153 protein-coding genes and 1 pseudogene (1 of these 154 cut by a window edge) are annotated in these 198,004 nt (G+C 61.6%); 75 read left to right on the forward strand and 79 right to left on the reverse strand.

Features of this window, described 5'->3' with window-relative positions; all coding sequences use genetic code 11:
- A protein-coding gene (locus tag AC1Q9F_RS17350; RefSeq protein WP_492620447.1) for a GNAT family N-acetyltransferase crosses the window boundary here: on the reverse strand, window positions 1-188 show its start. 274 nt of this gene lie to the left of the window's left edge; 188 of the gene's 462 nt are visible here — the first part of the coding sequence; its start codon is at window positions 186-188; its stop codon lies off the left edge, out of view.
- A 229-nt stretch (window positions 189-417) separates the two neighbouring features.
- Here AC1Q9F_RS17350 and AC1Q9F_RS17355 point away from each other — a divergent pair, with 229 nt between their 5' ends.
- Both AC1Q9F_RS17355 and AC1Q9F_RS17360 read left to right on the forward strand, forming a co-directional pair.
- A complete protein-coding gene (locus tag AC1Q9F_RS17355) occupies window positions 418-690 on the forward strand; it encodes a DUF4242 domain-containing protein (RefSeq protein ID WP_262160149.1) in 273 nt (90 codons plus the stop codon).
- Window positions 691-715: 25 nt separating this feature from the next.
- Window positions 716-1,528, forward strand: coding sequence for a class I SAM-dependent methyltransferase (locus AC1Q9F_RS17360; protein ID WP_492620448.1), 813 nt, complete (start codon window positions 716-718; stop codon window positions 1,526-1,528).
- Window positions 1,529-1,639: 111 nt separating this feature from the next.
- Here the strand turns inward: AC1Q9F_RS17360 and pcsA are convergent, their stop codons facing one another.
- On the reverse strand, window positions 1,640-2,362 hold the full coding sequence (gene pcsA / locus AC1Q9F_RS17365) for a phosphatidylcholine synthase (RefSeq protein WP_115079921.1): 723 nt from the start codon (window positions 2,360-2,362) through the stop codon (window positions 1,640-1,642).
- 260 nt (window positions 2,363-2,622) lie between these two features.
- Here pcsA and AC1Q9F_RS17370 point away from each other — a divergent pair, with 260 nt between their 5' ends.
- From AC1Q9F_RS17370 to ligD, 4 genes are all read left to right on the forward strand, one after another.
- Window positions 2,623-3,354, forward strand: coding sequence for a tellurite resistance TerB family protein (locus AC1Q9F_RS17370; RefSeq protein WP_207985722.1), 732 nt, complete (start codon window positions 2,623-2,625; stop codon window positions 3,352-3,354).
- 168 nt (window positions 3,355-3,522) lie between these two features.
- On the forward strand, window positions 3,523-4,899 hold the full coding sequence (locus AC1Q9F_RS17375) for an iron-containing redox enzyme family protein (protein WP_492620449.1): 1,377 nt from the start codon (window positions 3,523-3,525) through the stop codon (window positions 4,897-4,899).
- Window positions 4,900-4,910: 11 nt separating this feature from the next.
- The gene (locus AC1Q9F_RS17380; RefSeq protein WP_207985724.1) at window positions 4,911-5,864 is read left to right on the forward strand and encodes a methyltransferase; all 954 of its coding nucleotides are present in this window, start codon (window positions 4,911-4,913) and stop codon (window positions 5,862-5,864) included.
- A 17-nt stretch (window positions 5,865-5,881) separates the two neighbouring features.
- Window positions 5,882-8,428: a DNA ligase D gene (gene ligD, locus AC1Q9F_RS17385; RefSeq protein ID WP_492620450.1), complete on the forward strand. Its 2,547-nt coding sequence runs from the start codon at window positions 5,882-5,884 to the stop codon at window positions 8,426-8,428.
- On the opposite strand, the gene AC1Q9F_RS17390 is transcribed toward ligD, so the two are convergent.
- Window positions 8,429-8,833, reverse strand: coding sequence for a hypothetical protein (locus tag AC1Q9F_RS17390; RefSeq protein ID WP_492620451.1), 405 nt, complete (start codon window positions 8,831-8,833; stop codon window positions 8,429-8,431).
- Between the two features lie 114 nt (window positions 8,834-8,947).
- Complete coding sequence (locus tag AC1Q9F_RS17395; protein ID WP_085698689.1) at window positions 8,948-9,262, reverse strand: DUF2388 domain-containing protein; 315 nt, start codon at window positions 9,260-9,262, stop codon at window positions 8,948-8,950.
- A gap of 248 nt (window positions 9,263-9,510) precedes the next feature.
- Between AC1Q9F_RS17395 and AC1Q9F_RS17400 the strand changes: the two are divergent.
- Both AC1Q9F_RS17400 and AC1Q9F_RS17405 read left to right on the forward strand, forming a co-directional pair.
- Window positions 9,511-10,269 (forward strand): annotated as a pseudogene (locus AC1Q9F_RS17400) (MCP four helix bundle domain-containing protein); the annotation flags it as partial.
- A gap of 129 nt (window positions 10,270-10,398) precedes the next feature.
- Window positions 10,399-11,124, forward strand: coding sequence for a methyl-accepting chemotaxis protein (locus tag AC1Q9F_RS17405; protein WP_371857362.1), 726 nt, complete (start codon window positions 10,399-10,401; stop codon window positions 11,122-11,124).
- 42 nt (window positions 11,125-11,166) lie between these two features.
- Here AC1Q9F_RS17405 and AC1Q9F_RS17410 read toward each other — a convergent pair whose 3' ends face one another.
- From AC1Q9F_RS17410 to AC1Q9F_RS17420, 3 genes are all read right to left on the reverse strand, one after another.
- Window positions 11,167-11,673 (reverse strand): hypothetical protein, encoded by a 507-nt coding sequence (locus AC1Q9F_RS17410; protein WP_207985728.1) that lies wholly within the window; start codon window positions 11,671-11,673, stop codon window positions 11,167-11,169.
- Window positions 11,670-12,908: an AAA family ATPase gene (locus AC1Q9F_RS17415; RefSeq protein ID WP_492620452.1), complete on the reverse strand. Its 1,239-nt coding sequence runs from the start codon at window positions 12,906-12,908 to the stop codon at window positions 11,670-11,672. The genes AC1Q9F_RS17410 and AC1Q9F_RS17415 overlap by 4 nt, the downstream gene beginning before the upstream one ends.
- A 159-nt stretch (window positions 12,909-13,067) precedes the next feature.
- Complete coding sequence (locus tag AC1Q9F_RS17420) at window positions 13,068-13,493, reverse strand: nuclear transport factor 2 family protein (RefSeq protein ID WP_207985730.1); 426 nt, start codon at window positions 13,491-13,493, stop codon at window positions 13,068-13,070.
- A 434-nt stretch (window positions 13,494-13,927) separates the two neighbouring features.
- Here AC1Q9F_RS17420 and mqo point away from each other — a divergent pair, with 434 nt between their 5' ends.
- Entirely contained in the window at window positions 13,928-15,577 is a 1,650-nt protein-coding gene (gene mqo, locus AC1Q9F_RS17425) for a malate dehydrogenase (quinone) (protein WP_007957153.1), read from the forward strand.
- Window positions 15,578-15,644: 67 nt separating this feature from the next.
- Here the strand turns inward: mqo and AC1Q9F_RS17430 are convergent, their stop codons facing one another.
- Window positions 15,645-16,073, reverse strand: coding sequence for a nuclear transport factor 2 family protein (locus AC1Q9F_RS17430; protein ID WP_492620453.1), 429 nt, complete (start codon window positions 16,071-16,073; stop codon window positions 15,645-15,647).
- Between the two features lie 419 nt (window positions 16,074-16,492).
- Here AC1Q9F_RS17430 and AC1Q9F_RS17435 point away from each other — a divergent pair, with 419 nt between their 5' ends.
- From AC1Q9F_RS17435 to AC1Q9F_RS17445, 3 genes are all read left to right on the forward strand, one after another.
- Window positions 16,493-16,939: an NUDIX hydrolase gene (locus AC1Q9F_RS17435; RefSeq protein ID WP_492620454.1), complete on the forward strand. Its 447-nt coding sequence runs from the start codon at window positions 16,493-16,495 to the stop codon at window positions 16,937-16,939.
- A gap of 97 nt (window positions 16,940-17,036) precedes the next feature.
- Window positions 17,037-18,248, forward strand: a complete 1,212-nt coding sequence (locus tag AC1Q9F_RS17440) for a helix-turn-helix domain-containing protein (protein ID WP_207985733.1) — start codon at window positions 17,037-17,039, stop codon at window positions 18,246-18,248.
- 32 nt (window positions 18,249-18,280) lie between these two features.
- Entirely contained in the window at window positions 18,281-18,913 is a 633-nt protein-coding gene (locus tag AC1Q9F_RS17445; RefSeq protein WP_492620455.1) for a Vgb family protein, read from the forward strand.
- Window positions 18,914-18,917: 4 nt separating this feature from the next.
- Here AC1Q9F_RS17445 and AC1Q9F_RS17450 read toward each other — a convergent pair whose 3' ends face one another.
- Together AC1Q9F_RS17450 and AC1Q9F_RS17455 are read right to left on the reverse strand one after the other, a co-directional pair.
- A complete protein-coding gene (locus tag AC1Q9F_RS17450; RefSeq protein ID WP_207985735.1) occupies window positions 18,918-19,784 on the reverse strand; it encodes a CAP domain-containing protein in 867 nt (288 codons plus the stop codon).
- 130 nt (window positions 19,785-19,914) lie between these two features.
- Complete coding sequence (locus tag AC1Q9F_RS17455) at window positions 19,915-20,685, reverse strand: alpha/beta hydrolase (RefSeq protein ID WP_492620456.1); 771 nt, start codon at window positions 20,683-20,685, stop codon at window positions 19,915-19,917.
- A gap of 111 nt (window positions 20,686-20,796) precedes the next feature.
- Between AC1Q9F_RS17455 and AC1Q9F_RS17460 the strand changes: the two genes are divergently transcribed.
- Complete coding sequence (locus tag AC1Q9F_RS17460) at window positions 20,797-21,741, forward strand: aldo/keto reductase (protein WP_492620457.1); 945 nt, start codon at window positions 20,797-20,799, stop codon at window positions 21,739-21,741.
- 18 nt (window positions 21,742-21,759) lie between these two features.
- On the opposite strand, the gene paoC is transcribed toward AC1Q9F_RS17460, so the two are convergent.
- From paoC to paoA, 3 genes are read right to left on the reverse strand one after another with little or no spacing between them, the layout of a single operon-like run.
- Window positions 21,760-23,958, reverse strand: a complete 2,199-nt coding sequence (gene paoC / locus AC1Q9F_RS17465) for an aldehyde oxidoreductase molybdenum-binding subunit PaoC (protein WP_492620458.1) — start codon at window positions 23,956-23,958, stop codon at window positions 21,760-21,762.
- Window positions 23,955-24,911: an FAD binding domain-containing protein gene (locus AC1Q9F_RS17470; protein ID WP_492620459.1), complete on the reverse strand. Its 957-nt coding sequence runs from the start codon at window positions 24,909-24,911 to the stop codon at window positions 23,955-23,957. The genes paoC and AC1Q9F_RS17470 overlap by 4 nt, the downstream gene beginning before the upstream one ends.
- Complete coding sequence (gene paoA / locus AC1Q9F_RS17475; protein ID WP_007957135.1) at window positions 24,908-25,549, reverse strand: aldehyde dehydrogenase iron-sulfur subunit PaoA; 642 nt, start codon at window positions 25,547-25,549, stop codon at window positions 24,908-24,910. Before paoA ends, AC1Q9F_RS17470 begins: the two co-directional genes overlap by 4 nt.
- 304 nt (window positions 25,550-25,853) lie before the next feature.
- On the opposite strand from paoA, the gene AC1Q9F_RS17480 reads away from it, so the two are divergent.
- The gene (locus AC1Q9F_RS17480) at window positions 25,854-26,060 is read left to right on the forward strand and encodes a hypothetical protein (RefSeq protein ID WP_064382340.1); all 207 of its coding nucleotides are present in this window, start codon (window positions 25,854-25,856) and stop codon (window positions 26,058-26,060) included.
- A 43-nt stretch (window positions 26,061-26,103) separates the two neighbouring features.
- Here AC1Q9F_RS17480 and AC1Q9F_RS17485 read toward each other — a convergent pair whose 3' ends face one another.
- Window positions 26,104-26,376 carry a hypothetical protein gene (locus AC1Q9F_RS17485; protein WP_085607515.1) on the reverse strand — a complete coding sequence of 91 codons (273 nt, stop codon included), beginning with the start codon at window positions 26,374-26,376 and terminating at the stop codon, window positions 26,104-26,106.
- A gap of 223 nt (window positions 26,377-26,599) precedes the next feature.
- On the opposite strand from AC1Q9F_RS17485, the gene AC1Q9F_RS17490 reads away from it, so the two are divergent.
- Both AC1Q9F_RS17490 and AC1Q9F_RS17495 read left to right on the forward strand, forming a co-directional pair.
- A complete protein-coding gene (locus tag AC1Q9F_RS17490; RefSeq protein ID WP_207985741.1) occupies window positions 26,600-27,679 on the forward strand; it encodes a PIN domain-containing protein in 1,080 nt (359 codons plus the stop codon).
- A gap of 2 nt (window positions 27,680-27,681) precedes the next feature.
- On the forward strand, window positions 27,682-28,035 hold the full coding sequence (locus AC1Q9F_RS17495) for a DUF1428 domain-containing protein (protein WP_085748278.1): 354 nt from the start codon (window positions 27,682-27,684) through the stop codon (window positions 28,033-28,035).
- Window positions 28,036-28,050: 15 nt separating this feature from the next.
- Here the strand turns inward: AC1Q9F_RS17495 and AC1Q9F_RS17500 are convergent, their stop codons facing one another.
- A complete protein-coding gene (locus tag AC1Q9F_RS17500) occupies window positions 28,051-28,245 on the reverse strand; it encodes a hypothetical protein (RefSeq protein ID WP_007957125.1) in 195 nt (64 codons plus the stop codon).
- A gap of 107 nt (window positions 28,246-28,352) precedes the next feature.
- On the opposite strand from AC1Q9F_RS17500, the gene thpR reads away from it, so the two are divergent.
- Complete coding sequence (gene thpR, locus AC1Q9F_RS17505; protein WP_492620460.1) at window positions 28,353-28,892, forward strand: RNA 2',3'-cyclic phosphodiesterase; 540 nt, start codon at window positions 28,353-28,355, stop codon at window positions 28,890-28,892.
- A gap of 239 nt (window positions 28,893-29,131) precedes the next feature.
- Here the strand turns inward: thpR and AC1Q9F_RS17510 are convergent, their stop codons facing one another.
- The 5 genes from AC1Q9F_RS17510 to AC1Q9F_RS17530 all read right to left on the reverse strand — a co-directional run bounded on the left by AC1Q9F_RS17510 (window position 29,132) and on the right by AC1Q9F_RS17530 (window position 34,214).
- A complete protein-coding gene (locus AC1Q9F_RS17510) occupies window positions 29,132-30,229 on the reverse strand; it encodes a polyamine ABC transporter substrate-binding protein (RefSeq protein WP_492620461.1) in 1,098 nt (365 codons plus the stop codon).
- 69 nt (window positions 30,230-30,298) lie between these two features.
- On the reverse strand, window positions 30,299-31,183 hold the full coding sequence (locus AC1Q9F_RS17515) for an ABC transporter permease subunit (RefSeq protein ID WP_007957119.1): 885 nt from the start codon (window positions 31,181-31,183) through the stop codon (window positions 30,299-30,301).
- Window positions 31,180-32,094: an ABC transporter permease subunit gene (locus tag AC1Q9F_RS17520; protein WP_007957117.1), complete on the reverse strand. Its 915-nt coding sequence runs from the start codon at window positions 32,092-32,094 to the stop codon at window positions 31,180-31,182. The genes AC1Q9F_RS17515 and AC1Q9F_RS17520 overlap by 4 nt, the downstream gene beginning before the upstream one ends.
- Window positions 32,091-33,233, reverse strand: coding sequence for a polyamine ABC transporter ATP-binding protein (gene potA, locus AC1Q9F_RS17525; RefSeq protein WP_007957110.1), 1,143 nt, complete (start codon window positions 33,231-33,233; stop codon window positions 32,091-32,093). The genes AC1Q9F_RS17520 and potA overlap by 4 nt, the downstream gene beginning before the upstream one ends.
- A gap of 219 nt (window positions 33,234-33,452) precedes the next feature.
- On the reverse strand, window positions 33,453-34,214 hold the full coding sequence (locus tag AC1Q9F_RS17530; protein WP_492620462.1) for a gamma-glutamyl-gamma-aminobutyrate hydrolase family protein: 762 nt from the start codon (window positions 34,212-34,214) through the stop codon (window positions 33,453-33,455).
- Between the two features lie 282 nt (window positions 34,215-34,496).
- Between AC1Q9F_RS17530 and AC1Q9F_RS17535 the strand changes: the two genes are divergently transcribed.
- The 4 genes from AC1Q9F_RS17535 (at window position 34,497) to AC1Q9F_RS17550 (ending at window position 39,789) form a co-directional block, all read left to right on the forward strand.
- Complete coding sequence (locus AC1Q9F_RS17535; RefSeq protein WP_007957099.1) at window positions 34,497-35,873, forward strand: glutamine synthetase family protein; 1,377 nt, start codon at window positions 34,497-34,499, stop codon at window positions 35,871-35,873.
- A gap of 180 nt (window positions 35,874-36,053) precedes the next feature.
- Window positions 36,054-37,544, forward strand: a complete 1,491-nt coding sequence (locus AC1Q9F_RS17540) for an aldehyde dehydrogenase (protein ID WP_492620463.1) — start codon at window positions 36,054-36,056, stop codon at window positions 37,542-37,544.
- Window positions 37,545-37,596: 52 nt separating this feature from the next.
- Window positions 37,597-38,880 carry an NAD(P)/FAD-dependent oxidoreductase gene (locus tag AC1Q9F_RS17545; protein WP_492620464.1) on the forward strand — a complete coding sequence of 428 codons (1,284 nt, stop codon included), beginning with the start codon at window positions 37,597-37,599 and terminating at the stop codon, window positions 38,878-38,880.
- A gap of 360 nt (window positions 38,881-39,240) precedes the next feature.
- Window positions 39,241-39,789, forward strand: a complete 549-nt coding sequence (locus AC1Q9F_RS17550; RefSeq protein ID WP_011333561.1) for a cupin domain-containing protein — start codon at window positions 39,241-39,243, stop codon at window positions 39,787-39,789.
- Window positions 39,790-39,909: 120 nt separating this feature from the next.
- Here AC1Q9F_RS17550 and AC1Q9F_RS17555 read toward each other — a convergent pair whose 3' ends face one another.
- Both AC1Q9F_RS17555 and AC1Q9F_RS17560 read right to left on the reverse strand, forming a co-directional pair.
- Window positions 39,910-42,792, reverse strand: a complete 2,883-nt coding sequence (locus tag AC1Q9F_RS17555) for an SIR2 family protein (RefSeq protein ID WP_492620465.1) — start codon at window positions 42,790-42,792, stop codon at window positions 39,910-39,912.
- Between the two features lie 529 nt (window positions 42,793-43,321).
- Window positions 43,322-43,597 (reverse strand): fructose-bisphosphate aldolase, encoded by a 276-nt coding sequence (locus tag AC1Q9F_RS17560; RefSeq protein ID WP_492620466.1) that lies wholly within the window; start codon window positions 43,595-43,597, stop codon window positions 43,322-43,324.
- A gap of 588 nt (window positions 43,598-44,185) precedes the next feature.
- Here AC1Q9F_RS17560 and AC1Q9F_RS17565 point away from each other — a divergent pair.
- From AC1Q9F_RS17565 to AC1Q9F_RS17590, 6 genes are all read left to right on the forward strand, one after another.
- The gene (locus tag AC1Q9F_RS17565; RefSeq protein ID WP_169429851.1) at window positions 44,186-44,605 is read left to right on the forward strand and encodes a hypothetical protein; all 420 of its coding nucleotides are present in this window, start codon (window positions 44,186-44,188) and stop codon (window positions 44,603-44,605) included.
- Window positions 44,606-44,667: 62 nt separating this feature from the next.
- Window positions 44,668-45,081: a hypothetical protein gene (locus tag AC1Q9F_RS17570; protein ID WP_207985748.1), complete on the forward strand. Its 414-nt coding sequence runs from the start codon at window positions 44,668-44,670 to the stop codon at window positions 45,079-45,081.
- A 175-nt stretch (window positions 45,082-45,256) separates the two neighbouring features.
- Window positions 45,257-45,646: a hypothetical protein gene (locus AC1Q9F_RS17575; RefSeq protein ID WP_492620467.1), complete on the forward strand. Its 390-nt coding sequence runs from the start codon at window positions 45,257-45,259 to the stop codon at window positions 45,644-45,646.
- Between the two features lie 15 nt (window positions 45,647-45,661).
- Window positions 45,662-46,084, forward strand: a complete 423-nt coding sequence (locus tag AC1Q9F_RS17580; protein ID WP_492620468.1) for an HD domain-containing protein — start codon at window positions 45,662-45,664, stop codon at window positions 46,082-46,084.
- Window positions 46,085-46,112: 28 nt separating this feature from the next.
- Entirely contained in the window at window positions 46,113-47,132 is a 1,020-nt protein-coding gene (locus AC1Q9F_RS17585; RefSeq protein ID WP_492620469.1) for an AbrB family transcriptional regulator, read from the forward strand.
- A gap of 78 nt (window positions 47,133-47,210) precedes the next feature.
- Window positions 47,211-47,651, forward strand: a complete 441-nt coding sequence (locus AC1Q9F_RS17590; protein WP_007957067.1) for a YMGG-like glycine zipper-containing protein — start codon at window positions 47,211-47,213, stop codon at window positions 47,649-47,651.
- Here AC1Q9F_RS17590 and AC1Q9F_RS17595 read toward each other — a convergent pair.
- From AC1Q9F_RS17595 to AC1Q9F_RS17605, 3 genes are read right to left on the reverse strand one after another with little or no spacing between them, the layout of a single operon-like run.
- A complete protein-coding gene (locus tag AC1Q9F_RS17595; RefSeq protein ID WP_492620470.1) occupies window positions 47,636-48,673 on the reverse strand; it encodes a DUF2955 domain-containing protein in 1,038 nt (345 codons plus the stop codon). The two genes, AC1Q9F_RS17590 and AC1Q9F_RS17595, sit on opposite strands and share 16 nt — an antisense overlap.
- Window positions 48,663-49,760, reverse strand: coding sequence for an HlyD family secretion protein (locus AC1Q9F_RS17600; RefSeq protein ID WP_492620471.1), 1,098 nt, complete (start codon window positions 49,758-49,760; stop codon window positions 48,663-48,665). The genes AC1Q9F_RS17595 and AC1Q9F_RS17600 overlap by 11 nt, the downstream gene beginning before the upstream one ends.
- Window positions 49,753-51,306 (reverse strand): TolC family protein, encoded by a 1,554-nt coding sequence (locus tag AC1Q9F_RS17605; protein WP_492620472.1) that lies wholly within the window; start codon window positions 51,304-51,306, stop codon window positions 49,753-49,755. The genes AC1Q9F_RS17600 and AC1Q9F_RS17605 overlap by 8 nt, the downstream gene beginning before the upstream one ends.
- 129 nt (window positions 51,307-51,435) lie before the next feature.
- Here AC1Q9F_RS17605 and AC1Q9F_RS17610 point away from each other — a divergent pair, with 129 nt between their 5' ends.
- Together AC1Q9F_RS17610 and AC1Q9F_RS17615 are read left to right on the forward strand one after the other, a co-directional pair.
- Window positions 51,436-51,951 (forward strand): transporter suffix domain-containing protein, encoded by a 516-nt coding sequence (locus AC1Q9F_RS17610; protein ID WP_007957055.1) that lies wholly within the window; start codon window positions 51,436-51,438, stop codon window positions 51,949-51,951.
- Between the two features lie 269 nt (window positions 51,952-52,220).
- A complete protein-coding gene (locus AC1Q9F_RS17615; RefSeq protein WP_492620473.1) occupies window positions 52,221-53,006 on the forward strand; it encodes a DeoR/GlpR family DNA-binding transcription regulator in 786 nt (261 codons plus the stop codon).
- Between the two features lie 163 nt (window positions 53,007-53,169).
- Here the strand turns inward: AC1Q9F_RS17615 and AC1Q9F_RS17620 are convergent, their stop codons facing one another.
- The 8 genes from AC1Q9F_RS17620 to AC1Q9F_RS17655 all read right to left on the reverse strand — a co-directional run bounded on the left by AC1Q9F_RS17620 (window position 53,170) and on the right by AC1Q9F_RS17655 (window position 60,965).
- The gene (locus tag AC1Q9F_RS17620) at window positions 53,170-54,453 is read right to left on the reverse strand and encodes an NAD(P)/FAD-dependent oxidoreductase (protein ID WP_492620474.1); all 1,284 of its coding nucleotides are present in this window, start codon (window positions 54,451-54,453) and stop codon (window positions 53,170-53,172) included.
- A 144-nt stretch (window positions 54,454-54,597) separates the two neighbouring features.
- Window positions 54,598-55,962 (reverse strand): glutamine synthetase family protein, encoded by a 1,365-nt coding sequence (locus tag AC1Q9F_RS17625; protein WP_492620475.1) that lies wholly within the window; start codon window positions 55,960-55,962, stop codon window positions 54,598-54,600.
- Between the two features lie 424 nt (window positions 55,963-56,386).
- Window positions 56,387-57,733, reverse strand: coding sequence for a chromate efflux transporter (gene chrA, locus AC1Q9F_RS17630; RefSeq protein ID WP_492620476.1), 1,347 nt, complete (start codon window positions 57,731-57,733; stop codon window positions 56,387-56,389).
- Window positions 57,734-57,804: 71 nt separating this feature from the next.
- On the reverse strand, window positions 57,805-58,266 hold the full coding sequence (gene moaE / locus AC1Q9F_RS17635) for a molybdopterin synthase catalytic subunit MoaE (protein ID WP_492620477.1): 462 nt from the start codon (window positions 58,264-58,266) through the stop codon (window positions 57,805-57,807).
- 3 nt (window positions 58,267-58,269) lie between these two features.
- Window positions 58,270-58,521: a MoaD/ThiS family protein gene (locus tag AC1Q9F_RS17640; protein ID WP_064595439.1), complete on the reverse strand. Its 252-nt coding sequence runs from the start codon at window positions 58,519-58,521 to the stop codon at window positions 58,270-58,272.
- Window positions 58,518-59,003 carry a cyclic pyranopterin monophosphate synthase MoaC gene (moaC, locus tag AC1Q9F_RS17645; protein ID WP_039770876.1) on the reverse strand — a complete coding sequence of 162 codons (486 nt, stop codon included), beginning with the start codon at window positions 59,001-59,003 and terminating at the stop codon, window positions 58,518-58,520. The genes AC1Q9F_RS17640 and moaC overlap by 4 nt, the downstream gene beginning before the upstream one ends.
- On the reverse strand, window positions 59,000-59,842 hold the full coding sequence (gene fdhD / locus AC1Q9F_RS17650; RefSeq protein ID WP_492620478.1) for a formate dehydrogenase accessory sulfurtransferase FdhD: 843 nt from the start codon (window positions 59,840-59,842) through the stop codon (window positions 59,000-59,002). The genes moaC and fdhD overlap by 4 nt, the downstream gene beginning before the upstream one ends.
- A 223-nt stretch (window positions 59,843-60,065) precedes the next feature.
- The gene (locus AC1Q9F_RS17655; protein WP_492620479.1) at window positions 60,066-60,965 is read right to left on the reverse strand and encodes a LysR family transcriptional regulator; all 900 of its coding nucleotides are present in this window, start codon (window positions 60,963-60,965) and stop codon (window positions 60,066-60,068) included.
- Window positions 60,966-61,263: 298 nt separating this feature from the next.
- Between AC1Q9F_RS17655 and moaB the strand changes: the two genes are divergently transcribed.
- Together moaB and AC1Q9F_RS17665 are read left to right on the forward strand one after the other, a co-directional pair.
- On the forward strand, window positions 61,264-61,803 hold the full coding sequence (gene moaB, locus AC1Q9F_RS17660; protein WP_085608999.1) for a molybdenum cofactor biosynthesis protein B: 540 nt from the start codon (window positions 61,264-61,266) through the stop codon (window positions 61,801-61,803).
- Complete coding sequence (locus AC1Q9F_RS17665; RefSeq protein WP_492620480.1) at window positions 61,800-63,005, forward strand: molybdopterin molybdotransferase MoeA; 1,206 nt, start codon at window positions 61,800-61,802, stop codon at window positions 63,003-63,005. The genes moaB and AC1Q9F_RS17665 overlap by 4 nt, the downstream gene beginning before the upstream one ends.
- Window positions 63,006-63,011: 6 nt before the next feature.
- On the opposite strand, the gene AC1Q9F_RS17670 is transcribed toward AC1Q9F_RS17665, so the two are convergent.
- The 3 genes from AC1Q9F_RS17670 to AC1Q9F_RS17680 form a co-directional block, all read right to left on the reverse strand.
- A complete protein-coding gene (locus tag AC1Q9F_RS17670) occupies window positions 63,012-63,809 on the reverse strand; it encodes a MipA/OmpV family protein (protein ID WP_492620481.1) in 798 nt (265 codons plus the stop codon).
- 114 nt (window positions 63,810-63,923) lie between these two features.
- Entirely contained in the window at window positions 63,924-66,134 is a 2,211-nt protein-coding gene (locus AC1Q9F_RS17675) for a TonB-dependent siderophore receptor (protein ID WP_492620482.1), read from the reverse strand.
- 109 nt (window positions 66,135-66,243) lie between these two features.
- A complete protein-coding gene (locus tag AC1Q9F_RS17680; RefSeq protein ID WP_492620483.1) occupies window positions 66,244-66,732 on the reverse strand; it encodes a GFA family protein in 489 nt (162 codons plus the stop codon).
- A gap of 234 nt (window positions 66,733-66,966) precedes the next feature.
- On the opposite strand from AC1Q9F_RS17680, the gene AC1Q9F_RS17685 reads away from it, so the two are divergent.
- From AC1Q9F_RS17685 to AC1Q9F_RS17700, 4 genes are all read left to right on the forward strand, one after another.
- Window positions 66,967-67,851, forward strand: coding sequence for a LysR substrate-binding domain-containing protein (locus tag AC1Q9F_RS17685; protein WP_102621920.1), 885 nt, complete (start codon window positions 66,967-66,969; stop codon window positions 67,849-67,851).
- Between the two features lie 99 nt (window positions 67,852-67,950).
- Window positions 67,951-69,066 (forward strand): agmatine deiminase, encoded by a 1,116-nt coding sequence (gene aguA, locus AC1Q9F_RS17690; protein ID WP_492620484.1) that lies wholly within the window; start codon window positions 67,951-67,953, stop codon window positions 69,064-69,066.
- 2 nt (window positions 69,067-69,068) lie between these two features.
- Window positions 69,069-70,166 carry an extracellular solute-binding protein gene (locus AC1Q9F_RS17695; RefSeq protein WP_492620485.1) on the forward strand — a complete coding sequence of 366 codons (1,098 nt, stop codon included), beginning with the start codon at window positions 69,069-69,071 and terminating at the stop codon, window positions 70,164-70,166.
- Window positions 70,167-70,325: 159 nt separating this feature from the next.
- On the forward strand, window positions 70,326-71,714 hold the full coding sequence (locus AC1Q9F_RS17700) for a hypothetical protein (RefSeq protein ID WP_492620486.1): 1,389 nt from the start codon (window positions 70,326-70,328) through the stop codon (window positions 71,712-71,714).
- A 37-nt stretch (window positions 71,715-71,751) separates the two neighbouring features.
- Here AC1Q9F_RS17700 and AC1Q9F_RS17705 read toward each other — a convergent pair whose 3' ends face one another.
- The 3 genes from AC1Q9F_RS17705 to AC1Q9F_RS17715 are packed head-to-tail and all read right to left on the reverse strand — an operon-like array spanning window position 71,752 to window position 74,279.
- The gene (locus AC1Q9F_RS17705; protein ID WP_492620487.1) at window positions 71,752-72,372 is read right to left on the reverse strand and encodes a DNA-3-methyladenine glycosylase family protein; all 621 of its coding nucleotides are present in this window, start codon (window positions 72,370-72,372) and stop codon (window positions 71,752-71,754) included.
- Window positions 72,373-72,375: 3 nt separating this feature from the next.
- Complete coding sequence (locus AC1Q9F_RS17710; RefSeq protein ID WP_492620488.1) at window positions 72,376-73,173, reverse strand: isocitrate lyase/PEP mutase family protein; 798 nt, start codon at window positions 73,171-73,173, stop codon at window positions 72,376-72,378.
- A 23-nt stretch (window positions 73,174-73,196) separates the two neighbouring features.
- The gene (locus AC1Q9F_RS17715; RefSeq protein WP_492620489.1) at window positions 73,197-74,279 is read right to left on the reverse strand and encodes a bifunctional transcriptional activator/DNA repair enzyme AdaA; all 1,083 of its coding nucleotides are present in this window, start codon (window positions 74,277-74,279) and stop codon (window positions 73,197-73,199) included.
- 109 nt (window positions 74,280-74,388) lie between these two features.
- On the opposite strand from AC1Q9F_RS17715, the gene AC1Q9F_RS17720 reads away from it, so the two are divergent.
- Window positions 74,389-74,802: a VOC family protein gene (locus AC1Q9F_RS17720; protein ID WP_339490063.1), complete on the forward strand. Its 414-nt coding sequence runs from the start codon at window positions 74,389-74,391 to the stop codon at window positions 74,800-74,802.
- Here the strand turns inward: AC1Q9F_RS17720 and AC1Q9F_RS17725 are convergent.
- Entirely contained in the window at window positions 74,799-75,419 is a 621-nt protein-coding gene (locus AC1Q9F_RS17725) for a LysE family translocator (RefSeq protein WP_492620490.1), read from the reverse strand. The two genes, AC1Q9F_RS17720 and AC1Q9F_RS17725, sit on opposite strands and share 4 nt — an antisense overlap.
- A 275-nt stretch (window positions 75,420-75,694) precedes the next feature.
- Here AC1Q9F_RS17725 and AC1Q9F_RS17730 point away from each other — a divergent pair, with 275 nt between their 5' ends.
- The gene (locus tag AC1Q9F_RS17730; protein ID WP_492620491.1) at window positions 75,695-76,300 is read left to right on the forward strand and encodes a biliverdin-producing heme oxygenase; all 606 of its coding nucleotides are present in this window, start codon (window positions 75,695-75,697) and stop codon (window positions 76,298-76,300) included.
- Entirely contained in the window at window positions 76,297-78,534 is a 2,238-nt protein-coding gene (locus tag AC1Q9F_RS17735; protein ID WP_492620492.1) for an ATP-binding protein, read from the forward strand. Before AC1Q9F_RS17730 ends, AC1Q9F_RS17735 begins: the two co-directional genes overlap by 4 nt.
- Window positions 78,535-78,543: 9 nt before the next feature.
- On the opposite strand, the gene AC1Q9F_RS17740 is transcribed toward AC1Q9F_RS17735, so the two are convergent.
- A complete protein-coding gene (locus AC1Q9F_RS17740; protein WP_492620493.1) occupies window positions 78,544-79,299 on the reverse strand; it encodes a type 1 glutamine amidotransferase domain-containing protein in 756 nt (251 codons plus the stop codon).
- A gap of 142 nt (window positions 79,300-79,441) precedes the next feature.
- On the opposite strand from AC1Q9F_RS17740, the gene AC1Q9F_RS17745 reads away from it, so the two are divergent.
- Window positions 79,442-80,029, forward strand: coding sequence for a LysE family translocator (locus tag AC1Q9F_RS17745; protein WP_492620494.1), 588 nt, complete (start codon window positions 79,442-79,444; stop codon window positions 80,027-80,029).
- A 56-nt stretch (window positions 80,030-80,085) separates the two neighbouring features.
- Here the strand turns inward: AC1Q9F_RS17745 and AC1Q9F_RS17750 are convergent, their stop codons facing one another.
- The 3 genes from AC1Q9F_RS17750 to AC1Q9F_RS17760 all read right to left on the reverse strand — a co-directional run bounded on the left by AC1Q9F_RS17750 (window position 80,086) and on the right by AC1Q9F_RS17760 (window position 85,373).
- Window positions 80,086-83,733 (reverse strand): hypothetical protein, encoded by a 3,648-nt coding sequence (locus tag AC1Q9F_RS17750; RefSeq protein WP_492620495.1) that lies wholly within the window; start codon window positions 83,731-83,733, stop codon window positions 80,086-80,088.
- 267 nt (window positions 83,734-84,000) lie between these two features.
- The gene (locus AC1Q9F_RS17755; RefSeq protein WP_492620496.1) at window positions 84,001-84,834 is read right to left on the reverse strand and encodes a helix-turn-helix transcriptional regulator; all 834 of its coding nucleotides are present in this window, start codon (window positions 84,832-84,834) and stop codon (window positions 84,001-84,003) included.
- A 35-nt stretch (window positions 84,835-84,869) separates the two neighbouring features.
- The gene (locus AC1Q9F_RS17760) at window positions 84,870-85,373 is read right to left on the reverse strand and encodes a VOC family protein (RefSeq protein ID WP_475275785.1); all 504 of its coding nucleotides are present in this window, start codon (window positions 85,371-85,373) and stop codon (window positions 84,870-84,872) included.
- Between the two features lie 148 nt (window positions 85,374-85,521).
- On the opposite strand from AC1Q9F_RS17760, the gene AC1Q9F_RS17765 reads away from it, so the two are divergent.
- Window positions 85,522-86,868, forward strand: a complete 1,347-nt coding sequence (locus AC1Q9F_RS17765) for an XAC2610-related protein (protein WP_492620497.1) — start codon at window positions 85,522-85,524, stop codon at window positions 86,866-86,868.
- 19 nt (window positions 86,869-86,887) lie between these two features.
- Here the strand turns inward: AC1Q9F_RS17765 and AC1Q9F_RS17770 are convergent, their stop codons facing one another.
- From AC1Q9F_RS17770 to AC1Q9F_RS17780, 3 genes are all read right to left on the reverse strand, one after another.
- Window positions 86,888-89,335 carry a TonB-dependent siderophore receptor gene (locus AC1Q9F_RS17770; RefSeq protein WP_492620498.1) on the reverse strand — a complete coding sequence of 816 codons (2,448 nt, stop codon included), beginning with the start codon at window positions 89,333-89,335 and terminating at the stop codon, window positions 86,888-86,890.
- Window positions 89,336-89,416: 81 nt separating this feature from the next.
- Window positions 89,417-90,388 carry a FecR domain-containing protein gene (locus tag AC1Q9F_RS17775; protein ID WP_492620499.1) on the reverse strand — a complete coding sequence of 324 codons (972 nt, stop codon included), beginning with the start codon at window positions 90,386-90,388 and terminating at the stop codon, window positions 89,417-89,419.
- A gap of 4 nt (window positions 90,389-90,392) precedes the next feature.
- Window positions 90,393-90,917 (reverse strand): sigma-70 family RNA polymerase sigma factor, encoded by a 525-nt coding sequence (locus AC1Q9F_RS17780; protein ID WP_127797686.1) that lies wholly within the window; start codon window positions 90,915-90,917, stop codon window positions 90,393-90,395.
- A gap of 293 nt (window positions 90,918-91,210) precedes the next feature.
- Between AC1Q9F_RS17780 and AC1Q9F_RS17785 the strand changes: the two genes are divergently transcribed.
- Both AC1Q9F_RS17785 and AC1Q9F_RS17790 read left to right on the forward strand, forming a co-directional pair.
- Window positions 91,211-91,459 carry a transmembrane sensor/regulator PpyR gene (locus tag AC1Q9F_RS17785; RefSeq protein ID WP_492620500.1) on the forward strand — a complete coding sequence of 83 codons (249 nt, stop codon included), beginning with the start codon at window positions 91,211-91,213 and terminating at the stop codon, window positions 91,457-91,459.
- A 2-nt stretch (window positions 91,460-91,461) separates the two neighbouring features.
- Window positions 91,462-92,616, forward strand: a complete 1,155-nt coding sequence (locus AC1Q9F_RS17790; protein ID WP_492620501.1) for an NnrS family protein — start codon at window positions 91,462-91,464, stop codon at window positions 92,614-92,616.
- A gap of 4 nt (window positions 92,617-92,620) precedes the next feature.
- Here the strand turns inward: AC1Q9F_RS17790 and AC1Q9F_RS17795 are convergent, their stop codons facing one another.
- Both AC1Q9F_RS17795 and AC1Q9F_RS17800 read right to left on the reverse strand, forming a co-directional pair.
- On the reverse strand, window positions 92,621-93,292 hold the full coding sequence (locus AC1Q9F_RS17795) for a class I SAM-dependent methyltransferase (protein ID WP_492620502.1): 672 nt from the start codon (window positions 93,290-93,292) through the stop codon (window positions 92,621-92,623).
- Window positions 93,293-93,330: 38 nt separating this feature from the next.
- Entirely contained in the window at window positions 93,331-94,479 is a 1,149-nt protein-coding gene (locus tag AC1Q9F_RS17800) for a GGDEF domain-containing protein (RefSeq protein ID WP_492620503.1), read from the reverse strand.
- A 109-nt stretch (window positions 94,480-94,588) separates the two neighbouring features.
- Here AC1Q9F_RS17800 and AC1Q9F_RS17805 point away from each other — a divergent pair, with 109 nt between their 5' ends.
- Window positions 94,589-94,981: a GFA family protein gene (locus AC1Q9F_RS17805; RefSeq protein WP_492620504.1), complete on the forward strand. Its 393-nt coding sequence runs from the start codon at window positions 94,589-94,591 to the stop codon at window positions 94,979-94,981.
- Between the two features lie 38 nt (window positions 94,982-95,019).
- On the opposite strand, the gene AC1Q9F_RS17810 is transcribed toward AC1Q9F_RS17805, so the two are convergent.
- Complete coding sequence (locus AC1Q9F_RS17810) at window positions 95,020-95,850, reverse strand: alpha/beta fold hydrolase (RefSeq protein ID WP_492620505.1); 831 nt, start codon at window positions 95,848-95,850, stop codon at window positions 95,020-95,022.
- 227 nt (window positions 95,851-96,077) lie between these two features.
- Between AC1Q9F_RS17810 and AC1Q9F_RS17815 the strand changes: the two genes are divergently transcribed.
- From AC1Q9F_RS17815 to AC1Q9F_RS17840, 6 genes are all read left to right on the forward strand, one after another.
- A complete protein-coding gene (locus tag AC1Q9F_RS17815; protein ID WP_492620506.1) occupies window positions 96,078-97,010 on the forward strand; it encodes an acetoacetate decarboxylase in 933 nt (310 codons plus the stop codon).
- Window positions 97,007-97,690, forward strand: coding sequence for a type 1 glutamine amidotransferase domain-containing protein (locus tag AC1Q9F_RS17820; protein WP_492620507.1), 684 nt, complete (start codon window positions 97,007-97,009; stop codon window positions 97,688-97,690). Before AC1Q9F_RS17815 ends, AC1Q9F_RS17820 begins: the two co-directional genes overlap by 4 nt.
- A 136-nt stretch (window positions 97,691-97,826) precedes the next feature.
- On the forward strand, window positions 97,827-98,282 hold the full coding sequence (locus tag AC1Q9F_RS17825) for a (2Fe-2S)-binding protein (protein WP_492620508.1): 456 nt from the start codon (window positions 97,827-97,829) through the stop codon (window positions 98,280-98,282).
- A gap of 17 nt (window positions 98,283-98,299) precedes the next feature.
- A complete protein-coding gene (locus AC1Q9F_RS17830; protein WP_492620509.1) occupies window positions 98,300-100,462 on the forward strand; it encodes a xanthine dehydrogenase family protein molybdopterin-binding subunit in 2,163 nt (720 codons plus the stop codon).
- 1 nt (window position 100,463) lies between these two features.
- Window positions 100,464-101,042, forward strand: a complete 579-nt coding sequence (locus AC1Q9F_RS17835; RefSeq protein ID WP_492620510.1) for a hypothetical protein — start codon at window positions 100,464-100,466, stop codon at window positions 101,040-101,042.
- Window positions 101,043-101,103: 61 nt separating this feature from the next.
- Window positions 101,104-102,069, forward strand: a complete 966-nt coding sequence (locus AC1Q9F_RS17840; protein ID WP_007956950.1) for a sensor domain-containing diguanylate cyclase — start codon at window positions 101,104-101,106, stop codon at window positions 102,067-102,069.
- A 94-nt stretch (window positions 102,070-102,163) separates the two neighbouring features.
- On the opposite strand, the gene AC1Q9F_RS17845 is transcribed toward AC1Q9F_RS17840, so the two are convergent.
- The gene (locus AC1Q9F_RS17845; RefSeq protein WP_492620511.1) at window positions 102,164-102,589 is read right to left on the reverse strand and encodes a VOC family protein; all 426 of its coding nucleotides are present in this window, start codon (window positions 102,587-102,589) and stop codon (window positions 102,164-102,166) included.
- 113 nt (window positions 102,590-102,702) lie between these two features.
- Here AC1Q9F_RS17845 and AC1Q9F_RS17850 point away from each other — a divergent pair, with 113 nt between their 5' ends.
- Window positions 102,703-103,566, forward strand: coding sequence for a LysR family transcriptional regulator (locus AC1Q9F_RS17850; RefSeq protein ID WP_492620512.1), 864 nt, complete (start codon window positions 102,703-102,705; stop codon window positions 103,564-103,566).
- Window positions 103,567-103,609: 43 nt separating this feature from the next.
- Here AC1Q9F_RS17850 and fabI read toward each other — a convergent pair whose 3' ends face one another.
- The 8 genes from fabI to gloB form a co-directional block, all read right to left on the reverse strand.
- The gene (gene fabI / locus AC1Q9F_RS17855) at window positions 103,610-104,404 is read right to left on the reverse strand and encodes an enoyl-ACP reductase FabI (RefSeq protein ID WP_007956947.1); all 795 of its coding nucleotides are present in this window, start codon (window positions 104,402-104,404) and stop codon (window positions 103,610-103,612) included.
- 19 nt (window positions 104,405-104,423) lie between these two features.
- On the reverse strand, window positions 104,424-106,034 hold the full coding sequence (locus tag AC1Q9F_RS17860) for an ABC transporter ATP-binding protein (protein WP_492620513.1): 1,611 nt from the start codon (window positions 106,032-106,034) through the stop codon (window positions 104,424-104,426).
- A gap of 1 nt (window position 106,035) precedes the next feature.
- The gene (locus tag AC1Q9F_RS17865) at window positions 106,036-107,055 is read right to left on the reverse strand and encodes an ABC transporter permease (protein WP_492620514.1); all 1,020 of its coding nucleotides are present in this window, start codon (window positions 107,053-107,055) and stop codon (window positions 106,036-106,038) included.
- A gap of 1 nt (window position 107,056) precedes the next feature.
- Window positions 107,057-108,130, reverse strand: coding sequence for a microcin C ABC transporter permease YejB (locus tag AC1Q9F_RS17870; RefSeq protein ID WP_207985803.1), 1,074 nt, complete (start codon window positions 108,128-108,130; stop codon window positions 107,057-107,059).
- A gap of 4 nt (window positions 108,131-108,134) precedes the next feature.
- Complete coding sequence (locus AC1Q9F_RS17875) at window positions 108,135-109,976, reverse strand: extracellular solute-binding protein (protein ID WP_492620515.1); 1,842 nt, start codon at window positions 109,974-109,976, stop codon at window positions 108,135-108,137.
- Entirely contained in the window at window positions 109,973-111,805 is a 1,833-nt protein-coding gene (locus tag AC1Q9F_RS17880) for an extracellular solute-binding protein (RefSeq protein WP_492620516.1), read from the reverse strand. The genes AC1Q9F_RS17875 and AC1Q9F_RS17880 overlap by 4 nt, the downstream gene beginning before the upstream one ends.
- A 165-nt stretch (window positions 111,806-111,970) precedes the next feature.
- Window positions 111,971-113,449, reverse strand: coding sequence for a transglycosylase SLT domain-containing protein (locus tag AC1Q9F_RS17885; RefSeq protein ID WP_492620517.1), 1,479 nt, complete (start codon window positions 113,447-113,449; stop codon window positions 111,971-111,973).
- A 99-nt stretch (window positions 113,450-113,548) separates the two neighbouring features.
- Window positions 113,549-114,316: a hydroxyacylglutathione hydrolase gene (gene gloB / locus AC1Q9F_RS17890; RefSeq protein ID WP_207985807.1), complete on the reverse strand. Its 768-nt coding sequence runs from the start codon at window positions 114,314-114,316 to the stop codon at window positions 113,549-113,551.
- Between the two features lie 65 nt (window positions 114,317-114,381).
- On the opposite strand from gloB, the gene AC1Q9F_RS17895 reads away from it, so the two are divergent.
- From AC1Q9F_RS17895 to AC1Q9F_RS17915, 5 genes are all read left to right on the forward strand, one after another.
- Complete coding sequence (locus AC1Q9F_RS17895; RefSeq protein WP_007956935.1) at window positions 114,382-115,140, forward strand: methyltransferase domain-containing protein; 759 nt, start codon at window positions 114,382-114,384, stop codon at window positions 115,138-115,140.
- Window positions 115,141-115,232: 92 nt separating this feature from the next.
- Window positions 115,233-115,694, forward strand: coding sequence for a ribonuclease HI (rnhA, locus tag AC1Q9F_RS17900; RefSeq protein WP_003224162.1), 462 nt, complete (start codon window positions 115,233-115,235; stop codon window positions 115,692-115,694).
- Window positions 115,695-115,777: 83 nt separating this feature from the next.
- Entirely contained in the window at window positions 115,778-116,536 is a 759-nt protein-coding gene (dnaQ, locus tag AC1Q9F_RS17905) for a DNA polymerase III subunit epsilon (protein WP_115077416.1), read from the forward strand.
- A 155-nt stretch (window positions 116,537-116,691) separates the two neighbouring features.
- Entirely contained in the window at window positions 116,692-118,947 is a 2,256-nt protein-coding gene (locus AC1Q9F_RS17910; protein ID WP_492620518.1) for an Orn/Lys/Arg family decarboxylase, read from the forward strand.
- 14 nt (window positions 118,948-118,961) lie between these two features.
- Window positions 118,962-119,576 carry a GNAT family N-acetyltransferase gene (locus AC1Q9F_RS17915; protein WP_074687860.1) on the forward strand — a complete coding sequence of 205 codons (615 nt, stop codon included), beginning with the start codon at window positions 118,962-118,964 and terminating at the stop codon, window positions 119,574-119,576.
- On the opposite strand, the gene AC1Q9F_RS17920 is transcribed toward AC1Q9F_RS17915, so the two are convergent.
- Entirely contained in the window at window positions 119,542-120,435 is an 894-nt protein-coding gene (locus tag AC1Q9F_RS17920) for a LysR family transcriptional regulator (RefSeq protein WP_492620519.1), read from the reverse strand. The two genes, AC1Q9F_RS17915 and AC1Q9F_RS17920, sit on opposite strands and share 35 nt — an antisense overlap.
- 85 nt (window positions 120,436-120,520) lie before the next feature.
- Window positions 120,521-120,757 carry a hypothetical protein gene (locus AC1Q9F_RS17925; protein WP_007956926.1) on the reverse strand — a complete coding sequence of 79 codons (237 nt, stop codon included), beginning with the start codon at window positions 120,755-120,757 and terminating at the stop codon, window positions 120,521-120,523.
- Between the two features lie 185 nt (window positions 120,758-120,942).
- Between AC1Q9F_RS17925 and AC1Q9F_RS17930 the strand changes: the two genes are divergently transcribed.
- Together AC1Q9F_RS17930 and AC1Q9F_RS17935 are read left to right on the forward strand one after the other, a co-directional pair.
- The gene (locus AC1Q9F_RS17930) at window positions 120,943-121,500 is read left to right on the forward strand and encodes an NADPH-dependent FMN reductase (RefSeq protein ID WP_007956924.1); all 558 of its coding nucleotides are present in this window, start codon (window positions 120,943-120,945) and stop codon (window positions 121,498-121,500) included.
- Between the two features lie 102 nt (window positions 121,501-121,602).
- Window positions 121,603-122,886 (forward strand): arsenic transporter, encoded by a 1,284-nt coding sequence (locus AC1Q9F_RS17935; RefSeq protein ID WP_492620520.1) that lies wholly within the window; start codon window positions 121,603-121,605, stop codon window positions 122,884-122,886.
- On the opposite strand, the gene AC1Q9F_RS17940 is transcribed toward AC1Q9F_RS17935, so the two are convergent.
- On the reverse strand, window positions 122,883-123,833 hold the full coding sequence (locus tag AC1Q9F_RS17940; protein ID WP_085608954.1) for a DUF1853 family protein: 951 nt from the start codon (window positions 123,831-123,833) through the stop codon (window positions 122,883-122,885). The genes AC1Q9F_RS17935 and AC1Q9F_RS17940 overlap by 4 nt on opposite strands.
- Window positions 123,834-123,948: 115 nt before the next feature.
- Here AC1Q9F_RS17940 and AC1Q9F_RS17945 point away from each other — a divergent pair, with 115 nt between their 5' ends.
- From AC1Q9F_RS17945 to pepN, 6 genes are read left to right on the forward strand one after another with little or no spacing between them, the layout of a single operon-like run.
- Entirely contained in the window at window positions 123,949-124,839 is an 891-nt protein-coding gene (locus AC1Q9F_RS17945) for an NAD(+) kinase (RefSeq protein WP_007956919.1), read from the forward strand.
- The gene (locus AC1Q9F_RS17950; protein ID WP_169432621.1) at window positions 124,836-125,810 is read left to right on the forward strand and encodes a metallophosphoesterase; all 975 of its coding nucleotides are present in this window, start codon (window positions 124,836-124,838) and stop codon (window positions 125,808-125,810) included. Before AC1Q9F_RS17945 ends, AC1Q9F_RS17950 begins: the two co-directional genes overlap by 4 nt.
- Entirely contained in the window at window positions 125,807-126,676 is an 870-nt protein-coding gene (locus tag AC1Q9F_RS17955; protein WP_207985812.1) for a rhomboid family intramembrane serine protease, read from the forward strand. The genes AC1Q9F_RS17950 and AC1Q9F_RS17955 overlap by 4 nt, the downstream gene beginning before the upstream one ends.
- A gap of 30 nt (window positions 126,677-126,706) precedes the next feature.
- Window positions 126,707-126,967, forward strand: coding sequence for a YeaC family protein (locus AC1Q9F_RS17960; RefSeq protein ID WP_007956913.1), 261 nt, complete (start codon window positions 126,707-126,709; stop codon window positions 126,965-126,967).
- Window positions 126,964-127,794: a DUF2797 domain-containing protein gene (locus tag AC1Q9F_RS17965; RefSeq protein WP_492620521.1), complete on the forward strand. Its 831-nt coding sequence runs from the start codon at window positions 126,964-126,966 to the stop codon at window positions 127,792-127,794. The genes AC1Q9F_RS17960 and AC1Q9F_RS17965 overlap by 4 nt, the downstream gene beginning before the upstream one ends.
- 10 nt (window positions 127,795-127,804) lie before the next feature.
- Window positions 127,805-130,462 carry an aminopeptidase N gene (gene pepN, locus AC1Q9F_RS17970; protein WP_492620522.1) on the forward strand — a complete coding sequence of 886 codons (2,658 nt, stop codon included), beginning with the start codon at window positions 127,805-127,807 and terminating at the stop codon, window positions 130,460-130,462.
- 68 nt (window positions 130,463-130,530) lie between these two features.
- Here the strand turns inward: pepN and katG are convergent, their stop codons facing one another.
- Window positions 130,531-132,798, reverse strand: coding sequence for a catalase/peroxidase HPI (gene katG, locus AC1Q9F_RS17975; RefSeq protein ID WP_492620523.1), 2,268 nt, complete (start codon window positions 132,796-132,798; stop codon window positions 130,531-130,533).
- A gap of 326 nt (window positions 132,799-133,124) precedes the next feature.
- On the opposite strand from katG, the gene AC1Q9F_RS17980 reads away from it, so the two are divergent.
- Window positions 133,125-135,161, forward strand: coding sequence for a TonB-dependent receptor (locus AC1Q9F_RS17980; RefSeq protein ID WP_492620524.1), 2,037 nt, complete (start codon window positions 133,125-133,127; stop codon window positions 135,159-135,161).
- A gap of 49 nt (window positions 135,162-135,210) precedes the next feature.
- Here the strand turns inward: AC1Q9F_RS17980 and AC1Q9F_RS17985 are convergent, their stop codons facing one another.
- Window positions 135,211-137,421, reverse strand: a complete 2,211-nt coding sequence (locus tag AC1Q9F_RS17985) for an LTA synthase family protein (RefSeq protein ID WP_492620525.1) — start codon at window positions 137,419-137,421, stop codon at window positions 135,211-135,213.
- 272 nt (window positions 137,422-137,693) lie between these two features.
- On the opposite strand from AC1Q9F_RS17985, the gene AC1Q9F_RS17990 reads away from it, so the two are divergent.
- Window positions 137,694-138,740: a sterol desaturase family protein gene (locus tag AC1Q9F_RS17990; RefSeq protein WP_492620526.1), complete on the forward strand. Its 1,047-nt coding sequence runs from the start codon at window positions 137,694-137,696 to the stop codon at window positions 138,738-138,740.
- Here AC1Q9F_RS17990 and AC1Q9F_RS17995 read toward each other — a convergent pair.
- Window positions 138,721-139,164, reverse strand: a complete 444-nt coding sequence (locus tag AC1Q9F_RS17995; protein ID WP_492620527.1) for a GFA family protein — start codon at window positions 139,162-139,164, stop codon at window positions 138,721-138,723. The genes AC1Q9F_RS17990 and AC1Q9F_RS17995 overlap by 20 nt on opposite strands.
- Window positions 139,165-139,291: 127 nt before the next feature.
- On the opposite strand from AC1Q9F_RS17995, the gene AC1Q9F_RS18000 reads away from it, so the two are divergent.
- Complete coding sequence (locus AC1Q9F_RS18000) at window positions 139,292-140,182, forward strand: LysR family transcriptional regulator (protein ID WP_492620528.1); 891 nt, start codon at window positions 139,292-139,294, stop codon at window positions 140,180-140,182.
- 104 nt (window positions 140,183-140,286) lie between these two features.
- Complete coding sequence (locus AC1Q9F_RS18005; RefSeq protein WP_492620529.1) at window positions 140,287-141,300, forward strand: ABC transporter substrate-binding protein; 1,014 nt, start codon at window positions 140,287-140,289, stop codon at window positions 141,298-141,300.
- Between the two features lie 60 nt (window positions 141,301-141,360).
- Here AC1Q9F_RS18005 and AC1Q9F_RS18010 read toward each other — a convergent pair whose 3' ends face one another.
- From AC1Q9F_RS18010 to AC1Q9F_RS18025, 4 genes are all read right to left on the reverse strand, one after another.
- Window positions 141,361-141,558: a helix-turn-helix transcriptional regulator gene (locus AC1Q9F_RS18010; RefSeq protein ID WP_273897246.1), complete on the reverse strand. Its 198-nt coding sequence runs from the start codon at window positions 141,556-141,558 to the stop codon at window positions 141,361-141,363.
- Entirely contained in the window at window positions 141,555-141,929 is a 375-nt protein-coding gene (locus tag AC1Q9F_RS18015; protein WP_492620530.1) for a hypothetical protein, read from the reverse strand. The genes AC1Q9F_RS18010 and AC1Q9F_RS18015 overlap by 4 nt, the downstream gene beginning before the upstream one ends.
- 90 nt (window positions 141,930-142,019) lie before the next feature.
- Window positions 142,020-142,481: a MarR family winged helix-turn-helix transcriptional regulator gene (locus AC1Q9F_RS18020; protein WP_492620531.1), complete on the reverse strand. Its 462-nt coding sequence runs from the start codon at window positions 142,479-142,481 to the stop codon at window positions 142,020-142,022.
- 179 nt (window positions 142,482-142,660) lie between these two features.
- Entirely contained in the window at window positions 142,661-143,113 is a 453-nt protein-coding gene (locus AC1Q9F_RS18025) for an Ohr family peroxiredoxin (RefSeq protein WP_085686511.1), read from the reverse strand.
- A 264-nt stretch (window positions 143,114-143,377) separates the two neighbouring features.
- Between AC1Q9F_RS18025 and AC1Q9F_RS18030 the strand changes: the two genes are divergently transcribed.
- Window positions 143,378-143,794: an organic hydroperoxide resistance protein gene (locus AC1Q9F_RS18030; protein ID WP_207985820.1), complete on the forward strand. Its 417-nt coding sequence runs from the start codon at window positions 143,378-143,380 to the stop codon at window positions 143,792-143,794.
- 83 nt (window positions 143,795-143,877) lie between these two features.
- Here AC1Q9F_RS18030 and AC1Q9F_RS18035 read toward each other — a convergent pair whose 3' ends face one another.
- From AC1Q9F_RS18035 to AC1Q9F_RS18050, 4 genes are all read right to left on the reverse strand, one after another.
- Window positions 143,878-144,357, reverse strand: a complete 480-nt coding sequence (locus AC1Q9F_RS18035) for a copper chaperone PCu(A)C (RefSeq protein WP_207985821.1) — start codon at window positions 144,355-144,357, stop codon at window positions 143,878-143,880.
- Window positions 144,357-144,962, reverse strand: a complete 606-nt coding sequence (locus AC1Q9F_RS18040; RefSeq protein ID WP_007956879.1) for an SCO family protein — start codon at window positions 144,960-144,962, stop codon at window positions 144,357-144,359. Before AC1Q9F_RS18040 ends, AC1Q9F_RS18035 begins: the two co-directional genes overlap by 1 nt.
- Window positions 144,963-145,113: 151 nt before the next feature.
- Entirely contained in the window at window positions 145,114-146,532 is a 1,419-nt protein-coding gene (locus tag AC1Q9F_RS18045; protein ID WP_492620532.1) for an efflux transporter outer membrane subunit, read from the reverse strand.
- Between the two features lie 62 nt (window positions 146,533-146,594).
- Window positions 146,595-147,389, reverse strand: coding sequence for a helix-turn-helix transcriptional regulator (locus AC1Q9F_RS18050; RefSeq protein WP_179695468.1), 795 nt, complete (start codon window positions 147,387-147,389; stop codon window positions 146,595-146,597).
- A 492-nt stretch (window positions 147,390-147,881) separates the two neighbouring features.
- Here AC1Q9F_RS18050 and AC1Q9F_RS18055 point away from each other — a divergent pair, with 492 nt between their 5' ends.
- The 5 genes from AC1Q9F_RS18055 (at window position 147,882) to AC1Q9F_RS18075 (ending at window position 188,564) form a co-directional block, all read left to right on the forward strand.
- The gene (locus tag AC1Q9F_RS18055; protein WP_492620533.1) at window positions 147,882-154,292 is read left to right on the forward strand and encodes an amino acid adenylation domain-containing protein; all 6,411 of its coding nucleotides are present in this window, start codon (window positions 147,882-147,884) and stop codon (window positions 154,290-154,292) included.
- A gap of 185 nt (window positions 154,293-154,477) precedes the next feature.
- Entirely contained in the window at window positions 154,478-170,746 is a 16,269-nt protein-coding gene (locus tag AC1Q9F_RS18060) for an amino acid adenylation domain-containing protein (RefSeq protein ID WP_492620534.1), read from the forward strand.
- Entirely contained in the window at window positions 170,743-185,391 is a 14,649-nt protein-coding gene (locus AC1Q9F_RS18065) for an amino acid adenylation domain-containing protein (protein WP_492620535.1), read from the forward strand. The genes AC1Q9F_RS18060 and AC1Q9F_RS18065 overlap by 4 nt, the downstream gene beginning before the upstream one ends.
- Window positions 185,392-185,457: 66 nt before the next feature.
- Complete coding sequence (macA, locus tag AC1Q9F_RS18070) at window positions 185,458-186,606, forward strand: macrolide transporter subunit MacA (protein ID WP_207985827.1); 1,149 nt, start codon at window positions 185,458-185,460, stop codon at window positions 186,604-186,606.
- A 2-nt stretch (window positions 186,607-186,608) separates the two neighbouring features.
- Window positions 186,609-188,564, forward strand: coding sequence for a MacB family efflux pump subunit (locus AC1Q9F_RS18075; RefSeq protein WP_492620536.1), 1,956 nt, complete (start codon window positions 186,609-186,611; stop codon window positions 188,562-188,564).
- A gap of 67 nt (window positions 188,565-188,631) precedes the next feature.
- Here AC1Q9F_RS18075 and AC1Q9F_RS18080 read toward each other — a convergent pair whose 3' ends face one another.
- The 4 genes from AC1Q9F_RS18080 to glcD all read right to left on the reverse strand — a co-directional run bounded on the left by AC1Q9F_RS18080 (window position 188,632) and on the right by glcD (window position 194,170).
- On the reverse strand, window positions 188,632-189,402 hold the full coding sequence (locus AC1Q9F_RS18080) for a helix-turn-helix transcriptional regulator (protein WP_492620537.1): 771 nt from the start codon (window positions 189,400-189,402) through the stop codon (window positions 188,632-188,634).
- Window positions 189,403-190,370: 968 nt separating this feature from the next.
- On the reverse strand, window positions 190,371-191,603 hold the full coding sequence (gene glcF, locus AC1Q9F_RS18085; RefSeq protein WP_492620538.1) for a glycolate oxidase subunit GlcF: 1,233 nt from the start codon (window positions 191,601-191,603) through the stop codon (window positions 190,371-190,373).
- Between the two features lie 3 nt (window positions 191,604-191,606).
- Window positions 191,607-192,671 (reverse strand): glycolate oxidase subunit GlcE, encoded by a 1,065-nt coding sequence (gene glcE, locus AC1Q9F_RS18090; protein ID WP_492620539.1) that lies wholly within the window; start codon window positions 192,669-192,671, stop codon window positions 191,607-191,609.
- Complete coding sequence (gene glcD / locus AC1Q9F_RS18095; RefSeq protein ID WP_492620540.1) at window positions 192,671-194,170, reverse strand: glycolate oxidase subunit GlcD; 1,500 nt, start codon at window positions 194,168-194,170, stop codon at window positions 192,671-192,673. The genes glcE and glcD overlap by 1 nt, the downstream gene beginning before the upstream one ends.
- Window positions 194,171-194,318: 148 nt before the next feature.
- Between glcD and AC1Q9F_RS18100 the strand changes: the two genes are divergently transcribed.
- The gene (locus AC1Q9F_RS18100; protein ID WP_492620541.1) at window positions 194,319-194,960 is read left to right on the forward strand and encodes a LysE family translocator; all 642 of its coding nucleotides are present in this window, start codon (window positions 194,319-194,321) and stop codon (window positions 194,958-194,960) included.
- Window positions 194,961-195,039: 79 nt separating this feature from the next.
- Here the strand turns inward: AC1Q9F_RS18100 and yghU are convergent, their stop codons facing one another.
- Window positions 195,040-195,879 carry a glutathione-dependent disulfide-bond oxidoreductase gene (gene yghU / locus AC1Q9F_RS18105; RefSeq protein WP_492620542.1) on the reverse strand — a complete coding sequence of 280 codons (840 nt, stop codon included), beginning with the start codon at window positions 195,877-195,879 and terminating at the stop codon, window positions 195,040-195,042.
- 55 nt (window positions 195,880-195,934) lie between these two features.
- A complete protein-coding gene (locus tag AC1Q9F_RS18110; protein ID WP_492620543.1) occupies window positions 195,935-196,780 on the reverse strand; it encodes a helix-turn-helix transcriptional regulator in 846 nt (281 codons plus the stop codon).
- Window positions 196,781-196,877: 97 nt separating this feature from the next.
- On the opposite strand from AC1Q9F_RS18110, the gene AC1Q9F_RS18115 reads away from it, so the two are divergent.
- Entirely contained in the window at window positions 196,878-197,834 is a 957-nt protein-coding gene (locus AC1Q9F_RS18115) for a threonine dehydratase (protein ID WP_492620544.1), read from the forward strand.
- Window positions 197,835-198,004: the final 170 nt, after the last annotated feature.

The following is a 198,004-nucleotide window of genomic DNA, read 5'->3' on the forward strand; positions in this document are numbered from 1 at the left end:
AGCAGCCGATCCCCGTCCAGCGCAATCAGGCAACGCCAGTCACCATTGGTCTGCCCCTCGGCAAATTCGCGCTGCCATTCGGCCAGGGGCTGCTCGGCATATTCGTAGTGAAACTGGCGGTGGATCCATGCCGCGTAAGTGTCGCTGTGCTGCATGTGATCGGCGAGCCATTCGAAGCGCAAGGACATGATCGAATTCCGTTCCGGGGGAGGGCCTGCATGAGAGCCGATCAGCCGGCGCGTTGGCAACCCCCGACAGTGTTTCGGGGCCTTTACAAAATCCCGCCATTCATCGGGCAGCGCCCGGTTTTAAGGGCTCTCCGGACGATTGGCAGGGACGCCGCACAGCGCCCGCGCGATAGTGGGCGAGCAGAGCCGCCAACGGCTCTGACACCCATAAAAAGAAAGCGAGGTTGCCATGCCGAAGTTCGTGATTGAACGCGAGATTCCAGGAGCCGGAAAGCTATCGGAGCAAGAACTCAAGGCCGTATCGCAAACGTCCTGCAACGTACTGCGTGAACTCGGGCCAGAGGTGCAGTGGCTGCAGAGTTATGTGACTGCCGACAAGATCTATTGCGTGTACATCGCACCCAGCGAAGAGCTGGTGCGCGAACACGCCAAGCGTGGGGGATTTCCGGCCAACAGCGTGTCCCGGGTGACGAGCATCATCGACCCGACCACCGCCGATTGACCCCTCTGCCGCGGAGCCCCCATTCATGAGTACCCCTATTGATCTCACTGCCCTGAAGGAACGCCAGAAAGTCGCCTGGGCCAGTGGCGACTACGCCGTGATCGGCACCACCTTGCAGATCGTCGGCGAAACCCTCGCCGAGTCCTGCGACCTGCGCTGCGATGAAGAAGTGCTGGACGTTGCGGCCGGCAATGGCAATGCCACGCTGGCGGCGGCACGTCGTGGTTGTCTGGTGACGTCCACCGACTATGTCGCGGCGTTGCTGGAACGCGGCCAGGACCGGGCGCGCGCCGAGCATCTGGACGTGACTTTTCAGGTTGCCGATGCCGAAGCGCTGCCGTTTGCCGATTCCAGTTTCGACGCAGTGCTGTCGACCTTCGGCGTGATGTTCGCCCCGGATCAGGCCAAGGCGGCCAAGGAGCTGGCGCGGGTCTGTCGCCGTGGCGGACGGATCGGCCTGGCCAACTGGACGCCGGAAGGCTTCGTCGGCCAGATGTTCAAGACCCTCGGCCGGCATCTGCCGCCGCCACCCGGTGCGCAACCGCCCTCGAACTGGGGCGCGGAAGCCTGGCTGCATTCGCACTTCGACGATCGCCAGTTCCAGGTGCAGGTGACTCGCCGCCACTTCAACTTTCGCTATCGCTCGGCGGCGCACTTCATTGATGTGTTTCGCCACTGGTACGGCCCGGTGCACAAGGCGTTCGCAGCGTTGCCGCCGGAGAGCGTGCAGGCGCTGGAAGGGGATCTGACGCAACTGATCGACGGGCTGAATCGGGCGGGGGCGGAATCGATGGTGCTGCCGAGTGAGTATCTGGAGGTGGTGATTACTAAGCGCTAGCCATTGTGGGAGCGAGCTTGCTCGCGAATGCAGACTGACATTCAACATCTCTGTTGGCTGACACGCCGCATTCGCGAGCAAGCTCGCTCCCACAGGGACCCTGACGGGCTTCTATTTCAGATGCGCACTGTCAAACCACTCCAACGCCGTGCGCCAGATGCAGATGCCGAGGAAGTACGCCGACGCCAGCAGCCACAGGCCCATCACCAGCGGGTTGATCACCGGGTGGTTCAGCACCAGCGACAGACTGCACAGCAGCCAGATCGCCGTCACCGCAATGTTGATCGGCATGAAACGGCGTACCCGGAACGGGTGCAAAAACTTCATTCGGGTCACGGTCAACAGCGCCAGGCCAATCACCGTCAGGAAGGTGATCCACGGCCCCGGATCGATGATGTAAAGACACAACGCAACCACGTTCCACGCAGCGGGAAAGCCGACGAAGTAGTTGTCCTTGCTCTTCATGTTGACGTTGCAGAAGCAGAACAGCGACGACACCAGAATCAGCGACACGGTCAGCAGCAGGGTGTAGTCGGGCAGGGGAATGTAGCGATAGATGAACAGCGCCGGGATGAACACGTAGGTCAGGTAATCGATCACCAGATCGAGGATCGATCCGTCGAAACTCGGCAGCACCGACTGCACGTTGACCTTGCGCGCCAGCGCCCCGTCGAGGCCGTCGACGATCAGCGCCACGCCCAGCCACATCAGGCAATGGGTCGGCTGGTTTTCCAGCAGGGCAAGGGTGGCCAGAAAAGCGGTGACCACGCCGGTCGCGGTGAAACCATGGGCGCCCCAGGCCTTGAGCCTGGCGATGTGGACGGTCGATATCACGAAGGCGTTCTCCAGAAAGTGCAGCAAGCCGCGTAAACCCTTGGGCAGCAAGGGCGGCGACTAACCGGGTCGGGGTTGCAGCTATCGACCGGTCGGGCCGGGTCAAGGTTCACCCATTCATGAAGATTAGCTGGCCGCGAAAAAATTTCTCTGGAGAATCACTCGCCCATGGCCACGTCAGCCCAACGGTGCTGGCACATCGCATCAAGAGGACTATCGTTGCCTGACGCAGTCATACCCCTTTGCCTGAGGACGACGTCATGAACACCAGCGATCTGCTCGAACAACTGCTGCGAGGCCAGGCCTCGGCGGGACAACAAGGTGGCGCTTCGGCCGGCGGTGGACTGGGCGGGCTGGGTGGATTGCTCGGCGGTCTGCTGGGCGGTGGCGGCACCAGCGGCGGCGGTTCTCCTGCCGGAGGGCTGGGTGGCCTGGGCGGGTTGCTCGGCGGATTGCTCGGCGGTGGCGGGGCACTGGGCGGCGGGACGCAGAGTCGTTCCGGCGGGACCAATTACGCAGCACTGGCCTCGCTGGGCATGATGGCGTTCCAGGCGTATCAGGCCTGGCAACGCAGTCAGGCTTCTGCTGCGCCGCAGCAAACCCCGCAAACCGCGGATCTGCTGTCCGGCCCGCAAGTCGAAGAACACAGCCACGCCGTCCTGCGTGCGTTGATCGCGGCGGCCAAGGCTGACGGTCGGATCGACGACTCGGAAAAACATCTCATCAGCAGTGAAATCGGCAAGCACACCGATGACCCCAACCTGCAGCAATGGCTCGACGACGAAGTCGCCAAAGCGCTGGATCCCACCGAAGTCGCCCAGGCGGCGCAGAACGATCCGGCCATGGCCGCCGAAATGTACCTGGCCAGCGTGATGCTGGTGGACGATCAGCAGGACGCCGAGCGCAATTATCTGGATGAACTGGCGGCGGCGTTGCAGATCGACCCCGCGTTGCAGGTCCACCTGGATCAGCAGGCCAAAGGCACGGCCTGACCGCAAAACCCCGCAGCCTTCGAGCGCTTCTGTTCAAGCCAGTGGCGTGCCGAAGGCTCCGTCCGTCCGGGCAAATTTAACGTCGATTGAATTTTCGGCAGGCGCCGCCTCTCTGCTGCATTAGAGGCGAGTGACTGAGCGTCCTGCCAATCGACCGAGAACATTGCCATGACTGTCCTGACACGCCTGCAAGGTGCACCTGCCCAATCGCAACCGCTCGATTCACTGGGAGAGTTGCGGCGCATCCATGAAGCACTTCTGTCCGACGAACACCCACAGCCGCTGGCGCGCGCCTTTCTGCAACACCATCTCCAGCACGCCGCGCAATTGAAGGAAGAGCTGCCGTCAGATCCAGCGCTCTGGCACGCCTGGGTGGCACAGCACTGTGCCGATGTCGCCCGGCAATATGCCGACTACCTGCAACAACGCAAGGCTGGAGGAGCGCGGCTGTTTTTCAGTTGCAAGGCTCATGCGCTGTATTTCCTGCAAGCGGTGGCGCCCACCAAACTGGTCGACGGCGCCTGGCTTTACGGCTTGCTGGCCCAATGGCGCGATCCGCGATTCAGCAGTCTGATCAGCACCTATCTGGAAGAACTGGGCGAGGGCAATCCGGCGCAGAATCACGTGGTGATCTACCGGCAACTGCTCGCCGAAAACGGTCTGGAGCCCGCCAGCCCGCTGCCCGACGAGCGCTACCTGCAAGGCGCGCTGCAATTGGCCCTCGGTGCCGGCGGCATGGATTTTTTGCCGGAGGTGATCGGTTACAACCTTGGCTACGAGCAACTGCCGTTGCACCTGTTGATCAGCAGTTACGAACTCAGTGAACTGGGGATTGATCCTTACTATTTCACCCTTCACGTGACCATCGATAACGCCAGTACCGGTCATGCGCAAAAAGCCGTTCAGGCCGTTCTTGATCTGCTGCCTCTTGAGGCTGATCGCAGTGATTTCCTGCGCCGGGTATCGCTGGGTTATCGGCTCAATGACCTGGGGCAGGGCAGCCGCGCAATCATCGAGGGGTTCGATCTGGAGCGCGAATTGTTGGCGATGCTAGAACGCAAGTGTCCGTTCGCTCAGCACATGCACTCCGACTATTGCCGCTTCGAAGGCAAAACCGTCAATCAATGGCTGGCCGATCCGCAGCAGTTGCCCGGGTTCCTGCAAGCCTTGCAAGACAAGGGCTGGATCAAGCGCAACGAAGACCCTCAGGGCAGCCGCTTTTGGCAATTGATCGATGGCGATGGTGCGGCGATGTTCGGCGTGTTCAGCGCCTATGAAAAACAACTGGTTCACGACTGGATTGCCGGTAACTGGATCTCTGCAGACAAATCCGTCGCGTTCCGCCGCCGCCCCTCAGTCCCTGCGCCGATCGAGGTGCCCGAACAGGACCCCGATGTGCAGCGCCTGAATACGGCACTGCAAGGGCAGGACGCTCACACCCAAATCGCAACGTTGATCCCCTGGCTCGCACCGTCACGCCATGCACATCCGGCCGGGCTGCTCGCCACTCGCCAATTCATCCAACTCAAATCCGGCCTGCGTTAAGGAAGTCATCCATGAATCAGGAAGAACAACTGTCCGCCAACGATCTCGTGCTGCTGCAACTGGGGCGGCGCTTGCAGGCCGACGGCTATCGTTTCATCACCCCGACGCCGCTGACCCATCAACGGGTCAACCAGCGCGACGAAGGGCAGGCCGCCGATTGCCTGCGGGATGTGTTCGGATGGTCGCGCCCGTTCGAATCGGGCCTGCTGTCTGCCGATGAACAACGGCAATTGCAGGAAGCCCAGGTGATCGATGAGTTCGATGGGCGCTTGAAGAGTCGGGTGCGCTGGTCGAGCCTGGATGACCTGTTGTTTGTGCATTCCGGGTTTCCCACCGATGCAGCCGACTCGGTGTTCTTCGGCCCGGACACCTATCGCTTTGCTCAACTGATCCACAGCCATTTGCAGCAGAACTTTGCGCCCATCCATCGGGCGGTGGACATCGGTTGTGGCGCCGGAGTGGGCGCGATCCTGATTGGCCGTGCCCGGCGAGAAGCGCAGGTGCTGGCGGTGGATATCAACCCGGCTGCGTTGCGCCTGACCACGATCAACGCGGCGTTGGCCGAAGTAGCCAATGTCGAAGTGAGTGCCAGTGATGTGTTGCAAGGCGTCGACGGCGAGTTCGACCTGATTGTCGCCAACCCGCCCTACATGGCCGATCCGGCGGGGCGAGCTTACCGCCACGGTGGCGGGACGCTGGGGGCGGGTCTGTCGCTGCGGATCGTCGAACAGGCGCTCAATCGCCTGACCCCCGGCGGCTCGTTGCTGCTGTACACCGGTGTGGCGATGGTCGATGGCCGCGATCCCTTCCTCGATACCGTATTGCCACGGCTGGATGAAAAACGCTTCGGCTGGACCTACCGCGAACTCGATCCCGATGTGTTTGGTGAAGAGTTGCTCAATCCAGGCTATCAGCGCGTCGACCGGATTGCCGTGGTCGCACTGACTGTGACTCGAACAGGCTGACACAAGGCAGGTGCAGGATGAGCAGGAATCTCGACGACTACAACCGGATGCGCGACTTTTCGGCGACCTCTGAACCGGCGGCTGAACGCCGTCGGGGCAAGAAGTCCGCCGGCGACCATGCCCTGCAATTCTGCATTCAAAAGCACGATGCCTCGCACCTGCATTACGACTTTCGCCTGGAACTCGACGGCGCGCTCAAGAGCTGGGCGGTGCCCAAGGGGCCGTCGCTGGATCCCAAGGTCAAGCGGCTGGCGGTGCACGTCGAAGACCATCCGCTGGACTACGCGACGTTCGAGGGCAGCATTCCCGAAGGGCATTACGGCGCCGGCGATGTGATCGTCTGGGATCGCGGCGTGTGGATTCCGCTGGAAGACCCGGAAAAAGCCTACGCCAAGGGCAAGCTCAAATTCGAACTGCAAGGCGAGAAGCTCGCCGGGGTGTGGAATCTGGTGCGCACCCACATGCCGGGCAAGAAAGAGCAGTGGTTTCTGATCAAGCATCAGGACAGCGCCGCGCGCCCGCAAAGCGATTACGACGTGCTGGTCGCCGAGCCCGACAGCGTGCTCAGTGAACGCACGATCGTCGACAAACCCAGCCTCAGTGCGAAGCAGGTAAAGCCGCTGAAAGCCTCGCCGAAAGTATCGCGCAAGCCGGCCTCGGGCAAACTTGCCGGGGCGCACAAGGCCAGGATTCCCGCGCAACTCAAACCGCAACTGGCCACCCTGGTGGAGAGTGCGCCGGAAGGGGATTGGCAATACGAAATCAAGTTCGACGGCTATCGGATCATGGCGCGCATCGATCAAGACGAGGTGCAGTTGTTCACCCGCAATGGCCATGACTGGACGCACAAATTACCGAAACAGGCGAAAGCTCTGGCGGCGCTGGGTCTGGAATCGGCGTGGCTGGACGGTGAGATGGTCGTTGCCGACGCGGACGGCGTGCCGGATTTTCAGGCCCTGCAAAACGCGTTCGATGCGGGCCGCAGCGAAAACATCCTCTATTACCTGTTCGATCTGCCGTATCTCAACGGTGTCGATCTGCGTGAAGTGCCGGTGCAGGAACGCCGCGCGGCGTTGGCCACGGTGCTGAAAGCCCATGAAGATCCGCTGCTGCGCTTCTCCGAAGCGTTCGACGAGACCCCGCAGGCGTTGCTCAACAGTGCCTGCCAGATGCGCATGGAAGGCCTGATCGGTAAACGCCTCGGCTCGCCTTACGTGTCGCGCCGCAGCAGCGACTGGATCAAGCTCAAGTGCAAGCATCGCCAGGAATTCGTGATCGTCGGCTACACCGATCCGAAAGGCGCGCGCAGTTCGTTCGGCGCGCTGTTGCTGGGCCTGCATGATCGTGACAGCGGCGAGTTGCGGTACGCCGGCAAGGTCGGCACCGGGTTCAACGAAACCACCCTCAAGAGCATCCTCGCGCAACTCAAACCGTTGCGGGTGAAGAAATCTGCGGTGGCCAACCCGCCCACAGGATTCGAGGCCAAGGGTGTGCATTGGCTCAAGCCGAGTCTGCTGGCGGAAGTGGCGTTTGCCGAAATGACCCAGGACGGCTCGGTGCGCCACGCCGTGTTCCATGGTCTGCGCGAGGACAAACCGGCCAAGGACATCACCGAGGAGCGCGCCAAACCCATGAAGACGTCAAAGGCTCAATCTACCGCGCCGTCCCAATCCGGCCTCGCCGACGGCAAGGTGCGGATCACTCACCCCGAACGGGTGATCGACGCCAGCAGTGGCACCACCAAAATGCAGCTGGCCGAGTATTACGCCAGCGTCGCCGAATGGATTCTGCCGCAACTCAAGGATCGCCCGGTGGCGCTGGTGCGCGCGCCCGACGGTATCGCCGGTGATCTGTTCTTCCAGAAGAACGCCGAGAACCTGGCGATCCCCGGCATCCGCACGTTGGACAAAGACCTGACCGGCCAGCCGGTGATGCTGATCAACAACGCCGAAGCCTTGATTGGCGCGGTGCAGATGAGCACGGTCGAACTGCATACCTGGAACGCTACGACCACAGATCTGGACAAGCCCGATCGGTTTGTTCTCGACCTCGACCCGGATCCGGCGCTGCCCTGGAAAAGCATGGTCGAAGCCACGGCGCTGACCCTGACCGTGCTCGATGAGCTGGGTCTGAAGGCGTTCCTCAAGACCAGCGGCGGCAAGGGCATTCATCTGGTGGTGCCGCTGACCCGCAAGCATGGCTGGGACGAGGTCAAGGATTTCAGCCACGCCATCGTCACTCACATGGCGAAGCTATTGCCGGAGCGTTTTTCCGCGGTGTCCGGGCCGAAAAATCGTGTTGGGCGGATCTTCATCGATTACCTGCGCAACGGCCTGGGCGCCACCACCATTTGTGCCTACGCAGCGCGTACCCGCGAAGGGTTACCGGTGTCGGTGCCGCTGTTTCGGGAAGAAGTCAGTGAGATCAAAGGCGCCGATCAATGGAACGTGCGCAACGTTCACGAACGGCTGGCGGAGGTGGGCGATGAGCCTTGGGCAGACATGAAGAAAACCCGGCAAAGCATCACGGCCGAGATGCGCAAGCGGGTGGGCATGAAGAAATGATCAGGTGCCGCGCAGCAAGTCGTGGGCGTTGAGCAGGTCAAAGGCGACTTGTGGGTTGTTTTCCAGACCACGGCGGATGGCGGCCGGGATGGTTTTGCGGGTTTTGCGGCAAAGTCCCGGCAGCTCCTGGACCTCGATTTCGATGCCTCCGCGCACGGTCCGTACCTCACCGAACTTCGGTGCGATCAGCACGCGAATGCCTAGCTGATCGAACATCTTGCCTTGCAGGCGCTCGAGGTCGGCGAGGTCTTTCAGGTTTTCCAGCCGCTCAAGCAGACGCTTCTCTTCCTCGCGGGTCAGCAGCAGGATGCGCACGTCCGCGCCGGGTGTATCCAGCAGCGGATCACGACCGCAAATGCAAAGACCCGGCGGGCAAGGGGAGCGAAGGGAGGCAGAAATCGTCATGGCCTCCATCATAGAGGCCGTTCGACGGTTTTGCCCATGGTCGTTCGCCAGCCGTCCATCGGCAGGGCACAACGGTGGCGAGTCCGTCAGCCACCATCATCGAACGTGCCGTGGTTACTGCGACAGACCTTCGTAGTGAACCAGGATGGCATTGGCCAGCTCTTCATCGCTGGCGTTCAGGCCGGGATTGTCCTGGCGCACCTGTTGCAGCACCGATTCGAGGTACACGCCACGGATCGTTCCGCCGCTGGCGACGAATGCGGACAAGTCGTCACGGGCCGGAATCACCATTTTGTGATCCTTGAAGGTCGAGTACAGCGAGGCCGAAACCCCCGCCGAAGTGGCGACATCCCCTGCGTCCACGCGGGCAAGGGCCGAGCCGAACGGCAGGCACAGCATGAGAGACGAAACGAGTAATAAACGGCGCATGACGGTGTTCCTCCAGCAGCGTAAAGCGAAAAGGAAGTACCACATAATGTGAGAGGTGCCGGACGGCGCGGGAGTTCCATGCACCGGGCCGGGCGGTAGCAGGCATGGAACGAGAAGCACCGCACAGTCCTCATTTTTACCGGATGTAACGACACACCCTGCGACGCTCTAAAGCGGCGGATTCACCCAAATAGGCTTAACTGAAGCGTTGAAAGGCGCCGTGTGGCGCGACCAGGGAGGAAATCACGGTGTCGATCAAACTGCGTTTGGTGTTGCTGATTGCGACCAGCCTGCTGACGGCGCTGATCGTGAGCCTGGTCAGTTACGTCGGCAATCAGCGGATGGCCTCGGCGGTCGGTGACAACGCGGTCAGCATGAGCGCGTTGCGCAACCACATGGAAGCCGACATGATGCACGACGCCCTGCGTGCCGACGTGTATTCGGCAATGCTGGTGGGGCTGGGCAAAAGCACGAGCACGGCGGACGAGGTGCGCAGTTCGGTTGAAGAGCATGCGGCGCATTTTCGCGAGGTGCTGGGTGAAAACCTCAAGCTGCCGGTGAACCCGACGATCAGGTCCGCGCTGGAGCAGATCAAGCCCAGCCTCGACACTTACATCAGCGCCGGCGAACAGATCGTCGGGCTTGCACTGGAAAACCCGGACAGCGCCCAGCAGCATCTCGGAAACTTCAGCACCGCGTTCAGCCAGCTCGAAGAACGGATGGCCGCCCTCAGCGAGCTGATCGAAACCAATACCCGGCAGACCAGCGAAGGCACCGAAGCGGCGATCCACAATGCCAATGTGGCGCTCGGCATCGTTCTGATCGCCAGTCTGTTGCTGCTGTTGGCCCAGGGCCGCTGGGTGATCCTGAGCATCATGGGGCCGCTGAAATCCGCCAGTCGCATTGCCGAAAGCATCGCCCACGGCAACCTCAGCGAACCGATCGCCGAACCGTCCGGCAAGGACGAAGCCAGTGCGCTGATCCGCACGTTGGCCACCATGCAGCGCGACCTGCGGGACATGATCGACGTGGTGCGACGCAACGCCCATGGCGTCAGCGGCATGAGCGAACAACTGAGCCACGGCTGCCATCAGGTGGCCGACAGCAGTCAGCAGCAAAGCACCGCCGCCGGGACCATGGCGGCCGCCGCGAGCCAGATGACCGCGAGCATCGAGGAAATCACCCGTCACGCCGAACGCGCGCTGAACATGGCCAGCCAGGCCGAGTCACTGGCGAAAAATGGCGGTCAGGTGATCCATCAGGTGGTCAGCGACATGGACGACATCGCCCGTTCCGCCCAGCAATCGGCACAGGTGATCCGCACCCTCGATCAGGAATCCGAAGGCATCTTCAACATCATCCAGGTGATCAAGAGCATCGCCGACCAGACCAACCTGCTGGCGCTCAACGCAGCCATCGAGGCAGCCCGGGCGGGCGAACAGGGCAGGGGCTTTGCGGTGGTGGCCGATGAGGTGCGCAGTCTGGCGGCGCGCACCAGCGCCTCGACCCAGGAAATCGCCGCGATGGTCGCGCGCATCCAGAACAGCACCCGCGAGGCCGTCAGCAGCATGGAGGCGGGTGTGGCCCAGGTCGACAAGGGCATGGCGGTCACCGCCGACGTCGAACGCGCCATCCGCGAAATCCTCGACGCCACCCTCAGCACCACGCAACTGGTCAACGACATCACCCGCACCATCGGCGAACAGAGCCAGGCGAGCAACGAAATTGCCCATCAGGTGGAGATGATTGCGGGGATGTCGGAAGGCAACAGCAAGGTGATCGGTCAGACGGCCAATACCACGGACGAGCTATCGAGTCTGGCGGGGCGGCTGGCGCAGTCGGTGGATCGGTTTCGGTTGTGAGGGGAATGTAGATATCCGCTCAAGGTGGGATGAGCCAGCGGATCACTGATCCGCTTTTCGCCGTACATTGATGGTCGCCTCAACCTTCAATCTGAAGTTGTATTTCTTGAAGCGATTCTTCGCATTGAGTTCTGGTTTAACAAAGGGTGACTTTTTGTTGCAGACGTACGCGATTTTGGGGTGGTAATTAGCCAGGAATTGCTCGCCGTGTGCATCAATCAAAAATTGAATTGTCGACTCCAATTGTTTGATCCCTTGCCCTTGCCAGCCACCTCCATCTCGGTCTTTCAACTCAACAAGGTACAGCGCGTCATCAGTCCTCAGCATGCAGTCACATCGATCCCGACCTTTTTCCTCACCGTCTTTGATCACGCATTTGTCAATTGCGGTAAAGACAATCGGTTTTTGGAGCGGGTTCGATACCGTGGCTACCCATTCTTTCGAGTTGTCTAAGTCGACATAAGCGAGAGGACGCTCTTGATCGTCGCGTAGTCCAAATTCGGCATCAGCAAACGGGCCTGTCTGGCAGCGGATATCAAGAAAATTCACCCTTTCAGCTCCTCCTCGATATCGAGGAGTGCATCAAATAGATCATTGCCTTCTTGCAAGGATCTGTTCAGAAAATTGTCATCGGAAGGAATGCCATCAACCATTGGCAGTTTCGTGATCGATCCAGTTCTTTCATCGGCTTGGTATATCGCCAACTCTTCGGCGTCTAGCAAGGCATGCAAAGGAATAACGGCGGCGAGTTTAGGGAGTAATTCCTTGTCGCGCTTTTTCTGGATAATGCTGTCTTGCAGGTGCTTGCCCTGTACCGAGATGGTCAGGTAATTCACTACGTATGGGCTGTGAGTTGTCAGCACCAGACGGTTGCCCTGACCTTGATTATTGAACTGCAGCAGACTCTGCAAAACGCTCCATTGTGACTGGGGATAAAGATTCTGCTCAGGTTCTTCGACGATATTGATAAACGCTGATTTGTTGAATCTGGAGGACAGCGTGGAGAGAGCAATGCGCCTTTGCTCTTCTGTCAGCGAATCAATGGAAAAGATCTCTTTAACCTCTTTTCTGAAGCGATCCAGCTCATCGGCGCTCATTGTCTCTTGTCGCTCTTCGCTTCGCTCTTGAACCGCGTTGGACAGATAGTGGCTCACCAGATGCAATGGAACGGCAGACTGAAAGCCACTGGAGGCGTCTGCCAGTCTGAGTTTGTAGTCGGACTCGCGAATATTGAGGATATCGTTGAGCTTGTCATATTCGAGTTCGGCCTGATTGATAGGCAACAGCAAAGTGCCTTTCATATTGGCTTTGGCTGCATCGAATTCGGTCAGGAATTCCTTGAGAGAATCCGAGGACAGTTTCAGCTCGCGAGGGTGTCTGACATAGGAGATGAAGTTGCGCTCGGCAGGCACGTACATGATCTGAGGCAGATGGTAGCTACCACCTTTTGATTCAGTGATATTTAACAGTCCCCACATGAAAAGAATCGAATACGCCTCGCCCTCGTATTCGATCTCTGTATCATCGGAGATGTAGTGCTCTAGCCTGTGATATGTCAAAAAAGGCTTGATGAATTTGTTCTTCCGTTCAAACCATTTCTTATCGTAATCACCCCGCACCAACGCCTTCTCTATCCAGGAGAATGTCGAGTAAAGCTTGGCCAGCGTGCTCTTCCCGGAGCCCTGATTCCCCACGAAAACCGTCACGCGTTTAAACTCTATCCAGCCATTGTTCTTCACACCATCGCGGATAGGGCCGAAATGCTTGACGCGTAGTCGGGTCATTGATCACTCCATAGGACGAGCTTGTACGGTTTAGCGATGCAGCATATCAGGGCAGGGGACAAACGGGAGGAGCAAATTGGAGCGAAATGGACAGGTAGGTAAGGTGCTTACCAAGAGAGAGAACTCTGACGAGGTACTCGCCAGAGCCTTCTACTTTAATCAGAACTTGTACGCCTGACGCCCCACCAGCAGCCACTTGCCAGCCTGCTTCTGCCAGATCTGGAAGTTCTCGATTTCAGTCGGCACGACCTCGGTGCCTTTGATGGCCTGTCCCGAAAAGTGGTGGCGTACCAGGGCGGTGTCCCCGGACAGGGTGATTGTCTGGTTTTGCATCTCCAGGGTCTTGAACGCGCTCTTGCCGGTTTCGATATCGGCAATGAAGGCTTTCTTGTCCTGGATCTTGCCGCTGGAGTGGCCGTAGGTGAGTTTGTCGGCGGTCAGGGCGTTCAGTTCGGCGACGTCCTTGTGCAGCATCGCCTGGGTCAGGTGATCGACGGCCTGGGCGACGTCCTGTTCCGCCGGGGCGGCGGCGACGTAGCCGCTGAAGAGGCAGACGAGACCGAGTAGAAGTCTGTTTTTGTTCATGGGTATTCCTTGTTGTTGTAGGTAATGAGCACGACTGGATAATTTGTCAGTCGTCGTACAACTTAACAGGAATGCGTCGGCGTTAGAAAGCGCCTGAGGAACCTATTGAAAACTATCCGGTCGCGAACAGACGCGCGGGTTTGCCATGACGTGATATTCTTCGCCCCACTTGGTTTGACCTAATTCAGTCTGGCGCGCTTTTCGGCGGGCCAGACAGAACCCCTGTCGCTCAAGTAGCTGAAGCCAATAATGATAAGAAGTCAGTTCAGAAGGGACATATAACTGAGGTCGACGCAGCCTGTCGGCCTTGTGTGCCCACCCGTCAAAATTGAAGTGTGCCGGAACCCGCGACGCTGGCCTGAGTGTCGCGAAAAAAGGGAACCTCATACGTACAACAGCGGCGGGCGGAAGGCGTTTTATCATAGGTGCAACAGATGTTTAAAAAAGTGAACACAGCCTTGCTGGGGCTGGCTTTGGCGATGGGGATGTCTTCCGCCAATGCCGAAGAAGCAAAGAAAGTCGACGTCCTGCTGATCGGCGGCGGCATCATGAGCACCACCCTGGGTGTGTGGATCAATGAGCTGGAACCGACCTGGTCGATGGAAATGGTCGAGCGCCTCGACGGCGTCGCCCTGGAAAGCTCCAACGGCTGGAACAACGCCGGTACTGGTCACTCCGCCCTGGCCGAGCTGAACTACACCCCGGAAGACGACAAGGGCAACGTCACGATCCCGAAAGCGGTCGAGATCAACGAAGCGTTCCAGGTCTCCCGTCAGTTCTGGGCCTGGCAGGTTCGTCAAGGCGTCCTGAAGGACCCTCGTTCGTTCATCAACACCACTCCGCACATGAGCTTCGTGTGGGGCGATGACAACATCAAGTTCCTGAAAAAGCGCTACGAAGCCCTGCAAGCGAGCCCGCTGTTCGCCGGCATGCAGTACTCCGAAGACCCGGCTGTGATCAAGAAGTGGGTTCCGCTGATGATGGAAGGGCGTGACCCGAACCAGAAAATCGCGGCCACCTGGAGCCCGCTGGGTACCGACATGAACTTCGGCGAAATCACCCGCCAGTTCGCCGGTTACCTGCAGACCAAGCCTAACTTCAGCATGAAGCTGTCCAGCGAAGTACAGGACATCACCAAGAATGCCGATGGCACCTGGCGCGTCAGCTACAAGAACCTGAAAGACGGCACCAAGACTGAAACCGACGCCAAGTTCGTGTTCATCGGCGCCGGCGGCGGTGCACTGCACCTGCTGCAGAAATCCGGTATCGAAGAAGCCAAGGAATACGCTGGCTTCCCGGTAGGCGGCTCGTTCCTGGTGACCGATAACCCGGCCATCGCTGAACAGCACCTGGCCAAGGCCTACGGTAAAGCTTCGGTTGGCGCGCCTCCGATGTCCGTTCCGCACCTGGACACCCGTGTTCTGGACGGCAAGCGCGTCATCCTGTTTGGCCCGTTCGCAACCTTCAGCACCAAGTTCCTGAAGGAAGGTTCGTACCTGGACCTGCTGACCAGCACCACCACCCACAACATCTGGCCTATGACCAAGGTCGGCATCAAGGAATACCCGCTGGTCGAGTACCTGGCCGGTCAACTGATGCTGTCGGATGAAGATCGTCTGAACGCGCTGAAGGAATACTTCCCGAACGCCAAAGCCGAAGACTGGCGCCTGTGGCAAGCCGGCCAGCGCGTGCAAATCATCAAGCGTGATGAAGCCGCTGGCGGCGTGCTGAAACTGGGCACCGAAATCGTTGCTTCCAAGGACGGCTCCATCGCCGGTCTGCTGGGCGCATCCCCAGGCGCGTCGACCGCTGCACCGATCATGCTGAGCGTGCTGCAGAAAGTCTTCAAAGACAAAGTCGCCAGCCCTGAGTGGCAAGCCAAGCTGCACCAGATCGTTCCAAGCTACGGCACCCAGCTGAACAACGATCCAGCCAAAGTGGCTGAAGAGTGGGCTTACACCGCCAAGATCCTGCAACTGCCAACCCCTCCGGTGATTGGCCAGGCTGCAGCTCCAGCGGCGGACGCCTCGGCTGAAAAAGCCCCGGCTCCAAAAGAAAGCGCTGCACGTGACATGGCTCTGTAATCCAGACGTCTGACACACAAAGCCCACTGAACCGGTGACGGTCAGTGGGCTTTTTTGTGTCCGGATTTCAGGCCTTTGCGGCAGCCAGATAAGCCCCCAGCCGCCGTCCCATTTCCTCGCCCAACGCCTGCAAGCCACTCAACGGCCGCACCATCACTTCGAACTCGACGATCTTGCCCTGTTCATCGAAACGGATCATGTCGATGCCCTTGAGCTCCTTTGCTCCGACTTTGGCGCTGAATTCCAGCACCACATTCAAACCGTCGGACGTCGCCAGTTCACGGTGGTATTTGAAGTCTTCAAACACTTCGAACACGGTGTTGAGGATCATCGAGACCACCGGTGCGCCTGGATAAGGCGTGTGGGCCATCGGCGAGCGGAACACCGCCTTGGAATCGAGCAGCTCGGGCAGGGCCTTGAGGTTGCCGGTGCGGATCATCTCGTGCCAGCGGTTCAGGGATTCGGCGGCGTTGGGGTTCAGGTTCAGGTCGGACATGGTTTCACTCCTGTATTTTTGTTGTTCTTTGCGCGGCGCCCATGACTCTAGATCAAAGCGGCGCAATGGAAACCATCTGTACCGATCTGAATATCGATACATGCGCCAGCCCGATCCATCTGATCCGCTTTTTCCTGTCGAATCTGCATCTGTAACCATCTCAGCCACGGGCCCAAAATACCCCTGCCGTTCGGCCATACGCGACGCGCTTCATTCCGGAGCGCCCGGTGCGCCGGACATTCAGTATTCAGGAGGCCTTCATGGCTAAGATGGCGATTTTCCTCGGCGGCTTTCTTGTGTTGACCATCATGATTGGCGTCCTTGCCACGATTTCCCCGGTCTGAGGTCAACTGAAGCGCGATCCCTGTGGGGTGTGATCTAATCGCCGGCCTTTTTTCCAGCAAACGGACTTCACCCCCATGGCCGAGCAGCGTATCCGCGCACTTGCACTGTGTGTCTTTCATCACCAGGGCAAGATTCTGGTTAACCGGTTCCACGACCCGGTCGCAGACAAAACCTTCTACCGGCCTATCGGTGGCGGAATCGAATTTGGCGAAACCAGCCGCGAGGCGATCGTGCGCGAAGTGCAGGAGGAGCTGGGTCTTTCAATGAAGGATCTGCGCCTGCTCGGCACGCTTGAAAGTCTGTTCGTCTACAACGGCAAACCAGGGCATGAAATTGTTCAGGTGTACGACGCCCGCTTCGAAGACACGCAGGTGTACGAGCAATTGCAGATCGTCGGCCACGAAAGCGACGGCGCTCCGTTCACCGCAAGCTGGCAGGACGGCTCTAGCTTCACTGACCACTCACCACTGGTGCCAGTCGGTTTGCAGGCGCTGCTCAAGAGCGCTGCGATCCTCGACTGAGCAGGCGATATAACACGACACGCCAGACAAAACCGCATTCGGTATTAGACTCCACCCACGATCTGATACCGGAAGCCCTCGCCATGTCGGATGCTCCATGGACTCGCTGATCAACGCCGCCGGCCACGCGCTGGCAGCGGGTGATCCGTTGGCAGCACTGAATTTTGTCGCCCTGCGCGAAGACCCTCCAGCGCTGGCCTTGCGCGGGATCGCCATGGCGCAACTTGGCGACATGACGCGAGCCAAGGCATTGCTGCAACGAGCGGTGAAAGCGTTTGGCGCCAACGAGCCGTTATCCCGGGCGCGCTGTGTGGTGGCCGAGGCCGAGGTGGCGCTGGCGGCGCGGGATCTGGGCTGGCCGGTCGAGGCGCTGGAAGTTGCACGACAAGTCTTGCAGGATCATGGCGACGGCGTGAATGCAGCACACGCACGCTGTTTGCAGATCCGTCGGTTGCTGCTGATCGGTCAGCTGGAAGGGGCTGAAACGTTGCTCGATGAACTCGATCCTGCACCATTACCCCCGGCCCTACGCACCGTCCATGAACTGATGTCCGCCGCAATCGCCTTGCGCCGGGTGCAGGCACACAAGGCGCAGGCGGCGCTGGAGCGCGCGCAACGGGCGGCGCAGCAGGCTGCCATTCCGGCGTTGTCGGCGGAGGTCGCGCACGCGCTGCAATTCCTTGAGGCGCCGGCCGCCCGATTGATTGCTGCGGGTCAGGAGAAAGCAGTCACGCTCGCGCAGGTAGAAGTGTTGTTCAACTCGCCGACGCTGGTGGTGGATGCCTGTCGCTACAGCGTGCGCGGTGCCGGAATGACCGTGGCGCTGGCCACGCGGCCGGTGTTGTTCAAGCTCGCTCGGCGGCTTGCCGAAGCCTGGCCCGAAGGGGTGTCCCGAGAGACGCTGATCGCCGAAGCCTTTCGCTTGAAACTCGATGATGAATCCCACCGTGTCCGATTGCGGGTAGAGATCGGCCGGTTGCGTGCGGCGTTGCGTCCGCTGGCCGGAATCATCGCAACCCCTCGCGGCTATGCGCTGGTTGCCCAGGACGTCGCGCTGCTCACGCTACCAAACGAAGACAGACACGCCGCGCTGCTGGCCCTGCTGGCCGACGGCGAGGCATGGTCGAGTTCGGCACTGGCGCTCGCGTCGGGCAGCAGCCAGCGGCAAGTGCAGCGAGCGCTGGAAACGTTGGCGGCACAAGACAAGGTGCAGGCGTTCGGCGTTGGCCGTGCTCGTCGCTGGCTGACACCGCCGTTGCCGGGTTTCGCGACGATCTTGTTACTCCCGGTGTCACTGGGCAATGGCTAGGCTGGACTCACCCACCCAACGAGGAAACCAGCATGAAACAGGCAAGCGCAGAAATCCTTCGTGAATACGGCCCGTTTGAAGGTGTCGACGGTGTCCATGGCGTGACCTTCGATGGCCGACAAGTCTGGTTCGCCAGCGATGGTCAGCTCAATGCACTCGACCCGGCCAGCGGTGAAACCGTGCGCACGATCAAGGTCGGTGTCGATGGCGGGACCGCGTTCGACGGCAAGCACCTGTACCAGATCGCCGACCGCCGAATTCACAAGATCGACCCCGCTACCGGGCGTGTGCTTCATACCATTCCGGCTCCGGGCGACGGCGGCGACTCGGGCATGGCCTGGGCCGAGGGTTCGTTGTGGGTCGGGCAATACCGCGAACGCAAGATCCACCAGATCGACCCGGCCACCGGGAAAATCCTCCGCACCCTCGAATCCAATCGTTTTGTCACCGGCGTCACCTGGGTTGACGGCGCGCTGTGGCATGGCACCTGGGAAGGCGATGAAAGCGAGATCCGGCGAGTCGACCCGAGCAACGGCGAGGTGCTGGAAAGCCTGACGTTACCCAGCGGAATCGGTGTCTCCGGGCTGGAGGCCGATGGCGCCGAGCGCTTCTACTGTGGCGGCGGGAACAGCGGCAGGGTGCGGGCGGTGCGCCGGCCGAAATGAGCGTTCAAGGCGCCCCGAACAGCATCGTCCAGTAAACCCCTTCATCACTGCGTGCCTCGCTGGCAAACCCGGCGCCGACCTGGGTGAACATCGGGTTCATCAGGTTGGCGCAGTGTCCGGGGCTGGCCAGCCAGCCGGCCATGGCCTTGCCCGGTGAGCTTTGTCCGGCGGCGATGTTTTCGCCGATCTGCCGGCCACGGTAACCGGCCGCCCGGGCGCGATCTGCCGGGCCGTCGCCATCCGGGTCGCGGTGGGCGAAGTAGTTGCCGTAGGCCATCGCCTTGCTGTGCCCCTGGGCGGCGGCGCCGAGCGCCGGGTTCCAGCTCAAGGGGCGGGCGGCGGCGAAGCGCTGGCGACCGCACATACGCGGTCGGGCGCGGGCGGCGTTGACCTCGGCCAGCAAGGCCTTGCCGACGTTGCGGTTGTCGCCAACACGACTGTCGAGCACCGGCCGGGCCAGCACCACTTGCCATTCGCTGCGGGCGCGGCTGACGCCGATGTCGGCGTATTGACCGTCCAGCAGCGCGCCGCAGTAATCGTCTTGCAGCATTTCGAAGGCCTCTTCGGCGTCCTGCGCGCCAACGATCCGGATGCTGCGCACCGCCACGGCCGCGTAGCCGGAATCCTTCAATCGTTCGCGCAATCCACCGCCGTAGCCATAGCCGACCGGCAACGCCAGGTTCGACTTCAGCGTCAGCGGCGCCAGCCGTTGGGCCGGGCGTCGGTCGCAACGTTGAGGATGGGCGCGGTAGTCGTTGATGGCGGCCACCAGTTGTCGCTCGGCACCGGCGTGGGCAGAGGGAGAAAGCAGGGGAGAGAGGATCAACAGGCACAGCGAAACGAAGCGAGACGAACGAACGGCGTGGCGCATGGGACGCAAAGCTCTGAAAAAGGACAACACAGAAGGGGAGTAAACCGCAGAACGCGGCGCGGGTAGGACTGGCCTTTTTGCACTTGGTTCACGAAGCAGCGCCGGGTTTTAACGGCCGCCGACGAAGTGCTCAGCGATTCAACACATCCTCCATCCATTGCAGGTATTGCGGCCGTTCGGAAATCGAATTGTGTGCCGAGTCATTCACCACTTTGAGCGTGGCCACACCGTCGGGAAAGCTGTGCAGCAAGCGTTCGGTGCTGGCCCGTGGAATCACCTCGTCATCGCTCGCCGCCAGCAGCAGCGTCGGCACGCGGATATGCGCCGCGTACTGACCTGACCGGAAACGATCCTTGAGCAACCACTGCACCGGCACCCACGGGTATTGGCGGGCGGCGATTTCTTCGAGACTGTTGTAGGGCGTGACCAGAATCAGCCGCTCCACCGGCCGCTGGCTGGCCAACCGCACCGCGACCCCGGAACCGAGGCTGCGCCCCAGCAGCGCCACCTGCGGATGACTGGCATACACCTGATCGAACAGCGCCAGCGCATCTTCGGCGATCGTTTCTTCGGAGGGCGAACCACCGCTGCCACCAAACCCACGGTAATGCAGCAAATACAACGAATACTCGGGAAACGCCTCGGAAAACTCCGGCAGATTGTGCGAAACGTCTTCGGCATTGCCGCCGAAATAGATCAGCGCCCTGGGCCCGGCGCGCTCGCGCACCGTCACGCGGATCTCGGCGTCGGGCATGGCCAGCGTCATCCGTGTGTCCGGTGATTCCAGGCTGGCAGGCTGGGGAAAATAGATTAGCGCCCGCTGAAAAACGAACAGCGCCGCGCACAGGATCAGGTACACGGCGACGATCAATGCGACGAGTGACAACAGGGTTCTGGACATTCGACTAACTTTAACCGGGCGCGCAGGTTGGCTGTCGCAGTGTAGTCCAACGGTTTTATGGGCTGCGTCAAAACACAAGGTGCAACAGATCCACAGGGCAAGGGCGCCAGCATGAACCACACTGAGGGATATTCCCGCCGCCGGTTGCTGACACTGGCAGCCGGGGTGTCAGCGGTTTTCACCTTTGACCGGGCGCTGGCCGCCATTACGTCGCCGAACGCCACAGGAGCCCAGACCATGCAGACCCGCGCCATCCCTTCGAGCTCCGAGCCACTGCCGCTGGTGGGGTTGGGCACTTATCGCGGTTTCGACGTCGCTCCCGGCGATCCGGTCTACAAACAATTGCCGGCGGTGCTCGGCGAGCTGTTCAAAAAGGGCGGCACGGTAATCGACAGCTCGCCCATGTACGGCCGCGCGGAAGAAACCACCGGTGAGTTGCTGTCGATCCACGAACCGCGCTCGCCGGCATTCCTGGCGACCAAGGTCTGGACCCGGGGTCGCGAGGAGGGCATCGCGCAGATGGAGCAGTCGTTCAGCCTGCTGCGCACCGAGCGCATCGACCTGATGCAGATTCACAACCTGCTCGACTGGCAAACTCACCTGCCGACCCTGCGCGACTGGAAAGAGCAGGGCCGCATCCGCTACATCGGCATCACCCACTACACGCCGTCGGCCTATGAGGAGGTGGAAGCGGTGCTCAAAGCCGAGCAGTTGGACTTCCTGCAAATCAACTACGCCCTGGATGATCGCGGGGTCGAGAAACGCATCCTGCCGCTGTGCCGCGAACGCGGGGTGGCGGTGATCTGTAACCGGCCGTTCGGCGGCGGCGACCTGCTTGCGCGGCTCAAGGGCAAACCGCTGCCGGGTTGGGCGGCGCAAGTCGGGGCCAAGAGCTGGCCGCAACTGGCGCTGAAATTCCTGCTGGCGCACCCGGCGGTGACCTGCGTGATTCCCGGCACCAGCAATCCGCTGTACATGGCCGACAACGCCGGCGCCGGGTTCGGGCTGATGCTGACGGATGCGCAGCGTCAGCAGTTGATTGCGTTGGTGAGTTAGTCATCTCCCGGAGGTGAGTCAAATCATCGGCGGCAATGCATCAAGAATCTTGTCCAGGGTAATCGGATACTCCCGAACCCGCGCACCCGTGGCGTTGTAGATCGCATTCGCCACCGCCGCACTCACGCCGCAGATCCCCAGTTCACCGACCCCCTTGGCTTTCATCGGCGATGAAATCGGGTCGGTTTCATCGAAGAAAATCACCTCCTGATGCGGGATGTCGGCGTGCACCGGCACTTCGTAGCCTGCCAGGTCATGGTTGACGAAAAAGCCCTGGCGCTTGTCCACCGCGAGTTCTTCCATCAATGCCGCGCCGACGCCCATGGTCATCGCGCCGATCACCTGGCTGCGGGCCGATTTCGGATTGAGAATCCGCCCGGCAGCGCAGACTGCGAGCATGCGCCGCACGCGGACTTCGCCGGTGGCGGCATCGACGGCAACTTCGACGAAGTGCGCGCCGAAGGTCGACTGCTGGTACTGCTTGGCGAGGTCGGCGAATTCGATGCTGTCCTCGACTTCGATTGCGGCATGTTGCGCGGCCTCGCGTAACGGCACGTTCTTGCTGCCCAGTCGCACGTGGCCATCGGCGAACTGCACTTCACCCGCGCTCATGCCGAGTTTGGCCGTGACCGCTTCGCGCAGTTTCATGCACGCTGCGTAGACCCCGGCGGTCGAGCAGTTGGCGCCAAACTGGCCACCGGAGCCGGACGACACCGGAAAATTCGAATCGCCCAAATGCACAGCCACATCGTCGAGACGCACGCCCATCACTTCGGCGGCGGTCTGGGCAATGATCGTGTAGCTGCCGGTGCCGATGTCCGTCATGTCGGTTTCAACAGTGATCTTGCCGTCGCGCTCCAGCCGTACGCGTGCGCCGGACTTCACCAGCAGGTTGTTGCGAATCGCCGCCGCGACACCCATGCCGATCAGCCAGCGACCTTCGCGACGGCTGCCGGGCGTTGCATTGCGTTTATCCCAGCCAAAGCGTTCGGCGCCGGTTTGCAGGCATTCGATCAGTCGCCGCTGGGAGAACGGCCGCTCGGTTTTCACCGGATCGACCTGCGTGTCGTTGAGGATGCGGAACTGGATCGGATCGAGTTTGAGCTGTTCCGCCATCTCGTCCATGGCGATCTCCAGCGCCATCAGCCCCGGCGTTTCACCGGGCGCGCGCATGGCGTTGCCTTCCGGCAAATCCAGTGGCGTCAGGCGCATGCTCACCAGGCGATTTTCGGCGGCGTAGAGCAACTGGCTCGGCTGCGCCGCGACTTCGACCTTGCCGTCGGCGAGGTTGCCCGACCAGCCTTCATGGGCGATGGCGGTGAGTTTGCCGTCCGCCGTGGCGCCCATGCGGATGCGCTGGACGGTGGCGGGGCGGTGGGTGGTGTTGTTGGCGATCTGCGGGCGGGCGAGGGCGACCTTCACGGGTCGGTTCGCCAGACGTGCGCCAAGGGCGGCGAGGATCGCGTCGGCACGAATGAACAGCTTGCCGCCGAAACCACCGCCAATGTACGGCGAGATCAACCGCACGTTTTCCTTGGGCAGGCCGAGGGTGGTGGCAATGTCGCCGACGCTCCAGGCGATCATCTGGTTGGAGGTCCAGAGCGTCACGTGATCGCCTTTCCAGGCGGCGAGTGTCGCGTGGGGCTCCATCATTGCGTGGGACTGATCCGGCGTGGTGTAGGTCTGGTCGAACTGCACGGGCGCGGCGGCAAAAGCGCTGGCGAAATCGCCGTGTGTGACGTCCGGCAGTTCGTCTTTCGGTTCCACGCCCTGATCGCGCACGCTGGCCAGATCAAACTGACCTTTGTCGGCCTCGTACTCGACGTTGACCAACTGCGCGGCGGCCCGCGCCTGTTCGAAGGTTTCAGCGACCACCAGCGCCACGGCCTGGTGATAGTGCTGCACTTGTGGCCCGGCCAGCAGGTGCGCGGCGTTGTATTTGCCTTTGCCGAGCTTGCCGGCATTGGCAGCGGTGACAATGGTCAGCACCCCCGGCGCGGCGCGGGCGGCCTCCAGATCGATGCGGGTGATGCGGCCCTTGGCGATGGCCGAACCGACCATCACGCCATAGGCCTGATTCTTCACGGCTTCATGTTGCTCGTAGGCGTAAGGTGCCTGGCCGCTGGTCTTCAGCGGGCCTTCGATGCGGTCGGTGGGTTTGCCGATGACGTTCAGCTGATCAATCGGGTTGGTCGTGGCGGGCGTGTCGAATTTCATGCTTCGTCCCTCGCTTGGGCCAGCACCGAGGCAATGGTGCGCTCGACCAGCGTCACTTTGAACTGGTTGTCCGGGGTCGGCGTGGCGCCGTCGAGCAGGCGCGCGCTGACGGCTTTCGCGCCTTGCGGCAACAGCACTTCCGCCGCTTCGACCCGCCAGGGTTTCGGCGCGATGCCACCGACCGCGAGGCGACCGCTGCCATCTTTCTGCAGGATCAGGCCGACGGACACCAGGGCGAAGGCGTACGACGAGCGGTCGCGCACCTTGTGATAGACATGGGTGCCGCCCACCGGCGCGGGCAAGGTGACGGCGGTAATCAGTTCGCCGGGTGTCAGGCTGGTTTCGACATTCGGGGTGGTGCCGGGCAATTGATGGAAATCCGCCATGGCGATGCGCCGGGTGCTGCCATCGGCCTTGAGCGTTTCGATCTGGGCATCGAGCGCACGCATCGCAATCGCCATGTCACTCGGATGGGTCGCAATGCAGGCGTCGCTGACACCGATGATGCCGAGTTGTCGACTGACACCGCCAATCGCCGCGCAGCCACTGCCGGGATTGCGTTTGTTGCAGGCCTGATTCGTGTCGTAGAAATACGGGCAGCGCGTGCGCTGGAGCAGATTGCCGGCGGTGGTCGCCATATTGCGCAACTGCCCCGATGCGCCGGCAAGCAAGGCGCGAGCGAGCAGCGCGTAGTCTTTCCGGACGCGGCTGTCGGCGGCCAGATCGGTGTTGCGCACAAGTGCGCCGATACGCAAGCCGCCGTCGTCGGTGGCTTCGATCTGGTCGAGGCCCAGGTGATTGACGTCAATCAGCTGCTGCGGCGTTTCGATGTCGAGTTTCATCAAGTCCAGCAGGTTGGTGCCGCCGGCGATGAAACGTGCGCCTTCGATTTGCGCGGCTTGGGCGGCGGCTGCGGCAGGAGAGTCGGCGCGGCTGTAATTGAACGCTCTCATGCTGGCACCTCCGCGACTTCGCTGATGGCTTCGATGATGTTCGAGTAGGCGCCGCAACGACAGATGTTGCCGCTCATGCGTTCCTGCAATTCGCTGGCGATCAGTTGCGGCGGTTCGGTGAGGCTGGCGCTGGCGTGACTGGGGATGCCGTCGCGGATTTCCTGCAGTACCGCCACCGCCGAACAGATCTGCCCCGGCGTGCAATAGCCGCACTGGTAACCGTCATGCTTGATGAACGCGGCCTGCATCGGATGCAGGTGGTCCGGCATGCCGAGGCCTTCGATGGTGGTAACTTTGGCGCCGTCCTGCATCACCGCCAGTGTCAGGCAGGAATTGATTCGCCGGCCGTCGACGATCACCGTGCAGGCGCCGCATTGGCCGTGGTCGCAGCCCTTTTTGCTGCCGGTCAGATGCAGGTGTTCGCGCAGCGCATCGAGCAGGGTGGTGCGGGTGTCAATCTCCAGCGTCTGCGGCTTGCCGTTGACTTCAAGGGTCACTTTGGCCATGGCCGGTTGCTCCAGAGTGGCCGCGTAGGCCTTGAGGCTGATGAAGGGCGGCATCGCGAACGCAGTCGCGGTCACGGCCCCGAGAATCAGGAAACGGCGTCGGGAAATCGCCAACGGCGGATGGTCGTTCATGGCTGGGCTTCCTCTGATCAGGTCGGCAGGTTGCAAATGACCCGCCAGGGCACGCCGGCGTGGTAGCCAGTCTTGGTCTGTTCTAGGAGTGACCGCAGGGGGGAGGAAAAGGTTTTGTCGGATTTCGCCCCATTCGAAGCCATCAAACGGCCACTGGATGGACGGGCCGGACGCGGCAAGCAGGGCGATGAACGGTCGTTGATGGCCAGTGAATCAAAGCCCTTTTCCCCGGTCGTATCTGCGCCAGCGCGCACCCGCGCTGACTGTTTCCGTCGTCAAGACCTTGGTTTTAGGGAAATTCTGAATGATGCGTGCAACAAGCCTGCTGCTGACTGTTTCCGCCGCCGTATTGCTGGGCGGCTGTGTGGCGGATTTCGATGATGACCATCGCCATGGCCGGCATTACGACCGCGATCATGGCCGTTACTACGATCATGACCGACGCTGGGACGACCGCGACGACGATCGCCGCGACGGGCGTCGTTATCACCGCGACCGGGATGATGACTGATTGAAACGAAGAGGGCGTTCCCCGACGGGAACGCCCTCTGGCATTAAAAATGAGCGCTCGCCCGGACGCTGGATCGCGCAGGCACGGAGGCCTCGATGTCCAGCAAATGGGTGGCGAGAATGTCGCTCAGAAAACGGAACTGATCGTTGAGGCCGACCACCTCATTGCTGAAATGATTGCTGGCGGCGGGCATCAACAGATCTTCGAAGGCTTCGTCGAACACCAGCGCTTGTGTCTTGCGCGACACGGCGTGCTGATCGTAGTAGTTGCTGCCGAAGACCGGGAAACTCACGGCGAGGGTGACGGTACTGATCATGATGTGAACTCCTCGTGCTGTGTGTTTCGGATGGGTTAATCGTGCCTTTGGCGAGCGGTCGGCGGAAGGCAATCGTCGCAATGGTGAATATCGACGCCATTGATGGTTGGACTGACGCAGCCCTGACCAGCGGATAAACGGCGCACCGCACGCACCTATACTCATGTCATCTCCCCCGGATTCTTCAGGTCTCCTGCCCGAAGAACAGATAAGGACCGCCACCGTGAACCTGCGTGCGCTGCTCGTCGCCGCACTGGTGTTGCTGGCCGGCTGCGCCACCACGGCGCGGGCCCCGGTGAGCGCGCCGGCGGTGGTGGTCTCGCCGGCCACCTGGCAGCAGATCGACCGGGAAATCGTCAGCGCCTCAAAGCAGGCTACCGAGCAGGTCAAGCTGTTCGCCCGTGGCTCGATGGAACATTGGCGCATTCGGGTCTATGAGCAAACTGAAGAAAATTTCATCCCGTGGTTCAGCAGTTACTGGACCCAGGAATGGCTGTCGATGAAGGTCAGCTGGTACACGATCAGTGCCAGCGGCGAGCAGGATGCCTCGGCCAAACGCCTGGCGGCCTATCTGCTTGAGCAATATCAGGAACGGGTGCTGGCGCCGGTTGCGGTGGAGATCGATCCGGACGCGATCCTCGGCCAGGCCGCCGCGTTCTACGCGCAGCTGATGGCGCAGCAGATGCCGGTCATCGCCCAGCGCCACGGCGTGCCCATTGCCCAGCTCAACGGGCGGTTGCAGAAAATTCCCGCCATCGCCCTTGGCCCGCCACCGGCCCGGGACGCTTCGCTGTACCAGGTTGTCAGCACTGAACCGTTGAACACGCTGCCGGCCTACGCCGCGCTGATCGACAAGATTCACACCGACGGCGGCTCGAAAGGCGTGGCCTCGACCGATACGGCCATGGCGCCGGTGGCCAAACGCGCCAGCCAGCGCATGGAGGCAGAAATGGCCCCGCGCGGCGCCGCCAGCGCGGTGGCGGCAGCGGCCGGCAAACTGGCCGGGGCGCTGATTTCGGTCGGTGTGGCGGGTATCCGCGCGATCATTCAGGCGAATGACCGCCCCGACAGCGAAGCCTTGATCCGCAGCAGTCTGGGCAACACCTTCGATAAGGCCTGGGTGAAACTGGTGCAGAACCCGACCACCGGCGTGATGGCCGGCACGCTGCACATGGCGGCGCAGGTCGAAGGCAATCTGGGCGGGCGGGACGAGCCGTCGGTCGGGTTGGGCGTCAACCGTGTCGAATGGCGGCCGCCTGAGTCGACTACTCAGCAGATCGAACCCACCCTGCAAGGAGAATGACCATGGCTTACATCGATGTGTTCGTGGCGCCCGTGCCGAATGCCAACCGCGAACAGTACAAAAAACACTGCGAAATCGCCGCGAAACTGTTCAAGGAATACGGCGCGCTGGAGGTGATTCAAGGCTGGGGCGATGACGTGCCGGATGGCAAGGTCACCTCATTCCCGATGGCGGTGAAACTCAAGGAAGGCGAGACCGTTTCGGCGGGCTGGCTGGTTTGGCCGGACAAGGCCACCCGCGACGCCGGCATGGCGAAAATGATGGAAGACCCGCGCATGCAACCGGACGTCAATCCGATGCCGTTCGATGGGCAGCGGATGATCTTCGGTGGCTTCAAGGACATTCTCGAGCCTTGATGCCTCGTTGCCGGGTCACTCCGCCGACGGGGTGATCCGGCAGCCTTTGCGGTTGCGGATCTGCTCGTCCGTCGGCCGCTCGCGGACGAATTCGAAACGCGGCTCACCTTCGCTGTAATGCACCAGCCAGCCCCATTCCAGTTCGCTCTCATCCTGCCCGGGATTCGGCGGTCGGGCCCACCAGGGTTCTTTGCTGAGGATCTCGCGCATGACGTCCTCCGGTTGATGGCAATCGTTGAACTATAAACCCCATGTCGAGAGTCGCCAGAAACGGGCGTGTAGAATCCAGGGATCTCGACGAACGAAGGAGCGTGGCCATGACGGACGAAACGCGCGGGGATCAACCGTTCAAGCGGCTGTTCTTCGCCCTGGACTGCCCGCCCGCGCAGCGCAAGGCGATTGCCCAGTGGCGCAGCGAACTGGGTTTGCGTACCGGCAAACCGGTGCCGGCGGACAACTTTCACCTGACGCTGCTGTTTCTCGGAGCGGTGCCGTTGGCGCAGATTGGCGAAGTCTGTGAGGCGGCGGCGAAGGTGCGCACGCCGGGTGAGGCGCTGAGGATTTCGCTGGATCGGTTGCAGGTCTGGCGCCGTACCGGGGTGTTGTCGCTGGCGCCGGAGCAGGCACCGCAGGGATTGTTGCGGCTGGTGTATGCGCTGGAGCAGGCGATGTTGCCGTTCGGGTTTGAAGAGGCGACGCGTGAGTATCGCCCGCATCTGACACTGGCCAGGGACTATCGGGCACCAGAACCGGAATCCGCCACGCCGCCGGAGTTCTTCCTGCGCGCTGAACGCTTTGCGCTGTTCGAATCCCACAAGGGCCGCTATCGCTCGCTGGCCGATTGGCCACTGATCTGAGCCCACAAAAAAAGGCGCCCGAGGGCGCCTGAATTCACCTGAACCGAGGAAGCCAGGTGAGGCCGTTCAGAGCAGGGGGCAGCGGTGGTAAGGCGCTGCATGAACGGAAAACATAAATTTCGGTGGGGCATGCTGACCTTGTGGGAGCGAGCTTGCTCGCGAAATCGGTCTTTCAGTAAAGGATATGTTGACTGACATACCCCCTTCGCGAGCAAGCTCGCTCCCACAGGTTTATCCAGTTATTTGCCGAGTTTCACGCGGGTCCAGCCCCGGGTCATGATCCGTTGCGTGGCAATCGGTTGATCCGGCACCGCATACAGCGTGGCCATCACTTCCTGCGACGGGTACGAGCCAGGGTCGTTGCGGATCGCTTCGTCCACCAGGGGCGTCGCCGCCGCGTTGGCGTTACTGTAGCCGTTGCTGTTGGTGATCTCGGCGATGATGTCCGGACGCATCAGGAAGTCCATGAACAGGTAAGCGTTCTCGACGTTCGCTGCATCGCGCGGGATGGCGACCATGTCGTAGAAGCTGCCGGCACCTTCCTTGGGAATGCTGTAGTCGATCACTACGTTGTTGCCCGATTCCACCGCGCGGGCCTTGGCCTGCAGCACGTCACCGGAGTAACCGACCGCCACGCAGATGTTGCCATTGGCCAGGTCCGAGATGTATTTCGAAGAGTGGAAGTACGCCACGTTCGGGCGAATCTTCATGAACAGCGCCTCGGCTTCCTTGATGTGCGCGGTTTCCTTGTCGTTCACCGGATAGCCCAGGTAGTGCAGGGCCGCCGGGATCATTTCGGTCGGCGAGTCGAGGAAGCTGATACCGCAGGCCTTCAGCTTCTCGGCGTTCTCCGGTTTGAACAGCAGATCCCAGGAGTTGGTCGGCGCGTTCTTGCCGAGCACTTCCTTGACCTTGGCCGGGTTGAAACCGATGCCGATCGAGCCCCACATGTACGGGAACGCGTGGGCGTTGTCCGGATCACTGGCGGAGGCGTTTTTCAGCAGCACCGGGTTGAGGTTTTTCCAGTTTGGCAGCTTCGATTTGTCCAGGGTCTGATAAACCCCGGCCTTGATCTGCTTGGCCAGGAAACTGTTGGACGGCACCACGATGTCGTAGCCGGATTTACCCGCGAGCAAACGCGCTTCGAGGGTTTCATTGCTGTCGAACACATCGTAGGTCACGCGGATGCCAGTCTCGTCCTCGAACTTCTTGACGGTGTCCGGAGCGATGTAGTCCGACCAGTTGTAAACGCGCAGCACCTTGTCGTTGGCCTGGACGCCCGTGGCGATTGCGCCCAATAAGGACAGTGTCAGCAGAGTCCTGCCAAACATTTTCATCGGTGAAACTCCATTCTTTTTATTCAAAAGCTTTTAAGCAAAAGCGCAAAGCCGTAAAACGCGACGGCCCTAGGCCGTCGCTGCCACTCGTTGAGGTTGCGGTTGCTGCCACGATTCGTTGGCGGTCTGATCCATCGCTTCCTGAATCGCACGCTTGCGGTTGGCTTCTGCCTTGCGGCCGAAGTACCAGACCAGGAAAGTCACCAGCGACACCGCCAGCAGAATCAGGCTGGCCACGGCGTTGATCTCGGGCTTAACGCCCAGACGCACCGCCGAGAACACTTCCATCGGCAGGGTGGTGGAGCCCGGCCCGGACACGAAGCTCGCCAGCACCAGATCGTCCAGCGACAGGGCGAACGACATCATGCCGCCCGCCGCCAGCGACGGCGCGATCATTGGAATGGTGATCAGGAAAAACACCTTGAACGGTTTCGCGCCCAGATCCATCGCCGCTTCTTCGATCGACAGGTCCAGCTCGCGCAAGCGGGCGGAGACTACCACCGCCACATAAGCGGCACAAAACGTGGTGTGGGCGATCCAGATCGTGACGATGCCACGCTCCTGCGGCCAGCCGATCAGTTGCGCCATCGCCACGAACAGCAGCAACAGCGACAGACCGGTGATCACCTCAGGCATCACCAGCGGCGCGGTCACCAGACCACCGAACAGCGTACGACCCTTGAAGCGTGTCACGCGGGTCAGCACGAACGCGGCGAGGGTGCCCAGCGCCACGGCGGCGATCGCGGTGTAGCAGGCAATTTCCAGCGAGCGCACCACCGAGCCCATCAGTTGGGTGTTGTCGAGCAGGCCGACATACCACTTCACCGACCAGCCGCCCCAGACCGTCACCAGTTTCGAGGCGTTGAACGAGTAGATCACCAGAATCAGCATCGGCAGATAAATGAACGTCAGGCCGAAGATCAACATGAACTTTGCAAAACCGAAGCGTTTCATCCCCGTGCCTCCATCTCTTTGGCCTGGCTGCGGTTGAACAGCAGAATCGGCACAATCAGGATCAACAGCATCACCACCGCCAGAGCAGACGCCACCGGCCAGTCGCGGTTATTGAAGAACTCTTGCCACAGCACGCGACCGATCATCAGGGTCTCCGGGCCGCCCAGCAGTTCCGGAATCACGAACTCGCCCACCACCGGAATGAACACCAGCATGCAGCCGGCGATGATGCCGTTCTTGGCCAGCGGCACGGTGATTTTCCAGAAGTTGTTGAAGTTGCTCGAACCCAGATCCTGCGCGGCTTCCAGCAGGCTGCCGTCGTGCTTCACCAGGTTGGCGTAGAGCGGCAGCACCATGAACGGCAGATAGGCATACACGACCCCAATGTAGACCGCCGTGTTGGTGTTGAGGATCTCGATCGGGTGATCGGTGAGCCCGGTCCACATCAAAAATGCGTTGAGCAGACCGTTGTTGCTGAGGATGCCCATCCACGCGTAAACGCGGATCAGGATCGCGGTCCAGGTCGGCATCATGATCAACAGCAGCAGGACGTTTTGCGTTTCCTTGCCGGTCTTGGTGATCGCGTAGGCCATCGGGAAACCGATCACCAGGCACATCAGCGTACTGAGCAGCGCCACTTTCAGCGAACCGAGGTAGGCCGACAGGTACAGCTCGTCTTCGCCGAGCATGGTGTAGTTGCCGATGTTCAGGAACAGCTGGAATTTCTGTTCGGCGTAGGTGTAGATCTCCGAGTACGGCGGGATCGACAGCGCGGCTTCCGAGAAGCTGATCTTCATCACCAGGAAGAACGGCAGCATGAAGAACAGGAACAGCCAGATAAACGGGATGCCGATGACGAACTTTCGCCCGCTGGGCACCAGGCGCAGGAATTGCTGATTGAAGGTTCTCATGAGCGCAGTACCACGCCGCTGTCGTCTTCCCACCAGACGTAGACCTTGTCGTCCCAGGTCGGTCGCGCGCCACGGCGTTCGGCGTTGGCCATGAACGACTGGACGATCTTGCCGCTCGGCAATTCGACGTAAAACACCGAGTGACCGCCGAGGTAGGCGATGTCATGCACCTTGCCTTCGGACCAGTTGTAGCGGGTCTCGGGCTTGATTGTGCTGACGAGCATTTTTTCCGGGCGGATCGCGTAGGTGATCGACTTGTCCTGCACCGAAGTGCTGACGCCATGACCGACGTAGATTTTTTGCTGCAAGTCCGGGCTGTGAATGATCGCGTGACCTTCGAGGTCCTCGACCACGGTGCCGTCGAAGGCGTTCACGTTGCCGATGAATTCGCAGACCATGCGGCTGACCGGCGCTTCATAGATGTCGACCGGGCTGCCGATCTGGGCGATCCAGCCCAGGTGCATGATCGCGATACGCTCGGCCATGGTCATGGCCTCTTCCTGGTCGTGGGTCACCATCACGCAGGTCACGCCGACGCGTTCGATGATTTCCACCAGTTCCAGCTGCATCTGCGAGCGCAGCTTTTTATCCAGTGCGCCCATCGGTTCGTCGAGCAGCAACAGTTTCGGACGCTTGGCCAGGGAGCGGGCGAGGGCCACGCGCTGACGCTGGCCGCCGGACAGTTGATGCGGGCGACGCTTGGCGTATTGGGTCATGTGGACGAGGCGCAGCATCTCTTCGACGCGGGCGTCGATTTCGCTGGCCGGCAAACGGTCCTGCTTGAGGCCGAAGGCGATGTTCTGCGCCACGGTCATGTGCGGGAACAGGGCGTAGGACTGGAACATCATGTTGATCGGCCGCTCGTACGGCGGCATGTCGGTGATGTCGACACCGTCGAGCAGAATGCGTCCTTCAGTCGGCCGTTCGAAACCGGCGAGCATGCGCAGCAGGGTCGATTTGCCCGAGCCGGAGCCGCCGAGCAGGGCAAAGATTTCGCCCTGATGGATCTCCAGGGACACATCGTCCACCGCAGTGGTTTCGTCGAACTTCTTGGTGACTCGATCGACCTTCACCAGAACCTTTTTCGGTTGCTGATGACCTTCAAGAGCCTTCCTGTAAGTGCTGGAGGCGTTTGCCATGTGAAACTCCCAACAGGTTTCAGTCGCCGGGCCAACGCGGCCTGGCTTAAGAGTGGATTGCAGACCCGCACCGTGCGGGTTGTTCGGCGCCGCCGTCCTGGCTGCCGGGTGGTGCTTTTTGTTTTCGCGGTGTGTTGCTGATCGCGGATGACGGATGCGCAAACGCGCAGCCGCCGACCCCGCGGGGGCAGTAAATGGTTTTGCAATCGTTGGGTGGCGTCAGCGCTGGTTGCGTCGCGCCGCACGCTGGCGGCAGGCCTCGCCGAATGCCTGGAAAATCCGCAGGTAGTTCGGGTTGTCCAGCACTTGCCATTCCGGATGCCATTGCACGCCGAGGGCGAAGGTCGGGCTGTGCTCCACCGAGACCGCCTCGATCAGGCCGTCCGGCGCCACGGCTTCGGCGCGCAGGCCGGGAGCGAGGCGGTCGATGCCCTGACTGTGAATCGAGTTGACCTGGAATTCGTTCGGCAGCTCCAGCGCTTCGAACACGCCACCGGCCAGCACCGTCACGGTATGGGCCGGGGCGTACTGCACGGCGACATCCGGGCTGTCGGCTTCGCGGTGATCGAGCATGCCCGGCAGCTCATGCACCTTCTGGTGCAGGCTGCCGCCGAACGCCACGTTCATTTCCTGGAAGCCCCGGCAGATGCCGAGTACCGGAACGCCCGCCGCGATGGCTGCACGCAATAGAGGAAGGGTAGTGGCATCCCGCGCCGGATCGTGATCCGTGCCGGGAGCGCTGTCCGGGCCCTGATAGTGGAAGGGTTCCACGTTGGACGGCGATCCGGTCAGCAACAGACCGTCGAGCTGACCCAGCAGGTCTTCGATTTCAGTCAGTTTGCCAAGGGAAGGAATGACGACGGGCAACCCCAGCGCCGCAACGCTGACAGCGCGAACGTATTTGTCGCCGCTGATGTGATAGGGGTGCAGGCCAATCTGTTTGACGCACGCAGTAACGCCGATCAATGGCTTGAATGCCATTTTTATTCACCTCGAAGTTTGACACTTGAACGAGCTTTTCCGGAGCTTAGCCTCGTTGATTTTAATTAACAACTCCCATGTAAAAAATTCTAAACGCCGTTCATCAAATCTTCATCAAGACCGGGGCTCTGGCGCCTGCATTGGCACGTGAGTGTTAAAAAAAGCCCGAAAAATAAACGCTGAGCGGCCCTGTGTTCGCTATTGACTTCACTTTGCCGTTCGGGTTGACTGGCTCGGCGAAACAGCAGTGAACATAATAATTAACAGCTAAATAGGTGCATCATGTCGGTCCCTCTGCGTGCCGTTCAACTCAACGAAGCAAACGCATTCCTTAAGAAACATCCTGAGGTTTTGTACGTCGACCTTCTGATTGCAGACATGAACGGTGTGGTGCGCGGCAAGCGCATCGAGCGCACCAGTCTTCATAAGGTTTACGAGAAAGGCATCAATCTGCCGGCCTCGCTCTTCGCCCTCGACATCAACGGCTCCACGGTGGAAAGCACCGGTCTGGGCCTGGACATCGGCGACTCCGACCGTATCTGCTACCCGATCCCCGGCACCCTGAGCATCGAGCCCTGGCAGAAGCGCCCGACCGCACAACTGCTGATGACCATGCACGAACTGGAAGGCGAGCCGTTCTTCGCCGACCCGCGTGAAGTGCTGGCCAACGTGGTGCGCAAGTTCGACGAAATGGGCCTGACCATCTGCGCCGCGTTCGAACTCGAGTTCTACCTGATCGACCAGGACAACGTGAACGGCCGTCCGCAATCGCCGCGTTCGCCGGTGTCGGGCAAGCGTCCGGTGTCGACTCAGGTTTACCTGATCGACGACCTCGACGAGTACGTTGACTGCCTGCAAGACATCCTCGAAGGCGCGAAAGAGCAGGGCATTCCTGCCGACGCCATCGTCAAGGAAAGCGCCCCGGCGCAGTTCGAAGTCAACCTGCACCACGTGTCCGACCCGATCAAGGCGTGCGACTACGCCGTCCTGCTCAAGCGTCTGGTGAAAAACATCGCCTACGACCACGAGATGGACACCACCTTCATGGCCAAGCCGTATCCGGGCCAGGCGGGCAACGGTCTGCACGTGCACATTTCGATCCTGGACAAAGAAGGCAACAACATCTTCGCCAGCGAGGATCCCGAGCAGAACGCCGCGCTACGCCACGCGATCGGCGGTGTGCTGGAGACCCTGCCTGCGCAAATGGCTTTCCTGTGCCCGAACGTCAACTCGTACCGCCGCTTCGGCGCACAGTTCTACGTGCCGAACTCGCCAAGCTGGGGCATCGACAACCGTACCGTGGCCGTCCGCGTGCCGACCGGTTCGCCGGACGCCGTGCGCATCGAGCACCGTGTCGCCGGTGCCGACGCCAACCCGTACCTGCTGATGGCTTCCGTGCTGGCCGGTATCCACCACGGCCTGACCAACGAAATCGAGCCGGGCGCCCCGGTCGAAGGCAACAGCTACGAGCAGAACGAACAGAGCCTGCCGAACAACCTGCGCGATGCCCTGCGTGAGCTGGACGACAGCGAAGTCATGGCCCGCTACATCGACCCGATGTACATCGACGTGTTCGTCGCGTGCAAGGAAAGCGAGCTGGCCGAGTTTGAAAACTCGATCTCTGACCTTGAGTACAACTGGTATCTGCATACCGTCTGACGCTCAAGCGCGATCTCGCTAACACCGCAAAACCCTGTGGGAGCAGGCTTGCCCGCGAAGAGGCCATCACCTTCAACATTGAAGGTGACTGACCCACCGTATTCGCGAGCAAGTCGAATCGTCGCACCGTCGCCCCCACAGGGATATCGGTCACTAATTCTTATGTGTGAGTCACCCCCCATGACCATGACCCGCAACGACTGGGAACAACGCTTCCAGTCCCTGACCCTCGAATCCCGTGCCTTCATCAACGGCGAATACCGCCCGGCCATCAGCGGCGAAACCTTCGAATGCCTGAGCCCCGTCGACGGCCGTTTCCTGGCCTCCGTTGCCAGCACCGATGAAGCCGACGCCAATCTGGCCGTTGAAGCCGCGCGCCAATCCTTCAACTCCGGCGTGTGGGCGAACAAGGCCCCGGCCGAGCGCAAGCGCATCCTGATCCGCTTCGCCGATCTGATCCTGCAACACCAGGAAGAACTGGCGCTGCTCGAAACCCTCGACATGGGCAAACCGATCAGCGACTCGATGAGCATCGACATCCCGGCGACCGCCAACGCGATTCGCTGGAGCGCCGAAGCGATCGACAAGATCTACGACGAAGTTGCCGCCACCCCGCACGATCAACTCGGTCTGGTCACTCGCGAGCCATCCGGCGTAGTCGTGGCCATCGTCCCGTGGAACTTCCCGCTGATCATGGCCAGCTGGAAATTCGCCCCGGCGCTGGCGGCGGGTAACTCGTTCATCCTCAAACCTTCGGAAAAATCCCCGCTGACCGCGATCCGCATCGCACAACTGGCGCTGGATGCCGGGATTCCGAAAGGCGTGTTCAACGTCCTGCCAGGCTTCGGCCACAACGTTGGCAAGGCGCTGGCGCTGCACATGGACGTCGACGTACTGGCCTTCACCGGCTCCACGGCGATTGCCAAGCAACTGATGATTTATGCCGGCCAAAGCAACATGAAACGCGTCTGGCTCGAAGCAGGGGGCAAGAGCCCGAACGTGGTGTTTGCCGACGCACCGGACTTGCGCGCGGCAGCACAAGCGGCGGCCGGCGCCATTGCGTTCAACCAGGGCGAAGTCTGCACCGCCGGTTCGCGCCTGCTGGTGGAGCGTTCGATCCGCGAGCAATTCATCCCGCTGCTGGTGGAAGCGCTGCAAGCGTGGAAACCGGGTCACGCGCTCGATCCTGCAACCACCGTCGGCGCCGTGGTCGATCAGCGTCAACTGGACAACGTGCTGCGTTACATCAGCATCGGTCGGGAACAGGGCGCCGAACTGATCGCCGGCGGTCATCGCACCCTCGAAGAAACCGGCGGCACCTACATCGAGCCAACGATTTTCGACGGCGTGACCAACGCCATGACCATCGCCAAGGAAGAAATCTTCGGCCCGGTGCTGTCGCTGATCACCTTCGACACCGTTGAAGAAGCGCTGCACATCGCCAACGACAGCATCTTCGGCCTCGCCGCCGGGGTCTGGACCAGCAACCTGAGCAAGGCCCACACCTTCGCCCGTGGCCTGCGCGCCGGCAGCGTGTGGGTCAACCAGTACGACGGCGGCGACATGACCGCGCCGTTCGGTGGCTTCAAGCAGTCGGGCAACGGTCGCGACAAATCGCTGCACGCGTTCGACAAGTACACCGAGCTGAAAGCGACCTGGATCAAGCTCTGACTCTTTTACAGCGGTGGTCGCCTGCAACCGGCGACCCTCGGAGAATAAAAAAATGAAACAACAACACGTGAACAGCTACTACGCCGCCACCCGCAACGAAGTGATCGATTTCCCGATCCTCGAAGAGTCGGTGGAGTGCGATGTCTGCATCATCGGCGCCGGCTACACCGGCCTGTCCTCGGCGCTGTTCCTGAGCGAAGCCGGCTACAAGGTGACGGTGCTGGAAGCGGCGAAAGTCGGCTACGGCGCCAGCGGTCGCAACGGCGGTCAACTGGTCAACTCCTACAGCCGCGACGTCGACGTGATCGAAGCGCGCTACGGCGACAAGACCGCCGAAATCCTCGGCAGCATGATCTTCGAAGGCGCCGACATCATTCGTTCGCGCATCAAGGAATATGACATCAAATGCGACTACCGCCCGGGCGGCATTTTCGCGGCGATGAACAACAAACAGCTCAAGGGCCTGGCCGAACAAAAACGTAGCTGGGAACGTTACGGCAATAAAAACCTGAAGATGCTCGACGCTGCGGACATCCGCCGCGAAGTCGGCTCCGACGCCTACGTCGGCGGTCTGCTGGACATGCAGGGCGGCCACATCCACCCGCTGAACCTGGCCCTCGGCGAAGCCGCGGCCATCGTGCGTCTGGGCGGCAAGATTTACGAGCAGTCCGCTGCCGTGGAAATCAAATACGGCGAGCCCAACGTCGTGCGCACTGCCAAAGGCCAGATCCGCGCCAAGTACCTGCTGATCGCCGGCAACGCCTACCTGCCGCAAGGCCTCGACAACCGCGTGACCGCCAAGAGCATGCCGTGCGGCTCGCAGATCTGCGTCACCGAACCGTTGACCGAAAAACAGGCCCGCAGCCTGATCACCAACAACTACTGCGTCGAAGACTGCAACTACCTGCTCGACTACTACCGCCTCACCGCCGACAACCGTCTGCTCTACGGTGGCGGCGTGGTCTACGGCGCCCGTGAACCGGACGACATCGAAACCCTGATCCGCCCGAAGATCCTCAAGACCTTCCCGCAGCTCAAGGACGTGAAAATCGACTACCGTTGGACCGGCAACTTCCTGCTGACCATGTCCCGCATGCCGCAATTCGGCCGCATCGAGAAAAACGCCTACTACATGCAGGGCTACAGCGGCCACGGCGTCACGTGCTCGCACCTGGCCGGCAAACTGATCTCGGAAATGATCCGCGGCGACGCCGAACGCTTCGACGCCTTCGCCTCCCTGCCACACATGCCAATGCTTGGCGGCCGCACTTTCTCCGCGCCGTTGACTGCTCTCGGCGCCGTGTACTACTCGCTGCGCGACCGTTTCGGCATCTGAGTTACCTCCCCGGCGGTGGCCCCGCACAGGCGCCGCCGGTTTTTTCACATGACTCGCAACACCACAAACCCTGTGGGAGCGAGCTTGCTCGCGAAAGCGGCCTTTCAGCAAAAGGGATGTTGAATGTGCCGCCCATTCGCGAGCAAGCTCGCTCCCACAGGTCTTGTGCCTGACCCGCAATTACCTCCAGCAGGCTCTTTTCACCCACCGTCCATCGAACCTGCTGAGCAACACCGACAAACGTGATTTAATAGCCGCCTTTCACGGTTCCGGGACACGGGAGCAACGTGATCCGCGCGACCTGCGCGGCACCCGCCACCCACCCCCATTACCCTTAAGTCGTTCTCACATAAGGCTGTCATGGATACGGGTTCTCGACTCAAACTAGTACGCGAAAGCTACAAACTCTCCCAGCGCGAGCTGGCCCGGCGTAGCGGCGTGACCAATGCCACCATCTCCCTGATCGAACAGAATCGTGTCAGTCCTTCCGTCAGCTCACTGAAAAAGCTGCTCGAAGGCATCCCGATGTCCCTGGCCGACTTCTTCACCTTCGACCAGCCCCCTCGCGAACACCAATACGTCTTCCGCGCCAACGAACAACCCGACCTCGGCCGCCACGGCCTGCGCCTGCTCCTGATCGGCGCCTCCGTTCCGAGCCGCCAGATGCGCTTGCTGCGCGAGCAATACGCGCCGGGCGCGAGTTCCGGGGAAGAGCCGATTGTTCACGCGGAAGGTGAGGAGTGTGGGTTGGTGACGCGCGGCACGGTCGAGTTGACAGTGGATGGGCAGGTGAGCGTGTTGAGTGCGGGGGATGGGTATTATTTTCCGACGACGCTGCCGCATAAGTTCCGGAATATCGGGGCGGATGAGGCGGAGATTATTAGTGCGAATACGCCGGCGAATTTTTGATAAATATTAGTCGTTTGATAAGTTTAGATTTGTAATTGTTCAAGCTTAATATTTAATTAAAACAACCCGAATTATAAAAAAATAAGTCGGGTTGTTTTTTTTGCGGCAGGGGGGCGAAGTTTAGTATATGGATGGTATTTGTTTTTTACACCATTCCGTGCAGTATTTTTCTATTTTCCACTCTGCCAGTGATTCGGTTGATAGGTAAGATGTGGATTGAGGGAGGTTTGCTATTCTGTTTTTTAGCTTGTTGGCAAGTGGTGGTGAGCACTTTGTCCAGTTTTCATATGCGTGACGATAGAAATAGATGGATTCTTCGCGATTCAGTTCTGACAAAGTGTCTCCAATCCAGCTAAATCCATAGCCTTTGTTTAGATTCACATCCGAGAACGAGCCGTCGCTTATTAATTTGATGGACTTGGCATAGCAGTTCAAGGCTTCTGAGTGTCTATTTTGAAGATGTAGGCAGCGACCAACATTTCCATAGAGTGAATATGAAAGTTCGTTGTTCAATGTGTTGTTGGAGATGATTTCATCAATTGGATATCCATTTAGGAAGAAAGCTAAGGACTTATCCACAAGTTGGGAGTTGTTAGAGTCTCTGTAGGTAAGGTTTAAACGGTGGCGTGCATTCCACTTATCTTGTTCTCCTGTTTTGCTTATCAAGTAATCTGCTTGCTCTCCGAATTTTATTGCTAAATCAAACTCTCCGTTTAACCAGTGTAGGTAGGTTTTTGCCGATAGAATAAGTATGTATTCGCTGTTCTTTGAGGTTGTGATTTTTTCCAAGTTATCTATATATTTTTTTGCAGATGCGATATCTCCGTGCTCTGTAATTGATGATATTGCATGGTTGAAAAAGTCTAAGAAGTTATCTGGTCTGCTAGTTATGTTTTTCTTCCAGTCTATCTTTTCAAGAAAATAGCAGGCGAGTCTTACGTACTCTTCGGTATAACCAGATCTTTTTATGGGTTGGTGTATTTCTATTAGGCAGCTTATAGCCTCGCCGAACTCGCCGTTGTTTGTATGGAGTTCGATCTTGTTTGACCAGGTTTTGAATTCATCTAGGCTTAGAATTTGGCTTAGTCGAGGTCTTAATAGTAAAATGAATTGGTCGTAGTGGCTTATAAATAGAGATATGAATTTTCGCTGCTCCTGTGTGGGGAAGTTAGATTTTATAAATTCTTTAACTAAAGGGTGGAGCTCGATAAAATTTTCTGCGCCCTTTGTAACTATTAAATGTAGATCTTTAAGAGTTCGCAAGGCCTTAGAGAATTGGTTAAAGTTCAATTCGCTACGGATTACTTTGGATATTTCATCTTCGCTTTCTGATGTTATTGACTCGGCGAGTGTTCTTAATAGCGTTTTTTGCTTTTCGTTAAGAGATTCCCATATTTCCCGAAGAATTCGCTTCGAAAGAATGGAACTTTCTGATGATTCAACGATATTTTTGTTTTCTATATTTTTTAAGAAATCCTCAACATTTCGCTGACCTCTTTTAGCCTGCGCAAGTATCAGTGAAACCCATAAAGCGTGGCCTCCAGTCAATTTGTGAGCCCGAATTGCGAGATCTGATAATGTACTGGGCGAAATGGAGATTTTCGCAGATGTAAATAAGTTTACGACATTGTCTAAAGTTAGGCCGGAAAGTTTAAGCTGGAAGAAGTTTACTCCGGCGTAGTGAATAAAAGGTCTACAAGTGAATATGAATTTTGAATTGTGCGGGTTTTGCAAAGCAAGATTAAATAGTTTGCCGATCGAGCTAATTGGCTCAAAGGTTTCCAAGTCTATGTAGGAGTCGACGTTGTCAAAAACAAATAGACATCTCTTCTCGCCGAGTTTTTCAAAAAAAATTGCTAGCAGAGTATCTGTGTCTAGTCCTAAGAGTGAAGTGATGGGTGTTTCTTTTTTTGATATTTTTTCTATTAGGCTCGATATTTTTATATCAAAATTATGCTCTTCCTCTTTGAAATCTCGCCAGTCAATTATTTCATACAAGCTCTCTGCTTCGCATGCTTCGCTGTAATAAGCAGCTAAAGAGGATTTTCCTTGGCCTCCAAACCCGGTAATAAAAATAACTTTAAAATTTGAGTCGATGCCAAGTGACTTTAACTCGTGCTCTCTACCCACCCAGTATTCTACTTTTGGTGGGATGTCGGTACCTTCATTTTTTAGTTGGAATTCGTTTTTGTATTCTTCTGGTAGAGATTGAGATTGCGGTTTTCTTACGTTGTCCGAAAGGTTTTTTTTATGTTCAATGAGTAAGTCTACATAGCTCTCAGTCTGATCGTGACTCTCAATTTTTATGCATTTTATTCCGTCAAGCGTCAAAGGGTGGGCTGTTAGTAAATAATGAGTAGGCCCATAGCTCCCATAAAGTGACGAAATTCTATTGAATAATGTTGATACGTAAGGGTCGTTAAAGCTAAAGCCTAAAAATAAGCATGTATAGTTGGAGAATATTTTCTCAAGCTGGTACTTTGCTAAAGTATCGTGCTTGTAAAGATTTTCGTAGTCGCTTGTGAATATAATGCAGCTGTCAACTCTAGATATATCTCCATGGATTTTTAGTACATAATTTTCAAGGGTGTCAAGTTTTGACAGGTTGAAGTTGCTGGTGTTGTCAATGATTGTCGGATTTGTACAGTTGCTCTCAATAATCTTATCGTAATTAGTTGTTATTATTTTTTTTGATAGAATTGTTATTTTTTTGTGTATTGTGCTTTCGAGTACAGGGCTAAGGGTTTTTTCGAAGTGTTCATATATTATTTTTTTATAGTCGGTTTTTAGTTTTTCTAGGACGGCCAAAGGCTCCATTATTCCTGTGTTTAATATTTCTATGTATGTTGGTGCGTTATTTATTCTCTCGCTGTTGTCTGAAAGCATATCCTTAATTAATTGGGCCCAAGTTGGATAGCCCACTGAGCGTGAAAGTCCTGATCCTATAAAAATGACTAGTTTGTCTTTTTCTAAAGCTTCCTTTAACTCGTAGGGTATATCCATTTTGTGGTTCTCAATAATTTCTGTATTTTAGTTGTATTTTTTGGTTTGGGGTGTGTTGTTTTTGGATTAAAAATTTCTCGTCTAGTATTCAAGTTGCTCCGTAGCTGCATATGTCGATTTTTATGCAGGACTCAATTTCACCGTTGCTGTGATGAAGTTAAGGACTTGTTTGCTTTGGAACCATTTAATCCCATTAAATTGAGGATGGTTGCGGCTGAGCGGATGAAAGAGCTGAAGAAGAGAAGAGAGAAAAGCGACTTTTCCATGATGAATCCTTTCTATTTTTAGCTGCTTTGGTGCCATTTTGCTGGGTGATATAGACCCTTTCGCGCTGCTGGCTTGTATATCTGGTGTCAGAGTGCCACTAAGTTTTTGTCAGTGGAAGAGGGGGGAGACCAAAGTCGGAACAGGAGGGAGACTTTTACAAACTTTTGTACCAGATCGTACTAGCTCAAAGGTTTAGAGAAAAAAAGCCGCACCCGCGGCTTTTCTATATAGCTAATGAGTAGGATTCCTTTACATTTATGGATCAAAAATTTCGTATTTCAATCAGTCGAAGCACATCCCTCACATCCTGCACCATGATCCTAGCGATAGTGGTAACGGTGTTTATGTCGTGCTCGGCATGGTCGGGGAGGCGGATGCAGGCCATCAGATCCAGGTATTTGAGAACGGCGTTAAGGCGCTCACTGGCACAAGCATGGAGGTCGCGCAGCGGGGCGTCAGCATCGATGAGCAGGACGGGGGGATCGGTAGCTGGATGTGACATGTTCGCGCAGTGGCGCATGGGTTTCGGAGTCGTCATGGTGTTAATCCTTTGTTGAGAAGAATTGCCACCGTTCTGCTGCGAAACAAAATGGGTGGCAGCTATGCGCGGGTTCGCAGACCGGAGGATTAACACCAAGACCCGGCAGACCCGAAGGTCTCCCACGCATAACCGCCATAAAATTTGCGCAGCCGGGAGTCGGCCGTGCCAGACGGAACAGGGTGTCAATCTTAAGGGCTGCGAAACCCTATCGCCAAATTCGTTTGGAGACAGACCCACTCTAGGCACCGACCCCCACCGTCGCAATCGGCTTGTAGGACGTGAAATCACCACGTGTGGCCAGCGATTTTGCTCCCGGTCAGCGGCGAAACCGCCGTAAATCAAGAGCTGCGAAGTATCAGGGAAAATGACTTGCCGGGTTTGGAACCGCTTCTCAGCCCCGTGAGAACAAGCTCCCTGATCACGCGTAGTCATTTCCTACGCGTTTTTCAGATCCCAAAATCCAGCCCCCATCCCCGCTCCGGAACTTTCCTCAAAAACGATGTCAATTTGATGGCGTGTCGCGACGCTCATTTGAACGGATCAACCAGTACCAGGCTGTTTCCTGGCAAGCCAAGGAAGTGTGAGATGAAACTGATTCTTGCGATGTTGTTGATGTTCAGCGGTTATGCGTTCGCCGGTTGCGGCAGCATCAGTGACCCTGATCAGCGGGCCTATTGCGAGGGTACGAACGGCGGTACCTGTGGGCGGATCAGCAATATGGATCTGCGTGCGTCCTGCGAATCGCAGAGGAGCGGCGGCAGCTGCGGCACCATCAACGATATGGACATGCGCGCTTATTGCGAAGCCAGAGCCCGGGGTGGCAGTTGCGGGACGATCAACAACATGGATATGCGCGCGGCATGCGATGCAGAGACGCACGGCGGCACTTGCGGAACTATCAATGACATGGACCAACGCGCACTGTGCGAGGCGAGGAAGGGCGGTAGCTGCGGAAGTATCAACAACATGGATCTGCGCAACCAGTGCGAAGCCATGAAGCGATGATTTGTGTGTGACCTGGATCAACCAGTACCAGGCTGTTTCCTGGCAAGCCAAGGAAGTGTGAGATGAAACTGATTTTTGCGATGTTGTTGATGTTCAGCGGTTACACGTTTGCCAGTTGTTCCAGCATCAGTGACAGCGATCAACGCAACTATTGCCAGGCCACGCAGGAAGGCAGTACTTGCTCCTCGATTCGGGACAGTGATTTGCGTGCGTCCTGCGAAGCGGAGAAGGGCAGTACCTGTTCGAGCATTCGCGACAGCGACCAGCGCGCTTACTGCGAGGCGAAAAAGGGCAGCACGTGTTCGAGCATTCGGGACTCGGATTTGCGGGCAACGTGTGAGGCTGAAAAAGGCAGTACTTGCTCCAGCATCCATGACAGCGATCAGCGTGCATTTTGTGAGGCGAAAAAGGGCAGCACTTGTTCGAGCATCCGGGATTCGGACTTGCGCAATCAGTGTGAAGCCATGAAACATTGATCGACCAGCCAATTCCGAGCACAGAAAGGGACACCCATCGGTGTCCCTTTTTTGTGGGCGTCTGGAAGCGGAGGCAGTCAATCCAATCGTTTTTTTGATTTGCAATGACTTGGCTGATCGCAGAAGGTAGGCGCTGAAACAAGTTGTAACGCCTCTCCCACGGACGGAACCGCGCATGATTCACATCGGCAGCCGCAACAACGCCCCCACGCCGCAGCACAAAACCCAGGACATCTACATCTTCAGCATCGACCTGTCCCGACCGGCTACCCCGTTCTGCTTCGAGCAATCGATCGGCGGCGGGCATGTCGAGCAGGGTGGTGCGCGGTGGTTGGCGCTGGATGAGCTGGATGGCTGGCCCGGTGAATGGCGTGAGCATCTGAAGAAGGCCGGATGTGCCTGGGTGGTCGAGTTGCTGGATGCTCATCCGAGGGAGAGTCAGGCTGATCTGGTCTCGCTGATCCTCCAGCGCTACGCCGAGCCGGCGCAGCCAGCCGGGCGTTTGCAGGCGATTGGGCGCTGGTTCAAGCGCCACTTCTATATTGGCGGCCGGTACGGCGTCTGACCCGAGGAAACCCCCATGACTCAGACACTGGAACGCGCCATCGCGATTGCTACCACAGCCCACGCGGGGCAGGTGGACAAGGGCGGTGCGCCGTACATTTTGCATTCGCTGAAGGTCATGTTGCGCATGAGCAGCCTGGAAGAACGCATCGTCGCGGTGCTGCACGATGTGGTCGAGGACTGCGGCATCAGCCTTGAGGATTTGCGCAAGGAAGGCTTCAGCGAAGCCGTTTTGTCAGCCATCGAATCAGTGACAAAAGTGCCCGGCGAAACCTACGAGGACTTCGTCGAGCGTGCGGCGCAGAACCCGATCGGGCGGGTGGTGAAGCTGGCGGATCTGGAAGAGAACAGCGACCTGTCACGGATTGCCTCGCCGAGTTGGGAGGATCTGGAGCGGATCGAAAAATATCGGCGGGCGATTGGACGGTTGCGCGCGTAACTCAAATTGAATAGCCAGGAAGGCGACCATGAAATCCATTCTGTGTTTGTTGATTGCTGCAGGCTTCGGCGCGCTGTTGCAGTCCGAAGGCGTGCCCCACGGTTTGCTGTTGGGCTCGATTCTTGTGACGGCACTGGTCGTCACCAAATTCAAATTCGCGCCAGCGACGCCCTATGGCCTGGGCTACATCCAGGTCACGCTGGGCATCGCCACCGGGCTGATGTTCGAAGCGTGGGACAGTGCGACTGTCTCGACGATGTTGCCGAGCCTCGGCGTGTTGCTGCTGTGCCTGGCAGTGCAAGTGGCGCTGGCCGCTTGGTGGCTGTCGCGCGGGGCGGGGTGGAATCGCACGGATGCCTTGCTGGCCGTGTATCCCGGGGCGTTGGCAGCGGTGTTCGATTTGCTGGAATCGCATCAGGCGTCGAGCAAGGTGATCATCGTGCACTTGATGCGGCTGCTGCTGATCACGGTGCTGGTGAGTTTGCTGATTCCCGGAACTGCACCGGTTGCGGCGGCCGAAGTTGGTCCGCTGTCGACGGGCATGGCGCTGACCGTGCTGTCGTTGGTCGGTTTGAGCGTGGTGGTCGGGCGTTTACTGCTGGTTGTTGGCGTGCCGGCGCCGTTCATGTTGACGGCAATCATCATCACCGCCGTGTTCGTGAAATCAGGATGGCTGCAGGGCTTCCACATGCCGGACTGGAGTCTGAATCTGGCGGCGCTGATCCTGGGTGTGCGGATCGGCTCCCGATTCCAGGGATTGAGCCTCGCGGAACTGGGACGTCATGGCCGCACGGCATTGGTGTCGGTGGGTTTGATGATTCTGGTCGCGGCGGTTTTTGCATTGGCGGCGGCACGGTTGCTGGGCAGCGATGCGTTGTCGCTGTGGCTTGCGTACATGCCGGGGGCCATCGAAACCATTGCGATTGTGGCGTTCGCCGGCGGGCTGAATGTGGTGTTTATCCTGACTCACCATCTGGCGCGAATGGTGGTGCTGCACTTCGCGCCGGCGTTGCTGTTGCAGGTTCGGCGGGTGCGGGAGGACGCTTGAACACGGGCTTTGCGCCCCGTGAACTACACTCCCAGATTACCCCGCCCCACAGGCAACCCCGCCGCGTCGGAGGTCATCATGTTCCGCCATTCACTGTTCATCGCAGCGTGCCTGTGCGCCACACAGGCCAGCGCTGAATCCGTCGTCCCGCTCAAGGGCCAGACTTCCCAGCAAACCCAGATCGACATCAACGACTGCCACTCCATCGCGTCCACCTCAACCACCTCGACACCCCAGGCCGGCGGTCGGTTGAAGGGCGCCGCAGTGGGAGCCGCTGCCGGCGCTACTGCCGCTGAAGTGCGTGGTCGTCAACACGACGAGTTCTACGAAGCCGTAGACGATGACCGCAAGCAGGATTACCGCCAGAACCGAGCCAAAGAGACGGCTGCCGCCGGTGCGGTGGTCGGTGGTGCGCGGCAGCGGCAGGATCGGCGTGAGCAGCGGCGGACCGATGCTTCAGCCAGTTCAAGCGCCTACACCGGTTGCCTGCAAGGGCGGGGTTATCAGGTCACGCCCTGACGGCTTTCCCGGTGCGCCACGAGCAGGTGCATCATCACGCCGCAGTAGAGCGTCACCAGAATGAACAAGCCCATGCGCACCGCAAACGCGGTGTAGACGTCCTTGCCCGCCGCGCTGTCCTCAACGGACTGGCCGAGCAGGATGATCATGGTGATCAGGGTGTTGAGCCAGAACCCCGGCGTCAGTTGCGTCGGGTGCAGCCGATAGAGTTTGCGTGCCATAAAAAGCCCGAACAGCAGCATCCACAGGAAGAACATCCACAGGTGCACGAACAGGCTCAACGCGCACCAGAACAGCACCGCCAGCAGCCCGCCGAGCAAGGTCGAGCCGAGCAGTTCACGACCGGCATGGTGGGTGCGGGTGGTGGTGCTCTGCTGGCCGAGGCTGACGGCCTTGAGGATGATCGGCAGGTAGCTCGCCGGGTCGATCAGCACCAGCAGGAAGGTCGGCAACACGATCAGCGTTGCGCGCATCGCTACGCGGGGCACGTCTTCGGCTGGCAGGGCGGGAGCGGGTGGTGGCGCGGGGCTGTTGACGGGTTCCGGGAACAGGACGTGGCTCAGACCGACGATGACGACAGCCAGCAACAGGCCTTTGACCAGCGCGCCGATCACCGCCATGGCCAGCTCGAATGAGGCGAAGCCAGCGGCGGAGATCATGGTCATGCCGATCACCAGAAACGTCATGATCAGCACGTTGCCGCCGCGCAAGCCGTAGGTGAACACCAGAAACAGCCCGACACCGATCAGCAGCACGCCGCACACCGGGTAATAACGCAGCAACGGCACCAGCAACAGGCCGAGACTGGTGGTGAACGCGGCGACCAACGTCAGCACCAGCGCCATTTTCACCGGCAACGGCCGGGGCATGCTGGCCAGCAGCAACACCGCGAGCACCGGCGACAAAAACGACAGCGGCAAGGCGAGGCCGTAACTGGCGGCGGTGCACAGCGCCGTGCCGCAGGCCAGGCGTAAGGCCCGTTGCGCCGGGACGCTGCGTTCAATAGGCCGCTCAGTAGGCATAGCTCAGCCAGCTCATCAGCCAGACAAACACCCGCCCCAGCGGATTGAGCAGATTGCCTTCGCTGGGAAACGCCATAACTTCCGCCTGCCCGCCGGCGCGAATCGAACGACTCTCGAACAGGCGCTTTTTCGCCTCTTCGCTGAACTCGATGATCACCGGAAAACGCTGGGCCGGACGCAGCCAGTCGCGGCTGTTCTGGATCGTCGGCAGGGTGCCGGGCGGCGGCGTCTGGCCGACGCTGACGCCATAACCGACGCTGCGCACCCGGCCGTCGAGCACTTCGCCGGGCAGGGCGTCGAGGATGATCGACACCGGCGTGCCGGGCTTGATCCGGCCGAGGTTGTTTTCGGTGAGGTCGGCGCTGACCCACACGTCCTGGATCGTGATCAGCGTCATCACCGGACTGCCGGCAGCGGCGAACTGGCCGACGTCGGTGCGCAGGTCGGTGATCAGCCCCGCTGAACGCGCGCCGATGCGGGTGTTGGCCAGATCCAGTTCGGCCTTCGCCAGTGTGGCGGCGGCGCTGAGCAGTTTGGCGTTGGTGTCGGTGTTGCCGCCTTCCTGCTCCTGCGCGCGCAGCACTTCGGCCTTGGCGGCGGCGACCTTGCTGACCGCCGCTTCGTGGTTGGCCCGGGACACTTCCAGAAGCCTTACGGACACCGTGCCCGGATCTTCTTTATACAAGCCTTCCAGCCGCCGATTGTCCTGGCGCGCCTTGAGTTCATTGGCTTGCGCGGCCCGCAACGACGCCTGGGCCGACGCGATGCCGGCGGTGCTGGCGCCGACCGTACGCCGGGTGTTTTCCAGATCGGCACGGGCCCGGTCGACGGCGATCTGCAGCGGCTGCGGATCGAGCTCGAAGAGGATGTCGCCGGCCTGCACGTCCTGATTGTTACGCACGTTGACCTTGATCACCCGACCCGCGACTTCCGAGGCCACCGGAATCACGAATGCGCCGACCCGCGCCTGTTGGGTATACGGCGTAAAGCGGTCGGCCAGCAGATACCAGACCAGGCTCAGCACAATCACCAGCAGCACCCAGCGGATGCCTTTTTTCGCCGGATCCGGCGGCGCTTCATCACTCATGGCGGTCTACCTGCGAGGGAATCGGATAGGTCGGTTGGGGCGGCGGGGCGGTCAGCAGATCGCCCCAATCGGTGCGCTGCTGCATTTGTTGCCGGGTCGCTGAATCTATCTGCGGCCCGGCGCTTTGCCAGCCGCCGCCGACGGCGCGGTACAGGGCGATCAGATTGCTCACGGCGTTGCTGCGACTGACCAGATAGTTGTCCTGTAGCTCCAGCAACGCACGCTGGGCGTCGAGCACCCGCTGAAAGTCCGAATAGCCTTCGCGATATTGAGTGTTGGCCAGCACCAGCGAACGTCGCGCCGCGCCTTCGGCCTCGCCGAGAATGCGCTCGCGTTCCAGCGCTTTGGTCAGGCCGCTGGCGGCGTCGTCGGCCTCGCGGGCAGCCTGGCGGACCTTGTCGCGATAGGCCTCGATCAGTTGCTGCAACCGCGCATCCTGCACGCGGATGTTGTTGTGGATGCGGCCGTAATCGAACAGGTTCCAGCGCAGGCTCGGGCCGCCGATCAGATCGAGGCTGCGCGGGGTGGCGCCGAGGGTGTCGCTGGACCAGACGATGCTGCCGAGCAAGGTCAGCGAGGGATACAGATCGGTCTCGGCCACGCCGACCAGCGCCGATTGCGCGGCGACGTTCAGCTCCGCCGCGCGCACATCGGGGCGGCGCAACAGCAGGTTGGCCGGGACGTCCTGCAACACGGCACGATCCACCAGCGGAATCAGCCCCGGTTGCTCCGCCAGAAACGCCGCGCCACCGGGCGGCTGGCCGACCAGCACCGCCAGCGCATTGCGGGTGCGCAACAATTGGTCTTCGAACGCCGGAATGCTGCTCAGGGTGCCGAGGTACTGGGTTCTGGCCTGTTGCAGGTCGAGTTCGGCGGTCTGGCCGCTGCGAAAGAGTTTTTCGGTGATCTCGAAATTGCGTTTTTGCTGGGCGGCGTTTTCCCGGGCGACCCGCAGCCGGGCTTCGGTGGTACGCAGGGCAAAGTAGGTGTCAGCCACTTGAGCGCGCAGCAGTACGAGGGCGTCTTCGTAGTTGGCCTGGGCGGCGAAGTAACTGGCGTCGGCGGACTCGATGGCGCGGCTGAAGCGACCCCAGAAGTCCAGCTCCCAGCCGACATCGAATGCGGCGCTGTGCTGCCAGAAGTGCAAGTCCTGCGGATTGCTGCCGCCGGACTGGTGGCGGTCGATGTACAGGCTGTCGGCGCTGGCCTGTTGCAGTTGCGGGTAGCGACCGCTGTCGGCGATGCCCAGTTGCGCGCGGGCTTCGAGGACCCGCAGGCCGGCGATCTTCAGGCTGCTGTTGCGGGCTTCGGCGTCGCTGATCAAGCGGTCTAGCACCGGATCGGAAAATACCTGCCACCACTGGCGCAGGTCCGGCAGCGTGCCGCGTTCGCTGGCCTGCTCCAGCGCCGGACTTTGCCAATGCTTGCTCCAGTCCTCCGCCGGCGGCTGGAAATCCGGGCCCAGCCGCAGGCAGCCGCCAAGGCTCAGCACACCGAGCAGCAGCAGGTGGCCGGGACGGATCAGCAGGGCTGGCGTTGCAGGCATACCGGGAGGCCCCAGCGGGAAATGTCACTGGAGCATAGACCGCAGATTGCGGGTTGATCGAAGCAATCAGCTGCTACGCTTTTTCAGGCGAACTCCCCTGAACCGCCCCCGACGAAAAGGTAGGAAGCCATGGACACTGCTCAAGAACCGCTTGCCCCCACCAGCGCCAGCTGGCGTTTCAAGGTCGGTGTGGCAATCATCTGCCTGATGCTCGGTTCGTGGCTGATGGTGCCGATTGCCGCTGCCCTCGACGTGCCGGGCTCGAAAGTCGCGGCGCTGACCGGGGTGTTGTTCATCAGCAATAAAGTGCTGTTGCTGCTGGTGATCGCGGTGATGGGCAAGGCCGGGTTCGCTGAACTCAAGCGCACGATCGGCCACTATATTTCCGGCGTGATCCCGACCCCGGTGGCCGAAGTCAGTCCGATGCGCCACAAGATCGGCGTGGTGATGTTCTGCCTGCCGCTGCTGTCGTCCTTCCTGGAACCGTATTTCGACAACTTCTTCCCAGGCGTGCGGCCCAACCTCTGGCAGATGCAGGCGCTGGGCGACTTGATGTTCGTCGGCAGCTTTTTCGTGCTGGGCGGCAATTTCTGGGACAAGGTGCATGCGCTGTTCGTGCGCAAGGCGCGGGTGGTGGTGGAATGATCGCCAAGTGAGCCTTGATTTTGATCAGGCGTGCCCGAGCGCGATGGCAAACGATACGACGACCATGCAGGCAAAAGCGAAATTGAGGTTCATGGGGTGTTCATCCTGGTCCTTTTGAAAGTGGGGCCATTCTGCCGGGGGCGGGTCAAAAGAAAAAATTCGGCTTCGTGATTCCAATGATCGAAGCCATTGATACCGGCGTTGTGTTTGCAGGTTTGCTTGGCTAAGCTCGCGCAAACCTGCAATTAAAAGCACAAACAGGCAAAATCATGCACGATCATTCCGCTTCCGAGCTTCCCTCCCTGCGCCGGCAGAAAATTCTTCTGATCCTTGAACGTGACGGCAAGGTCATGGCGTCCGAGTTGAGCCAGCATTTTGCGGTGTCCGAAGACACCATCCGCCGCGATCTGGCCGAACTGGACAACGCCGGACTGGTGCAGCGGGTGCACGGCGGCGCGCTGCCGAGGCCCAAGGACACCGGCAAGGACTACTTCACCCGGCTGGACGAGATCGACGAGGTGAAGATTCGTCTGGCGCAATTGGCGGCGCAGCAGGTGCGGAACGGGCAGACGGTGATGTTCGACTCCGGTTCCACCTCGTTGCAGGTGGCGCGCTCGTTGCCCAGAGACATCAGCCTCACGGCGGTCACGGCGTCGCCAATGACGGCGATCGCGTTGTCCGAATATCCGGGCATCAAAGTGATTCTGGCGGGCGGGCAGTTGAACCCGAAAACCATGTCGGCTGGCGGTCACGAGGCGTTGCGGCTGTTGTCGGGGATCAAGGCTGATCTGGCGATCACCGGGGTCTGCGCGATTCATCCGGAGGTGGGCATCACCTCGCTGCATTTCGATGAAGTGCCGGTCAAGCAGGCGCTGCTCGACTGTGCGGCGCGGGTGATTGCCGTGACCACGGCGGACAAGCTCGGGGCGGTAGAACCGTTTGTGGTGGCGTCGTGCGAGCGCTTGCACACGCTGATCACCGAGCGGCATGTGGCGTCGGGGAGTGTCGAGGATTATCGGCGGTTGGGGATTGAGGTCGAGCAGTTACCCGACTGAGATTTTGTGGTGAATTTAAAGGCCTCTTCGCGAGCAAGCTCGCTCCCACAGTGTCCGAGGCGTACTCAAAACTCAGGTACACCCCAAACCCTGTGGGAGCGGGCTTGCCCGCGAAGAGGCCAGTCGCCCCAATGCATAAACCGGCATGCGGCTGAGGGATTAATCAGCGCAGTTTTTCCAGCATCTGGTAGTACCACATGCCCGCCGCCAGCATCGGGTTCCCCAGCAGATCGCCCATCGGCACGCGAATGTGCGAGCACGCGGCAAACGTGTCGAACTGCTGCATCTGCCCGGTGATCGCCCGGCTCATGATCTCGCCCATGATGTGGGTCGTGGCGATGCCGTGGCCGGAGTAGCCCTGGCAATACCAGACGTTGTCCGAGAGCTTGCCCAGTTGCGGGATGCGGTTGATGACGATGCCCATCGCGCAGCTCCACTGGTAATCGATCTTCACCCCTTTGAGCGCCGGGAAGGTCTGTTCGATGCACGGGCGCAATTCGCCGGCGATGTCCCGTGAATCCTTGCCGCTGTAGTTGGCGCCGCCGCCGAACAGCAGGCGACCGTCAGCGGTGAGGCGGTAGTAGTCGAGGACGAAGCGGCAGTCGTAAACGGCCAGGTCTTCAGGGTTGATCTGCTTGGCCAGATCGCCCAGCGGTTCGGTGGTGACGATGCCGCCCATGGCCGGGAAGATCTTGCCCTTGAGCTGGCCTGGTTCGAGTTTGTGATAGACGTCGCCCGCCAGCAGCACCTGGTTGGCGTCTATCCGGCCGTGGGCGGTGCGCACGCCCGGGTTGTCGCCGTGAATGATCTCCAGCACTTCACTGTTTTCGAAGATCAGCGCGCCGAGACTTTCCGCCGCCCGCGCTTCGCCGATGCACAGGTTGAGCGGGTGCAGGTGCATGTTGCGGGTGTTCTTGATTGCGCCGTGATAGAGCTCGCTTTGCAGCAGGTCGCGCACCTGGCTGCGGTCTAGCAGGCTGACTTCATCACCCATGCCGCGACGCACGGCTTCGTCGTAGTCGCTGCGCAAGCCGGCCATGTGGCTCGGCTTGTAGGCGGCGTGCAAATGGCCGTGCTTGAGGTCGCAATCGATGGCGTATTTCTCGACCCGCTGCTTGATGATTTCGTGGCCGCGCCAGCGCAGGTGCCAGATGAAATCGTCGACCTCATCGCCCAATGTATTGCGCATCTGTTTGCGCATCGCACCGTCGCCGGACAGGCTGCCGGTGACCTGACCGCCATTGCGCCCGGTGGCGCCCCAGCCGATCTTGTGGCTTTCGACGATGGCGACTTTCAGGCCTTTTTCGGCCAGCTCGACGGCGGTGGCGACGCCGGTGAAACCGCCGCCGATGATCACCACATCGACTTTGTGTCGGCCTTGCAGCGTCGGGTAGTCGGTGTCGCGGTTGAGGGTCGCGGTGTAGTAGGAGTTGCTGCGTTGAGTCATTTCAGTATCCAGATTCGGGAGTCGGTGCACGGACCCTGTGGGAGCGGGCTTGCTCGCGAAAGCGATGTGTCAGTCACCTGAAGTGTGGAATGTGACGACGCCTTCGCGGGCAAGCCCGCTCCCACAAGGGGGCGGAGTGATTTATCAGGCTTCTGTGAGGTACCAGCGCCAGTCCTGCTCGCCCACTTCGGCCATGAACTGCCGGTATTCCGCGCGTTTCACTGCCAGATACACCCCGAGAAACTCCTGCCCCAGCGCATCCCGTGCCCACCCCGAATTTTCCAGTGCTGTGAGCGAAGTCAGCCAGTCGGTCGGCAGCAATTCCTTCGCCTGCGCATAGCCATTGCCCTGCACCGGTTCGCCCGGATCGATGTCTTCTTTTATCCCGCGATGAATGCCCGCCAGGATCGCCGCCGCTGCCAGATACGGGTTGGCATCGGCGCCGCAGATGCGGTGTTCGATGTGTCGGGTGTTGGCCGGGCCGCCGGGCACGCGCAGGCTGACGGTGCGGTTGTCGACGCCCCAGGTCGGCGCCAGCGGCGCGTAGCTGTTGGCCTGGAAGCGGCGGTAGGAGTTGGCGTTCGGGCAGAACAGCAGCAGCGAATCGAGCAACGAGGCGAGCATTCCGCCAATCGCCGTGCGCAGCAGCGGGGTGCCCGCCGGATCTTCGGAGGCAAACAGATTGCGCCCCTCGGCATCGGCGAGGCTGACGTGCATGTGCATGCCGGTGCCGGCCAGGTGATCGAACGGCTTGGCCATGAAGGTCGCCTGCATCCCGTGCTTGTGCGCCACGGCTTTGACCAATCGTTTGTAGCGCACGGCCTGGTCCATCGCCTCCAGCGCATCGCCGTGTTCGAGGGTGATTTCCACCTGGCCCGGCGCGTATTCCGAGATCGCCGTGCGCGCGGGAATGCCGTGCAGTTTGCAGGCGCTGTAGAGGTCGGCGAGGAACGGCTCGATCTGTTCCAGCTCACGCAAACCGTAGACCTGCGTGTGCCTCGGTCGACCGCCGTCGGCATCCAGCGCCGGTTGCGGGCGACCGTTGTGATCGCGTTTGGCGTCGAGCAGGTAGAACTCCAGCTCGCAGGCCATCACCGGGTGGTAACCCTCGGCTTTCAAGCGGTCGATGACCTTGATCAGCAGGTGACGCGGGTCGGCAATGCTCGCCGGCATGCCTTGTTCCGGGTGCATGCTGACCTGCACCGCAGCGGTCGGAATCTTCCGCCACGGCAGACGCACCAGACTGCCTTCCAGCGGGTAGGCGCGGCAGTCGATATCGCCGACGTCCCAGACCAGACCGGAGTTTTCCACGTCCTCGCCGTGCACCGTCAGGCCGAGGATGGTGCTTGGCAGCGGGCGACCGCTTTCGTATACGGCGAGCAGTTCTTCGCGGTGCAACAGCTTGCCGCGCGGCACGCCGTTGGCGTCGAGGATGAACAGTTCGATCATGTCGATGTCGGGGTTCTGCTCGAGAAAACTACGGGCGTCTTCAATGGCTGCGAATTTCATAATCAATCACTCACGATGGCGCCGCACAGGCGCGCAGATTCGGGCCGGACGCAGCGCGGCAAAAGGCGCGGGCGTCCTGGCAGGGATATCGAAAAAAGAGGGGGGGCTGTCGCGATTTTTAGCGGCGCGATCAGACGGGCAGGCAGATATCCGGCGGGCGTGCGGAGTGACGCAGCTTGGAGCGGCTCAGGGCCATGGGGAGATTGACGATGCGATTCATGCGCGGCCCCTGTGAAGGAGGGCGCACAGTGCAGAGACGTTCAACGATTCTGATTGTTGTAGTGACGTGCTCATGACGCGTGTTTCCGTTGGCGGAAAACGTCGGCGGCGGGAGAGTCCCGCCATGCCGGTGTGGCTGGATAGTAAGGGGGAATCCCCGGATAAGTAAACGCCTGATTCCGCGAGCGGTGGCGTGCACCCCGGTTCAGCGCAGCAGGTAAAACCCCAGCCCGACAAGGGCGCAAACGATCAACACCTCCATCACGCCGCGCTTGAAAAAGAACAGGGCGAGGGCGGCCACGAGGGCAAGCACGATCGAGAAAACATCGGGCTGACCGGCAAAACCATTGGGCCAGAACACGTGATAAGCAAAGAAACACGCCAGATTCAGGATCACCCCGACCACCGCTGCCGTGATCGCCGTCAGCGGTGCGGTGAACTTCAGTTCGTTGTGCGTCGACTCCACCAACGGTCCGCCGGCGAGGATGAACAGGAACGAGGGCAGGAAGGTGAACCAGGTCACCAGCGTCGCGGCCAATGCACCGGCGGCGAACGCGTGTTCCGGGCCGAACGTCGGTTGCACGTAAGCGCCGACAAACCCGACAAACGCCACCACCATGATCAGCGGCCCCGGCGTGGTTTCACCCAACGCCAGGCCGTCGATCATCTGCGTCGGCGTCAGCCAGCCGTAATGCCCGACCGCGCCTTGATACACGTAAGGCAGCACAGCGTAAGCACCGCCGAAGGTGAGCAGCGCCGCTTTGGTGAAGAACCAACCCATTTGCGTGAAGGTCCCGCCCCAGCCGAACAGCGCCGTCAGCAGCGCCATCGGCAGACACCACAGCAACGCTCCGATCAGCACCAGACGCAGCAGCCTCGGCAGGCTGAACCGCGCATGCTCGGGTGGCGGGGTGTCGTCATCGATCAGGGCCGGGCCGAAGGACTTTTCGCTGCTGCGATGACCGCCGTTGCTGAACCGCTGCGGCGCCCAGCGTCCGCCGAAATAGCCGATCAATGCCGCGCCGAGTACGATCAGCGGAAACGGTACGTTGAAGGCAAAAATCGCCACGAACGCCGCCCCGGCAATCGCCCACAGCCAGCTGTTCTTCAAGGCTCGCGAGCCGATGCGATGGGCCGCATGCAACACGATCGCGGTCACCGCCGGTTTGATCCCGTAAAACACCCCGGCCACCGCCGGCACGTCGCCGAACGCGATGTACACCCAGGACAAAGCGATCAGGATCAGCAGCGAAGGCAACACAAACAGCGCCCCGGCCAGCACGCCGCCACGGGTGCGGTGCAGCAGCCAGCCGATATAGGTCGCCAGTTGCTGGGCCTCGGGGCCGGGCAGCAACATGCAGTAGTTTAGCGCATGCAGAAAGCGCCGCTCGGAGATCCAGCGCCGACGCTCCACCAGTTCCTGGTGCATGATCGCGATCTGGCCGGCGGGGCCACCGAAGCCGATGCAGCCGAGTTTCAGCCAGAAGGGCCAGGCCCGACGCAGGCTGACAGGCTGGGGACGGGACAAATCCTCAGGAGGCGTTGTGCTCAAGTGCGGCTCCACGTTCGAATCGGCGGGAGCCGCTATCTAATCAGGCTTTTGTTGCAGCCGACAGAGCCCTGTCAGGCATGCGCCAGACTCCAGCGAAACGCCGCATTCTGATCACTCTCCCGCGCCTCGACCCAATGCGAACCCTCAGGCGTAGTCTCACGCTTCCAGAACGGCGCGCGGGTCTTCAGCACGTCCATGATGAACGCGCAGGCCTCGAACGCCGCATGCCGATGCTTGCTGCTCACGCCAACGAACACGATCGGCTCGGTCACCGACAGCGCGCCGACCCGATGCACAATCTCCACCGCCATCAGCGGCCACCGCTCGCGAGCCTGTTCGGCGATCTGCTCCAGAGCCTTCTCGGTCATGCCCGGATAGTGCTCCAGAAACAGCTCGGTCACCGACTGCCCGACGTTCAGATCCCGCACATAACCAATGAAATTCACCACCGCGCCCACCCGTGGATTACGCGCATGCAGGTCGGCAATCAACTGACCGGCATCGAAGCCTTTACGCTGGACTCGAACACCCATGCCTTAACCTCCCGTGACCGGCGGGAAAAACGCGATCTCGTCGAAATCCTCGATCACCTGATCCGGCTGACACAGCTCCTGATTCACCGCGCACATCAGGTTGCCGGCGCCGAGCACTTCACGCCAGACATCGCCGCGCTGCATCAGCATCTGCCGCACGTCTTCGACACAAGCGAGGGTGTCGCTGGCCGGTATCTTTTCACCGCCCAGATTGAGCCGGTCACGGTAGCTGGCGAAGTAGTTGATCAGAATCATTGCGGGTTCTCCCATTGAAAGTGGCCCGAGCGGCCGCCCTGTTTGCTCAGCAGACGGATGTCGCCGATGACCATCGCCCGGTCCACCGCTTTGCACATGTCATAGATGGTCAGCGCGGCGACGCTGGCGGCGGTCAGGGCTTCGAGTTCGACGCCGGTCTGGCCGGTGAGGCGGCAGGTGCTGGTGATCTGCACGCGGTCCGGCTCGCAGGCCTTGAGCTCGACGTGGATCGAACTGAGCAGCAGCGCGTGGCACAGCGGAATCAACTCGTGGGTGCGCTTGGCGGCCTGAATCCCGGCGATCCGCGCCACGGCGAACACATCGCCCTTGGGGTGGCCGTTGGACTGGATCATTTGCAGGGTTTCCGGGCGCATCTGCACCCATGCTTGCGCAGTGGCTTCGCGGCGGGTCGCGGCTTTGTCGCTGACGTCGACCATGTTGGCGCGGCCCTGATCGTCGAGGTGGGTGAGGGTGTTGCTCATGCGGTGGGCTCCTGGATCGGGCTGTAGATTCGGGGGGCGTTGCGGTGCGGGACGTGGATCAGGTTCAAGCGGTGCTTGAGTGCCCAGCGCACGGTCAGCGCGGTGGGTGCGGACAGGCTGACGAGTGTGCCGAGGCGGGCGCGCACGGCTTTGTGGATCAGTTCGAGGCTGCAACGGCTGGTGACCACGACGAAGCCCTGACGCGCATCGAGGCCTTCGAATTGCAAGGCGCCGATCAGTTTGTCGAGGGCGTTGTGGCGGCCGATGTCTTCGCGGCACAGCAGCGCTTCGCCGTGTGCGTCGAAGTACAACGCCGCGTGCAGGGCACCGCTGCTGCGGGCCAGTTGCTGGGCCTGTTCGATGCGCTGACGGATGCCGTTGAAATGTGCGGCAGGTGGCAAGGGTGTCGTGGTCAGGATCTCCAGTTGTGGCAGCGCCTGCTCAAGGGCTTCCACGCCGCAGAGGCCGCAGCCGCTGGTGCCCGCCATCTGCCGCCGGTGATCTTTCAGGGCCCAGAACGAGCGGCTGGAAATCTGCACGTCGGCCTGGCAGGCCTGGTCGAAATGGGTCAGGCGGATGTCGTGGATATCGTCGAGACGGTCGACGATGGCGTTGCTCAGGCTGAAGCCGCGAATGAAGTCTTCGATGTTGCCCGGCGAGACCATCATCACGGCCTGATTCAGGCCGTTGTAGCTGATGGCCAAAGCGATTTCCGCCGCCAGCGCCGCGTGGGACACCGGCGCGTCGTCGAGGTATTCGCGGTAGGCCACTTGCGCCGGTTGTGGCGCGGGGGCGTTGGCGTCGCCCGGTTCGATGAGTTGTTCAACTTGGCACAGCATCTTGAAAATCCCCGAAGCGCTGAAGTGGGGTCAGGCTACGGGGCAGGGAAAAGTGCGTCCAATCGCTTGTTCCGATGCAGTGATTGGATTGGTCGATCACCGTTCCGGCCCCTTCGCGAGCAAGCTCGCTCCCACAGGTATCGAGTCACGCCACATATCTGTGAGCGCCACGAAACAATGTGGGAGCGAGCTTGCTCGCGAAGGTGGACTGAAGCGCAATGATTTAAACGGCAGGCGCCTCGATCCCGAACATCTTGCGCGCCTCGGCAAAACACTTCTCGGCAATCGCCGAGCGCGGTTCGGTCTTGCGCATCACCAGCCCCAGCGGCGCGAGCACGCTGGCATCCGGCAGGTTGATGAAGGCCAGGTGTTCGATCGGCTCCTCCAGACCGCTGTCCAGCGGCATGATCGAGCAGCAGAAACCCTGGTGAATCGCCTGCAGCAGTTGATAGGTCGAGTCGCTTTCCATGATCGGCTGCGGATTAAGCCCGCGACTGCGGAAACTCAGGTCGATGGATTTTCGATAGTGCATGCCGGTGGTGATCATCCCCAGCGGCAGTTCGGCGGCGTCTTCCCAGCTCATTTCCGGGCCATCGAAATGGAAGTGACGGGTGTCGTAGAGCAGGCCGACGCGGGTTTCGCCAATCTCGAAGAACTCGAAATAGTTCGGGTTGACGTGGTCCAGATAACACACGCCCAGGTCCAGCTGATTGTTGCCCAGGCCCTCGATGATCTCGTCCGAACTCAGCGACGACAGGCTGTATTTCAGCTCCGGATAAGTCCCGGACAAACCCTGAATGTAATTGACCGGATTGAAGTTGCTCAGCGGCACCAGCCCCAGGCGCAGGCTACCGACCAGTTGCCCGCGGCAAGCAGCGGCTTCGGCGAACAGCCCGTCGTGGGCGGCCAGCAACGTTCGGGCCCAGGCCAGTACGCGCTCGCCGGCCTGGGTGAAACCTTCGAAGCGCTGGCCGCGATTGACCAGCACCAGATCCAGCTCGTCTTCCAGATTGCGCAGGCGCATCGACAGGGTCGGCTGGGTGATGTGGCAGCGCGCGGCGGCCTGGCCGAAGTGGCGGGTTTCGTCCAGCGCGATCAGGAACTTGAGTTGTTTGATGTCCACGACGGCACCTGCTCGATAAGGAATTTTGATTGAGTATTGACGCAGATGCGTACGGCGCACGGAAAGCGCAGGGAGCGACGATCCCATCGAGGGCTTTTTTCGTCCAATCGGCAGTGTTTAAGAGCTTATCGAGGGTTTCGATGACGCCCGGTTTCATTGGGCCGGACAGCGGTCGAGGGGCTGAAAAAAATCACCGATAGAGCAGGTCGATAGTGTGGTTGGCCAGAGTGATTAGACAGTCCTCACAAGCGGCACTTAGGCTCGTCATCCATTGAATTGACGACGGCCGGAGAGTGCCATGAGTGTTAAATCGGATGCCTTGTTCGTTCCCCTGAATATTGCCGTGCTGACGGTCAGCGATACCCGCGATTACGCCAGCGACACCTCCGGCCAGTTGCTGGTCAGCCGCTTGCTGGAGGCCGGCCACACCTTGAGCGAGCGCAATCTGCTCAAGGACGACCTGTACAAGATCCGCGCCCAGGTCGCGCAGTGGATCGCCGACGACAACATTCAAGTGGTGCTGATCACCGGCGGCACCGGTTTCACTGGCCGCGACAGCACTCCGGAAGCCGTGGCCTGCCTGCTGGACAAGCAGATCGATGGCTTTGGCGAGCTGTTCCGCGCCATCTCGATTCTCGACATCGGCACCTCGACCGTACAAAGCCGCGCGCTGGCGGGCCTGTCCAACGGCACGCTGGTGTGCTGCCTGCCGGGTTCCACCGGCGCCTGCCGCACCGCGTGGGAAGGCATCCTTGCTGAACAACTGGATAACCGCCATCGCCCGTGCAACTTCGTTCCGCACCTCAAACCGGTGCAAGCCTGCGGGCCGCGCGGATGAGCAAGCCGGGTTTGATGCCGGTCGAGGACGCCCTCGACCAACTGTTGGCGATGGCCGATGAACAACGTCTGCCGGACAGCGAATCAGTGGCGCTCAATGAGGCACGCGGCCGAGTGCTGGCCAGCGATCTGGTCGCCACACTCGATCTGCCGCCGTGGCCGAACAGCGCCATGGATGGTTACGCCTTGAACCTCGCCGACCTGCATCGCCAGCCATTGAGCGTTTCACAACGGGTCTACGCCGGACTGGCGCCGGACGCCTTGCTGCCCGGCACTTGCGCACGGATTTTTACCGGGGCGCCGTTGCCCAATGGCGCCAATTGCGTGGAGATGCAGGAAAACGTCGAAGTGCTCGAAGACGGACGCGTCCGTTTCCTGCAACCGCTGAAAGTCGGCCAGAATATCCGCGCCCAGGGCCAGGAGAACCGCGTCGGCGACACCTTGCTGCGCGCTGGCAAACGCCTCGGCCCGTTCGAACTGGCGGTGGCGGCGGGGCAGGGCATGACTCATTTGCCGGTGGTGCGTCGTCCGCGCGTGGCATTGCTGTCGACTGGTGATGAACTGGTGGAACCAGGGCAACCGCTGCGTCCCGGCAGCATCTACAACAGCAACCGCACTTTGCTCGACCACTGGTTGCGCGAACTGGGTTGCGAAGTGATCGATGCCGGGATTCTTCCCGATCGTCCGGCGCAGACCCGGCTCAAACTTGAGCAACTGCAAGTGGCGGCCGATCTGATTCTGACTACGGGCGGCGTGTCTGCCGGTGACGCCGACTGCCTCGGCCAGGTGCTGCGTGACAATGGCAAACCGCTGCTGTGGAAACTCGCGATCAAACCCGGCAAACCGCTGACGATCGGGCATTTCGGCACGGTGCCGGTGATCGGCCTGCCAGGCAATCCGACCTCGGCGCTGGTGACCTTCGGCCTGCTGGCGCGCCCGTACCTGCTGCGCATTCAAGGCGTGGAAGAGGTGATGCCGCTGAGTTTCACGGTCAATGCCGGTTTCGACTGGCCGAAACCCGGCAGCCGTCGTGAATACCTGCGCGTGCGTCTGGAGGGCGGGCAGGCGGCGCTGTATCCGAACCAGAGTTCCGGGGTTCTGCTCGGTGCGACCTGGGCCGACGGGCTGGTGGAAATCCCCGAGAATTGCACCTTGCAGAGGGGCGATCCGCTACGTTTTATCCCGTTCAGCGAGCTGTTCTGAGCGCGATCAAAAGGTGTAGACCACTTGCCCGGCGATTGAGGTCTGCAACCGGCGCTCGACAATCGGGCTGTCGGCCGCTTCGTGGCTCAGGTACTGCACCGCCAGAACGGTCGACACGCTCCATTGCTCATCCAGCGGCAACGACCAGGTCAGGTCCGCACCGCGACTGACCAACCCGGCTCGGGCCTTGTACGCGCGGAACTGGCTGCGCGAGGCCTGGGCGTCGCTGACGCCGTACCAGGTGCGCATGTAATTGCTGTCGCCGAACTGGCTGTTGAGGCCGCCAGTGACTTTGCCGTAACGCCCTTCGTAGAACGGCGCGCTGATGCTCAGCTTGAGGCGGTTCCACGACGATCCGGTGTCGTGGTCATCGTCGTCCTTTTCCAGCGCATGCTCGAAACTTGCGCCGAGGATGAGCGGGCCCATGTGATACGTGCCGTCGAGCCCGATCACCGGGCGCGACTTGATCGAGCCCATGCCGTTGAGTTCGTCCGAGCCCTTGAATCCGGTCTTGCGATCCTTGCGCACGTCGGTGGCGCCGACGTAGACGCTGAGGCCGAAATCCTCTTCGTCGAAGCCCCAGCCGAGGCCCCGGCTGCTGTCGAGAAACACGCCGTAAGGGCTGACAATTTCCACGCCCACCAATGGCGCCACCACCCGCTCATCACTGCCGCTGTAACGCGGCGCACTGGCGGCACCGGCGCGCAGGGTGGCGTGCCAGTCTTCGGCGCGCAGCGAGTCGCCCGGCAGCAGCAGGCAGAGGGAGGTCAGGGACAGCGAAAATGTGCGTAACGAAACCGGCATGGGGCACCCGAGGGGGAGGTTGGATGCGCCCATGCTAGTGAGGTGGCGGCCGGCAATCTTTGGCAGCTTTGTCGGGAAACTGTCAAAGACTGTGAAGCCGCCGGTTGCGCTGAATCAGAAGTCCCACTTGGTGGTGAGCATCAGGTTTCGCGGCTCGCCGTAGAACGTGGTGTCGAAGTTGCCCAGACCCGTCAGGTACTTCTTGTCGAACACGTTGTTGGCGTTGACGGTGAAGCTAAGGTGTTCGTTGTACTGATAGCGGGTCATCAGGTCGACCAGGGTGTAGCCGCCCTGTTTGATGCGCGTGTAATCGCCGGCCGGCGCGCTGTAAATCTTGCCGTAGAACGCGCTCTGCCAGCTGATGCCGCCACCGACGGTGACCTTGTCGAGCATGCCCGGCAGGCGATAGGTGGTGAAGGTGCGCACCACGTGTTCCGGTTTGGTGGTGGACAGCGGGTAGCCGTAGATCCGCTCTTCGTCGGCATCGCGGGTGCGGGCGTAGGTGTAGCCGGCGGAGACGTTCCAGCCGTCGGCCAGTTCGCCGGCCAGTTCCAGCTCGACGCCCTTGGTGGTGGCGCCGTCGATGGCTTTGTAGATGCCTTCGTTGGTGACGGCGTTGGTGCCGATCGACTCGGCGACGCCGTCCTGTTCGATGCGGAAGAACGCCAGGCTGGCGTTCAGGCGACCGTCGAAGTACGCCGCTTTCAGACCGGCTTCATAGCTGTCGCCTTCCACCGGGGCCAGGGTCGAGCCGTTGATGTCCTTGTAGGTTTGCGGCTGGTAGATGCTGGTGTAGCTGGCGTACACCGAATAGGTGTCGTCGAGGTCGTAGACCAGCCCGGCGTACGGCGTGACCACGCCGTGTTCCTTGTAGCTGGCATGCGTGTCGCTCAGGCCGGCGCCGGCGTTGTAGCGGTAGTCTTCGTTGTATTTGAAAGTGCTCAGGCGGCTGCCGAGGATCACCGACAAATCGTCGGTCGGGTGCAGGCGGGTGGCCAGATAAACGCCGTTCTGGCTTTGGGTGCGTTCGTATTTGCCGTTCTTCGGGAAGTCCTGTTTCGGCAGGTCGCCGTTCCAGTCGTAGATGCTGCCGGGTACGAGTTCGAAAGCGCTGGTGTCGTAGGTCGAACCGGTCTGGCGCGAGTGCGAAGTCATCACGCCGGCGATCAGCTCATGCTCGCGGCCGCCGAGGGTGAACGGGCCGGAGACGTTGACGTCAGCGGTGTTCTGCACGCGATGACCTTCCCAGCGGCCCCAGTACAGGAACATGCCTTCGCCGGTGGCGCGATCCGGGTTGCCGCCGCTGGCCGAGGCCAGTCGAGTGTCGTGATCGGTGGTCTTCTGGTCGAGGCTGACCTTGAATTTCCAGTCGTTGGCCAGCGCCTGTTCCAGCGAGGCGAAGTAGGTGATGTTGTCGAAATCACGACGGCTCCAGTCGGCGCCGTTGTTGAAGTGACGCGGGAACTCGGTGCGGCCGCCGTCGGCGAAATACACCGGGTTGCCGGTCCACGAGGTGCCGCGCGGGGTGGTGCTGGACTTGTCGATGCCGAAGGTCAGCAGGGTGTCGTCGGTCAGGTCGGCTTCGAGGATGCCGTAGAACAGATCCTTCTTCTGGCTGTAGTGATCGAGGTAGGAATTCTTGTCTGAATACGCACCGACAAAACGCCCGCGCACATTGCCCGAATCGGTCAGCGAGCCGGAAATATCACCGACGGTGCGGTAGGCATCCCACGAACCGACGGTGCCGCTGATCGAGGCCTTGAACTCTTTGGTCGGCTTCTTGCGGATCAAATTGACCGTGGCCGACGGATCACCAGAGCCGGTCATCAGGCCGGTGGCGCCCTTGATCACTTCCACACGGTCGATGCTGGAGGCGTCGTCGCCGTTGTTCGGGTTCTCGCCGTAGACGCCGTCGTAGGGCAGGTTGACGCCGTCGTACTGAAAGTTGGTGATGGCAAAACCGCGAGCGGAAAACTCGGTGCGGTCGCTGTCGTATTTCTGGGTCGAAATGCCCGGTGTGTTGCGCAACGCATCGCCGATGCTCTGTACGCCACGGTCGTCCATTTGCTGACGGGTGATCACCGTCACCGATTGCGGGGTTTCGCGCAGCGACAATGGCAGGCCGGTGGCCGAGGACGTCGCGCCGGTGGTGTAGGACTGCGTGCCTTCGGTGGTCGCCCCCAGGCCCTGGGCGGAAATATTGGTCGCGCCCAGTTGCAGGGTTTCTTTTTTGGTCGGGACTTCAGCGGCGTGGGCGGTGGCGGCAAAACTCACAACAGCCAGCGTCAGCGGGCGTAAGGCAAAACGGAAACGGACGTGCGACATGGAGATCCCTTTGCATCGAATCGATCGGTAGTTGAAGTGCTTCTGGTGGGTTAACCGAACGAGCGATGCAAAAGGGAACCGGGGTCTGAAAAATAAACGGAATCGATGCTCAGCGAGTCAGGCCAAGGCGTTCATGCCACTGGGCGATGGATTCTTCGGGGTAGACCTCGAACTGCTGATCCCTGGCGCTCGCTTGCACTTCGACCCACGGTGCCTTGGAGCCGAGCATCAGATGGGTGTGTTCCGGCGGCACCGGCAGCGGTGTGTCGATGGCCGAGGCGAACGGGTGGACCAGCTCCGGCCACTCCGGGCTGAACAGCCACAGACCGCTGCCGCACAGCGAGCAGAAGTGTCGCTCGGCGGTGCTGCGGTGGGCGCGGGCATCGCCTTCGTCTTTCATTTTCGCGTGGTAGATCGTGATGTGTTTGCGCCCGCGCACCTTGAGGCTGGCCGCGTCGCCGCCGAGGTTGATCGCAAAGCCGCCACCGCCCTGGGTCTTGCGGCAGATCGAGCAGTAGCAGCGCTGATAAGGGTAGGGGTGGGCGCTGTCGAGGGTGAATGAAACCGCGCCGCAGTGGCAGGAGCCTTCGAGGTGCATGAGTGGCCTCCGGTTGGGCTTTGTCGATGCAGCTCAGCCTAGAAGAAATGTTGCGCCTGTGCCGCCGCTATCGCGAGCAAGCTCGCTCCCACAGGGTTATTCAGAGTTTGAAAGATTGGGGGCACACCGCAAAACCTGTGGGAGCGAGCTTGCTCGCGATGAACGATAACGCGGTACAACTGGACGCCCACGAATCCGAAGGTCAGCATGTCCGCAAAAAAAGGGACTCAACCCATGCGCCGACTACCTTCACTGGCCGCCCTGCGAACCTTCGAATGCGCTGCCCGTCACGCGCATTTCGGTCGTGCCGCCGCCGAGCTGTGCGTCACCGACAGCGCCGTCAGCCATCAGATCCGCCAGCTCGAAGAGCAACTGGGCGTGTCGCTGTTCATCCGCGAGGGCCGGCAGATTCGCCCGACCATCGCCGCCGGGCGACTGATGCAGAGCCTGCAACAGGCCTTCGAACTGATCGGCGATGCCTGCGATGAATTGCGTGATCCGTCCTCGCTCGCCGTGTTGCGGCTGGCGGTCACGGCGGAGCTGGCGCAGAAATGGCTGATGAACCGTCTCACCGATTTCTACGCGCGTTATCCGCACATCACCTTGCACCTCTACGAACAACCGATCGATGCCACCGCGCCCGGCGAAGACATCGATCTGGCGATCACCTACGGCACCGGCCCGGTGGACAGCAGCGCGTACTTCGTCCGCCCGTTGCCGGCGTTGCAGTTCTTCCCCGTGTGCAGCCCCGGCCTGTTCAACCAGGGCAACCTGAAAACCCCGAAGGACCTGGCCCGGCACTGTCTGCTGCACGACGATCAGGACGGCAAGACCTGGACGGCGTGGCTCACCAGCCATGCCGGCGATTTGCGCCCGGAACGCCAGTTGTATTTCGCCCACGCCGGCCTGGCGCTGGAGGCGGCGGCACAAGGGCAGGGCGTGGCAATGGGTGACAACCTCACGGCGCAGGAAGACTTGCAGAGCGGGCGTCTGGTGCGCCCGTTCACCTCCAGCATGACTGCGCTGGGCCAATATGCGCTGGTCTGCGAGCGGGTGCGTCTGGAGCGCCCGGCGGTGGCGCAGATGCTGGAATGGTTCAACGATCAGCTGGCGGATTGATGAGTTGAATTCAACTGTTCCGAAATAATCATCGTTGGCGAGCCGACCGCTCGCGACCGTAGCCTGAGGTCATTCCCATCCCGATGACGAGGTTTGACCATGGCACGTTTGCTCAACTCCACCCCGAAACAGGACGGCTTCCGTCTGCCCGGCGAATTCGAAGCCAAGTCCGGTTGCTGGCTCGGCTGGCCGGAGCGCACCGACGTCTGGCGCAACGGCGCCAAGCCGGCGCAGAAAGTCTGGGTGCAGATCGTCACCGCGATCTCCCACAGTGAACCGGTGACGGTCTGCGCTTCGGCCTCCCAGTTCGCCACCGCCCGCCGCCAGTTGCCGCCGCAAGTGCGGGTGGTGGAGATGACCTGCAACGACACCTGGTTTCGCGACAGCGGCCCGTGCTTTGTGGTCAACGACCAGAGCGGTGAAGTGCGTGGCGTCGACTTCGAATTCAACGCCTACGGCGGCCTCGACGGCGGGCTCTACTACCCGTGGGACAAGGACGACCAGATCGCCAGCAAGATCCTCGAAATCGAACGCTTCGACCGCTATCGCGCGCCATTGATTGCCGAACTCGGCGGCATCCAGAGCGACGGCCAGGGCAGCATCCTCACCACCGAGCAATGCCTGCTCAACCGCAATCGCAACCAGCACCTGGGCAAGGACGAAGTCACCCGCGGGCTGACCGATTACCTCGGCGCCGAGCAAGTGATCTGGCTGCCACGCGGTTGCAAGTTTGACGAAACCGACGGCCATGTCGACGACCTCGCGTGCTTCGTGCGCCCCGGCGAAGTGGTGCTGCAATGGACCGACAACCGCGACGATCCGCAGTGGGAAATCTATCAGGAGGCCTACGACATCCTGCGCAGCACCCGCGACAGCCGTGGCCGCGAACTGATCGTGCACAAGCTGCCGCAACCGGACGTGCTGGAGTGGACCGCCGAAGAAGCCGAAGGCCTCGATCAGCAGGACAGCACTCACACCCGCCAGGCCGGCACCAAAATCTGTGCCTCGTACATCAACTACTACGCCGGCAACAGTTCGATCGTGGTGCCGCTGTTCGGTGATCGCAACGATCAGGTGGCGCTGGCGACCCTTGCCGAGCTGTTCCCGCAGCACAAGATCGTCGGCATCGAAAACTCCCGGGAAATCCTGCTCGGTGGCGGCAACGTCGCGTGCATCACCATGCCGCAATACGCCGGCCAGAAAAAAGGAGCCTGACCATGGGCCTGCACAAACTGAGTAAAGCGTTATTGCTGGTGCTTGCACCCCTGTGTGTGCAGGCTGCCGAGACGGCGAAACCGGTAGTCAATCTGTACATCTGGGGCGAATACCTGGCCCCGGATACCCTGAAGAATTTCGAGGCGAAAACCGGAATTCGGGTGGTCGCCGATCACTTCGATTCACTGGAAACCGTCGAGACCAAACTGCTCACCGGCCGCAGCGGCTACGACCTGGTGCTGACCGCCGGCCAGCACCTGTCGCGGGCCATCGAGAGCGGCGCGATCCAGACGTTGAACAAGCAGCAGCTCCCGCACTTTGCCGGAGTCGGCGAGGAGTTCCGTCAGCACATGGCGGTGTTCGATCCGGGCAACCGCTACGCCGGAATCTACGCCTGGGGCACCACCGGCGTTGGCTATCAGGAGGAGGCCGTGAAGCAGCGTCTGCCGGACGCGCAGAGGGACAGCTGGGCGATGCTGTTCGATCCGGCGGTGGTGTCGAAATTCGCCGATTGCGGGGTGAGCCTGCTCAACGATCCGAACGAAGTGTTCGCGGCGGTCATGAAGTACATGGGCCTGGACATCAACCGCCAGAGCCTCGACGACCTGAAGCTCGCTGAGCAACAACTGGCGAAGATCCGCCCGTACATCCGCTACTTCGACAATGACCTGAACATCAGCGACCTGGCCAACGGCAACACCTGCGTGGCGATGTCGTGGAACGGCAACGTTGCCATCGCGGCGGGTCAGGCTGAAGCGGCGAAAAAACCGTTCAAGTTGAATTACCGGATTCCGAAGGAGGGCACGCTGATCTGGTTCGATGCCATGGTCATTCCCAAGGATGCACCGCACCCCGAGGCCGGATTGGCACTGATGGATTACCTGATGACGCCCGAGGTGATTGCACCGATCACCGACACCATTCACTACGCCAACGCGATCACGGCGGCGGATGGCTTGATCGATCCGGCGATTCGCAATGATCCGGGGACCTATCCACCGCAGGCGGTTAGGGCTTCGCTGTACAGCAAGAATGACAATGGCAAGGCGTTCAACCGGGCGTTGATTCGGGCATTCAGCCGGTTGAAGTCAGGGTTGTGAACGGGTGCCGGGAATCATCTTGAAGCGGTTTGTGCGTGGGCGGGCAGGGGTGAGTCTGGTAGTTTTTTCGCCATGGATCTGAACCGGCAATGACGCCGGATACCGTTTCGGGTTCTCATTTTCAGGATCCGGGACGGCCACTTTTCAAGGAAGAAAAACATGCCAATCAAACCGCTGACCAAGGGCTCCGGCTCGGTCGATATTCATCTGAAACCTTCCACCGATGGCTCTGTGTCGGGCCCGGCGATCCGACCGGATCTCCACATTACTCTGCCAGAGCCGCACGCATTTCCCGATGGTGTGCGGACGCCCCATCACAGCGGCGCAGAGGTCGTCAGCCCTCCGTCATCGATCACCCTTCGCGATGCACTGCCGGTGGTGGAAGTTGCGCTTACTGTCGGGCAAAAGCCGCTGGAGGCGTACCACGTGCCGGCGGCGAGTCGACTGACAGACATCGACGTCGACGGCTTCAGGTCGTTCAAGGGGCGTCAGTTCGCCGAATTGCCCGGTCAAGGCATTGTCCAGGTTGGCACCGATCCGCAAACCGGTCTGCACCGGGCCAGGCTGGCCAGCGAACTCAACCCTTCCGGCCCGGTGCTGGAGCGCGACAGCGACGGCAAGCGCTGGCACCCGCTGGAAGAATTTGCCACCGACCGTTTTCGCACCCCCGACCCGCGAAGCGAAGCCACCTCGACATTGGAGGCCATGCCGCATCCGGAGGGCGACGAGGGACGGGCTCGTGCGGACGACTCAGACGACGAATTCGAGCTTGCCTCCGAATCGATGCCGGTCAAGCCCTATACAGGGCAGGAACTGGCGACCATGCGCGATGAAGTGCGCTATTCCTTCCGGGGCAATCGACTGGGCTCATACGACCGGGCCAACAACGGCAAATACCCGCTGCGCGATACCCTGGGCAGGCCGGTGCGGATCCGCAAGCTGGAAACCTTGGTCACTCTGACTACGGGTGAGCAGTTCCACTCGGGGCCGATCAAGCCGTACATCAAATTCGAAGGTTATGAAGACGTCGCCAGACTCTACGAAGAAAAGCTCGAGCTGCGCACCTTTACCGAGGCCGACATGAAGGTCCCGGGCGAGAAAGCGCTGATCGGACAACTTATGGTGGTGGCCAACAAGCGAATCGCCAAGGGCGAGGCGCTCGGCCTCTACGGCGGGACGCTCAGCCCGGTGCGTCTGGTGCGGCGTGAAGAACAGACGTTCACCATGCTCGCCGGTTCCTACGTGCATTATGGTGCGGGAAAACTCATTGAAGAGCCGGTAGTGGTCATTGGCGATAACATCATTTCGCGGATCAACACCAACTTCGAGTACGACGCTTCGGGCAAACCGATCCACCAGGCGTCGGACGGCTATAACGTCCAGATCGTCGGGTTCAAAGTCGAAGCGGATATGCTGATCGGCGACCGGCTAGTCAACCGGCCCTACATGTTGAATGCGCTGTTTGCTTCGGAGGATATTGCGGCGGGAACCGAGTTGCGCTGGAACTACAACTATTCGGACAGAGAGATGAAGATGATCTTCCCGTAAGAAGCCAAAGCCCTCTCTCGAAGGGTGAGGGCTACAGCTAGGGGCTTTTCGGCACCCGCCACAAATACCAGGCCGCCACCGTCCGAAACGGACTCCACCCCAACCCGATCTCAATCATCTGCCTGCGCGCAGGCTGCACCTCCAGCCCCTTCAACCGCCGATACCCCTCGCGAACCCCAAAGTCATCGGCCGGCAGAATGTCCGGCCGCTCCAGGCTGTAGATCAGCAACATCTCAACGGTCCAGCGCCCAACCCCGCGCAGGCTGACCAACCGTTCGATCAGCGCCTCATCCTCCATCGCCAGTGCGGTCGAGTAATCCGGCACCACACCGTCCAGAGTCGCCTGGGCAATCCCCTGAATCGTCGCAATCTTGCCCGCCGAAAACCCGCAACCGCGCAATTGATCGAAGTCCGTCGCCAAAACCTGCTCCGGATGCGGAAACGTCTGCCCGGGAAACAACCCCACCAGCCGCCCGACAATCGCATCGCCCGCCTTGGCGTGCAGTTGCTGATAGGCAATCGCCCGCACCAGCGATTCATAGGGATCGCGCGCCGGATGTGGCTGATGCAGGCAGGGACCGACCGCAGCAATGTGGCGCTGCCAGTCGGCGTCGAGGCTGGCCAGAAATTCGCTGGCCGGTTGGTAGGGATCAGGCATGGCTTACTTCAACAGACCGTTGACTTCGCCGTAGCTGAGGGCCTTGAGGTCATGGGTGTCGAGCTTGCCGCTGGCGAGAAAGCTTTTCACCAGTGAGCCCATGGCGCCGTACATGAACTCGGCGATTCCGGAACCGGCGCTCAAGCGGCGCACGCCGAGGGCTATCAGTTCTTCGGGAGAGGGCAGGCAAGCGAAGCCCAGAACGTTGACCGGCAAAGTCGTCCCCTTGCAGATCGCTTCGATTTCGTAGGCGGACGTCACCCCGGCAGCGAACAATCCATCCGCCCCGGCCGCCTGATACAGCGCGGCACGACGCAGGGTTTCGGCGACACGATCCTCCGCCGGCACCAGACCTTTGAGGTAAACGTCGGTGCGGGCATTGATGAACAGCTTCACATTGCGCTTCTCGGCCACTTGTCGCGCGACTCCGATCTTGCGCACCAGCAGTTCCGGCGTGCCGCTGCCGTCTTCGATATTGATCCCGACCGCACCTGCCGCGATGACCGCATCGATCACTTCAGCAACCCGGTCGAGGTCATCGGAATAACCGGCCTCGATGTCCACGCTCAACGGCACCTTGATGACCCGGGAAATCGATTCCACGGTGCTGATCAAACGCTCCAGCGGCAGAGTGTTGCCGTCCGGGTAACCGTGGACCCAGGCGACAGCGGCGCTGCTGGTGGCGACGGCTTTGCCACCCAACTGCTCGACCAGCCGCGCACCCGTGGCGTCGGCGACGTTGGTCAGGATCAGCAGGCCATCGTGGTGCAACTGGTGAAACCGAGTGTCGAGCGCGTTCATCGAGATCCCTTCTTGTCGGTTGTTCAGAAAGCCAGTGGTTGCGTCAGCTGCACGGCGGCGTTTTCCAGCCGAAGCAAAAACGCCTTGCGCGGTTGCCCACCACCATAGCCCGTCAGCGAGCCGTCCGCACCGATCACCCGATGGCATGGCACCACGATCGACAGCCGATTGTGCCCGTTGGCCAGACCCACCGCGCGACTGGCGCCGGGTTTGCCCAGCCGCGCGGCGATGGTGCCGTAAGTGCTGGTGTGGCCGTAGGGGATTTGCCGCAGTTCGCTCCAGACCTGCCGGGCAAACTCGCTGCCGGGCAGGTGCAGCGGCACGCTGAATTCGCTCAGCTTGCCGGCGAAGTACAGCGCCAGCTCGTTTTCGATCTGCTGCAAATGCGCGTTGTGCCCCGGTGCGACCAAGTAGCCGTAGCGGTTTTGCAGCTCCTCGACTTCCCGGGTCAGTGCCGGACGGTCGAGAAACTCCAGCAGCACCAGCCCGCGTCGCTCGGCCATGGCGATCATCGGCCCCAGCGGCGTGGTCAGCCGGGTGAACAGCAGCGGCTCGCTGGCTGCCGCGCGTCCCGGCGTGATGTGGAACGACTTCTGGAACGCATCGCGAAAACCGCTGAGGGATTCATAGCCGGAATCGAATGCTGCGTGGTCGATGGACGTGCCTTGCTTGATCCCGCCCAGCGCCATACCGAGCCGGCGGGTGCGCAGCCACGCATGGAAAGTCATGCCGAAATGCTGTTTGAACCAGCGCCGCAATTTCAGCGGTTCGATGCCTTCGGCGAGCAACTGCGCATCGCTCCAGCGCAGCTCCGGATCGGCGTCGACCGCTTTCAACAGTCGTTGCACCCAGTCCGGGGCGATGGCCGCGGCGTCCAGCGGTTTGCAGCGCAAACAGGCGCGGTAGCCGGCGGACAGACAGTCGTCAGCGTGGGCGAAGAACTCGACGTTTTCCGGTTTCGGCTTGCGCGCCGTGCAGGTAGGGCGGCAAAAGATCCCGGTGGTTTTCACGGCCGTGAAGAACACGCCTTCATAGGCAGTGTCGCTTGCGAGCATGGCGCGAACCATTTCGGCGTGAGGGGGCAGGACAGCGGTCTGTATGTTCATGGGCCGAGGATAAAACCAGTTATTCGATGGCTCCACCGAAAAATCGACAGTGAATTTTCGGGCCGCTGCACTACAGTGATCGGGTCGCTACAACTCGGGAAATGAAGGTATGCCACCGTTCACGATTCAACACATCGATCACATCGTGCTGCGCGTTGCCGATCTGCAACGCAGCATTGATTTCTACGACCGGGTCTTCGGCGCCGAAGTGGTCAAACGCAACGAAAAGTTCGGCCTGGTGCATCTGCGCGCAGGCACGTCGATGATCGATCTGGTCGACCTCGACGGCGAAATCGGTCGCAAGGGCGGCGCCGCTGCTGGTAGCGAACGGCGCAACGTCGATCATTTCTGCCTGCGCATCGAGCCGTTCGATGAAGCGGCGCTGGTCAGCCATCTGCAAGCCTGCGGCCTGACCGTCGAAAAAGCCGCCACCCGTTTTGGCGCGGAGGGCTACGGCCTGTCGCTGTACTGCTTCGATCCGGACGGTAATCAGGTCGAACTCAAAGGCCCGTCCGAAGTTTAGGCCCGTTTGGCCATCAGCAACACCGAAGCCGCCGCCGACAGCAGCCCCGCGCAGCAACGGTTGAAAATCCGCTTGCCGCGCGGCTCGGCGAACCAGCGGCGCATGTGCAGGCCCATGTAGGCGTAGGCGCTGATGGCGATCCATTCCAGCAGCAGGAACAGCACGCCCAACAGCATGAACTGCGGAGTGATGGCTCGGGCCGGGTCGACGAATTGCGGCAGGAAGGCGGTGAAGATCAGTATTGCTTTGGGATTGCCTGCTGCTACTAAAAACTCCTGACGCGCCAGGGCCAGAAGCCCGCTCGCCGGCGCAGTAACCGCGTCTTCGGCGGCAGGATTGGCCCGCCAAAGTTGCCACGCCAGATACAGCAGATACCCCGCGCCGATGATCTTGATCCCATAGAACAACAGTTCGGACGTTTGCAGCATCACTGCCAGCCCCGCCGCCGCAAGGGCGATCATTCCGGCGAACGCCAGCAACCGACCGATCCCGGCCACGCAGGCGCGACGATAGCCATAGCGGGTGGCGTTACTGACCGACAGCAGGTTGTTCGGCCCCGGTGCCATGTTCAAGGCAAAGCAGGCGGGCAGAAACAGGGAGAGGGTGGCGAGATCCATGGTGCGGGCTCCGGTGACGGGAGCGGTATTTTTATCATGCGTGCGAGTAGGGCCGAACCGTACAGTCAGGCAGCAGAGTCGCGGTACAGCGATGATCGGGCGCAAATCCGTTCGAACTTTCTGCCGTCCCGTCAACTCTGAAACCGTCACAGGGTGATGAATCCGCCAGAAAAAACCATCTGTCGGGTCAGAAAGGACAATTGCCGTGTAAGCTTTCGCGCAATGCTTTTCCATTCCCCCATGGCCGCAGGCGGCCCACTGTACGAGCGACCTACATGCAAGCAAAGGCCCGCGAGGTTCATGTACCACCGGTGTTGCAGGATCTGCGCGCCGGCACGGCCGAACTGCACATTGCACTGGAAAAACGCCTTCCTTTTTTCTCCGACACCCTTGATCTGCAGGCTTTCGAGCGACTGATGCGCGCCTATTACGGCTTCTATCAGCCACTGGAACGCGCATTGCAGGACAGCGGCGAGATCCCGGCCGATTTCGATCTGGTTTCACGCCTCAAGGTGCCGACCCTGCAACGCGATCTGCAAGCGTTGGGTGCGAATGGCGGAGAGTTTTCGCTCTGCCGCCAGTTGCCCGCCATCGATTCCGCCGCCGCCTGCCTGGGCGTGCTGTACGTGCTGGAAGGCGCGACCCTCGGCGGACAGATCCTGCGCCGGGAAATCGCCGCACGACTGAGCCTGGACGCGGACAACGGTGCAGCGTTTCTGGACATCTACGGCGCTGCCACCGGCCGTCGCTGGCGCGATTTCATCGAATACCTGGGCAGTCGCCCGATGGACGCCGACGAGCGTGAAGCCGTCGTGGCGGCCGCCCACACCACATTCAGCTGTTTCGAGCGCTGGCTCGAAAGCCAGGAGGTTCTGGTATGACCCCGCAAGACAAAGAAGCCTTTGAAGAGTTGCTGGCCAACTGCGCCGACGAACCGATCCGCTTTCCCGGCGCGATCCAGCCGCACGGTTTGCTGCTGACCCTGAGCGAGCCGGACCTTTCGATCATCCAGATCAGCGCCAACGTCGAGACCTTGCTCGCCCGGCCGGCACAGGAACTGATCGGCCAGCCACTGCAAAGCCTGATCGGCGATGCCCATGCCGTGCAGGTTCGCGAAGCCTTGCAGCAACCGGCCTTGTCCGATGCGCCGCCGCTGCACTTTCGCCTCAACGGCACCGCGTTTGAAGGCTTGCTGCACCGGCATCAGGATGTGCTGATTCTGGAACTGGAAATCCACGTCGAAAACTTCCAGCCGCGCAACGTCGCCGGCACCGAAACCCACCTGGGGCGGATGCTCGCGCGCCTGCAAAAGGCCCAGAGCCTGCAGGCGCTGTACGACATCAGCGTCAAGGAAATCCAGGCCATGACCGGCTACGACCGGGTGCTGATCTATCGCTTCGAAGAGGAGGGCCACGGTCAGGTCATCGCCGAAGCGTCCGATCCGTCGATGGAAGTCTTCAACGGTTTGTTCTTCCCGGCCTCCGACATCCCCGAGCAGGCCCGCGAGCTGTACCGCACCAACTGGCTGCGGATCATCCCGAATGCCGACTACCAACCGGTGCCGCTGGTGCCCAAGTTGCGCCCGGACATCGAGACCCCGCTGGACCTGAGCTTCGCCACATTGCGCAGCGTGTCGCCGATCCACTGCCAGTACATGAAGAACATGGGCGTGCTGTCCTCGATGAGCATTTCCCTGCTCAAGGGCGACCGCCTCTGGGGCCTGATCAGTTGCGGTAACCGCCAGCCGCTGCACGTGCCGCACGAATTGCGCACGGCGTGCCAGACCATCGGCCAGGTGCTTTCGTTGCAGATCAGCGCGATGGAAGCGCTGGAAGTCAGCCGTCAACGCGAAGAAAAGGTCGAGGCGCTGGCGCTGCTCAATCAGGCGATGATCGATTCGCCACAAAACGTCTTCGATGGCCTGGCCAACCAGCCACAAATCCTGATGGCGCTGGCCAATGCCGGCGGCATCGCGATCATCGAAGACAAGCAATTGCACCGTTACGGCAACTGCCCGGAGCCGGAAGAGATCCGTGCCCTGCACAAATGGCTGCAGGAGCGCGGCGAGCCGGTGTTTGCCAGTCATCACCTGGCCAGCGTCTATCCGCCGGCCGCGCACTATCAGCAGGTCGCCAGCGGCGTGCTCGCCATGAGCCTGCCCAAACCGGTGGACAACGGCGTGCTGTGGTTCCGCCCCGAAGTCAAAGAGAACATCAACTGGAGCGGCGACCCGCGCAAGCCGCTGGACCTGGAAAACTCCGACGCCGGCCTGCGTCTGCGGCCGCGTACTTCGTTCGAAATCTGGAAGGTCGAGATGGCCGGGATTTCCACCAAGTGGAGCCACGGCGATCTGTTCGCCGCCAACGATCTGCGTCGCTCGGCTTTGGAAAACGATCTGGCCCGTCAGGTGCGCCGCGAGCAGGAAGCGGTGCGTGCCCGCGACGAGCTGGTGGCGGTGGTTTCTCATGATCTGCGCAATCCGATGACCGTGATCTCGATGCTCTGCGGCATGATGCAGAAGGCTTTCAGCTCCGACGGGCCGCACACTTCGCGGCGCATTTCGACGGCGATCGACACCATGCAACAAGCCGCCGGGCGCATGAACACGCTGCTGGAAGACTTGCTAGACACCTCGAAAATCGACGCCGGTCGCTACACCATCGCGCCGCAAAAACTCGATGTTGCGCAGATGTTCGAAGAGGCGCAATCACTGCTCGCACCGCTGGCGCTGGACAAGGACATCAGCATCTCGTTCGAGGCCGATCCCGATCTGAGCATCCACGCCGACCCCGAGCGGCTGTTTCAGGTGCTGTCGAATCTGGTCGGCAACGCGATCAAGTTTACTCCGCGTCTGGGCACGGTCGACGTGTATGCCAAATCGGTCGGTGACGACATCGTCTTCACGGTACGCGACAGCGGCGAAGGCATTCCCAAGGATCACTTGCCGCACGTGTTCGACCGTTACTGGACGGTGAAGGAGGGCAATCCGAACGGCACCGGGCTGGGCCTGTACATCACGCAAGGCATCGTTGAGGCCCATGGCGGGCGGATCGTTGCCGAGAGCGAGCCGGGGCAGGGCAGCGAATTCCGCTTCACCGTGCCGCGTCAGGACTGAAAACGCCGATCAGCGCTGGGTGGCCTGCAACATGGCCACCCATTCTGCGGCGAATCGATGGCAATCGCCGGGCCAGCGCGCCGTGAGCAATTGGCCGTCGCGCACCACAAATCCCGATTGCAGTTTCTGCGCACAATCGCGTTTGGCGATCAGCGGTCCGCGTTTGAAGTCGGATTTGCTGGCCAGCGCGGTCTTCACTTCCGCCTCGACGGTCTGCTTGTAGGTGCGGTAGTAGCGCCCCAGCCATGCAGCTGTCATCAGCCACGCCGGCAACTCCATGGTTGCCGAGAGCAACGCCGTCACCTTGCGCCCGAACAACACCGAACGCCCGGTATCGGGATCAAGCGTGCGCGCCAGCAACAGCACGCCATGACACACCGCCGCCACGGGTTTTTCGGCCTTGAAAAATTGCAGGGCGATCTGCTGAGCCTGCGTCGATTCCAACAGCGTGCGCATCCCTTTGGCATGACCACCGGGAATCAGCAGACCGTCGAAGCGGCTCGTGTCGACATCGGCATACGCCAGCGGCTGCCTGAACGCATCGGACTCGATCATCTGCGCGTAACTGTCCAGATCGGCCTTGCGCGTCATCAGCATCGAACTCAGCAGGCCGAAGCCGATGTCCACCAACCGTGGATCGGCATGCGCAGGTAAGCCTTGCGGCGTGGCAAAACGCACTTCAATGCCTGCGTTGCGCAGTGCCTGCCAGGGCACGCTGCTTTCGGTGGGGTCGTAATCGGCGGAGGGCAGCAGAATCAAGATCATCGAGGGCAGACTTCCTGGTCAAAAGTGGTCGCATAGCCAGAGCGTAGTGGGTCTGCGCGAGCGGGGGTAATTTCCTTCAATACCGCCTGCTGTGTGCTGGCTACTGTGGGCGCCTTGTTCCTCGATTTGAAGCAGGTGTGCGATGAGTCTGATTGTGTCGATGGCGGCGTTTGCCCTGGCCGCGTCCATTACCCCGGGGCCGGTGAATATCGTGGCGTTGAGTTCAGGGGCGCAGTTCGGCTTTCGTGCCAGCCAGCGGCATGTAGCCGGGGCGACGCTGGGGTTTGTGTTGTTGCTGGTGTTGATGGGGCTGGGTCTGCACGAAGTGCTGAAACTGTGGCCAGCGCTCACCCGCGTGGTGCAACTGGCCGGGGTGGCATTTCTGTTGTTCATGGCCTGGAAACTGGCCATGGATGACGGCCAGTTGAATGCGGGAGAATCGGGCAGGGCGCCGTCGATGCTCTATGGCGCGGTGATGCAATGGCTCAACCCCAAGGCCTGGCTGGCCTGCGTGGCGGGGATGGGCGCGTTTGTCGCCGATGGCGAAGCGCGGCTGGTGTGGCAGTTTGCGGCGGTGTATCTGGTGATTTGTTATCTGTCGGTCGGGTGCTGGGCGTATGCCGGGACGTTTTTGCGCGGTTATCTGCAAAATCCGGCGGGGATGCGCTTGTTCAACCGGGTGATGGCGCTGCTGTTGGCGGTGAGTGCGGGGTATTTGCTGCTGCCCTGATCCGTACTCCGGCAGGCGAAGTACGGACGTGTCGCAGTCAGGTCAATCGTGCATCGTCAGAAAATGCCATTGAGCTCCCTGAATACGTGGGGTGGCATGGCCGTGAACTGGTTATTGCGCAACTGACTGATCGAGTACAACGCACTGGCGGTGCGGCCGTTGCCGTCACCGAACCCCTGGAATCCGACCACAGCCCCCAGCACCTGTTTATCAAAGTGCGGATGTCTCGGGTCCAGGTTCTTCAAATGCTGCTCCAGTAACGCGAACCCGGTCGGGCTGCTGCCGTATTGGGTCGGGGCGCCGGCATCGCGCACTTTATCGACGGCTTCCGGTACCAGTTTGCGATGGATGTCGCGGATCACGTTCGGATCGGTCAGGGAGACCTTGTTCGCGGTGTATTCGCGCAATACGCCAAGGATGTTTTCGAAGTCGTTACCGCTGGAGGTCGAGCCTTTCAACATCCAGGCGGTCGCGCGTTGTGAAGGATCGGTGAAGCCCTGGGGGTTGAACAGCGAATCGGGCATGACGTCGGTGTACGGCGGCTTACCCAGATCCAGCTTCAGAATGTCCTGCTGATAGCCCGTCATGAATCGGGCTTTTTTGCTCTCGAGTTCGTACAGGACTGCCAGCGTTTCGGTGTAACCCTGTGCGGTGCTGCGCGCATCGTTAAGCTGAACAGGGTGGCCCTTGATGAACGCTTCCGTCAGTTCTTCCAAAGCCTTGCGACCGATCAGCGATTCCAGATCGCCTGCCTGTTTCGACTGGTACGCCGTTTCCTTCACGGCGTTGTTCGCAAGATGGCGCAATTCTGTTTCGGTAGCCCCTTTGGGCAATTTGAAGTGCTTGTCGCTCAAGCGCGTGACGATGTGTTGAGCGGTTTCGATCGCATCGTTTTTCAGCAGCGCCCGAGCATGTAGAACTGTGTCCAGCGACATCCGCGTGTGTGCAGCCGAGCCGGTATGATCAATCACTTTAAGCAGGTCGTAGCTGTTTGCACCGGTCAGGAACCTGAGTTGCTGCTTGGCCTGATGTGCCAGCGAGAGGGCATGCCCGCTTAGCTTCGCCACGCCTCGACCGAGCAATTTCCCCCCGGCCTTAAGCAGTTGCGGCAAGCCCGACAAAGGGTTGAACAGGCTGAGGGCCGCGCTTGCCAGAATTCGTGAGGCCGACAGCAGTTTGCCGGCGATGCTCGCGGCTTTGCTGGCGGCGGCAGCGATTGCCACAGGTGCGGCGAAAATGGTCATCGCCAGTACGGCGGCATCGACAATGCAGTCGAAGATTGCGCCACCGTGTTTCTTCGGATCCCCAGAAGTCAGTCCTTCCACGCAGCTCTTGAAGGGAATGATCAGGTTGAGAATCATGTTGAAGATGGCATCGGTCTTTTCAATCGCCTTCTCCCGTACGGTTTGCTGCAGGCCCAGTTGGTGGATTTCCTGCTCGGTGATGTACGGATTTTTTTCAGCGATCATCCCGCTCAGGGTTTCCATGCGAGGAGAGCGATAAAGAGGCGTTCCATCGCTGCGCTCGCGGAGCGCTTCCAGCACACCGATCTTGCGCACCTGAATTCTGGATTTGATGCCGGCCTTGGGGGCGACGTTTTGCAGGTAGGCCTGTAGATCAACGGGGGCTTTTTCCAGCTCTTTCTGATCGCTGAATCGAGTGTCGAGCTTGAAGAAGCTTCCGGAAACCAGTGGCTCGAAGAATGCTTCAAGATCCGGGTTGTACCGACACTCCATCCGGAGCGGAAACAGCTCGAAGCACTTGATGGCATAGCCGTGTTGTACGCAGAGTATGACCCCGTAACGCCCGGTTTCTCCCGGAATATATCTGGCAGGGCTGACGGCGCCGCGACCGTTGGTTCGAGCCGGTTTGTAGTTCATCTTCTGAACGCTATAGACACCGATCGCCCCGTACTCAATCGACGTTGCATCTTCCGGGAGCAGTTGTGAAATGGCGATCTGGATGTTGCGCATCAACCCACCGAGAACGGCGTCGAAGTGACTGGAGGTCGCGGTTTCGTAGAGGTCGGCAACGGGAAACAGAAAAGGCAGTTCAGGAAAGGATTTATAGATACTGGTGCCTTTGAGGCGATCCCAGTCCTTGGTGTGCAGCTCGTCACCCATGTACAGGTCCAGCACCGATACTTTGCGACCGGCGCCACCGCCACTGCCGCGATGTTTGACCAGCAGTTCATCGGGGTCGCAATCCCGTTCCTGGGACTTCAGTTCTTGCAATGCAAGCTGTCTGCGATCGGGCAACGGCCTGGAAAACCGTTCGGCGGCTTCCAGCATCATGGCGATGTACTGATCGTATTCGCGTGTGGCGCGCTCGATCTCTTTTGCGTCGAGATTGCCTTGCGCATCTCGCGTGATGAGGCCGTTCATCCAGGCCCAGGTCAACACCGGATCCACCGAGCCTTCGGCCTGCAAGGCCGCCAGTGGGGTGAGTGATTTCGTCGACTGGCTGAACCCCATCAGATGCTGATAGGTCATTTTGCGGCTGGCGCCGGGAACCAGTGCTTCGACCAGATGCACAGCCTGCGTAGCGATCACCCAGGCCGGCGTTCCCATCTGCAGGCTGGACGGCCAGTCGGTGAAGAGATACTCCGGCGCCATACCTGCCAGAATCATCTGCGCCACCAGCGGGGCAAGCGAGGGTTCGACGTGAAGGTTCTTGATCAGATGTGCTTCCAGCTCCGTGCGAACCTGGGCCGGATGTTGTTTGAAGTAGCGTTTGGAATACAGATCGAAACCGGCGAAGTGGGTGTTGGCAATATCGAGTGCCGGGTCCAGGTCAAGCAAGATCACGGCAACCGCCAGTTGCTCTGCAAGTTCAGTCGATTGTTTTGTTGCGGCATGTTCTGCTTGCCAGCCCAGCATGGAAAAGTAGTATTGCCCGTGCCGTGCCGCCGCACTTTCAATCAATTGTTGCAGGCGAAAGTCTGTGCTCGTTATAGCGCCGTCGCCCGTTGTGCTTTCCATCAGCACACGTCTGCCGAGTCCATTGATGATGGCTTCATAATCCAGGGTGCAACTTTGAATCAGATCAAGAATGATTGCCCGGTTGTTTCCCTCAAGTTTGAATGGTGACTCGTCAGGAGCGTCAAGAAGTTGCCAATAGTTTCCGTATTTCGGGGGCTCTGGCAGTGTCGAGAAGTTCAACAGGTCGAGCAGGTTTCGGGTGTCTTGTTCGTTGTCCGGGACTTGCAATCCGTTGTAACGCAACCACTGACCGACCGTAATTTCGTCTCCTGTAATGATCCAGCCGCCACTGGAAGCGGCGACCTTGGCCAGAAGTTGAAGGCTGTCGTCGAAGTCCGCCAGACCTGCGACATCCGCAGTGATCTCTCGGGGCGAAACAAACGGGGTCGCTGACCGGTCATTGCCGGAGACCATGTTTCGATGACTGAAGTAGAGTCGGCCGTTCTCATCCAGCAGAAATATCGCGCTGTCCGGAATCTTGCGGCGAGCGCGGACAAACATGAAATCGTCGTGGCGCAGCAGTATGGAAAGCGAAATTCTGGCACTGCGATGAATCTGGTCGAACGTGCTGCCCTCCACGCACGGAACCAGAATTTCATTCCATTTCCAGCCAAGGCGTTCAATGGCGTATTGATCGTCAATAAAGTTTGTAATGGTCTGGCTTACTGCCTTTTTCTGAAGTGTATTTTTGGAGTCGTAAGCATAGTTGTCTATTGGCTTCATGATTCAGAATCCATTCTCTGATAGCGAAATAAATGAAATGTGGTGACTGTTTATTGATTGTCGTGTTTGTGCGGTAGACAGGTTTTTAGAGTAAGGCGCCAAGGCGAAAAGTTGGCGTTGATTAATGTTCGAAGTGTTTCTTGGTGGTGGCGTGAATGAGAGGGGTGGCTGTTTTTAAAGGCCTGAAGCACTGTTGGCGATAAATATGTATATCTTTCCGGGTATGTAGAATTAAACCGACGCGGCCATTGCAGGCCGTTTTTGCTTTTACCCCCGATACTGCCCCGGCGTAGCCGCCAGATGCTGCTTGAACGCCCGCTGAAAATGCGCCTGATCGGCAAATCCTGCTTCCAGCGCCACATCTGCAATCAACTGCCCGCGACGCAGACACTCACGGGCAAACTGAATGCGCTGGTTGACCACAAACGCATGGGGCGTCATGCCGAAATGCTGTTTGAAGGCGCGAATCAGGTAGGACGGTGAGAGCTCGGCAGCCGCGCAGATGTCGTCGAGGCTGAGCAGGTCGGTGCAATGCTGGCGAATGAAGTCGGCGGCGCGTTCGAGTTTGAAGTTCGGCTCTCGCAGAGGTTGTTCGATAGGGTCCAGGCGCAGTTGCAGGTCGCTGAAAAACTGCACCGCAGCGCTCTGTTTGCAAAGGACGTCTTGCTGTCCGTCGACCAATACCGCGTACAACGCATTCAAGTCGTGAAACAGGCGAGCATCATTCAAATGCGTATCGGAAAACCGTCGAAACTCAAGTTCCGCACTGAATCCCAGTTGATGCTGCAGATCCGTCAGCCAAGGCGTTTCCACATACAACATCAAATACGACCACGGCTGATCATCGATCGGGTTACACGCATGCACGTCCCCCGGGTTCATCAGCACCACCGTGCCGGCCGCCACTTCGAACGAGAATTGCTCATGCACATAGGTGCTGCGCCCGGCGGTGATCGCGCCGATGGAAAAGTGCGCGTGGGAGTGTCGTGAATAGCAGACCTCACGCCCATCGGCGATGGCCCGCGCCTCGATGAAGGGCAGGGCTTCGTCGCGCCAGAAGCGCGGGGCTTGTTCGGGGTTCTTGGCGGCAGCGTGTTTCATTATTGGGGTTCTCGGCAGGCCAGTGCCCGAGTGTATTAGCTCTGGCCGGCGAAGGCTCGTTCGAGTTCGGCAATGTCGAGTTTTTTCATCCCGAACATGGCCTGCATCGCCCGTTGCGCCTTGGTCTGGTCGGGGTCGGTCATCATGTGCATGAAGGCCACCGGCACGATCTGCCACGACACGCCGAACTTGTCCTTGAGCCAGCCGCATTGCTGCGCCTCCACCGGCCCGCCGGCGCTGAGGTTGCCCCAGAAATGGTCGACCTCTTCCTGGTTCTGGCAATTGACCTGAAACGAAATCGCCTCATTGAACTTGAACAGCGGCCCGCCATTGAGCCCTGTGAAGGTGTGGCCATCGAGTTCGAAACTGACGGTCATCACCGAGCCTTCCGGGCGGCCGTGGAATTCCTGGCCGACCTTGCTGTAGTGGGTGAGGGCGGTGATTTTCGAGTGGTCGAAGATCGAGCAGTAGAACTTCGCTGCAGCTTCGGCCTGATCGTCGAACCACAGGCACGGCGTCAACTTTTGAAAGCGTTGCATGGCAGTCATCCTCGGCAGGTTAGACACGCTGGATTAACAGCGTAGTCAGTCTGTAGTCGACTGTCGGTGCCACAGGTCGACAAGTGCATGCCAGGTCGATTGTCGTTAGACTTGCCGCCCCGATTTTGCCGCAAGGACGCTCTGCAATATGGCTGCCCCTCGTTTGTTGTTTTTATCCTGTCTGCTGGCTTCAGCCTCGGCGACGGCTGCACCGCTGGCCTGTCAGCTCTCCGATCCGGCGCAGAAATACCTGATTGATGTGATGGTCGCGCAGCCGCCATTGAAAAGTTTTGACGCCGCGCCGGCGCAGATCATTGTGCGCGACAAGGCCAGTGGCGAAGTGTTGCAACGCATCGACTCTGCCGACGTCTCTGACCTGATTTCCGCCGGTGATACGGCGTCAGCGCTGCGCTGTGACGAACAGCATCTGGTGGTGTTTGCCGATTTCAATTTTGACGGCGAACAGGATCTGGCGGTGCGCAATGGCAATGAGGGCGGGTACGCTGCCGCGTCTTACGATATCTATCTGGCCGATCCTTCAAGTCCGGTGCTGGTCCTCGACAAAGGCCTTTCCGCCTTGACCCGTGAGCCGCAACTGGGGCTGTTCGAGATTGATCCATCGACCCGACATCTGAAGACACGCTCGAAGAGCGGTTGCTGCTGGCGGCAGAGTGCGACATGGGCGCTGCAGGGCAACTCACCCGTGAAAGTGGCGGAAAAAATCGAGGTGAAGCAGGCGCCGTCCGAGGGCAGTCCGTTAATGCCGGCGGGTTACACGGACATTACTGACCGAACGTTGAAGGACGGAAAATGGACTGAGCAGCGTCATCTGGAAGGGCCGGTCGGCGATGCCCCGGTCATGTTGCGGGGCACGCTCGACGACAAGATCGCGTTCGAGTTGTGGTGGCAGATGCAGGGCGGGGTTTATGTCGGTGAGGTGCGCTACACCGGCACAGGCAGCGGCAAACCGATCCGGTTGTTCGGCGAGACCTATGAAGATGGCGGTGTGGCGTTGCACGAGTTCGACGATCAGGGGCGTTCGACCGGCGACTGGTTTGTGGAAGGCGAGCCTGATGAACATGGGCTCCAGAGTGGAACATGGAAGAATGGCGACACAAGCCGGAGCATCGAGGCGCGCCCGACAGCGTTCAGGATTGCCCCGCAAAGATTTTCTGCGGCGCAAGGCAGTCTGCGTGAGGGACGCTATGTGCTGGTGACGTCGGACGAGCGCTCAGCCTGGCTGACAGTGAAAATCACACCGGCCACTGATCAGTCCGCAGGCGAGATTGCGTCGATTCAGATGGTCATGACGCAGCCCGGCAAGCCCCCGACACAGGTCGTTGATCAATGGCCGTTGCTGGCCGGCAATTTGATCATTGGCCAGAAAGAAATCGCCGAGCCGCTCTACCGTCTGCGCTTTTTCGACGGGGTCGTGAGTGTCGACGCCGCCGGGGATGTATACGAGTTGAGTGGAACCTACCTGAAGCAGCCCTGACCCGCTCGATCGCCAATCCTTAGAAATCCCAGCGTGTGCTCAACTGCACGCTGCGCGGCTCGCCGTAGAACCCGGTGCCGAAGTTGCCGAGGCCGGTGTAGTAGGTCTTGTCGAGCAGGTTCCTGATGTTGAGCGTGGTGCTCAGGTGTTGGTTGAAACGATAGCGGGCCATGGCGTCCACCAGGTAGTAGTTGTCCTGGGTGATGCGCACGTTCTGGCCGGTGCCTGTCGGGTCGGGCTGGAAGACGTTGCCGAAGAACTCGCTCTGCCAGCTTACACCGCCGCCTACGGTCAGGTTTTGCCAGGCGCCTGGCAGGCGATAGCTGCTGAACACCCGCACGATCTGCTCGGGCGCAGTGGTTTGCAGGATCGCGCCGTAGACCGGATCGCCATTGGCGTCGCGGGTGTGGTTGAAGGCGTAACCGGCGGAAAGGTTCCAGCCTTCGCGCAGCTCGCCGGCCACTTCGAATTCGAAGCCTTTGGTGGTTGCGCCTTGCACGGCGCGGTAGACGGACTGGCTGTCGAAACCGCTGACGTACTCGGCGATGTTGTCCTGCTCGATGCGGAACACCGCGAAACTGGCGTTGAGCCGACCGTCGTAGAACCCGGCTTTGACTCCCGCTTCCAGGCTGTTGCCCTGCACCGGGTCGAGCACGTGGCGCGAGGCGTCCTTGCTGGTTTGCGGCTGGTAGATGCGGGTATAGCTCGAATACAGCGACCAGGTTTCGTCGAGGTCATAGACCACGCCGGCGTAGGGCGTGACGACGCCGGTCTGGCGGTAGCCGTCGCGCACGTCCGGGGTGTTCGGGTCGCTGTAATCGAGGTGATCGCTGGCGATGAAATCGCTGACTCGGCCGCCGAGAATCAGCGCCAGATCGTCGGTGGGTTTGAGGCGGGTGGCGAGGTAGGCACCGGTCTGGCGTTGTTCGATGTGGTCACGGCCGACCTGCGGAATGTCCGGTTTGGGATACTCGCCTCGCCAGTCGAAAATGCTGCCGTTCAGCGCCGGGTAGACCGAGCCATAGACCGGAATGTCCTGGCGGGTGTTCATCGACATGAATCCGGCGATCAGTTGGTGTTCGCGGCCCAGCAGGCTGAAGGGGCCGCTGAGGTTGAGGTCGACGTTGTCCTGAACCTCATCACCCTTGAATTTGCCCATGTACAGGAACATGCCGTCACCGCTGACCGGGTCGGGATTGCCGCCGCTGGCGGAGCCGAGCAGGGTGTCGTGCTGGCGGTGTTTGCGGTCGTAGCTGAGCTTCAGCGTCCAGTCGTTGGCGAGTTGCCGGTTGAGGGACGCGAACAGCGTCTGGTTGGTGAAATCGCGACGGCTCCAGTCAGTGGCCGGGTTGAACGAGCGCGAGAAGTTCGTTCGCGAGCCGTCGCTGTAGAACATCGGGAAACCGGTCCAGCTGGCACCGCGCGAGCGAGTGTTCTGTTGGTCGAAACCGAGGGTCAGCAAGGTGTCCGGCGTGAGGTCGGCTTCGAGGATGCCATAGGCGATGTCGCGGGTGTTTTGATAATGGTCGGCGTGGGCGCTGCGCTGTTGATGGACGCCGACAAAGCGCCCGCGCAGGTTGCCGCTGTCGGTCAGCGGCCCGGCGATATCGGCTTCGCTGCGGTAGTTGTCCCATGACCCGACGGTGCCACTGATTGACGATTTAAACACCTGGGTCGGCCGCTTGCGGATCAGATTGACCGTGGCGGACGGGTCGCCTGATCCGGTCATCAACCCGGTGGCGCCCTTGATGATTTCGACCCGGTCGTAGGGCGCCATGTCGGTGCTGGTGGTGCCGTAGTCGTAGACGCCGTCGTAGTCGGTGTTGACCCCGTCGTACTGGAAGTTGGTGATCGGCGCGCCCCGGGCGGAGAACTCCCAGCGCTCGCTGTCGTAGTTCTGCACGCTGATGCCGGGCGCGCGGCGCAGGATGTCGGCAATGCCGGTGGCACCCTGATCGTCGAGTTGCTGGCGGGTGATGACGGTGACCGACTGCGGGGTTTCGCGCGGAGATAGCGGCAGGCCGGTGGCCGATGCGGTCGAGCCGGTGGTGTAGGCGCCGGTGTCTTCGGTGATGGCGCCGAGCTGTCGGCCGGAGACGGTGGTGGCGTCCAGCTCCAGCGCGTGTTGCCCGGCCGGCGCGGCCCGCAACACGTAACCGCCCGCGCTCTGCGCCTGGGCTTGCAGGCCGCTGCCTTGCAACAGGCGTTGCAGGGCTTGTTGTTCGGTGAAGTCGCCGCTCAGGCCGGGGCTGCGCTTGTCGGCGGCGAGGTCATTGTGGCCGGCGAGGAACACGCCGCTTTGTTCGGCAAAACGGTTGAGGACGCTGACCAACGGGCCGGGAGCGATGTTGTAGCGATGGGTTGCTGCGTGCAGGGCTTCGGCCACGGCATTCGGCGCGCACAACCCCGGCGTGGCGCACGCCAGGGCCAGGGTGAAACGGGTGCGGGCAAACGTGGAGCGCAGCATGGAGTTCCCGAAGGCAGAAGAGGGGCTACTGAGGATCAACCGAACGAGACGGCCAAAAGGGAACCGTAAAATGAAAAATAATCAGCCTCTGGGCCCGACGTTGACCCACCAGCTCAATGTCTTGTCGACCCGGATCGGCAACGCAGCCTCGAGCAATCGCAACGCCTGATCGGTGTCCTTGAGCGGGAACGAACCCATCACCGGCAACCGCGCAACGGCCGGATCGCAATGCAGATGCCCCGGTCGATAGCGGCTGAGCTCTTCGATCAGTTCACCCAGCGGCAGGTTGTCTGCCAGCAGCAAGCCCTGACGCCAGGCTTCGCGGGATGGACTGGCCGGGGTTGTGGCGTGCAGTTGCTCAGCGTTGAACGCCAGTTGCCGACCGGCCTGCACCACTTCGATCTGATCGTTGTGATTGCGCACTTCCACCGCACCTTCGAACACGTTGAGCACGGTTTGCTGATCGTCGTAACGCACGCTGAATCGCGTGCCGAGGGCGCGCATCCGGCCATGCACGGTGTCCACCAGAAACGCGCGGCCCGGATCTTTCGCGGTGTCGATCAGCACTTCACCGGCGCGCAATTGCAGCCGCCGTTGCGTGGCATCGAAGCGGACGTTAAGGGCGCTGAGGGCGTTGAGCCAGATCCGGCTGCCGTCGGCGAGCGTGGTTTCGCGGGTCTCCCCGGTGCCGGTGGACAGGTCGGCGCTCAGGCGTTCGAAGGTGCCCGGCAACGGCGTGTCGCGCCATGCGGCCCAGCCGCTGAGGCCGGTAGCGGCGAGGATCAACAAGCCCTTGAGCGACTGACGACGGCTGATCGAGGCGCGCGGGCTGCTGCGCAAGGTGTGGCTGACGGCATGGGCCTCGTTCTCGCCCTGCAACGGCGCGAAACGCTGGCCGACCCGTTCCACGTAGCGCCACGCTTCCTGATGCTCGGCACTTTGCGCCAGCCAGGCTTGCCAGCGCTGACGTTCGTGGTCGGCGACGTGTTCGTCATGCAGTTGCACGTACCACTGCGCTGCCTGTTCGAGGCTGGCGTGACTGAGTCGGTTCATGACCTTACTCAATCAGCAGGCCGTCGAGTTCGGCTTCGAGAATTGCGCAATGCATCATCGCCTGGGCCAGGTACTTCTTGATCATCCGCTCGCTGACGCCGATCTGTTCGGCGATCAGCCGGTAAGGCATGTCGTGCAGTTGCGCGAGGATGAACGCCTCGCTGACCCGTTGCGGCAGACGCGCGAGCATGGCGTCCACTTCGTGCAGGGTCTCGACGATGATCGCCTGTTGTTCCGGCGACGGTTGCAGAGCCGGCGGGCGGTTGGCCAGGGTTTCCAGCCAGGTCTGTTCCAGTTGCCGACGGCGCCAGTGATCGACGCACAGACCGCGGGCGATGGTCGCCAGGTGTGAGCGCTCGTGGACTTCACCGTTGAACGCCTGTGGACGCTTGAGTACCCGGATGAACGTGTCGTGCGCCAGATCGGCGGCATCCATCGCGTTGCTCAGTCGTCGACGCAATAGCTCGTGCAGCCAGCGGTGATGGCTGACGTAGAGGTTCTGCACGAGAGAGGTGTCGGCGACCGTCATTCTGAGCAAGCGTCCAGGGTGACCGTTGTTAGCGGTCCAAATAAGAATGGGTCGCGATTAAAGCAAATGGGTCGAAGCTGCGCAAATGATATTGGTTTGCTTTTGGGAGGGGTGCCGGATGTGGAAGTTGATTTGTAGTCTGTTTGACTTCTTGGTTGGTCTTTATGACTAATTCGGTGTGAGGTCTGATTGACTACGTCATTCTTAAACTGCTGATTCTGCTGGGTTAAAAATCTGGCACGAGAGTTGATACATCCAAAGTACCCACTGAACCGATCAGGAGTACGCCACCCATGTTCGCTTTCTTCGAAAGTCCGCTGAACGTTCTGCACCTGTCGAGCAAGATCCTCGTCGCCGGTCTAGTGATGCTGCTGGCAGGCATTTACGGCGCTTACCTTTATCAGGGCCAAATGCCGATTGCGCTGCTGGTGGCGATGCACGCCATGACCATCATCGGCCCGACCCTGCTGAAAATCGGCTACGTGATGCGCCTCCTGTCCCAATATCGGCTGGGCCGGCATCACGCCGCCGTGGTGGCTTGAACATGCGCAGACTCGCCGATGCACCACTGTTCAGCCTCGGCTTTCGGCCGCTGTTTCTGGCCGGGGCCGGATTTGCCGCGCTGGCGATTTTGATCTGGGGCCTGTGGCTTTACGGCCACTGGTTTGATTTGCAACCGGCGGGCGGCATGCTGGCCTGGCATCGACATGAAATGCCCTTCGGTTTCGCGGCGGCAATCGTTGCCGGGTTTCTGCTGACGGCGGTGCCCAACTGGACTGGTATTCCCGGCGTGCGCGGCGGGGCGTTGATTGCCCTGGTGTCGGTCTGGCTGCTTGGGCGTGTGGCCTGGTGGCTGCCGTTGCCGACCGGGCTGATTCTGGCGCTGCAATGGGGGTTTTTGCCGCTGCTGGCAGTGATGCTGGGACGGGATCTGGTCGTAGCCCGCAAACGTGACAACTATCCAATTGTGCTTGTACTTGGATTGATGGCCGGTTGTCAGGCGCTGACTTTGATTGGCCTGTTCAACGACGACGCCGGCCTGCAACGCCAGGGTGTGCTGGGCGCGTTGTGGCTGGTGGCGGCGCTGATGACCGTGATCGGCGGGCGGGTGATTCCGTTCTTTATTCAGCGCGGCTTGAACCGTCCGCCGACGCCAGTCGCCAATCCACTGCCAACACGTTTGCTGTTGATCGGCAGCCTGCTGACCGCCGTCACTTTCGCGGCAGGCCTCAATGATTCGCCCCGGCTGTGGCTGGCGGGCCTGTTTGTGCTGACCGGCAGTTTGCAGTTGATGCGGCTGATCCGCTGGCATGATCGCGGGATGTGGCGGGTGCCGCTGCTCTGGTCGCTGTACCTGGCTTATGGCTGGATGGCGTTGGCAACCTGGGCCATGGCGCTGTGGCATCTGGGCTTGATCAGTCAGCAAAGCCTGGCGACCCATGCATTGGCGGTCGGCGGGGTGGGCGGGTTGATTCTGGCGATGATCGCGCGGGTCAGTCTCGGTCACACCGGTCGGTTGTTGCAGCCCTCGAAAGGCATGGTGCTGGGCTTTGCTCTGGTGCTGTTCGCGGCAGGTTGCCGGGTGTTGCTGGTGCCGTTTTCCAGTCTGGGACTGGGGTTGTCCGTGGTGCTCTGGTGCGCGGGGTTCGCGCTGTTTTTGCGGCACTACACCGGGATCCTGCTCAAGCTGAGGCTCTAGCGTTTTAACTGCGACGCTCGGCAATCATCAGCAACGATTGCGGCACCGGGCTTTGCGGATGCTGCGGTTCGCGCAGGCCGGTCAATTGCAGGCCGGCCATGTCCAGCGCATTCAGCCAGCTGGACAAGGTGCGGAAATACCACGGCATCGGTTGCCACTCACCCTGAAACCCGTCGAAGGTTTCTTCCCGCCAGCCGTCCTGATAATCACCGGCCGCTACGGACCACGGATGCAGCGTCTGGATCACCAGCGCACCGCCCGGCACGAGCAGGGCATTCATCGCCGCGAGCAGCGGAATGATGTCCTGATGCAGCAGGGAAAAATTGGCGCAGATCAGGTCGTAATTGCGGCCGATGTCGACCTTCGCCTCAACCAGATCTTCGTAGCTGGCAACCTGCACGGGCGATGAGCCTGCCACTCGTGCCGCCTCGATCAGCGTCGTATCGCCGTCCACGCCGACCGCCTCGAACCCTCGCTCGGCCAACGCCCGCAGTAGCCAGCCTTCGCCGCATCCCAGATCGAGCACGCGCTCCGGCTGCCGCCCCATCACCGCCAGCAGAATGGCCTGATCGGTGACCTGCCGGCGACTCTCGATGGCGCCGCTGCGCACGGCTTCGGTCCAGGCCCGGGCGTTGTGGTGCCAGCTCTGGAGGAGGGTGGATTCAGGCGAGGACATGACGGACTCCGGGATCGCGGGATGCAGGCAAGGATAGGTCAGGTGTAGTCGGCCAGTTGAATCCGGTTGCGACCGCCGCGCTTGGATTCGTAGAGCGCGCTGTCACCTTGCTCGATCAACGCCGCGAGGCTGGCCGGCGGCTGGTCGAACACCTTGGCGCCGATGCTCAGGGTAACCGCCTGCGGGGTGGTGTAGGTCTGGGACGTCATCTGTTGAAACTGCTCACGCAGCGCACTGCCCAGCACCATGATCTGTGCGTGGGACGCATCGCCCAGCAGCATCACGAATTCGTCACCGCCCAGCCGTGCTGCCAGCGCACCTTTGGGCAGTACCGCACGGATCATTTCGCTGAGGGCGATGAGCAACCGGTCGCCGGCGGTGTGGCCGTACAGGTCGTTGATCAGTTTGAAGTTGTCGATGTCGATCAGCAGCAGCGCGCCGGGGCGGGCGCTGGAGACTTCGTCAAGCAGGCGCGGTGCGCGGACTTCCAGGGCGCGGCGGTTGTACAGCGCGGTCAGCGGGTCCCGGGCGGCCAGTTCCGCAATCTGTTTTTCCCGGCGATAGCGCTCGGTGCCGGTCATCGACAGCGCAATCAGCATGATCGCCATCGCGCCTTCGACCAGGGATATCTGAATGATTTCGCCGCGCAGCGACGCCAGATCGATCAAAGTGCCCGGAATCACCGCGATGATCGCCTTGGCGAAATAGAACGCGCCGTGGATCAGCAACACATAACGCAATTGCACCGCGCCGACGCTCAACGATTTGCCGTGAGGGCGCAGCAACAGGCTGGCCCGCAGCATCAACGCGGCCACCAGCAGCGAGTTGGCCATCAGCATGATCTTCGACCACGACGGATCTTCCGGTAACAGCAGCAACGAAAGCCAAAGCAGGAACATCAAGTACCAGGCCCGCGACAAGCGCTTCTGCGTAAACCGCGCGACCCCCAGCAGAAACAGCCAGTGCGCGACCACCAGCAAGCCGTTGGCGAACCAGATGCCGATCAGCGGATAACCGTTGGCGCGCAGCAGGGCCAGGCTCGAGCCGACGGTGATGGTGGCGAAACCGGCGCTCCAGAACAGCAGGGAAGGTTCGCGGATGCTGCGCCATTCGACCGCCAGATACAGGGCGGCCGCCGCGGCCAGGGCGGTGGAAATGGTGAGCATCGTGAGAGGATCGAGCGCCATGAAAGAACGGTTCTGCCTGAATAGTATTAATGGGCCACGATTGTAAGCGTTCCCCCAGTGGGCTGCTATTTTCACTCACCGGATATTCCATTTTCAGACGAGGTGTCCCATGGACCGATTGACCGGCGGTTGTCTGTGCGGCGAAGTGCGGATCGAGGCGTCAGGGCGACCCTACCGGGTTGGCGTTTGTCATTGTCTGGATTGCCGCAAACACCATGGCGCGCTGTTTGCCGCGTCGGCGATCTTTCCCGAGGATGCGGTGACGATCAGCGGCGAGACCCATGACTATGCAGGGCGACATTTCTGTCCACGCTGTGGCTCGTCGGTGTTTGGCCGTAGTGGCGATGAAGTCGAGGTCAATCTGGGCGCGCTGGATGCACCGGATCAATGCCAGCCGACCTATGAGCTGTGGACGGTGCGTCGCGAGTCGTGGCTGCCGGACTTTCCCTTGGCCCGACATTACGTGCGTGATCGCGAGGGAACGGGGCGAACCGAAGAATAGCCGGGGTCAGGCAGGGCGCCTGACCCCGGCCGATATGATCAGCCGCGAATGAACGCCAGCAGATCCGCGTTGATCGTCGGCGCCTCGGTGGTCGGCATTCCGTGGGGAAAGCCCGGATAGATCTTCAGCGTGCTGTTTTTCAGCAGTTTCGCCGACAGCACGCCGGCGTTTTCATAGGGCACGATCTGGTCATCGTCGCCGTGCATCACCAGCACCGGGATCGAGATGCTTTTCAGGTCGGCGGTAAAGTCGGTCTGCGAGAACGCGACGATCCCGTCGTAGTGCGCCTTGGCGCCGCCCATCATGCCCTGGCGCCACCAGTTCAGAACCACCGCTTCCGAAGGTTTGGCCCCGGGGCGGTTGTAGCCGTAGAACGGGCCGGCCGGCACGTCGTGATAGAACTGCGAGCGATTGGCCGCCAGTTGCGCCTGAAGATCGTCGAACACCGATTTGGGCAGACCACCGGGGCTGCTGTCGGTTTTCACCATCAACGGCGGCACGGCGCTGATGATCGCGGCTTTCGACACCCGATCCTCGCCATGGCGGGCGATGTAATGAATCACTTCGCCGCCACCAGTGGAATGGCCGACATGCACGGCTTTCTGCGTCCCCAGATGATTGACCACTGCCGCCACATCGTCGGCGTAATGATCCATGTCGTGGCCGTCCCAGACCTGGCTCGAACGCCCGTGCCCCCGTCGGTCATGGGCCACGACCCGGAAGCCCTGGGCGAGGAAGAACAGCATCTGCGCATCCCAGTCGTCCGCGCTCAGCGGCCAGCCGTGGTGGAAGTGGATCACCTGGGCGTCTTTCGGGCCCCAGTCCTTGTAGAAGATCTCGACGCCGTCTTTCGTTGTGACATATCCCATGTTCGCGACTCCTGGAAAATGCGGAACGTGACCCCGAAGGGAGTGATGACAAGCGTTATCAACTCTAGGATTGAAGTGCACTTCAAGGTCAAGCAAGTTCCGAACGGTCATTGCTGGAGTGAATGGTGGGTCATAGGCGTTGTGCGCTTGACCTTAAAGTTTGGTTGAACCTTAGAGTCTTGCTCACCGGCCATCCGCCGGGTCAATCAGCGAGAAGGTCAGCGAACATGAACAAGCGCTTTACAGAGGTGGAATTCGGAACGCACAAGGTCGAAGTGCTGGAGGGCGGCTACTACGACCGATTCCGGATGAACCCCAACCTCGACGAAGTGGCCCGGGACAAGGCAGCCGGCAACATCGACTTCTTCCGGCGCATTCCCAAGCAGCAGGTCGCGTCGAGAGTCGGGCCGACCTGGGCGCCGAACTTCTATTACCGTTCCGGCAGCGTGCAGTTGCTGTTCCTGGCGCCGCTGGACCGACTGCGCGCCACCTTGCCTGCGCCGCTTGAACCGCTGCGAGCGTTTCCCGGCTACGGACTGGTGGCGCTGACGTTTTTCTCCTATTCGGTTTGCGACAACGATCCGTACGACGAGGTCTCCGTGGCGATTGTCGTGCGTCGCCCCGGCGCCCGTGGCTCCCACGCGCGGGAACTGATGGACGCCATGCGCCGACGCAGTTTCACCGCCCATGTGCTGGCGCTGCCGGTGAACACCGAAATCGCCCGGGTGCGCGGCGTACACGGCTATCAACTGCCCAAGTGGCGCGCCGACATCAACGTGAACATCGGCACCAGCGTCTGTGCCCGCATTGACGGGCCCAAGGGCCTGCCGGACCTGGTGCTGAAAGCGCCGCTGCCGCCCCTGAAAAACGTCACGCCGCAATCGCGCATGAGCACCGCGACCATGATTCATCAGGTCGATGGCCTGTGGCACCAGAGCGTGGTGCAGAGCAACACACTATCCTTTGCCCAGCGCCTGTTTCCGCGCGATGTGCAGCTGGATCGTAACGGCGGCCCGCTGAGCCAGTTGCTCGATGGCCTCGGGGCTACGCGGATCCTGCGCCTGGACGTGATCAAGGACGCGCAGATCGTGCTCAACCTGCCCGTGCCGCTGACGGCGTTCGGTCAGGCCGGTGTTACCCAGAGAGAGGCTGCCAAATGACCCGCCGTATCCTGCATGTCGTGACCAATGTTGCTCACTATGCCGATCCGACCGAACCCACCGGGCTGTGGTTGGGGGAGTTGACCCATGCCTGGCAGGTGTTCGCGGAAAAAGGCTTTGAGCAGCAACTGGTCAGCCCCAAGGGCGGGCAAAGTCCGTTGGAGCCACGGGCGCTGAAGTGGCCGATGCTCGACCGCTCTGCGAAGGCCTGGCTGAACGATCCGGCGAGCATGGCGCTGCTGGCGAATACCGCCAGCCCGGAGCAGATCGACAGCGCGGATTTCGACGCCATCTACTTCACCGGTGGCCATGCGGTGATGTGGGACTTTCCCGATGACCCCGGCCTGCAACGGCTGACCCGGGAGATTTTCGAGCGCGGCGGGATCGTTTCGTCGGTCTGCCATGGTTATTGCGGGTTGCTCAACACGCGGCTATCGGACGGCAGCCTGCTGGTGGCGGGGCGCAAGGTCACCGGTTACTCGTGGATGGAAGAAGTGTTGGCTGGTGTCGCGAAAAAAGTACCGTACGACTCGGAGCAACAGATGAAGGATCGCGGGGCGCGCTACGAAAAGGCGTTTCTGCCGTTCACCTCGAATGTGGTGACCGACGGCAAACTGGTGACCGGGCAGAACCCGCAATCGGCCAAGGCCACGGCGCTACGTGTGGCCGCGATGCTGTAGATCAATGACCGGTGGTCGCAGCGGCTGGTCGTCGGGTCAAAATGCGCTTAGCTGAAAGGGATAAGCCGAGGCGCGCGCGGCCATCGAGAGCCGTAGCAGTGCCCTTCAGAACACCGTGAGTCTGAGGAAGTCCCCGATGCTGACCTTGAACATCAATGGCAAGGATCAGGAGCTCGATGTCCCCGCGGACATGCCGTTGCTCTGGGTCCTGCGCGATGTCGCGCACCTGACCGGTACCAAATTCGGTTGCGGCATGGCCCAGTGCGGTGCCTGCACCGTGCATGTCGATGGCGCACCATTGCGTTCGTGTATCACCCCGGCCACGGCCGTCGCCCATGGCCAGAAAATCCTCACCATCGAAGGCCTGTCGAGCGACGGCTCGCACCCGGTGCAACAGGCCTGGGCCGAGCTGGACGTGGTGCAGTGCGGTTACTGCCAGTCCGGGCAGATCATGTCCGCCGCCGCGTTGCTGGCGAAAATCCCCAAACCCACCGACAGCGATATCGATCAGGTGCTCTCCGGCAACATCTGCCGCTGCGGCACGTATCCAAGAATCCGCGCGGCGGTCAAACGCGCCGCCGACATCGGCTGAGCGAGGGGAGGTGAGTGATGAACAGTCCTGTATCCCGTCGCGGATTTCTCAAGGGCAGCGCCGTGCTTGGCGGTGGTCTTGTGGTGGCGTTCGTGGTGCCCGGCGGCAACCGTTTTGCCATGGCGGCCGAGAATGAAGGCAAGGTCTTTGCGCCGAACGCGTTCCTGCGGATTGCGGCAGATAACAGCGTCACCGTGCTGCTCGGCCATTCGGAAATGGGCCAGGGCATCTGGACTGGCCTGACCATGTTGATCGCCGAAGAGCTGGACGCCGACTGGTCGAAGATCCGCGTCGAGCACTCGCCGGCCTCGGCGGCCGATTACGGCATGCCCGGTTTCGGCGGGATGCAGATCACCGGCGGCTCCACTTCAACCTGGATGGAATTCGACCGCTACCGGCTCGCGGGCGCCACGGCGCGGCAGATGCTGATCGAGGCGGCGGCCAAGCGTTTCAACGTGGCGCCGTCGACGATCCGCACTGAATCCGGCGTGGTGATTGCCGGCGACAACCGCGCCACCTACGGCGAACTGGCGGACGCCGCCGGGCAACTGCCGGTGCCGGATCCGAAGTCGATCACCTTTAAAGAAGCCAAGGACTGGAAAGTCATCGGCAAACCCACCAAACGCCTCGACACCCCGGAGAAAATCACCGGCCGCGCCAAGTTCGGCATGGACGTGCAGTTCGACGGATTGATGACGGCGATGGTCGCGCGGGCGCCGGCGTTCGGCGCCACAGTGAAATCCTTCGAAGGCGCAGAAGCCCTCGCGATCCCCGGCGTGCACAAAGTGGTGCAGGTGCCGTCGGGTGTAGCGGTGGTCGCCGAGCATTACTGGGCGGCGAAACTCGGTCGCGATGCGCTGAAGGTCGATTGGGACCTGGGGCCCAACGCTGATCTGAGCAGTGAAAAGCTGTTGGCGAGTTTCCGCAAACTGGCAGCCACGCCGGGCACTTCGGCGGCGCAGGCTGGGGATGCCAAGGGCAATTTCGGCAAGGCAGCGAAGAAAATCGACGTCGAATACAGCGTGCCGTACCTGGCCCATGCGCCGATGGAGCCGCTCAACTGCACAGTGAAGATCAGCGCCGACAAGTGCGAGATCTGGACCGGCACCCAGTTTCAGACGCTGGATCAGATGGTCGCCGGCAAGATCACCGGGCTCAAACCGGAGCAGGTCGAGATCCACACCGAATTCCTCGGCGGTGGTTTCGGCCGGCGGGCCAACCCGACTTCGGACTTTGTCGCCGAAGCGGTGCAAGTGGCCAAGGCTGCGGCGATGCCGGTGAAAACCGTGTGGTCGCGCGAAGACGATATTCGCGGCGGTTACTACCGGTCGATGTTCCTGCATCAGGCGAAGATCGGCCTCGGCGCCGACGGCATGCCGCTGGCCTGGCAGCATGTGCTGGTCGGGCAGTCGATCATGGCCGGCACCATGCTCGAGAAAACCATGGTCAAGAACGGCGTCGACCAGACGTCGGTCGAAGGCGTTTCGGACAGCCCGTACATCAAGGGCCTGGCCCATCATCAGGTCGATCTGCATTCGCCGACCACCGGGATCAACGTGCTCTGGCTGCGTTCGGTGGGCCATAGCCACACCGCATTTGTCATGGAGTCGCTGATCGATGAAATGGCCACGGCGGCGGGCAAGGACCCGGTGGAATACCGACGAACGTTACTCAAGGATCACGCCCGGCATCTCGGCGTGCTGAACCTGGCGGTGGAGAAGGCCAACTGGAAAGCCCCGCTGCCGGACGGCCATGCGCTGGGCGTGGCGGTGCACGAATCGTTCGGCAGTTATGTTGCGCAAGTGGCGGAGGTGTCCCAGGACAATCTGGCGATCCGCGTGCATCGCGTGGTGTGTGCGGTGGACTGCGGAATTGCGGTCAACCCGCAGAGCATCGCGGCGCAGATGGAGTCGTGCATCACCTTCGGCCTGGGCATGGCGCTGCACAGCAAACTGACGCTCAAGGACGGCCATGTCGTGCAGTCCAACTATCACGACTATCAGGTGTTGCGGCTCAATGAAATGCCGGTGGTCGAGGTGCACATCGTGCCGAGCACCGACAAACCCGGTGGCATCGGCGAGGCCGGCGTGCCGCCCACGGCGCCGGCGGTGGCCAACGCGGTGTTCGCCCTGACCGGGCAGCGCCTGCGGGAACTGCCGCTGCTATTGTCGGGGGTGTGAGATGAAACGACATTTGTTGTTGGGCGCCGTGATTCTGGTCGGACTGGGCGGTTACGCGTCGGACCTGTTTGCCGACGATCAAGAAGCTTTGAAAGCCTTCGGCACGGTGCAGAAAGTCTTCCAGAGCCCGCGCTGCCAGAACTGCCACATTCCCGGCGATTCACCGTTGCAATTCGACGCCGGCATCCCCCACGCCATGAACGTGGTGCGCGGTATGGACGGCAAGGGCGCGGCGGGTTTGCCCTGCGCCACCTGTCACGCCGAAAGCAATCCGCCAGCCAGTTACGGCCCCCACGCGCCACCCGGCGCGCCGCACTGGAGCCTGCCGCCAGCCGCCCACAAGATGGCCTGGATAGGCCTGCCGGCGGATCGCTTGTGCGCGATGATCAAGGATCGCGCCAGCAATGGCGACCGGGACTTCGCCGCACTGATCAAGCACGTCAACGAGGACAAACTGGTGCTCTGGGGCTGGAATCCCGGGGCAGGGCGCGCGCCGGTGCCAGTGCCGCACGATATCTTCGTGACCCAGTTCAAACTGTGGGCCGATGCAGGCGGGCCGTGTCCGGTGGCCGGCGGATGAGAAGTTGAGTCATTGCTGATTCGGTCTACGCTCAACTGCATCGACGACAAAGGAGTGTGTGATGCTGGTACCCGGCAAACCCGCCAATGAAGCTGTCCGTATTCAAGCGCTGCAGGACCTGAAGCTGCTCGACACCGCACCGGAGGAGCGTTTCGACCGGCTGACGCGGCTGGCCAAGCGTCTGTTCAACGTGCCGATCGCACTGGTCACGCTGGTGGACAAGGACCGGCAGTGGTTCAAGTCCTGCGTGGGCCTGGACGCCACCGAAACCCCACGGGACGTTTCGTTCTGCGGCCACGCGATTCTCAAGGACGAACTGCTGCTGGTGCGCGATGCCCGCGAGGACGAGCGCTTTCACGATAATCCGCTGGTGATTGGCGACCCGAACATCCGCTTCTACGCCGGTTATCCGCTGACCGTGCCCAACGGCAACAAAATGGGCACCTTGTGCCTGATCGACACCAAACCCCGCGAACTCGACGACGAAGAGCGCGCCCTGCTGCGTGATCTGGCCGGCATGGCCGAGCAGGAACTGATGGCCGTGCAGATGGCGAGCATGGACGAGCTGACACTGCTGTCCAACCGTCGCGGCTTCAAGATGCTGGCCCAGCACGCGCTGGATGCCTGCGCACGCCTGGAAAAACCGGCGACGCTGCTGTTTTTCGATCTCAATGACTTCAAGCAGATCAACGACCTTTATGGGCACGCCGAGGGCGACAGCGCACTGAAGAATTTCGCTGATGTGCTGCGCATCGCCTTTCGCGAGAGCGATGTGGTCGGGCGCTTGGGCGGCGATGAGTTCGTGGCGCTGCTGACCGGCTCAAGCCACGTCGAAACTACGGCGATCATGGCGCGCCTCAAGGAAATCCTCGAAGAGCGCAATGCCACGTTGCACCGCGGTTACGCGATTCGCTTCAGCGTCGGCCAGATCGAATACAACCCGCAACGCCATGACACCGTGGACAAGCTGCTGGCGGATGCGGACGGGGCGATGTATGCGCACAAGCAGGCTTTGAAGCGTTGCTAGTGCTGGCCTCATCACGAGCAAGCTCGCTCCCACAGAAGGCGTATTTCAACGGGTGGGAGCGAGCTTGCTAGCGAAGGCGTCTGTACAGGTGCTGCTATTTGGCGAACAAATGCCCGATATCCTTGAACGCCTTGAACTCCAGCGCATTGCCGCACGGATCAAACAGAAACATCGTAGCCTGTTCGCCCACCAGTCCCTGAAATCGAATCCCCGGTTCGATCACGAACCGCGTGCCCAGTGATTTCAAACGCTCGGCCAGCGCATGCCATTCCTCCATCCCCAGCACCACACCGAAATGCGGCACCGGCACGTCATGCCCGTCCACGGCGTTGGTGTGCGCGGCTTCCTGTGAAGCGTTCTTCGGCGCCAGGTGAATCACCAGTTGATGCCCGAAGAAATTGAAGTCGACCCAGTGATCGCTGGAGCGACCCTCTTCGAGTCCGAACACCTCACGGTAGAAATGTCGGGCAGCGGCGAGGTCGTACACCGGAATGGCCAGGTGGAAAGGGCTGAGTGACATAGGTGCGGTCTCTATCAACGGTTGGGGTGAACTGAGTCTAGCGCTGTGCTTTTCGATTGAAAGACGATAGTTTTTGCGCCGAGCTCAAATTATTTCGATCAGTCGAGGCGCCCATGCTGCGTGAACTGAAAACCTTTCTGGCGGTGGCACGGCATGGCACGTTTGCCGCCGCCGGTCTGCATATCGGCCTGACGCAATCGGCGGTCAGCGCGCAGATCCGCAATCTGGAGCAGGCCTTGGGCGTGCGCCTGTTCGATCGCACCGGGCGACAGGCGATCCTTAATCCGGCCGGGCAGCGCGCAGTGCCGATGGCGCAGGAAATGCTCGCCACTTTCAGCCGCATGGCGATCAGCGAGGATGTCAGCGAGTTTCGCGGTGAACTGAGAATCGGCGCCGTGGCGACCGCGCAAACCGGGCTGTTGCCTCAGGCCTTGTTGCGCTTGCGGCAACAGGCGCCAGGCGTGGAACCGAAACTGGTGCCGGGTGTGTCGCTGAACCTGCTGAGCCAGGTGGATGCCGGGGAAGTCGATCTGGCGATCATGATCAAGCCACCGTTCGAATTGCCCAAGGAGCTGTCGGCGCAGGTGATTCGCCGTGAACCCTTTGTGCTGATCGTGCCGCTGGAGGTTGAGGGCGATGATCCGCTGCAACTGCTGGCCGAGCATCCTCACGTGCGTTATGACCGCAATTCGTTTGGCGGACGGCTGGTGACGCAATTTCTGCGCGAGCAGCGGATTGATGTCCACGTAGCGCTTGAGCTGGATGAGCTGGAAGCGATCGTGAAGATGGTCGAGTGCGGGCTCGGGGTTTCGTTGTTGCCCAGGGCCGGGCTGTGGCTGGAACATCCGCTGAAGGTGAGGGTGATCGAACTGGGAGAGCTAACGTTTTATCGGGAGATGGTGGTGTTGCAGCGCTACAGCCAGCGCTCTCAACCGATTCAACAGTTGTTCGCCCGTTGTCTGGAATCGCAGGCATGAAAAAGCCCGCCAATTGGCGGGCTTTTTATCGGCAGCGCGAAGATTACTCTTCGATGTTGCCCATGGCGGTGGTGTTGAAGCCGCCGTCCACGTACATGATTTCACCGCTGATGCCCGACGCCAGATCGGAGCACAGGAAGGCGCCGGCGTTGCCGACTTCTTCGATGGTGACGTTGCGGCGCAGCGGGGTTTGCGCTTCGTTGGCGGCCAGCATCTTGCGGAAGTTCTTGATGCCGGAAGCTGCCAGGGTGCGGATCGGGCCGGCCGATACGCAGTTGACGCGGGTGCCGTCCGGGCCCAGGGAACCGGCCAGGTAACGTACGCCGGCTTCCAGCGAAGCCTTGGCCATGCCCATCACGTTGTAGTTAGGCATGGTGCGCTCGGCGCCCAGGTACGACAGGGTCAGCAGGCTGCCGTTGCGGCCTTTCATCATTTCACGGCCGGCTTTGGCCAGGGCCACGAAGCTGTAGGCGCTGATGTCGTGAGCGATGCGGAAACCGTCACGGGTGGTGGCTTCGGTGAAGTCGCCGTCCAGTTGGTCGCCCGGGGCGAAGCCGACGGAGTGCACGATGCAGTCCAAGCCGTCCCACTTCTTGCTCAGCTCTTCGAAGACCTTGGCGATTTCTTCATCGCTGGCCACGTCGCACGGGAAGCACAGCTCAGGGCTCGAACCCCAGCCCTGTGCGAACTCTTCTACGCGACCTTTCAGTTTGTCGTTCTGATAAGTGAAGGCAAGCTCAGCGCCCTCGCGATGCATGGCGGCAGCGATGCCGGATGCGATGGACAGCTTGCTGGCGACACCGACGATCAGTACGCGCTTACCGGCGAGAAAACCCATGTGTTGCTCCTCTTTCAGGTTATTGCGCAGTGGCTGGTGCCAGGAAAGCGGCCTCCAGCAACTGCTGTGTATACGGATGTTGGGGGGCGGCAAAAATACTTTGCGCGTCTCCCTGTTCGACCACTTGGCCATGCTTGACCACCATCAGCTGGTGGCTCAGCGCTTTCACAACAGCCAGGTCATGGCTGATGAACAAATACGTCAGGTTGTACTTGGCTTGCAGTGAACGCAACAGCTCCACCACTTGCCGCTGTACCGTCCGGTCGAGGGCCGAAGTCGGCTCGTCCAGCAGGATCAGCGCCGGTTTGAGCACCAAAGCCCGGGCTATGGCAATTCGCTGCCGTTGCCCACCGGAAAATTCGTGGGGGTAGCGGTGCCGGGTTTCCGGATCCAGACCTACCTCCTTCAATGCCGCAATAATTGCCGCTTCCTGCTCGGCGGCGGTGCCCATCTTGTGGATCCGCAGGCCTTCGCCAACGATGTCATTCACGCACATCCGCGGGCTCAGGCTGCCAAACGGATCCTGAAACACCACCTGCATCTCCCGACGCAACGGCCGGACTTCGCTTTGCGTCAGGCAGTCTAGCTGCTTGCCCTCAAAACGGATCGCACCTTTGCTGCCGATCAACCGCAGGATCGCCAGACCCAGGGTGGATTTGCCGGAACCGCTTTCCCCCACAATCCCCAGGGTCTGACCCTGAGGCAGGCTGAAATTGATGCCGTCCACTGCCTTGACGTGATCCACCGTACGCTTGAGCAGGCCTTTCTTGATCGGGAACCAGACTTTCAGATCCTCGACTTCAAGCAGCGGCGCCCCGATTTTATTGCTCGCCGGGCCTCCGCTGGGCTCAGCGCCAAGCAGTTCCCGAGTGTACGGATGCTGTGGCGAACGGAACAGCTCTGCGCACGATGCCTGTTCGACGATGCAACCGCGCTGCATGACACATACACGATGCGCAATTCTTCGCACGAGGTTCAAATCGTGACTGATCAGTAACAGCGCCATGCCCAATCGGGCCTGCAATTCCTTGAGCAGGTCGAGGATTTTCAGCTGAACGGTCACGTCCAGTGCAGTGGTCGGTTCGTCGGCGATCAGCAGTTCCGGCTCGTTGGCCAGGGCCATGGCGATCATCACCCGCTGGCGCTGGCCGCCAGACAATTCGTGGGGCAGGGCCTTGAGACGCTTGTGCGGCTCGGGGATGCCGACCATCTCCAGCAGCTCCAGCGTGCGCTTGGTCGCGACTTTGCCGGTCAGGCCCTTGTGGATGCCCAGCACCTCGTTGATCTGCTTCTCGATCGAGTGCAGCGGGTTGAGCGAGGTCATCGGCTCCTGAAAGATCATCGCGATCCGATTGCCGCGAATGTGACGGATGGTCTTTTCGCCCAGTTCCAGCAGGTTTTGTCCTGAATAGTTGATGCTGCCGGCCGGATGCCGCGCCAGCGGATAGGGCAGCAGGCGCAGGATCGAGTGCGCCGTCACCGACTTGCCCGAGCCCGATTCGCCCACCAGCGCCAGGGTTTCGCCGCGCTTGATGTCGAAACTCACGCCTTCGACCACCCGTTGCACGCGATCGCCGATGCCGAATTCGACGGCCAGGTCGCGGATTTCGATCAGATTGTCCTGATTCATGTCACTTCCTCGGGTCGAAGGCATCGCGAGCGGACTCGCCGATGAACACCAGCAAACTCAACATAAGTGCCAGCACCGCAAACGCGCTCATGCCCAGCCACGGCGCCTGCAGGTTGGATTTGCCTTGGGCCACCAGCTCACCCAGAGAAGGGCTGCCGGCCGGCAAGCCGAAACCGAGGAAGTCCAGAGCGGTGAGGGTGCCGATAGCGCCGGTCAGGATGAACGGCATGAAGGTCATGGTCGAAACCATGGCGTTGGGCAGGATGTGACGGAACATGATTGCGCCGTTCTGCATGCCCAGCGCTCTGGCTGCGCGCACGTATTCGAGGTTGCGCCCGCGCAGGAACTCGGCGCGCACCACGTCCACCAGGCTCATCCACGAGAACAGCAGCATGATCCCCAGCAGCCACCAGAAATTCGGCTGGACGAAACTGGCGAGGATGATCAGCAGGTACAGCACCGGCAAACCCGACCAGATCTCCAGGAAACGCTGGCCGGCCAGATCGACCCAGCCGCCGTAGAAACCCTGCAAGGCGCCGGCGATCACGCCGATGATCGAACTGAGCACGGTCAGGGTCAGGGCGAACAGCACCGACACCCGGAAGCCGTAGATGACCCGCGCCAGTACATCGCGGCCCTGATCGTCGGTACCCAGCAGGTTGTCCGCCGACGGCGGGGCCGGGGCCGGGACTTTCAGGTCGTAGTTGATGCTCTGATAGCTGAACGGAATCGGCGCCCACAGCACCCACGCGTCCTTGGCCTTGAGCAGTTCGCGGATGTACGGGCTCTTGTAGTTAGCTTCCAGCGGGAATTCGCCGCCGAAAGTGGTTTCCGGGTAGCGCTTGATCGCCGGGAAGTACCAGTTGTTGTCGTAGTGCACCAGCAGCGGTTTGTCGTTGGCGATCAGCTCGGCACCGAGGCTCAGGCCGAACAGGATCAGGAACAGCCACAGCGACCACCAGCCACGCTTGTTGGCCTTGAACAGTTCGAAGCGCCGGCGGTTGAGAGGGGACAGGTTCATCTCAATGCTCCCGGCTGGCAAAGTCGATACGCGGATCGACAAGGGTGTAGGTGAGGTCGCCGATCAGTTTCACCACCAGCCCCAGCAGGGTGAAGATGAACAGGGTGCCGAACACCACCGGGTAATCGCGGTTGATCGCCGCTTCGAAACTCATCAGGCCGAGGCCGTCGAGGGAGAAAATCACTTCCACCAGCAACGAACCGGTGAAGAAGATGCCGATGAACGCCGAGGGGAAACCGGCGATCACCAGCAGCATCGCATTGCGGAACACATGGCCGTAGAGCACGCGGTGGCGGGTCAGGCCCTTGGCCTTGGCGGTGACCACGTACTGCTTGTTGATCTCGTCGAGGAAGCTGTTTTTGGTCAGCAGGGTCATGGTCGCGAAGTTGCCGATCACCAGCGCCGTCACCGGCAGCGCCAGGTGCCAGAAGTAATCCAGGATCTTGCCGCCCAGGCTCAGTTCATCGAAGTTGTTCGAGGTCAGGCCGCGTAAAGGAAACCAGTCCAGATAACTGCCGCCGGCAAACACCACGATCAGCAGAATCGCGAACAGGAACGCCGGAATCGCATAACCGACGATGATCGCCGAACTGGTCCAGACGTCGAAATGACTGCCGTGCCGCGTGGCCTTGGCGATCCCCAGCGGGATCGACACCAGGTACATGATCAGCGTGCTCCACAGCCCGAGGGAGATCGATACCGGCATCTTTTCCTTGATCAGATCGATGACCTTGGCGTCGCGGAAGAAACTGTCGCCGAAATCCAGCCGGGCGTAGTTCTTGACCATGATCCACAGACGTTCCGGGGCCGACTTGTCGAACCCGTACATCTTCTCGATTTCCTTGATCAGGGCCGGGTCCAGGCCCTGTGCACCGCGATAGGAAGAGCCGGCCACCGACACCTCGGAACCACCGCCGGCAATGCGGCTGGTGGCGCCTTCGAAACCTTCGAGCTTGGCGATCATCTGCTCCACCGGCCCGCCGGGCGCGGCCTGGATGATCACGAAGTTGATCAGCAGAATGCCGAACAGGGTCGGGATGATCAGCAGCAGTCGCCGAAAAATGTACGCCAGCATCTGATTACTCCGTGCCCGCAGGGTCGGCTTGCAGTTGGGTTTCGACTTCTACCGCCGGCTTCGCATCGGGTTTGACCCACCAGGTGTTAACGCCGATGTCGTATTTGGGGGAGACTTTCGGGTGGCCGATGTGGTTCCAGTACGCCACGCGCCAGGTCTTGATGTGCCAGTTCGGGACCACGTAGTAACCCCATTGCAGCACACGGTCGAGGGCGCGGGCGTGGGCCACCAGGCTTTTGCGCGAATCGGCGTTGATCAGGTTCTCCACCAGGTGATCGACCACCGGGTCTTTGAGCCCGATCGAATTTCGGCTGCTGGACTTGTCGGCGGCGGCGCTCATCCAGAATTCGCGCTGCTCGTTGCCCGGCGAGTTGGACTGCGGGAAGCTGCCGACCATCATGTCGAAGTCCCGCGAACGCACGCGATTGACGTATTGCGAGACGTCGACGCGGCGAATCACCAGATCGATGCCGAGGTCGCTGAGATTGCGTTTGAACGGCAACAACACGCGTTCGAATTCGGTCTGCGCCAGCAGGAATTCGATGACCACCGGTTTGCCGGTCGCGTCGACCATTTTGTCGTCGACGATCTTCCAGCCAGCCTCTTGCAGCAACTGATACGCCTCGCGCTGTTGCGTACGGATCATGCCGCTGGCGTCGGTTTTCGGATTTTCGAAGGCTTCGCTGAACACCTGCGCCGGCAGCTGGCTGCGGAACGGATCGAGGATCGCCACCTGCTCTGCATCAGGCAGGCCGGTGGCGGCCATTTCGGAGTTTTCGAAGTAACTGCGGGTGCGCGCATAAGCGCCGTTGAACAATTGCTTGTTGGTCCATTCGAAGTCGAACAACAAGCCGAGAGCCTGTCGTACCCGCACGTCCTGAAACACCGGGCGGCGCAGATTGAAGACGAAGCCCTGCATGCCGGTCGGGTTGCTGTTGGCAATCTGTTCCTTGATCAGCCGCCCTTCGGTCACTGCCGGCACGTTGTAGGCGTTGGCCCAGTTTTTCGCGGCCATTTCCAGCCAGTAATCGAACTGTCCGGCTTTCAACGCTTCCAACGCGACGGTGTTGTCGCGGTAGTAGTCGGTGGTCATCACGTCGAAGTTGTAGAAGCCGCGATTGGCCGGCAAGTCCTTGCCCCAGTAATCCTTGACCCGCTCATAACGCACCGAGCGTCCGGCCTTCACTTCGGTGACCTTGTACGGGCCGCTGCCCAGCGGGATTTCCAGGTTGCCCTTGTTGAAATCACGCTCGGCCCACCAGTGTTTCGGCAGCACCGGCAATTGGCCGAGGATCAGCGGCAGTTCACGGTTGTTGGTGTGCTTGAACTTGAACAGCACCTTGAGCGGGTCTTCGGCGATCACTTCCTCGACGTCGGCGTAGTATCCGCGATACATCGGCGAGCCTTCCTTGGTCAGCGTCTGAAAGCTGAACACCACATCGTCGGCGCGTACCGGGTGGCCGTCGTGAAATTTCGCTTCGGGCCGCAGGTAGAAGCGTACCCAGCTGTTGTCCGGGGCTTTTTCAATCTTGCTGGCGATCAGGCCGTATTCGGTGAACGGTTCGTCCAGACCCTGTTTGGCCAGGGTGTCGTAGATCAGGCCGATATCGTCCGCCGGCACGCCTTTGCTGATGAACGGGTTGAGGCTGTCGAAACCGCCAAAGCCGGCCTGGCGGAAGATCCCGCCCTTGGGCGCGTCGGGGTTCACGTAGTCGAAGTGCTTGAAGTCGGCGGGGTATTTCGGCGGCTCGTTGTACAGGGTCACGGCGTGTTGCGGGGCGGCAAAGGCCAGCCCGGCGAACAGCAGACCGCTGGCCTGCACGAGCAGGGCGCGGATAGGCTTCATCGATCTTTCTCCGAAGATTTCAGCCACCACGCGCTCAGGCCCAGGGTGTAGGGCGGCGTGGTGACGAAGGCGAACCGGTTGCGGTACGCCAGACGGTGATAATTGAGGTACCAGTTGGGAATGCTGTAGTGCTGCCAGAGCAGCACGCGGTCCAGCGCCTTGCCGGCGGCGACCTGTTCATCGCGGGTGCGGGCGGCGAGCAGTTGCTCGAGCAGGTGGTCGACCACCGGGTTGGCGATGCCCGCGTAATTCTTGCTGCCCTTGACCCCGACCTGGCTGGAGTGGAAGTACTGCCACTGTTCCAGCCCCGGGCTGAGAGTCTGGTTGAGGGTCATCAGGATCATGTCGAAATCGAACTGATCCAGACGCTGTTTGTACTGGGCACGATCCACCGTGCGCAGGCGCGCGTCGATGCCGATGCTGTTGAGGTTTTCAATGTACGGCTGGAGGATCCGCTCCAGGTTCGGATTGACCAGCAACAGCTCGAAACGCAGCGGCTGGCCAGCGGCGTTCTGCAGGCGCTGGCCGTTGAGCTTCCAGCCGGCCTCGGCCAGCAGTGCCAGGGCCTTGCGCATGGTTTCCCGCGGGATGCCGCGGCCGTCGGTCTGCGGCAGCGTGAACGGCTCGGTGAACAGGCGCGCCGGCAGTTGATCCTTGTACGGCTTGAGCATCAGCCATTCATGACCGACCGGCAGGCCGACGGCGCTGAATTCGCTGTTGGGGTAATAACTGGTGGTGCGTTTGTAGGCGTCGCTGAACAGCGCGCGATTGGTCCATTCGAAGTCGAACATCAGGCCCAAGGCTTCGCGCACCTTGATATCGGCAAAGGCCGGGCGCCGGGTGTTCATGAACAGGCCCTGACTCTGGGTCGGGATCTGGTGCGGGATCTGCGCCTTGATCACGTCGCCGCGACGGATCGCCGGGAAGTTGTAACCGTTGGCCCAGTTCTTCGCCTGATGCTCGATATAGATGTCGAACTCGCCGGCCTTGAAGGCTTCGAAGGCCACATCGCTGTCGCGGTAGAACTCGACTTCCATGCGGTCGACGTTGTACTTGCCGCGATTGACCGGCAGGTCCTTGCCCCAGTAGTCCTTGACCCGCTCGAAAATCAACTGCCGCCCCGGCGTGACCGACGTGATGCGGTACGGCCCGCTGCCCAGCGGCGGCTCAAAGGTGGTGGCCTTGAAGTCGCGACCCTTCCAGTAATGCTGGGGCAGCACCGGCAGTTCGCCGAGGCGCAGGATCAGCAGTGGATTGCCGCTGCGCTTGAGCACAAAACGGATGCGCTGCGGATTGAGGATATCGACGCGGAGCACTTCTTGAAGGGCGGTGCGATACAGCGGATGACCTTCCTTGAGCAGCAGGCGATAGGAGAACGCCACGTCGTACGCGGTGATCGGCGTGCCGTCGTGGAAGCGCGCTTGCGGGCGCAGATTGAACACCACCCAGCTGCGATCTTCGCTGTACTCCACCGATTGGGCGATGAGGCCATAACTGGAGGCGGGTTCGTCTCCGGACGGCGCGTATTGCCCGGTCCCGACCATCAGCGGCTCGTTCAGCTCGTTGATGCCGTACTGCAGGAAATTAGGGGTGGTAACTGGGCTGGTGCCCTTGAAGGTATAGGGGTTGAGCGTATCGAAGGTGCCAAACGCCATCACCCGCAAGGTGCCGCCCTTGGGCGCTTGCGGGTTGACCCAGTCGAAGTGGGTAAATCTGGCCGGGTACTTGAGCGTGCCGAACTGCGCATAACCGTGGCTTTCGGTGATCGCCGCGCTGACGGGGGAGCTCAAGGCCAGGCTGATCAGGAGCAGGAGGAGGGGACGCTTCAAGTCAGATCCGATCCAGGCGGCTTGGGCTTTGTGGGCCGTACAGTAACAGCTTGTATGGACAGGAAAAAGACAGGGGCTTAATGCGCGGTTAATTGTGGGCGTTGCCTGATCCGAAGGTAAAAAATGACAGGCGAAAAAAAGCCCCTGAAATTCAGGGGCTCTTTGTCAGTGCGGCTGGTAGACCGTGAGCATCTGCCCAGGCTTGAGCGCCTTGCCGGCGCCCGGATTCCAGCGCTTGAGATGTTGCATCTCGACGTTGAAGCGCTTGGCGACCACGTACAGCGTGTCGCCGCGTTTGACCTTGTACTGGGTCTGCTGCTTGCTGTCGTCTTTGTCTTTGGCCTTGCTGCTGGTCTTGCTGTTGGCAGCGACAACCGTATTGATGCGTCCGCCACTCTTGCGGGTAGGCGTGGGCCGGGTGGTGTCGCGCATGACCAGGGTCTGGCCGACCTTGAGGTTCTTGCCGGTCAGCTTGTTCCAGCGCTGCAGGTCCTTGACCTCGACCTTGTTGGCCTTGGCGATGGAACCGAGGTTGTCGCCACGCTTGACCCGATAGGCGCGCTTGGCCTGGGCAATCTCGCTGGGATCGGCACCTTCGAACACCGGTTTCAGCGAGCGCGGGCTGATCAGCTCTTCAGGACGCATGGTCTGCAGGCTGGCGGTCAGCAGTTGCGCCTTCGAGGTCGGCACCAGCAGGTGCTGCGGGCCGTCGATGGTGGTGCGCTGCTTGAACGCCGGGTTGAGCTGGAACAGCTCGTCTTCGTCGATGTTGGCCACCGCCGCGACCTTGGACAGGTCCATGCGCTGGTTGATTTCGACGACCTGGAAATACGGTTCGTTGGCGATCGGGTTGAGGTTCACGCCATAGGCTTCAGGCGTCAGTACCACCTGCGAGAGCGCCAGCAGTTTCGGCACGTAAGCCTGGGTTTCCGCCGGCAGCGGCAGGTTCCAGTAGTCGGTCGGCAGGCCGAGCTTTTCATTACGCTCGATGGCGCGGCTGACAGTGCCTTCGCCGGCGTTGTACGCGGCCAGGGCCAGCAGCCAGTCACCGTTGAACATGTCGTGCAGGCGGGTCAGGTAGTCCATCGCTGCCGTGGTCGAGGCAGTAATGTCACGACGACCATCGTAGAAACGGGTCTGGCGCAGGTTGAAGTAGCGGCCGGTGGAAGGGATGAACTGCCAGAGGCCCACCGCATCGGCCCGGGAATAGGCCATCGGGTTGTAGGCGCTTTCGATGACTGGCAGCAGGGCCAGTTCCAGCGGCATGTTGCGTTCTTCGAGGCGCTCGACGATGTAATGAATGTAGAGGCTGCCGCGTTCGCCGGCGTTCTCGAGGAAAGAAGGGTTACTGGCGAACCAAAGGCGCTGTTGCTCGATGCGCGGGTTCACGCCCAGACCTTCCTGCAGCTGGAAACCGCCGCGCATGCGCTCCCAGATGTCCTGAGGCACCTGCGGGCTGGGCTTTTCCGACAACCAGATAGGTTTCTGCTTGGCTCGCGCAGCAATGTTCGGCGTATGTGTCGCTTCAGTCTGCGGAGCATGGCTGGAACAGCCCGCCAGTGTGGCGGACACAGCCACCGCGATGGCTTGCGCCAGGCGGGTCAGTGCATCTGAATTGACGGACTTACGTATGGATGACGACATTGGCTGGAAGTAAGTTCCGGGCAAAAATGTCGGGCGATTCTAGAAAGCGCACCCCCTGCGGTCAACCATTCAGAATTTTTGTACCAAGCAGTGAGCTACTTAGAACGTATCTTTCCATGCCCGCAGAGCCGCAAAAACCTCACTCGGCGCCCGGTTTTGAGGGCCGTTCCGTTCGTCCACTTTTTGTGTAACTAATATTTCACCGGTGCGCAAAAAGGGGTTTGTGAGCTTTTCCAGCGCCAAGGTCGAGGGCAGGGTCATCACGCCGCTGGCACGTTGCTGGCTGACTTTTTCCAGACGGGCGGCGATGTCCCGGTTGCCCGGCTCCACGGCAGCGGCAAATTTCAGGTTACTCAGGGTGTATTCGTGGGTGCAGTAGACCAGCGTGTCTTCCGGCAGCGCCGCCAGCCGGCTCAACGAATGGTGCATCTGTTGCGGTGTGCCTTCGAACAGGCGGCCGCAGCCGGCAGCAAACAGCGTGTCACCACAGAACAGCAGGCCGTGATGGTAGTAGGCGATGTGTCCCAGGGTGTGGCCGGGCACGGCATAGACGTCGAAGTCCCAGCCGAGCACGCGCACAGTGTCGTTGTCCTTGAGGGCCACGTCCCGCCCCGGAATGCTTTCGCTGGCCGGTCCGTAGACCGTGGCACCGGTGGCCTTTTTCAGCGTCTCGACGCCGCCGACATGGTCGTGGTGATGGTGAGTGATGAGGATGTCGCCGAGCACCCAGCCCGGATGCGCGTCGAGCCACGCCTGCACGGGGGCGGCATCCCCCGGATCGACCACTGCGCAACGCTGGGTGGCATGATCCTGTAACAACCAGATGTAGTTGTCGGTGAAGGCGGGCAGGGCACTGATCTGTATCATCGTCGAATTCGCCAAGCGGGTAACATTGGCGCATCTTAGAGGTTCCTGGCGTGTTGGAGAATGCAATGATCGATAAAGCGTTCGCTCAGGCCGATCCTGACTGGCTCGCGCTGATCGGTGCAGCCCGTGAATGGCTGTCCGGCCCCCTCGGGCAATTTCTGCTGGATGAAGAACGGCGCATGCTCGAAGACGAGCTGGGGCGGTTCTTTGGCGGCTATCTGGTGCATTACGGCCCGTCCGCCGAAACACCGCCGTCGGCGCCGCAGGTGCAGCGCAATGTACGGCTGGGCGCGCCGTTGCCGGGCGTGGAGATCGTCTGCGAAGAACAGGCCTGGCCGTTGAGCGAGCACGCCGCCGATGTGGTGGTGTTGCAGCATGGCCTGGATTTCTGCCTGTCGCCCCATGGCTTGCTGCGCGAAGCGGCCAGCAGCGTGCGCCCCGGCGGGCATCTGCTGATCGTCGGCATCAACCCCTGGAGCACCTGGGGGCTGCGCCATGTATTCGCCCATGACGCGTTGCGTCAGGCGCGCTGCATCTCGCCGTCACGGGTAGCGGACTGGCTCAACCTGCTGGGCTTCGCGCTGGAGAAACGCCGCTTCGGGTGCTATCGTCCGCCGCTCGCGTCACCCAAGTGGCAGGCCCGTCTGGCCGGCTGGGAACGCAAGGCCGGCGACTGGCAACTGTCGGGTGGCGGCTTCTATCTGCTGGTCGCGCGCAAGATCGTGGTTGGCCTGCGTCCGGTGCGTCAGGAACGCCGCGAGCCGATGGGCAAGCTGATTCCGTTGCCGATGGCCAAGGTCAACCGCCGGCGCATCGAACCGTAAACCTTCTTTTATTTATGGCCGGGATAATCCCCGGCCTCGGCCATTGTCGATCCGTGATCGGCGAGGCCACGCATTTTTCTGGATAGACTGGCATGAGCGAAAGCGTCGATAGCGTAGAACTGTTCACTGACGGCGCCTGCAAGGGCAACCCCGGCCCGGGCGGCTGGGGCGCCTTGCTGGTGTGCAAGGGCGTCGAAAAGGAACTGTGGGGCGGCGAAGCCAATACCACCAACAACCGCATGGAGCTGCTCGGCGCGATTCGCGGCCTGGAAGCCCTCAAGCGTCCGTGCGAAGTGCTCCTGGTGACCGACTCGCAATACGTGATGAAAGGCATCAACGAGTGGATGGCCAACTGGAAAAAGCGCGGCTGGAAAACCGCCGCCAAGGAGCCAGTCAAAAACGCCGACCTGTGGAAAGAGCTCGACGAGCAGGTCAACCGCCACAAGGTCACCTGGAAATGGGTCCGCGGCCACATCGGCCACCACGGCAACGAACGCGCCGACCAGTTGGCCAACCGTGGGGTGGATGAGGTTCGCGGTTACAAGCAGAGCTGAATCCTTCCCACTGAAACACTCCCGGCGAGCGTGTTAACATCGCCGCTTTTGCACGATTGACCCCCGTTGAGAGCTGAACACTGATGGCCACCAGATCCGTTGTACTCGATACCGAAACCACCGGCATGCCGGTGACCGACGGCCACCGGATTATCGAAATCGGTTGTGTCGAGCTGATCGGTCGACGCCTGACGGGTCGGCACTTTCACGTTTATCTGCAACCGGATCGCGAGAGTGACGAGGGCGCGATCGGCGTTCACGGCATCACCAACGAATTTCTGGTCGGCAAGCCGCGTTTCGCCGAAGTGGCCGACGAGTTCTTCGAGTTCATCAACGGCGCGCAGTTGATCATCCATAACGCGGCGTTCGACGTTGGCTTCATCAACAACGAATTCGCCCTGATGGGTCAGCAGGATCGCGCGGACATCACGCAGCACTGCACGATCCTCGACACCCTGATGATGGCGCGGGAACGTCACCCGGGTCAGCGCAACAGCCTCGATGCCTTGTGCAAACGCTACGGCGTCGACAACTCCGGCCGTGAACTGCACGGCGCCTTGCTCGACTCGGAGATTCTCGCCGACGTCTACCTGACCATGACCGGCGGCCAGACCAGCCTGTCGCTGGCCGGCAACGCCTCCGACGGCAATGGCACGGGCGAGGGCGCGGACAACTCCGCCACCGAAATCCGTCGTCTGCCGGCAGATCGTCAGCCGGGGCGAATCATTCGCGCCACCGAAGCCGAACTGGCCGAACATCAGGTGCGTCTGGAAATCATCGCCAAGTCGGCCGGCGCCCCGGCGCTGTGGACTCAGTTGCTGGAAGCCGAAGCCCAGGCGTAATACAAACAAGGATCGTCCGGACACCCCAGCCGTGTCCGGACGATCCTTTGTTTTTGGCAGTACTGACAACTGGCCACCCTCGCCACATTCGCTCTGACCCTCTACCCTGAGGACATTGGCAGATCACTCTCCGCCGCCTCAGGACACTGAGCCCCATGTACAAAGATCTGAAGTTCCCGGTATTGATCGTCCATCGCGACATCAAGGCCGACACGGTTGCCGGTGACCGCATCCGCGGAATCGCCCGAGAGCTGGAGCTGGAAGGTTTCAGTATCGTTTCGGCCACGGACTACACCGAAGGCCGGCTGGTGGCGTCGACCCACCATGGTCTGGCGTGCATGCTGATCGCCGCCGAAGACGCCAGCACCAACTCCCATCTGTTGCAGAACATGGCCGAACTGATCGGTCTGGCCCGGGTGCGGGCGCCGGATCTGCCGATCTTTGCCCTCGGCGAGCAGGTCACCCTGGAAAATGCCCCGGCCGATGCCATGGCCGAGCTCAACCAGTTGCGCGGCATTCTCTACCTGTTCGAAGACACCGTGCCGTTTCTCGCCCGGCAAGTGGCGCGGGCGGCGCGCAAATACCTGGACGGCCTGTTGCCGCCATTCTTCAAGGCGCTGGTGCAGCACACCGCCGATTCCAACTATTCCTGGCACACCCCCGGTCATGGCGGTGGCGTGGCGTATCACAAAAGTCCGGTGGGGCAGGCGTTTCACCAGTTCTTCGGGGAAAACACCCTGCGCTCGGATTTGTCGGTCTCAGTGCCGGAGCTGGGTTCCTTGCTCGACCACACCGGGCCGCTCGCCGAGGCAGAAGCGCGAGCCGCGCGCAATTTCGGCGCCGATCACACCTTTTTCGTGATCAATGGCACCTCGACCGCCAACAAGATCGTCTGGCACTCGATGGTTGGCCGCGATGACCTGGTGCTGGTGGATCGCAACTGCCACAAGTCGGTATTGCACGCGATCATCATGACCGGCGCGATTCCACTGTACCTGTGCCCGGAGCGCAATGAGCTGGGTATCATCGGCCCGATTCCGCTCAGTGAATTCAGTCGCGAATCGATCCAGGCCAAGATCGACGCCAGCCCGTTGACCAAGGGCCGCGAGCCGAAAGTCAAACTGGCGGTGATCACCAACTCGACCTACGACGGCCTCTGCTACAACGCCGAGCTGATCAAGCAGAGCTTGGGCAACAGCGTCGAAGTCCTGCATTTCGACGAGGCCTGGTACGCCTATGCGGCGTTTCACGAATTCTTTGCCGGCCGTTACGGCATGGCCACCTCGCGCAGCGAGGACAGTCCGCTGGTGTTCACCACCCATTCCACCCACAAACTGCTGGCGGCATTCAGTCAGGCTTCGATGATTCATGTGCAGGACGGCGGCGCGCGGCAGCTGGATCGCGACCGGTTCAACGAAGCGTTCATGATGCACATCTCGACGTCGCCTCAGTACAGCATCATCGCCTCGCTGGACGTGGCGTCGGCCATGATGGAAGGCCCGGCCGGCCGCTCGCTGTTGCAGGAAACCTTCGACGAAGCCCTGAGTTTTCGCCGGGCCCTGGCCAATCTGCGCCAGCACATTGCCGCCGACGACTGGTGGTTCTCGATCTGGCAGCCACCGGGTGTCGAGGGCATCGACCGGGTGCAGACCGAGGACTGGCTGCTGAAGCCTGATGCGGACTGGCACGGTTTCGGCGAGGTCAGCGACGACTACGTGCTGCTCGACCCGATCAAGGTCACCCTGGTCATGCCGGGGCTGACCGCTGGCGGCGCCTTAAGCGACAAGGGCATCCCGGCGGCAGTCGTCAGCCGTTTCCTCTGGGAGCGCGGGCTGGTGGTGGAGAAAACCGGCCTGTATTCATTTCTGGTGCTGTTCTCCATGGGCATCACCAAAGGCAAGTGGAGCACGCTGCTGACCGAGCTGCTGGAGTTCAAGCGCAGTTACGACGCCAACGTCAGTCTCGATACCTGCCTCAAGTGTGTCGCCCAGGAAGATCCTGTCCGGTATCGCGGCATGGGCCTGCGCGATCTCTGCGATCAACTCCACGCCTGCTATCGCAGCAACGCCACCGCCAAGCACCTCAAGCGCATGTACACCGTGCTGCCGGAAATCGCCATGAAACCGGCCCATGCATACGATCAACTGGTGCGCGGCGAGGTCGAGGCAGTACCGATCGACGAGCTGGAAGGCCGAGTGGCGGCGGTGATGCTGGTGCCGTACCCGCCGGGCATTCCGCTGATCATGCCTGGCGAACGTTTTACCGAATCCACGCGCTCGATAATCGAATACCTCAGGTTTGCCCGCACGTTCGACGCAACGTTTCCGGGGTTCGTGGTCGATGTGCACGGTCTGCAACACGAAGATGAGGGCAATGGGCGGCACTACACCGTCGATTGCGTCAAGGAATGAGGGCTTTTCCGAGTATGCAACCGGTCATGAATCCGAAATACCCAGGGCTTTCGGTGCGGGTCGCCGACGAGGGTTTTGCCGAATATATCTGGGGCAGCGATTTCAGTTTCGAGGTGGCCGCCTACGGCGCGGCCGAAATCGGCAAGCCCGTGGCGCAGTGGGCCGTGACGCCCATCGTGCCGTATCGCAAGTGCTACGGCATCGATCCGGAGGAGTTCAGCAGTTTTCGCGATGCCGCCGACAGTGCGATCTTCATGGCGTATCTGGAGGACGAGCCGGTCGGTCATCTGGTGATCAGCACCAACTGGAACGGCTTCGCCCATATCGATGAACTGGCGGTGCACGCCCCGGCGCGGCGCCATGGTGTGGCCAAGGCCTTGCTCGATGTGGCGCAGTTCTGGAGCCGCAAGAAAAAGCTGCCGGGAATCATGCTGGAAACCCAGAACAACAACCTCGGCGCCTGTCGTCTGTATGAGCGTTGCGGGTATGTGATCGGCGGCATCGACCACCTGCGTTATCGCGGCATCGATCCGAACACCGCCGAAGTGGCGTTGTTCTGGTATCGATTGTTCGATAACCCGCTGGAGCATCCGATCAGTTCGCCAGCATCGCCTCGGCTTGTTCCGTGACGAGCCCGAGCAGCGTCTGAATCGCCGCTGACGGCGTGACGTGTTTGAAGGTCAGGGCATAGAGGCTGATCGGCACCGCGGGCGATAGCGGGCAGACGTCGAGACCGCCCGCCCGTGCACCGAGGGCGGTGAACGGGTCGACGATCGCCAGGCCTTCGCCGGCCTCGACCATGCTGCGCATCATCTGGTGGGTCTGCACCCGGGTCTGGATGGTCGGCGCCGGGCGCAGGGCCTGAAGCTTGTTTTCCAGGGCCGGACTCAGCGGGTCCTGGCCTTCGAGGCCGACCATCGCCTGGCCGGCCAGATCCTGCAGGGAAATGTATTTCTGCTTCGGCTGCAGCCAGCCGTGCGGCGCAAGCAATTGCAACTTGCCTTGGGCCAGTGGCTGACAATCAATGTCGGGATGTTGCGGGTCGTGCAGGCTCAGGCCCAGATCGCTGTCGCGCAGCAGCAGGTGGCGGACGATATCGCGGGTCGGTTCGCTGAGCAGGGTGCAGGGCACGTCGGGCAAGCGACGGCGCAGGGCGGCGAGACTTTGCGGCAGCAGTTGCTGAGCCAGCGGCGGGGTGCCGATGATCCGCAGGGGCGGGGCGAGGTATTGCTTGAGGCTGCTGGCCAGCCGTTGCACCGGCTCCAGCGCTTCATAGATGTGGCCGATCTCGACTTGCAGCGCCCGGGCCTCCGGGGTCGGCTGAAGTCGTCCGCGTACACTGGCGAACAGCATGAAACCGAGCTGACTCTCGGCTTCGCGCAAACGCTCCTCGACCTCGGGCGCCGCTAGTTGCAGCCATTCGGCGGCGGTGCCCACGTGACCGGTCTGCAAAAGCGCCTGAATCACTTCGATATGACGTAAACGCATGCGTGAAGTCCATGTCCGGCCGTTGGGGTCAGTGGCTGAATCCTACCCCAACTCGGCGCGGATGACTTCTGCTCATAACGATCGGTTATGAAGCGACCGATGGCTCGGGTTCGCGGATCAGGGTGATGCCCGACTGAACCAGCAAAAACTCGTTGTCGTCGATCTTGTTGACGCGGTCGCCAATCGCCAGTTTGTAGGTGGTAACGGGCTCCGTGCCGGTGAAACCGTCTGCCGACGGGTTGGATTCCTGGAACTCATGCACGGAATAAACGCGGCCTTCCGCATCTCTTGCATGGAACTGACCGACGAGTACTGCTGCCATCTGCTTAGAACCTCTGGAGATAAAACGCTTGATTTGCGGCTTGGTAGACCGTCATCGAGCTTGGTAAGTTTTCCTGCAGGAAAAAAATATTCCAGACGCGGGAAATAACCTTCGGCGTCTGGTGGAATCGTCGTCGAATCATCTATAACTACTGGCTCCTCCCACGGACAGTCGAGAGTCTTCCAATGAGCAATGTCTATAACGTCGCAGTAGTGGTCGGCAGCCTGCGCAAAGCGTCCATCAACCGCAAGGTCGCCCTGGCGCTGGCGGAACTGGCACCGGCCAATCTCAAGCTGAACATTGTCGAAATTGGCGATCTGCCACTCTACAACGAAGACATCGACGGCGATTCACCGCCGGCAGCCTACAGCACTTTCCGGCAAAAAGTGGGTTCATCCGACGCTCTGCTGTTTGTCACCCCGGAGTACAACCGCTCGGTGCCGGCGCCTTTGAAGAACGCGATCGACGTCGGTTCGCGGCCGTATGGCAAGAGTGTCTGGAGCGGCAAACCGGGGGCGGTGATCAGCGTTTCACCGGGTGCCATCGGCGGTTTTGGCGCCAACCAGCATCTGCGTCAGTCCTTTGTTTTCCTCAACGTGCCGTGCATGCAGCAGCCGGAAGCCTACCTGGGCGGCGCGGGCACGGCGTTCGACGAGGCGGGCAAGCTGAACGAGTCGGTGAAGCCGTTCCTGCAAAGTTTCATCAATGCCTTTGGTGAGTGGGTGGCGCAGCACAAGAAGTGATCTGGCAATATTTCTGACACGATAACGAACCTGTGGGGGCTGGCTTCCACAGGTTTTTTTGTGTGGTCTGATTCTTTCCCCTTTTATTGAAGGCTGTCGCGAATGCTCGCTGCGTCACTGATTTTCCTGCTGACCATTACCCTGGTGATCTGGCAACCCAAAGGCCTCGGGGTCGGCTGGAGTGCAACGTTCGGCGCCATCATCGCGCTGATTTTCGGTGTGGTGCACCTGAGCGACATCCCGCTGGTGTGGCAGATCATCTGGAACGCCACCGGCACGTTCGTGGCGCTGATCATCATCAGTCTGCTGCTCGATGAAGCCGGTTTTTTCGCCTGGGCCGCCTTGCACGTAGCGCGCTGGGGGCGGGGTAGCGGGCGCAAGCTGTTTGCCTTCATGGTGCTGCTGGGCGCGCTGGTGTCGGCGCTGTTTGCCAATGACGGCGCGGCGCTGATCCTCACGCCGATCGTGATTTCCATGCTGCTGGCCCTGCGCTTTTCCCCGGCGGCGACTCTGGCGTTCGTCATGGGCGCGGGCTTCATTGCCGACACCGCGAGCCTGCCGCTGGTGGTGTCGAACCTGGTGAACATCGTCTCGGCCGACTTTTTCCACATCGGTTTCAACCGCTATGCGGCGGTGATGGTGCCGGTCAACTTCGTCAGCGTCGCGGCCACGCTGGGCATGTTGCTGTGGTTCTTCCGCCGTGACATTCCCAAGAGTTACGACCCGGAACAGCTCGAGCACCCGGAAACCGCCATTCACGACAAGGCCACGTTCTATGCCGGTTGGGTGGTGTTGCTGATTCTGTTGATCGGCTGTTTCGCGCTGGAACCGCTGGGGATTCCGATCAGCGCGATCTCGGCGGTGTGCGCGGCGCTGTTGCTGGCGATTGCCGCGCGCGGGCACAAGATCTCCACGCGCAAGGTGATGAAAGAGGCGCCTTGGCAGATTGTGATTTTCTCGCTGGGCATGTACCTGGTGGTCTACGGTCTGCGCAATGCCGGGCTCACCGACTATCTGGCCGGATGGCTCGATGTGTTCGCCGGTCACGGTGTGTGGGGCGCGGCGATGGGCACCGGGGTGCTGACGGCGTTGTTGTCGTCGATCATGAACAACCTGCCGACGGTGCTGGTCGGGTTGCTGTCGATCGATGCGAGCCAGGCCACGGGTGTGGTGAAAGAAGCGATGATCTACGCCAACGTGATCGGCAGCGACCTGGGACCGAAAATCACCCCGATCGGCAGTCTCGCGACCTTGCTCTGGCTGCATGTGCTGGAGCGCAAGAACATCCGGATCGGTTGGGGGTATTACTTCAAGGTCGGGATCGTGCTGACTGTGCCGGTGTTGCTGGTGACGCTGGCCGCACTGGCGGTGCGGCTGTCGGTTTAATTCTGCCCCGGCACGTTCGGCCACAGATCCGACACCAGAAACAGCCGCTCGGCTTCTTCCCATTCGCCCCGGGCATTCTCGGTCAGGCGCACCATCAGTTGCGCCGGGGCCAGCGGTTCGAGTTCATCGAGCCAGGCCTGCAAATGCCCATTGCTCCAGGTCTGGTCCGCCGGGTAATGCGCCGGCGCCAGCCAGGCGTGGCGGGGCAGGGGTTGCCAGCGTCCGTCCGGGCGTTGAGCGACAAACGCCGGCCAGTCTTTCTGATGCAGCCAGCTGCCGCGCAAATGCTGCGGGTGGGCGCCGCTGGGCGGCACGGACTGGCCGGGCCATGGATACAACAAGTACCCGCCAAGCCAAAGTTGCGCACTGAACGACCCGACATCCAGCGCCGCCAGCACTTCGCGGCTTTCCGGGCGCGCGGAGATCGGCAGCTGATGTTCGCTCAAGTGCGCCAGTTTGCGATCCAGTCGATCATGACAGCCCGGCCCCAGCCATGACGCCGGATCATGCCCGTCGCCGTTCTGCGGGCCGAGGTAGAGCTTGATCGCCAGTTCCAGATGATGCACGCCGTCGCGGTCGCGCAGCAGCATGTCCAGCTCGCCGAGGGTGTGGCCTTCGCGACGAATCGGCAGGTTGGCGGCGATCAGTTCGATGCCCGGCGCGTGTTCCACCGCAAATTGCCACAACCGCTCGTAATACAGGCCCAGGCGCCGGGTGCGGGCCTGGGACAGCCAGTGCAGCAGGCCGTAACTGTCGCGGTCGAGCTGGCGCAGCCAGTGTTCCAGACGCTCGGGGTCGCTGACCCAGTCGCTGCCCGCCAGCGGATGGCGCTGCGGCCACGGGGTAGCGGCGAGCATCGGCGGGGCGAGGATCACCCACGCCAGATCACGCACCTCGGGGTGGCGTAACTGGTGGGGCAACTGCAGCAAATCAGGAAATAGGATCATCTTGCGAGCATAGCCTCAAACACCGGTGCATCCTCGGGGCTGAAAGGATTTTGTCTATCCGGCGCTTTCGCCCATAATCGTGCTTTTCGCCGTCTCAGTCCCCCGCAGGAGTCCCATGGAGCAATTTCGTAATATCGGCATCATCGGTCGCCTGGGCAGCTCCCAGGTGCTGGATACCGTCCGCCGACTGAAACGCTTCCTGCTCGATCGTCACCTGCATGTGATTCTCGAAGACACCATCGCCGAAGTCCTGCCGGGCCATGGCCTGCAAACCTCGTCGCGCAAGATGCTCGGCGAAGTCTGCGACATGGTCATCGTGGTCGGCGGTGACGGCAGCCTGCTCGGCGCGGCGCGGGCGCTGGCCAAGCACAATATTCCGGTGCTCGGGATCAACCGTGGCAGCCTCGGCTTTCTCACCGACATCCGCCCCGACGAGCTGGAAATCAAGGTCGCCGAAGTGCTCGATGGCCACTATCTGGTGGAAAACCGCTTCCTGCTGCAAGCCGAAGTCCGTCGCCATGCCGAGGCCATCGGCCAGGGCGACGCGCTGAACGACGTGGTGCTGCACCCGGGCAAATCGACGCGGATGATCGAATTCGAGCTGTACATCGACGGCCAGTTCGTCTGCAGCCAGAAGGCCGACGGCCTGATTGTGTCGACCCCCACCGGTTCCACCGCGTACGCACTGTCCGCCGGCGGCCCGATCATGCATCCCAAGCTTGACGCTATTGTGATTGTGCCGATGTACCCCCATACCTTGTCGGGCAGACCGATCGTGGTCGATGGCAACAGTGAACTGAAAATCGTCGTGTCCAAAGATATGCAGATCTACCCGCAGGTCTCCTGCGACGGGCAGAACCACTTCACCTGCGCGCCGGGCGACACCATCACCGTCAGCAAGAAAGCGCAGAAGCTGCGGCTGATCCATCCGCTCGACCACAACTACTACGAGGTCTGCCGCACCAAACTCGGCTGGGGCAGCAAGCTGGGTGGTGGAGGCGACTGATGCTCGATCCCGCGCGCAGTTATGACCTGATTGGTGACGTGCACGGATGCGCCCTGACCCTGGAACACCTGCTGGACCGTCTCGGTTACCACAAGCAGGGCGGGGTCTGGCGGCATCCATCGCGCATGGCCGTGTTCGTCGGCGACATCATCGACCGTGGCCCGCGGATTCGCGAGGCGCTGCACATCGTCCACGACATGGTCGAGGCCGGCCAGGCGTTGTGCATCATGGGCAACCACGAGTTCAACGCGCTCGGCTGGAGCACCCCCGCGCCTCCGGGCAGCGGCAAGCAGTTCGTCCGTGAACACACCCCGCGCCATGCCCGTCTGCTGCATGAAACCCTGACCCAGTTCGAAGATCATCCGGGCGACTGGCACGACTTCCAGCAGTGGTTCTACCAACTGCCGCTGTTCGTCGACGCCGGACGTTTCCGCGTGGTGCATGCCTGCTGGGATGCCGGCCTGATCGAGCCGCTGCGCGCGTTGTTCCCCGATGGCTGCATCGACGAGCACTTCCTCCAGGCCTCGGCCGTGCCGGGCAGCTTCGCCTGCACCGTGTTCGATCGCCTGCTGCGCGGCACCGACATGCGTCTGCCGGATGGCCTGACCATGACCAGCGGCGATGGCCTGGTGCGTTCGTTCTTCCGCACCAAATTCTGGGAAGACGATCCGCAAACCTATGGCGACATCGTGTTCCAGCCCGACGCACTGCCCGAACCAGTGGCGCAAAAGCCGCTGACCTCCAGCGAAAAGAATTCCTTGCTGCGCTACGGCGTCGATGAGCCATTGCTGTTCGTCGGCCACTACTGGCGAAGCGGCAAACCGGCGCCGATCCGGCCGAACCTCGCGTGTCTGGATTACAGCGCGGTGCTGTACGGCAAACTGGTGGCCTATCGTCTGGATCAGGAAACCCGCCTCGATCCGCATAAATTTGTCTGGGTCGACGTCGAGCGGCCGGAGGTGCTGCGATGAGTGCCATAGCCGTCTTGCGTGTGCCGTTGGCGGCGGACCTGAGTGGGTTCGTCAAACTGCTGCAACGCATGCAAGTGCCCCATCGCGTCAGTGAAGAGGCGGGCGAGCAGGTGTTGTGGGTGCCCTCGGAAATCAGCGACGACGTACGTTCGCTGTACGAGCGTTTCCCGGCGGGCGACCCGGATCAGCAACTGGAAATTCCGGTGGCGCCGACGTTCAAGCGCCCGAGCTTTGCCGAGCAACTGAAACATGCCAAAGCCACCGGGTTCATTCTGCTGCTGAGCCTGATCGTCGGCGGGTTGACCTTTCTCGGCGACAACCTCGACACGATGCGCTGGCTGACCTTCCTCGATTTTCGCGTGGTCGGCGACTACATCCACTTCACACCGCTGGCCGACAGCCTGGCGGCGGGGCAGTGGTGGCGCCTGTTCACGCCGATGCTGATTCACTTCGGCATCCTGCACCTGGCCATGAACGGCATGTGGTACTGGGAGCTGGGGCGGCGCATCGAGTCGCGCCAGGGCAGCGTCAACCTGATCGGCCTGACGCTGCTGTTCGGCCTCGTTTCCAACTATGCGCAGTTCGCGTGGGGCGGCCCGGGCCTTTTCGGCGGCCTGTCCGGCGTACTTTACGGATTGCTCGGTCACTGCTGGATCTTCCAGCTGCTGGCGCCGAACCCGGCCTATCGCCTGCCGCGCGGCGTGCTGGTGATGATGCTGGTGTGGTTGCTGGTGTGCATGTCCGGGCTGATCTCGATGATCGGTTTCGGCGAAATCGCCAACGCCGCCCACGTCGGCGGGTTACTCATCGGATGCTTCACCGGTTTGTTGGGCGGTTTGTACAACCGCCGTAAACTGGCCGCCTGAATTTTTTGAATAAAGAGCACGGAGACCCTGATGTCCTCTTTTAACGATTTGATCAAGAACATCACCCCGGATATCTACCAGAGCCTGAAACTGGCCGTGGAGATCGGTAAGTGGTCGGACGGTGGCAAGCTCACCGCCGAACAGCGTGAACTGTCGTTGCAGGCGATGATCGCCTGGGAAATGCAGAACCTGCCCGAAGAAGAGCGCACCGGTTACATGGGCCCGCAGGAATGTGCGTCGAAGTCGATCGAAGTGCCGAACATCCTGTTCAAGTCGGACGCCATCCATTGATCGAGATCGGCCGCGGTGCAATCAGTAAAATGTCGGCGCGCCTGGACGGGCCGAACGTGCAGTACGCGTTTCGTCTGGATGACGTCGAGGTGCCGGTCAACCCGTTGATCGGCAGCACGGTGCGTCTGGAATACCTGGGGGCGATTCACTGCACCCATTGCGGGCGCAAGACCAAGACCAGTTTCAGTCAGGGTTACTGCTACCCGTGCATGACCAAACTGGCCCAGTGCGACATCTGCATCATGAGCCCCGAGCGCTGCCACTTCGAGGCCGGCACCTGCCGTGAGCCTGCGTGGGGCGAGAAGTTCTGCATGACCGACCACGTCGTCTACCTGGCCAATTCGTCAGGGATCAAGGTCGGCATCACTCGCGCCACCCAGTTGCCGACCCGCTGGCTCGATCAGGGCGCCAGTCAGGCGTTGCCGATCATGCGCGTGGCCACGCGGCAGCAGTCGGGGTTCGTCGAAGACCTGTTCCGCAGCCAGGTGGCGGACAAGACCAATTGGCGCGCCTTGCTCAAGGGCGATGCGGCGGCGGTGGATCTGGCGCAGGTGCGTGATCAGTTGTTCGCCAGCTGCGCCGAGGGCCTGCAAGGCTTGCAGGAGCGTTTCGGTCTGCAGGCGATTCAGCCGGTGACCGACGTCGAGCCGCTGGAAATCCGTTACCCGGTCGAGCAGTACCCGGCCAAGATCGTCAGCTTCAACCTGGACAAGAACCCGATTGCCGAAGGCACGCTGCTGGGGATCAAGGGCCAGTACCTGATCTTCGACACCGGCGTGATCAACATTCGCAAGTACACGGCCTATCAGCTCGCCGTGCATCAATAAGGACTTCAGCATGCGCACCGAACAACCGAAGATGATTTACCTGAAGGACTATCAGGCGCCCGAGTACCTGATCGATGAAACACACCTGACCTTCGAGTTGTTCGAGGACCACAGTCTGGTCCACGCGCAACTGGTGATGCGCCGCAACCCCGCCCGTGGCCCGGGCCTGCCGCCGCTGGTGCTTGATGGCCAGCAGCTGGAATTGCTTTCGGTGACCCTGGCAGACCAGGAACTGAGCGCTGACGACTACCAGCTCACTGAAAACCACCTGACCCTGCAACCGGCCAGCGAAACCTTCACGGTCGACACCAGCGTCAAGATCCACCCGGAAACCAACACTGCACTGGAAGGCCTGTACAAGTCCGGCACGATGTTCTGCACCCAGTGCGAGGCCGAAGGCTTCCGCAAGATCACCTATTACCTCGACCGCCCGGACGTGATGAGCAAGTTCACCACCACCGTGGTCGCCGAGCAGCACAGCTATCCGGTGCTTTTGTCCAACGGCAACCCGATCGCCAGCGGCCCCGGCGAAGACGGCCGGCACTGGGCGACCTGGGAAGACCCGTTCATGAAACCGGCGTACCTGTTCGCGCTGGTGGCCGGTGACTTGTGGTGCGTTGAAGACAGCTTCACCACCATGACCAATCGCAACGTGGCGCTGCGCATTTATGTCGAGCCGGAAAACATCGACAAGTGCCAGCACGCCATGAACAGCCTGAAGAAGTCGATGCGCTGGGACGAAGAGGTCTACGGTCGCGAGTACGATCTGGACATCTTCATGATCGTCGCCGTGAACGACTTCAACATGGGCGCGATGGAGAACAAGGGCCTCAACATCTTCAACTCCAGCGCCGTGCTGGCCCGCGCCGAAACCGCCACCGACGCCGCACACCAGCGGGTCGAGGCGATCGTCGCTCACGAATACTTCCACAACTGGTCGGGCAACCGCGTGACCTGCCGCGACTGGTTCCAGCTGTCGCTCAAAGAAGGCTTCACCGTCTTCCGCGATTCCGGCTTCTCCGCCGACATGAACTCGGCCACGGTCAAGCGCATTCAAGACGTGGCGTACCTGCGTACCCACCAGTTCGCCGAAGATGCCGGCCCGATGGCCCACGCCGTGCGCCCGGACAGCTTCATCGAGATTTCCAACTTCTACACCCTGACCGTGTACGAAAAGGGCTCGGAAGTGGTCGGCATGATCCACACCCTGCTGGGCGCCGAAGGCTTCCGCAAGGGCAGCGACCTGTACTTTGAACGTCATGACGGCCAGGCCGTGACCTGCGATGACTTCATCAAGGCCATGGAAGATGCCAACGGCGTCGACCTGACCCAGTTCAAGCGCTGGTACAGCCAGGCCGGCACACCGCGTCTGGCGGTGAGCGAGTCTTACGACGCCGCTGCGAAAACCTACAGCCTGACCTTCCGCCAGAGCTGCCCGGAAACCCCGGACAAGGTTGAAAAGCTGCCGTTCGTGATCCCGGTCGAACTGGGCCTGCTCGACAGTCAGGGCAACGAGATTGCCCTGCGTCTGGCCGGCGAAGCCTCGGCCCAAGGCACTAGCCGAGTGATCTCGGTGACCGAAGCCGAACAGACCTTCACCTTCGTCGATATCGCCGAACAGCCGCTGCCGTCCTTGCTGCGTGGCTTCTCGGCGCCGGTGAAACTGAGCTTCCCGTACAACCGCGATCAGTTGATGTTCCTGATGCAGCACGACAGCGACGGTTTCAACCGCTGGGATGCCGGCCAGCAATTGTCGGTGCAGGTGCTGCAAGAGTTGATTGGCCAGCAGCAGAAGGGCGAAAACCTGGTGCTCGACCCTCGTCTGGTTTCCGCGCTGCGCACTGTGCTGTCGGACGAGTCGCTGGATCAGGCAATGGTCGCGGAAATGCTCTCGCTGCCAAGCGAAGCCTATCTGACCGAAATCAGCGAAATCGCCGACGTGGACGCGATCCACACCGCCCGGGAATTCGCCCGTCAGCAACTGGCGGACAATCTGTTCGAGGCGCTGTGGCTGCGTTATCAGGCCAACCGCGACCTGTCGAAGCAAACCCCGTACGTGGCCGAGGCCGAGCACTTCGCCCGTCGCGCGTTGCAGAACATCGCGCTGTCGTACCTGATGCTCAGCGGCAAGCCGGAAGTGCTGGCGGCAACGCTGGAACAGTTCGACAGCTGCGACAACATGACCGAGCGCCTGACCGCGCTGGCCGTGCTGGTCAACTCGCCGTTCGACGAGCAGAAAGCGACCGCGCTGGCCAGTTTCGCCGAACACTTCAAGGACAATCCGCTGGTCATGGATCAGTGGTTCAGCGTGCAGGCCGGCAGTACCTTGCCGGGCGGTCTGGAACGTGTGAAAGCGCTGATGCAGCACCCGGCGTTCAACATCAAGAACCCGAACAAGGTGCGCGCGCTGGTCGGTGCGTTCGCCGGGCAGAACCTGATCAACTTCCATGCGGCGGATGGTTCGGGTTATCGCTTCCTGGCGGATCTGGTGATCGAGCTGAACGGCTTCAACCCGCAGATCGCGTCGCGCCAACTGGCGCCGCTGACTCGCTGGCGCAAGTATGACGGCGCTCGTCAGGCGCTGATGAAGGCGGAGCTGGAACGGATTCTCGCGTCCGGTCAGCTGTCCAGTGATGTGTATGAAGTGGTCAGCAAAAGCCTTGCCTGACGCTGTTTCAGGGCAATAAAAAAACGCCGCTCAATGAGCGGCGTTTTTTGTGGCTGGATGAAAAAGGCTTATTGCCGCAAATCAAACCGATCCAGATCCATCACCTTCGCCCAAGCCGCAACGAAGTCCGTGACGAACTGCTCCTTCGCATCGGAGCTGGCATACACCTCGGCCAACGCCCGCAGTATCGCGTTGGAACCGAACACCAGATCGACCCGGGTCGCCGTCCATTTCACGCTGCCGGTTTTACGGTCGCGGCCTTCGAACTCGGTTTTCGACGTCGGTTTCCATTCCACGCCCATGTCCAGCAGATTGCGGAAGAAGTCGTTGGTCAGTGAACCGGGTTTGTCGGTGAACACACCGTGTTTGGTCTTGCCGACGTTGGTGTCCAGCACCCGCAGGCCGCCGATCAGCACGGTCAGTTCCGGTGCAGAAAGGGTCAGCAGTTGCGCCTTGTCGATCAGCAATGCCTCCGCCGGCACGCGATAGGTGCTGGCAGCGTAGTTGCGGAAACCGTCGGTGTGCGGTTCAAGGAAACCGAACGATTCGACGTCGGTTTGTTCCTGAGTTGCATCCGTACGCCCCGGATTGAACGGCACGGTCACCGTGTGCCCGGCGTTTTTTGCCGCTTGTTCGACACCGGCATTACCGGCCAGCACGATCAGGTCCGCCAGCGAGACTTGCTTTCCTGCCGCCCCGGCGTTGAACTCGTTCTGAATGCCTTCGAGGACTTTCAGCACCTTGTCCAGTTGCTCCGGCTGGTTGGCCTGCCAGAACTTTTGCGGTGCCAGACGCAGACGCCCGCCATTGGCGCCGCCGCGTTTGTCCGAACCGCGGAAGGTCGATGCGGCCGCCCAGGCAGTGGAGACCAGTTCCGAAACGGACAGCCCTGACGCGAGCACTTTGCCTTTCAGTGCCCTGATATCGCTGTCGTCCACCAGTGGATGCCTGGCCTCGGGAATCGGGTCTTGCCACAGCAGTTCTTCCTGCGGCAATTCCGGGCCGAGATAACGTGACAGCGGGCCCATGTCGCGGTGAATCAGTTTGTACCAGGCGCGGGCGAAGGCGTCCGCCAGTTGATCGGGATTGGCCAGGAAGCGCCGCGAAATCTTCTCGTAGGCCGGGTCGAAACGCAGGGCCAGGTCGGAGGTGAGCATGGTCGGGTCGATGCGTTTGTTCGGGTCGTGGGCGTGGGGAATGGTGCCGGCCCCGGCGCCGTTTTTCGGTTTCCACTGATGGGCGCCGGCCGGGCTCTTCGTCAGTTCCCACTCGAAGCCGAACAGGTTTTCGAGGTAGTTGTTGCTCCACTTCGTCGGGGTGGTGGTCCAGGTGACTTCCAGGCCGCTGGTGATGGTGTCGGCGCCCTTGCCGGTGCCGAACGTGCTTTTCCAGCCCAGGCCTTGTTCTTCGAGGCCGGCGGCTTCCGGTTCCGGGCCGACGTTATCGGCAGGGCCGGCGCCGTGGGTCTTGCCGAAGGCGTGGCCGCCGGCGATCAGGGCGACGGTTTCCTCATCGTTCATGGCCATGCGGCCGAAGGTTTCGCGGATGTCCTTGGCCGAGGCCACCGGGTCGGGATTGCCTTCCGGACCTTCCGGGTTCACGTAGATCAGGCCCATCTGCACGGCGGCGAGCGGGTTTTCGAGATTGCGTTCGCCCTGATTGGTGCGGCTTTCTTCATTGCCGTGTTCGGCGGGTTCTGCCACCAGCGTGCCTTCGCCCGGCGGCTGCATGGATTCCGGATCCTTGCCGTAGCGGTTGTCGCCGCCCAGCCATTTGTTTTCCGAACCCCAGTACACGTCTTCGTCCGGCTCCCAGACGTCCGCGCGGCCACCGGAGAAACCGAAGGTCTTGAACCCCATCGATTCCAGCGCGACGTTGCCGGTCAGAACGATCAGGTCGGCCCAGGAAATGTTGCGGCCGTATTTCTGCTTGATCGGCCACAGCAGGCGGCGTGCCTTGTCGAGGCTGACGTTGTCCGGCCAGCTGTTGAGCGGGGCGAAGCGTTGCTGGCCGGAGCCGGCGCCGCCACGGCCGTCAGCGGTGCGATAGGTGCCGGCGCTGTGCCAGGCCATGCGGATGAAGAGCGGGCCGTAGTGGCCGAAGTCCGCTGGCCACCACTCCTGGGAATCGGTCATCAGCGCCGTCAGATCTTGTTTGAGGGCCTGGAAATCCAGGCTTTTGAAAGCCTTGGCGTAGTCGAAGTCCTTGCCCAGCGGATCGGATGCGGGCGAGTGCTGACTCAGGATTTTCAGGTTCAGTTGATTCGGCCACCAATCGCGGTTCGTCGTGCCACCGCCGGCGGCGTGATTGAACGGGCATTTCGATTCATTTGCCATGTTCGGGTCCTTATCAGGTCTTCTGCGGCCGGCTCGTGCCGACTTCGGAGTAGTAAGGCTAGACCCGACTCGACGAGTCAGCTAATAGGCCGACTATTGGTGCGTGATAGGCGCAGTCTCTTATGCGAAGTCTCGTGACCCCGCGCCGGGCAGGGCGCTGAAATGCCCGTGCTTGAGCGATGGATTGCAATTGTGTGGAAGAAACGTGATGGTTATTGGAAATGTTATTGTATAACATAAAAATGATTTCATCCCATCGATGCCGGCAACACACCCTCTGTAGCGCCGGCATCGATCCTCACTTTTCTGCCTGACGGATTTCTGAAATGCCTTCCCGTTTCCACACCTTCCAACCCCGCCTGACGCTCATGGCCTCGGCGTTGCTGATCGCTTCGCCCGCATTCGCCGCCGACCCGCTGGAACTGCAACCGCAAGTCATCACCGGCAATCCGCTGGGCAGTTCGACCCTGGCTTCGCCCTCGACCGTGTTGAGCGGCGATGACCTGACGCTGCAACAAAAGGGCAGCCTCGGCGAAACCCTGAACAAGCAGCCGGGCGTGTCGTCGTCCTACTTCGGCCCGGGTGCCAGTCGCCCGATCATTCGCGGGCAGGACGGCGATCGTATCCGCATCCTGCGCAACGGCGTCGGCGCGCTGGACGCCTCGTCGCTGTCCTACGACCACGCGGTGCCGCTGGATCCGGTCAATGTCGAACGCATCGAAATTGTCCGTGGTCCGGCGGCCTTGCTGTACGGCGGCAGCGCCATCGGCGGGGTGGTTAACACCTTCGACAACCGCATCCCGACCGAAGCCATCGAAGGCATTCACGGTGCTGGCGAGTTGCGCTACGGCGGCGCCGACACCACCCGCAGCAGCGCCGGCAAACTCGAAGCCGGTAACGGCCAGTTCGCCTTGCACCTGGACGCCAGCGCCCGCGAGTTCAATGACCTGAAAATCCCCGGCTACGCCAAAACCGGCCGTGAACGGGCGAACGACGAGGGCGATTCGAAGAAGCATCGGCTGGCCAACAGCGACGGTCGTCAGGACGGCGGTGCGGTGGGTGGGTCGTACACCTGGGATGACGGTTACGCGGGGTTGTCGTACAGCAATTACGATTCGAACTACGGCTCGCCGGCCGAAGACGATGTGCGCATCCGCATGGAGCAGGAGCACTACGCGTTCGCCTCGGAAATCCGCAACCTCGGCGGCCCGTTCAGCTCGGTGAAACTTGACGCCGGCTACACCGATTACCAGCACCGGGAAATCGAGGGCGGCGAGGTCGGCACCACGTTCAAGAACAAGGGCTACGAGGCGCGGGTCGAGGCCCGGCATCAGCCGCTCGGGCCGTTCAACGGCGTGATTGGCGCGCAAGTCAGCCGCAACGAATTCTCGGCGCTGGGCGAAGAAGCGTTCGTGCCGCACACCGATACCGATGTTGGTGCACTGTTCATTCTCGAAGAGCTGCAAGCCACGGATCGTCTGCTGTTCACCCTCGGCGGACGCCTTGAACACACCACCGTCGACCCGGATGCCAAAGGCAACGAGCGTTTCGCCAATGCCGATCGCTCCAGCAGTTTCACCGCCGGCAGCCTGTCATCCGGTGCGGTGTACACGCTGACGCCGATCTGGTCGGTCGCCGCCACGCTGGGCTACACCGAGCGCGCGCCGACGTTCTATGAGCTTTACGCCAACGGCGCCCACGTCGCCACCGGCACTTATGAAGTCGGGGACGCCGGGCTGTCGAAAGAGAAAGCCGTCTCCAGCGACCTGGCCCTGCGTTTCGACAACGGTACGCACAAGGGCAGCGTCGGCGTGTTCTATAGCCATTTCTCCAACTACATCGGCCTGCTCGGGACGGGGCGTTCGCTGAATGACGAAGGGGAGGAGGACGCCGACGGCATTCCTGAATACACCTACTCCGGCGTGCGGGCGCGCTTCAGTGGCATCGAAGCGCAGGATCGCTGGACGCTGGGCGAAAACGCCTACGGCAAGTTTGCGCTGGAGCTGTCGGGGGATTACACCCGCGCCAAGAACCTCGACAACGGCCAGGACCTGCCGCGCATCGCACCGCTGCGGTTGAACACCGGGCTGTTGTGGGAGCTGGATCGCTGGCAGGCGCGCATCGATGTGGAACACGCGAGCTCCCAGCACCGGGTGCCGGACAATGAAAGCAGCACCGACGGCTACACCACGCTGGGGGCTAATGTGGGTTATCACTTTGATGTCGGCCAGAGCAAATGGCTGGCCTTCGTCAATGCCGAGAACCTGACCAACCAGACCGTGCGTTACGCCAGCTCGATCCTGCGGGATATTGCGCCGGCAGAAGGGCGCAGCATTCAGGTCGGTCTGCGCACCACGTTCTGATCGTTCACACCGGACGGGCGCCAGCGTCGTTGCGACGCTGGCGTCGACCTCAACTGGATTGAGTGGTGTCTTCTTCCGGGATCTCGTCCAGCAGATCCTGTTGCCCCGGCAATTCGGTGATGACGCTGAAATCACTGACTTCCACGGCGCCCAGCCCATACCCCAACAAGTGGAACGAGAACGCCTTGCGCGGTTGCGGGTTGTCGAAGCTGAAATCCATCTCCAGCGGCTGATCCGCCGTGGCGATCATCTCGGTCGGCAGGCCCAGTTGCACGTCCTGTTCGAATTCCTTGGCCTTGAGCTGAATGTACGCCGCCTGCTGCGGATCCACCGAACGCACGGTCAGGCGCACGCGGGTGTGGGAGCCTTTTGGCATCTCCAGGTATTGCGCGCCGATCAGGTTGTCGGCCCAGTCGTCCTTGATCTGCGCTTGCAGCGGGATGACGTTGGCGCTGCCGAACTGATAGCGCTGGTTGAGTGGAGTACGCAGCAGCGACAGGTCCAGGGCCGAGGCGCGGGCGGCGATGTCCCGGGCATTCTGGCCGCTGGCGTTGCCCTTGAACGTGGCGCTGTCGGCGATGAAACCATTGCTTGCGTAATTGCGGCAACGGCGCGGCATGTCGCATTCGGTCAGGAGGCCGCGACCGTCGTGATAGCGCAGCTTGCCGTTGGTGAACGACATGATTTCGCGGCCCGAATCGTAATCGCGAAACAGCGAACGACCGCTGAGAGCGGAAGGCACCGGAAAGTCGAAGTAATCCAGAATCGACGCACTCAGGTCGACGTGACCGTAGACCCCGGCATTCAGGCGCGGTAGTTGCGCCTGCTCCGGCGCGAGGGTCAGGTTGAAGCCCCAGGACGATGCGAGGCGCACACCATCGATGCCGTGGGATTCGTCCGAGGTGATCACCACCAGCGTGTCTTTCAGCACGCCCTGGCGTTCGAGGCCGCTGAGAAATTGCTCCAGCGCATCGTCCAGATAACCGACAGCCGCCTGCTTCGGCGTGTCGTAGCGTTCCAGGTATTCCTCGGGCGCGGAGTAGGGCTGGTGAGTGCCGACGGTCAGCAGCGTGAGCATCCACGGCTGTTTCTGTTTTTTCAGGTCGCCGACGTATTTCAGCGCGCCTTCGAAGAACGCCTTGTCATCCTTGCCCCACGGGAATTCCAGGTAGTTGGCGTTGGTGAACCACTCCAGGCCATGGGTCGCATCGAAACCGATGTGCGGCATGATTTTGTCTTTGGCCATGAACCGCAGACCTGCGCCTTGCAGGTAGTGCGTGGCGAAACCGTGCTGGCGCAACTGGGCCGGCAGACAGGCCTGATTGCGCTCGTGCTGGGTCAGCATTTCCACGCCTTTGGGCGTGCCGTTGTCGAGCTTGTCGTAATCGCCGCAGAGCATGGCGTACAGACCGCGAATGGTCTGGTGGGTGTGCAGCACGTAATCCGGGGTGTTCATGCCGCGCTCGGCCCAGCGGCTGAGGTTGGGCATCAGGTCTTCCTGATAATGGCTGCTGATGGCTTGGCGATTGGCGCCGATGTAGGCGCCGGGAATGCCTTCGAGGGCAACGATCAGCACATTGCGCGCCTGGCCCTTGGCCGCCAGCAACGGGTGACCGTTGAGATCGACATCGGTGAGCCCGGCCATGGGCGGGGGAGCGACCTGAGTGTCGCCGTCCAGCCATTCTTCAGCCTGCATCTGCACGTCGGCGACCTGCGCGGCCAGCAACTGGTGCGGCAGGTTGTACAGGCGCCATGGGTCGGCGTCGCTCGGATCCAGGTGTTGCGCGCCCCAGTACGCGGAGAACAGCAGCACCGGCGTCGCCCAGGTTGCGCGAGGCAGAGCGGGGACAGTTGTTGCGCGTCGAGCCCAATGACTCAGCAACCAAAAGGCAAGAGCCACCAGCAGCGCAACCGCCACGCCGGGATGGGCGAAGCCACCGCCGGTGGAGTTTTCCACGAACTGCGGGTCGATCAGGTAATGCAGGTCCGCCACGGTCGGCAGGCGGCCGACCGCGCTGACCAGTTCAGCGGTCGCCACCGCCAGCAGTCCCCAGAACAGCAGCACCGGCAGCGCCAGCCACCAGGGGCGGCGATGCAACAAAACCACCAAAAGAATGCCGATGGCCATATCCGACAGATAGCCGAACAGGCTCGACCAGCCGAGTGCCGCGCGCAGGCACACCGGTACGATCAGTACCAGGAAAACCAGAGAGAGAAGGCGGGCATCCAGATGCCGTAACCGTTGAAAAAGAGCGCTCACAAAAAAGACCTTTCAGCCATCAAACCGTCATAAAAGTGTGGGCGATGATACCAAGGGTGGGCTGTCTGATCGCCCTTTTAAACGGATGGCTGATCCGGTCACGGAAGTCGCCGTGAGCGGCCCGAACGAGCAGGGGCCTTGATCGGCGACGGTCCTGGCGGTTTTTCGGCCTGAGCGATGTGGTGGTTTTATTGTTTCAGGCTGTTTAACCGGCCTTTGATCCGTTGGTGCTGCATTTGCGAACCAGTCCGATTTACAATGCGCGACCTCTGATGGAGTCGGCAGTCGTGGATTTACTCACGCAACTTCATGCGCAGCTCAGTCGCTGGGTGATCGATCCGGTCACCGAGCAGTTCCTTGGCCTGTTCGATTTGAACGGCCGTCTTGGCGTGGTGTTTCTGCTCACGTCCTACGGCGTGGCTTACGGCCTTTATCGCTACCGAAAATCCCGGCACCTGACGCAGGCCCGATCCTTCTGGCAATTTGTCGGCGGCGGTCGCGTCCACGGGCATCGTTCGGCCTGGCTGGATTACCGTTATTACTTCATCAAGGCGATTCTTCGGGTGACGCTAGTGCTGCCCGTGGTCGGCCTCGTCGATCCGCACATTCTACGTTCAGGCGACTACGCGCAGTTTTTCACTCAACTGTGGGGCGCGCGCGAGCAAGTGCCTGATCACCCGATGATCGCGTTGTTCTACGGACTGGGCGTGTTCCTGTTCAGGGATTTTCTGCATTACTGGATTCACCGCGCGTTCCATTCCCGCTATCTGTGGGAGTTTCACAAGGTTCACCATTCGGCGCCGGTGCTGGTGCCGGCCACGGCCAGCCGGATTCACATCGTCGAATCGATCGTTGAACGAATCGTCATCACCGCCGGCCTCGGCGCGTTTGCCGGGGTGGTCTGGTACGCCTGCGGCGGCGAGGTCAGCCGCTATACGCTGTTCGGCGTGACCTGGCTGGTGCTGATCATCAACAGCCTGGGTTCCAATCTGCGGCACAGCCATGTCTGGCTGTCCTTCGGGCCGGCGGTCGAACATGTGCTCAACAGCCCGGCCCAGCACCAGATTCACCACAGCGACGCCCCACGACATTTCAACAAGAACTTCGCGATCAATCTGTCACTGTGGGACTGGCTGTTCGGCACGCTGTACGTCACTACTTCAAGGCCCGAAGTGTTGCGCTTCGGCACGGGCGAGCAGGACCGCACGCGTTATCTGACGCTGTACAGTCTGATCGTCACCCCGTTCGTGGACACCGCGAAACGCTTGTCGTCGAACGCTGACGGGCTCAGAGCCCGGTTCAACCAGCGTACGCCATGAGGGCTTCGCCGAAGGCCTGTGGGGTCGGGCTCTGCGGCCAGGTCGGCAGCCCCTCGGGCAGCGTCAGCCAGGGTTGTTTGTGACTGACCCAGATGTGCGCCATCGGTTGCAGTGAGCGACTTTGATCGAGCGTGCCGGCGCGCAGCACTTTCATCCCCGGCGCGGCTGTCGTGGTGTTGCACAGACGCGTGTGGCAGACGCTGCACACCTGATGTTCGGCGTGCTGGCCATTGAGATCGTAGGCATAAGTCGTCAGCGGTCCGGTCAGCGTCAGGGCGTCGGCGGGCAGCAGGGCGTGCAGGGCAAAGGCGCTGCCACTCCAGGTCTGGCAATCCGTGCAATGGCAGGCGTAGATCGCCGGTAGCGTGTCGGTGTTCAACTGATAGCGGACGGCACTGCAGCGACATTGGCCGGTGAGTGTCATGGGCAAGGCTCCTTCAACTGCGGGTTCGATGCCGGGCGCAAGGCCCGTGCGGTATGCTCGCGCAGCATGCCGCAGACCCCGGTGAATGAACATCGGCCAAAACTGCCCAACCGCTCACAGGAAATGTATGAACGCTCCACAACTTCAATGGGAAACCCAGCGCGCCTTTCTCGCGGTACTGCGCACCGGCAGTCTGTCGGGCGCCGCGCGTTTGCTGGGAATCGCCCAGGCCACGGCACGGCGGCGGATCGAGGCGCTGGAGCAAAGTGTTGGCGTCAGCCTGTTCATCCGCTCGCCCTCGGGGCTGCTGCCGACCGAGACCGCCAGGGAATTGATCGGCCACGTCGAAGCCATGGCCCTGGCCGCCAACGCCTTCAACCGCGCCGCTTCCGCCGACGTGGCGCAACCCGGCGGCACCGTGCGCCTGACGGCCGGCAAACTGTTGGGCGTCGAGATCCTGCCGCCGATGTTGCGTCGCCTGCGTCAGCAACACCCGCAATTGGCGCTGGAACTGAACGTGTCGAATCGTCTGCAAACCCTCTCACGGCAAGAGGCCGACGTCGCCGTGCGCATCCGCCGCCCGACCGAAGCTTCGGTGGTGGCGCGCAAGGTCGGCGACCTGCACGTCGGCCTGTACGCCACGCCCGAATTGCTGGCGGAGCAGGGCGTGCCTGAAACGCCTGAGGACTTGCGCCGTTTTTCGCTGATCGGCCCGGATCGTCATGTGGGCGAGATCGAGTTTCTCCGCGAGCGCGGCTTCGATTGTTCCGCCGAGCACACGGCGATCCGCACCGATGATCATCTGGCGCAATGGGCGGCGTTGCGAGCCGGATTGGGGATCGGCGTGAGTTCCCGGCAACTGGCACAGCGCCATGGACTGGTGCGAGTTCTGCCGGGAGACGTGGATTTCACGGTGGATGTGTGGATCGCCATGCATCAGGACATGCGCCGGGTGCAGCGGGTTTCAGCAGTGTTCGATGGCTTGGGCGCGGACTTGCAGGCGTTTCTGCAAGGCTGACGTTCAGGTGATATCAATATGCGATAACGGTATTTAAATTTCGTTTTTTTATAGCGATAGAGTCCGGCCTCACAGATTTCCCGGTAAATCACTGCGAGGTTGTCATGGCCCTACCGTTCAAACGTTCTGCACTGACGCTGCTGGCGGCTTCGCTGGCGGGTGCGCTGCTCGCCAACACCGCTCAAGCCGAAGGCAAGATCAGCATCGCCCAGCAATTCGGTATCGGTTATCTGATTCTGGATGTGGTGCGCGATCAGCACTTGATCGAGAAGCACGGCAAGGCCCAGGGGCTGGACATCAAGGTCGACTGGAACAGCATTTCCGGCGCCACCGCCATGAACGAAGCGCTGCTCACCGGATCGCTGGACGTGGTCTCGGCCGGCGTGCCGCCGATGCTCACCGTGTGGGATCGCACCAAGGGCAAGCAGAACGTCAAGGCCATCGCTTCGCTGGGCTCGATGCCCAACTACCTGCTGACAAACAACCCGAACGTCAAAACCCTCAAGGACTTCAGCGACAAGGATCGCATCGCCGTTCCGGCGGCGGGTGTGGGTTTCCAGTCACGCACGCTGCAGATCGAAACGGCCAAGGAGTTCGGCAATGACCAATACAAGAAATTCGACGACATCTCCGTCAGCCTGCCGCACCCCGATGCCACGGCCGCATTGATCGCCGGCGGCTCGGAAATCAACGCACATTTCTCCAGCCCGCCGTTCCAGTACCAGGCGCTGCAGAATCCCAACGTGCATAAAGTGCTCAGTTCCTACGACGTGCTCGGCGGCCAGGCCACGTTCAACGTGCTCTACACCACGGAAAAATTTCACGACGAGAACCCGAAAACCTACAAGGCGTTCTACGATGCCCTGGCCGAGGCCGAGAAGATCATCAAGGCCGACAAGCCTGCGGCGGCTCAGGCCTATATCCGTGTCGAGCAGTCGAAACTGCCGCTGGCGCTGGTGGAGAAAATCGTCACTGACCCGGAAATCGATTTCACCGTGGTGCCGCAGCGCACCTTTATCTATGCAGAGAAATTGCAGGAGCTGGGTGTGCTGAAAAACAAGGCGGACAGCTGGAAGGATTATTTCTTTGAAGAGGCCCATGGCGGGGCGGGGAGTTAAACACTCGTCATTTATGAAAAGTCCGCCCGGCAGCACGCGCTGACGGGCGGACTTTTCGTATCAATTCACCGAGTCATCAAAGATGCTCTCAATCGGCATCTCGAACGCCCGGGCAATCTGAAACGCCAGAGGCAGGCTCGGATCGTAGCGTTCGTTTTCAATTGCATTGATGGTCTGGCGCGAAACGTTCAGGCGTTCGGCCAGATCCACCTGCGACCATTTGCGCTCGGCGCGCAGTTCCTTGAGGCGGTTCTTCATTGGTAGCGGCGCCGCGCGATGCGCAGGCCGATCATCCACATCGCGCCCATCACCGGCCAGACCCAGAGCCACGGGATGTGCGGGGCGCCCACCGTTTCCAGAAAACCGTAAGTGAAGGTCAGCAGGGCCGACGCGGCGAATGCAAAGCCGAGGGCTTCGAACTGGATACGCAGATACATTTCGTCGAGCCGTCGCATGTCGCGTATGACCGTCCAGCAGAACAAGCCGACCGGAATCATCGGCATCAGCACGATGACGCCGCGCAGGTAAGCGTTGGCATCCGCCAGGTAAATCAGCGCGAATTGCGATGCCAGCAGCACGACCGCGTACAGAACCATTGCGGCGGTCATCTCTCGGTTGAATCGGTTCATGCTTCACTTCCTATGTAAAAGACCCTTTACATATAGTTGCTGAAGCCATCGGCGATGTAAAGCACGCTTTCCATAAAGGGTAGGAGCCGATCAATCCTCGGCGTTCATCGACCGGATCAGGTTGTTGCGCAACGTGACGATCGATTTCTGCATCTGCGTGAATTCTTCCGTGGTCAACCCCGTCGCCTCGAACAGGCTCGTGCCCGAAGACACGTTGCGCAGGTCACGGCCGCTCTGGGTCAGGCTGATCCGCACCTGACGTTCGTCCGCCGGGTCACGCTGGCGTTGCACATAACCCATGGCCTGAAGTTTTTTCAGGATCGGAGTCAGGGTGTTCGACTCCAGGAACAGCTTCTCGCCGAGGCCGCCGACGGTCTGGTTGTCCTGCTCCCAGAGGGAAACGATGGTGATGTATTGGGTGTATGTCAGACCGAGCCGTTCGAGGATCGGTTTGTAGGCCTTGCCGAACGCCAGGTTGGTCGAATAGACGGCAAAGCACAGGAAATCGCTGAGTTTCAGATCGGTTGGTGCGGTGTTGACGGTGGAATTCATGTTCATCCTCGTGGGTCGGGTGACCGGTGAAACGTATGGGGCGAACTATACGTCGGATGCGATTCTATCGGGAGGGTTGATCATGTTGCCTGAAGTTACCGGTTCGCCATGGACAGCGCGAACCGGTTAGTTGTTTCTTATGCGCCTACATCGCATGCGATTTAATTGGCGCGAAGAAATTATTCAGTGATGACGTTCAGTGCCACCTCGATGTTGCCGCGAGTTGCCTTGGAGTACGGGCAGATCTGGTCAGCGGTGTGGGCCAGGTTTTTCGCGATGTCCTCAGCGATGCCCGGGACGCGCAGGGTCAGGCGGGCTTGCAGGAAGTAGGCGGGGCCGGTCTGGCCCAGGTCCACTTCGATGTCCACCGACATGTCGGCTGGCAGCACCACGCCCAGGTCATTGGCCACCAGGCCGACGGCGGCGGTGTAGCAGGACGACCAGGCGCCGGCGAACAATTGCTCGGCAGTCGGGTGGGGCAGGACGTTGGCAAATACGTGGGCCGGTTTGGCATTGCCGGGCGTCGAGAGCTGAATGTCCAGATTGCCGTTGTGACCACGGGAGGTGAGACCGGCGCTGCTGGCGGTGGTGTGGGTTTTGCCGGTGGCCAGGACTTTTTCGATTTTGCTCATGGGGAATCCTCAAGGTGTTGTGATTGGTTGTGATCGTATGCGGTTAGATCGTATGCGATGCAATAATAATCCTCTTGCACTTTGGTTCTGTCAACCCGCTCGGTGTTGCCCATACGACGGGCGGTTGTCCGCACGTCCGTCGGCCGGGTGAGCGACAAACCCGCGTCTATAGTGAGAAAGCTGTGTGAAACGGGTGGCGCACTTCAAGGCTGCGACGGGAGGCGCCGAGTGAACAATCTGCTGTTTTTCATTCAGGAGATCGCCATGAGTCAGATCGAAAAAGTCCTCTACACCGCGAAAACCCACACCACCGGCGGACGTGACGGCGCATCGCGCAGTTCCGACGGGATCCTCGATGTAAAACTGTCTTCGCCCGGTTCCAGTGGCGGCGGGACCAATCCGGAGCAACTGTTCGCCGCAGGCTGGTCGGCGTGTTTCATCGGCGCGATGAAAGCGGTGGCGGGGCAGCAGAAAATCAGCCTGCCAGCGGACCTGGCGGTGGATGCCGAAGTGGATCTGGGCACTAATTCGGGAGGGTATCTCCTGCAGGCGCGACTAAATGTAACTCTGCCGGGCATGGAGCGCGGCGCGGCGCAGCAGCTGGTGGATGCGGCGCATCAGGTATGCCCTTACTCCAAGGCCACGCGCAACAATATCGAGGTCGAATTGAAACTGGTCTGATATCCAGATGCAAAAGGGGCGGCATGATCATCGATCATGCCGCCCCTTTTGTTTTTTGAAACCGTCGATCTGTCAGTCAGTGATCAATGCATCTTGCTGTGATCGTGGCCTTCCATGTTGGTCAGCGAACGCACTGGCGCCTGCACTTCAATGGCTTGTTTCTCGCCCTTGGCGTTTTCCACGGTCAGGGTCAGCGGCACGTTGTCGCCTTCCTTCAGTTGACCCTTCAGGCCCATCAGCATCACGTGGTAGCCGTTCGGATCGAACTTCACAGCCTTGCCGGCCGGCAGGTCGACCGAGTTGACCGGGCCCATGCTCATCACGTCGTTCTTCATGGTCATCTCATGAATCTGCACGTCCTTGGCCGCTGGCGAGGCAACGCTGAGCAGCTTGCTGTCGCTGTCGGCGGTGACGGTCATGAACGCGCCGCTGGCCGACTGGTTTGGCACGGTCGCGCGCACCCAGGCGTCGTCGACCTTTGTCTGCGCCGATACCTGGAAAGCCAGGCCCAGCAGGGACAGGCCCAGTGCGGCACGTTTGATGTTGTTCAGAAAAGGGTTCATCAGCAGACCTCCATGACGGTAAGCAAATCTTCCGTGCACTCTTGTGCAGAAAGCGATTGAGACAGGCCCACACGCAAGTTGCCCCGGGTGTCGTAGACATAGCTGGTGGCGGTGTGGGAGAGGGTATAGGTGTCGCCGGCCGGGACTTTTTCGTAGAACACGTCGAATTCCTTGGCGGTGGCCTTGGTTTCTTCGAGGGTGCCGTACAGGGCGACGAAGCTTGGATCGAAGGTCTTGACGTAGGCGTCGAGGATTTCCGGGGTGTCGCGTTCCGGGTCGAGGGTGATGAACACCACTTGCAGGATGTCGCCGTCCTTGCCCATCAGCTTCTTGATTTTTGCTGCGCGGGCCAGCGTCGTCGGGCAGATCGCCGGGCACTGGGTGAAGCCGAAGAAGATCATCGGCATCAAGCCGCGAAAGCTCGACAGCGACACGGTGTTGCCTTCGGTGTCCTTGAGCTTGAAGGTGCGTCCGAGGATCTTGTCGCTCAGATCCTTGCCGTACTTGTACGACAGTTCGCCGCGGGTGTCGCAGCCGGCGAGCAGGCCGAGACCGAGTACGCCCATTCCCGCAAGCACCTTGCGGCGAGTCAACAAAGCCGTCATTTCATACCGCCCTTTGGAGCCCGCCAGTCGGCAGGACAGGCGGGCGGGTTAACCGTAAAAGCGGCGCATGATACCAAAATGATCCGCTGCGCCGGTTTTCGATCGCCGGGCAATGTGGGATCTGGCGACAAAAGGTGTAAGAAAAAATGACTCAAGGTGCTGGCGGAAGCGGCTCGACCGGGCTCCAGCCACCGCCCAGCGCGGTGTACAGGTTCACTTGCGCCACCAGTTGCGCCAACCGGTCGGTAATCAGTCCTTGCTGGGAACTGAACAGCGAACGCTGGGCATCGAGGAACGTCAGGCTGCTGTCGACGCCGCTTCGATAGCGGTGCTGCGCCATGTCGTAGTAATCCTGGGTCGCCTGCACCAGATCGCGTTGGGCCTGGAGTTGCTGTTCGTAGGTCTGGCGCGCCGCGAGGCCGTCGGACACTTCCTGGAATGCCGTCTGAATGGTCTTTTCGTACTCGGCGACGGTGATGTCTTTTTGCAGTTTCGCGTAATCCAGGCTCGCGCGCAGACTGCCGGCGTTGAAGATCGGCAGGTTGATCTGCGGCTGGAACGTCCAGGCACCGGAGCCGCCCTTGAACAGCCCGGACAGATCGCGGCTGGACGTCCCGGCATTGGCGGTCAGGCTGACACTCGGGAAAAACGCCGCCCGCGCGGCGCCGATGTTGGCATTGGCGGCGCGCAGTTTGTATTCGGCCTGGAGAATGTCCGGCCGGCGTTGCAGCAGATCCGACGGCAATCCGGCCGGCACGGTGGCCACCAGATCACTGTCCAGCGGACGCGCCGGCAGGTGCTCGGGCACCGGCGCGCCCACCAGTAGCGTCAGGCTGTTCAAGTCCTGGGCGACCTGACGCTGATAACGGGCCAGGCTCGCGCGGGTGCTGTCGACACTGGTCTGCGCCTGAATCTGATCCAGCGCCGAGGACTTGCCAGCCTCGCGGTTGCGGGTGGTCAGGTGCAGGCTTCGTTCGTCGGCGGCCAGCGTCTCCCGGGCCAGCGCCAGCAACTCCTGATCGGCGCGCCACGTCAGGTAGGCGTTGGCGACGTTGGCCACCAGACTCAATTGCGCACTGCGCCGGGCCTCTTCGGTGGACAGCCAGGTCAGCAGCGCCTGCTCGCTGAGGCTGCGCACCCGGCCGAAGAAGTCCAGTTCATAGGCGCTGATGCCCAGGTTCACCGAGTACGTCGAGGTGATCGCCGCCTTGGTGCGGGTCACGCTGGAGGGCACCCGCTGACGCAGTTCGTTGGCGTTGGCCGACACCGCCGGCAGCAGATCGGCGCGCTGGATCCGGTATTGCGCCTGAAACGCCTCGACATTCAGCGCGGCCACCCGCAGATCGCGATTGTTGACCAAAGCGCTTTCGATCAATTGCTGCAACGCCGGGTCATTGAACAGCGCGCGCCAGTCCTCGACCCGGAGTGTGACCGGAGATTGCGCGGCATACGCCGGACCTTGCGGATACTGCGCCGCGCTCGGCGATGCCGGTCGCTGGTAATCGGGAATCAACGAGCAACCGCCCAGCAGCAGCGTGGCGGACAGCAGGGAAATCGGCAACCTGGACATCAAACAGCCTCGTTCACGAATGAGAGCGGACGCCGGGCGCCCGTGATGAGAAAAACGCCGGATCAGGCCCCGGCCATCCATTTCGCCAGACCGTGTCGCCCGCTGACCCCAAGCTTGGCGGCCGCGCGCTTGAGGTAGGTCTCGATCGAGCTGTTCTTGACCCGCAGCTTTTCTGCCATTTGCGGCACGGTGCCGCCAGTCAGCAGACCCAGGCAGACTTCTTTCTCGCGCACCGACAGGGTGATGTCGCCCAACGCCAGGCGTTCGTCGAACACCTGTTGCAACGGCGTCTGGGGTTGATCGGCTTGTGGCGCGCGGGGTTGGCGGGCGATGGCTTGTCGACTGATGTGCGCGTGGCGCTCGATCAAGGGCAGCAGGGTGTCGGACAGGCGCTTGAGGAACGACAGTTCCGGCAGGGAAAACACCCGATGCGTGTGGGGACGGTAGAACGAAATGACGCAACGGCGGTTGGACGTGCGGGACACCAGATTGCATTGGTGGACGCTGTGGTGCGGGTGTCGATGCTGGAGCGAGGCTTTCAATTGAATCAGTAACGAGTCGTTCATCTCGATCATCTGTTGCAGCAGCGGGTGGTCGTCCGGGTGCTGCAACGGATCCGGGGGCGGGAAAGTGTCCGGCAAACCGGCACTGCCCAAGGCCTTGATCTCGACCACGCTGGATTCGCGTTCGTCCAGGGTCCACTCACTGAGATGGACGCGATTGACCGGCACGAGGTTGTCGACCAACTGGAACATGTTCGTGGCAAAACGCTCGTTGCCGGTGCTGGCGATCAGTTCACCCAGTTGCCAGTAGAAGTGCGGATTTTCCATGTTGCGAAGACTGCCGGTCAGATTCATATCCTTGTCATCCTTGATTTAGAGCCATTGCCGAATCGTCTGCCGTGCATGCACCCGTGAAACGCCCACCCAGTCTTTTCTCCTTGAAATCGATCTGGAGCGGGATTTAAGCCTATGCATTTGTCCTACGTCTGTAGGGGAAAACAGGGACACAAAGTGCCACCATTTCCGAAAAAATGGCGTCACGTTTCTGTCAGATCAATGTGCAAGCTCTCGTAGTCCATGACTGTACGGTCTAGTGCGAACCCCGAAATCCGGGGCTTGAGCCGCCGCGTCCCACAATTGCGAGGCGCTAGTCGGTAGCAGCGAGTGGCGATTGTCCTACAGGATTTTCAGCCATTTCTTTCCGAACTTTTAGGGGGATCGCTGACTTATCCGGCCCTGTTGGCTCGCAGGACGGTACGAAGTGGACAGGGTTGTCCGGGTTTCACGTGTCACGCGGGTTTCAGGGCCGATGCTTGAATACGCGCCAAATCACGTGAGATGGATCTTATGAACCAATTTGCTGCCGACGCGGCGGACGGTCTGTCCGCGATTTCCGAGGCTTTCCCGCTGACTGCCGCCCAGCGCGACATCTGGCTCGATCAACTGCGTCAGGGGAACTCGCCGATGTACAACATCGGTGGTTATGTCGAACTGACCGGGCCGCTGGATCCGGCGCTGATGCAGGCAGCGCTTGAAGGGCTCGTGGCCCGGCATGACGCCATGCGCACCAGCCTGCTGCCGGGGGCCGGCGAGCATGGGCTGCCGTTGCAGCGTTTCGTGCAATCGATGCCGGTGCCGATGCCGGTGCACGACTTTCGCAACCATCCCGACCCTTATTCCGCCGCGCGCCAACTGACTCAGGAATGCATCGAGCAGCGGTTCACACTCGCCGGCGGGCCGTTGTTCCGGTTTCGTCTGCTCAGGCTCGATGACGACTGCCATTGGCTGTCACTCCAGGCCCATCACCTGATCGTCGATGGCTGGGGTTTCGGCGAGATGCTCAAATCCCTCGACGAGATCTACAACGCGCTGGCGCTCGGGCAGCAGCCACCCGATTCGGCGCCGTCCTATGTCGATTTCATCCGTGACGATGCGCAGTATTTTCAGTCCGCCCGTTATGCCCGTGACCGGGCGTACTGGCTGGACAAATACCAGCACCGTCCCGAGCCGCTGTTGTTGCCGCGCTATCAGGAACGCTTTGCCGGCGCTGCGGCACCGACGCGGATTTTCTCGCAGGTGTTTCCCGCACGCCTGCATGAACGCATGAAGCAGGTGGCCCGGGAGTACGGCGCGTCGGCGTTTCATGTGTTGCTGGCCGCGATTCATGTGTACTTCAGCCGCAGCGCCCAGCGTGACGAATGGGTAGTGGGTGTGCCGCTGCTCAACCGTTCCGGTGCCCGGTTCAAATCAACCCTGGGGTTGTTCACCCAGGTCAGCGCGGTGCGCATGGGGTTCGTTCGTGAGTTGTCGTTCAAGGCGCTGGTCAAGGCGATTGGCGATGAGCTGAAACAGGATTTCCGCCATCAGCGTTTCCCCCTCAGCGAGATGAACCGCGCACTCGGTCTGCTGCGCGAGGATCGCTCGCAGCTGTTCGAAGTGACTGTGTCCTATGAGCGCGACGCGCATGAGTACCGCTACGGCGATGCGCAGGGGCGGGTGGTCAAAGTGTCGAACCACGAAGAGGGCACGCCGCTGTCCGTGCACCTGCTGAGCAGCCGCGGCGACGACGAGGACAGTCTGTACATGGTGTACAACGAGGCCTACTTTGACGCCGATGAAATCGCGGCGCTGAGCGGGCGCTTGCTGTGGGTGCTGGAGCAGGGGCTTGAAGAACCCGCGCTGACGGTGGGCGATTTCAGTCTGAGTCTGCCGGCCGAAACGGCGCTGTTGCAGCAGTGGAATGACACGCGCGTTGAATCCCCCAAAGACCTGAGCATCCACCAGCGCATCGAAGCGCAAGCGGCGGCGCGACCGGATGCGGTGGCAGCAGAGTTCCAGGGCTTGCGGCTGACCTATGCCGAGCTGAACCGACAGGCCAACGCCATGGCCCATCATTTGATCGGGCTCGGCGTGCGACCCGATGACCGCGTGGCACTCGTCGCCCGCCGAGGGCTGGACACACTGGTCGCGCTGCTGGCGATCCTCAAGTCCGGCGCCGGTTATGTGCCGGTCGATCCGGCTCACCCTGCGGAACGGTTGAGCTATTTGTTGAGCGACAGCGCTCCGGTCGTGGTCCTGACCCAGCGCGCTCTTCGCGAGCGCTTGCCGGTGCTGGACGTGCCGCTGATCGAAATCGATTCGCGCGGCTGGCCGATCAACGATCTCAACCCCGACACCTCGGGACTGACCACCGCGCACCTGGCCTACGTGATCTACACCTCCGGCTCCACCGGCCAGCCCAAAGGCGTGATGGTCGAACATCACACGCTATCGAATCTGGTCGACTGGCATTGCACGGCCTTCGATCTGTGTGTCGGTCGCCACACTTCAAGCCTCGCCGGCTTCGGCTTCGACGCCATGGCCTGGGAAGTCTGGCCCGCGTTGTGTGCCGGCGCGACCCTGCACCTGGCGCCATCCCGTGACGGCGGCGAAGACATCGACGCGCTGCTCGACTGGTGGCGTGCGCAACCGCTGGACGTGAGTTTCCTGCCGACCCCGATTGCCGAGTACGCCTTCAGCCGCCACCTCGAACACCCGACCCTGCGCACACTGCTGATCGGCGGTGATCGCCTGCGCCAATTCAATCGCGAGCAGACGTTCGCGGTGATCAACAACTACGGCCCGACCGAAGCGACGGTAGTCGCCACCTCGGGCCGAATCGAACCGGGCCGGACGCTGCACATCGGCAAACCCGTGAGCAATGCCACGGCCTATCTGCTGGATGACCGACAGCGTCAGGTGCCGATTGGCGTGTCCGGTGAGCTATATGTCGGTGGCGCCGGCGTGGCGCGGGGTTACTTCAATCGCCCTGAGCTGACCGCCGAACGTTTCCTCGACGATCCATTCAGCCGCCAGCCCAACGCGCGGATGTACCGCACCGGCGACCTCGCACGCTGGCGCCCGGATGGCACCCTTGAGTACCTGGGTCGCAACGACGATCAGGTGAAAATCCGTGGCGTGCGCATCGAGCCCGGCGAAATCGAAGCCGCGTTGAGTAGCCATGAATTCGTGCGCGATGCGGTGGTGCAGGTGCGCGACGGGCAATTGCTGGCCTGGTTCACCGAACGCCAGCCGCTGGATATCACGCAGCTGCATGCTCACCTCAAGACCCGACTGCCCAGCGCGATGCTGCCATCGGCCTATGTGCGTTTGACGGCGTTGCCGCTGACGGCCAACGGCAAACTGGATCGCCAGGCGTTGCCGGCGCCGGGGCCGGAGGCGTTGATCCGCCGCGAGTATGAAGCCCCGCAAGGCGACGTCGAAATCCTCCTGGCACAGATCTGGGCCGAGGTACTGCAGGTCGAAAAGGTCGGGCGTCACGATCACTTCTTCGAACTCGGTGGGCACTCGTTGCTGGCGGTCAACCTGATCGAACGCATGCGTCAGCTAGGGATGAGCAGCGATGTGCGCGTGCTGTTCGGCCAGCCGACATTGGCGGCACTGGCCGCGTCGGTGGGCACTGGCCGCGAGGTCGAAGTGCCGGCCAACCGCATTCCGCAAGGTTGCACGCAGATCACTCCGGACCTGTTGCCGTTGGTAGAACTGGATCAGGCCACCCTCGACCGGATCATCGCCACGGTGCCGGGCGGGGCGGCCAACGTGCAGGACATTTATCCGCTGGCGCCGTTGCAGGAAGGCATCCTTTATCACCACATCACCGCCGCGCAGGGCGATCCGTACCTGCTGCAATCACAGCTGGCGTTCGACAGCGTCGAGCGGGTCGAGGCCTATGCGGCGGCGCTGCGTCAGGTCATGGCGCGCCACGACATCCTGCGCACTGCGGTGGTCTGGGAAGGTTTGACCACTCCGGTTCAGGTGGTCTGGCGCGAAGCCGAACTGCCGGTGCAGGAAATCACCCTCGATCCGGCCGAGGGCGATGTCCTCGCGCAACTGCACGCGCGCTTCGATGCTCGTCGCTATCACATCGACGTCAGTCAGGCGCCGCTGATCCGGCTGATGTATGCGCGCGATCCGGCTCACGGGCGGATCGTGGCGATTCTGTTGTTCCATCACCTGGCGCTGGATCACATCGCGCTGGAAGTCCTGCGCCATGAAATGCGCGCCAACCTGCTGGGGCTCGATGAACCGCTGCCGCCAGCGGTGCCGTATCGCAACTACGTAGCCCAGACCCGGCTCGGTGTCAGCGAGCAGGAACATGAAGCGTTCTTCCGCGAGATGCTCGCCGACATCGACGAGCCGACCTTGCCATTCGGTTTGCAGGACGTGCAGGGCGACGGGCGCGGTATCGACGAAGCCGTGCGCACGCTTGCGCCTGAACTGGACCGGCGCTTGCGCCTTCAGGCGCGGCAGGCGGGCGTCAGCGTGGCCAGCCTGATTCACCTGGCCTGGGCGCAGGTGCTGGCGGCGACGTCGGGGCAGGAACGCGTGGTGTTCGGCAGCGTTTTTATGGGCCGGATGCAGGGCGGCGAGGGCGCGGACCGGGCGCTCGGAGTGTTCATTAACACCTTGCCATTGCGGGTGGACATGGACCGTGGCGTGCGCGATGCGGTGCTGCTCACCCACGCCAGACTGACCGACTTGCTCGGGCACGAACATGTGTCACTGGCGCTGGCCCAGCGTTGCAGCGGTGTCGCGTCGCCGGCGCCGCTGTTCAGTGCGTTGCTCAACTATCGGCACACCGACCTTGAGGCCCAGGAATCGTCGTCGGACCAAGCCTGGCAAGGCATCCAGACCCTGGAGAACGAAGAGCGCACCAACTACCCGATGACCCTGAGCGTCGATGATCTGGGCAGCGCCTTGCAGATCACCACGCGGACCCTGATGAGCATCGGTGCGCATCGCATCGGTGACTACGTGCAAACCGCGTTGCAGGCACTGGTCGATGCCCTTGAGCAAACCCCGCAACAGCCGCTGAATTGCTTGCCGATCCTGCCGGCGGCGGAGCTTGAGCAACTGCTGGTCGAATTCAATGCCAGCGAAGTCGATTGCCCGCTCGATCAGCCGCTTCAGGTGTTGTTCGAACAGCAAGCGCAGCGCAGACCCGACGCCATCGCTTTGCAGGCCGGGGATCAACAACTGACCTATCGCCAACTGAACGAGCAGGCCAACCGCTTGGCGCATCATCTACGCGAGCACGGTGTGCAGCCCGATTCGCGGGTGGCGATCTGCGTCGAGCGCAGCCTGGATCTGGTGGTCGGCCTGCTCGGTATTCTCAAGGCCGGCGGCGCGTACGTGCCGCTGGATCCCGACTATCCGCTGGATCGCCTGCATTACATGTTGCAGGACAGCGCCCCGGTGGCGGTGCTGGTGCACGAGGCCACCCGCAATTTGTTGGGCGAGCCGGGTGTGCCGGTCATCGACTTCGACCGTTGCATCTGGCAGGGCGCTTCCGCCGACAACCTGAAAATACCGGGTCTGAGCGCTGCGAACCTGGCTTACATGATCTACACCTCGGGCTCCACCGGCACGCCGAAGGGCGTGATGATCGAGCATCGAAGCGCCTGCAACATGGTCCACTGGGGCTCGCAGATCAGCCCGCCGACGGAGCACGGCGCGCTGTTGCAGAAGGCGCCGTTCAGCTTCGATAGTTCGGTGTGGGAGATTTTCTGGCCGCTGTGTTCCGGCCTGCGGCTGGTGCTGGCGCGTCCCGACGGCAACCGCGATTCGGCCTATGTGACCCGGGTGATTCGCGAACGGCAGATCACCGTGGTCAAGTTCGTGCCGGCGCTGCTGCAACAGTTCATCGAACAGGACGATGTCAGCCAGTGCACCAGCTTGACCGACGTGCTCAACGGTGGCGGTGAACTGACCGCCGCACTGGCCCGGCGCGTGCGCGAGCGCCTGCCGTGGGTGCGTCTGCACAACGTCTACGGCCCGACCGAAACCACGGTCGACAGCACCGGCTGGACACTGGAACCGGATCAACCGGTGCCGGAAACCGTGGTGCCGATCGGCAAGGCCCTGAGCAACACCCGGCTCTATGTGCTGGACGCCCACGATCAACCGGTGCCATTCGGTGTCAGCGGACATTTGCACATCGGCGGGGTCGGGGTCGCACGGGGTTATCTGGGGTTGTCGGACATGCAGGCCGAGCGCTTCATCGACAGCCCGTTCGTGGTCGGTGATCGCCTGTACCGCACTGGCGATCTGGTGCGCTACCGCGCGGACGGCAACCTCGAATTCCTCGGCCGCAACGACTTCCAGATCAAGCTGCGGGGCCTGCGTCTGGAACCGGGCGAAATCGAAGCGCGGTTGATCGAGCATCCGGCCGTGCGTGAAGCGGTGGTGCTGGTCCGGGACGAGCGACTGGTGGCGTATTTCACCGTGCGCGAAGGCTTCGACGCGCCTCCCATCGAAACCTTGCGTGCCCATGTGCTTGAGCGTTTGCCGGAGTACATGGCGCCGGGCGCTTACGTGAAACTCGACGCATTGCCCCTGACCCCCAACGACAAGGTCGATCGCAAGGCCTTGCCGGCACCGGGGGCAGAGGCGGTGCTCAGTCGCCGCTACGAGGCGCCCGAGGGCGAAGTCGAAATCCGGCTGGCGCAGATCTGGGCCGAAGTGCTGCAACTGGAGCAGGTCGGGCGCAACGACCACTTCTTTGAGCTCGGCGGGCATTCGTTGCTGGCGGTCAGTCTGGTGGCGCGCATGCGTCAGGCCGGGCTGCACGTCGATGCGCGGACGCTGTTCAGCCAGCCGACCCTGGCCGCGCTGGCGGCTCAGACTTCGGACCAGGCCAAACAGGTAGAAGTCCCGCAAACCACCATACCGACGCTCAACCGCAAACGTCGGCTCTGAGGCGACATCGGCGTTGATTCGCGGTTCCCGTGAATCAACGCCATGACTGGTCGGTCACGGGGCTTGTCCCCGCTTCCCATGTCAGACACCCAAGCCCCGATGTTTTAGCTTTTCCAGGCTGCGCGCGGCCGCACGGACTCGCCGCTGCGCGCTCCTTTTTCCCGAATTTACAGCAGGTTACCCCCATGCAATTTCGCGAGCTGATGGCTGTTATTTCCACCCATGCGATCCGCCTTCAACAGGACGATGAAGACCTGGTCATTCTGGGCAACGACGACGCGCTGGACGACGCGTTGTGGGACAGCCTCGCCAAGCACAAGGCGCAGTTGCTGGAGATGGTGGCGAGCCACGGCGGCGACTGGTCGAGCCCGGCGCTGCGCATCACCCCGGACATGCTGCCGCTGGTGCAACTGGATCAGCCGGCCATCGACCGCATTGTCGCCACCGTGCCGGGTGGCGTGGCGAATGTGCAGGACATTTATCCGCTGGCGCCGCTGCAGGAAGGCATGCTGTATCTGCACCTCGCGGCCGGCGAAGGCGATCTGTATGTGCAACAGGCGCAATTCACCTTCGACAATCACCAGCGCCTCGACGCGTTTGCCCAGGCGTTGCAATGGGTGATCGACCGTCACGACATTCTGCGTACCTCGTTTGTCTGGGAGCGCCTGGACGAGCCGGTGCAAGTGGTCTGGCGCCAGGCGCCACTGGTCTGCGAAGAGGTGCAGCTCGACACCTCCACGGATGTGTTCAGTCAGTTGCAGGCGCGCTTTGATGCCCGTCATTTGCGCCTCGATCTGCAACAGGCGCCGCTGCTGCGTCTGGTGTACGCACGGGATCCGGCGCAGGGACGGATCGTCGCGCTGCTGCTGTTCCATCACATGATCATCGACCACGTGGCGCTGGACGTGGTGCGCCGGGAAATCCAGGCCTGGCTGCAAGGGCAGACCGAGCTGGTGGCGCCGGCGGTGCCGTTTCGCAATCACCTGGCGCGGGCGCGTATGGCGCTCGATGAAGAGGCCCACGAAGCGTTCTTCCGCGAGATGCTCGGCGATATCGACGAGCCGACGTTGCCGTGGGGCTTGCAGGATGTTCAGGGCGGCGGACAGGACTTCGAAGACGCGCAGCTGACGCTCAGCGACGTACTGAACCTGCGACTGCGCACGCAAGCGCGGCAACTCGGCGTTAGCGTGGCGAGCCTGATGCACCTGGCGCTGGCGCGGGTGTTGGGCCAGTTGTCCGGGCGCACCTCGGTGGTGTTCGGCACGGTGTTGCTGGGGCGGATGGAGGCGGGCGACGGCGGCGAGCAGGCGCTGGGCATGTTCATCAACACCTTGCCGTTGCGGGTCGATGTCGGTGCGCAAAGCGTCTACGACGGCGTGCTCGCCACGCACCGTCGGCTGAGCGCCTTGCTCGCCCATGAACAGGCGTCGCTGGCGCTGGCCCAGCGTTGCAGCGCGTTGAGTGCGCAGACGCCGTTGTTCAGCGCCATGCTCAATTACCGTCACAGTGCTGTCGGTGACGTTGCCGAGGTGATCGAACTGGCCCCCGGCGTCCAGGTCTTGAGTGGCAAGGAACCAACCAACTATCCACTGACCCTGAGCGTCGATGATCTGGGCAGTGGTTTCCGGTTGTCCGCCATTGCCCCGAGCGGCATCGGTGCCGAACGGGTTTGCGGTTACGTGGAAACTGCGCTCAGCGCCTTGCTCGATGCCTTGAAGCAGTCGCCCGCGACGCTGATCAACCAGTTGCCGATTTTGCCGGCGCACGAGCGTCAGCAATTGCTGGTGGGCTTCAATGACAGCCGCGTCGATCTCGATCTGGAGCAGACCATTCACCGTCTGTTCGAGGCTCAGGTCGAGCGCACGCCGCAGGCCATCGCGTTGCAGTCCGGCGCGCAGTCACTGACGTATGTTGAACTCAATGTGCGGGCCAATCGCCTGGCTCACCGATTGCGCGAGTTGGGTGTCGGGCCGGATACGCCGGTGGCGATCTGCGTCGAGCGTGGACCTGAACTGGTGATCGGCCTGCTGGGCATTCTCAAGGCCGGCGGCGCTTATGTGCCGCTGGATCCCGCCTACCCGGCGGAACGCCTGAACTACATGCTCAAGGACAGCGCGCCGATGGCGCTGCTGGCGCACGCCGCGACCCGGGCGATGTTCGAAGCGAGCGGCGTGCCGCTGCTCGATTTCGATCAGGACCATTGGCAGGGCTATCCCGAGCACAATCCTCAGGTGCCGGGCCTGAACGCTTCGAACCTGGCCTACGTGATCTACACCTCCGGCTCCACCGGCACGCCGAAAGGGGTGATGGTCGAGCACCGGGGTCTGAGTAATCTGCTTCATTGGAGCTCGCAGGTTTGCCCGCCCGTGGCGGACGGCGCCCTGTTGCAGAAAACCCCTTACAGTTTCGACGCCTCGGTCTGGGAGCTGTTCTGGCCGCTGACGGCCGGCCTGCGTCTGGTGCTGGCGCGCCCCGATGCGCACTTCGAACCGGCGTATCTGACGCAAGTGGTGCGCGAGCAGCGCATCAGCGTGATCCAGTTCGTCCCGGCGTTGCTGCAACAGTTCCTCGACGTGGAAGACGTCAGCCAATGCATCAGCCTCACGGATGTTTTTTGTGGTGGCGGCGAGTTGACGCCAGAGCTGGCCCGCCAGGTGCGCGAGCGTCTGCCGCAGGTTCGCTTGCACAACGTCTACGGCCCGACCGAAACCACCGTCGACTGCACGGTGTGGACGCTGGAGCCATCGATGCCGGTGCCAGAGGCGCTGTTGCCCATCGGCCGGCCAGTCAGCAACACCCGTTTGTATATTCTCGATGAACAACTGCAACCACTGCCGCTGGGCGTGGCCGGTGAGCTGTACATCGGCGGGGTGCAAGTGGCGCGGGGTTATTTGAACCTTGCGTCGCTCACCGCCGAACGCTTCCTCGACGATCCGTTCAGCGATCAGCCGAACGCGCGGCTGTACGGCACGGGTGACCTTTGCCGCTACCGGGCCGACGGCAACCTTGAATACCTCGGTCGCAATGACGATCAGGTAAAGATTCGCGGCTTGCGTATCGAACTCGGGGAAATCCAGGCGCGGCTGATTCAACTCGACACCGTGCTCACGGCCGAAGTGCTGGTGCGCGAAGACGTGGCCGGCGATCCTCGGCTGGTGGCGTACTACACCGGTGAACCGCTGGAGATCGGCGAACTGCGCAGCCATCTGCTGGAGCAGTTGCCGGATTACATGGTGCCAACGGCGTTCGTCCATCTCGACGCCATGCCCCTGAGCCCCAACGGCAAGCTCGATCGCAAGGCCTTGCCGGCACCGGATCAAAGCGGCCATTTGCTGCGCGGGTATGAGGCGCCGGTCGGTGATGTGGAATGTCGCATTGCCGGGATCTGGCAGACACTGCTGAACGTCGAGCAGGTCGGGCGCCATGACAATTTCTTCGAACTGGGCGGTCACTCCTTGCTAGCGGTGAAACTGGTCGAGCGCATGCGCCAGCAGGAATTGAGCTGCGATGTGCGGGTCCTGTTCGGCCGGCCAACCGTGGCAGAACTGGCGGCAAGCCTGGGCGCGTCGTCCGGCGTTCAAGTGCCGGTCAATCGCATCAGTCCTGACTGCCAACAGATCACACCAGACATGCTGCCCCTGGCCTCACTGGATCAGGCCGGCATCGATCGGGTGGTGGAAAGCGTCCCCGGTGGCGTCGCCAATGTGCAGGACATCTATCCGCTGGCGCCGTTGCAGGCGGGGATTCTGTATCACCACATGGCGGCAACGGCGGGCGATCCTTACGTGTTGCAGGCGCAATTCGTGTTTGACGGGATCAAGTCGATCAAGGCCTTTGTGCGCGCCGTCAACGTGGTGATCGCGCGCCACGACATCCTGCGTTCCAGCGTGGTCTGGGAAGGCCTCGAAGAACCGGTGCAAGTGGTCTGGCGTGCGGCGCCGCTGGCGCTTGAACGAGTAGATCACCAGGCACTGGAAGGCGACGTGCTGCAACAGATGCAGGCGCGTTTCGACCCGCGTCACTACCGTCTGAATCTGGGCCGCGCACCGATGATGCGCTTTGCCTACACCGAGGATCCGCAGCAACAACGCTGGGTCGGCATCCTGCTGATGCACCACCTGATGCTTGATCACACCGCGCTGGAAGTGTTGGTCAGCGAGATGAACAGCGTGCTGCACGGCCACGCCGCCGAACTGGCGACCCCGGTGCAGTATCGCAACTACGTCGCACAGGCTCGGCTTGGCGCGGATGTCGAAGCACACGAAGGATTTTTCCGCGACATGCTCGGCGACATCGACGAGCCGACTCTGGCGTTCGGCGTGCAGGACGTGCACGGCGACGGCAGCGCGGTGGTCGATAGCCAACTCACCCTGGACACCGCACTGGCCTTGCGTCTGCGCGAACAGGCGCGGCGGCTCGGCATCAGCGTGGCAAGTCTGGCGCACCAGGCCTGGGCTCAGGTGCTGGCGCAGATCAGCGGCCGGGACGAGGTGGTGTTCGGCACGGTGCTGCTGGGCCGGATGCAGGGCGGCGAGGGCGCTGACCGGGCGTTGGGCCTGTTCATCAACACCTTGCCGCTGCGGGTCAGCGTGACCGCCACGGCGGTGCGCGACAGCGTGCTCGCCACCCATGAACGGCTGGCGCAATTGCTCGCGCATGAGCAAGCGTCACTGGCGCTGGCCCAACGATGCAGCGGGGTTTCCGGTTCGCTGCCGCTGTTCGGCACGTTGCTCAACTATCGCCACAGCGCACCGCAGGCTGCCGGCTTGACTCTGGACGGCATTGAATTGCTCAGATCCCGCGAGCGCAGCAACTATCCGCTGGTAGTCAGCGTCGATGACCTTGGCGAAGGTTTGCGTCTGAGTGTGCAAGCGGTGCCGGGCATCGATGGCGCGCGAATTTGCGAGTACATCAATATTGCCTTCGACAGTCTGGTGCAGGCGCTGGAGCAGACGCCGCAACTGGGTGTGGATCAGTTGTCGATTTTGCCGCCGGATGAGCGTCGGGAGTTGCTGGTCGGGTTCAATGCTACCCAGCGGGATTATCCGTCGGGTTCGACGGTTCATGGTCTGTTTGAACAACAAGTGAAACTGCATCCGCAAGCGGTGGCGGCGGTGCATGGCAACGTGGCGTTGACCTATGACGAGCTGAATCAACGGGCCAACCGACTGGCCCACTTTCTGATCGGGCAGTGCGTGCAACCGGGTGATCATGTGGCGATTCTGCTGCCGCGTTCGCTGGATCTGCTGGTCGCGCAACTGGCCATCGGCAAGTGCGCGGCGGCTTATGTGCCGCTGGATATCAACGCGCCGGCCGAGCGACAGGCGTTCATGGTTGAGGACAGCTCGGCGAAAGCGCTGTTGACCTTGAGCACTGAAACGGTTGATTACGCGGTGCGCCGGATTGATCTGGAGACGCTTCATCTTGACGCGCAACCGACGCGTAACCCGGACTTGCCGCAGTCTTCCGAATCCGTGGCCTACATCATGTACACCTCCGGTTCCACCGGCAGGCCGAAGGGTGTGATGGTGCCGCACCGGGCGATTGGTCGACTGGTGATCAGCAACGGTTACGCCGATTTCAATGCGCAGGATCGCGTGGCTTTTGCCTCCAACCCGGCGTTCGATGCCAGCACGATGGACGTCTGGGGGCCGCTGCTGAACGGCGGGCGAGTGGTGGTCATCGACCATGCGACTTTGCTTCATCCGCACGCATTCGGACAGGCGTTGGCGGCTTCGGGCGTCACGATCCTGTTCGTCACCACCGCGCTGTTCAACCAGTACGTGCAACTGATTCCCGAGGCGCTGAAGGGCTTGCGCATCGTGCTGTGCGGCGGTGAGCGTGCCGATCCGGCCGCCTTCCGCCGCTTGCTCGCCGAGGCGCCGGACCTGCGCATCGTCCACTGCTACGGCCCGACCGAAACCACCACCTACGCCACAACCTTCGAAGTGCGCGAAGTGGCAGAAACCGCCGACAGCGTGCCAATCGGCGGCCCGATCTCCAACACCCAGGTCTACGTGCTCGACGCCCGTCAGCAACCCGTACCGATGGGCGTGACCGGCGAGCTGTACATCGGCGGGCAAGGCGTGGCGCTGGGCTATTTGAATCGCCCGGAGCTGACCGCCGAGAAATTCCTGCAAGACCCGTTCGGCGATCAGCCGGGAGCGCTGCTGTACCGCACCGGCGACCTCGCGCGCTGGCTCGCACCGGGCCAACTGGAATGCATCGGCCGTAACGACGATCAGGTGAAAATCCGCGGCTTCCGCATCGAACTCGGCGAAATCGAAAATCGTCTGCTGAACTGCGAAGGGGTCAAGGAAGCCATCGTACTGGCCCGTCAGGACGGCCAGGAACCGTTGCGCCTCGTGGCGTATTTCACCGCCGAAGAGGGCGTGGACAGCGCCAGCCTGCGCGAACAATTGCAAGCGCGCCTGCCGGAATACATGGTGCCCTCGGCCTGGGTGCAGCTCAACGCCTTGCCGCTGAACAACAACGGCAAGGTCGACCGCAAAGCCTTGCCGCTGCCGGACCCGAGCGCCTGGCTCAGCCGCGAATACGAAGCCCCGCAAGGCCCGGTGGAAACCGCGCTAGCGCAGATCTGGGCCGATGTCCTGAAGCTGGAAAAGGTCGGTCGCCACGACAACTTCTTCGAACTGGGCGGCCATTCGCTGCTGGCGGTGAGCCTGATCGAGCGCCTGCGCCGGATCGGCCTGAGCACCGACGTGCGTGTGCTCTTCAGTCAACCAACCCTGGCCGCATTGGCAGCAGCGGTGGGCAGCGGTCGCGAAATCGAAGTGCCCGCCAACCGCATTCCTGCTGATTGCACCCACATCACCCCGGACCTGCTGAGTCTGACCGAGCTGGATCAGGCCAGCATCGACCGGATCGTCGCCACCGTGCCGGGCGGCGCTGCCAACGTGCAGGAAATCTATCCGCTGGCGCCGTTGCAGGAAGGCATCCTTTATCACCACTTGAGCGCGGAGCAGGGCGACCCGTACCTGCTGCAATCGCGGCTGGCCTTCGACAGCGTCGAGCGCTTGCGCACCTTCACTGACACCTTGCAGCAGGTCGTCGCACGCCACGACATCCTGCGCACCAGCGTTGTCCACGAAGGTCTGGCGAACCCTCATCAAGTGGTGTGGCGTCATGCCGAACTGGTGGTGCAGCACGTAACGCTGGACCCGGCGCAGGGCGACATCCTCGAGCAGTTGCACGAGCGTTTCGATGCCCGTCACTACCGCCTCGACATCAGCCAGGCGCCGCTGCTGCGCATGGTGTATGCCGAAGATCCGAAGCAGCAGCGCGTGGTGGCGATCCTGCTGTCCCATCACCTGATCCTCGATCACACCGCGCTGGAAGTGATCGTCGAGGAAATGCGCGGTGTGATGTTCGGTGAGGTCGAAAACCTTTCCGTGCCGATCCCTTATCGAAACTACGTGGCCCAGGCACGCCTGGGGCTCAGCGAGCAGGAACACGAAGCGTTCTTCCGCGAAATGCTCGGCGACATCGACGAGCCGACCCTGCCACTCGGTCTGCGGGACGTGCAGGGCGACGGTCACGGCGTCGAGGAAGCGCTGCAACCGGTGGCCGCGGAGCTCAATGGGCGCTTGCGTGAACAGGCGCGGCAACTGGGCGTGAGCGCGGCCAGCCTGGTGCACCTGGCCTGGGCGCAAGTGCTGGGCGTGCTGTCGAACCGTCGCGATGTAGTGTTCGGCACCGTGATGATGGGGCGGATGCAAGGGGGCGATGGTGCCGACCGGGCGCTGGGGGTGTTCATCAACACCTTGCCGCTGCGCATCGATATTGGCGCCCGCGCGCGGGAAGGAGTCAAGGCGACCCACGCACGGCTGACCGCGTTGCTCGGGCATGAACATGCTTCGCTGGCACTGGCCCAGCGTTGCAGTGGTGTCGCCGCGTCGTCGCCGCTGTTCAGTGCCTTGTTCAACTACCGTCACAGCGCTCCTGCGCAGTCGTCGCAGAACGGGCAGGGCATCTGGGAGGGCGTGCAGAAACTCGGCGGTGAAGAGCGCACCAACTACCCGCTGACCCTGAGCGTGGACGATTTGGGCGAAGGCTTTGCCTTGTCGGTTCTGGCGGTCAGCCAGATCGGCGCGCAACGGATTTGCAGTTACATGCACACAGCTCTGGAGCAACTGGTGCAGGCGCTGGAGCAAACACCGCAAAAACCACTGAACCGTTTACCGATCCTTTCGACTGCGGAGCTGGAGCGTCTGGTCGACGGCTTCAATCCACCGGTCACGGCCTATCCCCGTGGCGCGACGATTCACGCACTGGTCGAGGTTCAGGCCGAGCGCAACCCGAATGCCCTCGCGGTGATTCAAGGTGCGCAACAGCTGACCTACGGGCAGCTCAATCAGCTTGCCAACCGACTGGCCCATCACCTGATCGGCCTCGGCGTGCAACCGGACGACCGCGTCGCGCTCTGCGTGCGTCGTGGCCCGCAGATGCTGGTCGGGTTGCTGGCGATTCTCAAGGCCGGCGCTGGTTATGTGCCGGTGGACCCGGCGCATCCGGCGGAGCGCATCGCCTACCTGTTGCAGGACAGCGATCCGGTGGCCGTACTCGCACAGGCCTCGACCCGGGATCTGCTGGGCATGATGCCGGTGATCGATCTGGACAGTGACGCCTGGCAACACTTGCCCGACAGCAACCCGAAACTGCCTTACCTGACCCCGGCGCACCTGGCGTATGTGATCTACACCTCGGGCTCCACCGGCGAGCCGAAAGGCGTGATGGTCGAGCATGCGACTTTGGAAAACCTCGTGCACTGGCACGCTGAAGCCTTCGACCTGCGCGCTGGCAGCCACACCGCCAGCGTGGCCGGTTTCGGTTTTGATGCGATGGCCTGGGAAGTCTGGCCGGCGCTGTGCGTCGGCGCGACGTTGCACCTGCCGCCGGAATCGGTGAGCAACGAGCATCTCGACGAACTGCTCGACTGGTGGCAGGCGCAGCCGTTGCAAGTCAGTTTTCTGCCGACTCCAGTGGCCGAATATGCGTTCAGCCGCGAATTGCAACATCCGACTCTGCGCACCTTGCTGATCGGTGGTGACAAGCTGCGCCAATTCAAACGCGAACAGACTTTCGCGGTGATCAACAACTATGGCCCGACCGAAGCCACAGTGGTCGCGACGTCCGGCCCGGTCGAAGTCGGTCAGCCGCTGCACATTGGCCGGCCGATGGCCAACGCCCGAATCTATCTGCTCGATGACCAGCAGCGTCCTGTGCCCGTGGGTGTGACGGGCGAGTTGTACGTCGCCGGCGCTGGCGTGGCCCGGGGTTATCTGAACCGTCCCGATCTGACCGCCGAACGCTTTCTCACCGACCCGTTCAGCGACCAGCCGCAGGCGCGGATGTACCGCACCGGCGACCTCGCACGCTGGTTGGCAGACGGCAACATCGAATATCTGGGCCGCAACGACGATCAGGTGAAACTGCGTGGCGTGCGGGTTGAACTGGGAGAAATCGAAGCGGCGCTGGCCAGTCATCCGGCGGTGCAGGACGCAGTGGCGCTGGTACGCGACGGGCAGTTGCTGGTGTGGTTCACCGAGCGTGCGCCTGCCGATATCGAAGCCCTGCGCAATCATCTGCAAACGCTTCTGCCGCAAGCCCTGATCCCGGCGGCTTACGTGCGACTCGACGCCTTGCCGCTGACCGCCAACGGCAAACTCGACCGCAAGGCCTTGCCGGAACCGGATCAGAACGCATGGCTCAGCCGCGAATACGAAGCACCGCAAAGCCCGGTGGAAGCTGCGCTGGCGCAGATCTGGGCCGATGTCCTGAAGCTGGAAAAAGTTGGTCGCCACGACAACTTCTTCGAACTGGGCGGCCATTCGCTGCTGGCCGTGAGCCTGATCGAACGCTTGCGCCAGATCGGCCTGAACACCGACGTGCGCGTGCTGTTCAGCCAGCCAACACTGGCTGCACTGGCCGCGGCGGTGGGCAGCGGTCGCGAAATCGAAGTGCCGGCCAACCGCATTCCTGCTGATTGCGCCCATATCACCCCGGACCTGCTGAGCCTGACCGAACTGGATCAGCCGAGCATCGACCGGATCGTTGCCACGGTGCCCGGCGGCGCCGCCAACGTGCAGGACATTTATCCGCTGGCGCCGTTGCAGGAAGGCATTCTTTACCACCACTTGAGCGCGGAGCAGGGCGATCCGTACCTGCTGCAATCGCGGCTGGCCTTCGATAGCGTCGAGCGTGTGGAAGCGTTCGCGGCAGCGCTGCGCCAGGTCATTTCCCGTCACGACATCCTGCGCACGGCGGTTATCTGGCAGGAACTGGCCGAGCCGATGCAAGTGGTCTGGCGTCAGGTCGAGCTGCCGGTGCAGGAGATCGTGCTCGATCCGGCGGATGGCGACGTCCTCGAGCAGTTGCACGAGCGTTTCGATGCCCGTCACTACCGCCTCGACATCAGTCAGGCGCCGTTGCTGCGTCTGGTGTATGCCCGTGATCCGGCTCACGATCGGGTGGTTGCGATGTTGCTGTTCCACCATGTGGTGCTCGATCACACCGCGCTGGACGTGGTGCAGCACGAAATGCTCGCCTGCCTGCAAGGGCATGAAGCTTCGCTGGGTGCCGCCGTGCCTTACCGCAACTACGTGGCGCAGGCGCGGCTGGGTGTCAGCGAGCAGGAGCACGAAGCGTTCTTCCGCGACATGCTCGGCGACATCGACGAGCCGACCCTGGCGTTCGGTTTGCAGGATGTGCAAGGTGACGGTAGCGATATCGAGGAAACGCGACAGGCCCTGACCCAAGTGACCGGTCAGCGTCTGCGCAGCCTCGCGCGACAACTGGGCATCAGCGTGGCCAGCCTGTTCCACCTCGCGTGGGCGCAGGTGCTGGCGGCGACGTCCGGGCAGGAGCGGGTGGTGTTCGGTACGGTGCTGATGGGCCGGATGCAGGGCGGCGAGGGTGCCGACCGGGCGTTGGGGATGTTCATCAACACCTTGCCGCTGCGGGTCGATCTCGGTGAAACCTCGGTGCGTGAAGGGGCTCGGGCGACGCATGCGCGTCTGAGTGTTTTGCTCGGTCATGAACACGCTTCACTGGCGCTGGCCCAGCGTTGCAGTGGTGTGGCTGCGCCGTCGCCGCTGTTCAGTTCGATGCTCAACTACCGGCACAGCGCCGACGAGGCGCAACAGCACAGCGTGCGTCAGGCCTGGCAAGGCATCGAGACCCTGAGCAGCGAAGAACGCACCAACTATCCATTGAGCCTGGGTGTCGATGATCTGGGCAGCGGTTTTGTGCTCACTGCCATGACCCCGGCGAGCATCGGTTCGCAGCGGATCTGCGACTACATGCAGACCGCACTGGAGGCACTGGCGGATGCTCTGGAGCAGGCACCGGATCAGCCGCTGAACCGCTTGCCGATCCTTGAAGGCGCAGAGCGTCAGCAGGTTCTGTACGACCTTAACGTCACCGGCACCGCAGACCATCTGGAGCAAACCGTTCACGGGCTGTTCGAGGCACAGGTACAACGCACGCCGCAAGCCGTTGCGTTGCAGGCCGGTGAGCAGCGGCTGACTTACGCCGAACTCAACGCACAGGCCAACCGTCTGGCCCATCACCTGCGCGAACTGGGCGTGGGGCCGGATTCGCGGGTGGCGATCTGTGTCGAGCGCGGGCTGGAGCTGATGGTCGGTCTGCTCGGCATCCTCAAGGCGGGCGGTGCCTATGTGCCGCTGGACCCGGCGTATCCGGCGGAACGTCTGGATTACATGCTCAAGGACAGCGCGCCGATAGCGGTGCTGGTTCATGGGGCGACGCGTGAGTTGCTGGGCGAGAGCACTGCACTGGTGATCGATCTGGACCAGGATCACTGGACATTCAATCCGGAGGACAACCCGCAAGTACCGAACCTGAACGCTTCGAACCTGGCCTACGTGATCTACACCTCCGGTTCGACCGGTGCGCCGAAAGGCGTGATGGTCGAGCATCGCGGCGTCGGCAATTTGCTGCACTGGAGTTCGCAACTGTGTCCCGCCGTGATGGACGGCGCCCTGTTGCAGAAAACCCCGTTCAGTTTCGATGCCTCGGTCTGGGAGCTGTTCTGGCCGTTGAGCGCCGGTTTGCGGCTGGTGCTGGCGCGTCCTGACGGACACCGCGAGCCGGCGTATCTGGCGCAGGTGATTCGCGAACAACGGATCAGCGTGATCCAGTTCGTGCCGGTGCTGTTGCAACAGTTCCTCGAACAGAACGATGTCAGCCAGTGCAGCAGTCTCACCGATGTGTTCTGTGGCGGCGGCGACCTGACGCCGGCGCTGGCTCGTCTTGTGCGCGAGCGTTTGCCGCAAGTGCGCTTGCACAACGTTTACGGCCCGACCGAAGCCACGGTCGACAGCACGGTGTGGACGCTGGAACCGTCGATGCCGGTGCCGGACAGCGCGTTGCCGATCGGACGGCCGATCAACAACACCCGCGTGTACATACTCGACGCTGCCGAACGGCCGGTGCCGATGGGCGTCATCGGTCAGTTGTTCATTGGCGGTGCCGGGGTTGCGCGTGGCTATCTGGGTCTGCCGCAGTTGATGGCCGAACGGTTTATCCCGAGCCCGTTCGTGGAGGGTGACCGTTTGTACGCCACGGGCGACCTGGTGCGCTACCGCGCCGATGGTCAGCTCGAATTCATCGGGCGCAACGACTTCCAGGTCAAGCTGCGTGGCCTGCGTCTGGAGCCGGGTGAAATCGAAGCACAGCTGCTGAGCCATCCGGCGCTGCGCGAAGCTGTGGTGCTGGTGCGTGAGGAACGTCTGGTGGCGTACTTCACCTGGCACGCCGAAGTAGGGAAGCCGGGAATCGAGGCGTTGCGCGAACATTTGCTCGCACGCTTGCCGGACTACATGGTGCCGTCGGCATTCGTCGCGCTCGACAGCCTGCCGCTGAGCCCCAACGGCAAGGTGGATCGCAAGGCGCTGCCGGCCCCCGGTGCCGAATCGGTGCTGGTGCGTGAATACGAGCCTCCCGTCGGCGAGACCGAAATCGCCCTGGCCCGGTTGTGGGCCGAGGTGCTGAAAGTCGAGCGTGTCGGACGTCACGATCACTTCTTCGAACTGGGCGGGCACTCGCTGCTGGCGGTGAGCCTGATTGAACGCATGCGTCAGATCGGCCTGAGCACCGATGTGCGCGTGCTATTCAGTCAGCCGACCCTGGCCGCACTGGCCGCCGCCGTGGGCAGCGGGCGGGAAATCGAGGTGCCGGCCAATCGCATCGCGGCTGGTTGCACACGCATTACCCCGGACATGCTGACGCTGGTGTCGCTGGATCAGGCCGCCATCGAGCGCGTCGTGTCCAGCGTGCCGGGCGGTGCAGCCAACGTGCAGGATATCTATCCGCTGGCGCCGTTGCAGGAAGGCATTCTTTACCACCACTTGAGCGCGGGAGAGGGCGATCCCTACCTGCTGCAATCGCGGCTGGCGTTTGACAGTCTTGAACGTCTGCAGCGTTTCAGCGCAGCGTTGCAACACGTCATCGACCGCCATGACGTGCTGCGTACGGGTGTGGTGTGGGAAGGTTTGAGCGTGCCGGTGCAGGTCGTGTGGCGTAAGGCTGAACTGGTGGTGCAGGAGGTCGTGTTGGATCCTGCGGCCGGCGACATCCTTGAACAGTTGCATGCCCGGTTCGATGCCCGGCATTACCGCCTCGATATCGCCCAGGCACCGTTGCTGCGTCTGGTGTATGCCCGCGATCCGGCCCGTGGCCGGGTGGTGGCGATGCTGCTGTTCCATCACATCGTGCTCGACCACACCGCGCTGGAAGTGGTGCGCCACGAAATGCAGGGGTACTTGCGCGGTGCCGATGAGCCGTTGCCGGCGGCGGTGCCGTATCGCAATTACGTGGCGCAGGCGCGGCTGGGCGTCACCGAGCAGGAGCATGAAGCGTTTTTCCGCGACATGCTCGGCGACATCGACGAGCCGACCCTGCCGTTCAGCCTGCGCGATGTGCGCGGCGACGGACGCGGCATCGAGGAAGTGCAGCAGGTACTCGACAGCGGCCTGAACCTGCGCCTGCGCAGTCAGGCGCGGCAGATGGGCATCAGCGTGGCCAGCCTGTTCCACCTTGCCTGGGCCCAGGTACTGGCAGCGACCTCTGGGCAGGACAACGTGGTGTTCGGCACGGTGCTGATGGGCCGGATGCAGGGCGGCCAGGGCGCCGACCGTGCGCTGGGCATGTTCATCAACACCTTGCCGTTGCGGGTCGATTTGGGCGAGACCCCGGTGCGCGAAGCGGTCAAGGCGACGCATCAGCGTCTCACTGCGTTGCTGGGGCACGAACACGCTTCGCTGGCACTGGCCCAGCGTTGCAGCGGGATCGCGGCGCCGTCGCCGTTGTTCAGCGCGATGCTCAACTATCGACACAGCCACGGCGCAGAGCATGCGGACAGCGTGGTTCAGGCCTGGCAAGGCATCGAGACCCTGAGCAGTGAAGAGCGCACCAACTACCCGCTGAGCCTGAACGTTGATGACCTGGGCAACGGTTTCTCGCTGATTGCCATGGTGCCGGCGGACATCGGCGCACAGCGGATTTGCGGTTACATGCAAACGGCGTTGATGGCGTTGGTGGAGGCGCTGGAGCAGGCGCCGACGCAGGCGATGAATCGCTTGCCGATTCTTGAGAGAGCAGAGCGGCGGCGGCTGTTGTTCGACTTCAATGCGACCGATGTTGGTTATGACCTTCAGCAAAGCATCCATGGTTTGTTTGAGGCGCAGGTGTTGCGGTCGCCGCAGGCTGTGGCGGTGCTCTCAGGCGAACAGCGACTGAGTTATGCCGAGCTGAACGCTCGGGCCAACCGTTTGGCGCATCACTTGCGCGGTTTGGGTGTTGGCCCGGATGCGCGGGTGGCGATCTGTGTCGAGCGCGGGCTGGAGATGGTGGTCGGGTTGCTGGCCATTTTGAAGGCTGGCGGTGGTTATGTGCCGCTGGATCCGGCGTATCCGCTGGAGCGTCTGGCGTACATGCTGGAGGACAGCGCACCGTCGGCGGTGTTGGTGCAGGGTTCGACTCGCGGGTTGTTGGGTGAGGTCGCGGTGCCGGTGGTCGATCTGGATCACGACACCTGGCAATCGTTGTCGGCCGATAACCCTTCGGTCGATGGATTGACTCCGCAACACACGGCCTACGTGATCTACACCTCCGGCTCTACCGGTCAACCGAAAGGCGTGATCAACGAGCACAGCGGGGTGGTCAACCGCTTGCTGTGGATGCAGGACGCTTATCGCCTGACGGCTGAAGATTCAGTGCTGCAAAAGACGCCGTTCAGCTTCGACGTTTCGGTCTGGGAATTCTTCTGGCCATTGATGACTGGCGCCCGACTGGTGATGGCTCGTCCGGGCGGGCACAAGGATCCGCTGTACCTGAGTGAAGTGATCGAGCGCGAACGCATCACCACGCTGCACTTCGTGCCGTCGATGCTCGACGTATTCCTTGCCCACGGCGACACCAGCCGTTGCAACGGTTTGCGTCAGGTGATGTGCAGCGGTGAAGCGTTGCCGGGCAGTCTGGTGCGGCGCTTCAAGCAGCAATTGCCGAACAGTGGTTTGCATAACCTATACGGCCCGACCGAAGCGGCAGTGGACGTTACGGCCTGGGATTGCGCCGGGCCAATCGACACCACCCCGGACAACACGCCGATTGGCAAACCAATCGCCAACACCCGCATGTACATCCTCGATGCCCAGCAGCAACCGGTGCCACAAGGCGTGGTCGGCGAGCTGTACATCGGCGGCGTGCAAGTGGCGCGCGGTTATCTGAATCGCCCAGAGCTGAGCGCCGAGCGTTTCCTCAACGATCCGTTCCAGCCCAACGGCCGGATGTACCGCACCGGCGACGTCGCCCGCTATCTGACCGACGGCAACATCGAATACCTCGGCCGCAACGACGATCAGGTGAAGATCCGTGGCCTGCGTATCGAGCTGGGTGAAATCCAGTCCCGCCTGACCGACATCGGTGGCGTGCAGGAAGCGGCGGTGCTGGCCCGCGAGGACGTGCCGGGAGACAAACGCCTGGTCGCCTATTACACCGGCGCCCGACTGGAAATCGACGTGCTGCGCGGTCACCTGCTGGAACATTTGCCGGATTACATGGTGCCGGCGGTGTTCATGCACCTCGATGCTTTGCCGCTCAGTCCGAACGGCAAGCTCGACCGCAAGGCCTTGCCCGCACCGGATCTGGCCTCGGTCATCACCCGCGAATACGAAGCCCCGGTCGGGGAGGTGGAAATTCTCCTCGCAGGCCTCTGGGCCGAACTGCTCAACGTGGAACGGGTAGGGCGGCACGACAACTTTTTTGAACTGGGCGGGCACTCATTGCTGGCGGTCAGTCTGATCGGCCGGTTACGTCAGGAAGGCATGGAAGCCGAAGTCAGGGCGTTGTTCGAACAACCGACCCTGGCCGGTTACGCCGCAATTACGGAAAGAATGGAGATCGTCCTGTGAACGTGATCGAACTGTTGGCAACACTCAAGGCTAAAGATATCCAGTTGGCGGTCACCGACGACCAGTTGCGCGTACAGGGCAACAAACAGGCGCTGAGCGATCCGGCGGTGCTGGCGCTGTTGCGCGAGCACAAGCCGGCGCTGATCGAACTGATCAAGGCCGGGCAATATTCAGCGACCAAGAGCGGTCAGGTCGACGTGCCGGCCAATGGCATTGCCCCGGGAACCACGCGCATCACCCCGGCGATGCTGCCCCTGGCCGAACTCGATCAAACAACCATCGACCGCCTGGTTGCCGACGTGCCGGGCGGTGCGGCCAATGTGCAGGACATCTACCCGCTGGCGCCGTTGCAGGAAGGCATTCTTTACCACCACGTCAGCGCCACGCAGGGCGATCCTTACGTGATGCAGGCGCATTTCGCCTTTGCCGATCGCGGGCGTTTGAACGCTTTCGTTCAGGCTTTGCAGGCCGTGATCGATCGCCACGACATCCTCCGTACGGCGGTGGTCTGGGAGGGGCTGGATACGCCGCAGCAAGTAGTCTGGCGTCACGCCGAATTGCCGGTGGAAGAGATCGATGCCGAAGGCGATGCGCTGGCGTACTTGCACGAGCGTTTCGATGCCCGGGAATTCCGCATGGACGTGGGCCGGGCGCCGATGATGCGTCTGGCCCATGCCTGGGACGAAGCCGGGCAACGAGTCGTCGCGACGCTGCTGTTCCATCACATGGCGCTGGATCACTCGGCGCTCGATGTGGTGCGCCATGAGATGCGCGCGTTCCTCATGGGGCAGGGTGATCTGCTGGGCCGGCCGGTCGCGTTTCGTGACTACGTGGCGCAGGCGCGGCTGGGTGTCAGCGAAACCGAGCACGAGGCGTTCTTCCGCGACATGCTCGGTGATATCGACGAGCCGACCTTGCCGTTTGGTTTGCAGGATGTGCAGGGCGACGGGCACGGCATCACCGAGTTGAGCGTGCCGGTGGAGTCAGCATTGGGCCAACGCCTGCGGGGGCAGGCGCGGCAGCTCGGTGTGAGCGCGGCCAGTCTGTTCCACCTGGCCTGGGCGCAGGTGCTGGCCACGCTTGCCGGCAAGCAACGAGTGGTGTTCGGCACAGTGTTGATGGGCCGTCTGCAAGGTGCCGAAGCGACTGACCGGGCGCTGGGCATCTTCATCAACACCTTGCCGGTGCGGGTCGATGTCGACACCCAGAGCGTACGCAGCACCGTGCAGGCGACCCACGCGCGCCTGACCACGTTGATGCGCCATGAACACGCGCCGCTGGCGCTGGCCCAGCGTTGCAGCAGCGTGGCCGCACCGACGCCGCTGTTCAGCGCTTTGCTCAATTATCGTCACAGCCATGGCGCCGGGTCGGCCAGCGCACAAACCCTGTCGGCGTGGGAAGGCATCACCACCCTGCACTCGGAAGAACGCACCAATTATCCGCTGACCCTGAGTATCGATGACCTGGGCGACGCCTTCAGCCTGACCTTGCTCGCCACCACTGAGGTCGATCCGCAGCGGGTGTGCGATTACATGCTCGGTGCCCTGAACGGTCTGGTGTCCGCGCTGGAACAGGCGCCGGATTCGCCGATCAGTCAGGTGCCGATCCTGCCGGACGCGGAGCGCGAGCAGATCCTGCGCGGCTTCAATGCGACCCAGGCCGACTATCCGCAAGGGCTGACGATTCACCAACGTTTCGAGGCGCAAGTCATCGAACGACCGGAAGCGGTGGCGGCGGTGTTCCTCGGTGAACAGGTCACCTACGCCGAACTGAACTTGCACGCCAATGCCCTGGCCCATCACCTGATCAGCCTGGGCGTTCGCCCTGATGATCGCGTGGCCATCGTCGCCCGCCGAGGGCTGGATACGCTGGCCGGACTGCTGGCGATTCTCAAGGCCGGCGCCGGTTACGTGCCGGTCGACCCGGCGCATCCGGCCGAACGCCTGAGCTACCTGCTCAGCGACAGCGCCCCGGTGGTGGTGCTGACCCAGAGCGATCTGCGCGATCGGTTGCCGACGCTGGACGTCCCGGTGATTGACCTCGACCGCCGCACCTGGCCACTGAGCCTGGCCCTCGACCCACAGGTGCCGGGGCTGACCAACGAGCATCTGGCCTACGTGATCTACACCTCGGGCTCGACCGGTCTGCCCAAGGGCGTGATGGTCGAACACCGCACCCTGTCCAACCTTGTCGACTGGCACTGTGGCGCGTTCGACCTGTGCGCCGGTCGCCACACTTCAAGCCTTGCCGGCTTCGGCTTCGATGCCATGGCCTGGGAAGTCTGGCCGGCCCTGTGCGTCGGCGCGACCCTGCACCTGGCCCCGACCCGCGACGGCAACGAAGACATCGACGCCTTGCTCGACTGGTGGCGTGCGCAACCGCTGGACGTGAGCTTCCTGTCGACCCCGGTCGCCGAATACGCCTTCAGTCAGAATCTCGAACACCCGACCTTGCGCACGCTGCTGATCGGCGGGGATCGCCTGCGGCAGTTCAGCCGTCACCAGCATTTCGATGTGATCAACAACTACGGCCCGACCGAAGCCACGGTGGTGGCGACCTCGGGCAAGGTCGACGCCGGACAGGCGCTGCATATCGGTCGGCCAGTGAGCAATGCCACGGTGTATCTGCTGGATGAACAGCAATGTCCGGTGCCCATCGGGGTGGCGGGGGAGTTGTATGTCGGTGGCGCCGGGGTTGCCCGGGGTTATCTGAACCGTCCCGAGCTGACGGCCGAACGGTTTCTCGACGATCCGTTCAACAGCGGGCGCATGTACCGCACGGGTGACCTCGCACGTTGGCAAAGCGACGGCACTCTCGAATACCTGGGACGCAACGACGATCAGGTGAAGATTCGCGGCGTGCGCATCGAGCTGGGCGAGATTGAAACCCGTCTCAACCAGCTCCCCGGTATTCAGGAAGCGGTATTGCTGGCCCGTGAAGACGAACCCGGCCAGCCGCGTCTCGTTGCCTATTACACCGAACAGGCCCAGGTCGAACCGCAACCGGTGGCTGAGCTGCGCGCGTGCCTGTTGGCGCAATTGCCCGAGTACATGGTGCCGGCGGCGTTCGTGCGACTGGATGCGTTGCCGCTGACCGCCAACGGCAAGGTCGACCGCAAGGCCTTGCCGGCGCCGGATCGCGCGGCGCTGTTCACTCGCGAGTACGAAGCACCGCAAGGCGAACTGGAAACCGCGCTGGCGCAGATCTGGGGCGAAGTGCTGCAGGTCGAGCGGGTCGGGCGCCGGGACCATTTCTTCGAACTGGGTGGCCACTCGCTGCTGGCGATGCGCATGGTGTCCCAGGTTCGCCAACGCCTGGGCGTCGAGCTGGCCCTCAGTGAGCTGTTCGCCAATGCCGAACTGGCGGCGGTCGCCGAGGTGCTGGCCCAGGCCGGGCGCAGCTCGCAACCGGCGATTGTCCCAGTGCCTCGCGACGGTGCGCTGCCGCTGTCGTTCGCCCAGCAACGGCTGTGGTTTCTGGCGCGGATGGAAGGGGTCAACACCGCCTACAACATTCCGCTGGGCCTGCGCCTGCGTGGTCCTCTCGACGAGTCGGCGTTGCAACAGGCATTGGCGCGGATCGTCGAGCGTCACGAAACCCTGCGCAGCCGTTTTGTCCCGCACAACGATGACGTGCAGGTGACGATCGCGGCGCTCGACGACGCGGTACTGCTGCGGGTCGAAGATCTGCGTCAGCATCCACGCGCCGACGAAGCCTTGCAGGCGTTGATCCGTGAACAGGCCTCGACCCCGTTCGATTTGCAGAACGATCCGTTGATTCGCGGGCGTCTTGTCCGGCTGGCCGACGATCACCATGTGCTGCTGTTGACCCTGCACCACATCATCTCCGATGGCTGGTCGATGGGCGTGCTGACCCGTGAACTGATGGCGCTGTATCAGGCGTTCAGCCATGGCCAGGCCGATCCGCTGCCGCCGCTGGCGCTGCAATACGCCGATTACGCGATCTGGCAACGCCGCTGGTTGAGCGGCGAAGTGCTGCAACGGCAGAGCGATTACTGGCAGCAGAATCTGGCCGGGGCCCCGACCTTGCTGGTGCTGCCGACCGATCGTCCGCGTCCGGCGCAACAGGATTACACCGGCGCCAGCGTCGAGTTCCGGCTGGACGAGCCACTGAGCGCCGGGCTCAAGACGCTGAGCCAGCGCCATGGCGTGACGATGTACATGACGATGGTGAGCGCCTGGGCGCTGTTGCTCGGTCGCTTGTCCGGCCAGTCGGACGTGGTGATCGGCTCGCCGATTGCCAACCGTGGCCGGGCGGAAATCGAAGGGCTGATCGGGTTGTTCATCAACACCTTGGCGCTGCGGATCGACACGTCAGGCGAGCTCAGCGTCGAGGCGCTGCTGGCGCGGGTCAAGGCGTGCACGCTTGAGGCGCAGGCCCATCAAGACCTGCCCTTCGAACAAGTGGTGGAAGTCACCCGGCCGGCGCGCAGCCTGTCCCACAGCCCGTTGTTCCAGAACACCTTGAGCTGGGAGAACAGCGTCGGACCGGCGCTGGAGCTGGGTGAACTAGCGCTGGAAAGCGTGGCCGGCCCGACCCGTTTCGCCAAGTTCGACCTGTCGCTGACCCTCGGCGAAACCCGGGAGGGCATTCGCGGCGTGCTGGAATACGCCACGGCGTTGTTCGATGAGTCGACCATCCAGCGTTACTCCGGCTACTTCGAGCAGTTGCTGCGCGCGATGGTTGCCAACGATCAGGCGGCGCTGGAACAGCTCGACATGGTTCAGGCTCACGAACGCGAGCAGTTGCTGGTTGCGTTCAACGACACGCACGCGAAGTTTGTGTCGGGGCTGACCATTGCGCAGCGATTCGAAGCGCAAGTGATCGAGCGACCCGAAGCGGTTGCGGCGGTCTGCCAGGGGCAGGCGTTAACCTTTGCCGAACTGAACCGGCAGGCCAACACCTTGGCTCATCACCTGATCGCACTGGGCGTTCGCCCTGATGATCGCGTGGCCATCGTTGCCCGGCGCGGGCTGGATACGCTGGTCGGGCTGGTGGCCATTCTCAAGGCTGGCGCCGGTTATGTGCCGGTGGATCCGGCGCACCCGGCGGAGCGTTTGCACTATCTGCTGAGCGACAGCGCGCCAGTGGCGGTGCTGTGCCTGAGTGATCTGCGTGAACGCCTGCCGGCGCTGAACGTCCCGGTGATCGACCTCGATTTGCAGGCCTGGCCGGACTCCGAGACCGGTAATCCGCAGGTGCCGGGCATGACCAGCGAACACCTGGCCTACGTCATCTACACCTCGGGCTCCACCGGTTTGCCCAAGGGCGTGATGGTCGAACATCACACCCTGAGCAACCTCGTCGACTGGCATTGCAAAGCATTCGATCTGTGCGCCGGTCGCCACACATCGAGCCTTGCCGGTTTCGGCTTCGACGCCATGGCCTGGGAAGTCTGGCCGGCCCTGTGTGCCGGCGCGACCCTGCACTTGGCGCCGGCCCGCGATGGCAGCGAAGACGTGGATGCGCTGCTCGACTGGTGGTGCGCGCAGCCGCTGGACGTGAGCTTCCTGCCGACACCGGTGGCCGAATACGCCTTCAGCCAGAACCTCGAACACCCGACCATGCGCACGCTGCTGATCGGCGGCGATCGCTTGCGTCAGTTCAACCGTCAGCAGTCGTTCGATGTGGTCAACAACTATGGCCCGACCGAGGCTACGGTGGTTGCCACCTCGGGCATCGTCGAAGCGGGGCAGGCGCTGCACATCGGCAAACCGATCGCCAACGCGGCGGTGTACCTGCTCGATGAGCAGCTGCGTCCGGTGCCGATCGGCGTGGCCGGGGAGCTTTATGTCGGCGGTGCCGGTGTGGCCCGGGGTTACCTGAATCGTGCGGATCTGACTGAAGAACGTTTCGTAAACGATCCGTTCAATCATGGGCGCATGTACCGCACTGGCGACCTCGCTCGCTGGCGCGCCGACGGTTCCATCGAGTACCTGGGGCGTAACGACGATCAGGTGAAGATCCGTGGCGTACGTGTCGAACTCGGCGAAATCGAAACCCGACTGAACCAGCTACTTGGTATTCAGGAAGCAGTGCTGGTGGCCCGTGAGGACGAACCCGGCCAGGTGCGGCTGGTGGCGTATTTCACCGAACAGCCACAGGTCGAACCGCTGGCCGTGGCGGACCTGCGGGCGCACTTACTGAGCCAGTTGCCGGAATACATGGTGCCGGCGGCGTTCGTCAGACTCGACGCGCTGCCGCTGACCGCCAACGGCAAGGTCGACCGCAAGGCTCTGCCGGTGCCGGATCGCAGCGCCTTGTTCACCCGCGACTATCAGGCGCCGCAAGGTGAACTGGAAACCACCCTGGCGCAGATCTGGGCCGAAGTGCTGCAAGTCGAGCAGGTCGGGCGTCAGGATCACTTTTTCGAACTGGGCGGCCACTCGTTGCTGGCGATGCGCATGCTGTCTCAGGTACGTCAGCGGCTGGGGGTGGAGTTGACCCTCGCCGAGCTGTTCGCCAACGCCGAACTCGCCGCTGTGGCCGAGGTACTGGCCGAGGCCGGACGCTGCACGCAACCGGCGATCAGGCCGGCGCCACGCGAGGGCGCGTTGCCGTTGTCGTTCGCCCAGCAACGCTTGTGGTTCATGTCCCAGCTGGAAGGCGCCAACACCGCTTACAACATTCCGCTCGGCCTGCGCCTGCGTGGTCGCCTCGATGAAGCGGCCCTGCAACGGGCACTGGCGCGAATCGTTGAGCGTCACGAAACCCTGCGCAGCCGTTTTGCCCAGTTCAACGAGGAAGCCCAGGTGCTGATCGCGCCGCTCGACAGCGGTGTGCTGTTGCGGGTCGAAGACTTGCGCCAGCACCCGCAGGCCGACGAAGCCTTGCAGGCGCTGATTCAGGGCGAAGCCTCGGGGCCGTTCGATTTGCAGGACGATCCGCTGATTCGCGGGCGTCTGGTGCGACTCGCCGATGAGCATCATGTGCTGTTGCTGACCCTGCACCACATCGTCTCCGATGGCTGGTCGATGGGTGTGCTGACCCGCGAATTGATGGCGCTGTATCAGGCGTTCAGCCATGGCGCGGCCGATCCGCTGCCGCCGCTGGCGTTGCAGTACACCGACTACGCCGTGTGGCAGCGCCGCTGGCTGAGCGGCGAAGTCTTGCAGCGTCAGAGCGATTACTGGCAGCAGACCCTGGCCGGTGCGCCGGCACTGTTGATGTTGCCGACCGATCGTCCACGCCCGGCCCAGCAAGATTATGCAGGCAGCAGTGTCGACATCAGGCTGGATGAACGTTTGAGCGCAGGCCTCAAGGCGCTGTGCCAACGCCACGGCGTGACGCCGTACATGGCGGTGATGAGCGCGTGGGCGATGTTGCTCGGTCGCTTGTCCGGGCAGTCGGACGTGGTGATCGGCTCGCCGGTCGCCAACCGTAACCGGGCGGAAATCGAAGGGCTGATCGGGCTGTTCGTCAACACGCTGGCCGTGCGCATCGACACTTCGGGCGCGCTGAGCGTCGAGGCGCTGCTGGCGCGGGTCAAGGCGTGCACGCTGGAAGCGCAGGCCCATCAGGATCTGCCGTTCGAACAGGTAGTGGAAATCACCCGGCCGGTGCGCAGCCTGTCTCACAGCCCGTTGTTCCAGACGCTGCTGAGCTGGGACAGCGGCAGCGGTGCAACGCTGGCCCTCGGTGACCTGACGCTGGAAGGCGTGGCCGAGCCGAGCCACTTCGCCAAGTTCGATCTGTCGCTGACGCTGGGCGAGGCCCAAGGCGTGATTCGGGGTTCGCTGGAATACGCCACGGCGCTGTTCGATGAATCGACGGTTCAGCGTTATGCCGGTTACTTGCAGCAGTTGTTGCAGGCCATGGTCGGCAACGATCAGGCACTGCTGGAGCAGGTGGATGTGTTGGCGGAGGAGGAGCGTCGGCATTTGCTGCATGGCTTCAATGCCACTGACGTTGATTACGACCTTCAGCAAAGCATTCATGGTCTGTTCGAGGCGCAGGTCGCGCGGACGCCGCAGGCTGTGGCGGTGCTTTCCGGTGAACAGCGACTGAGTTATGCCGAGCTGAACGCTCGGGCCAACCGTTTGGCGCATCACTTGCGCGGTTTGGGTGTTGGCCCGGATGCGCGAGTGGCGATTTGCGTCGAGCGGGGGCTGGAAATGGTAGTCGGGCTGCTGGCCATTCTGAAGGCCGGCGGTGGTTATGTGCCGCTGGATCCGGCGTATCCGCTGGAGCGTCTGGCGTACATGCTGGAAGACAGCGCGCCGTCCGCGGTGCTGGTGCAGGGCTCGACTCGCGGGTTGTTGGGTGAGGTTTCGGTGCCGGTGGTCGATCTGGATCACCAAACCTGGCAATCGCTGTCGGCCGACAACTTGTCCGTCGATGGACTGACTCCGCAGCACACGGCTTACGTGATCTACACCTCCGGCTCTACCGGTCAACCGAAAGGCGTGATCAACGAGCATTCCGGGGTGGTCAACCGTTTGCTGTGGATGCAGGACGCTTATCGCCTGACGGCTGAAGATTCAGTGCTTCAGAAAACACCGTTCAGCTTCGACGTCTCGGTCTGGGAGTTCTTCTGGCCGCTGATGACCGGCGCGCGACTGGTCATGGCCCGTCCGGGCGGGCACAAGGATCCGCTGTACCTGAGCGAAGTGATCGAGCGTGAACGCATCACAACGCTGCACTTCGTGCCGTCGATGCTCGACGTGTTCCTCGCCCATGGCGAGACCGCGCGTTGCTACGGTTTGCGGCAGGTGATGTGCAGTGGTGAAGCGTTACCGGGCGGTCTGGTGCGGCGCTTCAAGCAGCAATTGCCTGGCACTGGATTGCATAACTTGTACGGCCCGACTGAAGCAGCAGTGGACGTTACGGCCTGGGATTGCGCCGGACCGTTGGAGCAAACGCCGGACAATACGCCAATTGGCAAACCGATCGCCAACACCCGAATGTACATCCTCGACGCCCAGCAACAACCGGTCCCGCAAGGCGTGGTCGGCGAGCTGTACATCGGTGGCGTGCAAGTGGCGCGCGGTTACCTGAATCGCCCAGAGCTGAGCGCCGAGCGTTTCCTCAACGATCCGTTCCAGCCCAACGGTCGCATGTACCGCACCGGCGACGTCGCCCGCTATCTGGCCGACGGCAACATCGAATACCTGGGCCGCAACGACGATCAGGTGAAGATCCGAGGCCTGCGTATCGAACTCGGTGAAATCCAGTCCCGCCTGACCGACATCGGTGGCGTGCAGGAAGCGGCGGTGCTGGCCCGCGAGGACGTGCCGGGAGACAAACGTCTGGTCGCTTACTACACCGGCACCCGGCTGGAAATCGATGTGCTGCGCAGTCATCTGCTGGAACACCTGCCGGATTACATGGTGCCCGCAGTGTTCGTGCATCTGGACGCACTGCCGCTGAGCCCCAACGGCAAGCTCGACCGCAAGGCCTTGCCTGCGCCGGATCAAAGTGCAGTCATCACCCGCGAATACGAAGCCCCGGTCGGCGAGGTGGAAATCCTCCTCGCCGGACTCTGGGCCGAACTGCTCAACGTGGAACGGGTAGGTCGCCACGACAACTTCTTCGAACTGGGCGGGCATTCGCTGATGGCCGTCAACCTGGTGGCGCGGATGCGCCATGTCGGTCTGGCCGCCGACGTGCGCGTGCTGTTCAATCAGCCGACGCTCGCCGCACTGGCCGCCGCAGTCGGCGATGAGACGGAGACCGAAGTCCCGGTCAACCGTATTGCGCCGGACTGCAAACACATCACCCCGGCCATGCTGCCGCTGGTTGCGCTGGATCAACCCGCCATCGACCGCATCGTCGCCAGCATCCCCGGCGGCGCGGTCAACGTGCAGGACATTTACCCGCTGGCGCCGTTGCAGGCCGGCATTCTGTTCCATCACCTGTCGGCGCCACAGGGCGATCCGTATGTGCTGCAGGCGCAGTTCGCCTTTGCCGATGAGTCACGTCTGCGAGTGTTCGCCGAAGCCTTGCAGGCCGTGATCGAACGCCATGACATCCTGCGTACGTCGCTGTTCTGGGACGGTCTGCAAGAGCCGGTGCAAGTGGTCTGGCGCCAGGCATCGCTGGTGTGCGAAACGGTCGAACTGGACGTTGGTGAAGTCGATGCGCTGAGCCAGTTACGCAGCCGCTTCGATGCCCGGCAATACCGCATGGCCGTTACTCAGGCGCCGCTGATGCGCGTGGTGCACGGCTGGGATGCGGTCAACCGGCGCGTGGTGGCGCTGTTGCTGTTCCATCACCTGGTCATGGATCACATTGCACTGGAAGTGCTGCGCCACGAGATGCAGGCAGTCCTGCTCGGCCAGGTGCGGCACCTGGCCGAACCGGTGCCGTATCGCACTTACGTCGCCCGCACGCGCTCGGGGTTGAGTGAGGAGCAGCATGAAACGTTCTTCCGCGACATGCTCGGCGATATCGACGAACCGACCCTGCCGTATGGCCAGGGCTCTGTCGCGGACAGCGGCAACGGGCATGCGCAGCGGTTGCTGGACACCGCGTTGAGTCAGCGAGTCAGGGTCAAGGCCAGACGTCTGGGCATCAGCGCCGCGAGCCTGATGCACCTGGCCTGGGCCAACGTGCTGGGGCAACTGTCGGGGCGTGAAAACGTGGTGTTCGGCACGGTGCTGCTCGGCCGCTTGCACGGCGGTGAAGGTGCCGAACGGGCGCTGGGGGTGTTCATCAACACCTTGCCGCTGCGCATCGATCTGGGCGGGCATTCGGTGAGGGAGGCCGTGCTGGCGACCCATCAGCGCTTGAATCGTTTGCTGCATCACGAACACGCGCCGCTGGCGCTGGTGCAGCGTTGCAGCGCCATGGCGCCGGGGGCGTCGCTGTTCAATGCGTTGTTCAATTACCGCCACAGTGGTGGCGGGGGCACGCCGTCCGCTGAGGTCCTGGCGGCATGGCAGGGCATGCAGTTGCTCGATGCCGAAGAGCGCAGCAACTACCGCCTGAGCCTGAGCGTCGATGACCTGGGCGAAGACTTCAGCCTGACCGCGTTGACCACGGCCGGGATCGACGCCGGGCGGATCTGTGACTACATGCACCTTGCGGTTGGCAGCCTGCTGCAGGCTTTGGAGCAGACGCCGCAATTGGGCGTCGATCAGTTGTCGATCCTGCCGCCGGATGAGCGTCGGGAGTTGCTGGTCGGGTTTAATGCCACCCAGCGCGAATACCCGTCGGGGTCGACGGTTCATGGTTTGTTCGAACAGCAAGTGAAACTGCGTCCGCAACTTCTGGCGGCGGTGCATGGCCGCGCGACGTTGACCTATGACGAACTGAATCAACGGGCCAACCAACTGGCCCATTATCTGATCGGGCAGGGCGTGCAACCGGGCGAGCATGTGGCGATTCTGTTGCCGCGTTCGCTGGATCTGTTGATCGCGCAACTGGCCATCGGCAAGTGCGCGGCGGCTTATGTTCCGCTGGATATCAACGCGCCGACAGAGCGGCAGGCGTTCGTGGTTGAGAATTGCGGGGCGAAAGCGCTGCTGACCTTGAGCACTGAGGCGGTTGATTACACCGAGCACCGGGTCGATCTGGATCTACTCGAACTGGGCGCGCAACCGGTCCACAACCCGGATTTGCCGCAGTCTTCCGAATCCCTGGCCTACATCATGTACACCTCCGGCTCCACCGGCACACCTAAGGGCGTGATGGTGCCGCATCGGGCCATCGGTCGGTTGGTGATCAACAACGGCTATGCCGATTTCAACCCGCAGGATCGCGTGGCATTCGCTTCCAACCCGGCGTTTGACGCCAGCACCATGGACGTCTTGGGGCCGCTGCTTAACGGTGGGCGAGTGGTGGTGATCGACCATGCGACCTTGCTTGATCCGCAGGCCTTCGGACGTGAACTGGCCAACACCGGCGTGACGATCCTGTTTGTCACTACCGCGCTGTTCAACCAGTACGTGCAGTTGATCCCCGAAGCCCTCAAGGGCCTGCGCATTGTGCTGTGCGGCGGTGAACGCGCCGATCCGGCCGCCTTCCGCCGCTTGCTGGCCGAGGCGCCGAACCTGCGCATCGTCCACTGCTACGGCCCGACTGAAACCACCACCTACGCCACAACCTTCGAAGTGCGCGAAGTGGCGGAAGATGCCGACAGCGTGCCAATCGGCGGCCCGATCTCCAACACCCAGGTCTATGTGCTCGACGCCCGTCAGCAACCGGTGCCGATGGGCGTAACCGGTGAGCTGTACATCGGCGGTCAGGGCGTAGCGTTGGGTTACCTCAATCGCCCGGACCTGACCGCCGAGAAATTCCTGCAAGACCCGTTCAGCGAGCAACCGGGCGCATTGCTGTACCGCACCGGCGACCTCGCACGCTGGCTCGCACCGGGCCAACTGGAATGCATCGGCCGTAACGACGATCAGGTGAAAATCCGCGGCTTCCGCATCGAACTGGGGGAAATCGAAAACCGTCTGCTGAACTGCGAAGGGGTCAGGGAAGCCATCGTGCTGGCCCGTCAAGACGGTCAGGAACCGCTGCGTCTGGTGGCGTATTTCACGGCCGAAGAGGGCGTCGACAGCGCCAGTTTGCGGGGGCAACTGCAAGCACGTCTGCCGGAATACATGGTGCCGTCAGCCTGGGTTCAACTCGACGCCTTGCCGCTGAACAACAACGGCAAAGTCGACCGCAAAGCCTTGCCGATCCCGGCGCAGGACGCACTGCTCAGCCGCGTCTACGAAGCCCCGGCGAATCCGCTGGAGGAAATCCTGGCGCAGCTGTGGGCCGAGGTGTTGCAGGTTGAACAGGTCGGTCGTCACGACAACTTCTTCGAACTGGGCGGGCACTCGCTGCTGGCGATTCGTCTGGTCAACCTGATGCAGCAGAACGGGCTGGAGGTGACGCTGGCCGAGCTGTTCCAGCACGCCAGCATCGAGTCGCTCGGCACCTTGCTCAGCCAGCGTACGGGCACCGAGCAGCAGGACGACGGGTTGGTCGTGGTGCGTGCCGGTGGCACCGGTGTGCCGTTGTTCCTGGTCCATGAATTCAGCGGACTGGACGCTTACTTCCCGGCGCTGGGTTTGCACATCGACGGCGATTTCCCGATCTACGGCCTGCCGGGCATTCCGTTCGGCAAGGCACCGCTGCGCACCATGGAATGCCTCGCCGCGCGCATGGTGGAAATCATCCGTTCGGTGCAGCCGCAAGGGCCTTATCGCCTGGCCGGCTGGTCGTTCGGCGGGGTGCTGGCCTATGAAGTGGCGATGCAGTTGCTGGGCATGGATGAGGCGGTGTCCTTCGTCGGCCTGATCGATAGCTTCGTGCCGCGCCTGACCGATCAGGGCAAGGCGCGCTGGAACGACGAGCACGCGCACAAGCGCCAGTTGCTGCAGCATTGCACGATGTACTGGGCCACGCGCGGCGAGGCGGGACAAACCGCGCTGGCGCATCTGGCGCTGTTGCAGACCGAGCTGGAACAGATCGACTTCCAGCCGCTGTTGAGCCGTTGCCGGGAAGAACAACTGCTGCACCCGGACATGGCCGCCGCCGCGCCTCAAGACCTCTGGCACTACCTCGACCGCGAGGTCGCCCACGGGCATGCGCTGGCGCACTACCGAATCAATCCGTTGGGCTTGCCGCTGCACCTGTTCCGGGCGCAGGAGCATCCGACGGAGTTGTCTCGTCGTCACCCGACTTTGGGCTGGTCGGACGAGATTCCGGCCACGCTGCTGCGCTGCATCGATGTGCCGGGCGATCACCAGAGCATGATGCAGGCGCCGCATGTGCAGGTGCTCGGTCAGGCGCTCAGCCAGGCATTGCAGGCTTCGACTGCCATCGAATCCCGAGCCTATCAGCCAATGCTGACGATCCAGACCGGTCACGCCGGGCATGCGCCGATTTTCTGTGTGCCGGGGGCTGGCGACAGTGTCACCGGGTTCATCCATCTGACCGAGGCGCTGGGGCCGGAGTGGCCGATTTACGGGCTGCAACCGCGAGGCCTCGACGGCGCGACGGTGCCGCACAGCCGGGTTGAAAGCGCCGCCACGTTCTACCTGCGGGCACTTGAGCAGTTGTATCCGCAAGGACCGGTGCATCTGATCGGGCATTCGTTCGGTGGTTGGGTGGCTTACGCCATGGCGGCGCAGTTGCAGGCGGCGGGGCGCGAGGTGGCGTCTCTGAGCCTGATCGACAGCGAATCACCGGGCGGCAACAGTGTCGTGGGCAAGCCTTACACCACGACAGCGGCGTTGTTGCGGCTGATCGAGTCGCTGCAGCTGTCCAGCGGCAAGTCTCTGGGGATCGATGCACTGGCCTTTGCCGAAGCTGACGACACCACGCAAATGCGCCTGCTGCATGACGGGATGGTGCACGCGGGGGTGCTGTCCGAACGCGCGTCATTCGACGCGATGCAGGGCCCGGTACGCACCTTCGCCACCGCGCTGCGCACGGTCTATCGACCGGCTCTGGCCTACACCGGGCCGGTGCGTCTGGCGCTGGTGGACGACCCGACGCTGGACGCATCAGGCAATCAGCGCGAACAGGCGGCGATGCTCGAAGGCTGGCAGCGCGAGGCCCGGGATCTGGCGGTGTGGTACGGCCCCGGCAACCACTTCACGATTCTCAAGGCGCCCAACGTCTTCAGTCTCGCGGCGTGGTGGCATGACGGGCTGACGGTGGCGGCGGGTCAAGTGTTGTCCTGATTGAAGTCTTTATCCTGGAACCCGGCCGCTGGCCGGGCTCAACCCTGAACGGAATTGTGGTCATTTATGGAACAGTCGAAGTTGCGCAAAGTCGGTCTGGGTATCGCGTTGACGCTGGTGGCCGGGTTGGTGTTCTACACGGTGCAGGCGCCCGCCGAGGCACCGCAATACCTGACCGCCACGGTCGAACGCGGTGACATTGAAAACGCAGTGCTGGCCACCGGTTTGCTGGAGGGCATCAAGCAGGTGGACGTCGGTGCCCAGGTTTCGGGGCAGTTGAAGTCGCTCAAGGTCAAGGTCGGCGACAAGGTCAAGAAGGGCCAGTGGCTGGCGGAAATCGACCCTCTGGTGCTGCAGAACACCCTGCGTCAGGCACAGGTCGATGAGGAGAATCTGCAAGCCCAGCGCCGGGCGACTCAGGCTCAGGTCAGGCAGACCAAGGCGATCTACGAGCGCTATCAGAATCTGCAGGAGGACGCCTCGATCTCGCGGCAGGATTTCGAAACCGCGCAATCGAACTACGAAGTGCAGCAGGCCAATCTGTTGTCGCTGGATGCGCAGATCAAGAGTGCGCATATCCAGATCGACACGGCCAAGGTCAACCTGGCCTACACGCGGATCGTCGCGCCCATCGATGGTGACGTGGTGGGCATCGTGACCCAGGAAGGCCAGACCGTGATCGCCAACCAGCTGGCGCCGATCCTGCTGAAACTGGCGGACCTGGACACCATGACCGTCAAGGCTCAGGTGTCGGAGGCCGATGTCATTCACATCGCGCCGGGACAGGAGGTGTACTTCACCATTCTCGGCGAGGACAAGCGTTATTACGGCAAGCTGCGCGGTACCGAGCCTGCGCCGCAGAACTTCCTGGAAACCCCGCCCGCCGGCACGCCGAAACAGAACACCGCGGTGTTCTATAACGCGCTGTTCGAGGTGCCCAATCCCGATCACCGCTTGCGCATTTCCATGACGGCCCAGGTGCGGGTGGTGCTCGACACCGCGAAATCGGTGCTGACGATTCCGGTGGCCGCGCTGGGCCCGCGCAACAACGATGGCAGTTTCCCGGTGCGGGTGCTGGACGCCAAGGGCCAGGCGCAGTCGCGCAATGTGCAGACCGGGATCAACAACAACGTCAAGGTGCAGGTCAACGACGGCCTGGCCGAAGGTGACCGGGTGGTGATCGGTGATCCGGTGACGAAAGTGGCAGGGGCATGAGCATGACCGAACCTCTGTTGCAACTGACCGGCATCAGCCGCAGTTTCACTGCGGGCGACCGTGAATTTCTGGCGCTGAAGAACATCAACCTGACGATCCATGCCGGGGAAATGGTGGCGATCATCGGCGCTTCGGGCTCCGGCAAATCGACCTTGATGAACATCCTCGGCTGCCTCGATTACGCCACGGCCGGCAGCTACAGGATCAACGGCCGGGAAACCCGTGATCTGGACAATCAGGCGCTGGCGGAACTGCGTCGTGACTATTTCGGCTTCATCTTCCAGCGCTATCACCTTTTGCCGCACCTGAGTGCGATGCACAACGTCGAGATGCCGGCGATCTACGCCGGCACGCCGGAGCCACAACGGCATGCGCGGGCCCGTGAGTTGTTGGCGCGCCTTGGGCTGGAAGGGCACCTGACCCATCGCCCGAGCCAGCTATCGGGCGGTCAGCAGCAGCGGGTGAGTATCGCCCGCGCGCTGATGAACGGCGGCGAAGTGATTCTCGCGGATGAGCCGACCGGCGCCCTCGACACCACCAGCGGCAAGGAGGTGATGCGGATTCTGCTGGAGCTGCACGCGGCCGGGCACACGGTGATTCTGGTGACCCACGACCCTAAGGTCGCGGCCAACGCCGAGCGCATCATCGAAGTCAGCGACGGCGAAATCCTCAGCGACCGCCGCAACGAGCGCGACACCACGGCACTGACCAATGAGGACGCGGTGCCCAAATCCACGGCAGCGCGGCGTCTGGTGGCCAGCCTCGGGTTGTTCAAGGAAGCGTTCAACATGGCCTGGGTCGCGCTGATCTCCCATCGGATGCGCACCTTGCTGACCATGCTCGGGATCGTCATCGGCATCACCTCGGTGGTGTCGATATCGGCCATCGGCGAAGGGGCCAAGCGCTATGTGCTCAAGGACATTCAGGCCATCGGCAGCAACACCATCGATATCTATTCCGGCACCAGTTTCGGCGACAGCCGTTCGGCGGCCATCGAAACCCTGGTGCCGGCGGATGTGACGGCGCTCAATCAGCTGTACTACGTCGACAGTGCCACGCCAGTGGTTGGGCGCAATCTGTTGCTGCGCTATCGCAACATCGACCTCGATGCCCAGGTCAACGGGGTCAGCGATCTGTACTTCCAAGTGCGCGGAATCAAGATGGAGTCGGGCATTGCGTTCAGCGAAAGCGATGCCCGGCGCCAGGCGCAGGTGGTGGTGATCGATCACAACACCCGCCATCGGTTGTTCGGCGAGGGCGTCGATCCGTTGGGGCAGGTGATCCTGATCGGCAACCTGCCGTGCACCGTGATCGGTGTGGCGGCGGAGAACAAGAACATCTTCTCGTCGAGCAAGTCGCTCAACGTCTGGGTGCCCTATGAAACCGCAGCGGGGCGGCTGTTGGGCCAGCGTTATCTGGACAGCATCAGTGTGCGGATCAAGGACGGCCAGCCGAGCAAGGTGGTGGAAGACAACGTCAACAAACTGATGCTGCAGCGTCACGGCACCAAGGATTTTTTTACCAACAACCTCGACAGCGTGATGCAGACCGTGCAGAAAACCAGCCGCTCGCTAGCGCTGTTGCTGTCGTTGATTGCAGTGATTTCGCTGGTGGTGGGCGGCATCGGGGTGATGAACATCATGCTGGTGTCGGTCACTGAGCGTACCCGCGAGATCGGCATTCGCATGGCGGTGGGGGCGCGGCAGTCGGACATTCGTCAGCAGTTTCTGGTGGAAGCGGTGATGGTCTGTCTGCTCGGCGGGGCCATCGGTATTTCGCTGAGTTACGCCATCGGCCATCTGTTCTCGTTGTTCATCAAGGAGTGGGAAATGGTGTTCTCGCTGACCTCGGTGCTCACGGCGGTGATCTGTTCGACGCTGATCGGCATCGTGTTCGGCTTCGTGCCGGCGCGCAATGCGTCGCGGCTCGACCCGATCGAGGCCTTGGCGCGGGACTGAGGGGGCGGACATGAAAAAAACCGCCATCCCTGGCAGGATGGCGGTTTTTTTACAGGCGTGCGAACGATCAGGCCGCGTTGGATGGGTCGCAGGCGGCCGGGCAATCTTCAGGTGAATACATCCAGCGCATCAGCGAATGGCGACCGCTGATCCCCAGTTTGATCGCGGCGCGCTTGAGGTAGCTCTCGACAGTGTTGACCTTAAGTTGCAACTGCTCGGCCAGTTCAGGCGCGGTGCGACCGGCGAGGAGGCCGACGCACACTTCCATTTCACGGTTGGACAGGCTCAGGCCAAGTTGCTGCACGCGCTCGCAGAAGCGCAATCGCAGGGTTTCCAGGCCTTGCAGCGATGCTTCGGTCGCTGCGGCTTGCGCCTCGGGATCCGCATTTGCCGGTTGCAGCGCGTGGATGTGCTTTTCCACCATCGGCAGCAATACCGGGGAGATGTCCTGTAACAGGCTGCGCTCCCGGGCGGAAAACCGCTTGGACGGGCCGCAGCGGTATACGGAAATCACATAACGGTAACCGTCCTTGCGCCGGGTCAGGTGCAACTGCGAAGCATCGGTGACCGTGGAGGGTTCGGGGGCGGGCACGTCGCTGCTGCCGGGATCGGTGCTCAGTTCGGAGTACACCGTCTCGGCCGTCAGTGCCGCCTCTTTGGGGCATTCAGGGTCGGTGCGCGGTTGCGCGCGTCCGACCGGCTCCACGCGCATCTGCCGGATATGTGTGGCATCCACGGCCAGTTGGGTGAGGATCAGGTCATGCAGCATCCGCGGAAAATGCCGGCTGCCGGTGCTGGCGATGACTTTGCCGATGTGAGGGAACAGATGTGAGTTCATGTGTTTCATCCATGAGTAGCAATGGGGGAATTGCGCTTTCCCGATTCTCCGGCTGATGTCCTTGGCCGGCGACCACAAATCGGGAAATTGGATCCTATCCTAGTACAACGTTTGAGCGACGGTTTAATGAAGGGGCTATTAGCTCATAACCAGGTTGAGTGGCGTGGCGCGAAGGGTGCTGCCCGTGTCGCGGTAATAAGTTTGTAGGTCTTCGAAGTGATTAATGAAATGTCCTACAGAGAATTTCAGAGAAGTCCTACTTATGACAGCTATTAACACGCATAAAAAAGCCCGTTTCAGCCGAAACTGAAACGGGCTTCTTCCCGCATCAACGACCGGTTATTTCAGGTCGTTGAAATGGTCTCGCAGGAACTCGTAAAAGCGGAACGCTTGAAACGATCTCCATACGAGGCTCAGCGTACGCAGCAACAGCTTCATACGTTTTGGCCTCCAGGTCGGGGGCCAAACCTCCAGCGCACTTACCGGATCATGTGTGCCTTGGGTCTACACGTCAGCGTGACCAGTGAGGCGGCCGGTTGATGTCCCCCCGAAACATCATTCCGGCACGGGTGCAAAAACCGTGTCGGAGGGCGTAAACCTGTAGGGTCGCCGACCAGACCTCGCTGCTTCGCTGCAATGTGAGCGCCCGCATACTAACCCAGAAAACAGCCTGTCCAAGACTGACTTTGTTGTTTCGGATGAAGTGAGGCTGCATACTTTGTTAATTGTTATTTCTGCCATTAGTTATGGTTGGTGCCGTGCCCCGAAGAATGTTTCTCGGGTTTTCATGGCTGGCATTTCAAGTAGGCAAAAGGTGTTGCAGGAACCGATAAAGATAAATACCATCCGTTTACGTCAGTGTGGCCAGTGAGACACACCGAGCCCCAGCCGTAAACTGAGGCTTGTCGAAAAAACCGCCCCGCAAAGGCGGTTTTTTTTCGCCCATCGTTTGGCCCTCGACGGCGATCCTACGCCCCGGTCATCGACGGCAACGCGGCATCCACCAGCTCGATCCAGTGCCGGACCGGCGTGCGCCCGGCACCGTCTAGGTGCGCCTGACAACCAATATTGGCGGTGACGATGATGTCCGGATGGCCGCTTTCCAGGGCGTTGAGTTTTTGCTCGCGCAACTGCCGGGCCAGTGTTGGCTGGGTCAGCGAGTAAATGCCCGCCGAGCCACAGCACAGATGTGCGTCCGGCACAGCCGTGAGGTTGAAGCCCAGTCGAGTCAGCACCGACTCCACCGCACCGCCCAGTTTTTGCGCGTGCTGCAAAGTACAGGGACAGTGAAAGGCCAGGCGCTGATCAGCGTGGATACCGAGGGAATCGAGCGGTTCGTCGCGCAGCACTTCCACCAGATCCCGGGCCAGCGTGCTGACACGTCTTGCCTTCTCGGCGTAGACCGGATCGGCACCGAGCAAATGCCCGTAATCCTTGATAAACGCACCGCAACCGCTGGCGGACTGCACGATCGCCTCGGCACCCCGCTCGATGGCCGGCCACCACGCATCAATATTGTGACGGGCGCGGTCAAGGCCGGTGGCCTGGGCGTCAAGGTGATAATCCACCGCGCCACAACAACCAGCCTCGCGGGCCGGGATCACGCTGATGCCCAGACGATCCAGCACCCGTGCCGCTGCTGCATTGGTATTGGGTGACAAACCCGGCTGCACGCAACCCTCCAGCATCAGCACTTGCCGTGCATGGCGGATGACGGGACGTGGTGCGGGCATCACCGCGTCGCGTGGCAGTTTGTCTTGCAGGGCATCGGGCAGTAGCGCCCGGAACATCTGACCGCCATTGACCAACCCTTTGAACAAACGTGGATTGGGCACGATGTTTCGCAACCCTTCACGCAAAAGTCTCTGCCCGAGCGGCCGCGGGACGGCGGCGTCGACCACCGCCCGACCGATGTCGAGCAGGTTGTGATAATCCACGCCGGAAGGGCAGGTGGTTTCACAGCTTCGGCAGGACAGGCAGCGATCCAGGTGTTGCTGGGTTTTCGCCGTGACTTCGTTGCCTTCGAGCACTTGCTTGATCAAATAGATACGTCCGCGCGGGCCGTCCAGTTCATCGCCGAGCAATTGATAAGTCGGGCAGGTCGCGTTGCAGAATCCGCAATGAACGCACGTGCGCAGGATGCTTTCGGCCTCTTCGGCGCGGGGCAGTTGTCGGGCTTGCGGGCTGAGGGTGGTCTGCATGGCTCAAAGCTCCGCGTACAGACGCCCGGGGTTGAAAATGCCCCGGGGATCGAGTTGTCGTTTGAGTTGGCGGTGATAGTGCAGCAGGGCGGGCGCCAGAGGATGGAACGGTTCGTCGATCAGACCGTGGCTATAACACGTCGCATGGCCACCGACTTCGCCGACCACTTTGCGAATGGTCGCCGCTTCGGCCGTGGATTTGAGCCAGCGTTGCGCACCACCCCAGTCAAGCCACTGCTCGCCGGGCAGGTTGAGCGGCGGCGTGTTCAGCGGCACGGACAGGCGCCAGAGCGGTTGGTCTTCATCGAAGAAGCCCAACCGTTGTTCGTTGAGGTCGGCCCAGAACGAACTGTCGATCAACTCGCCACCAAGGCGATCATGGGCGGCCGCCACTGAACCTTCACCACCCTCCAGACGCAAGCGCAATTGCCGGCCATCGTGACACGCGGCGCTGATCGGCAACGGCTGCTGGCCCCACTCGGCCAGACGCAGCAGGGCTTGTTCGCGGGTCATTTCCAGACAGATGCTCAGGCATGCGCGCGGTTTGGGCAGCACTTTGAGCGAAACTTCCGTGATGACCCCCAGCGAGCCATAGCTGCCGCTCATCAGGCGCGACAGGTCGTAGCCGGCGACGTTTTTCATGACTTCGCCGCCGAAGCGCAGGTGTTTGCCATGACCCGTGATGATCCGCGTGCCCAACACGAAATCGCGCACCGATCCCGACCATGGCCGACGCGGCCCGGACAGGCCCGTGGCGATCATGCCGCCGACCGTGGCGTCGTCGGCGAAGGCGGGTGGTTCGCACGCCAGCATCTGTTGCGAGGCGTCCAGCACGGCCAGCAGTTCTGCAAGCGGGGTACCGCAACGTGCGGTGATCACCAGTTCGGTCGGGTCGTAGCTGACGATGCCGCGATGGGCGCGGGTGTCGAGAATCTCGCCAGCGACGATGCGTCCGAGAAACGCCTTGCTGTTGGCCCCCTGGATGCGCAGCGGCGTGGCGCTTTCCAGTGCCCGGTTGACCTGTTCAAGCAACGCGGCGCTGTCATCGTAATCCTTCGTTTCACCCATCAGAACCGCTCCAGCTCGGGGAAGGGCAGTTGCCCGTGGTGCACGTGCAGGGCGCCGAATTCGGCGCAGCGATGCAGCGTCGGAATGTTTTTGCCGGGATTGAGCAGGCCGCCGGGGTCGAAGGCTGCTTTTACGGCGTGGAACAGGGTCAGCTCATCACGATTGAACTGCGCGCACATCTGGTTGATTTTTTCCCGGCCCACGCCGTGTTCACCGGTGATACTGCCGCCGACCTTCACGCACAATTCGAGGATCTTGCCGCCCAGCGCTTCGGCACGTTCCAGTTCACCGGGCTGATTGGCGTCGAACAGAATCAGTGGATGCATGTTGCCGTCGCCGGCGTGGAATACGTTGGCGACCCGCAAGCCATATTCGGCTGAAAGCTGCGCAATCGCGTGAAGTACGCCGGGCAACTCGCGGCGGGGGATGGTGCCGTCCATGCAGTAATAGTCCGGCGACAACCGGCCCACGGCGGGAAAGGCGTTCTTGCGTCCTGCCCAGAATCGCACACGCTCGGCTTCGTCCCGGGCCTGGCGCAGTTCGGTGGCGCCGGCGTGTTCGAGCACTTGGCGGACTCGCGCGCAATCATCGTGGACATCGGCTTCAACGCCATCGAGTTCACAAAGCAGAATGGCCTCGGCATCCACCGGATAACCGGCGTGGATGAAATCTTCGGCGGCGCGGATCGCCAGGTTGTCCATCATCTCCAGGCCGCCGGGAATGATGCCGGCCGCGATGATGTCAGCCACTGCGCGACCGGCCTTTTCCACGGAGTCGAACGCCGCCAGCAGTACTTTGGCGGTCTGGGGTTTGGGCAAGAGTTTGACCGTGACTTCGGTGATGATGCCGAGCAGGCCTTCGGAACCGGTGAACAGTGCAAGCAGATCGAAGCCGGGGGAATCCAGCGCGTTCGAACCCAATGTCAGGCGTTCGCCATCGACGGTTAAGATCTCGACCTTGAGCAGATTGTGCACGGTCAGACCGTACTTGAGGCAATGCACGCCGCCGGCGTTTTCTGCCACGTTGCCGCCGATGGAGCAGGCGATTTGCGAGGAAGGATCAGGCGCGTAATACAGCCCGAACGGCGCAGCGGCCTGGGAAATCGCCAGGTTGCGCACGCCAGGTTGAACCCGCGCGGTACGGGCTTCAGGGTCGATCTGCAGGATATTGTTGAAGCGCGCCATCACCAGCAGCACACCTTTTTCCAGCGGCAGGGCGCCGCCGGACAAACCGGTCCCGGCACCCCGGGCTACCACCGGCACCCGCCGTTCGTGGCAGATGCGCAATACGCCCTGAACTTCGTCGATGTGCCGTGGCAGTACCACCAGCAAGGGCGTGGTGCGATAAGCGGAGAGGCCATCGCATTCATACGGCTTGAGTTCTTCAAGTTGATGCAGGACTTCCAGATCCGGCCACTGGCGCTGCAGGGCTTGCAACAGTGCAGCTTTGTCGACGTCGGGCAAAACGCCGTCGACCTGTTCGTCGTAAAGAATGTTCATGATCGCTGGACGACCCTCCGTTGTCGTTATTCGAGGTCGGTGCCGTTTTCCATCATTGGGCTGCTTACACCGAGAAGTAAAGCCTAGTGGCCCGTTGTCTCGCGCGCTCTTGTAATATGCGAGCACTTCACCCCAACGAGCATGGAAAATGGATTCTCACTCGATTCTGGCCTTCACCCTGGTTGCCGCGATTGCCATCGCCAGCCCAGGGCCTGCGACCCTGATGGCGATCAACAACAGCCTGGCCCATGGTCAACGCAGCGCGATCTGGTCATCTCTCGGCAATGCCAGCGGTCTGTTCTGTTTGTCGGCGGCGGCGATGCTGGGCCTGGGGGCGTTGCTGGCCAGTTCCGAAATGCTGTTCAACGCGGTGAAAATCATCGGTGCCGGTTATCTGTTCTACCTCGGGATCCGGCAGTTGTTCAAAAAGGGGTCGATGCTCCCCGAGAGCGTTGAAGATGAGTCGAAAAAGGTCCGGCCTACTCGCAGCAAACTGTACAAGTCAGCGTTCCTGACGGCCGTGACCAATCCCAAGGCGACGATGTTCTTTACCGCACTGTTTCCACAATTCATCGATCAGGGCGCGACTTTGCTGCCGCAGTTTCTGATCCTCACCTCGATTTTCATGGCGTTATCGGTGACATCCCTGACGCTCTACGCCGCGCTCGCCTCCCGAGCCAAGGGCGTGCTGACCCGGCCTGCACTGTCCCGTTGGGTCAGTCGGGTTGTGGGGGCTACGTTCATTGGCTTCGGAGCGGCGATTCTTACGATGCGCCGGCAGACGGCCTGATTGGCGAGGATGGCGCCGGGAAGGATTTGATGAACACAACGCCCGAGTTATGCAGGCGTTGTGTGGTGTCAGGCGAGCCTCAATCCAGATCGCCTGCTTGATGCCGTTCCGGAACCTGGCTCGCTTCATCGCCCCACGTCCGGTTGACGCGCTGCCCACGAATCACCGCAGGCCGTTCGGCAATCTCTTGCGCCCAGCGCTGCACGTGGGTGTATTCGTGAGCGGAAAGGAACTCGGCGGCCGAGTAGACGTTGTTGCGCACCAGTTGCCCGTACCACGGCCAGACCGCGATGTCGGCGATGGTGTAGTCGTTGCCGGCAAGGTAGGGGCTTTCGCTCAGGCGGCGATCAAGCACATCCAGCTGCCGCTTGGTTTCCATGGTGAATCGGTCGATCGGGTATTCAAGCTTTTCCGGCGCATAGGCATAAAAATGTCCGAAACCGCCGCCCAGGTAGGGGGCCGAGCCCATCTGCCAGAACAGCCAGTTCAGGGTTTCGGTGCGTCCCGCCAGGTCGGTGGGCAAGAGTGCACCGAATTTCTCCGCCAGATAGAGCAGGATCGAGCCGGATTCGAAGACGCGAATGGCCGGTTCTACGCTGTGATCCAGCAACGCCGGAATTTTCGAGTTGGGGTTGATCTCGACAAAGCCGCTGGAGAACTGGTCGCCTTCGTTGATGCGGATCAGCCAGGCATCGTACTCGGCGCCGGTGTGTCCGAGCGCCAGCAACTCCTCAAGCAGGATGGTCACTTTCACGCCGTTGGGCGTGGCCAGTGAATACAGCTGCAACAGGTGCTTGCCGGTCGGCAGCGTCTTGTCGTGCGTCGGCCCGGCAATCGGGCGATTGATGCTGGCGAACTGGCCGCCGGACGGAGCGATGTGTTTCCAGACCTTGGGTGGTGCGTAGGGCGCCTTGCTCATTAAACGGACCTCATCGGTTGTTTGCCGGAATGACGGGGGCAAGTGGTCGCTTCTTCTATATAGAAGAATGTTGTTTGTCGGTAGCAGAGCTATGGCGCGAATCTGTGCGCAATTGCGCCGGACTCACGCCGAGGCGCTGTTTGAAGGCCGTGGTCATATGCGCCTGTGAGTTGAAGCCGCAGGCGAGGGCGATCTGCGAAAGACTGTCCGTTGTATCGCGCATTGACGCTCGGGCTTTGGCCAGTCGTCTGTCGATCAGGTAACTGTGGGGGCTCTTGCCGATTGCCTGCTTGAAGGCACGCATGAAGTAACCCTCGGACAAACCCAGCAGTTGGGCCATCGCCGGGACACCGAGGGGGCTATCGAGGCCTGCGTCGATGAATTCATCCAGCAGGCGCATTCTGCTGCCGGTGATCGAGCCTTGATGAGTGAAGGCTTCATGACCTTCCACCCGTTCCGCCAGACCAAGCGCCCAGCTTTCCCAGTCATCCCCCAGAGAGGCTTGCAGCAGTGCACTGCGCATTCGCGACGCGAGGTGAATGGCCTGAGGGTCGATGCGATTGTTGAACGCATGGTCACCGGCCAATGTCTTGCCGTCGGTACGTATCACCCGCAGATACTCGCCGCCCATGGGCGACTCGGACAGTACGTCACATCCAGCCGGAACAAACGCCAGGCCATTGGGCATCGCATCGAAGGGGCGTATCCGGTCAGTGCCAATGGCGTGCACGCCGCGCTGGCTGTCGAAGGCAAAGCCGATCGCTGACTGGGTCGCCACGTACCGCGCCGAGTAGGCTGCGCCCGGCAGCAGCTCGATTGCCCATGGGCCGGCTTCGATACGACGTATCGGTTCGGCGACGGTTATGAGGTGGCGACGGTTTCGATGGTTCATGAGCACCATAGTAGAGAAGAGGTCGGATAAAAGTCAGGTCAGTTTTTTGAAAGCCGACGTGACGCTTGCGTCCCTAGACTGAGCTAACGTCCAAGGAGCCACTTATATGCACGCATTCACTCGCGACGACATCGAAAACGCTGCCCGCCAGGTTTACCAGGTGATGCCGGCCACCGCTCAATACCGTTGGCCGTTGCTGGCCGAGCGGTTGGGCTGCACCGTTTGGGTCAAGCATGAAAATCACACGCCGACCGGTGCCTTCAAGGTGCGTGGCGGCATCACGTTTATGCACTGGCTGCGTCGTGAACATCCGGCTGTCCAAGGTATCGTCTCTGCGACACGTGGCAATCACGGTCAGAGTCTGGCGCTGGCAGCGCAGGCGGCGGGTCTGAAAGCATTGATCGTGGTACCGCAAGGCAATTCGCTTGAAAAGAACAATGCCATGCGCGGCTTTGGTGGTGAGGTTGTCGAGTACGGGCGTGACTTCGACGAGGCCCGTGAAGAAGCGGCACGGCTGGCGCAGGAGCATGGCCTGTTTCTGGTTCCGCCGTTTCACGTTGAGCTGGTCAAGGGCGTGGCGACCTATGCGCTGGAGCTATTTGGTGCGGCGCCGGATATGGATACGGTTTACGTGCCTATCGGCTGCGGATCGGGGATCTGCGGGGTGATTGCTGCCCGAGACGCGCTAGGGCTGAATACCGAAGTGGTGGGGGTTGTGTCGACGGAGGCTGCGGCTGCCAAGTTGTCGTTCGAAGCGAACATGATCTGCGAAACTGCTTCGGCGAATACCTTCGCGGATGGCCTGGCTGTGCGCAAGCCGATTGCGCAGGCGTTCGACATCTATAAGGAAGGGGCGGCGAGGATCATTTCGGTCAGCGAAGGCGAGATTGCCGAAGCCATGCGCGTGTATTACACCGATACCCATAACCTTGCGGAAGGCGCGGGTGCGTCAGCGCTGGCGGCGTTGATGCAGGAGCGTGGAAAGATGGAGGGGAAGAAGGTTGGGGTGATTCTGTCCGGGGGGAATATCGACCGGTCGGTGTATGCGAAGGTGATTGGCTGATGTGCTGGCGGTATCGGCATGTTAGTGACAGCGATACGTTCGCCTCTATATAGATGCTGCCTTTTCCCTCTCTTGATAGAAAACGCAAATTAGGGGTTGACGGCAGATTCTGAGTCTCTATAATTCGCCCCACTTCCGGCGCAGTCGAAACGGAAAACTCCTTGAGATTC

The sequence above is a fragment of the Pseudomonas sp. GW823-FHT04A03 genome, from assembly GCF_058796615.1.

Coding starts and splice junctions, on each gene's coding strand:
- AC1Q9F_RS17355 (WP_262160149.1), top strand. CDS start 418: ATGCCGAAGTTCGTGATTGAACGCGAGATTCCAGGAGCCGGAAAGCTA.
- AC1Q9F_RS17360 (WP_492620448.1), top strand. CDS start 716: ATGAGTACCCCTATTGATCTCACTGCCCTGAAGGAACGCCAGAAAGTC.
- AC1Q9F_RS17370 (WP_207985722.1), top strand. CDS start 2,623: ATGAACACCAGCGATCTGCTCGAACAACTGCTGCGAGGCCAGGCCTCG.
- AC1Q9F_RS17375 (WP_492620449.1), top strand. CDS start 3,523: ATGACTGTCCTGACACGCCTGCAAGGTGCACCTGCCCAATCGCAACCG.
- AC1Q9F_RS17380 (WP_207985724.1), top strand. CDS start 4,911: ATGAATCAGGAAGAACAACTGTCCGCCAACGATCTCGTGCTGCTGCAA.
- ligD (WP_492620450.1), top strand. CDS start 5,882: ATGAGCAGGAATCTCGACGACTACAACCGGATGCGCGACTTTTCGGCG.
- AC1Q9F_RS17390 (WP_492620451.1), bottom strand. CDS start 8,833: ATGACGATTTCTGCCTCCCTTCGCTCCCCTTGCCCGCCGGGTCTTTGC.
- AC1Q9F_RS17395 (WP_085698689.1), bottom strand. CDS start 9,262: ATGCGCCGTTTATTACTCGTTTCGTCTCTCATGCTGTGCCTGCCGTTC.
- AC1Q9F_RS17405 (WP_371857362.1), top strand. CDS start 10,399: ATGGCGGCCGCCGCGAGCCAGATGACCGCGAGCATCGAGGAAATCACC.
- AC1Q9F_RS17415 (WP_492620452.1), bottom strand. CDS start 12,908: ATGACCCGACTACGCGTCAAGCATTTCGGCCCTATCCGCGATGGTGTG.
- AC1Q9F_RS17420 (WP_207985730.1), bottom strand. CDS start 13,493: ATGAACAAAAACAGACTTCTACTCGGTCTCGTCTGCCTCTTCAGCGGC.
- mqo (WP_007957153.1), top strand. CDS start 13,928: ATGTTTAAAAAAGTGAACACAGCCTTGCTGGGGCTGGCTTTGGCGATG.
- AC1Q9F_RS17430 (WP_492620453.1), bottom strand. CDS start 16,073: ATGTCCGACCTGAACCTGAACCCCAACGCCGCCGAATCCCTGAACCGC.
- AC1Q9F_RS17435 (WP_492620454.1), top strand. CDS start 16,493: ATGGCCGAGCAGCGTATCCGCGCACTTGCACTGTGTGTCTTTCATCAC.
- AC1Q9F_RS17440 (WP_207985733.1), top strand. CDS start 17,037: ATGGACTCGCTGATCAACGCCGCCGGCCACGCGCTGGCAGCGGGTGAT.
- AC1Q9F_RS17445 (WP_492620455.1), top strand. CDS start 18,281: ATGAAACAGGCAAGCGCAGAAATCCTTCGTGAATACGGCCCGTTTGAA.
- AC1Q9F_RS17450 (WP_207985735.1), bottom strand. CDS start 19,784: ATGCGCCACGCCGTTCGTTCGTCTCGCTTCGTTTCGCTGTGCCTGTTG.
- AC1Q9F_RS17455 (WP_492620456.1), bottom strand. CDS start 20,685: ATGTCCAGAACCCTGTTGTCACTCGTCGCATTGATCGTCGCCGTGTAC.
- AC1Q9F_RS17460 (WP_492620457.1), top strand. CDS start 20,797: ATGAACCACACTGAGGGATATTCCCGCCGCCGGTTGCTGACACTGGCA.
- paoC (WP_492620458.1), bottom strand. CDS start 23,958: ATGAAATTCGACACGCCCGCCACGACCAACCCGATTGATCAGCTGAAC.
- AC1Q9F_RS17470 (WP_492620459.1), bottom strand. CDS start 24,911: ATGAGAGCGTTCAATTACAGCCGCGCCGACTCTCCTGCCGCAGCCGCC.
- paoA (WP_007957135.1), bottom strand. CDS start 25,549: ATGAACGACCATCCGCCGTTGGCGATTTCCCGACGCCGTTTCCTGATT.
- AC1Q9F_RS17480 (WP_064382340.1), top strand. CDS start 25,854: ATGATGCGTGCAACAAGCCTGCTGCTGACTGTTTCCGCCGCCGTATTG.
- AC1Q9F_RS17485 (WP_085607515.1), bottom strand. CDS start 26,376: ATGATCAGTACCGTCACCCTCGCCGTGAGTTTCCCGGTCTTCGGCAGC.
- AC1Q9F_RS17495 (WP_085748278.1), top strand. CDS start 27,682: ATGGCTTACATCGATGTGTTCGTGGCGCCCGTGCCGAATGCCAACCGC.
- AC1Q9F_RS17500 (WP_007957125.1), bottom strand. CDS start 28,245: ATGCGCGAGATCCTCAGCAAAGAACCCTGGTGGGCCCGACCGCCGAAT.
- thpR (WP_492620460.1), top strand. CDS start 28,353: ATGACGGACGAAACGCGCGGGGATCAACCGTTCAAGCGGCTGTTCTTC.
- AC1Q9F_RS17510 (WP_492620461.1), bottom strand. CDS start 30,229: ATGAAAATGTTTGGCAGGACTCTGCTGACACTGTCCTTATTGGGCGCA.
- AC1Q9F_RS17515 (WP_007957119.1), bottom strand. CDS start 31,183: ATGAAACGCTTCGGTTTTGCAAAGTTCATGTTGATCTTCGGCCTGACG.
- AC1Q9F_RS17520 (WP_007957117.1), bottom strand. CDS start 32,094: ATGAGAACCTTCAATCAGCAATTCCTGCGCCTGGTGCCCAGCGGGCGA.
- potA (WP_007957110.1), bottom strand. CDS start 33,233: ATGGCAAACGCCTCCAGCACTTACAGGAAGGCTCTTGAAGGTCATCAG.
- AC1Q9F_RS17530 (WP_492620462.1), bottom strand. CDS start 34,214: ATGGCATTCAAGCCATTGATCGGCGTTACTGCGTGCGTCAAACAGATT.
- AC1Q9F_RS17535 (WP_007957099.1), top strand. CDS start 34,497: ATGTCGGTCCCTCTGCGTGCCGTTCAACTCAACGAAGCAAACGCATTC.
- AC1Q9F_RS17540 (WP_492620463.1), top strand. CDS start 36,054: ATGACCATGACCCGCAACGACTGGGAACAACGCTTCCAGTCCCTGACC.
- AC1Q9F_RS17545 (WP_492620464.1), top strand. CDS start 37,597: ATGAAACAACAACACGTGAACAGCTACTACGCCGCCACCCGCAACGAA.
- AC1Q9F_RS17550 (WP_011333561.1), top strand. CDS start 39,241: ATGGATACGGGTTCTCGACTCAAACTAGTACGCGAAAGCTACAAACTC.
- AC1Q9F_RS17555 (WP_492620465.1), bottom strand. CDS start 42,792: ATGGATATACCCTACGAGTTAAAGGAAGCTTTAGAAAAAGACAAACTA.
- AC1Q9F_RS17560 (WP_492620466.1), bottom strand. CDS start 43,597: ATGACGACTCCGAAACCCATGCGCCACTGCGCGAACATGTCACATCCA.
- AC1Q9F_RS17565 (WP_169429851.1), top strand. CDS start 44,186: ATGAAACTGATTCTTGCGATGTTGTTGATGTTCAGCGGTTATGCGTTC.
- AC1Q9F_RS17570 (WP_207985748.1), top strand. CDS start 44,668: ATGAAACTGATTTTTGCGATGTTGTTGATGTTCAGCGGTTACACGTTT.
- AC1Q9F_RS17575 (WP_492620467.1), top strand. CDS start 45,257: ATGATTCACATCGGCAGCCGCAACAACGCCCCCACGCCGCAGCACAAA.
- AC1Q9F_RS17580 (WP_492620468.1), top strand. CDS start 45,662: ATGACTCAGACACTGGAACGCGCCATCGCGATTGCTACCACAGCCCAC.
- AC1Q9F_RS17585 (WP_492620469.1), top strand. CDS start 46,113: ATGAAATCCATTCTGTGTTTGTTGATTGCTGCAGGCTTCGGCGCGCTG.
- AC1Q9F_RS17590 (WP_007957067.1), top strand. CDS start 47,211: ATGTTCCGCCATTCACTGTTCATCGCAGCGTGCCTGTGCGCCACACAG.
- AC1Q9F_RS17595 (WP_492620470.1), bottom strand. CDS start 48,673: ATGCCTACTGAGCGGCCTATTGAACGCAGCGTCCCGGCGCAACGGGCC.
- AC1Q9F_RS17600 (WP_492620471.1), bottom strand. CDS start 49,760: ATGAGTGATGAAGCGCCGCCGGATCCGGCGAAAAAAGGCATCCGCTGG.
- AC1Q9F_RS17605 (WP_492620472.1), bottom strand. CDS start 51,306: ATGCCTGCAACGCCAGCCCTGCTGATCCGTCCCGGCCACCTGCTGCTG.
- AC1Q9F_RS17610 (WP_007957055.1), top strand. CDS start 51,436: ATGGACACTGCTCAAGAACCGCTTGCCCCCACCAGCGCCAGCTGGCGT.
- AC1Q9F_RS17615 (WP_492620473.1), top strand. CDS start 52,221: ATGCACGATCATTCCGCTTCCGAGCTTCCCTCCCTGCGCCGGCAGAAA.
- AC1Q9F_RS17620 (WP_492620474.1), bottom strand. CDS start 54,453: ATGACTCAACGCAGCAACTCCTACTACACCGCGACCCTCAACCGCGAC.
- AC1Q9F_RS17625 (WP_492620475.1), bottom strand. CDS start 55,962: ATGAAATTCGCAGCCATTGAAGACGCCCGTAGTTTTCTCGAGCAGAAC.
- moaE (WP_492620477.1), bottom strand. CDS start 58,266: ATGGGTGTTCGAGTCCAGCGTAAAGGCTTCGATGCCGGTCAGTTGATT.
- AC1Q9F_RS17640 (WP_064595439.1), bottom strand. CDS start 58,521: ATGATTCTGATCAACTACTTCGCCAGCTACCGTGACCGGCTCAATCTG.
- moaC (WP_039770876.1), bottom strand. CDS start 59,003: ATGAGCAACACCCTCACCCACCTCGACGATCAGGGCCGCGCCAACATG.
- fdhD (WP_492620478.1), bottom strand. CDS start 59,842: ATGCTGTGCCAAGTTGAACAACTCATCGAACCGGGCGACGCCAACGCC.
- moaB (WP_085608999.1), top strand. CDS start 61,264: ATGAGTGTTAAATCGGATGCCTTGTTCGTTCCCCTGAATATTGCCGTG.
- AC1Q9F_RS17665 (WP_492620480.1), top strand. CDS start 61,800: ATGAGCAAGCCGGGTTTGATGCCGGTCGAGGACGCCCTCGACCAACTG.
- AC1Q9F_RS17670 (WP_492620481.1), bottom strand. CDS start 63,809: ATGCCGGTTTCGTTACGCACATTTTCGCTGTCCCTGACCTCCCTCTGC.
- AC1Q9F_RS17675 (WP_492620482.1), bottom strand. CDS start 66,134: ATGTCGCACGTCCGTTTCCGTTTTGCCTTACGCCCGCTGACGCTGGCT.
- AC1Q9F_RS17680 (WP_492620483.1), bottom strand. CDS start 66,732: ATGCACCTCGAAGGCTCCTGCCACTGCGGCGCGGTTTCATTCACCCTC.
- AC1Q9F_RS17685 (WP_102621920.1), top strand. CDS start 66,967: ATGCGCCGACTACCTTCACTGGCCGCCCTGCGAACCTTCGAATGCGCT.
- aguA (WP_492620484.1), top strand. CDS start 67,951: ATGGCACGTTTGCTCAACTCCACCCCGAAACAGGACGGCTTCCGTCTG.
- AC1Q9F_RS17695 (WP_492620485.1), top strand. CDS start 69,069: ATGGGCCTGCACAAACTGAGTAAAGCGTTATTGCTGGTGCTTGCACCC.
- AC1Q9F_RS17700 (WP_492620486.1), top strand. CDS start 70,326: ATGCCAATCAAACCGCTGACCAAGGGCTCCGGCTCGGTCGATATTCAT.
- AC1Q9F_RS17705 (WP_492620487.1), bottom strand. CDS start 72,372: ATGCCTGATCCCTACCAACCGGCCAGCGAATTTCTGGCCAGCCTCGAC.
- AC1Q9F_RS17710 (WP_492620488.1), bottom strand. CDS start 73,173: ATGAACGCGCTCGACACTCGGTTTCACCAGTTGCACCACGATGGCCTG.
- AC1Q9F_RS17715 (WP_492620489.1), bottom strand. CDS start 74,279: ATGAACATACAGACCGCTGTCCTGCCCCCTCACGCCGAAATGGTTCGC.
- AC1Q9F_RS17720 (WP_339490063.1), top strand. CDS start 74,389: ATGCCACCGTTCACGATTCAACACATCGATCACATCGTGCTGCGCGTT.
- AC1Q9F_RS17725 (WP_492620490.1), bottom strand. CDS start 75,419: ATGGATCTCGCCACCCTCTCCCTGTTTCTGCCCGCCTGCTTTGCCTTG.
- AC1Q9F_RS17730 (WP_492620491.1), top strand. CDS start 75,695: ATGCAAGCAAAGGCCCGCGAGGTTCATGTACCACCGGTGTTGCAGGAT.
- AC1Q9F_RS17735 (WP_492620492.1), top strand. CDS start 76,297: ATGACCCCGCAAGACAAAGAAGCCTTTGAAGAGTTGCTGGCCAACTGC.
- AC1Q9F_RS17740 (WP_492620493.1), bottom strand. CDS start 79,299: ATGATCTTGATTCTGCTGCCCTCCGCCGATTACGACCCCACCGAAAGC.
- AC1Q9F_RS17745 (WP_492620494.1), top strand. CDS start 79,442: ATGAGTCTGATTGTGTCGATGGCGGCGTTTGCCCTGGCCGCGTCCATT.
- AC1Q9F_RS17750 (WP_492620495.1), bottom strand. CDS start 83,733: ATGAAGCCAATAGACAACTATGCTTACGACTCCAAAAATACACTTCAG.
- AC1Q9F_RS17755 (WP_492620496.1), bottom strand. CDS start 84,834: ATGAAACACGCTGCCGCCAAGAACCCCGAACAAGCCCCGCGCTTCTGG.
- AC1Q9F_RS17760 (WP_475275785.1), bottom strand. CDS start 85,373: ATGCAACGCTTTCAAAAGTTGACGCCGTGCCTGTGGTTCGACGATCAG.
- AC1Q9F_RS17765 (WP_492620497.1), top strand. CDS start 85,522: ATGGCTGCCCCTCGTTTGTTGTTTTTATCCTGTCTGCTGGCTTCAGCC.
- AC1Q9F_RS17770 (WP_492620498.1), bottom strand. CDS start 89,335: ATGCTGCGCTCCACGTTTGCCCGCACCCGTTTCACCCTGGCCCTGGCG.
- AC1Q9F_RS17775 (WP_492620499.1), bottom strand. CDS start 90,388: ATGAACCGACTCAGTCACGCCAGCCTCGAACAGGCAGCGCAGTGGTAC.
- AC1Q9F_RS17780 (WP_127797686.1), bottom strand. CDS start 90,917: ATGACGGTCGCCGACACCTCTCTCGTGCAGAACCTCTACGTCAGCCAT.
- AC1Q9F_RS17785 (WP_492620500.1), top strand. CDS start 91,211: ATGTTCGCTTTCTTCGAAAGTCCGCTGAACGTTCTGCACCTGTCGAGC.
- AC1Q9F_RS17790 (WP_492620501.1), top strand. CDS start 91,462: ATGCGCAGACTCGCCGATGCACCACTGTTCAGCCTCGGCTTTCGGCCG.
- AC1Q9F_RS17795 (WP_492620502.1), bottom strand. CDS start 93,292: ATGTCCTCGCCTGAATCCACCCTCCTCCAGAGCTGGCACCACAACGCC.
- AC1Q9F_RS17800 (WP_492620503.1), bottom strand. CDS start 94,479: ATGGCGCTCGATCCTCTCACGATGCTCACCATTTCCACCGCCCTGGCC.
- AC1Q9F_RS17805 (WP_492620504.1), top strand. CDS start 94,589: ATGGACCGATTGACCGGCGGTTGTCTGTGCGGCGAAGTGCGGATCGAG.
- AC1Q9F_RS17810 (WP_492620505.1), bottom strand. CDS start 95,850: ATGGGATATGTCACAACGAAAGACGGCGTCGAGATCTTCTACAAGGAC.
- AC1Q9F_RS17815 (WP_492620506.1), top strand. CDS start 96,078: ATGAACAAGCGCTTTACAGAGGTGGAATTCGGAACGCACAAGGTCGAA.
- AC1Q9F_RS17820 (WP_492620507.1), top strand. CDS start 97,007: ATGACCCGCCGTATCCTGCATGTCGTGACCAATGTTGCTCACTATGCC.
- AC1Q9F_RS17825 (WP_492620508.1), top strand. CDS start 97,827: ATGCTGACCTTGAACATCAATGGCAAGGATCAGGAGCTCGATGTCCCC.
- AC1Q9F_RS17830 (WP_492620509.1), top strand. CDS start 98,300: ATGAACAGTCCTGTATCCCGTCGCGGATTTCTCAAGGGCAGCGCCGTG.
- AC1Q9F_RS17835 (WP_492620510.1), top strand. CDS start 100,464: ATGAAACGACATTTGTTGTTGGGCGCCGTGATTCTGGTCGGACTGGGC.
- AC1Q9F_RS17840 (WP_007956950.1), top strand. CDS start 101,104: ATGCTGGTACCCGGCAAACCCGCCAATGAAGCTGTCCGTATTCAAGCG.
- AC1Q9F_RS17845 (WP_492620511.1), bottom strand. CDS start 102,589: ATGTCACTCAGCCCTTTCCACCTGGCCATTCCGGTGTACGACCTCGCC.
- AC1Q9F_RS17850 (WP_492620512.1), top strand. CDS start 102,703: ATGCTGCGTGAACTGAAAACCTTTCTGGCGGTGGCACGGCATGGCACG.
- fabI (WP_007956947.1), bottom strand. CDS start 104,404: ATGGGTTTTCTCGCCGGTAAGCGCGTACTGATCGTCGGTGTCGCCAGC.
- AC1Q9F_RS17860 (WP_492620513.1), bottom strand. CDS start 106,034: ATGAATCAGGACAATCTGATCGAAATCCGCGACCTGGCCGTCGAATTC.
- AC1Q9F_RS17865 (WP_492620514.1), bottom strand. CDS start 107,055: ATGAACCTGTCCCCTCTCAACCGCCGGCGCTTCGAACTGTTCAAGGCC.
- AC1Q9F_RS17870 (WP_207985803.1), bottom strand. CDS start 108,130: ATGCTGGCGTACATTTTTCGGCGACTGCTGCTGATCATCCCGACCCTG.
- AC1Q9F_RS17875 (WP_492620515.1), bottom strand. CDS start 109,976: ATGAAGCCTATCCGCGCCCTGCTCGTGCAGGCCAGCGGTCTGCTGTTC.
- AC1Q9F_RS17885 (WP_492620517.1), bottom strand. CDS start 113,449: ATGTCGTCATCCATACGTAAGTCCGTCAATTCAGATGCACTGACCCGC.
- gloB (WP_207985807.1), bottom strand. CDS start 114,316: ATGATACAGATCAGTGCCCTGCCCGCCTTCACCGACAACTACATCTGG.
- AC1Q9F_RS17895 (WP_007956935.1), top strand. CDS start 114,382: ATGATCGATAAAGCGTTCGCTCAGGCCGATCCTGACTGGCTCGCGCTG.
- rnhA (WP_003224162.1), top strand. CDS start 115,233: ATGAGCGAAAGCGTCGATAGCGTAGAACTGTTCACTGACGGCGCCTGC.
- dnaQ (WP_115077416.1), top strand. CDS start 115,778: ATGGCCACCAGATCCGTTGTACTCGATACCGAAACCACCGGCATGCCG.
- AC1Q9F_RS17910 (WP_492620518.1), top strand. CDS start 116,692: ATGTACAAAGATCTGAAGTTCCCGGTATTGATCGTCCATCGCGACATC.
- AC1Q9F_RS17915 (WP_074687860.1), top strand. CDS start 118,962: ATGCAACCGGTCATGAATCCGAAATACCCAGGGCTTTCGGTGCGGGTC.
- AC1Q9F_RS17920 (WP_492620519.1), bottom strand. CDS start 120,435: ATGCGTTTACGTCATATCGAAGTGATTCAGGCGCTTTTGCAGACCGGT.
- AC1Q9F_RS17925 (WP_007956926.1), bottom strand. CDS start 120,757: ATGGCAGCAGTACTCGTCGGTCAGTTCCATGCAAGAGATGCGGAAGGC.
- AC1Q9F_RS17930 (WP_007956924.1), top strand. CDS start 120,943: ATGAGCAATGTCTATAACGTCGCAGTAGTGGTCGGCAGCCTGCGCAAA.
- AC1Q9F_RS17935 (WP_492620520.1), top strand. CDS start 121,603: ATGCTCGCTGCGTCACTGATTTTCCTGCTGACCATTACCCTGGTGATC.
- AC1Q9F_RS17940 (WP_085608954.1), bottom strand. CDS start 123,833: ATGATCCTATTTCCTGATTTGCTGCAGTTGCCCCACCAGTTACGCCAC.
- AC1Q9F_RS17945 (WP_007956919.1), top strand. CDS start 123,949: ATGGAGCAATTTCGTAATATCGGCATCATCGGTCGCCTGGGCAGCTCC.
- AC1Q9F_RS17955 (WP_207985812.1), top strand. CDS start 125,807: ATGAGTGCCATAGCCGTCTTGCGTGTGCCGTTGGCGGCGGACCTGAGT.
- AC1Q9F_RS17960 (WP_007956913.1), top strand. CDS start 126,707: ATGTCCTCTTTTAACGATTTGATCAAGAACATCACCCCGGATATCTAC.
- pepN (WP_492620522.1), top strand. CDS start 127,805: ATGCGCACCGAACAACCGAAGATGATTTACCTGAAGGACTATCAGGCG.
- katG (WP_492620523.1), bottom strand. CDS start 132,798: ATGGCAAATGAATCGAAATGCCCGTTCAATCACGCCGCCGGCGGTGGC.
- AC1Q9F_RS17980 (WP_492620524.1), top strand. CDS start 133,125: ATGCCTTCCCGTTTCCACACCTTCCAACCCCGCCTGACGCTCATGGCC.
- AC1Q9F_RS17990 (WP_492620526.1), top strand. CDS start 137,694: ATGGAGTCGGCAGTCGTGGATTTACTCACGCAACTTCATGCGCAGCTC.
- AC1Q9F_RS17995 (WP_492620527.1), bottom strand. CDS start 139,164: ATGACACTCACCGGCCAATGTCGCTGCAGTGCCGTCCGCTATCAGTTG.
- AC1Q9F_RS18000 (WP_492620528.1), top strand. CDS start 139,292: ATGAACGCTCCACAACTTCAATGGGAAACCCAGCGCGCCTTTCTCGCG.
- AC1Q9F_RS18005 (WP_492620529.1), top strand. CDS start 140,287: ATGGCCCTACCGTTCAAACGTTCTGCACTGACGCTGCTGGCGGCTTCG.
- AC1Q9F_RS18010 (WP_273897246.1), bottom strand. CDS start 141,558: ATGAAGAACCGCCTCAAGGAACTGCGCGCCGAGCGCAAATGGTCGCAG.
- AC1Q9F_RS18015 (WP_492620530.1), bottom strand. CDS start 141,929: ATGAACCGATTCAACCGAGAGATGACCGCCGCAATGGTTCTGTACGCG.
- AC1Q9F_RS18020 (WP_492620531.1), bottom strand. CDS start 142,481: ATGAATTCCACCGTCAACACCGCACCAACCGATCTGAAACTCAGCGAT.
- AC1Q9F_RS18025 (WP_085686511.1), bottom strand. CDS start 143,113: ATGAGCAAAATCGAAAAAGTCCTGGCCACCGGCAAAACCCACACCACC.
- AC1Q9F_RS18030 (WP_207985820.1), top strand. CDS start 143,378: ATGAGTCAGATCGAAAAAGTCCTCTACACCGCGAAAACCCACACCACC.
- AC1Q9F_RS18035 (WP_207985821.1), bottom strand. CDS start 144,357: ATGAACCCTTTTCTGAACAACATCAAACGTGCCGCACTGGGCCTGTCC.
- AC1Q9F_RS18040 (WP_007956879.1), bottom strand. CDS start 144,962: ATGACGGCTTTGTTGACTCGCCGCAAGGTGCTTGCGGGAATGGGCGTA.
- AC1Q9F_RS18045 (WP_492620532.1), bottom strand. CDS start 146,532: ATGTCCAGGTTGCCGATTTCCCTGCTGTCCGCCACGCTGCTGCTGGGC.
- AC1Q9F_RS18050 (WP_179695468.1), bottom strand. CDS start 147,389: ATGAATCTGACCGGCAGTCTTCGCAACATGGAAAATCCGCACTTCTAC.
- AC1Q9F_RS18055 (WP_492620533.1), top strand. CDS start 147,882: ATGAACCAATTTGCTGCCGACGCGGCGGACGGTCTGTCCGCGATTTCC.
- AC1Q9F_RS18060 (WP_492620534.1), top strand. CDS start 154,478: ATGCAATTTCGCGAGCTGATGGCTGTTATTTCCACCCATGCGATCCGC.
- macA (WP_207985827.1), top strand. CDS start 185,458: ATGGAACAGTCGAAGTTGCGCAAAGTCGGTCTGGGTATCGCGTTGACG.
- AC1Q9F_RS18075 (WP_492620536.1), top strand. CDS start 186,609: ATGACCGAACCTCTGTTGCAACTGACCGGCATCAGCCGCAGTTTCACT.
- AC1Q9F_RS18080 (WP_492620537.1), bottom strand. CDS start 189,402: ATGAACTCACATCTGTTCCCTCACATCGGCAAAGTCATCGCCAGCACC.
- glcF (WP_492620538.1), bottom strand. CDS start 191,603: ATGCAGACCACCCTCAGCCCGCAAGCCCGACAACTGCCCCGCGCCGAA.
- glcE (WP_492620539.1), bottom strand. CDS start 192,671: ATGGGTGAAACGAAGGATTACGATGACAGCGCCGCGTTGCTTGAACAG.
- glcD (WP_492620540.1), bottom strand. CDS start 194,170: ATGAACATTCTTTACGACGAACAGGTCGACGGCGTTTTGCCCGACGTC.
- AC1Q9F_RS18100 (WP_492620541.1), top strand. CDS start 194,319: ATGGATTCTCACTCGATTCTGGCCTTCACCCTGGTTGCCGCGATTGCC.
- yghU (WP_492620542.1), bottom strand. CDS start 195,879: ATGAGCAAGGCGCCCTACGCACCACCCAAGGTCTGGAAACACATCGCT.
- AC1Q9F_RS18110 (WP_492620543.1), bottom strand. CDS start 196,780: ATGGTGCTCATGAACCATCGAAACCGTCGCCACCTCATAACCGTCGCC.
- AC1Q9F_RS18115 (WP_492620544.1), top strand. CDS start 196,878: ATGCACGCATTCACTCGCGACGACATCGAAAACGCTGCCCGCCAGGTT.